201 protein-coding genes and 4 pseudogenes (1 of these 205 only partly in view) are annotated in these 226,100 nt (G+C 66.8%); 91 read left to right on the top strand and 114 right to left on the bottom strand.

Annotated features, from left to right (window positions below; genetic code table 11):
* The 19 genes from glmU to rpmH all read right to left on the bottom strand — a co-directional run.
* Positions 1 to 1,147, bottom strand: partial view of a bifunctional UDP-N-acetylglucosamine diphosphorylase/glucosamine-1-phosphate N-acetyltransferase GlmU gene (gene glmU / locus GV001_RS01535; protein WP_160077441.1) — the 5' portion only. The gene continues 212 nt to the left of window position 1, outside the view; 1,147 of the gene's 1,359 nt are visible here — the first part of the coding sequence; the start codon lies at positions 1,145 to 1,147; its stop codon lies off the left edge, out of view.
* Between the two features lie 131 nt (positions 1,148 to 1,278).
* Positions 1,279 to 1,704 (bottom strand): F0F1 ATP synthase subunit epsilon, encoded by a 426-nt coding sequence (locus tag GV001_RS01530; protein WP_160077439.1) that lies wholly within the window; start codon positions 1,702 to 1,704, stop codon positions 1,279 to 1,281.
* Positions 1,705 to 1,744: 40 nt separating this feature from the next.
* Positions 1,745 to 3,121 carry a F0F1 ATP synthase subunit beta gene (atpD, locus tag GV001_RS01525; RefSeq protein WP_160077437.1) on the bottom strand — a complete coding sequence of 459 codons (1,377 nt, stop codon included), beginning with the start codon at positions 3,119 to 3,121 and terminating at the stop codon, positions 1,745 to 1,747.
* A 31-nt stretch (positions 3,122 to 3,152) separates the two neighbouring features.
* Complete coding sequence (atpG, locus tag GV001_RS01520; protein WP_160077435.1) at positions 3,153 to 4,013, bottom strand: F0F1 ATP synthase subunit gamma; 861 nt, start codon at positions 4,011 to 4,013, stop codon at positions 3,153 to 3,155.
* 50 nt (positions 4,014 to 4,063) lie between these two features.
* Positions 4,064 to 5,608 (bottom strand): F0F1 ATP synthase subunit alpha, encoded by a 1,545-nt coding sequence (atpA, locus tag GV001_RS01515; protein WP_160077433.1) that lies wholly within the window; start codon positions 5,606 to 5,608, stop codon positions 4,064 to 4,066.
* 21 nt (positions 5,609 to 5,629) lie between these two features.
* Positions 5,630 to 6,166, bottom strand: coding sequence for a F0F1 ATP synthase subunit delta (locus GV001_RS01510; protein ID WP_160077431.1), 537 nt, complete (start codon positions 6,164 to 6,166; stop codon positions 5,630 to 5,632).
* Positions 6,167 to 6,178: 12 nt separating this feature from the next.
* Positions 6,179 to 6,649 (bottom strand): F0F1 ATP synthase subunit B, encoded by a 471-nt coding sequence (locus GV001_RS01505; RefSeq protein ID WP_160077429.1) that lies wholly within the window; start codon positions 6,647 to 6,649, stop codon positions 6,179 to 6,181.
* Between the two features lie 54 nt (positions 6,650 to 6,703).
* Entirely contained in the window at positions 6,704 to 6,961 is a 258-nt protein-coding gene (gene atpE / locus GV001_RS01500; protein ID WP_003097235.1) for a F0F1 ATP synthase subunit C, read from the bottom strand.
* Positions 6,962 to 7,052: 91 nt separating this feature from the next.
* Positions 7,053 to 7,922, bottom strand: coding sequence for a F0F1 ATP synthase subunit A (gene atpB, locus GV001_RS01495; RefSeq protein ID WP_160077427.1), 870 nt, complete (start codon positions 7,920 to 7,922; stop codon positions 7,053 to 7,055).
* A 16-nt stretch (positions 7,923 to 7,938) separates the two neighbouring features.
* On the bottom strand, positions 7,939 to 8,346 hold the full coding sequence (locus GV001_RS01490; RefSeq protein ID WP_160077425.1) for a F0F1 ATP synthase subunit I: 408 nt from the start codon (positions 8,344 to 8,346) through the stop codon (positions 7,939 to 7,941).
* A 158-nt stretch (positions 8,347 to 8,504) separates the two neighbouring features.
* Entirely contained in the window at positions 8,505 to 9,377 is an 873-nt protein-coding gene (locus tag GV001_RS01485; protein WP_160077423.1) for a ParB/RepB/Spo0J family partition protein, read from the bottom strand.
* Positions 9,378 to 9,385: 8 nt separating this feature from the next.
* Positions 9,386 to 10,174 (bottom strand): ParA family protein, encoded by a 789-nt coding sequence (locus tag GV001_RS01480; RefSeq protein ID WP_160077421.1) that lies wholly within the window; start codon positions 10,172 to 10,174, stop codon positions 9,386 to 9,388.
* Positions 10,175 to 10,187: 13 nt separating this feature from the next.
* Positions 10,188 to 10,835 (bottom strand): 16S rRNA (guanine(527)-N(7))-methyltransferase RsmG, encoded by a 648-nt coding sequence (gene rsmG / locus GV001_RS01475; RefSeq protein ID WP_160077419.1) that lies wholly within the window; start codon positions 10,833 to 10,835, stop codon positions 10,188 to 10,190.
* Positions 10,835 to 12,727, bottom strand: coding sequence for a tRNA uridine-5-carboxymethylaminomethyl(34) synthesis enzyme MnmG (gene mnmG / locus GV001_RS01470; protein ID WP_160077417.1), 1,893 nt, complete (start codon positions 12,725 to 12,727; stop codon positions 10,835 to 10,837). The genes rsmG and mnmG overlap by 1 nt, the downstream gene beginning before the upstream one ends.
* A gap of 467 nt (positions 12,728 to 13,194) precedes the next feature.
* The gene (gene mnmE, locus GV001_RS01465) at positions 13,195 to 14,562 is read right to left on the bottom strand and encodes a tRNA uridine-5-carboxymethylaminomethyl(34) synthesis GTPase MnmE (RefSeq protein WP_160077415.1); all 1,368 of its coding nucleotides are present in this window, start codon (positions 14,560 to 14,562) and stop codon (positions 13,195 to 13,197) included.
* 79 nt (positions 14,563 to 14,641) lie between these two features.
* A complete protein-coding gene (gene yidC / locus GV001_RS01460) occupies positions 14,642 to 16,315 on the bottom strand; it encodes a membrane protein insertase YidC (RefSeq protein WP_160077413.1) in 1,674 nt (557 codons plus the stop codon).
* 3 nt (positions 16,316 to 16,318) lie between these two features.
* On the bottom strand, positions 16,319 to 16,555 hold the full coding sequence (gene yidD, locus GV001_RS01455; protein ID WP_160077411.1) for a membrane protein insertion efficiency factor YidD: 237 nt from the start codon (positions 16,553 to 16,555) through the stop codon (positions 16,319 to 16,321).
* On the bottom strand, positions 16,548 to 16,952 hold the full coding sequence (gene rnpA, locus GV001_RS01450; protein ID WP_256664841.1) for a ribonuclease P protein component: 405 nt from the start codon (positions 16,950 to 16,952) through the stop codon (positions 16,548 to 16,550). The genes yidD and rnpA overlap by 8 nt, the downstream gene beginning before the upstream one ends.
* Positions 16,953 to 16,965: 13 nt before the next feature.
* Complete coding sequence (gene rpmH / locus GV001_RS01445) at positions 16,966 to 17,100, bottom strand: 50S ribosomal protein L34 (protein WP_003246698.1); 135 nt, start codon at positions 17,098 to 17,100, stop codon at positions 16,966 to 16,968.
* 525 nt (positions 17,101 to 17,625) lie between these two features.
* On the opposite strand from rpmH, the gene dnaA reads away from it, so the two are divergent.
* From dnaA to GV001_RS01415, 6 genes and pseudogenes are all read left to right on the top strand, one after another.
* Entirely contained in the window at positions 17,626 to 19,065 is a 1,440-nt protein-coding gene (dnaA, locus tag GV001_RS01440; protein WP_160077407.1) for a chromosomal replication initiator protein DnaA, read from the top strand.
* 30 nt (positions 19,066 to 19,095) lie between these two features.
* Positions 19,096 to 20,199, top strand: a complete 1,104-nt coding sequence (dnaN, locus tag GV001_RS01435; RefSeq protein WP_160077405.1) for a DNA polymerase III subunit beta — start codon at positions 19,096 to 19,098, stop codon at positions 20,197 to 20,199.
* 7 nt (positions 20,200 to 20,206) lie between these two features.
* Positions 20,207 to 21,308: pseudogene (gene recF, locus GV001_RS01430) on the top strand (DNA replication/repair protein RecF).
* Between the two features lie 4 nt (positions 21,309 to 21,312).
* Positions 21,313 to 23,733, top strand: coding sequence for a DNA topoisomerase (ATP-hydrolyzing) subunit B (gene gyrB / locus GV001_RS01425; protein WP_160077401.1), 2,421 nt, complete (start codon positions 21,313 to 21,315; stop codon positions 23,731 to 23,733).
* 219 nt (positions 23,734 to 23,952) lie between these two features.
* Complete coding sequence (locus GV001_RS01420; protein WP_160077399.1) at positions 23,953 to 24,192, top strand: type II toxin-antitoxin system RelB/DinJ family antitoxin; 240 nt, start codon at positions 23,953 to 23,955, stop codon at positions 24,190 to 24,192.
* Positions 24,182 to 24,469, top strand: a complete 288-nt coding sequence (locus tag GV001_RS01415; protein WP_160077397.1) for a type II toxin-antitoxin system RelE/ParE family toxin — start codon at positions 24,182 to 24,184, stop codon at positions 24,467 to 24,469. Before GV001_RS01420 ends, GV001_RS01415 begins: the two co-directional genes overlap by 11 nt.
* A 165-nt stretch (positions 24,470 to 24,634) precedes the next feature.
* Here GV001_RS01415 and GV001_RS01410 read toward each other — a convergent pair whose 3' ends face one another.
* The 11 genes from GV001_RS01410 to glyQ form a co-directional block, all read right to left on the bottom strand.
* Positions 24,635 to 25,807, bottom strand: coding sequence for a diguanylate cyclase (locus GV001_RS01410; protein ID WP_160083109.1), 1,173 nt, complete (start codon positions 25,805 to 25,807; stop codon positions 24,635 to 24,637).
* 175 nt (positions 25,808 to 25,982) lie between these two features.
* Positions 25,983 to 26,915: a phosphatidate cytidylyltransferase gene (locus GV001_RS01405; RefSeq protein WP_160077395.1), complete on the bottom strand. Its 933-nt coding sequence runs from the start codon at positions 26,913 to 26,915 to the stop codon at positions 25,983 to 25,985.
* Position 26,916: 1 nt separating this feature from the next.
* Positions 26,917 to 27,540, bottom strand: a complete 624-nt coding sequence (locus GV001_RS01400; RefSeq protein WP_160077393.1) for a 1-acyl-sn-glycerol-3-phosphate acyltransferase — start codon at positions 27,538 to 27,540, stop codon at positions 26,917 to 26,919.
* 9 nt (positions 27,541 to 27,549) lie between these two features.
* Positions 27,550 to 28,005, bottom strand: a complete 456-nt coding sequence (locus GV001_RS01395; RefSeq protein ID WP_160077391.1) for a hypothetical protein — start codon at positions 28,003 to 28,005, stop codon at positions 27,550 to 27,552.
* Entirely contained in the window at positions 27,995 to 29,353 is a 1,359-nt protein-coding gene (locus GV001_RS01390) for a phosphatase PAP2/dual specificity phosphatase family protein (RefSeq protein ID WP_178091792.1), read from the bottom strand. The genes GV001_RS01395 and GV001_RS01390 overlap by 11 nt, the downstream gene beginning before the upstream one ends.
* Positions 29,353 to 31,107 carry a bifunctional alpha/beta hydrolase/class I SAM-dependent methyltransferase gene (locus tag GV001_RS01385; RefSeq protein WP_160077389.1) on the bottom strand — a complete coding sequence of 585 codons (1,755 nt, stop codon included), beginning with the start codon at positions 31,105 to 31,107 and terminating at the stop codon, positions 29,353 to 29,355. The genes GV001_RS01390 and GV001_RS01385 overlap by 1 nt, the downstream gene beginning before the upstream one ends.
* 19 nt (positions 31,108 to 31,126) lie before the next feature.
* Complete coding sequence (locus tag GV001_RS01380; protein WP_160077387.1) at positions 31,127 to 31,741, bottom strand: CDP-alcohol phosphatidyltransferase family protein; 615 nt, start codon at positions 31,739 to 31,741, stop codon at positions 31,127 to 31,129.
* Between the two features lie 218 nt (positions 31,742 to 31,959).
* Positions 31,960 to 32,733 (bottom strand): 1-acyl-sn-glycerol-3-phosphate acyltransferase, encoded by a 774-nt coding sequence (locus GV001_RS01375; protein WP_160077385.1) that lies wholly within the window; start codon positions 32,731 to 32,733, stop codon positions 31,960 to 31,962.
* Between the two features lie 12 nt (positions 32,734 to 32,745).
* The gene (gene gmhB, locus GV001_RS01370; protein WP_160077383.1) at positions 32,746 to 33,276 is read right to left on the bottom strand and encodes a D-glycero-beta-D-manno-heptose 1,7-bisphosphate 7-phosphatase; all 531 of its coding nucleotides are present in this window, start codon (positions 33,274 to 33,276) and stop codon (positions 32,746 to 32,748) included.
* Between the two features lie 93 nt (positions 33,277 to 33,369).
* A complete protein-coding gene (gene glyS / locus GV001_RS01365; protein WP_160077381.1) occupies positions 33,370 to 35,424 on the bottom strand; it encodes a glycine--tRNA ligase subunit beta in 2,055 nt (684 codons plus the stop codon).
* The gene (gene glyQ, locus GV001_RS01360; protein WP_160077379.1) at positions 35,421 to 36,368 is read right to left on the bottom strand and encodes a glycine--tRNA ligase subunit alpha; all 948 of its coding nucleotides are present in this window, start codon (positions 36,366 to 36,368) and stop codon (positions 35,421 to 35,423) included. The genes glyS and glyQ overlap by 4 nt, the downstream gene beginning before the upstream one ends.
* A gap of 81 nt (positions 36,369 to 36,449) precedes the next feature.
* Between glyQ and GV001_RS01355 the strand changes: the two genes are divergently transcribed.
* The 3 genes from GV001_RS01355 (at position 36,450) to GV001_RS01345 (ending at position 38,271) form a co-directional block, all read left to right on the top strand.
* Positions 36,450 to 37,001: a DNA-3-methyladenine glycosylase I gene (locus tag GV001_RS01355; RefSeq protein ID WP_160077377.1), complete on the top strand. Its 552-nt coding sequence runs from the start codon at positions 36,450 to 36,452 to the stop codon at positions 36,999 to 37,001.
* Between the two features lie 54 nt (positions 37,002 to 37,055).
* Positions 37,056 to 37,943 (top strand): lysophospholipid acyltransferase, encoded by an 888-nt coding sequence (locus GV001_RS01350; RefSeq protein ID WP_160077375.1) that lies wholly within the window; start codon positions 37,056 to 37,058, stop codon positions 37,941 to 37,943.
* 61 nt (positions 37,944 to 38,004) lie between these two features.
* Positions 38,005 to 38,271: a PilZ domain-containing protein gene (locus GV001_RS01345; RefSeq protein WP_160077373.1), complete on the top strand. Its 267-nt coding sequence runs from the start codon at positions 38,005 to 38,007 to the stop codon at positions 38,269 to 38,271.
* Positions 38,272 to 38,411: 140 nt separating this feature from the next.
* Here GV001_RS01345 and GV001_RS01340 read toward each other — a convergent pair whose 3' ends face one another.
* From GV001_RS01340 to def, 5 genes are read right to left on the bottom strand one after another with little or no spacing between them, the layout of a single operon-like run.
* A complete protein-coding gene (locus GV001_RS01340; RefSeq protein ID WP_160077371.1) occupies positions 38,412 to 38,732 on the bottom strand; it encodes a tetratricopeptide repeat protein in 321 nt (106 codons plus the stop codon).
* Between the two features lie 9 nt (positions 38,733 to 38,741).
* Complete coding sequence (gene trkA, locus GV001_RS01335; protein WP_160077369.1) at positions 38,742 to 40,115, bottom strand: Trk system potassium transporter TrkA; 1,374 nt, start codon at positions 40,113 to 40,115, stop codon at positions 38,742 to 38,744.
* 12 nt (positions 40,116 to 40,127) lie between these two features.
* Positions 40,128 to 41,438 carry a 16S rRNA (cytosine(967)-C(5))-methyltransferase RsmB gene (gene rsmB, locus GV001_RS01330; protein WP_160077367.1) on the bottom strand — a complete coding sequence of 437 codons (1,311 nt, stop codon included), beginning with the start codon at positions 41,436 to 41,438 and terminating at the stop codon, positions 40,128 to 40,130.
* A 13-nt stretch (positions 41,439 to 41,451) separates the two neighbouring features.
* Positions 41,452 to 42,381, bottom strand: coding sequence for a methionyl-tRNA formyltransferase (fmt, locus tag GV001_RS01325; RefSeq protein WP_160077365.1), 930 nt, complete (start codon positions 42,379 to 42,381; stop codon positions 41,452 to 41,454).
* A 60-nt stretch (positions 42,382 to 42,441) separates the two neighbouring features.
* The gene (gene def / locus GV001_RS01320; RefSeq protein ID WP_160077363.1) at positions 42,442 to 42,948 is read right to left on the bottom strand and encodes a peptide deformylase; all 507 of its coding nucleotides are present in this window, start codon (positions 42,946 to 42,948) and stop codon (positions 42,442 to 42,444) included.
* 133 nt (positions 42,949 to 43,081) lie between these two features.
* Here def and GV001_RS01315 point away from each other — a divergent pair, with 133 nt between their 5' ends.
* The 3 genes from GV001_RS01315 to GV001_RS01305 all read left to right on the top strand — a co-directional run bounded on the left by GV001_RS01315 (position 43,082) and on the right by GV001_RS01305 (position 45,869).
* Positions 43,082 to 44,107, top strand: coding sequence for a LysM peptidoglycan-binding domain-containing protein (locus GV001_RS01315; protein WP_160077361.1), 1,026 nt, complete (start codon positions 43,082 to 43,084; stop codon positions 44,105 to 44,107).
* 73 nt (positions 44,108 to 44,180) lie between these two features.
* Positions 44,181 to 45,269, top strand: a complete 1,089-nt coding sequence (gene dprA, locus GV001_RS01310) for a DNA-processing protein DprA (RefSeq protein ID WP_160077359.1) — start codon at positions 44,181 to 44,183, stop codon at positions 45,267 to 45,269.
* 42 nt (positions 45,270 to 45,311) lie between these two features.
* Entirely contained in the window at positions 45,312 to 45,869 is a 558-nt protein-coding gene (locus GV001_RS01305; protein ID WP_160077357.1) for an L-threonylcarbamoyladenylate synthase, read from the top strand.
* A 104-nt stretch (positions 45,870 to 45,973) separates the two neighbouring features.
* Here the strand turns inward: GV001_RS01305 and GV001_RS01300 are convergent, their stop codons facing one another.
* Positions 45,974 to 46,951 carry an NADPH:quinone reductase gene (locus GV001_RS01300; RefSeq protein ID WP_160077356.1) on the bottom strand — a complete coding sequence of 326 codons (978 nt, stop codon included), beginning with the start codon at positions 46,949 to 46,951 and terminating at the stop codon, positions 45,974 to 45,976.
* 119 nt (positions 46,952 to 47,070) lie between these two features.
* Between GV001_RS01300 and hemF the strand changes: the two genes are divergently transcribed.
* Positions 47,071 to 47,991 carry an oxygen-dependent coproporphyrinogen oxidase gene (hemF, locus tag GV001_RS01295; RefSeq protein WP_160077355.1) on the top strand — a complete coding sequence of 307 codons (921 nt, stop codon included), beginning with the start codon at positions 47,071 to 47,073 and terminating at the stop codon, positions 47,989 to 47,991.
* Positions 47,988 to 48,809, top strand: coding sequence for a shikimate dehydrogenase (gene aroE, locus GV001_RS01290; protein WP_160077354.1), 822 nt, complete (start codon positions 47,988 to 47,990; stop codon positions 48,807 to 48,809). Before hemF ends, aroE begins: the two co-directional genes overlap by 4 nt.
* 53 nt (positions 48,810 to 48,862) lie before the next feature.
* Here the strand turns inward: aroE and GV001_RS01285 are convergent, their stop codons facing one another.
* The gene (locus tag GV001_RS01285; RefSeq protein ID WP_160077353.1) at positions 48,863 to 49,396 is read right to left on the bottom strand and encodes a flavin reductase family protein; all 534 of its coding nucleotides are present in this window, start codon (positions 49,394 to 49,396) and stop codon (positions 48,863 to 48,865) included.
* A 164-nt stretch (positions 49,397 to 49,560) separates the two neighbouring features.
* On the opposite strand from GV001_RS01285, the gene pbpG reads away from it, so the two are divergent.
* Positions 49,561 to 50,475, top strand: a complete 915-nt coding sequence (gene pbpG, locus GV001_RS01280) for a D-alanyl-D-alanine endopeptidase (protein ID WP_160077352.1) — start codon at positions 49,561 to 49,563, stop codon at positions 50,473 to 50,475.
* A 92-nt stretch (positions 50,476 to 50,567) separates the two neighbouring features.
* Positions 50,568 to 51,098 (top strand): transposase, encoded by a 531-nt coding sequence (locus GV001_RS01275; protein WP_160077351.1) that lies wholly within the window; start codon positions 50,568 to 50,570, stop codon positions 51,096 to 51,098.
* A gap of 97 nt (positions 51,099 to 51,195) precedes the next feature.
* Here GV001_RS01275 and GV001_RS01270 read toward each other — a convergent pair whose 3' ends face one another.
* The 3 genes from GV001_RS01270 to GV001_RS01260 form a co-directional block, all read right to left on the bottom strand.
* Positions 51,196 to 52,548 (bottom strand): glutamine synthetase family protein, encoded by a 1,353-nt coding sequence (locus GV001_RS01270; RefSeq protein ID WP_160077350.1) that lies wholly within the window; start codon positions 52,546 to 52,548, stop codon positions 51,196 to 51,198.
* A gap of 16 nt (positions 52,549 to 52,564) precedes the next feature.
* Positions 52,565 to 53,116: a helix-turn-helix domain-containing protein gene (locus GV001_RS01265; RefSeq protein ID WP_372238567.1), complete on the bottom strand. Its 552-nt coding sequence runs from the start codon at positions 53,114 to 53,116 to the stop codon at positions 52,565 to 52,567.
* A gap of 61 nt (positions 53,117 to 53,177) precedes the next feature.
* Positions 53,178 to 54,464, bottom strand: coding sequence for an FAD-binding oxidoreductase (locus tag GV001_RS01260; protein WP_160077348.1), 1,287 nt, complete (start codon positions 54,462 to 54,464; stop codon positions 53,178 to 53,180).
* 191 nt (positions 54,465 to 54,655) lie between these two features.
* Between GV001_RS01260 and GV001_RS01255 the strand changes: the two genes are divergently transcribed.
* Positions 54,656 to 55,780 carry a M14-type cytosolic carboxypeptidase gene (locus GV001_RS01255; RefSeq protein ID WP_160077346.1) on the top strand — a complete coding sequence of 375 codons (1,125 nt, stop codon included), beginning with the start codon at positions 54,656 to 54,658 and terminating at the stop codon, positions 55,778 to 55,780.
* Positions 55,781 to 55,787: 7 nt separating this feature from the next.
* Here the strand turns inward: GV001_RS01255 and GV001_RS01250 are convergent, their stop codons facing one another.
* The 4 genes from GV001_RS01250 to trpB all read right to left on the bottom strand — a co-directional run bounded on the left by GV001_RS01250 (position 55,788) and on the right by trpB (position 60,478).
* Positions 55,788 to 56,021: a hypothetical protein gene (locus GV001_RS01250; RefSeq protein ID WP_160077344.1), complete on the bottom strand. Its 234-nt coding sequence runs from the start codon at positions 56,019 to 56,021 to the stop codon at positions 55,788 to 55,790.
* A gap of 172 nt (positions 56,022 to 56,193) precedes the next feature.
* Complete coding sequence (locus GV001_RS01245) at positions 56,194 to 58,299, bottom strand: TonB-dependent siderophore receptor (RefSeq protein ID WP_218582976.1); 2,106 nt, start codon at positions 58,297 to 58,299, stop codon at positions 56,194 to 56,196.
* 164 nt (positions 58,300 to 58,463) lie between these two features.
* The gene (gene trpA / locus GV001_RS01240; protein ID WP_160077342.1) at positions 58,464 to 59,273 is read right to left on the bottom strand and encodes a tryptophan synthase subunit alpha; all 810 of its coding nucleotides are present in this window, start codon (positions 59,271 to 59,273) and stop codon (positions 58,464 to 58,466) included.
* The gene (gene trpB, locus GV001_RS01235) at positions 59,270 to 60,478 is read right to left on the bottom strand and encodes a tryptophan synthase subunit beta (RefSeq protein ID WP_160077340.1); all 1,209 of its coding nucleotides are present in this window, start codon (positions 60,476 to 60,478) and stop codon (positions 59,270 to 59,272) included. Before trpB ends, trpA begins: the two co-directional genes overlap by 4 nt.
* Before the next feature lie 104 nt (positions 60,479 to 60,582).
* Here trpB and GV001_RS01230 point away from each other — a divergent pair, with 104 nt between their 5' ends.
* The 4 genes from GV001_RS01230 (at position 60,583) to GV001_RS01215 (ending at position 63,273) form a co-directional block, all read left to right on the top strand.
* A complete protein-coding gene (locus GV001_RS01230; RefSeq protein ID WP_160077338.1) occupies positions 60,583 to 61,470 on the top strand; it encodes a LysR family transcriptional regulator in 888 nt (295 codons plus the stop codon).
* A 97-nt stretch (positions 61,471 to 61,567) separates the two neighbouring features.
* Complete coding sequence (locus tag GV001_RS01225) at positions 61,568 to 61,783, top strand: dodecin (protein ID WP_160077337.1); 216 nt, start codon at positions 61,568 to 61,570, stop codon at positions 61,781 to 61,783.
* Between the two features lie 156 nt (positions 61,784 to 61,939).
* Positions 61,940 to 62,164: a DUF1161 domain-containing protein gene (locus tag GV001_RS01220; RefSeq protein WP_160077335.1), complete on the top strand. Its 225-nt coding sequence runs from the start codon at positions 61,940 to 61,942 to the stop codon at positions 62,162 to 62,164.
* A gap of 110 nt (positions 62,165 to 62,274) precedes the next feature.
* The gene (locus tag GV001_RS01215; RefSeq protein ID WP_160077333.1) at positions 62,275 to 63,273 is read left to right on the top strand and encodes an LLM class flavin-dependent oxidoreductase; all 999 of its coding nucleotides are present in this window, start codon (positions 62,275 to 62,277) and stop codon (positions 63,271 to 63,273) included.
* Between the two features lie 183 nt (positions 63,274 to 63,456).
* Here the strand turns inward: GV001_RS01215 and GV001_RS01210 are convergent, their stop codons facing one another.
* On the bottom strand, positions 63,457 to 63,879 hold the full coding sequence (locus GV001_RS01210; protein ID WP_160077331.1) for a hypothetical protein: 423 nt from the start codon (positions 63,877 to 63,879) through the stop codon (positions 63,457 to 63,459).
* A 41-nt stretch (positions 63,880 to 63,920) separates the two neighbouring features.
* Complete coding sequence (locus GV001_RS01205; RefSeq protein ID WP_160077329.1) at positions 63,921 to 64,337, bottom strand: hypothetical protein; 417 nt, start codon at positions 64,335 to 64,337, stop codon at positions 63,921 to 63,923.
* Positions 64,338 to 64,392: 55 nt separating this feature from the next.
* Between GV001_RS01205 and GV001_RS01200 the strand changes: the two genes are divergently transcribed.
* Positions 64,393 to 65,469 (top strand): aminopeptidase, encoded by a 1,077-nt coding sequence (locus GV001_RS01200; RefSeq protein ID WP_256664840.1) that lies wholly within the window; start codon positions 64,393 to 64,395, stop codon positions 65,467 to 65,469.
* 16 nt (positions 65,470 to 65,485) lie between these two features.
* Here the strand turns inward: GV001_RS01200 and GV001_RS01195 are convergent, their stop codons facing one another.
* Both GV001_RS01195 and GV001_RS01190 read right to left on the bottom strand, forming a co-directional pair.
* On the bottom strand, positions 65,486 to 66,379 hold the full coding sequence (locus tag GV001_RS01195; RefSeq protein WP_160077327.1) for a hypothetical protein: 894 nt from the start codon (positions 66,377 to 66,379) through the stop codon (positions 65,486 to 65,488).
* Positions 66,380 to 66,546: 167 nt separating this feature from the next.
* Positions 66,547 to 67,095, bottom strand: coding sequence for a gamma carbonic anhydrase family protein (locus GV001_RS01190; RefSeq protein ID WP_160077325.1), 549 nt, complete (start codon positions 67,093 to 67,095; stop codon positions 66,547 to 66,549).
* A 123-nt stretch (positions 67,096 to 67,218) separates the two neighbouring features.
* Between GV001_RS01190 and prlC the strand changes: the two genes are divergently transcribed.
* The 4 genes from prlC to GV001_RS01170 all read left to right on the top strand — a co-directional run bounded on the left by prlC (position 67,219) and on the right by GV001_RS01170 (position 71,620).
* Positions 67,219 to 69,267 (top strand): oligopeptidase A, encoded by a 2,049-nt coding sequence (gene prlC, locus GV001_RS01185; RefSeq protein WP_160077323.1) that lies wholly within the window; start codon positions 67,219 to 67,221, stop codon positions 69,265 to 69,267.
* Positions 69,264 to 69,521: a YheV family putative zinc ribbon protein gene (locus GV001_RS01180; protein ID WP_160077321.1), complete on the top strand. Its 258-nt coding sequence runs from the start codon at positions 69,264 to 69,266 to the stop codon at positions 69,519 to 69,521. The genes prlC and GV001_RS01180 overlap by 4 nt, the downstream gene beginning before the upstream one ends.
* A gap of 231 nt (positions 69,522 to 69,752) precedes the next feature.
* Entirely contained in the window at positions 69,753 to 70,811 is a 1,059-nt protein-coding gene (locus GV001_RS01175; RefSeq protein WP_160077319.1) for a PA0069 family radical SAM protein, read from the top strand.
* 83 nt (positions 70,812 to 70,894) lie between these two features.
* Positions 70,895 to 71,620 (top strand): carbonic anhydrase, encoded by a 726-nt coding sequence (locus GV001_RS01170; protein ID WP_160077317.1) that lies wholly within the window; start codon positions 70,895 to 70,897, stop codon positions 71,618 to 71,620.
* 66 nt (positions 71,621 to 71,686) lie between these two features.
* On the opposite strand, the gene GV001_RS01165 is transcribed toward GV001_RS01170, so the two are convergent.
* Positions 71,687 to 72,328, bottom strand: coding sequence for a hypothetical protein (locus GV001_RS01165; protein ID WP_160077315.1), 642 nt, complete (start codon positions 72,326 to 72,328; stop codon positions 71,687 to 71,689).
* Between the two features lie 371 nt (positions 72,329 to 72,699).
* Here GV001_RS01165 and coxB point away from each other — a divergent pair, with 371 nt between their 5' ends.
* The 4 genes from coxB to GV001_RS01145 are packed head-to-tail and all read left to right on the top strand — an operon-like array spanning position 72,700 to position 76,882.
* Entirely contained in the window at positions 72,700 to 73,824 is a 1,125-nt protein-coding gene (gene coxB, locus GV001_RS01160; protein WP_178091791.1) for a cytochrome c oxidase subunit II, read from the top strand.
* Between the two features lie 4 nt (positions 73,825 to 73,828).
* A complete protein-coding gene (ctaD, locus tag GV001_RS01155) occupies positions 73,829 to 75,424 on the top strand; it encodes a cytochrome c oxidase subunit I (RefSeq protein ID WP_160077311.1) in 1,596 nt (531 codons plus the stop codon).
* Between the two features lie 10 nt (positions 75,425 to 75,434).
* The gene (locus GV001_RS01150; RefSeq protein ID WP_160077309.1) at positions 75,435 to 75,983 is read left to right on the top strand and encodes a cytochrome c oxidase assembly protein; all 549 of its coding nucleotides are present in this window, start codon (positions 75,435 to 75,437) and stop codon (positions 75,981 to 75,983) included.
* An 11-nt stretch (positions 75,984 to 75,994) separates the two neighbouring features.
* Positions 75,995 to 76,882 (top strand): cytochrome c oxidase subunit 3, encoded by an 888-nt coding sequence (locus GV001_RS01145; protein ID WP_160077307.1) that lies wholly within the window; start codon positions 75,995 to 75,997, stop codon positions 76,880 to 76,882.
* Between the two features lie 31 nt (positions 76,883 to 76,913).
* On the opposite strand, the gene GV001_RS01140 is transcribed toward GV001_RS01145, so the two are convergent.
* On the bottom strand, positions 76,914 to 77,117 hold the full coding sequence (locus GV001_RS01140; protein ID WP_160077305.1) for a twin transmembrane helix small protein: 204 nt from the start codon (positions 77,115 to 77,117) through the stop codon (positions 76,914 to 76,916).
* 74 nt (positions 77,118 to 77,191) lie between these two features.
* On the opposite strand from GV001_RS01140, the gene GV001_RS01135 reads away from it, so the two are divergent.
* From GV001_RS01135 to GV001_RS01115, 5 genes are read left to right on the top strand one after another with little or no spacing between them, the layout of a single operon-like run.
* Positions 77,192 to 77,935 carry an SURF1 family protein gene (locus GV001_RS01135; RefSeq protein ID WP_160077303.1) on the top strand — a complete coding sequence of 248 codons (744 nt, stop codon included), beginning with the start codon at positions 77,192 to 77,194 and terminating at the stop codon, positions 77,933 to 77,935.
* A complete protein-coding gene (locus tag GV001_RS01130) occupies positions 77,910 to 78,491 on the top strand; it encodes a hypothetical protein (RefSeq protein ID WP_160077301.1) in 582 nt (193 codons plus the stop codon). The genes GV001_RS01135 and GV001_RS01130 overlap by 26 nt, the downstream gene beginning before the upstream one ends.
* 49 nt (positions 78,492 to 78,540) lie before the next feature.
* Positions 78,541 to 79,596 (top strand): heme A synthase, encoded by a 1,056-nt coding sequence (locus GV001_RS01125; protein WP_160077299.1) that lies wholly within the window; start codon positions 78,541 to 78,543, stop codon positions 79,594 to 79,596.
* An 18-nt stretch (positions 79,597 to 79,614) separates the two neighbouring features.
* The gene (gene cyoE / locus GV001_RS01120) at positions 79,615 to 80,514 is read left to right on the top strand and encodes a heme o synthase (protein WP_160077297.1); all 900 of its coding nucleotides are present in this window, start codon (positions 79,615 to 79,617) and stop codon (positions 80,512 to 80,514) included.
* A complete protein-coding gene (locus GV001_RS01115; protein WP_160077295.1) occupies positions 80,511 to 81,149 on the top strand; it encodes an SCO family protein in 639 nt (212 codons plus the stop codon). The genes cyoE and GV001_RS01115 overlap by 4 nt, the downstream gene beginning before the upstream one ends.
* Positions 81,150 to 81,361: 212 nt before the next feature.
* Here the strand turns inward: GV001_RS01115 and GV001_RS01110 are convergent, their stop codons facing one another.
* The 7 genes from GV001_RS01110 to zur all read right to left on the bottom strand — a co-directional run bounded on the left by GV001_RS01110 (position 81,362) and on the right by zur (position 87,456).
* Entirely contained in the window at positions 81,362 to 82,144 is a 783-nt protein-coding gene (locus GV001_RS01110; protein ID WP_160077293.1) for a MetQ/NlpA family ABC transporter substrate-binding protein, read from the bottom strand.
* A 102-nt stretch (positions 82,145 to 82,246) separates the two neighbouring features.
* Complete coding sequence (locus tag GV001_RS01105; protein ID WP_160077291.1) at positions 82,247 to 82,927, bottom strand: methionine ABC transporter permease; 681 nt, start codon at positions 82,925 to 82,927, stop codon at positions 82,247 to 82,249.
* Positions 82,924 to 83,931, bottom strand: a complete 1,008-nt coding sequence (locus GV001_RS01100; protein ID WP_160077289.1) for a methionine ABC transporter ATP-binding protein — start codon at positions 83,929 to 83,931, stop codon at positions 82,924 to 82,926. The genes GV001_RS01105 and GV001_RS01100 overlap by 4 nt, the downstream gene beginning before the upstream one ends.
* A gap of 348 nt (positions 83,932 to 84,279) precedes the next feature.
* Complete coding sequence (locus tag GV001_RS01095; RefSeq protein ID WP_160077287.1) at positions 84,280 to 85,326, bottom strand: hypothetical protein; 1,047 nt, start codon at positions 85,324 to 85,326, stop codon at positions 84,280 to 84,282.
* A gap of 53 nt (positions 85,327 to 85,379) precedes the next feature.
* Positions 85,380 to 86,168 (bottom strand): zinc ABC transporter permease subunit ZnuB, encoded by a 789-nt coding sequence (gene znuB, locus GV001_RS01090; protein WP_160077285.1) that lies wholly within the window; start codon positions 86,166 to 86,168, stop codon positions 85,380 to 85,382.
* A complete protein-coding gene (gene znuC, locus GV001_RS01085) occupies positions 86,168 to 86,959 on the bottom strand; it encodes a zinc ABC transporter ATP-binding protein ZnuC (RefSeq protein ID WP_160077283.1) in 792 nt (263 codons plus the stop codon). Before znuC ends, znuB begins: the two co-directional genes overlap by 1 nt.
* Positions 86,956 to 87,456, bottom strand: a complete 501-nt coding sequence (gene zur / locus GV001_RS01080) for a zinc uptake transcriptional repressor Zur (RefSeq protein WP_160077281.1) — start codon at positions 87,454 to 87,456, stop codon at positions 86,956 to 86,958. The genes znuC and zur overlap by 4 nt, the downstream gene beginning before the upstream one ends.
* A 64-nt stretch (positions 87,457 to 87,520) precedes the next feature.
* Here zur and GV001_RS01075 point away from each other — a divergent pair, with 64 nt between their 5' ends.
* Entirely contained in the window at positions 87,521 to 88,474 is a 954-nt protein-coding gene (locus tag GV001_RS01075; RefSeq protein ID WP_372238502.1) for a zinc ABC transporter substrate-binding protein, read from the top strand.
* 9 nt (positions 88,475 to 88,483) lie between these two features.
* Here GV001_RS01075 and GV001_RS01070 read toward each other — a convergent pair whose 3' ends face one another.
* Positions 88,484 to 89,434: a homoserine kinase gene (locus GV001_RS01070; RefSeq protein ID WP_160077277.1), complete on the bottom strand. Its 951-nt coding sequence runs from the start codon at positions 89,432 to 89,434 to the stop codon at positions 88,484 to 88,486.
* A 51-nt stretch (positions 89,435 to 89,485) separates the two neighbouring features.
* A complete protein-coding gene (locus GV001_RS01065; protein WP_160077275.1) occupies positions 89,486 to 89,773 on the bottom strand; it encodes a DUF2782 domain-containing protein in 288 nt (95 codons plus the stop codon).
* A 73-nt stretch (positions 89,774 to 89,846) separates the two neighbouring features.
* Here GV001_RS01065 and polA point away from each other — a divergent pair, with 73 nt between their 5' ends.
* The gene (polA, locus tag GV001_RS01060) at positions 89,847 to 92,663 is read left to right on the top strand and encodes a DNA polymerase I (RefSeq protein ID WP_160077273.1); all 2,817 of its coding nucleotides are present in this window, start codon (positions 89,847 to 89,849) and stop codon (positions 92,661 to 92,663) included.
* A gap of 361 nt (positions 92,664 to 93,024) precedes the next feature.
* Here the strand turns inward: polA and yihA are convergent, their stop codons facing one another.
* Positions 93,025 to 93,675: a ribosome biogenesis GTP-binding protein YihA/YsxC gene (gene yihA, locus GV001_RS01055; protein ID WP_160077271.1), complete on the bottom strand. Its 651-nt coding sequence runs from the start codon at positions 93,673 to 93,675 to the stop codon at positions 93,025 to 93,027.
* A gap of 184 nt (positions 93,676 to 93,859) precedes the next feature.
* On the opposite strand from yihA, the gene GV001_RS01050 reads away from it, so the two are divergent.
* From GV001_RS01050 to GV001_RS01020, 7 genes are all read left to right on the top strand, one after another.
* Positions 93,860 to 94,153: a cytochrome c5 family protein gene (locus GV001_RS01050; RefSeq protein WP_160077269.1), complete on the top strand. Its 294-nt coding sequence runs from the start codon at positions 93,860 to 93,862 to the stop codon at positions 94,151 to 94,153.
* A 45-nt stretch (positions 94,154 to 94,198) separates the two neighbouring features.
* Positions 94,199 to 94,822, top strand: coding sequence for a cytochrome c (locus GV001_RS01045; RefSeq protein WP_160077267.1), 624 nt, complete (start codon positions 94,199 to 94,201; stop codon positions 94,820 to 94,822).
* A gap of 285 nt (positions 94,823 to 95,107) precedes the next feature.
* Positions 95,108 to 95,752 carry a thiol:disulfide interchange protein DsbA/DsbL gene (locus tag GV001_RS01040; protein ID WP_160077265.1) on the top strand — a complete coding sequence of 215 codons (645 nt, stop codon included), beginning with the start codon at positions 95,108 to 95,110 and terminating at the stop codon, positions 95,750 to 95,752.
* A gap of 10 nt (positions 95,753 to 95,762) precedes the next feature.
* Positions 95,763 to 96,644 (top strand): endonuclease/exonuclease/phosphatase family protein, encoded by an 882-nt coding sequence (locus GV001_RS01035; RefSeq protein WP_178091790.1) that lies wholly within the window; start codon positions 95,763 to 95,765, stop codon positions 96,642 to 96,644.
* Complete coding sequence (locus GV001_RS01030) at positions 96,641 to 98,485, top strand: GGDEF domain-containing protein (RefSeq protein WP_160077263.1); 1,845 nt, start codon at positions 96,641 to 96,643, stop codon at positions 98,483 to 98,485. Before GV001_RS01035 ends, GV001_RS01030 begins: the two co-directional genes overlap by 4 nt.
* Positions 98,486 to 98,581: 96 nt before the next feature.
* Positions 98,582 to 99,175 (top strand): MarC family protein, encoded by a 594-nt coding sequence (locus GV001_RS01025; RefSeq protein WP_160077261.1) that lies wholly within the window; start codon positions 98,582 to 98,584, stop codon positions 99,173 to 99,175.
* Between the two features lie 65 nt (positions 99,176 to 99,240).
* The gene (locus tag GV001_RS01020; RefSeq protein WP_160077259.1) at positions 99,241 to 100,020 is read left to right on the top strand and encodes an N-acetylmuramoyl-L-alanine amidase; all 780 of its coding nucleotides are present in this window, start codon (positions 99,241 to 99,243) and stop codon (positions 100,018 to 100,020) included.
* A gap of 106 nt (positions 100,021 to 100,126) precedes the next feature.
* On the opposite strand, the gene GV001_RS01015 is transcribed toward GV001_RS01020, so the two are convergent.
* A complete protein-coding gene (locus GV001_RS01015; RefSeq protein WP_160077257.1) occupies positions 100,127 to 100,780 on the bottom strand; it encodes a DUF3313 domain-containing protein in 654 nt (217 codons plus the stop codon).
* 184 nt (positions 100,781 to 100,964) lie between these two features.
* On the opposite strand from GV001_RS01015, the gene GV001_RS01010 reads away from it, so the two are divergent.
* Positions 100,965 to 102,191, top strand: a complete 1,227-nt coding sequence (locus GV001_RS01010) for a nucleoside recognition domain-containing protein (protein WP_160077255.1) — start codon at positions 100,965 to 100,967, stop codon at positions 102,189 to 102,191.
* A 60-nt stretch (positions 102,192 to 102,251) separates the two neighbouring features.
* On the opposite strand, the gene norR is transcribed toward GV001_RS01010, so the two are convergent.
* On the bottom strand, positions 102,252 to 103,799 hold the full coding sequence (norR, locus tag GV001_RS01005; protein WP_160083099.1) for a nitric oxide reductase transcriptional regulator NorR: 1,548 nt from the start codon (positions 103,797 to 103,799) through the stop codon (positions 102,252 to 102,254).
* Positions 103,800 to 103,951: 152 nt separating this feature from the next.
* Between norR and hmpA the strand changes: the two genes are divergently transcribed.
* Positions 103,952 to 105,133: an NO-inducible flavohemoprotein gene (hmpA, locus tag GV001_RS01000; protein WP_160077253.1), complete on the top strand. Its 1,182-nt coding sequence runs from the start codon at positions 103,952 to 103,954 to the stop codon at positions 105,131 to 105,133.
* Between the two features lie 41 nt (positions 105,134 to 105,174).
* Here the strand turns inward: hmpA and GV001_RS00995 are convergent, their stop codons facing one another.
* The 6 genes and pseudogenes from GV001_RS00995 to GV001_RS00975 form a co-directional block, all read right to left on the bottom strand.
* On the bottom strand, positions 105,175 to 106,182 hold the full coding sequence (locus tag GV001_RS00995) for a DUF5924 family protein (protein WP_160077251.1): 1,008 nt from the start codon (positions 106,180 to 106,182) through the stop codon (positions 105,175 to 105,177).
* Positions 106,183 to 106,282: 100 nt separating this feature from the next.
* Positions 106,283 to 106,813 (bottom strand): annotated as a pseudogene (locus tag GV001_RS20275) (methyl-accepting chemotaxis protein); the annotation flags it as partial.
* A 354-nt stretch (positions 106,814 to 107,167) separates the two neighbouring features.
* Positions 107,168 to 107,872: pseudogene (locus GV001_RS20270) on the bottom strand (PAS domain-containing protein); the annotation flags it as partial.
* Positions 107,869 to 110,130 (bottom strand): bifunctional diguanylate cyclase/phosphodiesterase, encoded by a 2,262-nt coding sequence (locus GV001_RS00985; RefSeq protein WP_160077247.1) that lies wholly within the window; start codon positions 110,128 to 110,130, stop codon positions 107,869 to 107,871. The pseudogene GV001_RS20270 and the gene GV001_RS00985, both read right to left, overlap by 4 nt.
* A 164-nt stretch (positions 110,131 to 110,294) precedes the next feature.
* On the bottom strand, positions 110,295 to 110,606 hold the full coding sequence (locus GV001_RS00980; protein ID WP_160077245.1) for a hypothetical protein: 312 nt from the start codon (positions 110,604 to 110,606) through the stop codon (positions 110,295 to 110,297).
* A 99-nt stretch (positions 110,607 to 110,705) separates the two neighbouring features.
* Positions 110,706 to 111,836 carry a PilT/PilU family type 4a pilus ATPase gene (locus GV001_RS00975; RefSeq protein WP_160077243.1) on the bottom strand — a complete coding sequence of 377 codons (1,131 nt, stop codon included), beginning with the start codon at positions 111,834 to 111,836 and terminating at the stop codon, positions 110,706 to 110,708.
* 146 nt (positions 111,837 to 111,982) lie between these two features.
* Between GV001_RS00975 and recC the strand changes: the two genes are divergently transcribed.
* From recC to GV001_RS00930, 9 genes are all read left to right on the top strand, one after another.
* Positions 111,983 to 115,327 (top strand): exodeoxyribonuclease V subunit gamma, encoded by a 3,345-nt coding sequence (gene recC / locus GV001_RS00970; protein ID WP_160077241.1) that lies wholly within the window; start codon positions 111,983 to 111,985, stop codon positions 115,325 to 115,327.
* 73 nt (positions 115,328 to 115,400) lie between these two features.
* Positions 115,401 to 115,997, top strand: coding sequence for a nucleotidyltransferase domain-containing protein (locus tag GV001_RS00965; RefSeq protein ID WP_178091789.1), 597 nt, complete (start codon positions 115,401 to 115,403; stop codon positions 115,995 to 115,997).
* Entirely contained in the window at positions 115,994 to 116,434 is a 441-nt protein-coding gene (locus GV001_RS00960) for a DNA-binding protein (RefSeq protein WP_160077239.1), read from the top strand. The genes GV001_RS00965 and GV001_RS00960 overlap by 4 nt, the downstream gene beginning before the upstream one ends.
* The gene (gene recB / locus GV001_RS00955) at positions 116,431 to 119,976 is read left to right on the top strand and encodes an exodeoxyribonuclease V subunit beta (protein WP_160077237.1); all 3,546 of its coding nucleotides are present in this window, start codon (positions 116,431 to 116,433) and stop codon (positions 119,974 to 119,976) included. Before GV001_RS00960 ends, recB begins: the two co-directional genes overlap by 4 nt.
* Before the next feature lie 79 nt (positions 119,977 to 120,055).
* On the top strand, positions 120,056 to 121,888 hold the full coding sequence (gene recD, locus GV001_RS00950) for an exodeoxyribonuclease V subunit alpha (protein WP_160077235.1): 1,833 nt from the start codon (positions 120,056 to 120,058) through the stop codon (positions 121,886 to 121,888).
* A 159-nt stretch (positions 121,889 to 122,047) separates the two neighbouring features.
* Positions 122,048 to 122,803 (top strand): PspA/IM30 family protein, encoded by a 756-nt coding sequence (locus GV001_RS00945; RefSeq protein WP_160077233.1) that lies wholly within the window; start codon positions 122,048 to 122,050, stop codon positions 122,801 to 122,803.
* Positions 122,804 to 122,806: 3 nt separating this feature from the next.
* Positions 122,807 to 124,456 (top strand): ATP-binding protein, encoded by a 1,650-nt coding sequence (locus GV001_RS00940; protein WP_160077231.1) that lies wholly within the window; start codon positions 122,807 to 122,809, stop codon positions 124,454 to 124,456.
* On the top strand, positions 124,453 to 125,307 hold the full coding sequence (locus tag GV001_RS00935; RefSeq protein WP_160077229.1) for a hypothetical protein: 855 nt from the start codon (positions 124,453 to 124,455) through the stop codon (positions 125,305 to 125,307). Before GV001_RS00940 ends, GV001_RS00935 begins: the two co-directional genes overlap by 4 nt.
* Before the next feature lie 40 nt (positions 125,308 to 125,347).
* The gene (locus tag GV001_RS00930) at positions 125,348 to 127,033 is read left to right on the top strand and encodes a phosphate ABC transporter substrate-binding/OmpA family protein (RefSeq protein WP_160077227.1); all 1,686 of its coding nucleotides are present in this window, start codon (positions 125,348 to 125,350) and stop codon (positions 127,031 to 127,033) included.
* A gap of 96 nt (positions 127,034 to 127,129) precedes the next feature.
* Here GV001_RS00930 and GV001_RS00925 read toward each other — a convergent pair whose 3' ends face one another.
* From GV001_RS00925 to GV001_RS00890, 8 genes are all read right to left on the bottom strand, one after another.
* Complete coding sequence (locus GV001_RS00925) at positions 127,130 to 127,570, bottom strand: TM2 domain-containing protein (protein ID WP_160077225.1); 441 nt, start codon at positions 127,568 to 127,570, stop codon at positions 127,130 to 127,132.
* A 104-nt stretch (positions 127,571 to 127,674) separates the two neighbouring features.
* The gene (gene bamE / locus GV001_RS00920) at positions 127,675 to 128,064 is read right to left on the bottom strand and encodes an outer membrane protein assembly factor BamE (protein WP_160077223.1); all 390 of its coding nucleotides are present in this window, start codon (positions 128,062 to 128,064) and stop codon (positions 127,675 to 127,677) included.
* Positions 128,065 to 128,165: 101 nt separating this feature from the next.
* Positions 128,166 to 128,999, bottom strand: coding sequence for a hypothetical protein (locus GV001_RS00915; RefSeq protein ID WP_256664839.1), 834 nt, complete (start codon positions 128,997 to 128,999; stop codon positions 128,166 to 128,168).
* Entirely contained in the window at positions 128,999 to 130,753 is a 1,755-nt protein-coding gene (locus GV001_RS00910; protein WP_160077221.1) for a hypothetical protein, read from the bottom strand. Before GV001_RS00910 ends, GV001_RS00915 begins: the two co-directional genes overlap by 1 nt.
* 15 nt (positions 130,754 to 130,768) lie before the next feature.
* Positions 130,769 to 132,292 carry an OmpA family protein gene (locus tag GV001_RS00905; protein ID WP_160077219.1) on the bottom strand — a complete coding sequence of 508 codons (1,524 nt, stop codon included), beginning with the start codon at positions 132,290 to 132,292 and terminating at the stop codon, positions 130,769 to 130,771.
* 406 nt (positions 132,293 to 132,698) lie between these two features.
* Positions 132,699 to 133,457 (bottom strand): TerC family protein, encoded by a 759-nt coding sequence (locus tag GV001_RS00900; protein WP_160077217.1) that lies wholly within the window; start codon positions 133,455 to 133,457, stop codon positions 132,699 to 132,701.
* A 99-nt stretch (positions 133,458 to 133,556) separates the two neighbouring features.
* Complete coding sequence (locus GV001_RS00895) at positions 133,557 to 134,861, bottom strand: CitMHS family transporter (protein ID WP_160077215.1); 1,305 nt, start codon at positions 134,859 to 134,861, stop codon at positions 133,557 to 133,559.
* A gap of 245 nt (positions 134,862 to 135,106) precedes the next feature.
* Positions 135,107 to 136,042, bottom strand: a complete 936-nt coding sequence (locus tag GV001_RS00890; RefSeq protein ID WP_160077213.1) for an AEC family transporter — start codon at positions 136,040 to 136,042, stop codon at positions 135,107 to 135,109.
* A gap of 57 nt (positions 136,043 to 136,099) precedes the next feature.
* Here GV001_RS00890 and GV001_RS00885 point away from each other — a divergent pair, with 57 nt between their 5' ends.
* Positions 136,100 to 136,504: a GFA family protein gene (locus GV001_RS00885; RefSeq protein WP_160077211.1), complete on the top strand. Its 405-nt coding sequence runs from the start codon at positions 136,100 to 136,102 to the stop codon at positions 136,502 to 136,504.
* 3 nt (positions 136,505 to 136,507) lie between these two features.
* Here the strand turns inward: GV001_RS00885 and GV001_RS00880 are convergent, their stop codons facing one another.
* From GV001_RS00880 to GV001_RS00850, 7 genes are all read right to left on the bottom strand, one after another.
* The gene (locus tag GV001_RS00880; RefSeq protein WP_372238501.1) at positions 136,508 to 138,466 is read right to left on the bottom strand and encodes a DUF4105 domain-containing protein; all 1,959 of its coding nucleotides are present in this window, start codon (positions 138,464 to 138,466) and stop codon (positions 136,508 to 136,510) included.
* A complete protein-coding gene (locus tag GV001_RS00875; RefSeq protein ID WP_160077209.1) occupies positions 138,463 to 138,786 on the bottom strand; it encodes a DUF2388 domain-containing protein in 324 nt (107 codons plus the stop codon). The genes GV001_RS00880 and GV001_RS00875 overlap by 4 nt, the downstream gene beginning before the upstream one ends.
* Positions 138,787 to 138,984: 198 nt before the next feature.
* Positions 138,985 to 139,200 (bottom strand): DUF1127 domain-containing protein, encoded by a 216-nt coding sequence (locus tag GV001_RS00870; protein WP_160077207.1) that lies wholly within the window; start codon positions 139,198 to 139,200, stop codon positions 138,985 to 138,987.
* Between the two features lie 211 nt (positions 139,201 to 139,411).
* Positions 139,412 to 140,860 carry an NAD(P)(+) transhydrogenase (Re/Si-specific) subunit beta gene (locus tag GV001_RS00865; protein WP_160077205.1) on the bottom strand — a complete coding sequence of 483 codons (1,449 nt, stop codon included), beginning with the start codon at positions 140,858 to 140,860 and terminating at the stop codon, positions 139,412 to 139,414.
* Positions 140,860 to 141,174: an NAD(P) transhydrogenase subunit alpha gene (locus GV001_RS00860; RefSeq protein ID WP_160077203.1), complete on the bottom strand. Its 315-nt coding sequence runs from the start codon at positions 141,172 to 141,174 to the stop codon at positions 140,860 to 140,862. The genes GV001_RS00865 and GV001_RS00860 overlap by 1 nt, the downstream gene beginning before the upstream one ends.
* Positions 141,175 to 141,185: 11 nt before the next feature.
* The gene (locus tag GV001_RS00855; protein WP_160077201.1) at positions 141,186 to 142,307 is read right to left on the bottom strand and encodes a Re/Si-specific NAD(P)(+) transhydrogenase subunit alpha; all 1,122 of its coding nucleotides are present in this window, start codon (positions 142,305 to 142,307) and stop codon (positions 141,186 to 141,188) included.
* Positions 142,308 to 142,732: 425 nt separating this feature from the next.
* On the bottom strand, positions 142,733 to 143,650 hold the full coding sequence (locus tag GV001_RS00850; protein WP_160077199.1) for a LysR family transcriptional regulator: 918 nt from the start codon (positions 143,648 to 143,650) through the stop codon (positions 142,733 to 142,735).
* Between the two features lie 180 nt (positions 143,651 to 143,830).
* On the opposite strand from GV001_RS00850, the gene GV001_RS00845 reads away from it, so the two are divergent.
* The 5 genes from GV001_RS00845 (at position 143,831) to GV001_RS00825 (ending at position 149,183) form a co-directional block, all read left to right on the top strand.
* Positions 143,831 to 145,012: an acyl-CoA dehydrogenase gene (locus tag GV001_RS00845; protein WP_160077197.1), complete on the top strand. Its 1,182-nt coding sequence runs from the start codon at positions 143,831 to 143,833 to the stop codon at positions 145,010 to 145,012.
* 84 nt (positions 145,013 to 145,096) lie between these two features.
* On the top strand, positions 145,097 to 145,450 hold the full coding sequence (locus GV001_RS00840; protein WP_160077195.1) for a CoA transferase: 354 nt from the start codon (positions 145,097 to 145,099) through the stop codon (positions 145,448 to 145,450).
* 68 nt (positions 145,451 to 145,518) lie between these two features.
* Positions 145,519 to 146,910 (top strand): glutamine synthetase family protein, encoded by a 1,392-nt coding sequence (locus tag GV001_RS00835; RefSeq protein WP_160077193.1) that lies wholly within the window; start codon positions 145,519 to 145,521, stop codon positions 146,908 to 146,910.
* Positions 146,911 to 146,961: 51 nt separating this feature from the next.
* A complete protein-coding gene (locus GV001_RS00830) occupies positions 146,962 to 148,323 on the top strand; it encodes an aspartate aminotransferase family protein (protein ID WP_160077191.1) in 1,362 nt (453 codons plus the stop codon).
* Between the two features lie 128 nt (positions 148,324 to 148,451).
* Positions 148,452 to 149,183 carry an amidotransferase gene (locus GV001_RS00825; protein ID WP_160077189.1) on the top strand — a complete coding sequence of 244 codons (732 nt, stop codon included), beginning with the start codon at positions 148,452 to 148,454 and terminating at the stop codon, positions 149,181 to 149,183.
* 745 nt (positions 149,184 to 149,928) lie between these two features.
* Here GV001_RS00825 and GV001_RS00820 read toward each other — a convergent pair.
* The 3 genes from GV001_RS00820 to glaH form a co-directional block, all read right to left on the bottom strand.
* Entirely contained in the window at positions 149,929 to 151,296 is a 1,368-nt protein-coding gene (locus GV001_RS00820; RefSeq protein WP_160077187.1) for an aspartate aminotransferase family protein, read from the bottom strand.
* 7 nt (positions 151,297 to 151,303) lie between these two features.
* A complete protein-coding gene (gene lhgO, locus GV001_RS00815; RefSeq protein WP_160077185.1) occupies positions 151,304 to 152,545 on the bottom strand; it encodes an L-2-hydroxyglutarate oxidase in 1,242 nt (413 codons plus the stop codon).
* Positions 152,546 to 152,618: 73 nt separating this feature from the next.
* Positions 152,619 to 153,596, bottom strand: a complete 978-nt coding sequence (gene glaH, locus GV001_RS00810) for a glutarate dioxygenase GlaH (protein WP_160077183.1) — start codon at positions 153,594 to 153,596, stop codon at positions 152,619 to 152,621.
* Positions 153,597 to 153,774: 178 nt separating this feature from the next.
* On the opposite strand from glaH, the gene csiR reads away from it, so the two are divergent.
* Positions 153,775 to 154,470: a DNA-binding transcriptional regulator CsiR gene (gene csiR, locus GV001_RS00805; RefSeq protein ID WP_160077181.1), complete on the top strand. Its 696-nt coding sequence runs from the start codon at positions 153,775 to 153,777 to the stop codon at positions 154,468 to 154,470.
* Between the two features lie 203 nt (positions 154,471 to 154,673).
* Entirely contained in the window at positions 154,674 to 155,897 is a 1,224-nt protein-coding gene (locus GV001_RS00800; protein WP_160077179.1) for a CaiB/BaiF CoA-transferase family protein, read from the top strand.
* Positions 155,898 to 155,945: 48 nt separating this feature from the next.
* Here GV001_RS00800 and GV001_RS00795 read toward each other — a convergent pair whose 3' ends face one another.
* Positions 155,946 to 157,487 carry a FadR/GntR family transcriptional regulator gene (locus GV001_RS00795; RefSeq protein WP_160077177.1) on the bottom strand — a complete coding sequence of 514 codons (1,542 nt, stop codon included), beginning with the start codon at positions 157,485 to 157,487 and terminating at the stop codon, positions 155,946 to 155,948.
* Between the two features lie 232 nt (positions 157,488 to 157,719).
* Here GV001_RS00795 and GV001_RS00790 point away from each other — a divergent pair, with 232 nt between their 5' ends.
* The 4 genes from GV001_RS00790 (at position 157,720) to GV001_RS00775 (ending at position 165,402) form a co-directional block, all read left to right on the top strand.
* Positions 157,720 to 159,084 carry an MFS transporter gene (locus tag GV001_RS00790; RefSeq protein ID WP_160077175.1) on the top strand — a complete coding sequence of 455 codons (1,365 nt, stop codon included), beginning with the start codon at positions 157,720 to 157,722 and terminating at the stop codon, positions 159,082 to 159,084.
* 398 nt (positions 159,085 to 159,482) lie between these two features.
* Positions 159,483 to 161,270, top strand: coding sequence for a DUF1302 domain-containing protein (locus GV001_RS00785; RefSeq protein WP_160077173.1), 1,788 nt, complete (start codon positions 159,483 to 159,485; stop codon positions 161,268 to 161,270).
* Positions 161,271 to 161,287: 17 nt separating this feature from the next.
* Positions 161,288 to 162,652, top strand: a complete 1,365-nt coding sequence (locus GV001_RS00780; protein WP_160077171.1) for a DUF1329 domain-containing protein — start codon at positions 161,288 to 161,290, stop codon at positions 162,650 to 162,652.
* Positions 162,653 to 162,804: 152 nt separating this feature from the next.
* Positions 162,805 to 165,402, top strand: a complete 2,598-nt coding sequence (locus GV001_RS00775) for a LuxR C-terminal-related transcriptional regulator (RefSeq protein WP_160077169.1) — start codon at positions 162,805 to 162,807, stop codon at positions 165,400 to 165,402.
* Positions 165,403 to 165,565: 163 nt separating this feature from the next.
* On the opposite strand, the gene dibA is transcribed toward GV001_RS00775, so the two are convergent.
* Complete coding sequence (dibA, locus tag GV001_RS00770) at positions 165,566 to 167,824, bottom strand: phosphodiesterase DibA (RefSeq protein WP_160077167.1); 2,259 nt, start codon at positions 167,822 to 167,824, stop codon at positions 165,566 to 165,568.
* Between the two features lie 178 nt (positions 167,825 to 168,002).
* On the opposite strand from dibA, the gene desA reads away from it, so the two are divergent.
* From desA to GV001_RS00755, 3 genes are all read left to right on the top strand, one after another.
* The gene (desA, locus tag GV001_RS00765; RefSeq protein ID WP_160077165.1) at positions 168,003 to 169,187 is read left to right on the top strand and encodes a delta-9 fatty acid desaturase DesA; all 1,185 of its coding nucleotides are present in this window, start codon (positions 168,003 to 168,005) and stop codon (positions 169,185 to 169,187) included.
* Positions 169,188 to 169,332: 145 nt separating this feature from the next.
* Positions 169,333 to 170,649: a PAS domain-containing methyl-accepting chemotaxis protein gene (locus GV001_RS00760; protein WP_160077163.1), complete on the top strand. Its 1,317-nt coding sequence runs from the start codon at positions 169,333 to 169,335 to the stop codon at positions 170,647 to 170,649.
* Between the two features lie 118 nt (positions 170,650 to 170,767).
* Positions 170,768 to 174,553 carry an EAL domain-containing protein gene (locus tag GV001_RS00755; RefSeq protein ID WP_160083091.1) on the top strand — a complete coding sequence of 1,262 codons (3,786 nt, stop codon included), beginning with the start codon at positions 170,768 to 170,770 and terminating at the stop codon, positions 174,551 to 174,553.
* Positions 174,554 to 174,575: 22 nt separating this feature from the next.
* Here the strand turns inward: GV001_RS00755 and rimK are convergent, their stop codons facing one another.
* Complete coding sequence (gene rimK / locus GV001_RS00750) at positions 174,576 to 175,481, bottom strand: 30S ribosomal protein S6--L-glutamate ligase (RefSeq protein ID WP_160077161.1); 906 nt, start codon at positions 175,479 to 175,481, stop codon at positions 174,576 to 174,578.
* Entirely contained in the window at positions 175,478 to 175,879 is a 402-nt protein-coding gene (locus GV001_RS00745; RefSeq protein ID WP_372238565.1) for an ATP-dependent zinc protease, read from the bottom strand. Before GV001_RS00745 ends, rimK begins: the two co-directional genes overlap by 4 nt.
* A gap of 166 nt (positions 175,880 to 176,045) precedes the next feature.
* On the opposite strand from GV001_RS00745, the gene GV001_RS00740 reads away from it, so the two are divergent.
* The 3 genes from GV001_RS00740 to GV001_RS00730 all read left to right on the top strand — a co-directional run bounded on the left by GV001_RS00740 (position 176,046) and on the right by GV001_RS00730 (position 179,257).
* Positions 176,046 to 176,441 (top strand): RNA-binding S4 domain-containing protein, encoded by a 396-nt coding sequence (locus GV001_RS00740; protein WP_160077157.1) that lies wholly within the window; start codon positions 176,046 to 176,048, stop codon positions 176,439 to 176,441.
* Between the two features lie 228 nt (positions 176,442 to 176,669).
* Positions 176,670 to 177,557 carry an Hsp33 family molecular chaperone HslO gene (gene hslO, locus GV001_RS00735; RefSeq protein WP_160077155.1) on the top strand — a complete coding sequence of 296 codons (888 nt, stop codon included), beginning with the start codon at positions 176,670 to 176,672 and terminating at the stop codon, positions 177,555 to 177,557.
* Between the two features lie 158 nt (positions 177,558 to 177,715).
* The gene (locus GV001_RS00730) at positions 177,716 to 179,257 is read left to right on the top strand and encodes a phosphoenolpyruvate carboxykinase (protein WP_160077153.1); all 1,542 of its coding nucleotides are present in this window, start codon (positions 177,716 to 177,718) and stop codon (positions 179,255 to 179,257) included.
* 64 nt (positions 179,258 to 179,321) lie between these two features.
* Here the strand turns inward: GV001_RS00730 and GV001_RS00725 are convergent, their stop codons facing one another.
* The 13 genes from GV001_RS00725 to GV001_RS00665 all read right to left on the bottom strand — a co-directional run bounded on the left by GV001_RS00725 (position 179,322) and on the right by GV001_RS00665 (position 189,853).
* Positions 179,322 to 179,747 carry a hypothetical protein gene (locus GV001_RS00725; RefSeq protein ID WP_160077151.1) on the bottom strand — a complete coding sequence of 142 codons (426 nt, stop codon included), beginning with the start codon at positions 179,745 to 179,747 and terminating at the stop codon, positions 179,322 to 179,324.
* 462 nt (positions 179,748 to 180,209) lie between these two features.
* The gene (locus tag GV001_RS00720) at positions 180,210 to 180,533 is read right to left on the bottom strand and encodes a DUF3392 domain-containing protein (protein WP_160077149.1); all 324 of its coding nucleotides are present in this window, start codon (positions 180,531 to 180,533) and stop codon (positions 180,210 to 180,212) included.
* 172 nt (positions 180,534 to 180,705) lie between these two features.
* Positions 180,706 to 181,002: a hypothetical protein gene (locus tag GV001_RS00715; protein ID WP_218582973.1), complete on the bottom strand. Its 297-nt coding sequence runs from the start codon at positions 181,000 to 181,002 to the stop codon at positions 180,706 to 180,708.
* A 169-nt stretch (positions 181,003 to 181,171) separates the two neighbouring features.
* Positions 181,172 to 182,332: a radical SAM family heme chaperone HemW gene (hemW, locus tag GV001_RS00710; protein ID WP_160077147.1), complete on the bottom strand. Its 1,161-nt coding sequence runs from the start codon at positions 182,330 to 182,332 to the stop codon at positions 181,172 to 181,174.
* On the bottom strand, positions 182,329 to 182,925 hold the full coding sequence (gene rdgB, locus GV001_RS00705) for an RdgB/HAM1 family non-canonical purine NTP pyrophosphatase (RefSeq protein ID WP_160077145.1): 597 nt from the start codon (positions 182,923 to 182,925) through the stop codon (positions 182,329 to 182,331). The genes hemW and rdgB overlap by 4 nt, the downstream gene beginning before the upstream one ends.
* Positions 182,922 to 183,341, bottom strand: coding sequence for a DUF4426 domain-containing protein (locus GV001_RS00700; protein ID WP_160077143.1), 420 nt, complete (start codon positions 183,339 to 183,341; stop codon positions 182,922 to 182,924). The genes rdgB and GV001_RS00700 overlap by 4 nt, the downstream gene beginning before the upstream one ends.
* Before the next feature lie 24 nt (positions 183,342 to 183,365).
* Positions 183,366 to 183,986 (bottom strand): methionine biosynthesis protein MetW, encoded by a 621-nt coding sequence (gene metW / locus GV001_RS00695; RefSeq protein ID WP_160077141.1) that lies wholly within the window; start codon positions 183,984 to 183,986, stop codon positions 183,366 to 183,368.
* A 3-nt stretch (positions 183,987 to 183,989) separates the two neighbouring features.
* Positions 183,990 to 185,129, bottom strand: coding sequence for a homoserine O-acetyltransferase (locus GV001_RS00690; protein ID WP_160077139.1), 1,140 nt, complete (start codon positions 185,127 to 185,129; stop codon positions 183,990 to 183,992).
* 98 nt (positions 185,130 to 185,227) lie between these two features.
* Positions 185,228 to 187,216, bottom strand: coding sequence for a dynamin-like GTPase family protein (locus GV001_RS00685; RefSeq protein ID WP_160077137.1), 1,989 nt, complete (start codon positions 187,214 to 187,216; stop codon positions 185,228 to 185,230).
* A 173-nt stretch (positions 187,217 to 187,389) separates the two neighbouring features.
* The gene (locus GV001_RS00680) at positions 187,390 to 187,686 is read right to left on the bottom strand and encodes a DUF167 domain-containing protein (RefSeq protein ID WP_160077135.1); all 297 of its coding nucleotides are present in this window, start codon (positions 187,684 to 187,686) and stop codon (positions 187,390 to 187,392) included.
* 1 nt (position 187,687) lies between these two features.
* The gene (locus GV001_RS00675; RefSeq protein ID WP_160077133.1) at positions 187,688 to 188,281 is read right to left on the bottom strand and encodes a YggT family protein; all 594 of its coding nucleotides are present in this window, start codon (positions 188,279 to 188,281) and stop codon (positions 187,688 to 187,690) included.
* 25 nt (positions 188,282 to 188,306) lie between these two features.
* The gene (gene proC / locus GV001_RS00670; RefSeq protein WP_160077131.1) at positions 188,307 to 189,125 is read right to left on the bottom strand and encodes a pyrroline-5-carboxylate reductase; all 819 of its coding nucleotides are present in this window, start codon (positions 189,123 to 189,125) and stop codon (positions 188,307 to 188,309) included.
* A gap of 41 nt (positions 189,126 to 189,166) precedes the next feature.
* Positions 189,167 to 189,853 (bottom strand): YggS family pyridoxal phosphate-dependent enzyme, encoded by a 687-nt coding sequence (locus GV001_RS00665; RefSeq protein ID WP_160077129.1) that lies wholly within the window; start codon positions 189,851 to 189,853, stop codon positions 189,167 to 189,169.
* Positions 189,854 to 189,925: 72 nt separating this feature from the next.
* Here GV001_RS00665 and pilT point away from each other — a divergent pair, with 72 nt between their 5' ends.
* From pilT to GV001_RS00630, 7 genes are all read left to right on the top strand, one after another.
* A complete protein-coding gene (pilT, locus tag GV001_RS00660) occupies positions 189,926 to 190,960 on the top strand; it encodes a type IV pilus twitching motility protein PilT (RefSeq protein ID WP_160077127.1) in 1,035 nt (344 codons plus the stop codon).
* A 54-nt stretch (positions 190,961 to 191,014) separates the two neighbouring features.
* On the top strand, positions 191,015 to 192,160 hold the full coding sequence (locus GV001_RS00655) for a PilT/PilU family type 4a pilus ATPase (protein WP_160077125.1): 1,146 nt from the start codon (positions 191,015 to 191,017) through the stop codon (positions 192,158 to 192,160).
* Positions 192,161 to 192,390: 230 nt separating this feature from the next.
* Positions 192,391 to 193,770 carry a nodulation protein NfeD gene (locus tag GV001_RS00650; protein WP_160077123.1) on the top strand — a complete coding sequence of 460 codons (1,380 nt, stop codon included), beginning with the start codon at positions 192,391 to 192,393 and terminating at the stop codon, positions 193,768 to 193,770.
* A 2-nt stretch (positions 193,771 to 193,772) separates the two neighbouring features.
* A complete protein-coding gene (locus GV001_RS00645; RefSeq protein WP_160077121.1) occupies positions 193,773 to 194,522 on the top strand; it encodes a slipin family protein in 750 nt (249 codons plus the stop codon).
* 132 nt (positions 194,523 to 194,654) lie between these two features.
* Entirely contained in the window at positions 194,655 to 195,053 is a 399-nt protein-coding gene (locus tag GV001_RS00640; protein WP_160077119.1) for a TM2 domain-containing protein, read from the top strand.
* Positions 195,054 to 195,181: 128 nt separating this feature from the next.
* The gene (locus GV001_RS00635; RefSeq protein ID WP_160077117.1) at positions 195,182 to 196,555 is read left to right on the top strand and encodes a cystathionine beta-synthase; all 1,374 of its coding nucleotides are present in this window, start codon (positions 195,182 to 195,184) and stop codon (positions 196,553 to 196,555) included.
* Positions 196,552 to 197,736, top strand: coding sequence for a PLP-dependent aspartate aminotransferase family protein (locus tag GV001_RS00630; protein WP_160077115.1), 1,185 nt, complete (start codon positions 196,552 to 196,554; stop codon positions 197,734 to 197,736). The genes GV001_RS00635 and GV001_RS00630 overlap by 4 nt, the downstream gene beginning before the upstream one ends.
* A 54-nt stretch (positions 197,737 to 197,790) precedes the next feature.
* Here GV001_RS00630 and GV001_RS00625 read toward each other — a convergent pair whose 3' ends face one another.
* The 7 genes from GV001_RS00625 to gshB form a co-directional block, all read right to left on the bottom strand.
* Positions 197,791 to 199,062, bottom strand: a complete 1,272-nt coding sequence (locus GV001_RS00625; protein WP_160077114.1) for a dihydroorotase — start codon at positions 199,060 to 199,062, stop codon at positions 197,791 to 197,793.
* On the bottom strand, positions 199,062 to 200,063 hold the full coding sequence (locus GV001_RS00620) for an aspartate carbamoyltransferase catalytic subunit (protein ID WP_160077113.1): 1,002 nt from the start codon (positions 200,061 to 200,063) through the stop codon (positions 199,062 to 199,064). Before GV001_RS00620 ends, GV001_RS00625 begins: the two co-directional genes overlap by 1 nt.
* A 10-nt stretch (positions 200,064 to 200,073) precedes the next feature.
* Entirely contained in the window at positions 200,074 to 200,583 is a 510-nt protein-coding gene (gene pyrR / locus GV001_RS00615; protein WP_160077112.1) for a bifunctional pyr operon transcriptional regulator/uracil phosphoribosyltransferase PyrR, read from the bottom strand.
* Between the two features lie 100 nt (positions 200,584 to 200,683).
* Complete coding sequence (gene ruvX / locus GV001_RS00610) at positions 200,684 to 201,118, bottom strand: Holliday junction resolvase RuvX (protein ID WP_160077111.1); 435 nt, start codon at positions 201,116 to 201,118, stop codon at positions 200,684 to 200,686.
* A complete protein-coding gene (locus tag GV001_RS00605; protein WP_160077110.1) occupies positions 201,115 to 201,684 on the bottom strand; it encodes a YqgE/AlgH family protein in 570 nt (189 codons plus the stop codon). The genes ruvX and GV001_RS00605 overlap by 4 nt, the downstream gene beginning before the upstream one ends.
* A gap of 52 nt (positions 201,685 to 201,736) precedes the next feature.
* On the bottom strand, positions 201,737 to 202,633 hold the full coding sequence (locus tag GV001_RS00600) for an energy transducer TonB (protein WP_160077109.1): 897 nt from the start codon (positions 202,631 to 202,633) through the stop codon (positions 201,737 to 201,739).
* Positions 202,634 to 202,689: 56 nt separating this feature from the next.
* A complete protein-coding gene (gene gshB / locus GV001_RS00595; RefSeq protein ID WP_160077108.1) occupies positions 202,690 to 203,652 on the bottom strand; it encodes a glutathione synthase in 963 nt (320 codons plus the stop codon).
* 242 nt (positions 203,653 to 203,894) lie between these two features.
* On the opposite strand from gshB, the gene pilG reads away from it, so the two are divergent.
* The 8 genes from pilG (at position 203,895) to GV001_RS00555 (ending at position 217,570) form a co-directional block, all read left to right on the top strand.
* A complete protein-coding gene (gene pilG / locus GV001_RS00590; RefSeq protein WP_160077107.1) occupies positions 203,895 to 204,302 on the top strand; it encodes a twitching motility response regulator PilG in 408 nt (135 codons plus the stop codon).
* Positions 204,303 to 204,347: 45 nt separating this feature from the next.
* Complete coding sequence (pilH, locus tag GV001_RS00585; RefSeq protein ID WP_068824882.1) at positions 204,348 to 204,713, top strand: twitching motility response regulator PilH; 366 nt, start codon at positions 204,348 to 204,350, stop codon at positions 204,711 to 204,713.
* A gap of 49 nt (positions 204,714 to 204,762) precedes the next feature.
* A complete protein-coding gene (locus GV001_RS00580) occupies positions 204,763 to 205,299 on the top strand; it encodes a chemotaxis protein CheW (protein WP_160077105.1) in 537 nt (178 codons plus the stop codon).
* 84 nt (positions 205,300 to 205,383) lie between these two features.
* Positions 205,384 to 207,426: a methyl-accepting chemotaxis protein gene (locus GV001_RS00575; RefSeq protein ID WP_160077103.1), complete on the top strand. Its 2,043-nt coding sequence runs from the start codon at positions 205,384 to 205,386 to the stop codon at positions 207,424 to 207,426.
* A 68-nt stretch (positions 207,427 to 207,494) separates the two neighbouring features.
* On the top strand, positions 207,495 to 208,358 hold the full coding sequence (locus GV001_RS00570) for a protein-glutamate O-methyltransferase (protein ID WP_160083087.1): 864 nt from the start codon (positions 207,495 to 207,497) through the stop codon (positions 208,356 to 208,358).
* Between the two features lie 24 nt (positions 208,359 to 208,382).
* On the top strand, positions 208,383 to 216,053 hold the full coding sequence (locus GV001_RS00565; protein WP_160077101.1) for an Hpt domain-containing protein: 7,671 nt from the start codon (positions 208,383 to 208,385) through the stop codon (positions 216,051 to 216,053).
* A complete protein-coding gene (locus GV001_RS00560; RefSeq protein ID WP_160077099.1) occupies positions 216,046 to 217,068 on the top strand; it encodes a chemotaxis protein CheB in 1,023 nt (340 codons plus the stop codon). The genes GV001_RS00565 and GV001_RS00560 overlap by 8 nt, the downstream gene beginning before the upstream one ends.
* Before the next feature lie 31 nt (positions 217,069 to 217,099).
* Complete coding sequence (locus GV001_RS00555; protein ID WP_160077097.1) at positions 217,100 to 217,570, top strand: chemotaxis protein CheW; 471 nt, start codon at positions 217,100 to 217,102, stop codon at positions 217,568 to 217,570.
* Positions 217,571 to 217,742: 172 nt separating this feature from the next.
* On the opposite strand, the gene GV001_RS00550 is transcribed toward GV001_RS00555, so the two are convergent.
* Positions 217,743 to 218,462 (bottom strand): 16S rRNA (uracil(1498)-N(3))-methyltransferase, encoded by a 720-nt coding sequence (locus GV001_RS00550; RefSeq protein ID WP_160077095.1) that lies wholly within the window; start codon positions 218,460 to 218,462, stop codon positions 217,743 to 217,745.
* A gap of 114 nt (positions 218,463 to 218,576) precedes the next feature.
* Positions 218,577 to 219,983: an adenosylmethionine--8-amino-7-oxononanoate transaminase gene (locus GV001_RS00545; protein WP_160077093.1), complete on the bottom strand. Its 1,407-nt coding sequence runs from the start codon at positions 219,981 to 219,983 to the stop codon at positions 218,577 to 218,579.
* Between the two features lie 139 nt (positions 219,984 to 220,122).
* On the opposite strand from GV001_RS00545, the pseudogene GV001_RS00540 reads away from it, so the two are divergent.
* The 3 genes and pseudogenes from GV001_RS00540 to GV001_RS00530 all read left to right on the top strand — a co-directional run.
* A pseudogene (locus tag GV001_RS00540) lies at positions 220,123 to 221,598 on the top strand (flavin monoamine oxidase family protein); the annotation flags it as partial.
* Between the two features lie 181 nt (positions 221,599 to 221,779).
* Positions 221,780 to 222,334: a cytochrome b gene (locus GV001_RS00535; RefSeq protein ID WP_160077089.1), complete on the top strand. Its 555-nt coding sequence runs from the start codon at positions 221,780 to 221,782 to the stop codon at positions 222,332 to 222,334.
* 21 nt (positions 222,335 to 222,355) lie between these two features.
* Positions 222,356 to 222,931, top strand: coding sequence for a YceI family protein (locus GV001_RS00530; protein ID WP_160077087.1), 576 nt, complete (start codon positions 222,356 to 222,358; stop codon positions 222,929 to 222,931).
* A gap of 271 nt (positions 222,932 to 223,202) precedes the next feature.
* Here GV001_RS00530 and GV001_RS00525 read toward each other — a convergent pair whose 3' ends face one another.
* The gene (locus GV001_RS00525) at positions 223,203 to 225,098 is read right to left on the bottom strand and encodes a DEAD/DEAH box helicase (RefSeq protein ID WP_160077086.1); all 1,896 of its coding nucleotides are present in this window, start codon (positions 225,096 to 225,098) and stop codon (positions 223,203 to 223,205) included.
* A 187-nt stretch (positions 225,099 to 225,285) separates the two neighbouring features.
* The gene (locus GV001_RS00520; RefSeq protein WP_160077084.1) at positions 225,286 to 226,065 is read right to left on the bottom strand and encodes an ABC transporter substrate-binding protein; all 780 of its coding nucleotides are present in this window, start codon (positions 226,063 to 226,065) and stop codon (positions 225,286 to 225,288) included.
* Positions 226,066 to 226,100 lie beyond the last annotated feature (35 nt).

Genomic DNA, 226,100 nt, shown 5'->3' with positions numbered 1-226,100 from the left:
TGCAGGTGATGGTACCGGCGCCGATGTTGGTCCGCGCACCGATCTCGGCATCGCCCAGGTAGCTCAGGTGGCCGGCCTTGGCGCCCTCGCCCAGCACCGCGTTCTTCAACTCGACGAAGTTGCCGACATGGGCCTTGGTGCCCAGCCTGGCGCCCGGGCGCAGGCGGGCGAACGGGCCGCAGTCGGCGCCCTCGCCCAGCTCTGCGCCTTCCAGGTGGCTGTTGGCCTTGACGATGGCGCCGCGGCGCAGCACCGAGTCCTTGATCACGCAGTTGGGGCCGATCTGCACACCGTCCTCGATCAGCACCTGACCTTCGAGGATCACGTTCACATCGATCAGCACATCGCGGCCGACTTTCACTTCGCCGCGCAGGTCGAAGCGGGCCGGGTCGAGCAGGGTCACGCCCTGGGCCATCAGGCTACGGGCGGCGCGCTGCTGGTAGTGGCGCTCCAGTTGGGCGAGTTGGATGCGGTCATTGGCGCCGAGCACTTCCATCTCGTCCTGGGCCGTCTCGGTGGCCACCACCAGGCCATCGGCCACGGCCATGGCGATCACGTCGGTGAGGTAGTACTCGCCCTGGGCGTTGCTGTTGGACAGGCGGCCCAGCCAGTCGCCCAGGCGCTTGCCGGGCACCGCGAGGATGCCGGTGTTGCCCTCGCGAATGGCGCGCTGCGCGTCGCTGGCGTCCTTGTGCTCGACGATGGCCTGCACCTGGCCGGCGGCGTCGCGAATGATGCGGCCGTAGCCGGTCGGGTCGGCCAGGTTGACCGTGAGCAGCCCCAGTTGAGCGTCGTTGGCCTGCTCCAGCAGACGGGCCAAGGTTTCCACCCGGGTCAGCGGCACATCGCCGTAGAGGATCAGTACCTTGTCCGCTTCCAGCGCCGGCAACGCCTGGGCCACCGCGTGGCCGGTGCCCAGCTGTTCGGCCTGCAGTACGAAGTGGATATCGTCAGCCGCCAGGCGCTCGCGAACCAGCTCGGCGCCATGACCGATCACCACATGGATCTTGCGCGGCGAGAGCTGGCGGGCGGTATCGATCACATGGCCGAGCATGGACTTGCCGGCAATCGGGTGCAGCACCTTGGGCAGCGCCGAACGCATGCGGGTGCCCTGGCCGGCGGCGAGGATGACGATTTCGAGCGACATGGAGTGCGATCCTGAACTGATGCGGTCAGTCGGCGGCGCTGCGTGAGCGGGACTGGCCGCGAATAAACGGCGGAAAAGAAAAAGGGTAGCCAAGGCTACCCTTTATCCCAACGCTGTTGAAGCCGGTGGCCTTAGCCGCCGAACTTCTTGCGCAGTTGTTGCACGGTACGCAGCTGGGCTGCGACCTCGGCCAGATGGGCCGATGCGGAACCGTAGTCGAACTCCGCGCCATGCTGGTGCAGGGCCTTTTCGGCGGCCTTGAGGGCCTCCTGGGCTGCTGCTTCGTCGATGTCGCTAGCGCGAGTGACGGTGTCGGCCAGGACCTTCACCATGTTCGGCTGCACTTCGAGGAAACCACCGGAGATGTAGTACACCTCCTGCTCACCGCCCTGTTTTACCAGACGGATCGGACCCGGCTTGAGGTCGGTGATCAGCGGGGCGTGGCCCGGAGCGATACCCAGATCGCCCAGGTTGCCGTGCGCGATAACCATCTCGACCAGACCGGAAAAGATTTCCGCTTCGGCACTGACGATATCGCAATGGACAGTAATGGCCATACGCTTGCCTCAGGTGAGCGCCCGTTGCCGGGCGCACGGATTACAGTTTCTTGGCTTTCTCGATGGCTTCTTCGATGCTGCCAACCATGTAGAACGCCTGTTCCGGCAGGTGATCGTAGTCACCTTTCAGAATACCGCTGAAACCAGCGATGGTGTCCTTCAGGGAAACGTACTTGCCTGGCGAACCGGTGAAGACTTCGGCCACGAAGAACGGCTGGGACAGGAAGCGCTGGATCTTACGAGCGCGGGATACCAGTTGCTTGTCGGCTTCGGACAGTTCGTCCATGCCGAGGATCGCGATGATGTCCTTCAGTTCCTTGTAACGCTGCAGCACGTACTGCACGCCACGTGCGGTCTCGTAGTGCTCCACACCTACAACCAGCGGATCGAGCTGGCGGGAGGTGGAGTCCAGCGGGTCCACGGCCGGGTAGATACCCAGGGAGGCGATGTCACGCGACAGTACGACGGTGGCGTCCAAGTGGGCGAAGGTGGTCGCCGGGCTCGGGTCGGTCAGGTCGTCCGCAGGTACGTATACGGCTTGTACCGAGGTGATCGAACCGTTCTTGGTGGAGGTGATGCGCTCTTGCAGAACGCCCATTTCCTCGGCCAGGGTCGGCTGGTAACCCACTGCGGAAGGCATACGGCCCAGCAGTGCGGATACTTCGGTACCGGCGAGGGTGTAACGGTAGATGTTGTCGACGAACAACAGTACGTCACGACCTTCGTCACGGAACTTCTCGGCCATGGTCAGGCCGGTCAGGGCTACGCGCAGACGGTTGCCTGGCGGCTCGTTCATCTGACCGTAAACCAGGGCTACCTTGTCGAGAACGTTGGAGTCCTTCATCTCGTGGTAGAAGTCGTTACCCTCACGAGTACGCTCACCCACACCGGCGAACACGGAATAACCGCTGTGTTCCATGGCGATGTTACGGATCAGTTCCATCATGTTTACGGTCTTGCCGACACCGGCACCGCCGAACAGACCGACCTTACCGCCCTTGGCGAACGGGCAGACCAGGTCGATTACCTTGATGCCGGTTTCCAGCAGCTCGTTGCCGCCCGCTTGTTCAGCGTAGGACGGCGCAGCGCGGTGGATTTCCCACTTTTCTTCTTCGCCGATCGGGCCGGCTTCGTCGATCGGGTTGCCCAGCACGTCCATGATCCGGCCCAGGGTCGCTTTACCGACCGGTACGGAGATGGCCTTGTTGGTACGGGTGACGTCCAGGCCGCGTTTCAGGCCTTCGGTCGAACCCATGGCGATGGAACGAACCACGCCGTCGCCCAGCTGCTGCTGAACTTCCAGGGTGGTTTCGGCGCCGGTTACTTTCAGCGCCTCGTAGACTGCCGGCACCTGATCACGCGGGAATTCCACGTCGATGACGGCGCCGATGATTTGAACGATACGTCCGCTACTCATCTTTGGTTCCTCTGAATATTTGAACCGTTCTTTAAACCGCGGCAGCGCCGCCGACGATTTCCGAAATTTCCTGGGTGATCGCTGCCTGACGCGCCTTGTTGTAGATCAGCTGCAGGTCTTTGATCAGTTCGCCAGCGTTGTCGGTGGCGTTCTTCATCGCGATCATCCGCGCAGCCTGTTCAGCCGCGTTGTTCTCGACCACCGCCTGGTATACCTGCGATTCCACGTAGCGCACCATCAGGCCGTCGAGCAGCTGTTTGGCGTCGGGTTCGTAGAGGTAGTCCCAGTGGTGCTTGAGCTCAGCATCCGGAGTCGCCACCAGCGGAACTAGCTGCTCCACTGTCGGCTTTTGCGTCATGGTATTGATGAACTTGTTCGAGACCACGGACAGACGATCGATGCGACCTTCGAGGTAGGCATCGAGCATGACCTTGACGCTGCCGATCAGGTCGTTGATCGACGGTTCCTCGCCCAGGTGGCTGATCGCAGCAACGACATTGCCACCAAAGTTGCGGAAGAACGCCGCACCCTTGCTGCCAATCACGCAGAGATCAACCTCTACGCCTTGCTCGCGATTGCTCGCCATGTCCTTGACCAGAGCCTTGAACAGGTTGGTATTCAGACCACCACACAGACCACGGTCCGAACTCACCACCACATAACCGACGCGCTTTACTTCGCGCTCGATCATGAACGGATGACGGTATTCCGGGTTGGCGTTGGCCAGATGACCAATCACCTGGCGGATACGCTCCGCATAGGGACGGCTCGACGCCATGCGCATTTGTGCTCTGCGCATTTTGCTGACCGCCACCTTTTCCATGGCGCTGGTGATCTTCTGCGTGCTTTTGATGCTCGCAATCTTGCTGCGAATCTCTTTTGCGCCTGCCATGTAACACCTATCAGGTTAGCAAGCGGGGATCTTGCGATCCCCACTGCGGCTTACCAGGTTTGAGTGGCCTTGAACTTCTCGATACCGGCTTTCAGCTGGCCATCGATGTCGTCATTGAAGTCGCCCTTCTCGTTGATCTTCGCCATCAGTGCGGCGTTCTCACGGTTGAAGAAGGCGATCAGGGCCTGCTCGAAGCTGATGATCTTGGCGACTTCGATGTCGGCCAGGAAGCCACGCTCGGCGGCGTACAGCGACAGAGCCATCTCGGCGATGGACATCGGCGCGTATTGCTTCTGCTTCATCAGCTCGGTTACACGCTGACCATGGTCAAGCTGCTTGCGAGTGGCTTCGTCCAGGTCAGAAGCGAACTGGGCGAAGGCCGCCAGTTCACGGTACTGAGCCAGAGCGGTACGGATACCACCGGAAAGCTTCTTGATGATCTTGGTCTGAGCCGCACCACCCACACGGGATACCGAGATACCGGCGTTGACGGCCGGACGCAGACCCGAGTTGAACATGGCCGATTCCAGGAAGATCTGACCATCGGTGATCGAGATCACGTTGGTCGGAACGAACGCGGAAACGTCGCCAGCCTGGGTTTCGATGATCGGCAGAGCGGTCAGGGAACCGGTCTTGCCAGTCACGGCGCCATTGGTGAACTTCTCGACGTACTCTTCGGAAACGCGGGAAGCGCGCTCCAGCAGACGGCTGTGGAGATAGAACACGTCGCCCGGGTAGGCTTCGCGGCCCGGCGGACGGCGCAGCAGCAGGGAGATCTGGCGGTAGGCAACGGCTTGCTTGGACAGGTCGTCGTACACGATCAGGGCGTCTTCACCGCGGTCGCGGAAGTATTCGCCCATGGTGCAACCGGCATACGGTGCGATGAACTGCAGGGCAGCCGATTCGGAAGCGGACGCGGCCACCACGATGGTGTTGGCCAGGGCGCCGTTTTCTTCCAGCTTGCGCACGATGTTGGCGATGGTCGATTGCTTCTGACCGATAGCCACATAGACGCAACGGATGCCGCTGTCTTTCTGGTTGATGATGGCGTCGATGGCCAGAGCGGTCTTACCGATCTGACGGTCACCGATGATCAGCTCGCGCTGGCCACGGCCAACCGGGATCATGGCATCGACCGACTTGTAACCGGTTTGCACCGGCTGGTCGACCGACTTACGCCAGATCACGCCCGGCGCAACCTTCTCAACCGCGTCGCTGACGACGTTGTTCAGCGGGCCTTTGCCGTCGATCGGGTTACCCAGTGCGTCGACCACGCGACCCAGCAGTTCCGGACCAACCGGAACTTCCAGGATGCGGCCGGTGCACTTGGCGCTCATGCCTTCGGCCAGCGACTGGTAGGCACCCAGAACCACGGCGCCGACGGAGTCGCGCTCAAGGTTCATGGCCATACCGTAGACGCCGCCCGGGAACTCGATCATTTCGCCGTACATGACGTCGGCGAGACCGTAGATCCGCACGATACCGTCAGACACGCTGACGATGGTGCCTTCGTTACGAGCCTGGGAAGAGACGTCGAGTTTCTCGATACGTCCCTTGATGATTTCACTAATTTCGGAAGGATTGAGTTGCTGCATTGCTCTGCTGCCCCTTCAAACTCAAGATTTCAACGCTTCGGCCAGTTTCGCGATTTTGCCGCGAACCGAGCCATCGATAACCAGGTCGCCTGCACGGATAACCACACCACCGATAAGGGCGGCATCTTCCGTTGCATGCAGACGCACTTCTCGACTGAGCCGTGCGCTGAGAACCTTGGCGAGTTTGTCTTGCTGTTCTGTGCTCAATGCAAAGGCACTGGTCACTTCCACGTCCACCGACTTTTCCTGCTCGGCCTTGTACAGCTCGAACAGTGCGGCGATTTCCGGCAACAGGTCGAGACGACCGTATTCGGCGACGATGGAAATGAAGTTACGTGCCTGGGCATCGAACTTGTCACCACACACTTCATTGAAAGTGGTGGCCTTTTCTGTACTCGTCAGACGCGGGGCCTTGAGCACGCGTTGCAGGGTGTCGTCTTGCGACACCACTGCAGCCAGGCCGAGCATGGCTGACCAGGAGGCCAGTTGCTGGTGGGCCTGGGCGTGCTCGAAAGCAGCCTTGGCGTAAGGTCGGGCCAGCGTGGTCAGTTCTGCCATGATCGCCCTCGCTTAGATTTCGGCGGCCAGTTTGTTAACCAGCTCCGCATGCGCGTTTTGATCGATGGTGGCTCCCAGGATCTTCTCGGCACCGCCGACGGCCAGGGCACCCAGTTGGGCACGCAGGGCGTCTTTGACGCTGTTCAGTTCCTGTTCGATCTCGGCCTGAGCCTGAGCCTTCACACGGTCAGCTTCGACACGGGCCTGATCACGGGCTTCGTCGACGATCTGAGTACCGCGTTTCTTGGCCTGCTCGATGATTTCAGCAGCCTGGGTTTTGGCTTCGCGCAGTTGCTGGGCCACTTTCTCGTGGGCCAGCTCCAGATCACGAGCCGCACGGTTGGCGGCGTCCAGACCATCGGCGATCTTCTTCTGGCGTTCGCGCAAAGCCGTGATGACCGGAGGCCATACGAACTTCATGCAGAACAGCACGAAAATGAAGAACGCAACGGCCTGTCCAATCAGGGTTGCATTAATGTTCACGCCAACACCTCGCTCGTTCGTTGTTCGTCAAACCAATCACTCGGGAACGAGTGATTAGCCGGCGATTTGACCAACGAAGGGGTTCGCGAAGGTGAAGAACAGAGCGATACCCACGCCGATCATGGTCACGGCGTCCAGCAGACCGGCGACGATGAACATTTTGACCTGCAGCATCGGAACCATTTCCGGCTGACGCGCAGCGCCTTCCAGGAATTTGCCGCCCAGCAGGCCGAAGCCAATGGCAGTACCCAGGGCGCCCAGGCCGATCAGCAGGGCAACAGCAATCGCGGTGAGACCAACTACAGTTTCCATCTTTCCTCCCGACTTTTTATGTCGTATTGGTTAGGGGTTTTCAAAGTGAAGCGGTAAAGCGTTTTTCGTTACCCAAAGAGGCGGGTGCCTCTTAGTGGTTGTCTTCGTGCGCCATCGACAGGTAGACGATGGTCAGCATCATGAAGATGAAGGCCTGCAGGGTGATGATCAGGATGTGGAACACCGCCCACGCCCAGTTCAGCGCAACACCCAGGGTGCTGAGCAGGAACATGCCACTGCCGAACATCACGGCAATCAGGATGAAGATCAGTTCGCCGGCATACATGTTGCCGAACAGACGCAGAGCCAGGGAAATCGGCTTGGCGATCAGGGTGACGAACTCGAGCAGGAAGTTCACCGGGATCAGCAGGATCTGTACGGCAATGTTCTTGCTGCCGAAAGGATGCAGGGTCAGTTCGCCGAGGAAGCCGCCGATGCCCTTGACCTTGATGCTGTAGAACACGATCAGGGCGAACACCGACAGGGCCATGCCCAGGGTGGCGTTCGGGTCGGTGGTCGGTACCACGCGGAAGAACAGGTGATCGTTACCGGTGATGGTCGCCGCCAGCATCGGCAGGAAGTCGACCGGTACCAGGTCCATCAGGTTCATCAGGAAGATCCAGACGAAGATGGTCAGGGCCAGCGGCGCGATCAGGGGGTTGCGGCCATGGAAGGTGTCCTTGACGCTGCCGTCGACGAACTCGATCAGCACTTCAACGAAGTTCTGCAGGCCGCCCGGTTGGCCGCTGGTGGCGCGCTTGGCGGCCATGCGGAACAGCAGGACGAAGATCAAGCCGAGGAATACCGACCAGCCCAGGGTATCCACGTGGAATGCCCAAAAGCCCATTTCCTTTGCTTCTTGTGCGGTGTGGGCCAAGCCCCAATCACCATTCGGCAGTTTCCCGAAAGTCAGGTTCTGCAGGTGGTGCTGGATGTAGCCCGAAGCGGTTTGCTCTGCCATGTTTGCCTCAAACGCTCTAAGGTCTCGAAAGTCTTGTTCTCATCAGCAAGGGTGCGAACCAGTTGACTACCTGAGTCAGCAGGAAGACACCGAACAGCGCCAGTGCTTCCAGAGGTTTCACTCCTGCAAACGCCAGCGTGAACAACGCTGCCGTCAGAATCAGCTTGCCCGCTTCGCCGGCATAGAAAGACCGGACGATGCTCTGGGCGGCCCGCGCTCCGCTGAAGCGGAACGCCTTGTGGGCGAAATACAGGTTGGGCAGCCAGGCAATCAGCCCCCCACAGAGTCCCGAATAACCGCTTACCGGGCCACGCCAGCCATACAGGGTAGCAGCAGCCAGCAGCAACACGGCCAATTGGGCCAGCAGTACCGGGAAAACCGGCAAACGATGGAAGGGCAGGCGGTTCGGCGTGCGGGCATCCATCACTACTGTTCCTCTGGCGTCGGCCGCCTTAAATCAAGCACTTGGCATATTTTGTGCCGACAAAATGCGCGCAGAGTATAGGGGCGCTTCCCACCCCGTTCAACTGGCCGGTAGTGAATTCCGACCATGCGCGACAGCGGCAACAATGAGCAATTGTGTCAGCGGATATGCGCCAGGACACCCTGCAACTCGTCCAGCGAGCTGTAGCGGATGACCAGCTGGCCCTTGCCCTTCTGACCATGCTTGATCTGCACCGGAGCCCCTAGCTTCTCGGCCAGGCGCTGTTCCAGGCGGTTGATGTCCGGGTCGGACTTGACCACCGCGGCGGGCTTTTCCTTGCTGTTCAGCCACTGGCGCACCAGGGCCTCGGTCTGGCGTACGGTGAGGCCGCGTGCGACAACGTGTCGCGCACCTTCGACCTGCTGTTCCAGGGGCAAACCGAGCAGGGCGCGGGCATGGCCCATTTCCAGGTCGCCATGGGACAACAGGGTCTTGATCTCTTCCGGCAGGGCGATCAGGCGCAGCAGGTTGGTGATGGTCGCACGCGACTTGCCCACCGCGTCGGCAACCTGCTGCTGGGTCAGCTCGAACTCCTGCTGCAGGCGCTGCAGGGCCACGGCTTCCTCAATCGGGTTGAGGTCTTCGCGCTGGATGTTCTCGATCAGCGCCATGGCGATGGCCGCTTCGTCCGGTACTTCACGGACCATGGCCGGGATCTTCTCCAGGCCGGCCTGCTGGCTGGCCCGCCAGCGGCGTTCGCCGGCAATGATTTCGAAACGACCGCCGCCAATGGGGCGCACCACGATCGGCTGCATTACGCCCTGGACCTTGATCGAGTTGGCCAGCTCCTCGAGCGCTCCCGGGTCCATGTCGCGGCGCGGCTGGTACTTGCCGCGCTGGATCAGGTCCAGCGGCAGGTGCTGCAGCTCGCGGCTGTCGGCTTGTACCGCCTGTTCTTCCAGGGCGGCGGCGGAGGTGCCGCCGAGCAGGGCGTCGAGCCCGCGGCCGAGTCCACGTTTCTTGATGGCCATGGGATTCCTTATGCAGTAGCGGTTTTGGCGTTGCTGCGCTGGCGGCGCACCAGTTCGCCAGCCAGCGCCAGATAGGCGATGGCGCCACGGGATTGCTTGTCGTAGACCAGCGCCGGCATGCCGAAGCTGGGCGCCTCGGCCAGGCGCACATTGCGCGGGATGACCACGTCGTAGAGTTTGTCGCCGAAGTGTTGCTTGAGCTGGGCGCTGACATCGTTGGTCAGGCTGATGCGCGGGTCATACATGGTGCGCAGCAGGCCTTCGATCTTCAGGCTGGGGTTGAGCAGTTCGGCGATGCGCTGGATGCTGTTGACCAGGTCGCTCAGGCCTTCCAGCGCGTAGTACTCGCACTGCATGGGGATGATCACCCCGTCGGCGGCGACCAGGGCGTTGACCGTGAGCATCGACAGCGCCGGCGGGCAGTCGATGAGGATGTAGTCGTAGTTCTCGCGGATCGGCGCCAGCGCATGGCGCAGGCGGCTTTCCTTCATCTTCATTTCCAGCAGGCCGACTTCCGCGGCGGTGAGGTCGCGGTTGGCCGGCAGCAGCTGGTAGCCGCCATGCTCGGAGAACTGCATGGCCTCGCCGACCGTGCTCTCGCCGATCAGCACGTCGTAGATCGAATGTTCGAGGGTCTGCTTGTCGACGCCACTGCCCATGGTGGCGTTGCCCTGCGGGTCGAGGTCGATCAGCAGCACGCGGCGCTTGGTAGCGACCAGGGATGCCGCCAGATTGATGCAGGTGGTGGTCTTGCCGACCCCGCCTTTCTGGTTGGCGATCGCGAATACTTTAGCCATGCTGCCGTTCCCCCTAGACCAAGCGACGCAGTATCAACAGATGGCGCTGGCCTTGGCAACCGGGAACCTTGAGCACGTGCGTGCTTTGCAGGCGGAAGTCCGCTGGCAGGGCCTGCAGCTCGTCGTCCGGGTGCACGCCTTTCATTGCCAGCCAGTGGGTTTGGCCGTCGCCCAGGTGGCGGGTCCAGTTGCTGAAGTCTTCCAGCGAGCTGAAGGCGCGCGAGCAGATGCCGCTGAACGGCACTTGCGGCTGGAACTCTTCGACCCGGCTGTGGATAACTTCCAGGTTGGCCAGTTTCAGTTCCAACTTCACCTGGGTGAGGAAGCGGGTCTTCTTGCCGTTGGAGTCGAGCAGGGTGAAATGGCGCTCGGGAAACAGGATGGCCAGGGGAATCCCCGGCATGCCGCCGCCGCTGCCGACGTCCAGCCAGTTATCGCCATGCTCGGCGACGAAAGGCACCACGCTCAGGCTGTCGAGCAGGTGACGGGAAACCATCTCGTCCGGGTTGCGCACGGCGGTCAGGTTGTAGGCCTTGTTCCACTTGATCAGCAGCGCCAGGTAGGCCAGCAGCTGCTCCTGCTGCTGGGCGGATACGGCGACGCCGAGCGTCTGCGCGCCTTGCGCGAGTTCGTCGGCATGGCGTTGGGTGACGGCGGACATCAGGCGCTTTGCTCCAGCTGACGGCCAGCGCCGCGTTTCTTCAAATGGATCAGCAGCAGGGAAATCGCCGCCGGGGTCACGCCGGGAATGCGCGAGGCCTGGCCGAGGGTCTGCGGGCGGGCGTTGCCCAGCTTGCCCTGGATTTCCTTGGACAGCCCGGAGATACCGGCGTAGTCGATGTCGGCCGGCAGCTGGGTGTCTTCGCTGGCGCGCAGGCGTTCGATCTCTTCCTGCTGGCGTTCGATGTAGCCGGCGTACTTGGTCTTGATCTCGATCTGCTCGGCCACCTGCGGGTCGCTGGCACCGGCGCCGGTCACCTCGACCAGGCTGGCGTAGTCGATCTCCGGACGGCTGAGCAGATTGAGCAGATTGTACTCATGCGCGAGAGGAGTCCCGAAGCGCTCGACAATGGCGTCGCCCTGGGGGGTACCCGGGCGCACCCAGGTGCTCTTCAGGCGCTGCTCTTCCTGAACGATGCCTTCGCGCTTGGCTTCGAAGGCGGCCCAGCGCGCGTCGTCGACCAGGCCCAGCTCGCGGCCTTTCTCGGTCAGGCGCAGATCGGCGTTGTCCTCGCGCAGGATCAACCGGTATTCGGCGCGCGAGGTGAACATGCGGTACGGCTCCTGGGTGCCCAGGGTGATCAGGTCGTCGACCAGCACGCCGATGTAGGCTTCGTCGCGACGCGGGCACCAGGCTTCCTTGCCCTGGGCGCGCAGCGCGGCGTTGGCCCCGGCCAGCAGGCCCTGGGCGCCGGCTTCTTCGTAGCCGGTGGTGCCGTTGATCTGCCCGGCGAAGAACAGGCCGCCGATGACCTTGGTCTCCAGGCTGTACTTCAGGTCGCGCGGGTCGAAGTAGTCGTACTCGATGGCGTAGCCGGGACGCACGATATGGGCGTTCTCCATGCCGCGGATGGAGCGCACGATCTGCAGCTGCACGTCGAACGGCAGCGAGGTGGAGATGCCGTTGGGGTACAGCTCATGGGTGGTCAGGCCTTCCGGCTCGATGAATACCTGATGGCTGTCCTTGTCGGCGAAGCGATGGATCTTGTCCTCGATCGACGGGCAGTAGCGCGGGCCGATGCCTTCGATCACGCCCGAGTACATCGGCGAACGATCCAGGTTGCTGGCGATGATCTCGTGGGTACGCGCGTTGGTATGGGTCATCCAGCAGCTGATTTGCTGCGGGTGCATGTCCTTGCTGCCCATGAAGGACATCACCGGGATCGGCGTGTCGCCCGGTTGCTCGGTCATCAGCGAGAAGTCCACCGAACGGCCGTCGATGCGCGGCGGAGTGCCGGTTTTCAGCCGGCCAACCCGCAGCGGCAGCTCGCGCAGGCGCTGGGCCAGGGCGATAGAGGGGGGATCGCCGGCACGGCCGCCGGAGTAGTTCTGCAGACCGATGTGGATAAGTCCGCCGAGGAAGGTGCCGGTGGTCAACACCACCGAATCGGCGAAGAAACGCAGCCCCATCTGGGTAACTACACCTTTGACCTGCTCCTGCTCGACGATCAGATCGTCGGCTGCCTGCTGGAATATCCACAGGTTCGGCTGGTTTTCCAGGATCTCGCGGATGGCCGCCTTGTACAGCACACGGTCGGCCTGGGCGCGGGTGGCGCGTACGGCCGGGCCCTTGCGGCTGTTGAGCACGCGGAACTGGATGCCGCCTTTGTCGGTGGCCAGCGCCATGGCGCCGCCGAGGGCATCGATTTCCTTGACCAGGTGGCTCTTGCCAATGCCGCCGATGGCCGGGTTGCAGCTCATCTGGCCGAGGGTTTCCACGTTGTGGGTCAGCAGCAGGGTCTTCACGCCCATGCGTGCGGCTGCCAGCGCAGCCTCGGTGCCGGCATGACCGCCGCCGATCACGATCACGTCAAAACGGGAAGGGAAATCCACCACGCACCTCGTGCCTGTTGAAAAGGAAGAAATAGAAAGGGGGCGCAAGTATAGGGACTTAGCCTGAGTGAATGAAGCCTTCTGCACAAAAAATAGCCAGTCGGTCAGCTCTCAGGCTTATAGAGAATAAAAAGAATGAATTTATATAAAGCCTTATTTTTATTCTTATGTATGGTGCGGCAGGTTTCTGTGGATAGATTGCTGCAGGCCTTTCCAACCATGGCCTGCAGCGAATGATAACCCTGTGCTGATCCTGGCACTTTCCACTGGGCAAGCTGAATAACCCCTGTGGATTATTCGGCATGTTATGCACAGATGGTTTTATCTTCAGCTTTCTGACCGGCTTATCGACCGGGCTTAGGCCTGGTTTTCCACAGGGCTCAGGTTCGCCTTTGCAGCCCATTGGATAACTGCCGGGCAGGGGCGATCCGCCTTGGCCAAGGCAGGCGGGTCGAACCAAAGCGGGATTATTTGCCGATGCAGAAGCTGGAGAAGATCCGCCCGAGCAGGTCATCGGAGCTGAACGCGCCGGTGATCTCGCCGAGGGCCTGCTGGGCCTGGCGCAGATCCTCGGCCAGCAGCTCGCCGGCCCCGGCCAGGGTCAGCTGCGCGCGGCCGTGCTCGAGGTGGCTGGAGGCCTGGCGCAGGGCTTCCAGGTGGCGGCGGCGGGCGCTGAAGCTGTTCTCGGTGGTCTGCTGGTAGCCCATGCAGGCCTTGAGGTGTTCGCGCAGCAGGTCCAGGCCGTCGTTGGATTTGGCCGACAGGCTGAGGGTGACATGGCCATCCGCGCAGGTATCCAGCGCCACGGCCTCGCCCGACAGATCGGCCTTGTTGCGGATCAGGGTGACACGTGCCGGATCGGGGCGCTGGTCGAGGAACTCCGGCCACAGGGCAAAGGGATCGGCGGCTTCCGGGGCGGTCGAGTCGACCACCAGCAACACCCGATCGGCTTCGCCGATGGCCTTCAGTGCGCGTTCCACGCCGATCTTCTCGACCTGGTCGTCGGTGTCGCGCAGGCCGGCGGTATCCACCACGTGCAGCGGCATGCCGTCGATGTGGATATGTTCGCGCAGCACGTCGCGGGTGGTCCCGGCGATCTCGGTGACGATCGCCGCCTCGCGCCCGGCCAGGGCGTTGAGCAAGCTGGATTTTCCGGCGTTGGGCCGGCCGGCGATGACCACGGTCATGCCGTCGCGCAGCAGGGCGCCTTGCCCGGCTTCGCGCAGCACTGTGGATAAGTTGTCGCGGACGCCATCCAGCAGGCCGAGCACATGGCCATCGGCGAGGAAGTCGATTTCTTCCTCCGGGAAATCGATAGCCGCTTCCACATAGATGCGCAGCTCGATCAGTTTCTCGGTCAGGCCATGCACGCGGCGCGAGAACTCGCCCTGCAGCGAGCGCAGGGCATTGCGTGCGGCCTGGGCCGAGCTGGCTTCGATCAAGTCGGCGATGGCCTCGGCCTGGGCCAGGTCGAGCTTGTCGTTGAGGAAGGCGCGCTCGCTGAACTCGCCGGGGCGCGCCTGGCGGGCGCCGAGCTGCAGGCAGCGCTGCAGGAGCATGTCGAGTACTACCGGGCCGCCGTGGCCCTGCAGTTCCAGCACGTCTTCGCCGGTGAAGGAATGCGGGCCGGGGAAGAACAGCAGCAGGCCCTGGTCGATCACTTCGCCTTCGGGGTCGTGCCAGGGCCCGTAGTGGGCATGCCGTGGCTTGGCTTCGAGGCCGCTCAAGCTGATGCCGATGGCTCGTGCCCGCGGCCCGGAGACCCGCACAATGCCGACCCCGCCACGACCCTGGGCAGTGGCGACGGCGGCGATGGTTTCACGGGCGCTGGTCATGCTTGTGTTCTCGGCTGTGGATATCTTGCGGATAGCAAAACGCCCCACGAGGGGGCGTTCAGTGCAGCGGCGAGGACGGTCAGGCTTTCGCCGTAGCCGCCTCGATCTTGCGGGTAATGTACCACTGCTGGGCGATGGACAGGACGTTGTTGACCACCCAGTACAGCACCAGACCAGCCGGGAACCAGAGGAAGAAGAAGGTGAAGATGATCGGCATCAGCTTCATCACCTTGGCCTGCATGGGGTCCGGCGGGGTCGGGTTGAGTTGCTGCTGGATGAACATGGTGGCGCCCATGATGATCGGCAGGAGGAAGAACGGATCCTTGATCGACAGGTCGGTGATCCACAGCAGCCACGGGGCCTGGCGCATTTCCACGCTTTCCAGGAGGGTCCAGTAGAGGGCCAGGAACACCGGCATCTGCACCAGGATCGGCAGGCAGCCACCGAGCGGGTTGATCTTCTCCTTCTTGTACAGCTCCATCATCGCCTGGGACATCTTCTGGCGATCGTCGCCAAACTGTTCCTTCAGCGCGGCCAGCTTCGGCGATACCGCACGCATGCGTGCCATCGACTTGTAGCTGGCGGCGGACAGCGGGAAGAACGCCAGTTTGATGATGATGGTCAGGACGATGATCGACCAGCCCCAGTTACCCAGGATGCTGTGGATATGTTCCAGCAGCCAGAAGATCGGCTGGGCGAGGAACCACAGGATGCCGTAGTCGACGGTCAGCTCCAGGCCCGGGGACAGTTCGCCCAGGTGCTTCTGGATCTTCGGCCCGGCGTAGAGGATGGCGCTGGTCTCGGCCTGGGCGCCGGCGGCGACGCTGAGGGTCGGGCCGGTGAAACCGATGATGTAGTTGCCCTGGCTGTCCTTGCGGGTCTGCACCACGTTGCTGGAGTCCTTGGCCGGAATCCAGGCGGTGACGAAGTAGTGCTGCAGCCAGGCGACCCAGCCACCCTGTACGGTTTCCTTGTCGGCCTGCTTGTCGATGTCGCTCATCGACACTTTCTTGTACGGCTCCTCGCTGGTCCACATGGCGGCGCCCAGGTAGGTCGCGGTGCCGGTGGCAGTGGTCGAGGACGGGTCACCGCTGCTGTCGCGCTTGAGCTGGGCAAACATGTTGCCGCTCCAGGCCTGGGCCGACTGGTTGTCGATCCGGTAGGCCACGGCCAGTTCGTACTGACCGCGCTTGAAGCTGAAGCGCTTGATGTAGTTGACCCCGGCTTCGCTGTATTTCAGCTCGACCACCAGCTCGTCCTGGCCGTCGGCCAGTTGGTACTGCTGCTGGGCGCTGCTCCACAGGGCGCGGCCGCTGCTCTTGTCTGGCGCATTGCTGCCGATCAGGCCGCTCTGCGCCAGGTACAGGCGCTCGCCGCCGTTGTCGAACAACTGGAACGGAATCTCCGGATGATCCTGGCGACGCGGGTAGGCCGGCAGGGTCAGCTGCACGATGTCACCACCGCGCGGGTCGATGGCCAGGTCGAGAACGTCGGTCTTTACCCGGATCAGCTGATCGCTGGTGGCCGCCACCGGGCTTTCCGGTTGCTGCAGCTCGGCATTGGCCGACGGGATGTCGTCGTGGTTGCTGGCTGCGGCGGGCGTATCCGGCAGAGCAGGCGTGCTGCCGTTGCTGGCGACGACGGCATTCTGGGTCGGCAGAGCCGCCTGGCCGTAGTCCTGGTTCCACTGCAGAACCATCAGATAGGACACGACTGCCAGGGCGACGAGCAGGATCGAGCGTTGGATATCCATGGATTACTCGGTCATCGAAGGGGAAGAAGGGGGCGGAACCGGGTCGTAACCACCGGGGTTCCAGGGATGACAGCGACTCAGGCGGCGAATGCCGAGCCAGCTACCCCGCAGGACGCCATGCAGTTCGATGGCCTCCTGGGTGTAGCAGGAACAGCTGGGATGGAAGCGGCAGTGACTGGCCATCAAAGGGCTGATGGCGTAACGGTAAAACTGGATCGGAAGGATAGCCAGTTTACGCATGGGGACTGTCGCTCACCCCTGGTCCGACTCCGGGTTCAGGGCTAGGTCGCTGGCGAGCCAGGCGTTTCCAGAGCTTGCTGAACTGCTGATGCAGCTCCACGTTGTCCAGATCGCCAAGGCCCTTGCGTGCCACCACGACAATGTCCAGACCGCCCAATAATTCCTGATGGTGCCGGAACGAATCCCGGATCAGGCGTTTCAGGCGGTTACGCTCGACGGAAAGCTTGACGCTTTTCTTGCCGATCACCAAACCCAGGCGGGGATGGTTTAGATCGTTGCTGCGAGCGAGGAGCAGGACGTTTTTGCCAGGAGCCTTGCCGCTGGGTGAGTCGAATACCGTCTTGAATTGCCGGGGTGTCAGCAGACGCTTTTCCCGACCGAAGTCTCGACTCACCACCCGTTCCGGTTTATCAGACGGTCAGGCGCTTGCGGCCCTTGGCGCGACGACGCGACAGGACGGCACGACCGTTCTTGGTGGCCATGCGTGCGCGGAAACCGTGGGTACGAGCGCGCTTGATAGTGCTGGGTTGGAAAGTGCGTTTCATGGTGCTTACCTGGGTGGTCCACTACGGGCCGGAATGGCCCCCGTTTAAAGAGACCGGCGATTCTAGTGAAAGCGCGGCCCCAGGTCAATTTCCAGACAGGCTTCTGAGCATAAAGAAGATAAAAGGAAAGAAATTCTTAAAAGACCTGTAGTGCTTATAAAGCTTTAAGCAGCCGCTTTTCTGTGGACAACTGGTTGCAGACCTTGGCTGACGAGGCTTGCAGTCGGGTAAAAGGCTGTCGGTAACCGGTGCTGTGCCTGTGTCGGGGATGGGGATTGCCTGTGCAGCGAATGGCAAGTTACCCACAGCGAGGTTATCCAGAGGTTTTAGCCCCGGCTTATCCACCTGGCTTATGGGTGCTTTATCCACAAGCTTTAGCCGCACATTGCGTTACCCCTGGAAACAGCAATAAATCCTTGATTTTGCTGGCTTGAAAGGCGTTTTACATGTGGATAACTCGGGTCTCGGCGGCTACAATGCGGACTGTTTTTTGCCTCGCCGATCGTAGCGACCTAGGGGATTTCCGTGTCCGTTGAACTTTGGCAGCAGTGTGTTGAGCTGCTTCGCGACGAATTGCCTGCCCAGCAATTCAACACCTGGATCCGCCCACTGCAGGTGGAAGCCGAAGGTGATGAACTGCGCGTCTACGCCCCCAACCGTTTCGTGCTCGACTGGGTCAACGAAAAATACCTGGTGCGCCTGCTGGAGCTGCTGGCTGAACGGGCCAATGGCCTGGCGCCTGCTCTGTCGATGCTGATCGGTAGCAAGCGCAGTGCGGCGGCGCGCGTTGCCCCCCAGGCAGCCCCGGCTCCCTCTATGAGTAACCAGGCGCCCGTTGCCGCTCCGGTGCAGGATGCCCCGGCCAGTGAGCCGGCCGCGCCGCAGCCGGTCGCCGCGACACGCCCAACCGAGCGCTCGGTTCAGGTCGAGGGTGCGCTTAAGCACACCAGCTACCTCAACCGCACGTTCACCTTCGAGAACTTCGTCGAGGGCAAGTCCAACCAGATGGCCCGTGCGGCGGCCTGGCAGGTGGCGGACAACCTCAAGCACGGTTACAACCCGCTGTTCCTCTATGGCGGCGTTGGTCTGGGCAAGACCCACCTGATGCATGCGGTGGGTAACCACCTGCTGAAGAAGAATCCGAATGCCAAGGTGGTCTACCTGCATTCCGAGCGCTTCGTCGCCGACATGGTCAAGGCGCTGCAGCTCAATGCGATCAACGAGTTCAAGCGCTTCTACCGTTCGGTCGACGCGCTGCTGATCGACGATATCCAGTTCTTCGCCAAGAAGGAGCGCTCCCAGGAGGAGTTCTTCCACACCTTCAACGCCCTGCTCGAAGGCGGCCAGCAGGTCATCCTCACCAGCGACCGTTACCCGAAGGAAATCGAAGGCCTGGAAGAGCGGCTGAAGTCGCGCTTCGGCTGGGGCCTGACCGTGGCGGTGGAGCCGCCGGAACTGGAAACCCGCGTGGCCATCCTGATGAAGAAGGCCGAGCAGACCAAGGTCGATCTGCCGCATGACGCCGCCTTCTTCATTGCCCAGCGCATCCGCTCCAACGTGCGTGAACTGGAAGGTGCATTGAAACGGGTGATCGCCCACTCGCACTTCACCAATCAGCCGATCACCATCGAGCTGATCCGCGAGTCGCTGAAGGATCTGCTGGCCCTGCAGGACAAGCTGGTCAGCGTCGACAACATCCAGCGCACCGTGGCCGAGTATTACAAGATCAAGATCGCCGATCTGCTGTCCAAGCGCCGCTCGCGTTCGGTCGCCCGACCGCGCCAGGTGGCCATGGCCTTGTCGAAAGAGTTGACCAACCACAGCCTGCCGGAAATCGGCGATGCATTTGGCGGAAGAGACCACACCACAGTTCTGCACGCCTGTCGTAAGATTGCCGAACTGCGGGAAGCCGACGCGGATATCCGCGAGGACTACAAGAACCTGCTGCGCACCCTGACCACCTGACACGCAGCCTCTAAGGCAAGGGACTAGACCATGCATTTCACCATTCAACGCGAAGCCCTGTTGAAACCCCTGCAACTGGTCGCCGGCGTCGTCGAACGCCGCCAGACCCTGCCGGTTCTGTCGAACGTGCTGCTGGTGGTCGAAGGCCAACAGCTGTCGTTGACCGGTACCGACCTGGAAGTCGAACTGGTTGGCCGCGTGGCCCTGGAAGACAGCGCCGAGCCGGGCGAGATCACCGTACCGGCACGCAAGCTGATGGACATCTGCAAGAGCCTGCCGAGCGACGCTCTGATCGATATCCGCGTCGACGAGCAGAAGCTGGTGGTCAAGGCCGGGCGCAGCCGCTTCACCCTGTCGACCCTGCCGGCCAACGACTTCCCGACTGTGGAAGAAGGCCCGGGTTCGCTGACCTTCTCGCTGATCCAGAGCAAGCTGCGCCGTCTGATCGAGCGCACCAGTTTCGCCATGGCTCAGCAGGACGTGCGCTACTACCTCAACGGCATGCTGATCGAAGTGCAGACCGGCGTACTGCGCGCCGTCGCCACCGATGGTCACCGCCTGGCCATGTGCGCCATGGAAGCGGCCATCGAGAACACCGAGAAGCACCAGGTGATCGTGCCGCGCAAAGGCATCCTCGAACTGGCCCGCCTGCTCACCGAGCAGGACGGCGAAGTCGCCATCGTTCTCGGCCAGCACCATATCCGCGCCACCACCGGCGAGTTCACCTTCACCTCCAAGCTGGTCGACGGCAAGTTCCCGGATTACGAGCGTGTGCTGCCGCGCGGTGGCGACAAGCTGGTGATCGGTGATCGTCAGGCACTGCGTGAAGCCTTCAGCCGCACCTCGATCCTGTCCAACGAGAAGTACCGCGGCATTCGCCTGCAACTGGCCAGTGGTCAGCTGAAGATCCAGGCGAACAACCCGGAGCAGGAAGAGGCGGAAGAAGAAGTGGCCGTCGACTACAACGGCGGCTCGCTGGAGATCGGCTTCAACGTCAGCTACCTGCTCGACGTGCTGGGCGTGATGACCACCGAGCAAGTGCGTCTGATCCTCTCCGATGCCAACAGCAGTGCCCTGGTGCAGGAAGCCGGTAACGACGACTCGTCCTACGTTGTCATGCCGATGCGCCTGTAACCGCTGAATGTCCCTTTCCCGCGTCACCGTCACCGCGGTGCGAAATCTGCACCCGGTGACGCTCTCCCCCTCCCCCCGCATCAACATCCTTCATGGCGCAAACGGCAGCGGCAAGACCAGCCTGCTGGAGGCCATCCACCTGCTCGGCCTCGCCCGCTCCTTTCGCAGCAACAAGCTGCTACCGATGATTCAGTACGAGCAACCGGCTTGCACCGTATTCGGCCAGGTCGAGCTGGCCGATGAGCGCTCCAGCAATCTGGGCATTTCCCGCGATCGCCAGGGCGAACTGCAGATTCGCATCGATGGGCAGAATGCACGGAGCACGGCGCAACTGGCCGAAGTGCTGCCGTTGCAGGTGATCAACCCGGACAGTTTCCGTTTGCTGGAAGGCGCGCCGAAGATTCGTCGGCAGTTTCTCGATTGGGGTGTGTTCCACGTGGAACCACGTTTTTTGCCGGCCTGGCAGCGCCTGCAGAAGGCCCTGCGTCAGCGAAACTCGTGGCTGCGGCATGGTACACTGGACGGCGCTGCGCAGGCGGCGTGGGACCGTGAACTGTGCCTGGCCAGCGATGAGTTGGACGGCTATCGACGGGCCTATATCCAGGCCCTGAAGCCGGTTTTCGAACAAGTGCTGAGTGAGCTGGTGGAGCTTCAAGGGCTGACCCTGAGCTACTACCGCGGCTGGGACAAGGACAAGGCGCTGACCGATGTACTGGCCGCCACCCTGCCCCGCGACCAGCAGCTCGGCCATACCCAGGCCGGACCGCAGCGCGCCGATTTACGCCTGCGCCTCGGCGCACACAATGCCGCGGAGATTCTGTCCCGCGGTCAGCAGAAGCTGGTGGTCTGCGCACTGCGCATCGCCCAGGGGCATCTGCTGAACCAGGCCAAACACGGCCAATGCATTTATCTGGTGGACGACTTGCCGTCGGAGCTGGATGAGCAACATCGACGGGCCTTGTGCCGGCTGCTGGATGATTTGCAGTGTCAGGTGTTCATCACCTGTGTCGATCACGAATTATTGAATGATGGCTGGCGCACGGATACGCCGGTCGCCATGTTCCACGTGGAACATGGCTGTATCACCCAGACACGACCACCGGGAGTGAAGGCATGAGCGAAAACCAAACGTACGACTCCAACAGTATCAAGGTCCTCAAGGGCCTGGATGCCGTACGCAAGCGACCAGGCATGTACATCGGCGACACCGATGACGGCAGCGGTCTGCACCACATGGTCTTCGAGGTGGTCGACAACTCGATCGACGAAGCGCTGGCCGGTCACTGCAGCGACATCAGCATCACCATCCACCCGGATGAGTCAATCACCGTGCGCGACAACGGTCGCGGCATCCCGGTGGACATGCACAAAGAAGAAGGCGTCTCCGCCGCCGAGGTCATCATGACCGTGCTGCACGCCGGCGGTAAGTTCGACGACAACAGCTACAAGGTATCCGGCGGCCTGCACGGCGTGGGCGTCTCTGTGGTCAACGCGCTGTCGAAGGAACTGGTCCTGACCATTCGCCGCAGCGGCAAGGTGTGGGAACAGACCTACGTGCATGGCGTGCCGCAGGCGCCGCTGGCCGCGGTCGGCGATGCCGATGGCACCGGCACGCAGATCCACTTCAAGCCATCGGAAGAGACCTTCCACAACATCCACTTCAGCTGGGACATCCTGGCCAAGCGTCTGCGCGAACTGTCCTTCCTCAACTCCGGTGTCGGCATCGTCCTCAAGGATGAACGCAGCGGCAAGGAAGAGCTGTTCAAGTACGAAGGTGGCCTCAAGGCGTTCGTCGAATACCTGAACACCAACAAGACAGTGGTCAACCAGGTGTTCCACTTCAATATCCAGCGCGAGGAAGACGGCGTCGGTGTGGAAGTCGCCCTGCAGTGGAACGACAGCTTCAACGAGAACCTGCTGTGCTTCACCAACAACATTCCGCAGCGCGACGGCGGCACCCACCTGGCCGGCTTCCGCTCCGCCCTCACCCGCCACCTGAACAACTACATCGAGTCCGAAGGCCTGGCCAAAAAACACAAGGTCGCCACCACCGGTGACGACGCCCGTGAAGGCCTGACCGCCATCATCTCGGTGAAAGTTCCGGATCCGAAGTTCAGCTCGCAGACCAAGGACAAGCTGGTCTCCTCCGAGGTGAAAACCGCGGTGGAACAGGAAATGGGCAAGTACTTCTCCGACTTCCTGCTGGAAAACCCCAACGAAGCCAAGGCCGTGGTCGGCAAGATGATCGACGCCGCCCGTGCCCGTGAAGCGGCGCGCAAGGCACGCGAGATGACCCGCCGCAAGGGTGCGCTGGATATCGCCGGCCTGCCCGGCAAGCTGGCTGACTGCCAGGAAAAAGACCCGGCGCTGTCCGAACTCTACATCGTGGAAGGGGACTCCGCGGGCGGTTCTGCGAAGCAGGGCCGTAACCGCAAGACCCAGGCCATCCTGCCGCTCAAGGGCAAGATCCTCAACGTCGAGCGTGCCCGTTTCGACCGCATGATTTCCTCCCAGGAAGTCGGCACGCTGATCACCGCGCTCGGCTGTGGTATCGGTCGCGACGAGTACAACATCGACAAGCTGCGCTATCACAACATCATCATCATGACCGACGCCGACGTCGACGGTTCGCACATTCGTACCCTGCTGCTGACCTTCTTCTTCCGTCAGCTGCCGGAGCTGGTCGAGCGTGGCTACATCTATATCGCCCAGCCTCCGCTGTACAAGGTGAAGAAGGGCAAGCAGGAGCAGTACATCAAGGACGACGAGGCCATGGACGAATACATGACCCAGTCGGCCCTCGACGACGCCAGCCTGCACGTCAACGAGAACGCCCCGGGTCTGTCCGGCGCGGCGCTGGAGAAGCTGGTCAACGAGTACCGCGGGGTGATGAAGACCCTCGGCCGCCTTTCCCGCGTCTACCCGCAGGACATCACCGAGCACTTCGTCTACCTGCCGCGCGTATCGGTCGAGCAGCTGGCCGACCAGGCCGCCATGCAGGCCTGGCTGGAGGCCTTCCAGGCGCGCCTGAAGGGCGTCGAGAAGTCCGGCCAGACCTACACCGCCAGCCTGCGTGAAGACCGCGAGCGTCACCTGTGGTTGCCGGAAGTGGAAGTCATGGCCCACGGCCTGTCGAGCTACATCACCTTCAACCGCGACTTCTTCGCCAGCAACGACTACCGCACCGTGACCACCCTCGGCGAGCAGCTCAACAGCCTGCTGGAAGACGGTGCCTACGTGCAGCGCGGCGAGCGCAAGAAGGCGGTGAGCAGCTTCAAGGACGCGCTGACCTGGCTGATGACCGAGAGCACCAAGCGCCACAGCATTCAGCGCTACAAGGGGCTGGGCGAGATGAACCCGGAACAGCTGTGGGAAACCACCATGGACCCGAGCGTGCGGCGCATGCTCAAGGTGACCATCGAGGATGCCATCGCCGCCGACCAGATCTTCAACACCCTGATGGGCGATGCCGTGGAGCCGCGCCGCGACTTCATCGAAAGCAATGCCCTGGCGGTATCCAACCTAGACTTCTGATCAGGTGTCGACGGGCACATTAAGCGTCCGAAGTGGGCGGGGTTAATGTCCGTCATCAAGAAAAACCCCAGCCATTGTGCTGGGGTTTTTCTTTGTAGAATATTTTTAGAAATACACTTCAGCAGGCAGTGTTAATTGCCGCATGGCTGATACGAGTTGCTTAAAAGCCATGGCACTGCCATCGTAATGACAAGTGTCATTACATATGAGGGCCATGCCATGGCTTCAATCAATATTCGTGTTGACGATGAGCTTAAAGAGCGGGCTTATCATGAGTTGGAAAAGCTCGGCGTCACCCCTTCTGAGCTGATACGCCAGGCCTTGCAGTATGTGGCCGAGCGCGGTCAGTTGCCCTTCCGTCCGGTGTTGATGACTGAGGAAGATGAGGCTCTGATCACCACAGTCCGTGAACGTCTTGCGACTCCCCAGCGAGTGAAGGTTTCGCTGGATGACCTATAGCCTCGAATTCGATGCACGGGCACTGAAGGAGTGGCACAAGCTGGGGGACACTGTCCGTCAGCAGTTGAAGAAAAAGCTTGTGGAGGTGTTGGTCAATCCGCGTATCGAGGCCAACCGACTTCATTCGCTACCGGACTGCTACAAGATCAAACTAAGCAGCAGCGGTTATCGCCTGGTGTACCAGGTGATCGACCATGAGGTGGTGGTGTTTGTCGTGGCGGTGGATCGGCGTGATCGCGAGCAGGCCTACCGCAAGGCAGCCGAGCGGCTCAAGTAGCCCCCGTCCGTACCAGATGAGCCAGGCTTTAATATGATGAGTTTGAGCAACTGCGGGCCGAGAATGCTCGCCTGATCGCATTGCTGGAGGCCCATGGCGTTGAGTGTCAACTCGCTCTTCCCCCAACGTCCGCGAAGAACCTTTTGAGCGCCCCATCCTGCCCGTTCAGGCCTGTGCTTGCAGGCGTTCTGTCGGTGCCGACAGGCTCAGGCAGTTGCGCCCGCCGGCCTTGGCTGCGTAGAGCGCCTTGTCCGCGCGGGCGATGAGCTGATCGGTGCTGTCGTCCGGGCCGGGTACACCGCACCAGAGCCCGGCGCTGAAGGTAAGGGGGATGGTGGCTCCAGCGTAGTGCGCAGGGGCCTGTGCCAGGGCTTCGCGCAGGGCATCGACGGCGACCATGGCGCCTTCGGCGCTGGTCGCCGGGAGTAGCAGGAGAAACTCCTCGCCCCCGTAGCGACCGATGCAATCGGACTGGCGCAGGCGCTGCTGCAGGTTGCGCACGCAGTGGCAGAGCACCTCGTCGCCGGCCAGATGGCCGTGCTGGTCGTTGATCTGCTTGAAGTGGTCGATGTCGATCATGGCGATGGCCAGCATGCTGCCGCAACGGCGGGCACGTTCCAGTTCCTCGGCGAGCTGCTCGAGGATGGCGCGGCGGTTGAGGATGGCGGTGAGCGCATCGTGGCGGGCCATCTGCCGCAGGCGCGATTCGCTGCGTTCATTCGACAGCAGCACCAGGCCCAGGGAGTACATCATCACGGTGACCGTGCCGATGCTGACGGAAATGGTTTGCTTCAGGTTGCTGACGTCGTACTGCATTTCCGTGGCGCCTCCGGCCAGGATGGCGATGACCCGCAGGGTCAGGCCGATCAGGCTGATGCCGCCACCGATGATCAGCAGCATGTAGGAGCGGCCGGTCGAGCGGGCATGCCGATGGGCCCAGTAGACGAGCAGCAGGCATTGCCCGGTGAGCACGCCTGAGGCCGCCAGCATGCGCGGTTCAAGGGTATTGATCAGCGAGGCCATCAGCAGCGCCATGAGTGCAGGCAGGCTGGCAATCAGCGGCCAGGGCACGCGCAGTTCACGAATGCGGAAGATGCCTGCGGTGTAGAGCGCCAGGGCCACGGACAGCAGCAGATTGGCCGCGCCGTAGGTGAGCCACAGGGGGGCCTGCCCGTAGAGGGTGTAGCAGATATAGGCCAGGGCATGGGCGAGCAGGCCGCAGCCGGTGGTGAACAGGCCATCGCGCTTGTTCAACTGGCCGACCAGGATCAGGCAGAACGCCATGATAGTGGCGACCAGGGCTACCGAGGCGAACAGGGTCGGGGTGTGGGCGATCATGGTGGTCAAGCGGCGGCACTGGCATTAACCGAGGATGATGCCAGTCTAGTGGCCACACTAAGACTGTGGGAATAATTTGCATGCCCCCGGGTTGCACCAAGGTCGTCTTGCCGCGCTGGCAGGTGACGCGGCCAGAAAAAAACCGGCAGGCGCCGGGTTTTTTCTCAGGCGTTGTTCACGCCCACCAGTAACGCACCACATGGAAGAAGATCGGCGCGGCGAAGCACACCGAGTCGAGGCGGTCGAGCATGCCGCCGTGGCCTTCGATCATATGGCCCCAGTCCTTGACCCCGCGATCGCGCTTGATCGCCGACATCACCAGGCCGCCGGCAAAGCCCAGCAGGTTGACCAGCAGGGCCAGGGCGGCGGCCTGCCAGAAGCCGAACGGGGTGATCCAGCACAGCAGCGCACCGACCAGGGTGGCCAGGGCGACGCCCCCGACGAAGCCTTCGACGGTCTTCGACGGCGACAGCAGCGGGGCGATCTTGTGCTGGCCGAACAGCTTGCCGCAGACGTACTGCAGCACATCGGAGAGCTGCACCACTATCACCAGCCAGGCGATCAGCAGCAGGTTGCGCCCCTCGTAGCCGGGGATCTCCAGGGTCAGCAGGGCCGGCACCGCGGAGATGCAGTACACCGCGATCATCAGGCCCCACTGCACCTTGGACGCACGTTCGAGGAAGCGCGTGGTATCGCCGCCAAGGGAGGCGAGGATCGGCAGCAGGAGGAACAGGTAGACCGGGATGAAGATGCTGAACATGCCGTACCAGTCGATGCCGATCAGCAGGTACTGCACCGGCAGGGCGAAGTAGAAGGCGGCGACCAGGGCCGGGTAGTCGCTGCGCCGGGTCGGGGTGAGGGTCATGAACTCGCGCAGGGCGTAGAACGACACGCCGTAGAACAGCACGATCACCCCGGTCTTGCCGAACAGGAAGGCGATGCCGATCACCAGCACCATCACCCACCAGGCATTGATGCGCGCATTGAGGTTGTCGATCACCGCATTGGGCGCATCACCGGAGCGGCGCTTGAGGATGAAACCGACCAGCGAGGCCAGCAGCAGTACGGCACCGATGCCGAGGAACAACAGCAGGGTATTGCGATCCATCTCAGGCCTCCTCGGGCGCGAGTGCCAGCAGGGCGTTACGCGAACGTTCGAGGAACGCCGCCTTGTCTTCGTCGGCCAGGCGCTCCAGAGGCGCGCCGAAGCTCAGGGTGCACAGCAGCGGCAGCGGCAGCGCGCGGCCCTTGGGCATGACCCGGTTGAGGTTGGCGATCCACACCGGGATCAGCTCGACCTGCGGGCGGGCCATGGCCAGGTGGAATAGGCCGCTCTTGAACGGCAGCAGGGGTTCGTCGCCGAGGTTGCGCGTGCCTTCGGGGAAGAGGATCAGCGAGTCGCCGTTGTCCAGGGCATCGAGCATGGGTTGCAGCGGGTTGCTCTCCGGGCTGCTGCGCTCGCGGTCGATCAGCACGCCGTTGAACACTTCGTTGATCACGTAGCGGCGCAGGTTGTCGCGCTGCCAGTAATCGGCGCCGGCCACCGGGCGGGTACTGCGGCGCAGCTCGTCGGGAAGCGAGGCCCAGAGCAGGACGAAGTCGCCGTGGCTGCTGTGGTTGGCGTAGTACAGGCGCTGTACCGGTTGCGCGGTGCAACCCAGCCACAGCGCGCGAGCCCCGGTGAGCAGGCGCGCCGCCGAGGTGATGGCGAAGGCAATCAGTGAAGCAAGCATGGACAACTCCTATCCAGCGAAGGAAAACCAGGGCATGGCCAGAATAGCGGCCAGGGCCAGTAGTACTTGGGCACCCAGCCACAGCGCCTGCCGGCGCAACAGCTGCAGGGCGCCACGGCTGCGCGCGTGCCAGTCGCGCCCGGCGGCGGTGGCCGGTTGCAGGCCGAGCCCGGCCAGGGCCTGGTCGAGCTGCTGGGTGCGCGCTGCCAGCTGTTCCGGCTGCCGGGCCAGCCGGGCGAACAGTTCGCCATCCAGGGCGACCCGCACGGCCCAGTACTTCTGCACCAGGCCGAGCATCACCAGCAGGCCGCAGAGCAGCGCGCTGGCAGGGTTGGGGGAGCCGCCGAGCAGGGGGGCGAGACCGATAGCCAGGGCCAGCAGGGTCAGGCCGTCGGACAGCCGGTCGAGCTGGCGACCGCGGCGCAGCAGGCTGGCCACCAGCTGCAGTTGCAGTTCAGAGGCCATGGGCGATCTCCAGCACGGGCTGTTGGGTCGTTCGTGGCAGGTGCTGCATCTCCTGCAGGGCCTGTTGCTGGACGGGGCCGAGGACGATTTGTGGCCTGGCCTGGCGGATAAGCCGCAGCGCCGCCGGGACATCCGCGCAGTGGCCCTGGTGCAGCAGCCAGGCCGCCACGGCGGTGGCGCTGCGCGAATAGCCGAGGGCGCAGCAGACCAGCAGCGGCCCGTGCTGACGCAACGCCTCGACGGCTTCGGCCGCCTGCAGGCAGGCCTCGGGCGTGAGGACGCAGAGGTCGAGGCTGGGCAGCGCGCGGTAGGCCTTGCCCCGGGGCTCGAGCGGCAGCTCGGCGCACAGGTCGAGCAGGGCGGCGAACGGCTGGGCCTGCCCTGCCCCGGGCAAGCGTCCGAGCCAGATGCCCTCGACTATCCGATCCGCCTGCGGCTGGCGCCGGGTCCACAGCCGCGAGTTGAGCCAGGCGGCGGCCAGATAGGGGGCGAACAGCCACCGCGCCGCCGTGCTCAGGCGACCATCGGCCTGCTTCTGGAAGCCCTCGGCGCCGAAGCAGGCGTAGTTCAGCGCCACCAGCAGCAGCGAGAGTGCCGGCCACAGCAGCCACAGCCAGGCGCCGCCCAGGTTGAGCGCCAGGGCCGTGCACAAGGCCGCAGCGAAGCCGTAGCCCAGCGCCAGGCGCCAGCGCCGGGCGTCGCGGGCCTGGCTGGCCTGCTGCAGCGGGCTGCGCCCGGCCAGCGGCCACAGCCACACGCACAGCCAGCCGGCCAGGGCGCCAGTGGGCACGTCGATGAAGTGGTGCTGCCAGGTGGTCAGCACCGACAGGCCGATCAGCGCCATCCAGCCGTGCAGCAGGCCGCGCAGCAGCACGCCGCGGGTATGCCGGGCGAACATCGTCCAGATGATCACCAGCAGGGCGATATGCAGCGAAGGCGCCTGGTTGAAGGGTTTGTCGAAGCCCATCAGCACGTCGAACATCCAGCCGAATACGCCACTCAGTTCCGGCCGTTCGACGGTGAAGCGCAGCGGCCAGAGCAGGAAGCAGGCGACGCAGAGGATCTGCGCGCTGAGCAGGCGCAGGGCATGCCGGTCCATTTCCCGGCGCGTGGCCGGGAGCAGGAAGGACAGGCCGTAGAGCAGGTCGATCGACCAGTAGGGCACGATGCTCCAGGGCCACAGCGGCATCGCGCGTTCCCAGGCGAACACCAGGCTGCCGACATCCTCGCGCTGCACGGTCAGCCAGTTGGCGAAGCCGTAGCTGGCGAAGAACAGCGGGCCGAGCAGCAGCAGCCAGAGTACCCCGCGTTTCCACAGCCCGGCTTCGCGTGGCAGGTGGGCGTCCATCAGGACACCCGCTGCGCCAGGGATACGCTGAAGATGCCCCACTGGTCGATGCGCTGGGTCAGCTTGCGGAAGCCGGCGGCTTCCACCAGCTGGTCCATTTCCGCCTGGCTGCGCCGGCGCATGACCCAGGGCTGGCCGTCGCGGTGGCTGGTCAGGGCGCGGGCGATCAGCTCCAGCTGCGGGTGCCAGGGCTGGCCGGTGTAGACCAGGTAGCCACCCTCCTCGACCGCTGCCGCCAGCCCGGCCAGCGAGTCGCCGACCATCTGGTTGCTGCCGAACAGCTCGTACAGGCCGGAGACCACCGCCAGCGTCGGCTTGGGATCGAGGGCGGCGAGATCGGCCTTGTCGAAGGCATCGCCCTTGACGAAACGGGCGATGGCGCCCAGGCCCTTGTGCTCGATCAGCGCGGCGCCGTCGCGCACGTTGATCTCGCTGTAGTCGCGCAGCAGGATCGAGTCTGGCTGGTGCTGCATGCCTTCGAGGGATTCGAGGATGTAGCGGCCGTGGCCGGCGGCGATATCGACGATGCGCACCGCCCTGCCCGCCTCGCGCAGCCGGGCCATGGCCAGGCGCAGCAGTTCCTCGGCGTGCACCTTGCGCTGGCGGATGCCGCGCCAGCCGATGGAGTCGAGGTAGTTTTGATCGATCAGCCGCCCCAGGGCGCCCTTGCCGCTCGGTGTATTGCGGTAGACGTAGTCCAGGGTGCTGCCGGAGTCGAAGCCGGTGGCGAAGCCCAGCTTGACCCCGTCGGACAGGCCACTGCCGAGCTTGAGACCGGCCCGGGTGGCGCGCCAGTACAGGTCGGCGAGGGAGTTGTGCGGCAGCGGCGCGGCCAGGCTCTCGGCCTCGGCGCAGGTGGCGCCGAGGCGGTCGGCATCCAGCAGCGCCGGGCGGTTCAGCGGCTCCTCGAAGCTGCGCAGGATAAAGCGCCGCGCGCGCACCAGGGCATGGGCGCGGTCGCGCTCGCCGAGGGTGTCGTGGAAGAAACCGGGGAGGATGTGCTTCTCCTTGCGCAGGCTGCCCAGGCGCTCGAAGAACTGTTCCTGCGGTTGGCGATGGACCACGAAGTCGGCCCCGGAAATCAGCAGCTGGGTGGGAATCTGGATCGCCTGGGCATCGGCCACCACGCGGTCGGCGGCTTCATACAGGCCCAGCAGCATGTTCACCGAGATCGGCCGGCTGATCAGCGGGTCGCTGTCGAACGAGCGGATGCGCTCCGGGTCATGACTGAGGAACCTGGCCTTGACGTAGCTGTTGACGAAGAAATTGCCACGCCAGGCGCGCAGCAGCTTCAGCCCCGGGCGGGCGAACGGCACATAGAGCTTGACCTTGAACGCCGGCGAAGCCAGCACCAGGCAGCGGATCCGTGGCGCGTAGTCGTGGGCCCAGGTCGACACGACCACGGCGCCGACGCTCTGCGCCAGCACGGCCAGGTCCGTTTCCGCGATGCCATGGCGGGTGCCGATATGCTCGATAAAGCTCTGCACGTCGCGCACGCTGGTGGCGAAGCTCGGGCTGTCGCCGCGCGCGCCGGGGGACAGGCCGTGGCCGCGGGCATCCCAGGCGAAGAAGTCGAAGCCGGGCAGATCCAGCTCGTCGACCAGGTGGGCCATGCGCCCGCCGTGTTCGTGGCCGCGGTGGAACATCACCACGGCCTGGCGTGGGCCTGTACTCGCTGCGGTGGCGGGCCAGTGGCGATAGAGCAGCTCGACGCCATCGTGGGTGGTGAAGATGTGGTTCTGAGCTTCACGCATCGAAATATCCTTATTCCGATCAGGAGGGTTGTGTCGCCTCGGCCAGACCTTGGCGCACGCGGTTGAACAGGGTGTACAGCAACAGGGCCAGAATCACCGCCAGCAGCCCGTTTATCCAAGACGCCGCCAGCAGGCCGCACGCCACACCGGCACCCAGCACGCCGAAGCAGAAGGCGCGGTCGCTCTTGCCCATGGGCCCGTCGTAGCGCCGCGAGGCACCGACCATCGGGCCGAGCACGCCGGCGTATTCGCTGATCAGCGCGCACAGCACCACCAGCACCACCAGCAGCGGCGAAACGCCCGGCAGCAGGGCGAACGGCAGGTACAGGGCGCTGTCGGCGATCACGTCGCACAGCTCGTTGAGGTAGGCGCCGAGTTTGGACTGCTGGCCGAACTCGCGGGCGAGCATGCCATCCACGGCATTCAGCGCCATGCGCAGCAGCATCCACAGCGGGATCAGGGCGAACAGCCAGGCGTGGTTGGGGAGCAGGGCGAGAAGGCCGCCGAGCAGCAGCGATACGATGCCGGCGGTCAGGGTCACCTGGTTGGCGGTGACGCCACGGTCGAACAGGCGTTGCACGCCGGGACGCAGCAGATTCTGGAAACGCGGTTTGAGCTGATAAATCGACAGCATGAACGAAATTCCTTTTTCAGCGGGGCCGACGGCCAGCTCCTAGCTTAGCCCGGTTGCCCTGGGTTCCAGCGTGCGCAATTCGTGGATTTGCCCGCCCGGTGCGGCGGGGATTGACTTATGCCCCGCCGCGGATTTTTCATGAACTGCAGTTAATCCTTGTATTTCAATAACTTGTAGATAGTGAGTGGATTTCGTGCACAGCTTATCCACAATCGCCTTCAAACGGTCTCGGAGGTCTCTGCCGGTTCGTCCTGCAGCGGTACGGCGGAGATTCGCTGCTGGGTTTGCCTGACCCAGGCGAAGGCCCGCTCGTTGAGTTCGGCGATGGCGCGCGGGCCGCTGCCTTCGGCGTGCATCACCGGGCCGATCACCACCTTGATGGTGCCCGGGTACTTGGCCCAGCCCTGCTTGGGCCAGAACTCGCCGGCGTTATGGGCGACCGGCAGTACCGGCAGGCCGGCATTCACCGCCAGCGCCGCGCCGCCGCGGGAGAACTTGCCGATATGCCCCGGCGGAATCCGCGTGCCTTCCGGGAAGATCAGCACCCAGGCGCCCTGTTCCAGGCGCTCGTGGCCCTGCTTGGCCAGTTGCTTGAGCGCCGCCTTGGGATTGCTGCGGTCGATGGCGATGGGCCTGAGCAGGGCCATGGCCCAGCCGAAGAACGGCACGTGCAGCAGCTCGCGCTTGACCACCTGCGACAGCGGCTCGAAGAAGGCGGACAGGAAGAAGGTTTCCCAGGTGCTCTGGTGCTTGGCAAGGATCACGCAGGGCCGCTGCGGGATGTTCTCCACGCCTTCGACTTCATAGCGCAGGCCGACCACGGTTTTCGCCAGCCAGGTGGCGCAGCGGCACCAAGTCTGGATCACCAGGCGATAGCGGGCGCGAAACGGCAGCAGCGGCGCGATGAATACGCACAGGGTGCACCAGATGAAGGCGCTGGCGGACAGCAGCAGGTAGAAGAGGACGGTTCTGAGGGCCTGCACTGTCGACATTGAACTTTGACCTTAGAGAAGAAGCTGATCGGCGATGGCCGCCAGATCATCGAATACCAGGGTCCCCGCAGGCAATGGCTTGCCGAGGGTCCGTTCGCCCTTGCCGGTTTTCACCAGTACGGGCTGGCAATGGACGGCCAGCGCGGCCTCAAGGTCACCGCGACTGTCGCCGATGAACCAGATGCCGTCCAGTGGCACGGCGTAGTGCGCGGCGATCTGCTGCAGCATGCCCGGTTTCGGCTTGCGGCAGGCGCAGCCATCGTCCGGGCCGTGCGGGCAGTGCACGATCAGGCCGACTTCGCCGCCCTGCTCCGCCACCAGCTCACGCAGGCGCGTGTGCATGGCCTCGAGGGTGCTCTGGTCGTAATAGCCGCGAGCCAGGCCGGACTGGTTGGTGGCCACTGCCACGGTCCAGCCGGCCTTGCTCAGGCGGGCGATGGCGTCGATGGCGCCGGGGATGGGGATCCACTCGGCCAGCGACTTGATATAGGCGTCGGAGTCTTCATTGATAACTCCGTCGCGGTCGAGGATCAGCAGTTTCATGCATCTTCCGTAGGATGGGTGGAGCGTAGCGATACCCATGGCTTGGCTGCGATGGGTATCTGGGCTGTGCCCCTCAACCCATCCTACGTTCCCTTAGCCCAGCAGCGAGATGTCGGCCACGCCGAGGAACAGGCCGCGCAGCTTGGCCAGCAGGGCGTAGCGGTTGGCCCGTACGGCGCCATCTTCGGCGTTGACCAGCACCGCCTCGAAGAACGCATCCACCGGCTCGCGCAGGCTGGCCAGCTGCTCCAGGGTCTCGCGGTAGCGGCGCGCGGCGGCCAGCGGTGCCACGGCCTGTTCGGCGGCGGCCACGGCGGCGGCCAGGGTCTGCTCGGCACCGGCCTCCAGCAGGGTGCTGTCGACGCTGGCCGGGATCTGCCCGTCGAACTTGCCCAGCAGGTTGGACACGCGCTTATTCGCTGCGGCCAGGGCCTCGGCTTCGCTGCGCGCGCGGAATGCCTGCACGGCCTGCACGCGCTGGTCGAAGTCCAGCGGTGCGGTCGGGTTGAGGGCGCGCACGGCCTGGTACACGGCGACGTCGACGCCTTCGTCCTCGTAGCGCGCACGCAGGCGGTCGAAGATGAAGTCCTGCACCTGGGCGGCCAGGCCGTCGGCCTTGACCTTGTCGCCATACTGCTCGATGGCGAAGGCGATGGCTGCGCCCAGGTCCAGGTCCAGCTGCTTCTCGATCAGGATGCGCAGTACGCCCAGGGCCGCACGGCGCAGGGCGTAGGGGTCCTTGGAGCCGGTCGGCAGCATGCCGATGCCGAAGATGCCGACCAGGGTGTCGAGCTTGTCGGCCACGGCCACCGCGGCGCCGGTCAGGGTGCTCGGCAATTCTGCCCCTGCCCCGCGCGGCATATATTGCTCGTTCAGCGCCAGGGCCACGTCGTCGGCTTCGCCGTCGTGCTTGGCGTAGTAGTAGCCGGCGATGCCCTGCATCTCCGGGAACTCGCCGACCATCTCGCTGGCCAGGTCGCACTTGGACAGGATGCCGGCGCGCGCCGCACGGGTGGCGTCGCCGCCGATGCGCGCGGCGATAAAGCCGGCCAACTTCGAGACTCTTTCGGCCTTATTGAACACGCTGCCGAGCTGGGCCTGGAACACCACGTTGGCCAGGCGCTCGTTGCGCTTCTCCAGCGGCTGGCGCTTGTCCTGCTTGAAGAAGAACTCGGCGTCGGTGAGGCGCGGACGTACCACTTTCTCGTTGCCGGAAACGATCTGCGCCGGGTCCTTGCTCTCAATGTTCGCGACGGTGATAAAGCGCGGCAGCAGCTTGCCGTTGGCGTCCAGCAGGCAGAAGTACTTCTGGTTGTCCTGCATGGTGGTGATCAGCGCTTCCTGCGGCACTTCGAGGAAGCGTTCCTCGAACGAGCAGACCAGCGGCACCGGCCATTCGACCAGGGCGGCCACTTCATCCAGCAGCGCCGGCGGCACGATGGCGGTGCCCTTCTCGGCCTTGGCCAGTTCTTCCACGCGGGCGGCGATCTGCTCGCGGCGCTTGGCGAAGTCGGCGACCACGAAGGCGCCGCGCAGGTCATGGGAGTAGCTGGCCGGGCTCTCGATCGCCACTTCGAAGTTGGCGTGGAAGCGGTGGCCGCGGGACATGCGCCCGGCCTTCTGGGCGAGGATCTCGCAGTCGACCACGTGTTGGCCGAACAGCATCACCAGCCACTGGCTGGGGCGGACGAATTCGGTCTTGCCGGCGCCCCAGCGCATGCGCTTGGGGATCGGCAGGTCGTTCAGCGCGGCGGCGACGATATCCGGCAGCAGGCTGACGGTCTTCTGCCCGGCGATGGACTGGCTGAACTTCAGCTTGGGCCCGCTCTGATCGATCTGGCTCAGCTCGACACCGCACTTCTTGGCGAAGCCCAGCGCGGCCTGGGTCGGGTTGCCGTCCTTGTCGAAGGCGGCCTGCACGGGCGGGCCATCGAGGTTGACGGTGCGGTCCGGCTGCTGGCTGGCCAGCGCCTCGACCTGCACGGCCAGGCGGCGCGGCGCGGCGTAGTAGCGGGCCTTGACGTAGCCCAGGCCGGCGGCCTTGAGGCCCTTCTCGACACCGGCGAGGAAGGCTTCGCCGAGGCTCTTCAGGGCTTTCGGCGGCAGCTCTTCGGTGCCCAGTTCAACCAGGAAATCATGTGCACTCATTCTGCAATCTCCAGCTTCGCCAGTACTTCGTCACGCAGTTCGGGGGTGGCCATCGGGAAGCCGAGCTTGGCGCGGGCCAGCAGGTAACTCTGGGCGATGCTGCGGGCCAGGGTGCGCACGCGCAGGATGTATTGCTGGCGCGCGGTCACCGAGATGGCGCGGCGGGCATCCAGCAGGTTGAAGCTGTGCGAGGCCTTGATCACCATTTCGTAGGCCGGCAGCGGCAGCTGCAGCTCCATCAGGCGGTTGGCCTCCGACTCGTAGAAGTCGAACAGGTCGAACAGCTTGTCGACGTTGGCGTGCTCGAAGTTGAAGGTGGACTGCTCCACCTCGTTCTGGTGGAACACGTCGCCGTAGGTGACCTTGCCGAAGGGGCCGTCGGAGTAGACCAGGTCGTACACCGAGTCGACGCCCTGCAGGTACATGGCCAGGCGTTCCAGGCCGTAGGTGATCTCGCCGGTGACCGGGTAGCACTCGACGCCGCCGACCTGCTGGAAGTAGGTGAACTGGGTGACTTCCATGCCGTTCAGCCAGACTTCCCAGCCCAGGCCCCAGGCGCCGAGGGTCGGCGACTCCCAGTTGTCCTCGACGAAGCGGATGTCGTGGACCAGGGTGTCGACGCCGATGCGGCGCAGCGATTCCAGGTACAGGTCCTGGATGTTCGCCGGGTTCGGCTTGAGCACCACCTGGAACTGGTAGTAGTGCTGCAGGCGGTTGGGGTTCTCGCCGTAGCGACCGTCGGCGGGACGCCGGGACGGCTGCACGTAGGCGGCGTTCCAGGTCTCCGGGCCGATGGCGCGCAGGAAGGTGGCGGTGTGGAAGGTGCCGGCACCCATTTCCATGTCGTAGGGCTGCAGGATCACACAACCCTGCTCGGCCCAGTAACTCTGCAGGGCAAGGATCAGACCTTGGAAGGTGCTCACGTCGGGCGTAGTCTGGCTCACGAATTTCACCGGTATCGAGGCTTGGGCATAAAGCCGGGCAGTATACCCGATCAATTCTGCGGAAAGCGCAAGGAAGGCCCCATGCCACGCTGCTTCTGGTGCAACGACGACCCGCTGTACATCGCCTATCACGACCAGGAATGGGGCGTGCCGCTGTATGACGCCGAGCGCCTGTTCGAGCTGCTGTTGCTGGAGGGTTTCCAGGCCGGCCTGGCGTGGATCACCGTGCTGAAGAAACGCGCGCGCTACCGCGAAGTGCTGTGGGGCTTCGATGTGCAGCGCCTGGCGCAGATGAGCGACGCGGAAATCGAGGTGTTGATGCAGGACCCCGGGATCATCCGCAATCGCCTCAAGCTCAAGGCCGCGCGGCAGAACGCGCGGGCCTGGCTGGAGCTGGACGACCCGGTGGCGCTGCTCTGGTCCTTTGTCGGTGGAGCCCCGCGGATCAACCATTTCCGTGAGCGCAGTGAAGTGCCGGCGGTGACCGCCGAGGCCGAGGCGATGAGCCGCGCGCTGAAGCAGCGCGGCTTCACTTTCGTCGGCCCGACCATCTGCTATGCCTACATGCAGGCGGCGGGGATGGTCATGGACCACACCATCGATTGCGACCGTTACCCCGCATTGCGTGGCTGAACCCGGCGGTCACACTGGTTACAATGCCCGCCCCTTTCCGTTCGGGAGTTGCTCGTGGAGAAGTTCAAAGGCGCCCTGGTCGTCGGTTTCCTGCGCTTGTTCGCCCTGCTGCCCTGGCGTGCCGTGCAGGTCGTGGGCGCCGCAATCGGTTGGCTGATGTGGAAGTTGCCCAATCGCTCCCGCGAGGTGGCGCGAATCAACCTGGCCAAGTGTTTTCCCGAGCTGCCACCGGCCGAGCTGGAACAGCTGCTCGGCCGGGCGCTGATGGATATCGGTCGCACCATCACCGAAAGCGCCTGCGCCTGGATCTGGCCGGCGCAGAGGTCCATCGATCTGGTTCGCGAAGTCGAAGGCTTGGAGGTGCTGCAAGCGGCGCTGGCCTCGGGCAAGGGCGTGGTCGGCATCACCAGTCATCTCGGCAACTGGGAGGTGCTCAACCACTTCTACTGCGCCCAGTGCAAGCCGATCATTTTCTACCGGCCACCCAAGCTCAAGGCGGTCGATGAACTGCTGCAAAAGCAGCGGGTGCAGATGGGCAACAAGGTCGCTGCCTCGACCAAGGAAGGCATTCTCAGCGTGATCAAGGAAGTGCGCCGTGGCGGCGCCGTAGGCATCCCGGCCGACCCGGAGCCGAGCCTGTCGAGTGGCGTGTTCGTGCCGTTCTGCGGCACTCAGGCGCTGACCAGCAAGTTCGTCCCGGGCATGCTGAGCGGCGGCAAGGCGGTCGGCGTATTCCTGCATGCCCTGCGCCTCGACGATGGATCCGGCTACAAGGTGATACTCGAAGCGGCTCCCGCCGGCATGTACAGCGAGAACGTGGAAGAAGGCGTGGCGGCCATGAGCGCAGTCATCGAGCGCTACGTGCGGAGCTACCCCAGCCAGTACATGTGGAGCATGAAACGCTTCAAGAAGCGTCCGCCTGGCGAGAAGAAATGGTATTGATGCGCTAGCCGTTAGCCAGTACCGTCAGCACTACTTTCCACGGCAAGGCGACAGGGTAGGCATGGACAACAAGCGCGAGCACAACCGCACCCCGCTCAAGGTCCAGCTGCGCATCGACCATCCGGTGCATGGCCAGATGATGGTGACCACCCGCGACATTTCCGAGAGCGGCGTGTTCGTGGTGATCGACGATGCCCAGCGCCTGCTGCAGATCGGCGAGAAGGTCAGTGGCCAGGTGCAAGGCCTGCCCATGGAGGCGCCGGTGGTGCAGATGGAAGTGGTGCGCTTCGAGCCCAGTGGGGTCGCACTGATCTTCCAGCGCGACTGAGAGCCTTTCCAGGAGCTGCTGCGCGTCGGCGTTACTGCGTTAAAAGCCGCCTCGGGATGCTCATTTACAGCTGTAAACTCCGCTCCCTCGGCGGCTTTTGCCTTGTATCGCTCTAGCTCGCGAGCCCCTGAAAAGACTCTCTATTTTTCTGCCTTCTCCAGGCGGCGCAAAAACACCAGCATTTCCTTTTCCGTCTGCTTGTCGCCGCGCTTGCGCGCCACTTCCAGGCCGTTGTGCCAGGCCAGGCGTGCCTCCTCGAGCATGCCCTGGCGCAGGCAGGCCTGACCCAGCAGTTTCCACGCCGCCGAATAGTTGGGGTCGAAGCCCAGGCACTTCTGCAGGTGCTCGGCGGCCAGCGCCGGCTCGCCGGCGTCGAGGTAACCCTTGCCCAGGCCGAAGCGCAGCAGGGCGTTGTCGACGCCCTTGGCCAGCAGCTTTTCCAGGGAACTTGGGGTGGTCATGGCATGGGCTCAGAAGAAGGTCAGGCCTACCTGGAACAGGCGTTCCACATCGCGAATGTACTTCTTGTCGACCAGGAACAGAATCACATGGTCGCCCGACTCGATCAGGGTGTCGTCGTGGGCGATCAGCACTTCCTCGTCGCGGATGATAGCGCCGATGGTGGTGCCCGGCGGCAGGGCGATTTCCTCGATCATCCGCCCGACCACCTTGCTCGACTTGGCGTCACCATGGGCGATGGCCTCGATGGCTTCCGCCGCACCGCGGCGCAGCGAGTGCACGCTCTCGATATCGCCGCGACGCACGTGGGTCAGCAGGGTGCCGATGGTGGCCAGCTGCGGGCTGATGGCGATGTCGATATCGCCGCCCTGGACCAGGTCGACATAGGCCGGGTTGTTGATGATGGTCATCACCTTGCGTGCGCCGAGGCGCTTGGCCAGCAGGGACGACATGATGTTGGCCTCGTCGTCGTTGGTCAGGGCCAGGAAGATGTCGGCGTCGTTGATGTTCTCTTCCACCAGCAGGTCGCGATCGGAGGCGCTGCCCTGCAGGACGATGGTGCTTTCCAGGTTCTCCGAGAGGTAGCGGCAGCGCGCCGGGTTCATCTCGATGATCTTCACCTGGTAGCGGCTCTCGATGGCCTCGGCCAGGCGCTCGCCGATATGCCCGCCGCCGGCGATCACCACCTTCTTGTAGCTGTCTTCGAGGCGGCGCATTTCGCTCATTACCGCACGGATATGGGCCTTGGCGGCGATGAAGAACACCTCGTCGTCGGCTTCGATCACCGTGTCGCCCTGCGGCATGATCGGCCGGTTGCGACGGAAGATCGCCGCCACCCGGGTATCGACGTTGGGCATGTGCTGGCGCAGCTGCTTGAGCTGCTGACCGACCAGCGGGCCGCCGTAGTAGGCCTTGACCGCCACCAGCTGGGCCTTGCCCTCGGCGAAGTCGATCACCTGCAGGGCGCCGGGGTATTCGATCAGGCGCTTGATGTAGTTGGTCACCACCTGCTCGGGGCTGATCAGCACGTCGACCGGGATCGCCTCGTTGTCGAACAGGCCGGCGCGGGTCAGGTAGGCCGCCTCGCGCACCCGGGCGATCTTGGTCGGGGTGTGGAACAGGGTGTAGGCGACCTGGCAGGCGACCATGTTGGTCTCGTCGCTGTTGGTCACCGCCACCAGCATGTCGGCGTCGTCGGCGCCGGCCTGGCGCAGCACGGTGGGGAAGGAACCGCGGCCGACCACGGTGCGGATGTCCAGGCGGTCGCCGAGGTCGCGCAGGCGATCGGCATCGGTGTCGACCACGGTGATGTCGTTGGCCTCGCCGGACAGGTGTTCGGCCAGTGTGCCGCCGACCTGGCCGGCGCCGAGAATGATGATTTTCACGCGATCACTCCGTTAGCCGCGTGACGCGGCAATCTTGATCAGCTTGGCATAGTAGAAGCCGTCGTGGCCGTCGACCTGCGGCAGCAGCTGGCGGCCGTGGGGCGACGGCACGCCGAAGGCGCCGGAAATGGCCAGCTCGCGCGCACCCGGGGTACGGGCGAGGAAGGCGGCGATGTTGTCGCTGTTTTCCTGCGGCAGCACCGAGCAGGTGGCGTACAGCAGCACGCCGCCAACCTCCAGGGTCGGCCACAGGGCATCCAGCAGTTCGCCCTGCAGCTGCGCCAGGGCGGCAATATCTTCAGGTTGGCGGGTCAGCTTGATGTCCGGATGGCGGCGGATCACCCCGGTGGCCGAGCAGGGTGCGTCCAGCAGGATGCGCTGGAACGGCTGGCAGTCCCACCAGGCGGCGGTGTCGCGGCCGTCGGCGGCGATCAGGGTGGCGTCGAGCTGCAGGCGCTCGAGGTTTTCCTGCACCCGGGCCAGGCGGCTCGGCTCCAGATCCAGGGCGACTACTTGTTTGAGGCCTGGCTCGGCTTCGAGCAGGTGGCAGGTCTTGCCGCCGGGTGCGGCGCAGGCGTCCAGCACGCGCTGGCCGGGGGCCAGGTCGAGCAGCTCGGCGGCCAGCTGGGCGGCCTCGTCCTGCACGCTGACGCGGCCGTCCAGGAAGCCCGGCAGGGTCTTCACATCGCAGGGCGCAAGCAGGCGGATGCCGTCGCGGCTGAAGCTGCAGGGCACGGCCTCGAAGCCGGCAGCGCGCAGTTCGGCCAGGTAGGCGTCGCGGCTGCCGTGACGGCGGTTGACCCGCAGCAGCAGCGGCGGATGCTCGTTGTTGGCGGCGCAGATGGCCTGCCAGTGCTCGGGCCAGTCGGCCTTGAGGCGCTTCTGCAGCCAGCGCGGGTGTGCGGTGTGCAGCACCGGGTCGCGATCCAGCTCGGCCAGCAGCGCGGCATGATCGCGCTGGGCGTTGCGCAGTACGGCGTTGAGCAGGCCCTTGAGCGAGGGCTTCTTCAGCTTGTCGACGCAGGCCACCGTCTCGCCGATCGCCGCATGGGCCGGGATGCGGGTGTAGAACAGCTGGTACAGGCCGATCAGCAGCAGGGCTTCGACATCGCGGTCGGCGGCCTTGAACGGCTTCTGCAGCAGTTTGTCGGCGAGCAGAGCCAGGCGCGGTTGCCAGCGCGCGGCGCCGAAGGCCAGGTCCTGGGCCAGGCCGCGGTCGCGCGGCTCGACCTTGTCCAGCAGCGGCGGCAGGCTGCTGCCCAGCGAGGCCTTGCCATTCAGCACGGCGGCCAGGGCGCGGGCGGCGGCCAGGCGCGGATTCATTGGCGCCCCCTCATTACAACAGCACCAGGCCGGGAGCGAACTGCTCGCGGCGGCTGTTGTACAGGTCGGCGAAATTCAGCGGCTTGCCACCGGGCAGCTGCAGGCGGGTCAGGCGCAGGGCGCCCGCGCCGCAGGCCACGGTCAGGCCGTCCTTGCTGGCGGCGAGGATCTGTCCGGGCTGGCCTGTGCCCTCGCCCAGGCTGGCGGCCAGCACTTTCAGCGGCTCGCCGTTCAGGCTGCTGTGGCAGATCGGCCAGGGGTTGAAGGCGCGCACCAGGCGCTCCAGCTCGTCGGCCGGCCGGCTCCAGTCCAGGCGCGCTTCGTCCTTGTTCAGTTTGTGCGCGTAGGTGGCCTGGCTGTCGTCCTGCACTTCGCCGTGCAGCGGGCCTGCGGCCAGTTTGCTCACCGCCTCGATCACTGCTGCCGAACCGAGCTGGGCCAGGCGGTCGTGCAGGCTGCCGCCGGTATCGTCGGCGGTGATGGGAGTGCTGACCTTGAGCAGCATCGGCCCGGTATCCAGGCCGGCCTCCATCTGCATCACAGTCACCCCCGAGCTGGCATCGCCGGCCTGCACCGCGCGCTGGATCGGCGCGGCGCCGCGCCAGCGTGGCAGCAGCGAGGCGTGGCTGTTGATGCAGCCCAGGCGCGGGGTGTCCAGCACCACCTGCGGCAGGATCAGGCCGTAGGCCACCACCACCATCAGGTCCGCACCCAGGCTCTTGAGCTCGGCCTGGGCGGCCGGGTCGCGCAGGGTCTGCGGCTGGTACACGGCAATCCCGTGCTGCAGGGCCAGCTGCTTGACCGGGCTGGGCGCGAGCTTTTGCCCGCGCCCGGCGGGACGGTCCGGCTGGGTGTAGACGGCGACGACCTGGCGGCCGGCGTCGAGCAGGGCCTGCAGGTGCTGGGCGGCGAATTCCGGGGTGCCGGCAAAAACGATACGCATGGATGACTCGCTACAGGAAAAGAAAAAGGCTTGCCGCAGCAAGCCTTTGGATATCGGGGGTCAAGCTTGCTGGCGGTGCTGTTTTTCCAGCTTCTTCTTGATCCGGTCGCGTTTGAGGCTGGACAGGTAGTCGACGAACAGCTTGCCGTTGAGGTGGTCGCACTCATGCTGGATGCACACCGCCAGCAGGCCTTCGGCGATCAGCTCGTAGGGCTGGCCGGTACGGTCCAGTGCCTTGATCCTGACCTTCTGCGGGCGGTCGACGTTCTCGTAGAAGCCCGGTACCGACAGGCAGCCTTCCTGGTACTGGTCCATCTGTTCGGTCAGCGCTTCGAACTCGGGGTTGATGAACACCCGCGGCTCGCTCTTGTCCTCGGACAGGTCCATCACCACCAGGCGCTTGTGCACGTTGACCTGGGTCGCGGCCAGGCCGATGCCGGGCGCGGCGTACATGGTCTCGAACATGTCGTCGATCAGCTGTTGCAGCGCGCCGTCGAACTGGGTGACCGGCTTGGCAATGGTGCGCAGGCGCGAGTCGGGAAATTCGAGGATGTTGAGAATCGCCATAGATGTTTGTGATGCACTTGTGGAATAAAGTCAAAAAGCGCTGCTAAGATGATGAACAGCTTTGAAAAACGGCTTTGAAGCCACGTATTCTGCGGCTTACAGGCGCCAGCCACATAATAAAGGGATTCACCGCATGAGGAAATCACTACTCGCCCTGCTGCTTCTCGCCGTTGGCGGTCTAGCCCAGGCAGAAGTGCAGCTCAAGGAAGGTCACCCAGACCGCTATACCGTCACCAAGGGTGACACGCTCTGGGATATTTCTGGCAAGTTCCTCAGCCAGCCGTGGAAGTGGCCCGAACTGTGGCATGCCAACCCGCAGATCGAGAACCCGCACCTGATCTACCCGGGTGATACCCTGAGCCTGATCTACATCGATGGCCAGCCGCGCCTGACCCTCAATCGCGGCGCGTCGCGCGGCACCATCAAGCTGTCGCCGCAGGTACGCAGCACGCCGATTGCCGAGGCGATTCCCGCCATTCCGCTGGAAGCGATCAACAGCTTCCTGCTGAGCAACCGCATCGTCGACACCCCGGAAGATTTCACCCAGCAGCCCTACATCGTGGCCGGCAACGCCGAACGCGTGGTCAGCGGCTCGGGTGATCGCATCTATGCCCGCGGCACTTTCAGTCAGTCCGACCCGGCGTATGGCATCTTCCGCCAGGGCAAGGTCTACACCGATCCGCAGACCAATGAGTTCCTCGGCATCAATGCCGACGATATCGGCAGCGGCGAAGTGGTGGCCCAGGAAGGTGATATCGCCACTGTCAGTCTGAGCCGCACCACCCAGGAAGTGCGTCTGGGTGATCGCCTGTTCCCTACCGAGGAGCGTGCGGTCAATTCGACCTTCATGCCCAGCGAGCCGGCCACCGAGGTTGATGGGGTGATTCTCGATGTACCGCGCGGCGTGGCCCGTATCGGCCAGTTCGACGTGGTCACCCTGAACAAGGGCAAGATCGACGGCCTCAGCGAAGGCAACGTTCTGGCAATCTACAAGACCGGCGAAACCGTTCGCGATCGCATCACCGGTGAGTCGGTGAAGATCCCGGACGAGCGTTCCGGCCTGCTGATGGTGTTCCGCACCTACGAGAAACTCAGCTACGGTCTGGTGCTGTACGCCACCCGTGACCTGGCGCTGATGGACAAGGTGAAGAACCCCTGATACCCGGAACCCCCGCCACTGCGGGGGTTCTGCTTTCTGGCTCATTCGCGTTAGCCGATCAAGGATGATCGCTATGACCACAATCTCTCCTGCCGAACTCGAGGCGCGCCTGCGCCTGCACTGTCTGCCCGAACTGGGGCCCCGGCGTTTCCGTCGTCTGCTCGATGCCTTCGGTTCGGCATCCGCCGCCCTCAGCGCGCCGGCTTCGGCCTGGCGTTCACTGGGCTTGCCGGCGGCCTGCGCGGAACTGCGCCGCGCGGCGAAAACCCGTGAGCGGGCGGCGCAGGCGCTGGCCTGGCTGGAGCAAGCCAACCAGCATCTGCTGATGTGGGACCAGCCGGCCTATCCGGCGCTGCTCGCCGAACTGGTCGATGCCCCGCCGCTGCTGTTCGTCGCCGGCGATCCGGGCATTCTCGAACTGCCGCAACTGGCGGTGGTCGGCAGCCGCCGCGCCTCGCGCCCGGGGCTGGATACCGCCCAGGCCTTTGCCCGCAGCCTGGCCGGCGGCGGTTTCGTCATCACCAGCGGCCTGGCCCTGGGCATCGATGGCGCGGCCCACCAGGGCGCGCTGGATGCCGCCGGCAAGACGGTGGCGGTGCTCGGCACTGGCCTGTTGCGGCCTTATCCGCAGCGCCATGTCGGCCTGGCCGCACGGATCGTCGAGGGTGGCGGCGCGCTGGTCTCCGAGCTGCCGCTGGACTGCCCGCCGCAGGCCAGCAACTTCCCCCGGCGCAATCGCATCATCAGCGGCCTGGCCCTGGGCGTGCTGGTGGTCGAGGCCAGCCCGTCCAGTGGTTCGCTGATCACCGCCAAGCTGGCAGCCGAACAGGGCCGCGAGGTCTACGCGATTCCCGGCTCGATCCATCATCCCTGTGCGCGTGGCTGTCACCAGCTGATCCGCGATGGTGCGACGCTGGTCGAGAGTGTCGAGCATATCCTCGAGGCCCTGCGCGGCTGGCAGAGTGTGCCGCCCGCCTCCGCCAGCCTGCCGGCCGACGAGCATCCGCTGCTGCTGCACCTGCGCGCGTCGCCGCAGAGCAGCGAAAGCCTGGCGCAGGCCTGCGGCTTGGCGCTGGGCGAAACCCTGGCGCTGTTGACCGAGCTGGAGCTGGAGGGTCGCGTGGTGTGCGAGGCGGGGCGCTGGCTACACCGCGCCGGCTGAGGCCGGTACACTCGCGCCAGTGATTCTGGCCGGGGGGTAGGCATGCATAGCAGTTGGCAGGTACAGCGCATCGCGCAGATCGTTGGTCAGGGCGGGGTGATCGCCTACCCGACCGAGGCCGTCTGGGGCCTGGGTTGCGATCCGTGGAACGGGGGCGCGGTGGAACGCCTGCTAGCGCTCAAGGATCGTCCGCTGCACAAGGGCCTGATCCTGGTGGCAGACAACATTCGCCAGTTCGACTTCCTCCTCGAAGACCTGCCCGAGCGCTGGGTCGACCGCCTGGCCAGCACCTGGCCGGGGCCGAACACCTGGCTGGTGCCGCACCAGGACCGCCTGCCCGCGTGGATCACCGGGCAGCACAACAGCGTGGCCCTGCGCGTCAGCGACCATCCGCTGGTGCGCGACCTCTGCGCCCTCACCGGCCCGCTGGTGTCGACCTCGGCCAATCCGGCCGGGCGTCCGTCCGCCCGTTCGCGCCTGCGCGTCGAGCAGTACTTCCATGGCCGGCTCGACGGCGTGCTCGGCGGTGCCCTCGGTGGACGGCGCAATCCCAGCCTGATCCGCGACCTGCAGACCGGCGATGTGGTGCGCCCGTCGTAGGTTGGGTTGAGCGCAGCGAAGCCCAACGGGCGGTCCTACCGGCGGCTCTGCGGCTGAGCCAGTTATCGCCCGTTGGGCTTCGTCGCGTTGCTCCTCAACCCAACCTATGGCAACAGGATGGTCGAGCCGGTGGTCTGCCGGCTGCTCAGCGCCTCGTGGGCCCTGGCCGCCTCGGCCAGGGCGAAGCGCTGGCCGATGTCCACCCGCAGCTGGCCGCCGGCGACCAGGGCGAACAGCTCGTTGGCCATCGCCTGCAGGCGCTCGGCCGTGTTGGCGTAGTGGCCCAGGGTCGGCCGGGTGACATACAGCGAGCCCTTCTGCGCCAGGAGGCCCAGGTTCACCCCGGTGACCGCTCCCGAGGCGTTGCCGAAGCTGACCAGCAGGCCGCGCGGCGCCACGCAGTCCAGCGACATTTCCCAGGTGTCCTTGCCCACCGAGTCGTAGACCACCGGGCACTTCGCCCCGCCGGTCAGCTCCAGTACCCGCGCCGGCACGTCCTCGCGGCTGTAGTCGATGGTCGCCCAGGCGCCGTGGGCCTTGGCCAGCGCGGCCTTTTCCGCTGACGACACGGTGCCGATCAGCTGCACGCCGAGCGCCCGCGCCCACTGGCAGGCAAGCAGGCCGACGCCGCCGGCCGCGGCGTGCCAGAGAATGGTCTGCCCGGCTTGCACCGCGTAGGTCTGGCGCAGCAGATACTGCACGGTGAGGCCCTTGAGCATCAGCGCCGCGGCCTGCTCGAAGCCGATCGAGTCCGGCAGCCTGACCAGGTGGCTGGCCGGCAGCACGTGCAGCTCGGCGTAGGCGCCCAGCGGCCCGGTGGCATAGGCGACGCGGTCGCCGACCTTGAGGTGGGTTACCGCGCTGCCCACCGCCTCCACCTCGCCGGCCGCCTCGCTGCCCAGCCCCGAGGGCAGCGCCGGCGGTTGGTACAGGCCGCTGCGGTAGTAGGTGTCGATGAAGTTCAGGCCGATTGCCCGGTTGCGTACCCGCACTTCCTGCGGGCCCGGCTCGGCGGGAGTGAAGTCGGTGTATTCGAGCACTTCGGGGCCGCCGTGGCGGGAGAACTGGATGCGCTTGGCCATGTCCGCGATTCCTTGACGAAAGAGCCTCCATGCAAGCGCTCCGGCTGACCGCCGTCAAGCCTGCGGGACGGACGACGATGGTATGCTTGCGCCCTTTCCAGCTCGTCCGGATGACTGCCGTGAGTGACCGTACCCAGGCCGTGAAGGCCTACCTGCTCGACCTGCAAGACCGTATCTGCGCCGCCCTCGAAGCCGAGGACGGCGGCACCCGCTTCTTCGAGGACAGCTGGCAGCGCCCGGCCGGTGGCGGCGGCCGCACCCGGGTGATCGAGAACGGCGCGCTGATCGAGAAGGGCGGGGTCAACTTCTCCCACGTGTTCGGCGACAGCCTGCCGCCGTCGGCCAGCGCCCATCGTCCGGAACTGGCCGGGCGCGGCTTCGAGGCCATGGGCGTGTCCCTGGTGATCCACCCGGAAAACCCGCACGTGCCCACCTCCCACGCCAACGTGCGCTTCTTCAGCGCCGAGAAGGAAGGCGAGGAGCCGGTCTGGTGGTTCGGCGGCGGCTTCGACCTGACCCCCTACTACGCCCATGAGGAAGACTGCGTGCACTGGCACCAGGTGGCCCGCGCCGCCTGCGCGCCGTTCGGCGCCGAGGTCTACCCGAAGTACAAGGAATGGTGCGACCGCTACTTCCACCTGAAGCACCGCGGCGAGCCGCGCGGCATCGGCGGGCTGTTCTTCGACGACCTCAACCAGTGGGACTTCGACACCAGCTTCGCCTTCCTGCGCGCCATCGGCGATGCCTACATCGACGCCTACCTGCCCATCGTCCAGCGCCGCAAGGCCACCCCCTTCACCGAGGCGCAGCGCGAGTTCCAGGCCTACCGCCGGGGCCGCTACGTCGAGTTCAACCTGGTGTTCGACCGCGGCACCCTGTTCGGCCTGCAGTCGGGCGGGCGCACCGAGTCGATCCTCATGTCCCTGCCGCCGCACGTGCGCTGGGGCTACGACTGGAAGCCGCAGCCCGGCACGGCGGAAGCGCGCCTGACCGAGCACTTCCTCAAGGATCGCGACTGGCTGGCGGAGGCCGGGCTGTGACCGATCGCTATGGCGTATTCGGCAACCCCATCGGCCACAGCAAGTCGCCGCTGATCCATCGTCTGTTCGCCGCCCAGACCGGCCAGGATCTCTCCTACGAGGCCCTGCTGGCGCCGCTGGACGACTTCGCCGGTTTCGCCCGCGCCTTCTTCGAGACCGGCCTGGGCGCCAACGTCACGGTGCCGTTCAAGGAGGAGGCCTATCGCCTGGCCGACGAGCTGAGCGAACGCGCCCGCCGCGCCGGCGCGGTGAACACCCTGAAGAAGCTGGCCGACGGCCGCCTGCTCGGCGACAACACCGATGGCGCCGGCCTGGTGCGTGACCTCACAGTGAATGCCGGGCTCGACCTGGCCGGCCAGCGCATCCTCCTGCTCGGTGCCGGCGGCGCCGTGCGCGGCGTGCTGGCGCCGCTGCTGGCGCACAATCCGCAGGCGCTGGTGATCGCCAACCGCACGGTGGCCAAGGCCGAGCAGCTGGCCCACGAATTCGCCGACCTCGGCCCGGTGGCCGCCAGCGGCTTCGACTGGCTCAGCGAGCCGGTCGACCTGATCATCAACGGCACCTCGGCCAGCCTGGCCGGCGAGCTGCCGCCGATCGAGCCGAGCCTGATTCGGCCCGGCCACACCGTCTGTTACGACATGATGTACGGCAAGCAGGCGACCGCGTTCAACCTCTGGGCCGCCGAGCATGGTGCCGCGCGCTGCATCGACGGCCTGGGCATGCTGGTGGAGCAGGCCGCCGAGGCCTTCCTGCTGTGGCGCGGCGTGCGGCCGGACAGCGCGCCGGTGCTGGCCGAGCTGCGCAGGCAACTCGCCTGAGCTGATGCCCTGCCTGCTGATCCGCAGCCGCGACTTCGACCTGCCGCGCCGGCCTAGGGCATGCGCGAGGCCAGCACGATCTCCTCGCCGGCCAGCATGAAGGTGCCGTAGCCGCGGTGGTGCAGGGTCTGCGGCTGGCTCACGCCGGGGTCGTGCCAGGCCTTGAGGACTTCCAGCACGAAGAAGTTGTAGGTGTTCACCAGGCGCGTATCGACCACCCGGCATTCCAGGTTGGCGAAGCATTCGGCGATCAGCGGCGCCTCGACCAGGCTGGCCGGCTCGGCGTGCAGGCCGAAGGCGGCGAACTTGTCCAGGTTGCGCCCTGAGCTGTTGCCGCAGGCCACCACCTGCTCGGCCAGGTCGCGCTGGGGGATGTTCAGCGTGCAAACCCGGCGGTTCTTCAGCGCTGCGAAGGAGAAGTCGTTGCCGCTGACCACGCAGCCGATCAGCGGCGGCTCGAACTCCATCATGCAGTGCCAGGACATCGGCATGACATTGGGCACACCACGGCGCTGGGTGCCGAGCAGCAGCACCGGGCCCGGCTCGATCAGGCGATAGACCTCGGATAACGGCAGCGGGCTTTTCATGGCGGGCCTCGGTGGTTAGGGATGGCGCTTGCCCCACTCTACTCCGCGCCACGGCCCCTGCCAGCCGGGAAAAAGCGCTCCGGCCTGTCATCGGCCTGACTTATACTGACAAGGCCTGCACGGACGCCCTGGCCTCTTCATTCCTACTCCAGGGGACCGTCTCCGTGAATATCCGTCATTCGCTCGTTGGCCTGTTGCTCGCCGGCCTGGCCATGGTTGCTTCGTCCGTCAGCGCGGCCGAACGCAGCGGCGCGACCCAGGAGCTCGCCTCCGGCAGCGCCCTGCTGGTCGACCTCAAGACCAATCAGGTTCTCTATTCGAGCAACCCCGACCTGCAGGTGCCGATCGCCTCGGTCACCAAGCTGATGACCGCCATGGTCACCCTGGATGCCGGGCTGCCCATGGAACAGAGCCTGCCCATCGTGATCAAGGACGTGCACGAGATGCGCGGGGTCTATTCGCGGGTGCGCATCGGCAGCGAGCTGAGCCGCCGCGACATGCTCCGGCTGACCCTGATGTCCTCGGAAAACCGCGCCGCCTCCAGCCTGGCCCACCACTACCCGGGCGGCGTGCCGGCCTTCGTCGCGGCGATGAACGCCAAGGCCCGCGCCCTGGGCATGACGCGCACCCGCTACAGCGAGCCGACCGGGCTGTCGCAAGGCAACGTCTCCACCGCCAGCGACCTGGTCAAGCTGGTCAAGGCCAGCGCCCAGTACCCGCTGATCGGCCAGTTCAGCAGCACCCGCGAGCACACCCAGGCCTTCCGCAAGCCGGCCTATACCCTGGGCTTTCGCAACACCAACGGCCTGGTGCACAAGCCCAACTGGAGCATCCAGCTGACCAAGACCGGCTTCACCAACGCCGCCGGTCACTGCCTGGTGATGCGCACGCAGATGGCCGGCAAGTCGGTGGCCTTCGTGGTGCTGGATGCCTTCGGCAAGTACACCCACATGGCCGATGCCAATCGCCTGAAGAAGTGGCTGGAAACCGGCCAGGTGACCAAGGTGGCGCCGGCGGCGCTGGCCTACAAGAAGCAGCGGCAGGTCGAGCGGGCGCGCACCATGCAGGCGGCGCAGTAACGGCGCCGTAGCTTCGTAGGATGGGTGGAGGAGCGCAGCGCCGATACCCATCGCGCTAGACTGCAACGCGGACATGCAAGGGAATGCAGCCGATGACCGCTTATCGACGGGACCGTACACCAGGTGCTACCTGGTTTTTCACTCTCAACCTGGCCGACCGCAGTCAACGTTTGTTAGTCGAGAGAGTTGATCTGCTACGGGCCAGTTTCCGTCATGTAATGCTCCGCCACCCTTGGCACATCGACGCGATAGTCATTCTGCCCGACCACCTGCATGCCTTGTGCACCTTGCCAGCCAACGATGCCAACTTCTCCTTGCGCTGGCGCCTGATCAAGACTGGCTTCTCCAGAGCCTTACCACGCGATGAGCGCATCTCTCCCAGCCGACAGAGCAAAGGTGAGCGCGGAGTCTGGCAGCGCCGCTATTGGGAGCACCGCATCCGTGACGAAGATGACTTCCGCCGCCACGTTGATTACATCCACCACAACCCACGCAAGCACGGCCATGTGCAATGCGTTGCCGACTGGCCGTGGTCATCGTTCCATCGTTATGTGCAGGCCGGACTGTTGCCCGCAGATTGGGCGGGTGGGGATATATCACTCTTGCAGGCAGGTGAATCGTAGGATGGGTTGAGCCGAAGGCGATACCCATCTATCGACGCCGCGATGGGTATCGGAGCTTTGCTCCTCAACCCATCCTACGGGGTGAATCTCCGGGGCCTTACAGGAACCAGCGATACTCCCGCGCGCTGACTTCGTTCATGAAGTCCAGGTGGTCCTGGCGCTTGTTCTCGCAGTAGACGAAGACGAACTCGCTGCCCAGCTTGTCCTTGACCACTGGGTGCGAGGCCATCGCTGCGACGGCGGTGAGCATGTCCTTGGGAAAGTCGATGCCGCTGCCACGGTCCTCGTTGAGCGAGGGTATCGGCTCGCGGGCCTGGTCCAGGCCGTATTCCATGCCGCTGAGAATGGCCGCCAGCACCAGGTAGGGGTTGGCGTCGGCGCCGGCCAGGCGGTGTTCGATGCGCAGGTTGCGGCCGTCCGACTCGGGGATGCGGATGCACGCATCGCGGTCCTCGAAGCCCCAGCTGGCCTTGCTCGCCGAGTTGACCATGGCGCCGTAGCGGCGGAAGGCGTTGTGGTTGGCGGCGAAGATCGGCATGCAGTTCGGCAGCAGTTCCAGGCAGCCGGCCACGGCGTGGCGCAGCGGGCGCTGCTGGTCGCCATCGAGCAGGTTGCGGCCGTCCTGGTCGTAGAGGCTGACGTGCACGTGCATGCCGCTGCCCGGTGCCTGCAGGTAGGGCTTGCTCATGAAGCTGGCGCGGTAGCCATGCTGCATGGCCACGCCGCGGGTGCTGCGGCAGAACAGCGCGGCCTGGTCGGCGGCGTGCAGGCCGTCGTCGCAGTGGGCGAAGTTGATCTCGAACTGGCCGGGGCCGAGTTCGGCGGTGATCACGTTGGCGTCCACGCCCTGTTCCCGCGCCGCTTCCACGGTTTCATGGAGCACGTCGGAGAAGCGCGTCAGGCGCTCGATGTGCATGTTCGGCTGGTCGTCGGCGTCGCCGGTCAGCGGGTCGCGGGGGAATTGCGGCAGGCCGTTCGAAAGCGCCCGGTCGAACAGGTAGAACTCCAGCTCGAAGGCCACCACCGGGCGAATGCCCCGTGCCTCCAGGCGCCTGAGTACGCGGGCCAGCACTTCGCGTGGCTCGAACTCGATGGGTGCCGCGGTGCCGTCGGAGCTGATCAGCATCTGCGCCATCGGCTGGTTTTCCCAGCGCACCGGCTTGAGGGTGCCGGGGATCAGGCGGCGCGGCGCATCCGGGTCGCCATCGTTGAAGCAGTAGTCGCCGATCGGGTGCAGGCCGCCCTGGGCGCCGAGCAGCACGCAGTTCTGCGGCACTTTCAGCGGGCCGCCGGCGGCGACCTTCTCCAGCATGTCCATGGGGTAGCGCTTGCCGTAGAAGTGCCCGGGAATGTCCAGGCAGATCAGTTCGACATAGCGCACGTCGGGGTGGGCGGCGCGGAAGGCGCGTACTTCGCTGAGCAGGTCGGGGAATTTCGTTGTTGTTGTCATGGGGGTATCTGCGCGGTCAGGTGAAGACCCAGAGCACTCGTGTGGGGAAATCGGTGAGGTTGGCGTAGCGGAACTGGGCGTGCGGCGGCAGCTGGAAGCTGTCGTTGGGGCCGAGGGTGACCGGTTCGGCGTCGTCGCCGTACCACAGGGTCAGCTCGCCTTCGAGGACGAAGCCGCCCTGCTCGGAGCTGTCGTCCAGGTGGCCTTCGCCGCTGCTGGCGCCGGGTTCGAGATGGCTTTCGAGCATGGAAAAGCCGCCGGACATGGTCGGCGAGGCCAGCACGTCGGTGATGCCGCCGGCGTAGTAGAGGGTGCGCCGCTCGTCCGGGCGGGTCACCCAGCGCACTTCGCGCGGCTTGTTCAGGCTGTAGAAGTAGGTGGTCGGCACGCCCAGCGCTTCGCTGATGGCGGTGAGGTCGGCCACGGTCGGGCGCGACAGGCCGCGCTCGACCTGGGACAGAAAGCCCACCGAGCGGCCGATGCGTTCGGCCAGTTCGTTGAGGGTGACGTTCTTGTGCTTGCGCAGGTCGCGCACCAGGATCGCCAGCCCTTCTATTTCATCCTGCATGTCCACGGGGTATTTCCTTCAATCGGGTTTCTGCTGGGCGCCAACCGTGCTGGCGGCCGGCTCAAATGGTGTCGCGCAGCCGGTACCAGGCCTTGCCCACCGCTTCGATCGGCGCGGCCAGCAGGTCGCCACCGGGGAAGCGCGGGTTGCTCAGGCCCTGATACAGGCCGAGCAGCTGTTCGTCGCCGAGGATCGCGTCGCTCACCGCGCGGGCGGCGGCCAGGGTCGGCAGGATGCCGTGGCCGGAGAAGCCCTGCAGCCAGTACTTCTGGCCCTGGCGGCCGACATCCGGGGTGCGGTGCATGGTGCAGTCGATATGGCCGCCCCAGCCGTAGTCGATCTGCACCCCGCGCAGCTGCGGGAAGACCCGCTCCAGGTACGGCCGGGTGGCCGCCGGCACGTCCTTGGGAATGCCGCCCAGGTAGGTGCAGCCGCCGCCGAACAGCAGGCGGTGGTCCGGGGTGACGCGGAAGTAGTCGGGGACGAACTGGTTGTCGATGGCGCAGGTGCCGCGCGGGAACAGCGAGCGCGCCAGTTCCGGGTCCAGCGGCGCGGTGGCCACCTGGTAGGAGCCGACCGGCAGCAGGCGCTTGGACAGCGTGCGGTCGAGGCCGTCGATATAGGCGTTGCAGGCCAGCACCAGCACGTCGCCGCGCACCTCGCCGTGCGCGGTGCGGGCCACGTAGCCCGAGCCGGTCTCGCGGTAGCCCAGCACCTGGCTCTGTTCGTAGATGCGCCCGCCGGCCGCCTCGATGGCGGCGGCCAGGCCCTGGGCCAGTTTCAGCGGGTTGAGGTGGGCACCACCGGCGTCATGCAGGGCGGCCAGGTAGCGCGGGCTGGCGATCCACTCGGGCAGGTCCTGCTTGGGGATGAAGCTCAGCTGCTGGTAGCCGTACTTCTGCTCGGCCTCTTCGAGACTCTCCTGCAGCTGGCGCACGCGGCGCGGCAGCACGGCGGTGTAGATCGCGCCGCTGCGGTAGTCGATGTCGAAGCCGTGGCGCAGGGGCAGCTCGCGCATCTCCTCGGCGGCCCAGGTCATGCTGTCCCACAGCAGGCGGGCGCGTTCCAGCCCCAGGGCCTTCTCGAACGGCGGCATGTCGCAGGACCAGCCCGGCAGGGCCTGGCCGCCATTGCGCCCGGAGGCGGCCCAGGCCAGGCGGCTGGCCTCCAGCAGCACCACCTGCTTGCCGGCCAGGGCCAGGCGCAGGGCGGTATGCAGGCCGCTGAAGCCGCCGCCGATGATCAGTATCTGGCACTCTTCGCTGCCGGCCTGGCTCGGACGCAGCGGGATGCTGCCGTAGGTAGCGGCGTAATAGGTGCCGATGTGCTGCGCGGATTGCTTGAACATACAGGCCTCGTGAAATTATCTGTTTTGTATTTCATGAAAAAATACATCAGATAATTCACGAAGCCAAGCCCGGCCGATGATCGGCGCTGCGCCGGGTCCCGTTTCGGCGCGCCGCGGGCACCGGGCGGATCGCGATGCACGGGCTGGCGGCGGCGGTTATCCTGCTGTCATTCCCAGCGAGAGGCCCGGCCATGCAGATTCGTAGCGACTTCGACAGCGGCAATATCCAGGTGCTGGACGCCGGCAACCCGCAGCAGGTGCGCCTGGCGATCCGCAAGGACTTCGCCAGCGAGCACTTCCAGTGGTTCCACTTCCTCGCCGAGGGCCTGACGCCCGGCCAGCGCCATGGCTTCAGCCTGGTCAATGCGCCGCAGTCCAGCTACAAGAATGCCTGGAGCGGCTACCAGGCGGTGGCCAGCTACGACGGCGAGGACTGGTTCCGCGTGCCGACCACCTACGACGAGGCGGGCCTGCACTTCGAACTGACCGCCGAGCAGACCCAGGCGCGTTTCGCCTACTTCGAGCCCTACAGTCGCGCCCGCCACGCCGCGCTGCTGGTGCGCGCGCTGGCCCTGCCGCAGGTCGCGCTGGCGGCCTGCGGCAGCAGCCTGCAGGGCCGCGAGCTGCCGCTGCTGCACGTGCGCGGCACGGCCAGCGCGCCGCGCAGGATCTGGCTGATTGCCCAGCAGCATCCGGGCGAGCACATGGCCGAGTGGTTTATGGAGGGGCTGATCGAGCGCCTGGAACGCGACGACGCGGAGCTGCGCACGCTGCTGGCCCAGGCCGATCTGTACCTGGTGCCGAACATGAACCCGGATGGCGCCTTCCTCGGCAACCTGCGCACCAACGCCGCCGGCCAGGACCTCAACCGTGCCTGGCAGGCGCCCTCGGCCGAGCGCAGCCCGGAAGTGCTGTTCGTCCAGCGGCAGATGGCCGCCATCGGCGTCGACGGCTTCCTGGATATCCACGGCGACGAGGAGATCCCCCACGTGTTCACCGCCGGCTGCGAGGGCAACCCCGGTTTCACGGCGCGCCTGGACACCCTGGAGCGGGAGTTCCGCCAGCGCCTGGTGGCCTGTGGCGAGTTCCAGGTGGAGCACGGCTACCCGCGCGACGAGCCGGGCCAGGCCAACCTGGCGCTGGCCTGCAACTGGGTCGGCGAAACCTACGACTGCCTGGCCTTCACCCTGGAGATGCCGTTCAAGGACCACGACGACAGCCCGCAGCCGCGCACCGGCTGGAACGGCGCGCGCTCCGGGCGCCTGGCCCACGCGGTGGTGACGGTGCTGGCGGCGCTGGCGGGCCGGTTGCGCTGAGTGGCGCCTAGATATCGACGCCCGGCTTCCAGCCCTTCTGGTTGCCGGCGCGGCGGTCCTGGCCGCTGCGCCGGTCGGCCTCGAAGCGCACGGTCTGGCGCCGTTCGCCGTTCTTGCGGCGGTCGCCCTGGTGATTGTCGCGGGTGTCGATCTGGAAGCTGGCCTTCTGCCTGGGCGCGTCCGGCGGCGGGAAGGACTCCTCCGGGGACTCCAGGCTGAGTTCGGAAAGATCGTCGTTCATGGCGGGGCTCCAACCTCCGCCGCTCGCCCGGAAACGGCGAACGGCTGGCGGAGGCTATCACCGCTCAGGCTAGCCAGGCGCCTGGGGCGCCGCCATGTCGTTCGTCCGGAAGGGCGGGCCGGCTGCATGTCCGCCCCGCTGCCGTTCGCGCCCGCTCCCCGGACGCCGATGCTCAGAAGCGGTAGTTGGCGCTCAGCTCCAGGGTGCGCGGCGCGCCGGGGGTGATCAGGTCCACCGAGCCGTGGGCGGAGGCGTAGTAGTCCTTGTTGGTCAGGTTGTTCAGGCGCAGCGCGGCGTCCCAGCTCGGTTCGTTGTACAGCAGGGCGGCGTCGAAGGTGGTGTAGCCGGGCATCACCGTCACGTTGTCCAGCGCGGTGTAGCGCTCGTCGACATAGTTGGCACCCATGCCCAGGCGCCAGCGCGGAGCCAGCTGGCGCACCAGCCAGAGGTTGGCGCTGTTGCGCGGGGTCAGGGTCGGCGTCTGGCCCTCGTTCGCCACGCCGTTGGTCTTGCTGTTGGACTTGGTGATCTCGGCGTCGAGGTAAGCATAGCCGCCGTAGACCTGCCACTTGTCGGTCAGCTCGCCGCTGAAGGTGGCCTCGAAGCCGTCGGTGCGCTGCTCGCCGGCGAGCACCAGCAGGGCCGGGTTGGCCGGGTCGGCAGTCTTCATGTTGGTGCGCTCGAGGCGAAACACCGCCGCGGTGAGCGACAGGCGGCCGTCGAACAGCTCCCACTTGCTGCCCAGCTCGTAGTTGGTGGTCTCCTCCGGTTCCAGGTCGGCATTGGCCGCGCTGACGGCGAACACTTCGCCCGAGGGCTGGTAGCCGCGGCTGACCGAGACGTAGTAGGACTGCACCTGGTCGGGCTGGTAGACCAGGCCGGCGCGCGGGCTCCAGGTCTTGTCGGTGCGGTCGAGATCGACGTTGGCCGCGCGCTCGTCGTCGTACTCCTGGCCGAAGATGTCGTAGCGCACGCCCAGCAGGGCCTTCCACTGCGCATTCAGCTCGATCAGGTCCTGCACGTAGAAGCCGGCGGTTTCCTGGAAGTTGGTGCCCTTGGCGGTCAGGGTGCTGGCATGCTCCGGCACGACGACCAGGGCGTCGCGATACACCGGCACCTGGGCCACGTTGCTCTGGCTGAACACGCGCTGGTGCTTGTCCTGATGGCCCAGTTCGACGCCGTAGAGCAGGCTGTGCTGCAGGCCGGCCAGCTGCACCTGCTGCTTCAGCTCGGTCTGGTTGAACACGCCGTATTCGTCGCGGGCGACGTTGCCGCGGTTCAGCTTGACCAGCAGCTCGCCGTTCGGCGCGGTGACGAAGCGTTTCGCGCCGGAGTCGGCCAGGGTGTTGTTGCGGTCCAGGTCGTAGTGGTAGTAGCGGGTGTTGTTGCTCAGGCTGAGGCCGTCGCCGATCTGGTAGTCGAAGCCGGCGGTCAAGGTGAACACCTCGCTGCGCGCGTAGTCCTGGTCCGGGTCGCCGGAGCCGAAGCGCTTGTCGCGGTCGACATCCACTGGGCGGCCGTCACGGGCGGGAATGCCGAAGTCGATCAGGCGCTGGTCGTACAGGTAGGTGGCGCCGAGGTTCAGCTCCAGGTCGTCGGACAGGCGGAAGTAGGCCGAGGGCGCAATGGCCTTGCGCTCGGTGTAGCCGTCGTCGCGGAAGGTGTCGCTGTCCTCCAGCGCGCCGGTGATGCGCAGGGCCTTGTCGCCCTGCTGCTGGTCGGCCCAGCCGGCATCGAACTGGCTGCGGCGCTGGCCTTCGCTGTCGAAGCTGACGCCGACTTCCTGTTGCGGGGCGAAGTTCGGCTTCTTGCTGACGTTGTTGATCAGCCCGCCGGAGGAGCCGCGACCGTAGAGCACGGCGGCCGGGCCCTTGATCACCTCGACCCGCTCGATATTGGACAGGTCGCGGAAGTACAGGGCGTCGTCGCGGAAGCCGTCGACGAAGATGTCGCCGATGGCGCTGAAGCCGCGGATGGTGACCTGGTCGCGCTGGCCGTCGCCGTTGGAGAGGCCGATGCCCGGCACGTTCTTCAGCACGTCCTCCATGGACTGGGCGCCCTGATCCTTGATCACGCTCTCGGGCACCACGTTCACCGTCTGCGGGATGTCGCGCAGCGGGGCATCGATCTTCAGCGCCCCCTTGCTCTCGGTGGCCTGGTAGCTCTGCTGGGCGTAGTCGCCCTGGATGGTGGTGGCCGGCAGGGTCGCGGCTGACAGGCTGGGGGCAATGAGTAGACCGACCAGTGGCAGGGTCGAGGGGATACGCGAGAAGATCACCGGACAGCTCCTTCGAAAATTGTTCACATATGATAACAATTCTTATAAGTATTTCGAGGGGCTATAACAACGGGGACGCAATCTTTCGCTCGAGCCTATGGCGCGGGCAGCAAAAAGCCGCTGCCTGCGCGAGCAGGACAGCGGCTTCGGTGGTGCGCGATGGCTTAGCGGCGCGCGCCGCGCACGCCCTCGGCCAGCTGGCGGCACAGGCCGAGCACGCCGTCCACGGCCTGCTGGTCGTTCTGCGCATTGGCGATCTGGTCGACCAGCGCCGAACCCACCACCACGCCGTCGGCCAGGCGGGCGATGGTCGCCGCATGTTCCGGGGTGCGGATGCCGAAGCCGATGCTGATCGGCAGGTCGGTGTGGCGGCGCAGGCGGGCCACGGCTTCCTGCACGTGCTCGATGCTGGCGCTGCCTGCGCCGGTGACGCCGGCCACCGAGACGTAGTAGACGAAGCCGGAGCTGCCGTTGAGCACGGTGGGCAGGCGCTTGTCGTCAGTCGTAGGCGTCGTCAGGCGGATAAAGTCGATGCCGGCGGCCTGGGCCGGTTCGCACAGGTCGACGTTATGTTCCGGCGGCAGGTCGACCACGATCAGGCCGTCCACCCCGGCGGCCTTGGCATCGGCGATGAAGCGCGGCACGCCGTAGTAGTGGATCGGGTTGAAGTAGCCCATCAGCACCAGCGGGGTGCTCTGGTCGCCTGCGCGGAATTCGCGGACCATCTGCAGGGTCTTGGCCAGGTTCTGCTTGCCGGCCAGGGCGCGGATGTTGGCCAGCTGGATGGCCGGGCCGTCGGCCATCGGGTCGGTGAAGGGCATGCCCAGTTCGATCACGTCGGCGCCGGCGGCCGGCAGGCCCTTGAGGATCGCCAGGGAGGCATCGTAGTGGGGGTCGCCGGCGGTGACGAAGGTCACCAGGGCGGCGCGGTTCTGCTGTTTCAGCTCGGCAAAGCGGCTTTGCAGGCGGCTCATGCTTTCTGCTCCTGTTCCATGTGGTGCATAACGGTCTGCATGTCCTTGTCGCCGCGGCCGGACAGGTTGACCACCATCAGGTGATCCTTGGGCAGCAGGGGCGCGCGCTTGAACACTTCGGCCAGGGCGTGGGAGCTCTCCAGCGCCGGGATGATGCCTTCCAGGCGGCAGCAGGTGTGGAAGGCCTGCAGCGCCTCGTGGTCGGTGATCGAGCAGTACTCGACGCGGCCGATGTCGTGCAGCCAGGCGTGCTCGGGGCCGATGCCGGGATAGTCGAGGCCGGCGGAAATCGAGTGGGCGTCGATGATCTGGCCGTCGTCGTCCTGCAGCAGAAAGGTGCGGTTGCCGTGCAGCACGCCCGGCACGCCGCCGTTCAGGCTGGCCGCGTGCTTGCCGGTGTCGATGCCGTGACCGGCCGCTTCGACGCCGATGATCTTCACGCTGGCGTCGTCGAGGAAGGGGTGGAACAGGCCCATGGCGTTGGAGCCGCCGCCGATGCAGGCGACCAGGCTGTCGGGCAGGCGCCCTTCCTTCTCCTGCATCTGCTCGCGGGTTTCCTTGCCGATCACCGCCTGGAAGTCGCGCACCATGGCCGGGTACGGGTGCGGGCCGGCGACGGTGCCGATCAGGTAGAAGGTGTTGTGCACGTTGGTCACCCAGTCGCGCAGCGCTTCGTTCATCGCGTCCTTCAGGGTGCCGGTGCCGGCGACGACCGGGATCACGGTGGCGCCCAGCAGCTTCATGCGGAACACGTTGGCCTGCTGCCGGTCGATGTCGGTGGTGCCCATGAAGATCACGCATTCCATGCCGAAGCGCGCGGCCACGGTGGCGGTGGCCACGCCGTGCATGCCGGCGCCGGTCTCGGCGATGATGCGTTTCTTGCCCATGCGCTTGGCCAGCAGGATCTGGCCGATGCAGTTGTTGATCTTGTGCGCGCCGGTGTGGTTCAGCTCTTCGCGCTTGAGGTAGATCTTGGCGCCGCCGCAGTGTTCGGTCAGGCGCTCGGCGAAGTACAGCGGGCTGGGACGGCCGACGTAGTCGCGCTGGAAGTAGGCCAGCTCCTCGAGGAAGGCCGGGTCCTGCTTGGCCTTCTCGTATTCGGCGGCCAGCTCGTGGATCAGCGGCATCAGGGTTTCGGCGACGTACTGACCGCCGAAGTGGCCGAACAGGCCGGTGGCGTCAGGGCCGGTGCGCAGTGAAGTCATGGGGCTCTCCCAGGGAGGATGTGCGATGGCGCCATTCTACCCCTGGCCGCTGCCCTGAAAAGCGATTAGATTGCCGTGACATGTCAGGAAAACTCACAAATACCATGAGCCGAGAACTGCCCCCGCTGAATGCCCTGCGCGCCTTCGAGGCCGCCGCCCGCCTGCAGAGCGTCAGCCAGGCCGCGGATGAACTGAGCGTTACCCATGGCGCGGTGAGCCGGCAGATCCGGTTGCTGGAGGAGCAGCTCGGGGTGGCCCTGTTCAGCAAGGACGGGCGCGGCGTAAAACTCACCGATTCCGGCATCCGCCTGCGCGATGCGGCGTTCGATGCCTTCGAGCGCCTGCGCAGTACCTGCGCCGAGCTCAAGCAGCAGCAGGTCGACGCCCCCTTCGTCCTCGCCTGCCCCGGCAGCCTGCTGGCGCGCTGGTTCATCCCGCGCCTGGATCGACTCAACCGCGAGCTGCCGGAGCTGCACCTGCAACTGTCGGCCAGCGAAGGCGAGCTGGACCCGCGCCGGCCCGGGGTGGACGCCACCCTGTGCTTCGCCGAGCCGCCCTGGCCGGCGGATATGCAGGTATTCGAGCTGGCCGCCGAGCGCATTGGCCCGGTGCTCAGCCCGCGCTACCAGGGCCACGACCGCCTGATCGCCGCGCCCGCCGCGGCGCTGCTCGGCGAGCCCTTGCTGCACACAGTGTCGCGTCCGCAGGCCTGGCCGCAGTGGGCCCGCGCGCAGCGCCTGGATGCCCGACGGCTGCAGCTGGGCCAGGGTTTCGAGCACCTCTACTACCTGCTGGAAGCGGCGGCGGCCGGCCTCGGCGTGGCCATCGCGCCGCAGCAGCTGGTCGCCGACGACCTGGCCGGCGGCCGCCTGCTGGCGCCCTGGGGCTTCGTCGAAACCCCGGCCCGGCTGGCCCTGTGGGTACCGGCGCGGGCTCGTGATGCGCGTGCCGAGCGTCTGGCGCAATGGCTGCGGCAGGAGCTGGCCGGCTGATTCTCGACCAGTGAAAAACCTAGGCGAGGCAACGCAGGTAGTTTTTCGCCGGCCTGCTAGCCTCAGACAGGAACAGTCCTGCCCGAGGAGAAGCAGCATGTCCGATCACCGCACCTACAAGAAGATCGAAGTTGTCGGTACCTCCAAGCTGAGCATCGAGGATGCCATCAGCAACGCCCTGGCCGAGTGTGCCAAGTCCGTGCGCAACATGGACTGGTTCGAGGTCATCGATACCCGTGGCCATATCGTCGACGGCAAGGTGGCGCATTACCAGGTCGAGCTGAAGGTCGGCTTCCGCATCGGCAATAGCTGAGGCGTTGGCAGAAATTCCCCGCTCCTTGCGCTAGGCTGCCCGAGGTCTGGCAGCGTGGCGCCGGGGTTCGCCCAATGGCGCCCGCCCCTGCCGCCTGGGGTGGAGTGCCCCGTCATGGCTCGTATGAGCCCTTTGCCTAACGAAGGAGCGTTAACCATGAAGCAACTGATCCTGGGCCTGGCCCTGTTTTCCCTGGCCGGCTCGGCCCTGGCGGCGGCCAAGCCGTGCGAGGAACTCAAGGCGGAGATCGACACCAAGCTCAAGGCCAAGGGCGTCGCCGCCTACAGCCTGGAAGCGGTGGACAAGGACGGTGCCGGCGACAAGACCGTGGTCGGCACCTGCGAGGCAGGCAGCAAGGTAATCGTCTACCAGCGCGGCTGACCTTAGCGCTCGTCGGCACAGGCCGGAGTTCCCGCAAGGGGCTCCGGCCTTTTCGTTGTTGCCTTTCGCCGCGCCGCCCCCATAAAGCAGGGATGACCTCAGGAGGCTGTATGAGCAGGCTGTCCACCACCCCGATTTCCATCCTCGACCTGGCGCCGATGCGCGACGACGAGACCGGCCCGGCGCCGGCCCTGCAACGTTCCCTGGCCCTGGCACAGCATGCCGAGCGCCTGGGCTTCTCGCGCTACTGGGTGGCCGAGCACCACAACATGGAAGGCATCGCCAGCTCGGCCACGGCCGTGCTGCTCGGCTACCTGGCGGCCGGCACCAGCACCCTGCGCCTGGGCTCCGGCGGGATCATGCTGCCCAACCATGCGCCGCTGGTGGTGGCCGAGCAGTTCGGCACTCTCGCCGCGCTCTATCCGGGGCGCATCGAACTGGGCCTGGGCCGCGCGCCGGGGGCCGACCAGCAGACCGCCCGCGCCCTGCGTCGCGACCGCCTGGGCAGTGCCGACGACTTCCCCCAGGATGTCGAGGAGCTGCATGCCCTGCTCGGCCCGCGCCAGCCGGGGCAGCAGGTGATCGCCATGCCCGGCCTGGACAGCAACGTGCCGCTGTGGCTGCTCGGCTCCAGCCTGTTCAGCGCCCAGCTGGCGGCGCAGAAGGGGCTGCCCTATGCCTTCGCCGCGCACTTCGCGCCGCGCTACCTGCACCAGGCGCTGCGCGTCTATCGCGACAACTTCCAGCCCTCGGCCGTGCTCGACAAACCCTATGCGATGGTCGGCGTACCGCTGATTGCCGCGCCGACTGACGAAGAGGCCGAGTTCCTCGCCACCACCGCCTTCCAGCGCGTGCTGGCGCTGCTGCGCGGGCAGAGCCTGGTGCTGCGCCCGCCGGTGCAGAGCATGGCCGGGCGCTGGCAGCCGCACGAGCAGCAGGCGGTGGGTGACTTCCTCGGCCTGGCGGTGATCGGCGGGCCGCAGAAGGTGCGCGCGCGCCTGGAGATCCTGCTGGAGCAGACCGGCGCCGACGAGCTGATCTTCACCGGCGACCTGTACCAGCACGAACACCGCCTGCGCAGCTTCGAGATTGTTGCCGGCCTGCGTTAGTTAACGCTCGGCAGGTGCCATGCGCGGCGGTTCTTGTGGGAGCGGCTTCAGCCGCGAAAAGCCGACAGCACAAGAGCATCGCGGCTCAAGCCGCTCCTACACAAACCTCGCGTGTCGGGGGATCGCTCCGGCACTGAAAGGCCCAGTCGAGTAGCCCGGATTGCATCCGGGCTACGGCGGCCATCAGCCAAAGGTGTTGCAGCGCAGTACCTTGGCCCGAGCCAGCACCCGGCGCTGGCTGTCGTACAGCCAGCCCTGGGCCTTCATCAGCAGCGGCCGGGCCTCGATGCGGTACTGCTGGCCGGCGGCGAAGCCGTCGTACTGCAGGCGCAGGTGGCAGGTCATCTGCAGCGGTTCGCTGTTGAAGTCGCTGCCACCGCCGCCGCCGGCCACTTCGAACTGGAAGCGCACGTCCAGCGTGTGGGCGCCGGGGCTGACCTGGAAGTAACGGCCGTCAGGGGTCTGCTGATCATCCAGCTTGTGCGCCATCAGGGTGTAGCCGGCGCTGGCGTACAGGGTGACCCACGCCTGCTGCGGGTCGGGTGGGGGCAGCGGGCTGGCGCAGGCGCTGAGGCTGAGCAGGGTGAGGAGAAAGAGCGGGCGCATGGTGGAGGGCTCCGGGCGACGGACTTTCAGCATAACGCCGATCAAACCTCGCCGCAGCGCCCTTCGCGGGCCCGCGCCAGGTGCCGGCCGCGGGCATCGTAGAGCTTGGCCCAGGGGCGGAAGCCATGGCTGCCGCTGCGCAGCAGGTAGCGCTGGCCGGCGGCGAATTCGGCGTAGTCCAGGGTCAGCAGGCAGGTGCGCGCGCGGCCCTGGCTGTCCGGGCCGATATTGCCCGGCGCGACCTGGAACTGCAGGCGCACCTGCAGGGCGTGGCGCCCGGGGCTGACCTGGAAGTAGCGGTCGTCTTCCAGAGCCTTGCCGTCCACCTGCAGGGCCTGCAACTGCTGGTCTTCGCCGCCGTGCAGCTCGATCCAGGCCTGGCCAGGGTCGTGGCGCGGCAGCCACAGGGCGCAGCCGGCAAGGACGATGGGCAGGCAGCAGAGCAACAGGCGGCGCATGGCGGTTTTCCTCATGGGTGGCGTATGGCAGGGGCAATGCAATAGGCTCATGGGCATGCTACCGATCCCATCGTTCGTCATACTCGACCGCGCCCGCCGCCGCGTGGTTCCCCTGCTGCTCGGCTTGCTGCTGAGCGGTTGTGCCAACCTGGATTATTTTAGCCACCTGGCCGTGGGGCAGGCGCGGTTGCTGCAGGCGCGTGAGCCGGTCAGCGCGATTCTCGCCGACCCGGGCGCCGACCCGCAGCTGCAGCGGCGTCTGGCCCTGGCCCAGCAGGCGCGCAGCTTCGCCAGCGCCGAACTGGGCCTGCCGGACAACCGCAGCTATCGCCTGTATGCCGACCTGCAGCGGCCCTATGTGGTGTGGAATGTGTTCGCCACCGCCGAGCTGTCCCTGGCGCCGCAGACCCACTGCTTCCCCATCGCCGGCTGCGTGGCCTACCGCGGCTACTACCAGCAGGGCCGGGCCCGTGGCGCCGCCGCGCTGCTGCGTCAGGAGGGGCTGGATACCCATGTCGCCGGGATCGAGGCCTATTCCACCCTGGGCTGGTTCGATGACCCGATCCTCAACAGCATGCTGCGCTGGGACGACGAGCGCCTGGCCGCGGTGATCTTCCACGAGCTGGCTCACCAGCAGCTGTATGTGCCGGACGACACCGCGTTCAACGAGTCCTTCGCCAGCTTCGTCGAGCAGCAGGGCCTGCGCCAGTGGCTCGTCAGCCGTGGCCTGCCGGCGCAGGACGGCGCCGGCGAACGGCACAAGCAGCAGTTCATCGCGCTGGTCCTGGCCAGCCGCGCGCGCCTCGAACAGCTGTACGCCAGCCCGCGCAGCGATGAGGAGAAACGCCAGGGCAAGGCCGCCGAGTTCGCCCGCCTGCGCAGCGAATACCGCCAGCTGCGCGACAGCCAGTGGCGCGGCGACCGGCGTTTCGACGCCTGGATCAACGCGCCGCTGAACAATGCCAAGCTGCTGCCCTTCGGCCTCTACGACCAGTGGGTGCCGGCCTTCGCCGCGCTGTTTGCCCAGGCCGGCAGCGACTGGTCGGCCTTCTACGCGCAAGCCGCCGAGCTGGGCGAGTTGCCGGCCGAGCAGCGCCATGCCCGCTTGAACAGGCTGGCGGCGGGCGACTAGCGGGTTGGATTGACCATCAGGCGGCTTGCGGCCGGTACACCCAGCGCAGGCTCAGGCGCGTCAGCGGCCAGAGCAGGGCCAGCAGCCCCAGGCCGGGCAGCGCCAGCAGCGCTTCGCTGAACAGCTCGTTGCCGCTCAGGGTGTACAGCGCGATGGCCACGGCAACCAGCACGAAGGCCAGCAACCACAGCAGCGCACACAGCAGGCTGGCGAGGATCAGTCGGCCCGGGTTGCACTGGCGCAGCTGCAGCGGCAGAGCGCTCCAGGCGGCGGCGAAGACCAGCGCGGTGTGCAGCAGGCCCGCCAGCAGGAACAGGCTGTAGACCCACGCACTGTCGTAGAAGAACAGCTGTTCCGGCAGCAGGCTCACCAGCTTCAGGTAGAACACGGCAAAGCACAGGGCGAAGACCAGGGCCGGCTCCCAGCGCCGGACCCTGTGCGCCGCGCCCGGCACGGCGTGGCGGCGCAGCAGATGCAGGCTCAGCCACAGCGGCAACAGGGTGTCGAGGACGAACAGCAGCAGGTTGATCGGCTCGCTGACCAACAGCTGCGCCAGGGTCGGCGACTCGAACCATTCGTAGGCCCGGGACAACAGCTGTGACAGCAGCTGCCCCGCAACAAAACCCAGCCCCAGCGACAGCACCAGCGCCATGCCGAAAAACAGCGCCAGCAGCTGCCGGGGGCGCGCGAAGCCGGCGATGGCGTGACGCTCCAGGTAGCTGCGGCTCAGCAGCAGGACGGCGACGGCGCTGAGCAGCGCCCCTTCGACAAACGAGGCGAGGATTTGCGGCAGGTACTCCAGGTAGCTGGTGAACATCTGCTCGTCCTGCAACAGCCACACGCTGAGCAGACTGATCACAAAGCCGATCAGGTTGATCAGCAGCGCCAGGCCCATGAAGGCAAAGGGCAAGGCGGATGCCCGGGCCGTCAACGCTGCTGCGGGAGTTTGGCTGACGGGTAGGTCGAACGGGTTGGCATGCACGGGAAGATCCTTTTCTGCTTGGAAGACGGCGCGCTGCCAGCATAGCCGGCAGGGTTGGCTGGCCAAAACCAGCCGGGTCGGCGGCGTGATGCGGGTCACTCGGCCTGGTCGTAACCCTCGGCCAGGTGCAGATCTTTCAGCTTCACGTAGTTGGCCGCGCTGTAGGCGAAGAAGGCGCGCTCCTTGTCGCTCAGTGGCCGCGCCTGCTTCACCGGGCTGCCGACGTAGAGGTAGCCACTTTCCAGCACCTTGCCCGGTGGCACCAGACTGCCTGCGCCGATCACCACCTCGTCCTCCACCACGGCGCCGTCCATGACGATGCTGCCCATGCCGACCAGGATGCGGTTGCCCAGGGTGCAACCGTGCAGGGTGACCTGGTGGCCGATGGTCACCTCGTCGCCGATCAGCAGCGGGTAGCCGTCCGGATTGAACGGCCCGGCGTGGGTGATGTGCAGCACGCTGCCGTCCTGCACGCTGGTGCGGTTGCCGATCCTGATCCGGTGCATATCGCCGCGCACTACGGCCATCGGCCAGACCGAGGCGTCTTCGCCCAGCTCGACATCGCCGAGCACCACGGCGCTGGCATCGACGAAGGCGCGCGGGCCCAGTTGCGGGGCCGTGCCCTGGTAAGTACGAATCGCCACGATAGTCTCCTTCCGGCTGCGGTTTGCCCCGATTGTAATTAACATGCGTGGCATTCCGGTTGTGAATTGCCGCCTGCGGCCCCATAACTGGTCCATGAATTTGCGCATCAAAGGTGCCTTGCCGTGTCTGCCAGCAACCCGCTTCTCCAGGATTTCGACCTGCCGCCCTACTCCGCGATCAAGCCCGAGCATGTCGAGCCGGCCATCGACAGCATCCTCGCCGACAGCCGCGCGGCGCTGGTGTCCATCCTCGAAAGCCAGCGCGCCGCGCCGGGCTGGGACGGCCTGGTGCTGGCCCTCGACGAACTGAACGCGCGCCTGGGCCGCGCCTGGAGCCCGGTCAGCCACCTCAATGCGGTGTGCAACAGTGCCGAGCTGCGTGCGGCCTACGAGGCCTGCCTGCCCAAGCTGTCCGAGTACTGGACCGAGATGGGCCAGAACAAGCCGCTGTTCCAGGCCTACGAGGCGCTGGCCGGCAGCCCGGCCGCTGGCGGTTTCGACGTGGCGCAGAAGACCATCCTCGACCACGCCCTGCGCGACTTCCGCCTGTCCGGCATCGACCTGCCGGCCGCCGAGCAGAAGCGCTATGGCGAGATCCAGATGAAGCTGTCCGAGCTGACCAGCAAATTCTCCAACCAGCTGCTCGATGCCACCCAGGCCTGGACCAAGCACGTCACCGATGAAGCGGCCCTGGCCGGCCTGACCGACTCGGCCAAGGCGCAGATGGCCCAGGCCGCCGAAGCCAAGGGCCTGGACGGCTGGCTGCTCAGCCTGGAATTCCCCAGCTACTTCGCGGTGATGACCTACGCCGACGACCGCGCCCTGCGCGAAGAGGTCTATGCCGCCTACTGCACCCGCGCCTCCGACCAGGGGCCGAATGCCGGTCAGTTCGACAACGGCCCGCTGATGGTCGAGATCCTCGACCTGCGCCAGGAGCTGGCCCGCCTGCTCGGCTTCGGCAACTACAGTGAGCTGTCTCTGGCCAGCAAGATGGCCGAAAATACCGACCAGGTCCTGCATTTTCTCCGTGACCTGGCCGTGCGCAGCAAGCCCTTCGCCGCCCAGGACCTGGAGGAACTGAAGGCCTTCGCCGCCGAGCAGGGCTGCGCCGATCTGCAGAGCTGGGACGTCGGCTACTACAGCGAGAAGCTGCGCGAGCAGCGCTACAGCATTTCCCAGGAACAGGTGCGCGCCTGGTTCCCCATAGACCGGGTGCTCAGCGGCCTGTTCGCCATAGTCGAGAAGCTCTACGGCATCCAGATCAAGGAGCTTAGTGATTTTGATAGCTGGCACCCGGACGTGCGCCTGTTCGAGATCGAGGAGAGCGGCCAGCACGTCGGCCGTTTCTTCTTCGACCTCTACGCCCGCGCCAACAAGCGTGGCGGCGCCTGGATGGACGGCGCCCGCGACAAGCGTCGCTCGGCCCAGGGTGAACTGGTCAGCCCGGTGGCCAACCTGGTGTGCAACTTCACCCCGGCCTCCCTCGGCAAGCCGGCGCTGCTGACCCACGATGAAGTCACCACCCTGTTCCACGAGTTCGGCCACGGCCTGCACCACCTGCTGACCCGCGTCGAGCATGCCGGCGCCTCGGGCATCAACGGCGTGGCCTGGGATGCGGTGGAGCTGCCGAGCCAGTTCATGGAGAACTGGTGCTGGGAGCCCGGGGGCCTGGCGCTGATCTCCGGCCACTACGAGAGCGGTGAGCCGCTGCCCCAGGACCTGCTGGACAAGATGCTGGCGGCGAAGAACTTCCAGTCCGGGCTGATGATGGTGCGCCAGCTGGAGTTCAGCCTGTTCGATTTCGAGCTGCACGCCACTCACGGCGACGGCCGCAGCGTGCTGGACGTGCTCGAAGGCATCCGCGCCGAAGTCTCGGTGCTGCGTCCGCCGGCCTACAACCGCTTCGCCAACAGCTTCGCACACATCTTCGCCGGCGGTTACGCGGCCGGTTACTACAGCTACAAGTGGGCCGAGGTGCTGAGCGCCGATGCCTTCTCCCGCTTCGAGGAAGAGGGCGTGCTCAACCCGGCCACCGGCCGCGCCTTCCGCGAGGCGATCCTGGCCCGCGGCGGCTCCCAGGAACCGATGCTGCTGTTCGTCGACTTCCGCGGCCGCGAGCCGAGTATCGACGCCCTGTTGCGCCACTCCGGCCTGAGCGGGGAGGCGGCATGAGCAGCGTGAAGAAGCGTTTTATCGCCGGCGCCGTGTGCCCGGCCTGTAGCGCCATGGACACCATCCAGATGTGGGACGTCGACGGCACGCCGCACCGCGAGTGCGTGGCCTGCGGCTATGCCGACACCCTCAACGCCCAGGGTCAGTCGGTGCCCAGGGAGCTTGGCACGCGGGTCAACCAGAGCGCGGCCAAGCCGGCCAACCCCAAGGTGCAGGCGGTGCAGTTCTTCCCCAATCCGAAGCTGAAAAAATAGCAGGGAGCTATTTTTAACGTCGCACAGCGACGACCCGGAGGGTGGCTGCCAAGGATGGCAGGCCATAAAAAATGACCTGGAGTCATTTTTAACGTCGCATAGCGACGGCCCCTCAGGGGTGGCCGCCACGGAGGGCAGGCCATATGAAACCCGCCGAGTAACTTCCCGGCGGTACTGCCGTTCTCGGCAGATAACTGTATATTTGTACAGTTATCTGCCGAGGGCCCTGCCATGTCCACTCTCCTGCCGCCGCGCGGTCGCGGCACCGCCAGCAACCCGCACAACCGCTTTGCGCCGCAGCGCATCATCGCCACGGATGACGGCTGGTTTCAGGAAGTGCCGCCTAGCCGCGCCACCGAGGTGCGGGTGGAAATGGCCAAGAGCATCATCAGCCGCAACCAGTCACCGGACCTGCCGTTCGACCGCTCGCTCAACCCCTATCGTGGCTGTGAACACGGCTGCATCTACTGCTATGCGCGGCCCAGCCATGCCTACTGGGACCTGTCGCCGGGCATCGACTTCGAGACCCGGCTGATCGCCAAGCGCAATGCGCCGGCCCTGCTCGAGCAGCAGCTGAGCAAGCCTGGCTATGTCTGCGCACCGATTGCCCTGGGCAGCAACACCGACCCTTACCAGCCGATCGAGCGCGAACACCAGCTGACCCGCCGTTGCCTGGAGGTGCTGCTGCGCTATGGCCACCCGCTGACCATCGTCACCAAGGGTTCGCTGATCCTGCGCGACCTCGACCTGCTGAGCCAGCTGGCCGAGCGCCGCCTGGTCTCGGTATACATCAGCCTGACCACCCTGGATGACCAGCTCAAGCGCATCCTCGAACCGCGCGCCGCCGCACCGTCCGCACGCTTGCGGGCGATTCGCGTACTGCGCGAGCAGCGCATTCCGGTGGGCGTGCTGTGCTCGCCGATGATCCCGATGATCAACGACATGGAACTGGAAAGCCTGCTGGAAGCGGCCAAACAGGCCGGCGCGCAGAGCGCCAACTATATGCTGCTGCGCCTGCCGCGCGAGGTGGCGCCGCTGTTCGAGGAGTGGTTGCAGGCGCACCACCCGCAGCGCGCCGAGCATGTGCTGAGCCTGATCCGCCAGAGCCGCGGCGGTGAGCTGTACGACAGCCGCTTCGGTCAGCGTTTCCGTGGCCAGGGCGTGTTCGCCGAGCTGCTGGCGCAGCGCTTCACCCTGGCGCTCAAGCGCCTGGGGCTGAGTCGGCGCGAGGGTTTCAACCTCGACTGCAGCCAGTTCGCGCCACCCGGCGGCCAGCTGTCCCTGCTGTAATTTGTGACTATTCGCGGCTGGCGGCTGTCCGCATGGCGGGTCGATAATTCGCCCTGCGCAACGTTCAGCATGAGGTAGACGCAATGCCCTACAAGCACAACGCCATTCCCCTGCAGGCGCGCACCGCGCCGGAAAGCGCCGACGAGGCGCTGAGCGCCATAGTCGGCGGCTTCAAGCGCTTCCGCAGCGAGGTCTTCCCGCAGCAGGAGGAGCTGTTCAAGGCCCTGGCCAACGCGCAGAACCCGCGGGCCATGTTCATCACCTGCGCCGACTCGCGCATCGTGCCCGAGCTGATTACCCAGAGCGCGCCGGGCGACCTGTTCGTCACCCGCAACGTCGGCAACGTGGTGCCGCCCTACGGGCAGATGATGGGCGGGGTGTCCACCGCCATCGAGTACGCGGTGCTGGCCCTGGGCGTGCAGCACATCATCGTCTGCGGCCACTCCGACTGCGGTGCGATGAAGGCGGTGCTGGCCCCCGAGACCCTGGAGAGCATGCCCACGGTCAAGGCCTGGCTGCGCCACAGCGAAGTGGCGCTCAGGGTGGTCGAGGAGAACTGCGGCTGCGGCGGCCACGACACCCTGGGCATTCTCACCGAGGAGAACGTGATCGCCCAGCTCAACCACCTGTGCACCCACCCCTCGGTGGCGGCGCGGCTGGCCAGCGGCCAGCTGTTCATCCACGGCTGGGTCTATGACATCGAGAGCAGCGCAATCCGTGCCTACCACGCCGAGAGCGGGGACTTCCTGCCGCTGGATGGCGAGGTGGTGCCGATGGCCACACCCAGGGCGCGCTACCCGGCGCAGTGAAACGACAAGGCCCGCGAAATGCGGGCCTTGTTGCATCTGGCGCGGTCAGGCGCTAGCGGGCGGTTGTTAGGCCGGCAGGCCCAGCTCCACGCCCAGCTGGCGCGACAGGCACGGCCAGCTCTGCCAGGCCGTCAGGGTCTGCGGGCTGCTCAGGCGGGCGCGGTAGTCCTGCACCGAGCTCTGCTGGAACACGCTGTCGTCCAGCAGACCGTCCATGGCGTGCTGCACCGCTTCGTCCAGCTGGTTGGCGAAGGGCTCGCCGATCAGCTGGTGGGCGATCAGGTTGGCCACCGTGGTATCCAGCGGGATCAGCGGCTGGCCGAGGTGGGTGATGTAGCGGTCGTTGACCTCCTCGACCAGGCGGTGGGCCAGGTAGGATTCGTCGAGCAGGGCATCCAGGCCCTGATGGCCCTCCATGACGCTCGGCGGGCTGAGGAAGAACTGCTCGGCCAGCTTCAGCACCGGCTTGATCTGCTCCTCGATACCGGCTTCGCGGGCCACGCTGTTGGCGGCGTCGAGCACGTCCGGTACCTGCTCGATATAGGCGGCGACGAAGCGTTCGAGCACGCCACGGGCGTCGCTGGCCGGCAGCTGGATGGTCGGGTGCAGCTTGGCCAGCTGGCCTTGCAGCTGTTGCGCCAGGGCGCCGCTGTCGGCTTCATGGGCCAGTGCCTGCTGGATCTGTTCGCGCAGTGCGAGGGTATTCATGACGGCTCCTGTGTTGAGGACATGATTCAAACGAGAGTTCACCTTAGCTCGCCACGGGTGCTGACTAAGATCGGATTGTCATAATTATTAAATATTTATTCTTGCTTGCTATATAGCGCGCCCCGCTCTAGGTCGCAGCCCCCGCCATTGCTGCCCCTGCGCCAAGGATAAATTCCCCGCGGCATTTTTCTGGCTGCGTTGTTATGTCGCAGTGGCTGTCTATACTCGAAATCGCAAGGCGTTACCTGATGGAACCGGACGGGCTGCGGCACGGAGAGGTTTCGACAGTTTCAGCCAGCTGTATCGGCAGTCGATCCCTTTGCCGCGGGCTTTGCCGGCGGGATAACAAGAAAAATTAAGGGGAACCCGCAATGATGCGACATCCACGAGTCTGGATGGGCCTCCTGCTGTGGTTGGCATTCGGCTCGGCGCAGGCCGAGTGGGCAGTCAACATGCTGCCCGGCGCCACCGAGGTCAGCCGTTCAGTCTTCGACCTGCACATGATCATCTTCTGGATCTGCGTCGTGATCGGCGTGGTGGTCTTCGGCGCCATGTTCTGGTCGATGATCATCCACCGTCGCTCCACCGGCCAGGTCGCCGCCCACTTCCACGAAAGCACCACGGTGGAGATTCTCTGGACCGTGGTGCCGTTCGCCATCCTGGTGGTGATGGCGGTGCCGGCGACCAAGACCCTGATCGACATCTACGACACCTCCGAGTCGGAGCTGGATATCCAGGTCACCGGCTACCAGTGGAAGTGGCACTACAAGTACCTGGGCCAGGACGTCGAGTTCTTCAGCAATCTGGCCACGCCGTCCGCGCAGATCCACAACCAGGCGGAAAAAGGCGAGCACTACCTGCTCGAGGTGGACCAGCCGCTGGTGGTGCCGGTCGGCACCAAGGTGCGCTTCCTGATCACCGCCGCCGACGTGATCCACTCCTGGTGGGTGCCGGCCCTGGCGGTGAAGAAGGACGCCATCCCCGGCTTCGTCAACGAGTCCTGGACGCGCATCGACAACCCCGGCATCTATCGCGGCCAGTGCACCGAGCTGTGCGGCAAGGACCACGGCTTCATGCCGGTGGTGGTCGAGGCCAAGAGCAAGGAAGACTTCGCCATCTGGCTGGCCGAGCGCAAGGCCGAGGCGGCCAAGGTCAAGGAGCTGACCAGCAAGGAATGGACCCGTGACGAGCTCTACGCCCGTGGCGAGAAGGCTTACCAGACCACCTGTGCCGCCTGTCACCAGCCGACCGGCGAAGGCCTGCCGCCGATGTTCCCGGCGCTCAAGGGCTCGAAGATCGCCACCGGTCCTGCCGCCGGCCATATCGGCATCGTGGTCAACGGCAAGCCGGGAACCTCCATGGCCGCCTTCGGCAAGCAGCTGTCGGAAGTCGACATCGCCGCGATCATCACCTACGAACGCAATGCCTGGGGCAATGCGGTGGGCGACATGGTCACACCGAAAGACGTCCTCGCGTTCAAACAGGCTCAGGAGTAAGGACATGAGTGCAGTGATCGACTCTCATAAAGAGCAGGGTCATGCTGACCACCACCATGGCCCGGCCAAGGGCCTGATGCGCTGGGTGCTGACCACCAACCACAAGGACATCGGCACCATGTACCTGTGGTTCAGCTTCGCCATGTTCCTGCTGGGTGGCAGCATGGCCATGGTGATCCGCGCCGAGCTGTTCCAGCCCGGCCTGCAGATCGTGCAGCCGGAATTCTTCAACCAGATGACCACCATGCACGGCCTGATCATGGTCTTCGGCGCGGTGATGCCGGCCTTCGTCGGCCTGGCCAACTGGATGATCCCGCTGATGGTCGGCGCGCCGGACATGGCCCTGCCGCGGATGAACAACTTCAGCTTCTGGCTGCTGCCGGCGGCCTTCGGCATGCTGGTCAGCACATTGTTCAGCGAGGGTGGCGGGCCGAACTTCGGCTGGACCTTCTACGCCCCGCTGTCGACCACCTATGCGCCGGAATCGGTGACCTTCTTCATCTTCGCCGTGCACCTGATGGGCATCAGCTCGATAATGGGCGCGATCAACGTGATCGCCACCATCCTCAACCTGCGCGCCCCCGGCATGACCCTGATGAAGATGCCGCTGTTCGTCTGGACCTGGCTGATCACAGCCTTCCTGCTGATCGCGGTGATGCCGGTGCTGGCCGGGGTGGTGACCATGATGCTGATGGACATCCACTTCGGCACCAGCTTCTTCAGCGCGGCCGGCGGTGGCGACCCGGTGCTGTTCCAGCACGTGTTCTGGTTCTTCGGCCACCCCGAGGTGTACATCATGATCCTGCCGGCCTTCGGCGCCGTCAGCTCGATCATCCCGGCCTTCGCGCGCAAGCCGCTGTTCGGCTACACCTCGATGGTCTACGCCACCGCCTCGATCGCCTTCCTGTCGTTCATCGTCTGGGCGCACCACATGTTCACCGTGGGCATCCCGCTCACCGGCGAACTGTTCTTCATGTACGCCACCATGCTGATCGCCGTGCCCACCGGGGTGAAGGTGTTCAACTGGGCCAGCACCATGTGGCAGGGCTCGATGACCTTCGAGACGCCGATGCTGTTCTCCGTGGCCTTCGTCATCCTGTTCACCATCGGCGGCTTCTCCGGGCTGATGCTGGCCATCGCCCCGGCGGACTTCCAGTACCACGACACCTACTTCGTGGTGGCGCACTTCCACTATGTCCTGGTGCCCGGGGCGATCTTCGGCATCTTCGCCTCGGCCTACTACTGGCTGCCCAAGTGGACCGGCCACATGTACGACGAGACCCTGGGCAAGCTGCATTTCTGGATGAGCTTCATCGGCATGAACATGGCGTTCTTCCCCATGCACTTCGTCGGCCTGGCCGGCATGCCGCGGCGCATTCCCGACTACAACCTGCAGTTCGCCGACTTCAACATGCTCTCGTCGATCGGCGCGTTCACCTTCGGCGCCACCCAGTTCCTCTTCCTGTTCATCGTCATCAAGTGCATCCGTGGCGGCAAGCCCGCCCCGGCCAAGCCCTGGGATGGCGCCGAAGGGCTGGAGTGGACGGTGCCGTCGCCGGCGCCCTACCACACCTTCACCACCCCGCCGGACGTGAAGTAGGAGCGCCGCCGTGAGCGAAGCCCTGGCCACCCGTCGCCTGATCGTCCGCCTGCTGGCGGTGGTGGTCGGCATGTTCGCCTTCGGCTTCGCCCTGGTGCCGATCTACGACGTGATGTGCCAGGCCTTCGGCATCAACGGCAAGACCGCCGGGGCCTACCAGGGCGGCCAGGTGGTGGACGAGCGGCGCCAGGTGCGCGTGCAGTTCCTCGCCACCAATGCCGCCGACATGGTCTGGGAGTTCCGCGCCAAGGCGGATGACCTGGTGGTGCATCCGGGGGCGAGCAACCAGATGCTGTTCGTTGCCTACAACCCGACCGACAAGCCGATGACCGCCCAGGCCGTGCCCAGCGTGGCGCCGTCAAAGGCTGCTGCCTTCTTCCACAAGACCGAGTGCTTCTGCTTCACCCAGCAGGTGCTGCAGCCGGGCGAGCGCATCGAGATGCCGGTGCGCTTCATCGTCGATAGGGATTTACCGGCGGATGTGAAGCACCTGACCCTGGCCTACACCCTGTTCGATATCACTGCGGCGCAGGTTTCTGTGGCGCAGACGACTCCATAAGGAGAACAACAATGTCGAGTCACCAGCACTACTACGTTCCCGCCCAGAGCAAGTGGCCGATCATCGCCACCCTCGGCATGCTGCTGACCGTCTACGGTCTCGGCACCTGGTTCAACGACCTCAAGGCCGAGCGTGCCGACTCCAACGGCCCGCTGATCTTCTTCGTCGGCGGCCTGTTCCTCGCCTACATGCTGTTCGGCTGGTTCGGCGCGGTGATCAAGGAGAGCCGCGACGGCCTGTACAGCCCGCAGATGGACCGCTCGTTCCGCTGGGGCATGAGCTGGTTCATCTTCTCCGAGGTGATGTTCTTCGCCGCCTTCTTCGGCGCGCTGTTCTATGTACGCAACTTCTCCGGGCCCTGGCTCGGCGGCGAGGGTGCCAAGGGCGTGGCCAACATGCTCTGGCCGGCCTTCGAGTTCGCCTGGCCGGCGCTGAACAACCCGGATGCCAAGCTGTTCCCGCCGCCCAAGGAAGTGATCGATCCCTGGCACCTGCCGCTGATCAACACCATCCTGCTGGTCAGCTCCAGCTTCACCGTGACCTTCGCCCACCACGCGCTGAAGAAGAACAAGCGCGGCCCGCTCAAGGCCTGGCTGGCGCTGACCATCCTGCTCGGCCTGAGCTTCCTGGCGCTGCAGATCGAGGAATACATCGAGGCCTATACCGAGCTGGGTCTGACCCTGGGCTCGGGCATCTATGGCGCGACCTTCTTCATGCTCACCGGCTTCCACGGCGCGCATGTGACCCTGGGGGCGATCATCCTCACGGTGATGCTGGTGCGCATCCTCAAGGGCCATTTCGACGGTGACAAACACTTCGGCTTCGAGGCGGCCAGCTGGTACTGGCACTTCGTCGATGTGGTCTGGCTGGGGTTGTTCGTCTTCGTCTACGTGCTTTGAGGCGAGTGCCGGGCGGCCGGCTTCGGCTGCCTTACCAGGGGGCGTGGCTGGCCAGCTGGCCACTGTAGAAACCCCAGGCGATCAGCGCCACGGTCACGGCGGTGAGTGCCACGCGCAGGCTCAGCGAATTGACCACTCGCATACCACGGCCCTCGTCCTTGACCAGGAAGAACAGGCCGCTGAACAGGCTGACCAGGGTGGCCAGCAGCAAGAGGACGATCGCGGCTTTGAGCATGCGGGACTCCGGGGGATGGCAATGGGGTGCACTTGCAGTATAGCCAGCCGCGTTGCGGGTTTCGGGAGGTGCCGATGAGCGCCTTTCGTCCCGGCATTCTGCCCAGTGTGGTGGTGGTCCTGTTGCTGCCGCTGCTGGTGGCCCTGGGCTTCTGGCAGCTGGAGCGGGCCGAGGAGAAGCGTGCCCTGCTGGCCAGCCATGAAGCCCGCCAGAACGCGGCGCCGATCAGCCTGGCCGAGCTTGAGCGGCGCCGTGACCCGGCGCACACCCGCATCCGCCTGCAAGGGCAGTTCGACGAGCGCCACAGCCTGCTGCTCGACAACCGCCAGCGCCACGGCCGGGTCGGCGTCGAGCTGCTGCAACCCTTCTATGACCAGGCCAGCGGCCTGTGGCTGCTGGTCAACCGTGGCTGGTTGCCCTGGCCGGATCGGCGCACCCCGCCGCAGTTCACCACCCCCGAGCAGCCGCTGGAGCTGGTGGCGCAGGTCTATCTGCCGCCGGGCGCCGGCTTCCAGTTGCAGGGCGATGTGCCAGACAAGAGCTGGCCGCGGCTGATCACCCTGGTCGAACCGCAGCGCCTGTGGCAGCAACTGGGCCGTGGCGGGCTGGCCTACGAAGTGCGTCTCGAACCCGGCCCGGCCGCCTACCTGGCCGAGTGGCCGGTGGTGGCCATGAGCCCGGACAAGCACACCGGCTATGCCGTGCAGTGGTTCGCCCTGGCGGTGGCACTGTGTGGCCTTTACCTCTATTTCGGATGGCGCAATGCGCGGGAGCAGCACGATGAGCACAACCATGAATCCCCCCAACAGCATTCCTGAGGTGGCCGTACCGCGCCTGCGCGGACGCCTGCAGCTGATCCTGCTGCTGCTGGTGGCGATCGGCCCGATGGTCCTCGCCACCGCCATGTACCAATGGCGCTTCTGGGTGCCGGATGCGCGCAACTACCACGGCGAGCTGATCGGCGACGGCCAGAGCCTGGCCGACCTCGGCGTCACCGGGGCCGCCCAGGAGCGCTGGCAGATCCTGGTCACCGCGCCGCAGGGCTGCGCCGAGGATTGCCGCCAGCTGGTCTACACCGCCCGGCAGATCCAGATCGGCCTCAATCGCGATGCCAGCCGCGCCAGCCATGGCCTAGCCATCGGCAGCCCGTTGCCGGCCGACTACGACGCCCAGCTGCAACGCGAATACCCGCAGCTGGGGCGCTACGGCCTCGACCTGTCGGCCTACGCGAAGACCAGCAAGGGCGCCAGCGGCGCCCAGCTGTGGCTGGTCGATCCGCACGGCAACCTGGTGCTGCGCTACGACGCCACGACCAAGGGCAAGGCCATCCTCAATGACCTGCGCCTGCTCCTTAAGCTGTCGCAGATCGGCTGACGTATTCGCCCAAGCCATGCCCGTATAACAACAAGAACGAGGCCCCTGGATGACTGAACGCACAACCCGCCCCGGCTACCGCCTGGCCCTGTTCGCCACCCTGCTGGCGGTGCTGGTGGTCCTGCTCGGCGCCTATACCCGGCTGACCCACGCCGGCCTCGGTTGCCCGGACTGGCCGGGCTGCTACGGCTTCATCGGTGTGCCGCAAAGCGAGGCGCAGCTGGCCCATGCCGAGGCACGCTTCCCCGAGGCCCCGGTGGAGGCGCAGAAAGGCTGGAACGAGATGGTCCATCGCTACTTTGCCGGCAGCCTCGGCCTGCTGATTCTCGGCCTGGCGCTGCAGGCCCTGCGCCGGCGCGGCGAGCCGGGCCAGCCGCTCAAGCTGCCCGTGCTGCTGCTCGGCGTGGTGATCGCCCAGGCCGCCTTCGGCATGTGGACCGTGACCCTCAAGCTGTGGCCGCAGGTGGTCACCGCGCACCTGCTGGGCGGCTTCACCACATTGGCCCTGCTGTTCCTGCTGACCCTGCGCCTGTCCGCCGCCCTGCCGGCACTGCCCAGGGTTGCCAAGTCCTTGCGCCTGCTGGCGGGTGTGGCCCTGGCTCTGGTCATCGGGCAGATCGCCCTGGGCGGCTGGGTCAGCTCCAACTACGCGGCGGTGGCCTGTATCGACCTGCCCACCTGCCATGGCCAGTGGCTGCCGGCGATGGACTTCGCCAACGGCTTCCACCTGACCCAGCACATCGGCCCCAACTACCTCGGCGGCCAGCTCGACAGCGAGGCGCGCACCGCCATCCATATGAGCCATCGGCTGGGGGCGGTGCTGGTCAGCCTGGTTCTGCTGCTGCTGGCCTGGCGCCTGCGCGCCGCCGGCCAGGGCAGGCTCAGCGGCCTGTTGCTGCTGGCGTTGGCGGTGCAGGTCAGCCTGGGCATCAGCAACGTGCTGCTGCATCTGCCCCTGGCTGTGGCGGTGGCGCACAACGCCGGTGGCGCGGGCCTGCTGCTGGTGCTGGTACTGATCAATTACCGCCTGCGTAGCGTTGCCCTAGCCGCTCGCCAATCCTCCGTCATCCCGGCTGCCGCCGGTCTGGCCCAGGTCAGTAAGTAATCATAAGGAGAGACCCCCATGGCTACTCTGCTGCAAACCCGCCGGGAGCACGCCAGCTGGCGCGACTACCTGGAGCTGACCAAGCCGCGCGTGGTGCTGCTGATGCTGATCACATCCTTGGTCGGCATGTTCCTCGCCACCCGCGCCGGGGTGGCCTGGCAGGTGCTGGTGTTCGGCAACCTGGGCATCGGCCTGTGCGCCGGTGCGGCGGCGGCGGTCAACCATGTGGTCGACCGGCGGATCGACTCGATCATGGCGCGCACGCACAAGCGTCCGGTCACCGCCGGGCGCCTGTCGCCGGCGGCGGCGCTGGGCTTTGCCCTGCTGCTGGCGGTGGCGGGGATGGCCCTGCTGCTGACCTTCACCAACGAGCTGGCGGCCTGGCTGACCCTGGCCTCCCTGCTCGGCTACGCGGTGCTCTACACCGGCTTTCTCAAACGCGCCACGCCGCAGAACATCGTCATCGGCGGCCTGGCCGGCGCCGCGCCGCCGCTGCTCGGCTGGGTCGCGGTGACCGGGCACATCAGCGCCGAGCCACTGCTGCTGGTGCTGATCATCTTCGCCTGGACGCCGCCGCACTTCTGGGCCCTGGCCATCCACCGCAAGGAGGAGTACGCCAAGGCCGACATCCCCATGCTGCCGGTGACCCACGGCGAGCACTACACCAAGGTGCACATCCTGCTGTACACCGCGGTGATGCTCGCCGTGACCCTGCTGCCCTATGCCATCCACATGAGCGGGCTGCTCTATCTCGCCTGCGCCGTGCTGCTCGGCGGGCGCTTCATGTACTGGGCCGTGGTGCTGTACCGTGACAGCAAACCGCACGCGGCGATCAACACCTTCAAGTACAGTATCTGGTACCTGTTCCTGCTGTTTATCGCCCTCCTCGCCGATCACTACCTGTTGCTGAACCTATGACCCGAACGCAGAAAACCGTCTTTGTCCTCTTCGCCGCCGTTGCCCTGGTGCTCGGCCTCACCGTCAACAAGGTGCTCAACAGCAAGGGCGACGGCACCGACAAGGTGGCCCTGCTCGATGCCGGCATCGTCCTGCTGCCGCAGAGCCGCAGCCTGCCGGGCCTGTCGCTGACCAACCAGGATGGCCAGGCGCAGGCCGTGGACCAGTTCAAGGGCCAGTGGAGCCTGCTGTTCTTCGGCTATACCTTCTGCCCGGATATCTGCCCGGCCACCCTGGCCCAGCTGCGCCAGCTCAAGGGCATGCTGCCGGCCGAGACCCAGGCCAGGCTGCGCGTGGTGCTGGTGACGGTCGACCCGCAACGCGACAACCCCGAGCAGCTGAAGAAATACCTGGGCTTCTTCGACCCGGCCTTCATGGGCCTGACCGGTGCGCAGGCGGATCTGCAGCAGCTCGCCAGCGCGGTGAGCATTCCCTATATCCCGGCCGATACCAGCCAGGAGAACTACACCGTCGACCATAGCGGCAACCTGGTGATCCTCGGCCCGGACGGCACCCAGCGCGGCTTTATCCGTGCGCCGCTGAACAACGACAAGCTGGCGGCACAGCTGCCGGGATTGTTGCAGAGCGAAGAGTGAGCGCCCGGCGTCCGGACAGAAAAAAGCCGCGCAGTGCGCGGCTTTTTCTTGGGCGGGTTAAGAGCCTGTTTACGCTCTTTTGAGCTAGAGCCAGGCAAGGCGAAAGTGGACGAGGGCGCGGAGTTTACAAGCCGTAAATGAGCAGCCCGAGTCCAGTTTCAACGCAGCATGGCCGACGATCAAGAGATCGTAAACAGGTTCTAAGCCGGCGATCAGAACGCCGGCACTACCGCGCCTTTGTATTTGTCGGCGATGAAGGCTTTGACTTCAGCGCTGTGCAGCGCCTTGGCCAGCTTCTGCAGGGCCGCGTCGTTCTTGCTGGCCTCGCGCACCACCAGGATATTGACGTAAGGCGAGTCGCTGCCTTCGATCACCAGGGCGTCCTTGGTCGGGTTGAGGCCGGCTTCCAGGGCGTAGTTGGTGTTGATCAGGGCCAGGTCGACCTGGGCCAGCACGCGTGGCAGGGTGGCCGCTTCCAGCTCACGCACCTTGATCGCCTTGGGGTTCTCGGCGATGTCCTTGACGGTGGCGGTGATGCCGGCGCCGTCTTTCAGCTTGATCACCCCGGCCTTCTGCAGCAGCAGCAGGGCACGGCCGCCGTTGGTGGCGTCGTTGGGGATCACCACCTGGGCGCCTTGCGGCAGCTCGGCGAGGGTCTTGATCTTGCTCGAGTAGGCGCCGAAGGGCTCGACGTGCACGCCGGCGATGCTCACCAGCTTGGTGCCGCGCGAGGCGTTGAATTCATCCAGGTACGGCTGGTGCTGGAAGAAGTTGGCGTCCAGGCGCTCTTCGGCCACCTGCACGTTGGGCTGCACGTAGTCGGTGAAGACTTTCACCTGCAGGTCGACGTCGTCCTTGGCCAGGGCCGGCTTGACGAATTCGAGGATCTCCGCGTGCGGCACGGCGGTGGCGGCGACGCGCAGGGTGTCGGCGGCCTGGGCGGCAGCGCTGGTCAGGGCGGCCGCGGCGGCCAGGGCAGTCAGCAGTTTCTTCATGGTGCAACTCCTTGTGGGATGGGGCGCGGGGTCCCGTGGGTAACGGGTCGCCCGCTGTTCTATGGGGTAGGGCGAATTCAGTCGGTTACTTGCGCGAGCTTTTTATTTCCTAGAAAAATGCACCACCAGCTTGTCGCCGGCGGTCTGCAGCACCTGCACCAGGATCAGCAGGAGGATCACGGTGACCGCCATCACGTCCGGCTGGTAGCGCTGGTAGCCGTAGCGCACGGCCAGGTCGCCGAGACCGCCGCCGCCGATCAGGCCGCTCATGGCGGTGTAGGAGACCAGGGTGATGGCAGTCACGGTGGCGGCGGCGATCAGACCCGGCAGCGCTTCCGGCAGCAGGGCGCGGAAGATGATCTGCAGGGTGGTCGCGCCCATGGCCTGGGTCGCCTCGATGATGCCGCGGTCGACTTCGCGCAGGGCGGTCTCCACCAGGCGGGCGAAGAACGGCGTGGCGCCGACCACCAGCGGCGGGATGGCGCCGGCCACGCCCAGCGAGGTGCCGGTGATCAGCACGGTCAGCGGGATCATCAGGATCAGCAGGATGACGAACGGCACCGAGCGCAGCACGTTGACCAGCAGCGACAGCACTGCGTACAGCGCGCGCTGCTCGAACATCTGCCGCGGCCCGGTGAGGAACAGCAGCACGCCTAATGGAAGCCCCAGGAGCACGGTAAATAGCGTGGCCCCCCCGAGCATATTGAGGGTATCGAGGCTGGCGTAGCCGATCTCCTGCCAGTCGACGTTGGGCAGCCAGCGGGCCAGCAGGGACTCGATCATCGCAGCACCTCCAGATGCACGTCGGCGGCCTGGAAGCGCGCCAGCGCGGCGTCGATGTCGCCGCCGGTGAGGGCCAGGGTCAGCTGGCCGTAGGGACTGTCCTTGATGCGGTCGATGCGCCCGGCGAGGATGCTGTAGTCGACTCCGGTCTCGCGGGCCACGGTGCCCAGCAGCGGCGCGTAGGTGGCCTCACCCTGGAAGGTCAGGCGCAGGATGCGGCCCTGCACATGGGCGAAGTCGTCGCGCTGTTCGTCCTCGTCGACGTGCTCGTCTTCCTGGACGAAGCGCTTGCTGGTGGCGTGCTGCGGATGGAGGAACACCCGGGCCACCGGGCCCTGTTCGACTATCTGCCCGCCGTCCATCACCGCCACCTGGTCGCAGACCCGGCGGATCACGTCCATCTCGTGGGTGATCAGCACGATGGTCAGGCCCAGTTCGCGGTTGATCTCGGCCAGCAGCTGCAGCACCTGCGCCGTGGTCTGCGGGTCGAGGGCGCTGGTGGCCTCGTCGCACAGCAGGATCTTCGGCCGAGTGGCAAGGGCACGGGCGATGCCGACGCGCTGCTTCTGCCCGCCGGACAATTGTGCCGGGTACTTGTTGGCGTGTTCGCTGAGGCCCACGCGGGCCAGCAGTTCGGCCACTCGTTGGGCGATCTCGTCGCGGCTCAGCTCGCCGGCCAGCTGCAGGGGCATGGCGACGTTGGCGGCGACGGTCTTCGACGACAGCAGGTTGAAGTGCTGGAAGATCATCCCGACCTGCTGGCGGAAGCGGCGCAGGCCGTTGGCATCCAGCGCGGTGATGTCCTCGCCGTCGACCGTGATGCGCCCGCCGGAAGGTTCCTCCAGGCGATTGATCAGGCGCAGCAATGTGCTCTTGCCGGCGCCGGAATGGCCGATCAGGCCGAATACCTGGCCGGCCTCGATGCGCAGGTCGGTGGGCTGCAGGGCGGGCACGTCGCGCCCGGCGACCCGGTAGGTCTTGTTGACGTGGTGGAACTCGATCACGGAGCGAACCTTGTGGGTACGGGGGAGCGACTGCCGCCATCCGATGGGCGCGGCGACTCCTTCTAGCCTAGGCGGTTAGCCGAAAGCCGCGCATTTTAGCCGGTTTGTTTATGCGTTCTTAGTCTTTATTGCTTTGGATTGCTGGCTCAAAGGCATAAGCGCGTAGGGCAGGTGAAACCCGCGTGTCTGGCTCGCGGGTTGCACCCGCCCTACGGGATGCTGCGGCGCTCGCGAGCTAGAGCCAGGCTAGGCGGGCAAGGGCCGAGGGCGTGGAGTTTACGAGCTGTAAATGAGCACCCGAGGTCCTTGCCCAACGACGCATGGCCGACGCGCAGCAGCTCCGATGGCTCAGCTGTTGCTCTGCGGGCTGAGCACCAGCCGCGGCTCCTGGTCCGGCTTGAGCACCGGCGAGAATTGCGGGGTGAAGCTGGGGTCGAGCTTCTTGATGCGGGCCGAGAGCAGGGCGGCGACGAAGGGATAGTCCTTGGCCTCGCGCACTTCCAGGCGCACCGCGCAGTCGAAGGCGACCACGTCGGCGGCGACCGCGTCGAGCAGGGTGCGCAGGCTGTCGCGGTCGTTGGCATCGAGCATCGGCATGGCCACGCTGCTGCTGCTGGCGCTGGGGTCGATCAGGCGGGCGCGACCGCTGTCCTGCGGCTTGCTGACGACCTGCGGCGCGGCGGCAACCACCGCCGGTGCGGCGCTGGCGGCCTCACGGGTGGCGCGCTGTTCGGCGGCGGCCGCTTCGCGTTCGGCCAGGGCGGTGGCCTGCTCCTCGGCCAGTTGCTGCTGACGGACGCGCTCGGCTTCCTTCTTGGCGATGATCGCCTCGGCCTCGCGCAGGCGCCGTTCCACTTCTTCGCGGCGCTCGTCCGGGGCGGCGATCGGGGCGCCGGCCGCTGCGGCTTGGCTGGCTGCCGGCGGCTGGGCGGCCGCCTGGCGCTCGGCGACCTGCGGCCGGGCCGCTGCGGCCTGCGCTGGCGCGGCCTTGCGTGGCTTCTCGGGCTGCGCAGCGCCGCCGGCCGCCACTGCGGCCAGGCTGGCCTGGTAGTCCTGCTTCAGGCCGGGGGCCTTGGCCATGTAGGGTTCGGCCCTGGCCAGGGCGGCCGCGGCGGCCTGCGGATTGTGCGCTGCCAGCTGCTGCTTGCCCTGGTTCAGGTAGGCGCCGGCCAGCTCGCGCTGGTACTGCTCGATGCGCACGTCGTTCCGGGCGGTGTGCTGCTGCAGGGCGGCCAGGCCCTGCTCGGCGGCCTGCAGTTCACCGCGGCCGATCTGCGCGGAGACGGCGTTGAAGTCCTTGACCTGTTCGTCGATGGTCCAGTACTCGGCACGGGCTTCGCTGAGCAGCAGGCCCAGGGCAAGGGCTACGAAATAACGTGGCGCAGTGGCGTTCATTTTGTGACCTGCAAGTTCCGTTGCGTATCTGTTTGGGCAAAAAACGCCCAATACTAACGGGCCCGACGGGGGAGCACAAAACTCAGCAGGAAAAGTGCGGCAGCGGCCACAACTATGGACGGCCCGGCGGGCGTGTCCTGGTACCAGGAAAGGCTCAAGCCCACAGCTACCGCGAGCATGCCCAGCACGCTGGCGCCCACGGCCATCTGTTCCGGGGTACGCGCGTGGCGCTGGGCGGCGGCGGCCGGAATGATCAGCAGCGAGGTGATCAGCAGCACCCCGACTATCTTCATCGCCACCGCGATAACCACCGCGATCAGCAGCATCAGCGCCAGGCGCAGGGCCGCCACCGGCAGGCCTTCGACCCGCGCCAGTTCCTCGTGCACGGTGATCGCCAGCAGCTGACGCCACAGCGGCAGCAGCAGAGCCAGGACCAGCACGGCGCCGCCGATGATCCAGGCCAGGTCGCCGGGGCCGACGGCCAGCAGGTCGCCGAACAGGTAAGCCATCAGGTCGATGCGCACCTCGTCCATAAAGCTCAGGACGACGAGTCCTAATGACAGGGTGGTCGGCGCGAGGATGCCCAGCAATGTGTCCGAGGCCAGCGGCTGGCGCTGTTGCAGGGTCACCAGCAGCACGGCCAGCAGCAGGCAGCCGGCGGTCACCGCCAGGGTCGGGCTGACGTCCAGCAGCAGACCGAGGGCCACGCCGAGCAGGGCGGCATGGGACAGGGTGTCGCCGAAATAGGCCATGCGCCGCCACACGACGAAGGAACCCAGTGGGCCGGCGACCAGGGCCAGGGCCAGGCCGGCGAGCAGGGCGTTGAGGAGGAAATCGGGCATCAGTGTTTGCAGCCTGGGCCGTGGACATGGGCCGGGCCGTGAATGGTCAGGCCGGGTTGATCGACCACCGCGCCATGCAGGTCGTGGCTGTGGTCGTGGTGGTGGTGGTAGATGGCCAGGCTCTTGGCATCCTGGCCGAACATCTCGACGAACACCGGGTCGTTGCTGACTTGTTCCGGGTGGCCGGAGCAGCACACGTGGCGATTCAGGCAGACCACCTGGTCGGTGGTGCTCATCACCAGGTGCAGGTCGTGGGAGACCATCAGCACGCCGCAGCCGTGGCGGTCGCGCAGGCGGGTGATCAGGCGATACAGCTCGGCCTGGCCGGCCACGTCGACGCCCTGTACCGGCTCGTCGAGCACCAGCAGCTCGGGCTCGCGCAGCAGGGCTCGGGCCAGCAGCACGCGTTGCAGCTCGCCGCCGGAAATGCCCTGCAACGGGCTGTCGATCACTTGCTCGGCGCCGACCTCGGCCAGCGCCGCCTGCGCCGCGGCGCGGTCGACGCCCGGCACCAGGCGCAGGAAGCGCAGCACCGACAGCGGCAGGGTCGGGTCGACGTGCAGCTTCTGCGGCATGTAGCCGATGCGCAGGCGCGCCTTGCGCTGCACCCGGCCGCTGTCCGGCTTGAGCAGGCCGAGCACGGCGCGCACCAGGGTGGTCTTGCCGGCGCCGTTGGGGCCGATCAGGGTGACGATCTCGCCGGCGCGTACGGTCAGCTGCACATCCTGCAGCACGCGCTGCCCGGCGAAGCCGACGCCGACGCCGTCGAGCTGGACCAGTACTTCGCTCATGCCGCCTCCCGGCAACTGGCGCACAGGCCGACGATTTCCACGGTCTGGCTTTCCACCACGAAGCCCACTGCTTTGGCGCCGGCGACAATCGCCTGACTGATGCTCGGCAGCTCCAGTTCGATGGCCGTATGACAGCTTTTGCAGATAAGGAACTGGCCCTGGTGCGCATGCTCCGGGCGCACGCAGCCGATAAAGGCGTTGAGCGAGGCGATGCGATGGACCAGGCCGTTCTCCTGGAGGAAATCCAGCGCCCGATAGACGGTCGGCGGTGCGGCGCGGCGGCCGTCTTCCTCGCTCAGCACGCCGAGGATGTCGTAGGCGCCCAGCGGCTTGTGGCTCTGCCAGACCAGCTCCAGCACGCGCTTGCGCAGGGCGGTCAGGCGCGTGCCCTGCCTGGCGCAGAGCGCATCGGCCTCGGCCAGGGCGCTGCTGACGCAGTGCGAGTGGTCGTGTGGCAGGCAGGCCAGCGGGGTGTTGGCGGTATGGGGTTTGAGCATGGGCGGCGACGTCCGGGGTAAGAGACGTTATTCTATAACTCTTTATCCGCCGAGTGTTGCCGTCGTGTCGCGTCTGTTCGCCCTTGTCCTGCTTTGCCTGTTTTCCCTGTCCGCCCGCGCCGAGGTGCAGCTGCTGACCAGCATCAAGCCGCTGCAGCTGATCGCTGCCGCCGTGCAGGAGGGTGTCGGCACGCCCGCCGTGTTGCTGCCGCCGGGCGCCTCGCCGCACCGTTTCGCCCTGCGTCCCTCGGATGTGCGGCGGGTCCACGGCGTCACCCTGCTGTACTGGATCGGCCCGGACATGGAGAGCTTCCTGCCGCGCGTGCTGCAGGGTCGCAGCCTGCCGAACGTGGCCGTGCAGAACTTGCCGGGTTTGCAGCTGCGCCATTTTTCCAAGGTGGAGAGCGGCGAGGGCGAGCATGCCGATGAGCACGCCGAGCCCGGGCATGACGAGCATGAGGCGGCGACCGATGAGCACGACCACGACCACCGCCCCGGCACGCTGGATGCCCACCTCTGGCTGCTGCCGCACAACGCCCGGGTGATAGCGACGAAGATGGCCGCCGACCTGGCCCAGGCCGACCCGGCCAATGCCGCGCGCTACCAGAGCAACCTGGCCGCCTTCGGCGCGCGCCTGGATGCCCTCGACCAGCGCCTGCACGCGCGCCTGGACAAGGTGGCCGGCAAGCCCTACTTCGTCTTCCACGAGGCCTACGACTACTTCGAGGCCGCCTATGGCCTCAAGCACGCCGGGGTATTCAGCGTGGCCGCCGAGGTGCAACCGGGCGCGCGGCACGTGGCGGCGATGCGTGAGCGCCTGCAGGCGGCCGGGCCGAGCTGCGTGTTCAGCGAGCCGCCGCTGCGCCCGCGCCTGGCGCAAACCCTGAGCGCCGGCCTGCCGGTCAGGCTGGCGGAAATGGACGCCATGGGTGGCAGCCTGGCGGTATCGGCGCAGGGCTACGAGCAGTTGCTGGAAAATCTCGGCCAGCAGCTGGCCGGTTGCCTGGAAAGCCTCTGAGGCAGGGCCTCACAGGGCGAAGGGCAGGGCCAGGCTGACCTGCTGGCGCTGCGCCAGGCGGCGCTGGAATTCGCCCGGGTCCTTGACCAGCACGTCGCGGCCCTGGAAGCGCCGCGCGGCGATCAGCCTCGACAGCCAGAAGCGCAGGCAGGCGATGCGCAGCATGGCCGGCCACAACTCGGCCTCGGCGCGGTTGAACGGACGCAGGCTGGCGTAGGCACCGAGCAGGGCGCGGGCGCGCGGCGCATCAAGGCTGTCGTCGGCCCGCGAGCACCAGTCGTTCACGGTGATCGCCAGGTCATAGAGCATCGGCCCCGAGCAGGCGTTGTAGAAGTCGATCACCCCGGCCAGCTGGTTGCCGTCGAAAAGCGCGTTGTCGCGGAACAGGTCGGCGTGCAGGTTGGCCCGCGGCAGGGCGAGGATGCGTTCCTTCAGTTCGGCGACCTCGTGCAGGCTGTCGCGCAGCAGCGGCAGCTGTTCGTCGTGCAGCTCCAGGGCCAGCATCGGGCCTTCCTCGAGCATCCAGTCGAGGCCGCGGTCGCTGCGCCGTTCGAGGATGTCGCCCTGGGTGGCCAGGTGCAGGCGCGCCAGCCAGCTGCCGATCTCGGCGCAGTGGTGGGCGTTGGGCTGGCCGACATGTTTGCCGGCCAGGCGTGGCTGCAGCAGGGCGGGTTTTTCCGCCAGCTCGCGCAGGGTTTCGCCACTCTGCGTGGGGATCGCGTAGGGCACCGGCAGGCCGGCCTGGTGCAGGCGCTCGAGCAGGGTGATGAAGAACGGCAGGTCGGCGCGCGGGCCGCGCTCGACCAGGGTCAGCACGTATTCGCCACCGTCCAGGCTAACGAAGAAGTTGCTGTTCTCGGTGCCGGCGCTGATGCCCTGGAAGTCCTTCAGCCGCCCCAGCCCGTAGGGCTCGAGGAAGGCTTCCAGTTCGTGGCGTTCCAGCGGGGTGAAGACCGACATGGCATTAGCCTCCGAGGTGCGGGGTGGCGGGCCGTGGCCCGCCGCCGGCAGTTACCACTTAAAGATTTCCCAGGCCGGGATCAGCATGTCCGGCTGGTCGGAGCGGATGAAGTTGCCCTCGCTGCCGTCGGCGCGCACCAGGAAGTAGGGCTTGCCGACTTTCGGGGTGACCTTGATGGCGTAGAGGAAGCCGTTCTGCCGGTATTCGGTGATGGTCTTGTCGCCGTCCTGGCGGATGGTCACGTCCGGGTCGGCGCCCGGTGCATCCTCGGCGGCGATGGCATACAGCGGGCTGATGGCCAGCAGGCCGGTGAGCAACAGGCGGTTGAGTACGCGCATGGTAACCTTGTCCCTTTCTCTGGTTGGTGGGTTCATTCTAGCGCCCGCCCCTGGCAAAAGGTTGATCCTGCGCATGTCTAACACCCCCCTGGTTCTGGTCGACGGTTCCTCCTACCTGTACCGCGCCTTCCATGCCCTGCCGCCGCTGGCCACCTCCAAGGGCCTGCAGACCGGCGCGGTGAAGGGCGTGCTGAACATGCTCAAGAGCCTGCGCAAGCAGTACCCGGACAGCCCCTTCGCCGTGGTCTTCGACGCCAAGGGCGGGACCTTCCGCGACGCCATGTTCGAGCACTACAAGGCCAACCGCCCGCCGATGCCGGAAGAGCTGCGTGGCCAGGTCGAGCCGCTGCATGCCAGCGTGCGCGCGCTCGGCTACCCGCTGCTGTGCGTCGAAGGCGTGGAGGCCGACGACGTGATCGGCACCCTGGCTCGCCAGTGCGCGGCCGAGGGCCGCGACGTGGTGATCTCCACCGGCGACAAGGACATGGCCCAGCTGGTCTGCCCGCACGTGACCCTGGTCAACACCATGACCGGCAGCGTCTACGACATCGAGGGGGTCAGGGCCAAGTTCGGCGTCGGCCCGGAACTGATCATCGACTACCTGGCACTGATGGGCGACAAGGTCGACAACATCCCCGGTGTGCCGGGGGTCGGCGAGAAGACCGCGCTGGGCCTGCTGGTCGGCGTCGGTGGCGGCCTCGACGTGCTCTACGCCAACCTCGACAAGGTCCCGGAGCTGCCGATCCGCGGCGCCAAGACCCTGCCGGCCAAGCTGATCGAGCACAAGGACATGGCCTACCTGTCCTACCAGCTGGCGACCATCAAGATCGACCTCGAACTGAATATCGCCATCGACGACCTGCATCCGGGCGAGCCGGACCGCGAGGCGCTGGTGGCGCTGTACAGCGAGCTGGAGTTCCGCGGCTGGCTGGACGAGCTGCAGCGCGGCCAGGCGCAGGGCAAGCCGCCGGCCAAGGCGGCCGCCAGGCCGGTCGTGGCCACTGGCGGGCTGTTCGACGAGCCGGCAGCGGCCGTCGCGGAGGGCGAGCCGACAGCAGCGCCGGCCGGCAGCGAGGCGCGCTATGAAACCGTGCTGGAGCAGGCCCGCTTCGATGCCTGGCTGGACAAGCTGCAGGCCGCCGAGCTGATCGCCTTCGATACCGAGACCACCAGCCTCGACCCGCAGCAGGCCCAGGTGGTCGGCGTGTCCTTCGCGGTCGAAGCCGGCGAGGCCGCCTATGTGCCGCTGGCGCACAGCTACATGGGCGTGCCGGCGCAGCTGGACCGCGACGCGGTGCTGCGCGCGCTCAAGCCGATCCTCGAGGACCCGGCCAAGGCCAAGGTCGGCCAGCACGCCAAGTACGACATCAACGTGCTGGCCAATGCCTCGACACCGATCAGTGTGCAGGGCGTGGCCTTCGACACCATGCTCGAATCCTATGTGCTGGATTCCACCGCGACGCGCCACGACATGGACAGCCTGGCCATGAAGTACCTCGACCACAGCACCATCCGCTTCGAGGACATCGCCGGCAAGGGCGCCAAGCAGTTGACCTTCGACCAGATCGCCCTGGAACAGGCCGGGCCCTACGCCGCCGAAGACGCCGACGTGACCCTGCGCCTGCACCAGTGCCTGTGGGCCAGGCTGCAGCAGACCCCGGCGCTGGCCAGGGTGCTGCAGGAGATCGAGATGCCGCTGGTGCCGGTGCTGGCGCGCATCGAACGCCAGGGCGCGCTGGTCGACGCCAGGCTGCTCGGCCAGCACAGCGTCGAATTGGGTGAGCGCCTGGTCGAGCTGGAGCGCCAGGCCTATGCGATCGCCGGCGAGGAGTTCAACCTGGGCTCGCCCAAGCAGCTCGGCGCGATCCTCTACGAAAAGCTCGGCCTGCCGATCCTCAGCAAGACCGCCACCGGCCAGGCCTCCACCGCCGAGGCGGTGCTGGCCGAGCTGGCCGAGCAGGACTACGAGCTGCCCAAGGTGCTGATGCAGTACCGCAGCCTGAGCAAGCTGAAAAGCACCTACACCGATCGCCTGCCGGAGCAGATCAATCCGCGCACCGGGCGCATCCACACCAGCTACCACCAGGCCGTAACCGCCACCGGGCGCCTGTCATCCAGCGACCCGAACCTGCAGAACATCCCGATCCGCACCGCCGAGGGCCGGCGCATCCGCCAGGCCTTCGTCGCGCCCAAGGGCTACAAGCTGGTGGCGGCCGACTACTCGCAGATCGAGCTGCGCATCATGGCTCACCTGGCCCAGGACGAGGGGCTGCTGGACGCCTTCCGCCACGGCCGCGACGTGCACAAGGCGACCGCCGCCGAGGTGTTCGGCGTGGCCCTGGACGAGGTGACCAGCGACCAGCGGCGCAGCGCCAAGGCGATCAATTTCGGCCTGATCTACGGCATGAGCGCCTTTGGCCTGGCCAAGCAGATCGGCTGTGATCGCAAGCAGGCGCAGGCCTATATCGACGTGTACTTCCACCGCTATCCCGGCGTACTGGCCTACATGGAGCGCACCCGCGAGCAGGCGGCGCAGCAGGGCTTTGTGGAAACCCTGTTCGGCCGCCGCCTGTACCTGCCGGACATCCAGGCGAAGAACCCGTCGCTGCGCAAGGGCGCCGAGCGCACCGCGATCAACGCGCCGATGCAGGGCACCGCGGCGGACATCATGAAGCGCGCGATGATTGCCGTGGACGCCTGGCTGCCGCAGTCCGGCCTGGATGCCAAGGTGATCCTGCAGGTCCACGACGAACTGGTGCTGGAGGTGCGCGAGGATCAGGTCGAGGCGCTCAAGGCCGGCCTGCTGCCGCTGATGAGCGGCGCCGCGACGCTGGACGTGCCGCTGCTGGTCGAGGCCGGGGTGGGTGACAACTGGGACGAGGCACACTGATCACCTGGCCAAGGGCTGCGGCATGGGGTCGCAGCCGTGCGGCTGTTTAGCTCTTTTCGGTCTTTCAAAGCACTGTTTATCGCAATGCGATTTAAAAAGTGGCTGAACTATCCGCTGCCGGCACCGGTCAGAGTTTACGAATGGCATGTAGCCCTTCGATGCTCCTAATGTGTGTTCTAGTGTTGGCAGATCTCTGAACCCCGCCCTAGCGGTTCAGAATTGAACCCCGGTCTTCTCCTCCCCATACGAAGCCCGGGGTTTTTTTTGTCTCCAGCATTCCTGGTGGAGACCCTTCGGGCCGTCGAAATTGCTCCCGGCAATTTTTGCCCTGCGATTTGCTGCGCGTAGACGCAGCCGGGCCTTACTCAGCGTCCTGCTGGTCTTCCTCTTCTTCCTCGAGCAGCCCCATCCATCCAGCCAGCACAGCCTGTGCCTCCTCGACGCCCTGGCGCTTGGGGGCCGAGAACAGCTGGATGCTGGCGTCCGTGCCCCAGCCCTTGTGGATGTCCTGACGAACCTTGAGCAGGGCGTTCTTGGCGGCGCCGAAGGTCAGCTTGTCGGCCTTGGTCAGCAGGATATGCAGGGGCATGTGGCTGGCCTGGGACCAGTCGAGCATCATGCGGTCGAACTCGGTGAGCGGATGGCGGATGTCCATCATCAGGATCAATCCGGCCAGGCTCTCGCGGCTGCTCAGGTAGGCTTCCAGATGGCGCTGCCAGTGCTGTTTGAGCGGAATTGGCACTTTGGCATAGCCGTAGCCGGGCAGGTCGACCAGGCGGCGCTCTTCGTCCAGGGTGAAGAAGTTGAGCAGCTGGGTGCGCCCCGGGGTCTTCGAGGTGCGTGCCAGGTTGGCATGGGTCAGGGTGTTCAGCGCACTCGACTTGCCAGCGTTGGAGCGCCCGGCGAAGGCCACTTCGAAGCCCTCGTCCGGCGGGCACTGGTCGACCTTGGCCGCACTGATCATGAAGGCAGCCTGTTGGCACAGGCCGATGATGGGATTCTTGGGTTGCATGGGGATTTTCCGGTTGAGCCGGGCGCCAGCGTGGGGCGCGGCATGGTGTCGCTTCCGTTTCAGCGACGCCAGTATATAATGCCGCAGATTTTGTGTGCGCTTTGTCCCGTCCGTTGTTCCGGGAACGACATAATTAGCTGCGCGATAGAACGCAGAGCGTTCCTAACCCTGATGAGGTTGGCCCATGAAAAAAGTATTGATCGTTGCCGCCGCGCTTTGCGCTCTGTCCGTTAACGTGCAGGCCGCGCAGGATCCCGAGGCGGTGTATGCCAAGGCCTGCATGGCTTGTCACAATGGCCAATTGCCGATGGCGCCCAAGCGTGGCGACAAGGCTGCCTGGGAGCCACGCGTGGCCAAGGGCATGGACGCGCTGGTACAGAGCGTGACCAACGGTTTCAATGCCATGCCGCCGCGTGGCTTGTGCATGGACTGCACTGCAGAGGATTACCAGGCCGTCATTAAGTTGATGAGCGAGTAGTCCCGCAGAAATTTCTTTTACCTCTAGCCGTTATTGGATTAGCTGATGAACAAAGTACTCGTGAGTCTGCTGTTGAGCCTGGGCATTTCCTCTGCTGCGTATGCTGCAGGCGATGCCGCGATCGTCGGCGACGCCGAAGCCGGTAAGGCGAAGACTGCTGTGTGTGGCGCCTGCCATGCTGCGGACGGCAACAGCGCCGCCCCGAACTTCCCGAAACTGGCCGGCCAGGGCGAGCGCTACCTGCTCAAGCAGCTGAATGACATCAAGGGCGGCAAGCGTCAGGTGCTGGAAATGACCGGCCTGCTGACCAACCTCAGCGACCAGGATCTGGCCGACATCGCCGCCTACTTCGCCAGCCAGAGCATGAGCGTCGGCGCCGCCGATCCGGCCCTGGTCGCGCGTGGTGAGGAACTGTTCCGCGGCGGCAAGCTGGATCAGGGCATGCCGGCCTGCACCGGTTGCCACTCGCCGAACGGCGCGGGCAACGACCTGGCGGGCTTCCCGCAACTGGGTGGCCAGCATGCCGCCTATGTGGCCAAGCAGCTCACCGACTTCCGCGAAGGCAACCGCACCAATGACGGCGACACGCTGATCATGCGCGCCATTGCCGCCAAGCTGAGCAACAAGGATATCGCCGCGGTATCCAGCTATATCCAGGGCCTGCACTAAGAACCTGCCTACGATCTGCTGCGCGTCGGCCATATGGCGTTAAAAACAGCCTCGGAATGCTCATTTACAGCTCGTAAACTCCGTTTCCTCGGCTGTTTTCTCCTTGTCTGGCTCTAGCTCGTGAGATCGTAAACAGGTTCTACGGCCTGTGCGAGCGTCTGAAAAAGGGTGGCCACGGCCACCCTTTTTTGTGGGCGGCGCCGCTACAATGCAGGAACCCGCACCCGGGCCGCCGGTCGAACCCGGGTCCGCCCCGAGCGGCATCCATTTGCCAAGGAGTCATGCATGCGTAACCTGATTTTCAGTGCCGCCCTCGCCAGCCTCAGCCTGTTCAGCCTCGCTGCCCAGGCCGAGTCGATCGAAGCCGGGCCGTTCACCGCCGGCAAGCAGTATGTCGAGCTGGCGACGCCGGTACCGGTCTCGCAGCCGGACAAGATCGAGGTGGTCGAGCTGTTCTGGTACGGCTGCCCGCATTGCTACCAGCTCGAGCCGACCCTCAATGCCTGGGCCGAGAAGCTGCCGGCCGACGTCAACTTCGTGCGCATCCCGGCCCTGTTCGGGCGTACCTGGGATATCCACGGCCAGCTGTTCATCACCCTCGACCTGATGAAGGTCGAGCAGAAGGTGCACAAGGCGGTGTTCGACGCCATCCACAAGGAAGGCAAGAAACTGGCCGATCCGGAAGAGATGGCCGAATTCCTCGCCGGCCAGGGCGTCGATGCCGAGGCCTTCCTCAGCACCTACAACTCCTTCGCCGTGAAAGGCCAGATGACCAAGGCCCGCCAGCTGGCCAAGGCCTACCAGATCAGCGGCGTACCGGTGCTGATCGTCGGCGGCAAGTATCGTTTCGACGTGCGCAGCGCCGGCGGCGAAGAGCAGCTGCTGCAGGTGGCCGACTTCCTCATCGACAAAGAGCGCGCCGCTCGCTGAGTATCCCGCCATGCTGCGCCGCTGGAGTTCCGGGCGTCCGATTGGCCTGCACCCGCCGCAGGTCAACGGCCGCTGTGCGGACTCCACCGGTCTGCCCTGTGACGGCCTGCTGCGCCTGCTCAGCTTCAATATCCAGGTCGGCATCAGCACCGAGCGCTATCGCCACTACCTGACCCGCGGCTGGCAGCACCTGCTGCCGCACCGCGGACGTGCCGGCAACCTGCAGAAGATCGGCGCGCTGCTCGGCGACTACGACCTGGTGGCCCTGCAGGAGGTCGATGGCGGCAGCCTGCGCTCCGGCTTCGTCAACCAGGTCCAGCACCTGGCCGAGCTCGGCGCCTTCCCCTACTGGTACCAGCAACTCAACCGCAACCTCGGGCGTTTCGCCCAGCACAGCAATGGCGTGCTCAGCCGCTTGCGCCCGTGCCGACTGGAAGACCATCCGCTGCCCGGCCCGCCGGGGCGCGGGGCGATCCTGCTGGCGTTTGGCGAAGGCGCGGACGCGCTGGCGGTGGTGGTCATGCACCTGGCGCTGGGCGCGGGCACCCGCACCCGCCAGCTGGCCTACATCCGCGAGCTGATCGGCGGCTATCGCCACCAGGTGCTGATGGGCGACATGAACACCCATGCCCTCGACCTGCTGCAGCACTCGCCACTGCGCGACCTCGGCCTGCTCGCGCCGCAGGTCGAGGCGACCTTTCCCAGCTGGCGGCCGCAACGCTGCCTCGACCATATCCTGCTCAGCCCGGGCCTGGCCCTGGAGCGGGTGGCGGTGCTCAGCCAGCCGATTTCCGACCATCTGCCGGTCGCCGTCGATATCCGTCTGCCGGCCGCGTTGTGCGGCGCGCTGGCTCCCCAGCCGAAACCGCTCGCCACTGGATCACTGCCATGACCGATGATGCCCAGCGCTGGAAAGCCAAATACCTCGAGAACCTGGAGCAGCAGGAAAGGCTGGAGCAGCGCTGGGAGGCCCGCCTCGATCTGCTGCGCCGCGGCCTGGTGCGCAGCTCCCTGGCCGCCGAGGGCGCGGACAAGGCAGTCGACCAGTGCATGCGCGAGCTGCGCGAGATCATCCGTGGCGAGCAGATGGATGCCGGCCTGGCTGCACTGATCCCGCGCCTGGAAAAGGCCGTGCTCGACTCCGAGCAGCGCCGCCAGCAACGCAGCGAGCAGAATGTCGCCGGCATCACCGGCCTGACCGCGCAGTTGCTGGCCCTGGAGCTGCCGCGCGAGGTGCGCAAGGCGCTCAAGCAGTTCGCCAAGCGCATCGACGAGCGGGCCCGCCAGTCCCGCGAGCTGCCGGCCCTGCTGGCCGAGCTGAGCAGCCTGCAGCACAAGGTGCTGGAAGTGCTGGGCAGCGACCAGGTCGCCCGCCCCGGCCTGCTGCAGCGCCTGTTCGGCGGTCGCGACGAGGCCGCCACCGCCGAGCCCCAGGCTTCGAGCACTGCACCGGCGCCGACAGAAGTTGCCGAGCCGGCGCAGGCCGCCGCGCCGAGTCCGCCGCCTATCCCGCCGGCCCCTGCGCCGGTGGCCGAGGCCGCGGCGCCAGCGCTGCCGCAGGTCGTTCCCGGGGCAATGCCGGCGCCGCTCAAGCCGGTCGCCATCCTCGACAGCCTGCCGCTGGATGCGCGCTTCTTCACCGGCAGCGACGACCCGGCCTATGCCCTGCCGGAGTCGGCCGAGCCCGGTTATAGCGCGGTGGCGGTGCATGTGGCGCAAAGCCTGCTGGGCCTGCTCGACGAACTGGAGCTGCCGGCGCGCCACCAGCCGCAGGGCGAGGCCCTGCGCGAGCGCCTGCAGGGTGGCCTGAACTGGTACGAGCTGGTGCCGCTGCTGGACGATCTGGCGGTGCTGGTGCTGGCGGTGACCGACAGCGGCCAGCGCGAGTTTGCTGGCTACCTGAAGCAGCTCAACGAGCGCCTGGCGGCCTTCCTCGGCACCCTCAGCGAGGCCCACGAGGGCTACAGCGAGTCGATCGAGAGCGCGCGCAGCTTCAACCTGGAGCTGCGCGAACAGGTCGGCGGCTTGCAGGCCAGCGTGCAGGGGGCGGCCGACCTGGACGAGCTCAAGCACGTCCTGGAGACGCGCCTCGACGGCCTGCTGACCACCGTCGCCGAGCACCAGCGCCAGCGCGAGGGGCGCGAGGCCGATGTCGCCGAGCGCCTGCAGGCCCTGGTACAGCGGGTCGCGGAGATGGAGCAGGAGGCCCAGGTGTTCCGCGATCACCTCGAGGAGCAGCGGCAGAAGGCCCTGATCGACCCGCTCACCGGCCTGCCCAACCGCGCCGGCTGGAGCGAACGCCTGGAGCTGGAGGTGGCGCGCTGGCAGCGCTACGGCGGCGAGCTGCTGCTGGCGGTGCTGGATGTCGACCACTTCAAGCGGATCAACGATGGCTACGGCCACCTGGCCGGCGACAAGGTGCTGAAGATCATCGCCAGCGAACTGGGCAAGCGCCTGCGCAAGACCGACTTCATCGCCCGCTTCGGCGGCGAGGAGTTTGTCCTGCTGGTCCCCACCACCCCGCTGGCGGGCGGCCAGCAGCTGATGGAAACCCTGCGCACGGCCATCGAGGCCTGTCCCTTTCACTTTCGCGGCGAGCGGGTGACCATCACCCTGTCGGGCGGCATCACCGCCTTTGCCACTGGCGAATCGGCCGAGCAGGTGTTCGAGCGTGCCGACCAGGCGCTGTACCGGGCCAAGGGCCAAGGGCGCAACCGCATCCTGGTGGCCTAGGGCGCTGGGCAATGCCTGTTGCGCGCCCGCCTGCCGCAGGCGTCGCCTGGCTGGCCGCGGCCGGCTAAACTGGGTATTTGCGCAAGAGAGTGGAACATGGATATTTTCGGCATCGCCGTTCTGGTGTTTCTAGTCACCGACCCGTTCGGCAACATCGCCATTTTCCTCGCCGCCCTGAAGAATGTCGCTCCCGAGCGGCGCATGCGCGTGGCACTGCGCGAGCTGTTGTTCGCCCTGGCCCTGCTGATGCTGTTCCTCACCTTCGGCGACAAGATCCTCAGCGGCCTCGGCCTGTCGCGCGAGGCCACGGCGATTGCCGGCGGCATCATCCTGTTCGTCATTGCCATGCGCCTGATCTTCCCGCGCCCCGAGGGCGTGCTCGGCGACCTGCCGGACGGCGAGCCGATGCTGGTGCCGCTGGCCACGCCGGCGGTGGCCGGGCCCTCGGCGCTGGCGGTGCTGATGACCCTGCGCAATACCCACGAAGGCGCCTTGTGGGAGCTGTATCTGGCCGTCGGCCTGGCCTGGCTGGGCACCGCGCTGATTCTCCTGCAGGCCTCCTGGCTGCAGCGCTTCCTCGGCGTGCGCGGCCTGACGGCGGTGGAGCGCCTGACCGGCATGCTGCTGATCATGCTCAGCGTCGACATGCTCCTGGACAACCTGCAAAGCGTGTTACATATCGCCCCCTGAGCCGTGCCGCAGCGGCCGGGCGGCGGGTTAAACTGCGTGCCCGACCGCCAGCCGTGCCGACCCCGATGCGCCTCGTCTTCCTCGCCCTCACCGCCCTGCTCCTGGCCGCCTGCAGCAGCGGCCCGTCGATCAACGACAGTTTCAGTGCACGCAGCCAGAGCAGCCGGGTGCAGTACATCGTGTTGCACTACACCTCGACCGACCTGGCCCATTCCCTGGCCCTGCTGACCGAGGGCGAGGTGAGCAGCCATTACCTGATCGACGCCAACCCGCCGACCATCTACCGCTTGGTCGACGAGGACCGCCGCGCCTGGCATGCCGGCGACAGTGCCTGGCAGGGGCGTACCTGGCTGAACGCCAGCACCCTGGGCATCGAGCTGGTCAACCAGGGCTATGCCGAGGGGCCCAACGGGCGGGCCTGGCAGCCCTACAGCGAGGCGCAGATCGACGCGCTTATCGCGCTGCTCAAGGATCTGGTGCAGCGTCACCAGTTGCCGCCCGACAGCATCATCGGCCACAGCGACATCGCCCCGCAGCGCAAGGTCGACCCGGGCCCGCTGTTTCCCTGGCGGCGCCTGGCCGAGGCCGGGCTGATCCGTTGGCCGGATGCCGCCGCCGTGGCCCGCGAGCAGGCGCGCTTCGCCACGGCCCTGCCGGATGCGGCCTGGTTCCAGGCGCAGTTGCAGCGGCTGGGCTTCGTCACGCCGCAGAGCGGCGTGCTGGACGAGGCCACGCGCAACGTGCTGGCGGCCTTGCAGATGAAGTACCGCCCGGCCCGCTACGACGGCGAGCCGGACGCGGAAACCGCCGCCATCCTACAGGTGCTCAACCAGCCTGGCGGTTGAGAGCCGCTCCATGATCGGCTGCGCGTCGGCCTCGCTGGGTTAACCACAGGCTCCAGCTCGCCAGATCGCAGAGCGGCTGCGAGCAGCCGGGTGTGCCGGGCCCGGCTCAGGGGCGGAAGTTGCGCGCGTCGCGCGCCCAGACATCCAGTGCCGGCTTGAGGTCGTCGAGGCGCAGCTGGGTGCTCTGGTTCTCCAGGTCCAGGCCGTGGCCCTTGCGCACCACCCGGGCCACCGGCTTGCTGGTGCGGGCGTCCAGCACTTCGATCTCGACATAGATCTCGGTGCTGCGGTCGCGGGTGCCGGCGGCGGTGCTGGCGGCGGCGGCGACCAGGGCGATGGGGATGACCTCGTAGACTTTAAGGCCTTCGGCGGAGACGTCCACCGCGGTGATCGCACTGCGCATCACCAGGCTGTCGTGGTTGGCCTGTTCGACCACCACCAGGCGTCCCTGCATTTCCCGCTTCAGGGCCTGCTGCAGGTAGCTGGCGATTTCGTTCAGGGCGCCCTGGCTGACCTGCTCGCTCGGCGTCGGCGCCGGGTAGAACTGCGGTTCTTCCACCAGGATCGAGCTGTAGTTTGCCAGCTTGAAGTCCGGCGAGACCCAGCGCATCACCGGCGCGCCGCTGGCCGAGGTGGTCGCCTGCAGCTGCGAGTAGTCGCCGAGGAAGCCCGAGTATTGCTCGGGCTGGGTGGTCTGGCTGGCGCAGCCGGCCAGCAGCAGGCTGCCGCCGAGGCCGAGAGCGAGCATCAAGTGTTTCATCCCTGTACTCCTGAGGTTGAGGGCGTCATCCGCCGCGAGTGGCTCTCGGTACAGTGGCACAGTCGGCGTGCGCTTTTCATGGCTTTTTCGCCGTGCCGGCCCGTGCCGGCCGGGTGTCGGGCCTGATGGATGGCCGCCGCTGGCCGGCCCCGCTATCATCCGCGCCATCGACTGGGGGTGACCGATGCTCAATGGCCTGTGGCTGGGATTCTTCGTGGTGGCGACGCTCGCCGCGCTGGTGCGCTGGATCGGCGGCGACGTGGCGGTGTGGGCGGCCATGGTCGAGAGCCTGTTCACCATGGCCAAGGTCTCGGTCGAGCTGATGGTGGTGCTGTTCGGCACCCTGACCCTGTGGCTGGGCTTTCTGCGCATCGCCGAGCAGGCCGGCCTGGTCGACCTGCTCGGCCGCGCCCTCGGCCCGCTGTTCGCCCGGCTGATGCCGGATGTGCCGCGCGGCCATCCGGCGCTCGGCCTGATCACCCTCAACTTCGCCGCCAACGGCCTGGGCCTGGACAACGCCGCCACGCCGATCGGCCTCAAGGCGATGAAGGCCCTGCAGGAGCTCAACCCCAGCGCCACAGTGGCGAGCAACGCGCAGATCCTGTTCCTGGTGCTCAACGCTTCGTCGCTGACCCTGCTGCCGGTGTCGATCTTCATGTACCGGGTGCAGCAGGGTGCCGACGACCCGACCCTGGTGTTCCTGCCGATCCTCCTGGCCACCTGTGCCTCGACCCTGGCCGGCCTGCTCTCGGTGGCGCTGATGCAGCGCCTGCGCCTGTGGGACCCGGTGGTGCTGGCCTACCTGATTCCAGGAGCCTTGTTGTTGGGTGGTTTCATGGCCCTGCTCGGCGGCCTGTCTGCCACGGCCCTGGCGGCGCTGTCGTCGCTGCTCGGTAACCTGGTGCTGTTCGGCCTGATCCTGCTGTTCCTGCTGGTCGGCTGGCTGCGCCGGGTGCCGGTCTACGAAACCTTCGTCGAGGGGGCCAAGGAAGGCTTCGACGTGGCCAAGAACCTGCTGCCCTACCTGGTCGCCATGCTCTGCGCGATCGGCGTGCTGCGCGCCTCCGGCGCCCTGGATTTCGGCCTGGACGGCATCCGCAGCCTGATCGAATGGGCCGGCTGGGACACCCGCTTCGTCGATGCCCTGCCCACCGCCCTGGTCAAGCCGTTCTCCGGCAGCGCGGCGCGCGCCATGCTGATTGAGACCATGCAGACCCATGGCGTCGACAGCTTCCCGGCGCTGGTGGCCGCCACCGTGCAGGGCAGCACCGAGACCACCTTCTACGTGCTGGCCGTGTACTTCGGCGCGGTCGGCATCCAGCGCGCCCGCCACGCGGTGGGCTGCGCCCTGGTTGCCGACCTGGCCGGGGTGCTGGCGGCCATCGGCGTGTGCTACTGGTTCTTCGGCTAAGCGTCTGCCTCCTCGGGACTGTTGCGCTTTTGTAGGGTGCGCCAGGCCGTCCGGACGAGGCTACTTCAGCCCCAGGCGGCTGGCCAGGCGATGCAGGTTGGCGCGGTCCAGGCCCAGCTCGCGCGCGCTGGCGGCCCAGTTGCCCTGCTGGCGCTGCAGGGCGGCCTGGATCAGCTGGCGCTGGTAGGCGTCGACGGCCTGGCGCAGGTCGACGGCGCTGCTGCCGGGCGGCGGGTTCGGGCTGCTGGTCGGCACCGCGGCGACCGGCAGCAGATCGAGGTCGGCCACTTCCAGGCTGAGGATGCGCGGGCGCTGTGGCTGGCGGGCCAGGGCCTTGAGCGCGGCGCGGCCGATCAGGTGTTCCAGCTCGCGCACGTTGCCCGGCCAGGCATGGGCCAGCAGCGCGGCCTGGGCCTCGGCGCTCAGGCGCAGGCCGCGCAGGTTGAGGCGTGCGCGGTTCTGTTCGAGGAAGCAGCCGGCCAGCAGCAACACGTCGCGGCCGCGCTCGCGCAGCGGCGGCACCAGCAGCGGGTAGACGCTCAGGCGGTGGTAGAGGTCGGCGCGAAAGCGCCCGGCGCGCACTTCCTCGGCCAGGTCGCGGTTGCTCGCGGCGAGGATGCGCACGTCCACCCGGTGCTCGCGGTCCGAGCCCAGGCGCTGCAGCTGGCCGCTCTGCAGCACCCGCAGCAGCTTGGCCTGCACCGCCAGCGGCAGCTCGCCGACTTCGTCGAGGAACAGGGTGCCGCCGTCGGCCAGCTCGAACTTGCCGCTGCGTTCGCTGAGCGCGCCGGAGAAGGCGCCGCGCACATGGCCGAACAGCTCGCTTTCCACCAGGGCTTCCGGCAGCGCCGCGCAGTTGAGGCTGATCAGCGGCTGGGCGGCGCGCAGCGAGCGGGCGTGCAGGGTCTGCGCCACCAGCTCCTTGCCGACCCCGGTGGCGCCGCCGATCAGCACGGTCAGGTCGCTGCCGGCCACCGTGTCGATGTCCCGCAGCAGGCGCTTGAACGCGGCGCTCTGGCCGATCAGCTCGGCATGCGCGACCTGCCCGGCCACCGCGCGGTAGCGTTCGGCCAGCTGGTGCTCGGCGGCGGCCTGGCGGCTCAGGTTGAGCAGCCGGCCGCTGGCGCGCACGCTGGCGGCGGCCAGGCGGGCGAAGGTTTCCAGGTTGTCCAGGTCGCTCTGGGCGAAGCGCGCCGGGTCGAGGCTGTCGAGGGTCAGCAGGCCCCAGGGCTGCTCGTCGATGAACAGCGGGCAGCCCAGGCAATCGTGCACTTCCAGTTGCCCGGCATGGCGCTCGACCAGGCCGTCGTAGGGGTCGGGCAAGCCGCTGTCGGCGGCGAAGCGGGTCGGCCCCGGCTGGGCCAGCAGCGCCTGGAAGCGCGGGTGTTCGCCGACCAGGAAGCGCCGGCCGAGGGTGTCGGTGCTGAGGCCGTCCACCGCCAGCGGGATCAGCTGCTCGCCCTCCAGGCGTAGCAGCGCACTGGCGTCGCAGGGGATCAGCGTACGCAGGGCGCTGAGCAGGCGGCGGTAGCGTTCGCCCTCGCTCAGCTCGCGGCTGAGGTCGTCCACCAGCGGCAGCAGGGCCTGCAGTAATGGCGTAGTCATAATGACTCCATGCGGTCTGAATGACAGCGTAGCGGCTGCTGTCTAAAGCACAACATAGCGCATAACTCACTGATTTATATAGGGCAAATAACTGGCATGCTTCGTGGTTTGTTCTCGGCAGAATTCAAACCTGCGTGCAATCAAGGAGTTACCCCATGCTGTCCGGCGAACAGATCGCGATCATCAAGGCCACCGTACCGCTGCTGGAAAGCGGCGGCGAAGCGCTGACCAGCCACTTCTACCGCCTGATGCTCGGCGAGTACCCCGAGGTGCGCCCGCTGTTCAACCAGGCCCACCAGGCCAGCGGCGACCAGCCGCGCGCCCTGGCCAACGGCGTGCTGATGTACGCCAGGCATATCGACCGCCTGCAGGAACTCGGCCCGCTGGTCGGGCAGATCGTCAACAAGCATGTCTCGCTGCAGATCCTGCCCGAGCACTACCCGATAGTCGGCAGCTGCCTGCTGCGGGCGATCCGCGAGGTGCTCGGCGCCGAAATCGCCAGCGACGCGGTGATCGACGCCTGGGCCGCCGCCTACGGCCAGCTGGCCGAGCTGCTGATCGGCGCCGAGGAGGAAGTCTATGCCGCCACCGAACGCGCCCCCGGCGGCTGGCGCGGCGGCCGGCTGTTCCGCGTGGTGGGCAAGGTGGCGGAGAGCGAGGAAATCACCTCTTTCCATCTGCAGCCCAGCGACGGCGGCGCCGTGGTCGATTTCGCCCCCGGCCAGTACATCGGCCTGCGCCTGCAGCTGGACGGCGAGGAAGTGCGCCGCAACTACTCGCTGTCGGCCGCGCCGAACGGCCGCGAGTACCGCATCAGCGTCAAGCGCGAGGCCGGCGGGCGGGTCTCCAGCTACCTGCATGACCGGGTGCAGGTGGGCGACCAGCTGGAGCTGTTCGCCCCGGCCGGCGACTTCAGCCTGACGCCGTCGCGCAAGCCGCTGCTGCTGATCAGTGCCGGGGTCGGCATCACCCCGCTGCTGGCCATGCTGGAAGACGCGGTGCACAGCGGCCGGCCGATCCGCTTCATCCACTGCGCGCGGCATGCCGGGGTGCAGGCGTTTGCCGCGCGGGTCGATGAGCTGGCCGCGCAGCACCCGCAGCTGCAGCGCTTCTACTGTTTCGAGGAGCGCCGTGCCGGCGATGGCGGCGATGCCAGCGGCCGTCTCGGCCGCGAGCAGCTGCAGGCCTGGCTGCCGGCCGAGCGCGATGTGGATGCCTACTTCCTCGGGCCCAAGCCGTTCATGGCCCAGATCAAGCGTGACCTGCGCGAGCTGGGCGTGCCGGAGCAGCAGACCCGCTACGAGTTCTTCGGCCCGGCGGCGGCGCTGGAGGCCTGAGGCGCGTGCCGGTCGCCGGGGCCCGGCGGCCGGCGTGTCTGCTACTCGACCACCTCGAAGCGCAGCACGCCGATCTGCTGGCCGGTCTCGGTGACCACCTGTACCTGCCAGTTGCCGAGCACCGCGCTGGGGAAGTTGCGCTTGTGCGTCCAGGCGCGGTAGCCGCCCTGGCGCCCGCCGTTGATGTCTAGGGCGATGCGGTCGACCTCCAGGCCTTCATGCCGCCAGACATGGTAGATGCGCTCGTTCAGCCCGCGCGGCGCGCTGATCGCGGTGTAGGCGTAGAGGCCTTCGCTGCGCAGCTGCTGCACGCCGACCTGGCGCAGGCTGCGTCCGGGGGTGCGTTGCTGCAGTTCGGCACTCACCGCCACGTCGGTCAGCCACAGGGTGGCCGGCGGAATCCACGGCCGCGCCAGCCAGGCGCCGACACCCAGCGCGGCGATCAGGCCGCTCATCGCCAGCCAGCGTCGCCAGCTGTGCAGGCGCAGCTCGCCGGCCAGGCTCGGTACGGCCAGCAGCAGGGCGGTGGCCAGGGCCAGGCGGTAGCTCTGCGCGGTGGTCTGCTGCAGCAGCAGCGGCAGCGCGGTGAGCAGCACGGCGAACAGGGTCAGGGTGTGGTAGCTCAGGTACAGCCAGCGCCGCGCCGCCAGCCACCTGTAGTACAGCGGGTCGGTGATCGCCAGCAGGGCGGCGGCGCCGAGCAGGCTGGTGAACACCAGCTGGCCGCTGTTCCAGGCGGTGGTGACGAAGAAGAACGGCAGGACGAAGAACAGGCTTTCCTGGTGGATCAGCTGGGTCAGGTAGCGCAGCAGCTTGGGCGGGATCTCCAGCCCCAGCCAGCGCGCCGCGCTGCGCGTCAGCAGGCCTTCGAGCAGCAGCCAGGCCCAGCTCAGCAGCATCAGCACGGCGATCACCCGGCCGACCCCTTCCTGGCGGTCGACCAGGATGAAGCTGGCCACCCCGGAGCAGAAGCCGAAGGCGGCAATCAGCCCGGGGTAGCGTTGCAGCAGGGACAGCAGGCGTAGAAAAAGGGGTTTCCAGTGCGGCATGGGAGTGCTGGGTGCGGTATGGCGGGGGCGCGCATCATCGCATGCCGGCGCGCTGGCAGTCAGGCCGTGGCGGGCCCGCTGCCCCCGCGAGCGGCGCGCCTCAGCCCGGCTGTTGCCGGCCCCAGAACTGCTCCACCAGCAGCTGCAGGCGTTCGGCCAGGCCGGCCACGTGCTCGGCGCTGCTGCGGCTCTGGTCGCTGGCCACCACGGTGCTTTCGTTGGCCTGGCGGATGCCGCACAGGTTGCGCTGGATATCGTCGCCGACCGCGCTCTGCTGCTCCACGGCGGCGGCGATCTGGATGCTCATGTCGCTGATCTGGCCGACCCGCTGGTTGATCCCGCCGAGGGCCTGGGCCGCCTGCAGGGCCTGTTCGACGCTGGCGCTGGCTTGCTGCTGGCTGCGCTGCATGGCCGCCACCGCCTGCCCGGTGCCCTGCTGCAGGGTGCCGATGATGGCGTTGATCTCGGCGGTGGACTGCTGGGTGCGCGAGGCCAGGCCGCGCACTTCATCGGCGACCACGGCGAAGCCGCGCCCGGCCTCGCCGGCTCGCGCCGCCTCGATGGCGGCATTCAGCGCCAGCAGGTTGGTCTGCTCGGCGATGCCCTGGATCACGTCCAGCACCTGGTTGATCTTCTGCCCGTGCAGTTCCAGCTGGTGGATCACCTGGCTGCTCTGCTGCACTTCGCTGGCCAGCGTGGCGATCAGCTGGCGGGTCTGCTCGACCAGTTGCAGGCCGTTGGCGGTCTCCAGGTCCGCCTCGCTGGCGGCGCTGGCGCTGAGCTGGGCGTGGCGCGCCACTTCCTGCACGCTGGCCGCCATCTGGCTGATGGCGCTGGCCACCTGGGCGGTCTCGCCCTGCTGCTGCAGGCTGGCCTGGCTGCTGCTGTCCACCGCGGCGGCCAGTTCGCTGGCTTCCTGGCTGAGCTGGCGCGCCGAGTCGGCGATGCGCCCGACCACCGCGCCGGATTCGGCCTGCAGGCTGCGCAGGGCGAAGGCCAGCTGGCCGAACTCGTCGTTGCGTGCGGTGTACACCCACTGGCTCAGCGGGTTGTCGGCGATGCGCCGGGCCTGGCGGGTCAGTTGCGCCAGCGGGCGCAGGCCCAGCTGCAGCAGGCCGCCGAGCAGCCCGGCCAGGGCCAGGCCGCCGCCCAGGGCCGGCAGCAGGGGCAGCGCGCCGCCCAGGCCGAGGGCCGTGGCCAGCGCCAGCACCGGCGCGGCAGCCAGCAGGCCGAGGCGTGCGGCCAGGCCCAGGCGCGGCGGGCGCAACTGGCGAGGCGTACGTCCCTTGATCAGTTCGGCGTAGAGCTGCTCGGCGCGGGCCACCAGGGCCGGGTCGGCGCAGGTGCGCACCGACTGGTATTCCACCACCTGGCCGTTGCGCACCACCGGCGTGGCATAGGCGCTGACCCAGTAGTGGTCGCCGTTCTTGCAGCGGTTCTTCACCAGGCCCATCCAGGCGCGGCCGTCCTTGAGGGTCTGCCAGAGGTGGGCGAAGGCCGCCGGCGGCATGTCCGGGTGGCGCACGATGTTGTGGTTGCGGCCGAGCAGCTCGGCCTCGCTGTAGCCGCTGATGGCGATGAAGTCCGGGTTGACGTAGCTGACCGCCCCCTTGAGATCGGTGGTGGACAGGATGTTGGCGTGGGCGGGCACGTCCACTGCACGCTGGCTGACCGGCAGGTTGATTTTCATTGTTGGAGTTCCGCGGGTACGAGGTTGGGGGTGTTCAGTGGCGGCTGGCCGCACAATCCTTCGAAACGGTCTGCGCCGCTGAGCAGGCGCTGCAGCTCGGCGGCCGGGCGCGGCCGGCTGAACCAGTAGCCCTGGGCCAGCCGGCAGCCCTGCTCGTGCAGGAACTCCAGGTGTTCGGCACGCTCCACGCCCTCGGCCACCACCTCCAGGCCGAGGCTGTGGCCCAGGCCGATGATCGCCCGGCTGATGGCGCCCAGCTCGGCATCCTGCGGCGCGCCGCCGATGAAGCTCTTGTCGACCTTGAGGATGTGCAGGGGGAAGCGCTTGAGGTAGCCGAGCGAGGAGTAGCCGGTGCCGAAGTCGTCCAGGGCCAGGCGCACACCGAGGCTGGCCAGCTCGCGCAGGGTGATCAGGGTGGCGGTGCTGTCCTGCATCAGCTGGCTCTCGGTGATCTCCAGCACCAGGCTGGCCGGCGGCAGGCCGCTGGCCAGGAGGATGTCGGTGAGCCGGGCGACGAAATCGTCCTGCTGCAGCTGGCGGTTGGACAGGTTCACCGCGCAGCGCAGCTGCGTTTGCCCGGCCAGCTGCCAGGCGCGCACCTGGCGGCAGGCCTGGGCCAGCACCCAGTCGCCGACGCGGAGGATTTCCCCGGACTCCTCCAGCGAGGGGATGAACTCCTGCGGCGGCACCAGGCTGTCGCCCTGGCGCCAGCGCAGCAGGGCCTCGACGCCGATCAGGCGGATCTCGCCCTGTTCGAGCTGGCAGATCGGCTGGTAGTGCAGGACGAATTCGTCGCGGTCGAGGGCCTGGCCCAGCGCGCTTTCCAGCTCCAGCTGGTGCCGCGCCTGGGTCTGCAGCTCGGCGCTGTAGCGGGCGAACTGCGCCTTGCCGGCCTGCTTGGCGCGGTACAGGGCGAGGTCGGCGGCCTGCAGGGCATCCTGCGAGGCGTCGCTGGCCTGCAGCGCGGCGATGCCGATGCTGGCGCTGACCACCAGGGTCTGCTCGGCCAGGTGCAGCGGCAGGTGCAGGCTGTCGAGCATGCGCTGGGCGACCTGCTCGGCATCGCCGGCGCAGGCCATGTCGGTGAGCAGCACGACGAACTCGTCGCCGCCGAAGCGGCACAGGTGGTCGCCGGGGCGCAGGCACTGGCCGAGGCGCCGGCCGACTTCGACCAGCACCTGGTCGCCGCACGAGTGGCCGAGGCTGTCGTTGATCAGCTTGAAGCGGTCGAGGTCGATGAACAGCAGGGCGGCCTGGCGCGCGCCGACCTTGCCCAGTTGCTGCAGGGCCTGCGCCAGCAGTTCGTCGAGGCGCAGGCGGTTGGCCAGGCCGGTCAGCGGGTCGTGGCGGGCGGCATGGCGCAGCTGCTGCTCGACCGCCTTGCGTGCGCTGACATCGCTCTGCGAACCGGCGATGCGGCGTTGCCCGCTGGCATCGGTCTCCGCCACGCCGCGCGCCAGCACCCACAGGTAGTCGCCGGCTCTGCGGCGCATGCGGTATTCGTGGTGGAGCAGCGCGCTGCTGCCGCGCAGGTGCGCGTCGATGGCCTGGCGCAGGCCGGGCAGGTCGTCCGGATGGACCCGTGAGAACCAGCTGGCGCTGCCTTCGCCGAGGCTGTCGCGGCTGAGCCCGAGCATGCCGGCCCAGCGCTCGGAGACGTACAGCCGGTCGTGTTCCAGGTGCCAGTCCCAGATGCCGTCGTTGGCCCCGCGCAGGGCCCGGGCGAAACGCGCCTCGCTGTCTTCCAGGGCCTTGCGCTGGGCGGCGCTGTAGGTGTCGATGGCCAGGGTCATGTCGAAGAACACCACCTTGAGCAGGCTGGCCAGCAGCGCCCGCTGGGTGGCGTCGGGACACAGTTCGGCGAGCATCGAGTCGAGGTACAGGCGGTAGCCACCCAGGTACCACTTCAGCTCGACCCCGGCGACCTGGTGGATCAGGCCGATGCGCAGGCGGCTGGCCACGTAGTCGCTGTCGTAGGGGCCGCGCCACAGGCGCTGGTAGTAGTCCAGCTGGCTGTGTTTGAGGCGGGCCAGGGTGGCCTCGTCGCTGATCAGGCTGGCCGGCCCGGGAAACCCGCCCAGGTGCTGGTACAGGCGCTCGACGAACGCCTGCTGGGCCTTGTCCATGGTCGCTGCGGCGCCGTTCAGCTGCTGCATATCCAGGCCCTGCCAGTCGAGCAGGCGGCAGCGCTCGTCGACTTCCGCCTGGTCGAGGCCGATGCGGCGCATCAGTTCCTCGAGTGTTGCCACTGCGCCCATATGTCCCTCCCTGTTGTTGTTTTTTCGCGGGCATAAAAAAAGCGCCGGACGGCGCGTTCATCGGGGAACGGGGCGTCGCGGCGCTTCGTCTTGCAGGCCCATGCGTCCTGCCCGGCAAAGCCGGTCTCCGCCTGTGGGCGGAACCTACTGCGGCCTTTTCTACCTTATTCCGGCGCGGCTGACAATTCGCCGAGCAATTGCTCCAGGCGCTGGCGCAGGTCGGCCAGGTCGCGGGACTTGAAGGCATGCCGGGAACGCTCGAGCACTTCGATGGCGTCGGCCAGGCTGGCATGCAGGCTGGCGTGGGCCGGCAGCGGCCGGTTCTGCAGCCAGCCGCACAGGGGCGCCTGGCTGCAGTCCTCGGGGCGCGCCAGCACGGCGCAGTTCAGGCCTTCGTCGTGCAGCAGGCGGCGCAGGCGGTAGGCCATCTGCTGGTCGCTGTCGGTGACCAGTATGGTGGGGGTCGTTCGCGGCATGACTACGGGGCAAGCGCTGGATTTCGGACAGGCACTCTAGGTGGCCCTTGGCCAGGTGGTTTTGACCTGGGTCAACGCCCGGCGCGCCGTGGTGCCGCTTCAGGCGTCGTGCAGCAGGTGCAGGTTGCCCTCGCCGGCCGTGCCGTGGCCGAGCCTGATGCGCAGGGTCAGGTCGGTGCGCGAGTCGGCGTGGCGGATGGCTTCCTCCATCGAGATGCGCCCGCTCTCGAACAGCTCGTAGAGGTGCTGGTCGAAGGTCTGCAGACCCTGCTCGCGGCCGCGGCCGATGGCCTCGCGCAGGTCGTCGAGCAGGCCGCGCTGGATCAGGTCGCGGATATGCGCGGTGCCGAGCATCAGTTCGACCGCCGCCACCCGGCGCTGGTCGAGGGCCGGGATCAGGCGCTGGCCGACTATGGCCAGCAGGTTCTGCGCCACGTCGGCGAGGATCTGCGCCCGCGCCTCCTCGGGGAAGAAGCGCACGATGCGCTCCAGCGCGTGGCTGGTGCTGGTGGCGTGCAGGGTGGCCAGGCACAGGTGGCCGGTTTCCGCGTAGTGCAGGGCGTGCTGCATGGTGTCGAGGTCGCGGATCTCGCCGAGCATGATCACGTCCGGCGCCTCGCGCAGCACGTTGCGCAGGGCATCGGCGAAGCTGTGGGTGTCCAGGCCGACTTCGCGCTGGTCGATCACCGAGCGCTGGTGCTGGTGGAGGAACTCGATCGGGTCCTCGATGCAGATGATGTGCCCGGACTTGTTGCGGTTGCGCAAGTCGAGCATGGCCGCCAGGGTGGTCGACTTGCCCGAGCCGGCCGCGCCGATCACCAGGATCAGGCCGCGGTCGAGCAGCGCCAGCTTGCCCAGCTGGGGCGGCAGGCCGAGGGCTTCCAGGCTGGGGATCTGGCTCTTGATCAGGCGCACCACCATCGCCACTTCGCCGCGCTGGTAGTAGATGTTGATGCGAAAGCGCCCGGAGCTGGCGACGCTGACCGCCAGGTTCATCTCCAGGTCACGCTCGAACTCGGCGACCTGGCGCTCGTTCATCAGCTGGTAGGCCATCTGCCGCACCTCGCCCGGCTGCAGCGGCGCGACCGGCAACGGCACGGTATGGCCTTCGAGCTTGATCTGCGGCGGCGTGCCGACGCTGAAGAACATGTCCGAGCCGCCCTTTGCATGGAGCGTCTGCAGCAGTGGGTAGACATCCGGCTGGGTGGCTGGCGAGAGTGGATCGGTCATGGTGCCCCCGGTTCGAACAGGAAAGTTGCCTTCAGTAGAGTGTACCCGCCGGCATTCGACCAGGCGGCCGGGTGTCGCGCTTTCGCCGTGCCGGCCCCGGCACCTTGCTGGTAACCTGACGCTCTTTTCAACCTGCCCGGCCGCCCATGCTCAACCTCTTCCACGCCCCCGACCTGGAAACCCTCGGCGCCCTGGCCACGCGCCTGCTCGCCACGCCTGCGCACGACCCCTTCGCCCCGGCGCGGGTGGTGGTGCCGAGCCAGGGCATCGGCCGCTGGCTGACCCTGCAGCTGGCCCGCGAACAGGGCATCGCCATGCAGCTGGAAGTGCAGCTGCCCGCGGCCTTCGTCTGGGAGCTGTCGCGCCTGGTGCTGGGCCAGCTGCCCGAGCAGTCCGCCTTCACCCCGCTGACCCTGAGCTGGCGCCTGTATGACTGGCTGTGCCAGCCGGCCAACTTGCAGCGCGCCGAGCGCCTGCAACGTTATCTGGAGGGTGGCGACGAGCGCCGCCGGTTGTCCCTGGCCAGCCGCATCGCCGACGTGTTCGACCAGTACCTGCTGTACCGCGACGACTGGCTGGCCGCCTGGGAGCGTGGCGAGCTGTGCGACCTGGGCGCCGACGAAGCCTGGCAGGCGCTGCTCTGGCGCGAGCTGACCAAGGACGGCCACCCGCACCGTGCGCGCCTGCTCGACGACCTGTTGCAGCGCCTGTATGACCCCGCACCGCTTGCCGGCCTGCCGGAGCGCCTGCTGGTGTTCGGCATCAGCTCGCTGCCGCCCCATCACCTGCGGGTGCTCGAAGGCTTGGCGCGGCACACGGACGTCATCATCTTCGCCCTCAACCCGTGCCGCGAGGCCTGGGGCGAGATTCGCGACATCCGTGAGCTGGCCAGGCAGCCCCAGAGCGCAGCGATTTTTCAAGCGATGAGCCCCGACGAGTGGTACCTCGACGTCGGCCACCCGCTGCTGGCCAGCCTCGGCAAGCAGGGCCGCGACTTCTTCGACAGCCTGTTCAGCCTGGCCTCGGCCGAAGGCGGGCAGGAAACCGGCTTGTACAGCGAAGACGCCGACCTGGTCGACGACAGCCTGCTGCACGCCCTGCAGCACGACATCCTGCGCCTGCGTACCCGCCAGCCGGCCGAGCGCATCGAGCTGCGCGAAGACGACCGCTCGCTGGAACTGCATATCGCCCATTCACCACTGCGTGAAGTGGAAATCCTGCATGACCAGCTGCTCGCCCGTTTTGCCGCCGAGCCCAGCCTGACGCCGGATCAGGTGGTGGTGCTGACCCCGGATATCGAGCGCTACGCCCCTTACATCGAGGCGGTCTTTGCTCCACGCGAAGGTGCGCCGCGCATCCCCTTCAGCCTGGCCGACCGCAGCCTGCGTGCCGAGCTGCCGCTGCTGGAAGCCTTTATCGACCTGCTCGCCCTGCCCGAGAGCCGCTTCGCCGCCGAGGAAATCCTCGCCTGGCTGGAGCAGCCGGCCATCGCCCGCCGCGCCGGCATCGAGGCCGAAGACCTGCCGCTGCTGCGCGACTGGCTGCGCGACGCCGGCGTGCGCTGGGGCCGCGATGCCGGCCACCACGCCGCCCTCGGCCTGCCGGAAGACAACGCCTTCACCTGGGCCCAGGGTCTCGACCGCCTGCTGCTGGGCTTCGCCGCGCCGCCGCAACTGGCCGGCGAGGGCATTCCCCTGCTCGGCGACAGCCTGCCGCTGGACGCTCTGGAAGGCGCGCGCGGCCAGCTGCTCGGGCGCCTGTGCGCCTTCGTCGGCAAACTCGCCGGCCTGGCTGAGAGCCTGCAGCGTCCACGCCCGCTGGGCGACTGGGCGCTGGACCTGCAAGGGCTGATCGACAGCCTGTTCGACGAGCGCGAAGCCGGCGATACCTTGTTGCTGCTCAGCCAGGCCTGCGCCGCCCTCGCCCGCCAGGCCAGCGACGCCGGCATCGAGCGCCCGCTGGAGCTGGCCCTGGTGCGCCAGCAGCTCGGCACGGCGCTGGAGGCCGGTGGCGGCGCCTCGGGTTTTCTCACCGGCGCGGTGACCTTCTGCACCATGGTGCCGATGCGCAGCCTGCCGTTCCGCCTGGTCTGCCTGCTCGGCCTGGACGACGGCGCCCTGCCGCGGCGCACGCCGGTGGCCGGCTTCGACCTGATCAGCCACAAGCCCCGGCGTGGCGATCGCGCGCGGCGCCTGGACGACCGCTACCTGCTGCTGGAAACCCTGCTCTCGGCGCGCGACGGCCTGTACCTCAGCTACGTCGGCCGCGACCCGCGCGACAACGCGGTGCTGCCACCCTCGGTGCTGGTCAGCGAACTGCTCGAAGCCGTCGATATCACCGCTGTCGTTCCTTGTAGGAGCGAGCTTGCTCGCGATCCCGCCAGCACTGACGCATCGCAGCCGAAAGAGCGCAAGGCCAGCGCCGCCATCACCGTCGCCCACCCGCTGCAGCCCTTCGCCCCCGGCAACTTCCAGCAATCGGGCCAGCAGCTGGGCTTTGCCAGTTCCTGGTTCCGCGCCGCTCAACGCCTGGCCGAGGCACCGCTGTTGACCCCGCCGCCCTTCATCACCCAGCTGCCGGAGCCGGGCGAGGACTGGTTGACCATCGAGCCGGCGCAGCTGCTGCTGTGCTTCCGCAATCCGGCGCGCTTCCTCCTCGAACAGCGCCTGGGCCTGCGCCTGGCCGATGCCGAGGAAGCCATCGCCGCGGACGAACCTTTCGTCCTCGAAGGCCCGGCCCGCCGTGGCCTGCGCCACCTGGCCCTGCAGGCGGTGGAGCGCGACTGGAGCGAGCAGCAGGAACGCCGCATCGCCCGCGCCGCCGGCTGGCTGCCCACCGGCGAGCTGGGCCATGCGCTGTGGGGCAAGCTGCGCGGCCCGGTGCGTGCCTTCGCCCCGCGGCTGTTCGAGGCGCGCCCGGCGGAAGCGCCGCAACCTTTGCTGGTGGATATCACCTTGGCCGGCGTGCGCCTGCATGGCTGGCTGGATGGGGTGACCTCCAGTGGTCTGTTCGACTGGCGCCTGAATGCACCGAGCGCCTGGGACCTGCCCGGCTTCTGGCTGCGCCACCTGCTGCTGAATGTCGCCGCTACCGGTGGCATCGCCCGCGACAGCCTGCTGGTCAGCCCTGACGGCGACTGGCAGCTTGGTGCCCTGGCCAGTCCACGTGAGCTGCTGGAGCCCTGGCTGGCCGCCTACCGCGAGGCGCTCAGCGCGCCGCTGCCGTTCCTGCCGCGCAGCAGCCATGACTTCGCCAAGGCGCTGGTCACCCCCAGCGCGCGCAGCAAGAAGGAACCCATCGATGCGGCTCGTGACAAGGCTCAGGCCGCCTGGCTCGGTGCCGACTTCAGCCCGATCCCCGGCGAAGCCCTCGACCCCTGGAACGCCCTGGCCTTCCGCGAGCGCGAACCGCTGGGCGAGCGCTTCGAACAGCTGGCCGAACAACTGCTCGGCCCAGCCCTTCGGGCCCTGGCCGCGGATGACGAAGAGTGATGGCGCGCCCGGCTTCTCAAGTGTTGCTTTTTAGGCTACAAATGTCGCCTTCAGAGCAACAGTTCATATCGCCATGACCCTCGCCTCCCTGCTGTTCACCGATTACCGCCGTCGGGTGCTCGGCCTGCTGCTTCTGCATCCGCAGCGTGCCTATCACCTGCGCGAGATTGCCCGGCTGACTGCGACCCAGCCCGGCACTCTGGCCCGCGAGCTGAACAAGCTGGCGGACGCCGGCCTGCTGGCGAAGCAGAAAGTCGGCAATCAGCTGCAGTACAGCGCCAATCGCCAGTGCCCGGTGTTCGAGGAACTGGCCAGCATCCTGCGCAAGACCATCGGTCTGGCCGAGGTACTTGCCGATGCCCTGCTGGCGATGGCGGAGCGGATCGAGGTGGCCTTCGTGTTCGGCTCCATGGCCAGCGGCAAGGCACGCGGCGACAGCGATATCGACCTGCTGCTGATCGGCGAGATCGGCTTCGCCGAGGCGGTGGCAGCGCTCTATCCGCTGCAGGAAAGCCTGGGCCGCGAGATCAATCCGAAAGTCTATCGGCCTGCAGAGTGGTGCCAGCTGGTGCAAGAGCAAGGCAGCTTCGTCCGCGATGTGCTGGGCAAGCCAAAGCTGTTTATCGTCGGTAGCGAAGCCGAGCTGCAACGGCTTGAGGAGCAGGCATGACCCTGGAGAATTTGCTCGGCCTGTCGCTGGAAGCCGTCGCCGTGGATGCGCCAACCATTCAGCGCCTGCTGGAGGCCGCAGCGCGCAGCCTGGCCGATGCGCGTCTGCCAGGCATCAGCCCGGAGGGGCGTTTCGACATGGCCTACAAGGCGATCATGCAAGCCGCCAACGCGGCACTGCAGGCCAACGGCTACCGCACGCTGACCAGCAAACCGGGGCATCACCAGACCATGATTCAGAGCCTGCCGCACAGCATCGGCATTGACCGGCAGACCATGGTGCTGCTCGATACCCTGCGCAAGCAGCGCAATGTCATCGACTATTCGGGCGATGTGGTCAGTGCCTCAATGGCCGAACAGGCCCAGGCCGAGGCTGAGCAGCTGTTGCAGCGGGTCAGCGACTGGCTGCGCGAACATCACCCGGAACTGCTGGCATGAGCCTCGACTTGCAGACCTCCTCCTTCGCTGGCCGCTCGCTGATCGAGGCCAGCGCCGGTACCGGCAAGACCTGGACCCTGACCGCGCTGTACGCGCGCCTGCTGCTGGAGCAGCAGCTCAGCGTCAGCCAGATTCTGGTGGTCACCTACACCACCGCCGCCACCGCCGAGCTGCGCGAGCGCATCCGCGCGCGCCTGGCCGAGCTGCTGGCGCTCTACGAAGGCACGCCGAGTAACGACCCCTTCCTCAGTGAGTTGCATCGCCGCCATCCCGGCGAGGACGCGCGCCGCCGTCTGTTGCTGGCCGTGCACGGCTTCGACGAGGCGGCGATCTTCACCATCCACGGCTTCTGCCAGCGCGCCCTGCAGGACGCCGCGTTCGAGGCCGGCGGCGACTTCGATGCCGAGCTGACCCAGGACGACCGCGAGGTGCTCGACGCCCTGCTCGCCGATGCCTGGCGTCATGTGCTGGCCGCCGCCGACCCGGCCTGGGCACGCTACCTGGCCAAGCAGAAGATCACCCCGGCTACTCTGCGCCAGGCCCTGCGCAGCCACCTGGGCAAGCCCTACCTGCGCATCGAGCCGCGCGAGACCTTGAGTGGCGACGAGCTGAATGCCGCCAGCAGTGCCTGGGAACATGCCGAACAGCTGTGGCGCGAACAGGGTGCGGCTTTCGTCGCGTTGCTGCGCGAGCATGGTGGCCTGAGCCAGAGCACCCACAAGCTGGGCAAGTTGCCGGTGTGGGCGGCCGAGCTGGACGCCTATTTCGCCGACCCGGCGGCGTTGTTCGAGCAGCCCGATGGTCTGGTCAAGTTCGGCGCCACCGCATTGCACAAGGCCACCAAGAAAGGCTTCGACGCACCCCAGGGCGCCCTGGCCGAAGCCTTCGACGTATTGAGCGAAGCGCTCGACTCCGCCGTGCCGGCCGGTCGCCAGCGCCTGATCGCCCTGCAGGTCGAACTGCTCGACCAGCTCAACGCCGAGCTGCCGGCGCGCAAGGCGGCGCAGCGCCTGCTGGCCTTCGACGACCTGCTCAATCGCCTCAACGAGGCGCTGCACGGCCCGGCCGGTGCCGACCTGGCCACGACCCTGCGCACGCAATACCCGCTGGCGCTGATCGACGAGTTCCAGGACACCGATCCGGTGCAGTACCAGATCTTCGATCGCATCTACCGCGAGGGCGGCGACCTGTGTTTCGTTGGCGACCCCAAGCAGGCGATCTATGCGTTTCGCGGCGCCGACCTGGCCACCTACCTCACCGCTCGCGATGCTGCCGCGCGGCGCTACGACCTGCCGTTCAACTACCGCTCCACGCCGCCGCTGATCGATGCGCTGAACCGCCTGTTCGAGCGCCCACAGCCGTTCGCCGAGCAGGGCCTGGACTACCCGCCGGTCAGTGCCGGGAAAAAGTCGCGGGCTGATCTGGTGCTGCCGGACGAAGCCAGCGCCGCGCCGCTGGCCCTGGTCTGGCTGGGTGATGACGGCCTGAACAAGGGCCGCGCTGGCGAGATCGCCGCCATCGACACCGCCCAGCGCATCGCCGGCTTGCTGGCCGCCAGTGCCGAGGGCACCGCCTATTTCGACGATAAAGGTGTGCGCAGCCCGCTCAGGGGCGGCGATATCGCCGTGCTGGTCGCCAGCCACCGCGAGGCGGCCAGCATCGCCGAGGAACTGGCGGCCCGTGGCGTGCCCAGCGTGCGCCGCGGCCGCGACAGCGTGTGGCACAGCGAGGAAGCCGCCGAGCTGGCCGCGGTGCTGGCCGCCTACGCCGAGCCGGGCCGCGAGGGCGTGCTGCGCTATGCCCTGGCCAGCCGCCTGCTCGGCCGCGACGCCGCGCAACTGGCGCGTTGCCAGGACGACGAACGCGCCTGGGACAAGGAACGCGCCGACGCCGAGCAGTATCACCAGCTGTGGCAGCAGCACGGTTTCATGCGCGTCTTTAGAACCTGGCTGGATCAGGAGCAGGTGGCCGAACGCCTGCTCGCCGGTATCGACGGCGAACGCCGGCTGACCAACCTGCTGCACCTGGCCGAGCTGTTGCAGACCGAAAGCCTGCAACGCCCCGGCCTGGAAGCCCTGCTCGCCTGGTTCAACGGCCAGCGCGGCAGCGAGGGTGCCGGCGAGGACGCCCTGTTGCGCCTGGAAAGCGATGCCGAGCGGGTGCAGATCGTCACCATCCACACCTCCAAGGGCCTGGAATACCCGCTGGTGTTCTGCCCCTTCCTGTGGGACGGCCGCCTGCTCGGCCAGCATACCGACAGCGCGCGGTGCCACGACGAACACGGCCAGCCGCTGCTCGACCTTGGCAGCGCGCGCCTCGACGAGCGCCTGCAGACGGCCCGGCGTGAAGTGTTCGCCGAGAAGCTGCGCCTGACCTACGTGGCCCTGACCCGCGCCGAGCATCGCCTGTGGCTGCACTGGGGCCCGGTGGCCGTGCCCAAACCGAAGAAGGACGGCGGCCTGCCCGACGAAGGCCTGCACAGCAGCGCCCTGGCCTGGCTGCTGCACGGCCGCGAGCTGGGCGGCGCCGACGCCCTCGCCGAGCTGGCCGGCCACCTCAACGACAAGTCCGCCAGCGCCCTGGCCGGCGAGCTGGATCAACTGGCCGAGGGCAGCGACGGGATGATCGCCCGCGTGCCGCTGTGGAACCGCGAAGCCAGCGCCGCCGGCGAACAGCGTGCCGTGCCACCAGCCCGGTTGCAGCAGTTCCAGCGCAGCCTGCACAGCGCCTGGCGTATTGGCAGCTTCTCCGGTTTGGCCGCCGGCATGCATATGGAAGCGCCGGATCGCGATGGCCTGGTGATGCCGGATGCCAGCGAGCCGGGCAGCGGCTTCTTCGCCTTCCCCCGCGGCGCTCGTGCCGGTACCTGCCTGCACGCCATCCTCGAAGACTGGGCGCGCGGCAAGGCGCCCCTGGCCGAGCTGGTCGAACCGGCGCTGACCGCCCATGGCATCAATGCCGAACTGTGGGCGGCCATCGCCAGCCAGCACCTGCAGCAGGTGCTGGACAGCGACCTGGACGGCCACGGCCTGACCCTGGCCAGCCTGCAGGCGGCGCGGCGTTTGCCCGAGCTGGGCTTCACCTTCCCGGTGGCGGATCTGGATGTGCAGCGCCTGCGCGCGATCCTCGGCGACCCGGCCATGGGCCTGGCCGAGCCGCTGCGCCTGGCGGCCGAGCGCCTGGAGTTCGACAGCCTCAAGGGCTTCCTCAAGGGTTTCATCGACCTGACTTTCGAGCACGCCGGGCGCTGGTACATCCTCGACTACAAGTCCAACTGGCTCGGCCCGGACGCCAGCCACTACGGCGGTGAGCGCCTGCTGCAGGCCCTGGCCGGCGAGCACTACTACCTGCAGTACCTGATCTACCTGGTGGCGCTGCGGCGTTTCCTGCGTCAGCGCCTGGCCGACTTCCAGAACGAACAGCTCGGCGGCGCCTACTACCTGTTCCTGCGCGGCATGCCCCAGGCCGGCGTGTACTTTGCCCGGCCCAGCGACGAACTGCTGGATGCGCTGGATCATCTGTTTGCCGGAGAAGGTCAATGAAACGCGTAGGGTGCGCCGTGCGCACCATGAACCTGCACGGGCGTGTCGGTGCGCACGGCGCACCCTACGGGAGTTGCCAATGAGCCTGGTCGATCTGCCCCTCGGCCCCCTGGAACGGGCGCTGGTCGACAGCCTGTGCCGTCTCGATGCCACGGCGCCGGACTCCGTGCTGGCCGCCGCCGCGCTGTGCTGCGAGGCGCTGGGCCGGGGCGACGTGTGCCTGCCGCTGGCGCGCCTGGCCGGGCAGCGGCCGTGGGCGGAATTCGCCTTCGTCCTGCCGGCGCTCGCCGAGTGGCGCCAGCAGCTCGCGGCCTCGCCGCTGGTCGCTGGGCCTGGCCAGTTCGCCCCGCTGATCCTCGATGGTTCGCACCTGTACCTGGCCCGCTACCAGGCCTACGAAAGCCAGCTGGCCAGCCAGCTGCTGGCGCGTGCCGGCGATCTGCCGCAGGTCGACGAAAGCGTGCTGACGGAGAGCCTGGCGCGCCTGTTTGCTTTCAACCAGCAGCAACCCGACTGGCAGCGCCTGGCCGCCGCCCAGGCCGTGCGCCGGCGCCTGGCAGTGATCTCCGGCGGCCCCGGCACCGGCAAGACCACCACCGTGGTGCGCCTGCTCGCCGCCCTGCTGGAACAACCGGGTGGCGCCCAGCTGGCCATCGGCCTGGCCGCGCCGACGGGTAAAGCTGCTGCACGCATGGCCGAGGCGATCCGCAACGCCAAGGCCGATCTGCCGGTCGGTGAGACGATCAAGGCCGCCCTGCCGGAAGAGGCGCGCACCCTGCACCGCCTGCTCGGCAGCCGTGGCGACACGCCCAGGGTGCGCCACGACGCGGCGCGGCCGCTGGCGCTGGACGTGCTGGTGGTCGACGAAGCCTCGATGGTCGACCTGGCGCTGATGGCCAAGCTGGTCGACGCCCTGCCGCCCCATGCGCGGCTGATCCTGCTCGGCGACAAGGATCAGCTCGCCGCCGTGGAGGCCGGCGCGGTGTTCGCCGAACTGTGCGAGGGCCGTGGCTTCGACGCCCAGGCGGTGGCCGAGCTGCAGCGCCTCACCGGGCAAACCGTGCCGGTCGAGCCGCCGCGCTCCAGGCTGGGCGATGCCGTGGTGCTGCTGACCCACAGCCACCGTTTCGCCGGCGACAGCGGCATTGGCGAACTGGCGCGGCGGATCAATGGCGGCGATGCGCCCGGCACGCTGAACCTGCTCAGGGAGCAGCGCGCCGACCTGCACTGGCAGGCGCAACCGACTCCGGCCGCGCTGCTCGATCGCCTCGACCAGGGCTACCGGCCCTACCTGCAGGCCGCCCGCGCGGGCGACCCGGCTGAGGCCTTCGCCGCCTTCAATGCCTTTCGCGCCCTTACTGCCCAGCGCGAAGGGCCGTGGGGCGTCAGCGGGTTGAACGAGGCACTGGAGGCACGGATCAAGCGCCGCTACAGCCTGGCCGAACGCGAACGCTGGTACCCCGGCCGCGCGGTGATGGTGCGGCAGAACGACTATGCGCTGGGCCTGTTCAACGGCGATATCGGCCTGTGCCTGCATGGCGAGCACGGCCTGCGCGTCTATTTCGAGGGCGAGGACGGCTACCGCGCCTTCGCCCCGGCGCGCCTGCCCAGCCACGACAGTGCCTTCGCCATGACCGTGCACAAGAGCCAGGGCTCGGAGTTCAGCGAAGTGCTGCTGGCTCTGCCCGAGCTGCCCAGCCCGCTGTTGACCCGCGCGCTGTTCTACACCGGCATCACCCGCGCCAAGCACAAGGTGGAAATCTGGGGCCTGCCGGCACGCCTGAGCGAGGCGGTGAACACCAGGGCCGAACGCGCGGCAGGGTTGGCCGAGCGGCTGGGCATAACGCCGTCAGTACTGGTCAGTGCACCGCCTGCAGTCGCCAGTGCCAGCAACCAGCTCGATCTATTCTGAACGATGGGACGTGACCTGCCGCCAAGCCTCGGCAGGTCACCCGGCTAAACTCACCTGCCCCGGTTGCATCTGCCCGCCCGCTCGCGAAGAATGCCCCAAGCCCTGCCGGCCGTGGCGCCGGTGCACGATGGATTGCACGTAGATCGCAAGGAGTTGTTCATGTTCAGCCGCCTCGCCAATGTCTTCAAAGGCATCCTCTCCCTGTTCATCAAGGACCTGGAGCGCCAGAACCCGGAAGCCCTGCTGGAGCTGGAGCAGGAGAACCTGCGCAAGCAGATCGCCAACTTCAACCAGGGCCTGGCCGCCCACGCCGGCCTGGCCGAGCGCCTGATGAGCCAGGTGCGCAAACAGGAAACCGAGGAGCGCGAGCTGCACGCGCGCACCACCGCGCATCTGCGCGCCGGCAACAAATCGGCCGCGGCGCAGAACGCCCTGCGCCTGCAGGGCCTGGCCCGCGAGCTGGAAGAGAACCGTCGCCAGCTGGCCCAGGCCGAAGAGACCTACCAGAACCTGACCAAGGCTCGCGAAGTGGCGGTGAACGCCGCGCGCAGCAAGATCGAGGCGCTCAAGGGCGCGATCAACGACATGCGCATGAAGACCGCCATGGCCGAGATGAACGAGATGGCCGCCGGGATGGTCAGCACCATCGGCGGCTCCGGCGACACTCTCAACCGCCTGCACGAGATGGTCGAGGAAGAACGCACCAAGGCCGCCGGCCGCGCGCGCATGGCCCGCGACTCGATGGACATGAGCGAAGTGAACCTCAAGGAAGCCGAGATGGACGCCCTCGCCGACCAGGCCTTGGCCGAGTTCGCGGCCAAGGAAGGCATTGCCCTGCCCGGCGCCGAAGCCAGCAGCGAGGCCCCGGCAGCCAGCCGCAGCATGGGTGGCAATCCGCAGTCGGAAAGCCAGTAAGCCATGAGTCGGGAACAGGAAGTACCCAACTGGCTCGACGAACTGCGCCTGGCCTATGAAAGCGGCGCCCATGGCCAGTTCGTGCTGTACGGCAACGTCGCCGACCGCTTTCCCCTGGACGGCCGCCTGGTCAGCCTGACCCGTTACCTGGACGCCAGGCTGCTGGCCACCTTCGACATCGTCTTCCTCTACGACCCGGGCAATGGCCTGAGTCTGCTGCGCGGTGGCGAGCGTTTCGCCGAATGGCCGGCCGCGGCGCAGATCCAGCCCTGGCCGCATGACCCGCGCGAGGCGGTGGAGCTGATCAGCCGCTACCTGCGCTACCGCGCCAACCTGCGTGCCCTCGGCCGTGGCGACAGCGAGCATGTGGCGGTGATCCTGCGCGGCGCCGAGCTGGTGCTGCCGGCCAGCCTGCAGGGCGACTTCGCCAGCGCCAGCCTGGCCAGTCTGGTACGCGACTGGGCCGCCGAGCCGCCGTTCTGCGACATGGCCTTCGCCAGCCTGCTGCTGGCCGACAACCTCAACGATCTGCACCCGCTGGTGGCCAACAACCCGCGTATCGACCGGGTGCAGGTGCCGCTGCCGGACGCCGCTAGCCTGCAGCAGTGCCTGGCGCAGCTGCAGGTCGACCATCCCAAGGCCTTTGCCGGCGAAGACCCCGGCGCGGTGCAGGCCCTGGCCGGGGTCAGCCTCAGCGCCCTGGCCAGCCTGGTCAAGCGCCGCGCCCACCAGGGCAAGGTGCTCGGCGCCCAGGACTGGGCCGAGGCGAAGAAGGAACTGGTCGAGGCCGACAGCGCCGGCCTGGTCGAATTCATCGAATCTGAGCGTACCCTCGACGACTACCACGCCCAGGATGCCCTGAAGACCTGGCTGCGCCAGGACATGGCGCTGTGGCAGGCCAGTGATCTGCGCGCGCTGCCCAAGGGCTACATCTTTTGCGGCCCGGTGGGCACCGGCAAGACCTACCTGGTCGAGTGCCTGGCCGGCGAGGCCGGGGTGCCGGTGGTCAAGCTGAAGAATTTCCGCGACCGCTGGGTCGGTTCCAGCGAAGGCAACCTGGAGAAGATCTTCCGCCTGATCCGCGGCCTCGGCCGCTGCATCGTGTTTATCGACGAAGCCGACCAGAGCCTCGGCAAGCGCGACGGCGGCAGCGGCGACAGCGGCCTGTCCGGGCGCATCTACTCGATGATCGCCCAGGAAATGGGCAGCGCCGACAACCGTGGCAAGGTGATCTGGATTCTCGCCTCCTCGCGCCCGGACCTGATCGAGGTCGACCTCAAGCGCCCTGGCCGCGTCGACGTGAAGATCCCGCTGCTGCCGAGTACCACGGTGGAAGAAAGCGCGGCATTGCTCAAGGCATTGCTGGGGCGCTTCGACCTCAAGCTGGAGCTGGCCGAGCTGGTCAAGCTGGACCTGCCGCTGCTGCTCACCCCCGGCGCCGCCGAGGCCCTGGCGGTGAAGGTCTACCGCCAGGTGCGCACCAGCCAGCTGTCGGCCCTGGCTGCGCTCAAGCAGTGCCTGCAGGGTTACCAGCCGCCGGTTGCCGAGCAGGTGCTGCGCCAGCAGATGATCCTCGCCATTCGCGAGGCCACCGACCTGGCCTTCGTTCCCGAGCCCTTGCGCCACCTTGCCCAGGAGACCGTCAGTCCATGAGTGTCGGGCGTTATCTGTGGTCCGCCTTCAATGCCCGCCCGCTGGGCATGCCGCTGTCGCCGAACTGGTTGGCGCTGGCCGCCGTCGGCCTGCTCGGCGCCTTCATCAGCCCCGGCTTCTGGGTGCTCGGTGCCGGCCTGGAGCTGGCCTACCTGGGCCTTTTGGCCAGCAACCAGCGCTTTCGCAACGCGGTGGATGCCGGCGAAGTACGGGTCGATCCGGCCGAGCAGCGCTACGAAAGCACCCTGGCCCAGCTCGGCGACAGCCAGCGCCAGCGCCAGCAGCGCATCGAGGGGCGTGCCCGCGAGGTGCTGCAGCTGCTCTCCCGCTCGCCGCTGATGGCCTCCCATGCCGACAGCCTGGAGCAACTGGTGTGGCTCAACCTGCGCCTGCTGGTGGCCGGGCAGGCGCTCAGCGTGGTGGTCGACACCGCGGCCCAGGACAGCGCCGAACTGCAGCGCCAGGAAGAGCAGATCGACCAGCGCCTGGCCGCCACGGATATCACCGATGACCTGCGCCGTAGCCTGGAGCAGCAGAAGCAGGTGATCGACGCGCGCCAGGCAGCCCATGCCGAAGGATTGCGGCGCAAGGAACATGTGGACGCGGAGCTGGCGCGCATCGATCAGCAGATCGCGCTGATCCGCGAACAGACCCTGCTGGCCACCGACGAGGAGCAGATCGGCACGGCGCTGAACGCCCTGACCTCCTCGTTCAACGAGGCCAGCCGCTGGCTCAACGACCAGCGCGACCTGCTCGGCGTGCTCGAACTCAACGAACAACAGGGCCTGCCGCGCTACGTGCTGCAGGGCCAGGGCGGCAAGCCGGCCGCTACGGCCACCGTCAAACACTGAATTGGCGGGCCATTGCCCGCCCCTGACAGGGAGATACGTCATGTACCCGAACCCCTTCCGCCAGCGCCAACGCGGCAATGCCGCCGGCAAGCTGCTGACCATAGTGCTGGTGCTCGGCCTGCTCGGCCTGGGCGGCTGGCTGGTCAGCAAGGACATGCTCAAGCAGGGCGGCGACAGCCCGCTGAGCAGTCTGCCGAGCAGCCTCGGCGGCGGCGCGGCAGTGCCCGAGCCGGCCGAACCGGTCAGCGGCACCCCGGTGCTGCAGTCGGCCGCACCCTACGAGATGAAGAACAACATCATCGACATCGACATCAGCGAATACGCCGGCTACGGCGGCCTGATCGTCGCCAACGGTGGCCTGGCGCCCAACCCGAACTCGATCTTCGCCAAGCAGTACGGCTTCCAGGTGCGCCTGAACAAGGGCGAGAGCGAGGAATGGTCGGCACTGAACAACGGCCAGCTGGCTGCGGTGGCGACCACCACCGACGTGCTCGCCGTGCTCGGCCGCCAGTTCGAGGTCACGGTGCCGGCGCAGATCGCCTTCTCCCGCGGCGCCGACCAGGTGGTGGTGGACAGCGGCATCGCCAGCATCAACCAGCTCAAGGGCAAGGTGCTCGGCGCCAGCCAGTTCAACGAGAGCGAGTTCTTCATCCGCTACCTGGCCTCCGAGGCCGGCGTGCCGGTCAAGGTGCTGCGCGACCTGGAAAGCCGCCCGGCGCCGGGCGAGCTGGGCCTGGTGTTCTACGAGGACGCCTTCGTCGCCTGCGATGCCTATGCCGCCGAGCTGGAGGGCGCGGGCCGCCTGAACGGCTGCGTCGGCTGGTCGCCGCGCACCGACGAAGTGGTCGCCGCGTCTGCGGGTGCCGCGAAGATGCTGGTGTCCAACCGCAACCTGCTGGTGGTCGCCGACATCCTGGTGGTCAACAAGGGCTTCGCCACGGCCCATCCGGACAAGGTCAAGGGCCTGGTCCACGGCCTGCTGGAAGGCAACCGCCTGCTGCGCGACGACCCGCAGGCCCACGCGGGCGTGGTCGCCCAGGCATTCGGCTGGACTCCGCAGGAAACCCTCGACGAGCTGGCCAAGGTGCACCTGAGCAACCTGCCGGAGAACCTGGCTTTCTTCGACGGCAGCATCGACTCGGCCGGCTCCTTCCAGGGCATCTTCCAGTCCTCGGTGCTGGCCTACGGCGCGCTGATCAAGAACCCGGCCGACCCGGCACGCTTCGCCAGCCTGCAACACCTCAAGGCGCTCGATGCCGGCGGCCAGTTCAAGGGCCAGGCCATCGCCATCGCGCCGATCCGCACCACCGGCAAGGTGGCCCTGGAAGGCGATGCGCTGCTGAGCAAGGACATCCGCTTCTTCTTCGAGGCCAACTCGGCCGCGCTGGACAAGCAGGCCAAGGCCAACCAAGACTACCTGGACACCATCAAGAAGTTCCTCCAGGTCAGCCCCGGTTCCATCGTCCTGCTGCGCGGCCACGTGGACAACGCGATGGTCGCCGACTTCGAGCGCCAGGGCGGCCCGGCCCTGGTCAAGAGCATGGCGCTGAAGGCCATGGAGCTGTCGCGCCAGCGCACCCTGGCGGTCAAGGAAGCCCTGCTGGCCCGCCACCCCGGCATCGCCGACGACCGCATCGAACTGGTCGGCCGCGGCTGGGAAGAGCCGATCGGCCAGGACAGCGAGCAGAACCGCCGCGTCGAGGTGCAGTGGTTCACCCTGGAGTGACCGGCTGCCGCTGGCACGCCTGCGCGCGGCGCAGGCCGAAACAAAAACACCGGCGCCAGGCCGGTGTTTTTCATTGCTCGGGTGCGGCGCCCGGTCTTAGAACCAGGGCTTGGCCGCGTTGACGTAGGTCTGCTCGAACTCTTCGTCGGACTTGGTCAGGTAGATGATGAATTCGACGAAGGCGATCACGCCAATCACCATCGACGGGATCCCCAGCAGGATGAAGCCGAAGATGAACACCAGCAGCATGATCACGCCTTGCTTGTTGTAGCCAAGGAAGAACTTGTGCGCGCCGAAGGCGCCGAGGAAGAAGGCGAGGATGGCGGCGGGGATCTTCTTGGACGAACCGGCGGCGGCCTGCTCCTGGTAGATGGCTTCGGCCACGCCGTTATTCACCGAGAAATCCACGGCCGCACCGCTTTTCGGCAGCACCGAGCCTTTCCACTGGGCCACGTCGAAGTTGTAGCGGTTGCCGTCGTCGGCGCTGATGATGCCGCTGCGGCTGTCGCTGTTGAAGTCGAGGATCTTGCCTTTCATGGTGCATTCCTTGTGCTGTGTATAGGTATTGAGAGGCAGGGGTATCTATTTTGATGTGTGGCGGTTGTAGGGTGCCCGTGCACTGGCACCCTGCAACATTGGAATTACATGCCGGCTGCATTCAGCAGCGGATTGCCACTCTGCCCAGGAGTACCGCTGGATTTGTAAGTTTTGAGCAAAGCGCCTTTGCTATTCCATTCGAATACGGTGTTTTCGAATTTGTTGGTACCTACAAAAGGAACTCCAGCAATTTTGGTATAGGTGTAAGTCCACACTTCCTTGCCCAACACTTCATTGCGCTGGCTCGGATGGCCAATGGCCACCACAACTTGGTCCTGAGTCGTTTTACCTGGGGTGAAAGTGCTTAGTTTTTCTTCTGGCACATAGGTGCCAGTTGTATAGTCCAGTGGGGTGGACGCGTTCTTCATACCGGCACAGCCGCTGAGAATGGCAGCCGAGAGAATGGCGGCGGTAGTGATGATCTTATTTTTCAAAACATATTTCCTTTTATGCAGTTTTGCTTATGAGGCCGCGATCAATTCAACTCGCAACCTGAGTGTGGGGGTGTCGCGGATTTGATTATGAGTGCTGCTTTTTACTCGACCACTGCCGTCAGCTCGGGATTGCCGAAACCAAGCAGTTGGGCATTCGAGTTCTCGAAGTAGGCACTCCAAAAGCTTTCCAGATCCTGAATCATCTTGCCGCTGCGGTAGCCGGTCTTCGTGTCAGTCGGGATAAACGCAGCACCGTGGACATAGACGCGCGCGCCGGCGAAGTCCGGAATCAGGTTCTGCTTCCGCACCTTGGCCAACTCCACGTTCGGGTCGATATCGCGAATCCGGTTCGACGCATAGAAACTGCCAAAGTCGCTGTATTCCAGCATGTCGGACATCAGCAGGATGACCTGCTCGTTGACGTCTCCGGCCCCTTTGATGTCTTCACTGATTGCCTTCAGGCTGAACAGGATCTCGCTGCGCGGGATCTCGGAGTTCGACTTACCCATCGCGTTGGCGAAGGCTTTGCCGAAGCGCTGGAATAGCACGCTGGGTTGCCCTTTCAGGCAGCCATCCAGCTTGCGCGCTGCCATCATCGGCACGTCGCCAATCACAGCTGGGTCTAGTGGGCTTTCCAGCTCGCCAGCGAATTGCAAGCGTGTGTAGTGGCCTTCCAGGTAGGCGCTGAAACTGTACAGGCGCAATTTGTCGCCGGGGTTCATGAAACGCTTTATGTGGCCCCAGGCGGTTTTCTGCAGCTCAGTGGTCAGCGGTGTGGTTTGGTCGACGACCACTGTCAGCATCCGCCCCGATGGTGCGCTGCGGAACTCAGCGGTCTTCGACGCGGCGTAGCAGCTTGGAACATCGTTGCGCTCCGCTGCCACCAAGGCAGCGGGCGCAAGAGCCAGAGCGATGAGCAGGCTCTGCAGTTTCATCAGGCCCCCTGTTTATCGAGCAGTTGCAGGCGGCGGGCACGCTGAATTTGCGCCAGCTCGACGCCTTGCTTACTGGCAACGTAGTCGAGGTCATCCTCGTGGTAGTCGGTCAGATCGCCCCAGGCATTGTGGTCGAACTTAGTGGTGGCCTGAGCCGGCGCTGGAGCTGCGACCAGTACGGGGATGGGTTCGGCACCAAGTGCCGGAGCCGGCGTTACTGGCTCTACCTGCGCGGCGGCGGTAACCGCGGGTGCGGTGGGTGCGGGGGCAAACATGCGTTGCATCCCCTCGAATTTCTGCTTTAGCGGCCCCAGAGTCGGATCGCTCGCATCGATCTGGGCGAATGTGGCGGCGGCCTCGGCGATGATCTTCGCCCCGCCTGCTGTATTGCCATCGGTGATGGCTGCCTGGGCCTTGTCGATAACCTTGTTGACGTAGCTCTCCATCAGCTTGGACGTCGCATCGCCGACCTTCTTCGTGCGCTCGTGGCGCAGGTAGTTCTCGAAGGTGCGCGCCAATCGATCCTGCTCGAGCGTTTCTTTACCTGTGCCGGATACGCGGAAGATCTTGTGCTGGGCGGCTTGCAGGGTACCCAGGGAATTTTGCGCATCCACCGCAATCGAGCGCGCCTTGGCGTCGTGGTGGCGTTTGAACTCGTCGGCGTTGGCGAATTTGTGGGTTTTCTCCCAAGCTTCGCGCGATTTGGTTCCGGCGAAACCGAAGATGAACGCTAGATAGGTCGAGCTTGCCTGAATGAAGATGAACAGGCCGCTAAGGACCGCGAAGGTCACCAGGGAGGCGCGGTGCAGGGCGTCGATCTGGTCTTGCGCGCTCTTGCCGGCGGCGGCCTGACCGATGGCAGCCATTTCCTCGGTGATCGGAAAGTCCTCTTCGGCAACCGGGAAGTCGTCGGCCGCCTGGCTGACCGCCGGCGGGTTGGCGATCAGGTCGGCTTCCTGCGCGTTCAGGGTCTCGGTACGCACCCAGAACGCGGCCACGGCTAGACCCAGGATGAAGATGCCATAGGCTACGATTACGCCAAAACGCTTGGCCGGCATGGCGCCATTCTTCGGCACTTTCACGCGGTTGAGCATCTGCTGATACTCGGGACGATGGTTGTCATCGTAGGTGTTGTCGATATGGATGATGTCTTTCTTCACCATGTCGCCATCGCTGCCGCTGGCACGAATCTCTTCGAACGACATGACGTGGCCGACCACGGCGTTTTTGTAGAACGAGCGACCGGCGAACTCGGACAGAATCAGGCCGATGATCGAGATCACCAGGCCGATGGCGAATGCGCCAGCCAGCGCGGTGTTTGGCGTAGCCAGCGTCAGGGCAAACGGCGCCAGGGCATAACCGAAGGCGGTGGCTTCGATCACCATCAGAATGATGATCAGTGCCCAGATGCCCAGGCCTTTCTCTTTGCGGCCGTCTTCGTTGATCTTGGCCAGATAGTCCTGGCACTTCTTGAAGAAATCGGTATCCACCTCGTGGTTCTTGTGGTGCGCGTCGTAGAAGGAGCACAGCTCGCTTTCGGAAGCGAGGAAGCCGGACAGCCGATCCTTGTCGCCCGGGTGTTTGACCCAGTAGCGGATGCGCCCCGCCAGCGGAAAGTGCAGGCGGACTTTCATCAGCCAATAACGCACCTCGCTCCAGTACACGATGACCGGAATGGCCAGGAACAGCAGGGTGATGATGGGAACGATGATGTACCAGTAGGCAATCAAGAACATCCGAATGGTGTCGAGCATGGCGGGTTCCTATGATTATCGGCGAACAGGCTGGAATTGAGCGACGTAAGCATCGCCCTTTTTCGGGTAGTAAATTTCACCGGCCACGGCCTGACCGGAGCGCTTGTCGAACACAATGTCCATGCAAGACACCGGTGATTTGCCTGGATCGTTGGCAAATACGCGGTATAGGACTTTGTCCTCACCCTCGTAGGTGTTGGCCGAGCCGCTGAACTGGGCCGTCTGCTTCTTTGCGCCGGTCTGGTAGTTGGTGATGAACTGCATGAAAGGAGCCTGGGCCACCTTTGCTTCTTCTTTGAGGATCGAGACCGGGCCGACCATGGCAACATGGCCATTGACCGGTTTCGCCCAGATGCGACCGTTCAACCCTGGCATGTAGTCGATCGTGGCGGCCTCGCTAAGTGCCTGGCCGGTTTCGAGGTTCTTCACCTGCCCCTCGACGCGCGGCATGTCGTCAACACATGAACTGAGCGGGGCCGAAGCGTAGGCCGGGGTAATGAAGCTGAAGCTCGATGTTTTCGGCGCGATGCCCTGTGCCAGCACAGAGGCGGTGCTAACGACCGGGTTGCCGCCGAAATCGATGCCGCCCTTACCATCGAGCGGGACAGTGGCAACCTGGCTCGATGGCGTATCAAACACCTTGGGCTCGTCCACCCCGGAATCGTTTGGTAGTTTGGCACTTGGCTGCTGGGTTGCCGGCTTGCTCGCCTTGGTGCTCTTTGCGCTGCCTTTCGGTTTGCTTGCGGTACCGTGGCTCAGGTACTTAGGGTTGCTGCGCTCGACGCGCACGCGCTCAACGAGCAGCTGCTGGCTGTCTACTTCGCTCATTTCGACGCGGCGGTTCTTGGCGCGGCCATCTTCAGTGCTGTTGTCAGCCACTGGGCGAGAGGCGCCGGCCCCTTGGTAGTAGATGCTGCTGGCCGGGATGCCTACATCAGCAAGGATCTGGCCGACGGCACGAGCACGTTGCTCGGACAGATTCTGGTTGAATGCGGCACTACCTGTAGCGTCAGTGTGACCGACTACCAGAATTTTCTTGCTAATGGCTTTTGCGTCTTTCTGGCCTTCAGCAAGTGCCATTGCGATCTTGCGCAATTGGCGCTGGCCATCGGGGGTGATCGAAGCTGAGCTGACGTTAAACATCGAGCTGTCTTGGATCTGCGCCTCAATACCTACAGTTTCTACTTTCCCGGCAGCTTGTCCGGTGCCGGCCGGTGCTGTGGCTGTCAGCTCGGTGACCTGCATCGCCAGGCCTTCTTCCTTGGCGATGGCCTGCAGACGCTTCACACGCTGCTGATACAGGTAGGTCAGGCCGCAGCCCGCCGCGGCACCTATCGCCGCGCCCTTGCTGAGATCTTTGCCGGCGGCAACCGCCAGGCCGCCGACGAGAATGGCCCCGGCCACCGCGCCCATGGCGCAGGCAGCGCCGCCGCTGGAGTTACCCAAGGTATTGTCGACGGTGGCGCAGCTGCTGGTACCCAGGCTAATGGCAAGGGCCAGGGCGCTGGTGCGGAATAGGCGAGAACTGCTGGGGGTCAAAAGACTTGCTCCTGATGCTGACGGCAGAGCTTCAGGGCAACCGCGAAGAGCGGGGTATCGATGAGGTTCATCCCTGAAGCCAGCACAGCCATACGTGGCTTATTGCGGTGTCGGGGGATTTCATCACAGCCATAGTGGCACTTCAATGGCGCCAATAAAAAAACGTCAAATTTGCGAGAAATCAGCCGCTTAACCAGGCGAGCTGCCGGGTCGTTCGGAAATGTCGGGAGCAGCCAGCATGACCATGCCCGTGTGGCGGGACTAGTGCTTGGGCCTTTGGCGGTGAGCAGTGGTCCGCAGCGCTCGCGGTTGAAGCCGCTTGTACGACAAGGCGGCACGTAGTTGGCCGGGCCATGGGCAAAAAAACGGGGCCTCGCGGCCCCGTTCTTGTTTACGAAATTGCGGCTTACTGCCCCGGAATATCCTTGCGCAGCCTGACCGGCTCTTCCTTGCGTCCGCGGGCGGTGCGCATGCGGATGTTGATCGCCTCGACCGCCAGGGAGAAGGCCATGGCGAAGTAGACGTAGCCCTTCGGCACATGGATCTCGAAGGCTTCGGCGATCAGCACGGTGCCGACCACGATGAGGAACGACAGCGCCAGCATCTTCAGCGACGGGTGCTTGTCGATGAAGTCGCTGATGGTGCCGGCGGCGACCATCATCACCAGCACGGCGACGACGATGGCGGCGACCATCACCGGCACGTTGGAGACCATGCCCACGGCGGTGATCACCGAGTCCAGGCTGAACACGATGTCGATGATGGCGATCTGGATGATGGTGCCGACGAAGCCGCCCATCATGCTCTTCGGCTCGCCGGCGGTTTCGTCCTCGCCTTCCAGGCCCTGGTAGATCTCGCTGCTGCTCTTCCACAGGAGGAACAGGCCGCCGAAGAACAGGATCAGGTCACGCCCGGAGATGCCCTGGCCCATGACGCTGAACAGGTCGGCGGTCAGGCGCATGACCCAGGTGATCGACAGCAGCAGCAGGATGCGCGTGACCATGGCCAGGGCCAGGCCGAAGAAGCGGGTCTTGGCCTGCATGTGCGGCGGCATGCGCCCGACCAGGATGGCGATCATGATGATGTTGTCGATGCCCAGGACGATCTCCAGGACCGTCAGGGTGAAGAAGGCAACCCAGATTTCCGGGTTGGTCAGCCATTCCATATCTATTCCTTGCTATTCAACGAGTCGGGCGGCGCCGTGCGCCGGCTTTGCGCGGCGATTCTAGCCGGCTTTGCGGGAATTTTCCGGAGCTTGCGGCCTTCACCCGCCGAACAGCGGGAACACGCCCAGCAGCAGGGCGGCCAGGAGGATGGCCAGGCAGATCAGCACCGCCCACTTGAGGGTGAAGCGCTGGTGGTCGCCGAACTCGACCTTGGCCAGGCCGACCAGCAGGTAGGTGGACGGCACCAGCGGGCTGAGCAGGTGCACCGGCTGGCCGACGATCGAGGCGCGGGCCATTTCCACCGGGCTGATGCCGTAGTGGCTGGCGGCCTCGGCCAGTACCGGCAGCACGCCGTAGTAGAAGGCATCGTTGGACATGAAGAAGGTGAAGGGCATGCTCACCAGGGCGGTGATCACCGCCAGGTACGGCCCCATCGATGGCGGGATGACGTCCAGCAGGCTCTTCGACATGGCTTCGACCATGCCGGTGCCGGACAGGATGCCGGTGAAGATGCCGGCGGCGAAGATCAGCCCGACCACCGCCAGGACGTTGCCGGCGTGGGCGGCGACGCGTTCCTTCTGCTGCTGCAGGCAGGGGTAGTTGATGATCATGGCCAGGCTGAAGGCGATCATGAACAGCACCGGCAGCGGCAGCAGGCCGGCGATCAGGGTGGCCATCAGGGTCGCGGTCAGCGCGCCGTTGATCCACAGCAGCCTGGGCCGGCGCGCCTCGGGGTACTGCGACACGCTGATCTCGGCGTGCTTTTCCTGGTCGTCCGGCAGGTGCAGCACGCCGAGGCGCGCGCGCTCGCGCTTGCCGTACAGCCAGGCGACGCCGAACAGGGCCAGGCAGCCGACCAGCATGGCCGGGATCATCGGCACGAAGATGTGCGACGGGTCGACCTGCAGGGCGCTGGCGGCGCGGGCGGTGGGCCCGCCCCAGGGGGTCATGTTCATGATCCCGCCGGCGAGGATGATCAGCCCGGCCATGATCAGCGGGCTCATGCCCAGGCGGCTGTACAGCGGCAGCATGGCGGCGACGCAGATCATGTAGGTGGTGGCGCCGTCGCCATCGAGGGAGACGATCAGGGCCAGGGCGGCGGTGCCCATGGACACCTTCAGCGGGTCGCCCTTGACCAGCTGGAGGATCTTGCGCACGGCCGGGTCGAACAGGCCGGAGTCGATCATCAGGGCGAAGTAGAGGATGGCGAACATCAGCATCACCCCGGTGGGGGCGAGCTTGCCGATGCCTTCCAGCATCATCGGGCCGATGCCGCTGGCGAAGCCGCCGAGCAGGGCGAAGGCGATGGGGATGATGATCAGGGCGATCAGGGCGGACAGGCGCTTGCTCATGATCAGGTACATGAAGGTCATGACCATGGCGAAGCCGAGAATAGTCAGCATGGGAGTATCTCCGGTCGGGGCTGGGCGAGGGGCGCTGGGATCAGCGCACGGGGTGCGGCGAGCGGAGGGCAGGCGTGGAGCGGCCGGAGTGGCGGCAGGAGCGAGGCATGGCAATCACCCATCTTGTTGTTGTCGGGGTTGGCCGGCTGCCGCGCGCAGGCGCGCAGCCGGACGAACCGGTCTGTGCCGGTAGTGGGGCGATGCTAAGGGGCGAAGCTTTCAGCGGGCTTTCGCCGACCGACCGTTCAGCGCGGCAGCAGGGCCAGCACGCCGAACAGGCTGAGGCCGGACAACAGGGTCTGCAGGGTGATCAGGCCCGCCATCAGTTGGCCGTCGCCACCCAGCTGGCGGGTCAGCACATAGGCGGTGGGCGCCGTGGGCAGGGCGAAGAACAGCACCAGCACCGCGCTTTCCAGCGCCGGCAGCTGCAACAGGTGCGCTACCGCCAGGGCCAGCAACGGCATGCCCAGCAGGCGCAGGCCACAGTTGCAGAGCAGGGATGCTCGTTCTCCGGCCAGTTCCTGCGGGCGCAGCGCAGCGCCGACGCAGAGCAGGCCCAGCGGCAGACTGGCGGCGGCCAGCAGGCCGAGCAGGCGATCACTACCGCCGGGCAGGCCGATGCCGGCCAGGTTGACCAGTATCCCGGCCAGGCAGGCGAGGATCAGCGGGTTTTTCAGCACCGGCAGGAGCAGGCTGCGCAGGCTGACGCCGCGTTCGGCGGTGAGCGACCAGACCGACAGCACGTTCACCGCCGGCACCATCAGCGCCAGCAGCAGCGCCGCCAGCACCAGGCCGGTCTGGCCGTGCAGGCTGCCGACCACGGCCAGGCCGAGGTAGGTATTGAAGCGCAGGATGCCCTGGCTGAAGGCACCGAAGCGTGCCGCCGGCCAGCCGCGCAGGCGGCGGATCAGCAGCAGGGCCAGCCAGGCGCTACCGAGGCCGAGTAGCACGGCCAGGGCCAGGCGCGGCAGCGCCGGGTTGTCCAGCGGCGCAGTGGCCAGGCTGCTGAACAGCAGGGCCGGGAACAGGATGAAGTAGTTGAGGCGCTCGGCGGCCGGCCAGAAGGCTTCGCCGGGGAAGTCCCAGCGGCGCAGGGCGAGGCCGCCGAGGATCAGGGCAAACAGGGGCCAGAGGCTGTAAAGGAGGGTGGTCACGGCGGCTTCCTTCGTTCGAGCCGTCATCTTGGGCAAAAGCCGGCGCTCAGGCTAGGGTGTGTGAACGACTCCGGGAGAGCGAACATGGCCGACACTCACACCGGCGGCTGCCACTGCGGCCGGCTGCGCTACACCTTCGCTGCGCCACTGCGGGATATCGCCCACTGCCACTGTTCGATCTGCCGGCGCACCAGTGGCGGCATCGTCACCACCTGGCTGACGGTGCCGGCACAGAGCTTTCGCTGGAGCAGCGGTGAGCCGGTGGCCTACGCCTCTTCGCCCAGTTGCACGCGCTATTTCTGTGGCCACTGTGGCTGTCACCTGACGTTGTTTACCACGCTCAGCCCGGACAGCCTGGATATCACCGTGGCCAGCCTGGATCACCCGGAGCGGGCGCCGGCGCAGCGGCATATCTGGGTGAAGAACCGGCTGCCCTGGTTGCAACTGGACCCGCAGTTGCCGCAGGAAGACGAGGAATCCATCCCCTGACGATCAGGGCAACACCAGCCCGCCGCCGGCCTTGTGCAGGTCGCGCAGGTGCGTGCCGAGCTGCTTGAGGTTGGCCTCGCCGGCTTCCAGTTCGGCCAGGCGCCGGGGTTCGAGCAGGCGCCGCACTTCGCGGTCGAGGTCGTCGCTGAGCTGGCGCAGGGTCTGCTGGCGCGTCGTGCTTTCCTGCTCCAGGCGCTGCCATTCGCCTTCTTGCGGCAGGCCGTAGCCGGCGTCGAGCAATTCCGCCGGGCGACTGAGGAAGCCGCTGTTGGCGAGGATCTGGCGCAGCGTGTTGTCGGCTTCGCCGAAACCGGGCTGGTGCTGCTCGCGGGCCTTGAGGTAGCGCTGCTTGAGGTCGTCCTGGGCCAGCAGCAGCTGGCGGCGCAGGGCGGCCTGTTCGAGCAGCAGCAGGGCCGCGCTGGTGCGCAGGTCGGCGCGGGCGAACCAGCGGCGGCGCTGCTCGGCCGGCAGCTGCAGCCAGTCCTCGACCTGCTCCTGCGGCACCGGCAGCTGTTCGCGCAGCACGGCGAACATGGCCTGGTAGCGCTCGCGGAAGGAGTCGAAACGGTAGCCCAGGCGCAGCGCCTCGCGCGGGTCGGCCAGCACGCTGCGGTCGGCCAGGCCGCGGCCGGCGAGGATGTCCAGCAGGCCGTTGGGCATGATGCTGTCGAGGGCCTGCAGCTCGTCGCGGCCGCTGCCGCTGCGCAGCAGCTTGAGGGTTTCCACCGCGCAGTTGTTGGACAGGAACCAGTAGTCGCCGTCGTAGCTCCAGTGCAGCTCGGCGGCGCGTTCGACCAGTTGCTCCAGCTCGCTGCGCGAAAGCTTGAGCGGTACCGAGGCCAGGCCGCGCAGCTCGACCTTGGTGTATTCCTCGATCACCTGGGCCAGCGGCAGGACGAACAGGCGCGAAGGATAGGCGCCGGTCAGGCCGTCCCAGCTGGACAGCTGCACGTCGCCGACGAAGGCGCGGTAGGACAGTACCAGGTGTTCCTGCAGGTCCAGCCGGCAGTCCGGGCCGCGCGGCCGCCCCGGTGCGCAGATCACCAGGCGCAGCATGCTGTGGCCCCAGCGACTGGCCCACTGCTGGTTGGGCTCGGCGAGCAGATAGTCCACTTCATAGACCCGCTCCGGGTCGAGCTGGCCGAGGGGCTGGCGGGCGAAGTCGCGGCCGGCGTTGAGGTAGGCATAGCCGGCGGCGCAGGGCTGCTGCTGGTTCGGCGCCCAGGCGAAATGCGCGGCGAAGTAGCGTTGCAGGGCCGGCCGGCGGCAGGCGTAGCTCGGGTCGAGGAGGAAGTACTCGAGATTCACCGCGACGAACTCGCGCGGGTTGCTCAGCTCGTACAGATCGGGACTGCGGCTGTTCTGCCCGTTGTCCTGCTCGCGCTCGCCGCGCTTGCCGACCGCCTGCTGCCAGCCGGCCAGGTCGAGCAGGCGCGGGTCGTCGCTGAGGGTGAAGCGTCGCGCATCCTGGCCGCGGCATTCATCTGCCAGGCCGACCGCGCCGCTGCTGGCGACACGGGCCTGGCAGCGTTGCAGCAGGTTCTTTTCGGCAGCCGGCCACAGGCGCGCGCGGTCATACAGATGGGTCAGCTCATGGACGATGGTGGCGAGCACTTCGCGGCGCAGGTCGCCGTGCGGCCGGCCGCTCGGCACGCCGGCCTGTTGCGGGTCGAGCAGGCGCGGCAGCAGGCTGGCATTGAGGGTCAGCGAGTCGAGGCGGGTGATGCGCCCGTAGGCGTTGGCCGGCAGATCGTCCTCCCAGCGCACCCGCACCCGACGATCGAGGCGCTGGATAAAGCTGGGCGGCAGGGCGCTCCGGGCCTCGTCGATCAGCTGCTGGCTGAGCTGGCGTTCGGCGCGGTTGAGCCCGTCGGTGTCCAGCTGCAGGCGCAGTTCGGCCTGCGCCGCCGTGGCGGTTGCCAGCAGCAGGGCCGGCAGCCAGCGCACGGCGGTTGCCCTCACAGGGCGAGGATGGCTTCGGCGAGTTCCTGGTCGGAGGCGCCGCGGGCTTCCGGCAGGCGTTCGCGCAGGGTGGCGAGCGCGGCTTCCAGCTCTACGCCGCGGATCTCGCCTGCGCTGGCGACGAAGCTGGCGGCGTCGTCCCGGGCCGCGCGCACGATCTTCATGTCGCGGATCGAGGTGGTGGTGTCGGAGGTGAAGTCGAAGCTGCGCTCCAGCGCGCGGATGACGATGTTGCTGGTGGCCACCAGGGTCTGGGCTTGGGTGCTGGCGGCGCCCAGGCAGAGGGTGGTGGCGAGGATGGCGGGCAGCAGGTTACGCATGGCAACTCCGGGTAAGCGTGGAATTGGCCTATTGGACGAAATTAGCCGGTAGCAGTTCAAGCCTGATGACCCGCTGCCGCGAAGATGATCACGCGCAGCTCGCGTTTAGCTGCCCTCACTGGCGAGGATGGTCGGGACCGGTTGCGGCTCATCGGCAGGTAGCTACGTTGTCCGCTGCCGGGCAGCTTGCGGGCGCGTTCAGCGCCAGAACGGCTTGCCCAGCTCGGCGTTGCGCTCGGCCGCGGAGATGCCGGCGTCGGCCAGCAGGCGTTCATCCAGCTGGACCAGCTGGCGGCGGGTGCGGGCCCGCTGTTGCCAGAGTAGCAGGGCGGTGAACAGGCGCAGCAGCCAGGCGGCCGGCGTGGGGCGGTTGGTAAATTCGGCGGGCTGGGTACGGGGCAGTGAGCGTTCCATGGCGATGCGTCCTTCCCACGGGTGTGGGGGTTATGGCAGTCCATGGTGGGGGTTGGCGGGTGGCCGTTGTAGTCACAGCCGGATGCAATTGTGCTGCAGCAGTTTGCCTTCCTGAGCAACTGTACCGCTCGCGCCAGGCGCCGGCTGTGCTGCCGGGGGAAACAAAAAACCCGGCTCGAGGCCGGGTTTTTCGTTGCTGGAACAAGGCGTCTTAGTCGACGGCCTTGACCATGTCTTCGATGACTTTCTTGGCGTCGCCGAAGACCATCATGGTCTTGTCCAGGTAGAACAGTTCGTTGTCCAGGCCGGCGTAGCCGCTGGCCATCGAGCGCTTGTTGACGATCACGGTCTTGGCTTTGTAGGCCTCGAGGATCGGCATGCCGGCGATCGGCGACTTCGGATCGTTCTTCGCGGCCGGGTTGACCACGTCGTTGGCGCCCAGCACCAGCACCACGTCGGCCTGGCCGAACTCGGAGTTGATGTCTTCCATCTCGAACACCTGCTCGTAAGGCACCTCGGCCTCGGCCAGCAGAACGTTCATGTGGCCAGGCATACGACCGGCAACCGGGTGGATCGCGTACTTCACGGTGACGCCGCGGTGAGTCAGCTTCTCGGCCAGCTCCATCAGCGCGTGCTGGGCACGGGCTACCGCCAGGCCGTAGCCCGGAACGATGATCACGGTGTCGGCGTTGGTCAGCAGGAAGGCGGCGTCGTCGCTTGATCCGGACTTCACCGGGCGAGCTTCCTGGGCACCGGCCGGGCCGGCGGCTTCAGCCGCGCCACCGAAACCGCCGAGGATCACGTTGAAGAACGAGCGGTTCATCGCCTTGCACATGATGTACGAGAGGATGGCACCGGACGAACCCACCAGCGAACCGGCCACGATCAGCATCGAGTTGTTCAGCGAGAAACCGATACCGGCAGCCGCCCAGCCCGAGTAGGAGTTGAGCATCGACACCACGACCGGCATGTCGGCACCGCCGATCGGGATGATGATCAGCACGCCGATGATGAAGGCCAGGGCCAGCATCACCGCGAACGCCTGCAGGTTGCCGGTGAACATGTACACCAGGCCCAGGCCGAGGATGGTCAGGCCGATCACCAGGTTGACCAGGTGCTGGCCCTTGAACTGCACCGGGGCGCCCTGGAACAGGCGGAACTTGTACTTGCCCGACAGCTTGCCGAAGGCGATCACCGAACCGGAGAAGGTGATGGCACCGATGGCCGCGCCGAGGAACAGTTCCAGGCGATTACCGGCCGGAATCGCATCGCCCAGGTGCGCGACGATACCCAGCGACTGCGGCTCCACCACGGCGGCGATGGCGATGAACACGGCGGCCAGACCGATCATGCTGTGCATGAAGGCGACCAGTTCCGGCATCTTGGTCATCTCGACGCGCTTGGCCATGATCGAGCCGGCGGTGCCGCCGACCAGCAGGCCGACCAGCACGAAGCCCAGGCCCTTGGCAGCGCCGCCTTCGGTCATTTCCGAGCCCAGCTTGAACACCAGGAACACGGTGGTGACCACGGCGATGGCCATGCCGATCATGCCGAACAGGTTGCCCTGACGCGACGAAGTCGGGTGCGACAGGCCCTTGAGCGCCTGGATGAAGCAGATCGAGGCGACCAGGTAGAGAAGGGTGATCAGGTTCATGCTCATCAGTGCTTCTCCACCGGCGCTTTCGGCGCCTTCTTCTTGAACATTTCCAGCATGCGGCGGGTGACCAGGAAGCCACCGAACACGTTGACCGCGGCCAGGGCCACGGCCAGGGTGCCCATGGACTTGCCCAGCACGGTTTCGGTCAGGGCGGCGGCCAGCATGGCGCCGACGATGACGATCGCGGAAATGGCGTTGGTTACCGCCATCAGCGGGGTGTGCAGGGCCGGGGTGACGTTCCACACCACGTGGTAGCCCACGTAGATGGCCAGCACGAAGATGATCAGGTTGTAGATGCTTGGGGAAATCAGTTCCATGTCTCTACTCCTTAGCCGTTGGTGCGCACGACGTTGCCATCGCGGCACATCAGGCACGCGCTAACGATGTCGTCTTCCAGGTTGAGGTGGAACTTGCCTTCGCCGTCGATGACCAGCTTGAGGAAGTCCAGCAGGTTGCGTGCATACAGGGCCGAAGCATCCGCCGGCACCAGGGCCGCCAGGTTGCTGTAGCCGACGATGGTCACGCCATGCTTGACGACGACCTGATCGGCGACCGTCAGCGGGCAGTTGCCACCCTGGGCAGCGGCCAGGTCGATGACCACCGAGCCCGGCTTCATCTCTTCCACGGTCGCTTCGTGCAGCAGGGTCGGCGCCTTGCGGCCCGGAATCAGCGCGGTGGTGATGACGATGTCGGCCTGCTTGGCGCGCTCGTGCACGGCCCCGGCCTGACGCTGCATCCACGACGCCGGCATCGGCCGGGCATAGCCGCCAACGCCCTGGGCGCATTCGCGCTCTTCGTCGGTCTCGAACGGCACATCGACGAACTTGGCGCCGAGCGATTCGATCTGTTCCTTCACCGCCGGACGCACGTCGGAGGCCTCGATCACCGCACCCAGACGCTTGGCGGTGGCGATGGCCTGCAGACCGGCGACGCCGGCACCGAGGATCAGCACGCGAGCGGCCTTCACGGTACCGGCAGCGGTCATCAGCATCGGCATGAAGCGCGGGTAGTGGTTGGCACCGAGCATCACGGCCTTGTAGCCGGCGATGTTGGCCTGCGAGCTGAGCACGTCCAGGCTCTGCGCACGGGAGGTACGCGGCGCGGCCTCCAGGGCGAAGGCGGTGATGCCACGGGCGGCCATGCGCGCGATGGTTTCGTTGCAGAACGGGTTGAGCATGCCAACCAGCACGGCACCGGACTTCATCAGCGCCAGCTCGGCATCGCTCGGGGCCAGGACCTTGAGGATCAGGTCGGCACCGAACACGGTGGCGGCATCGCCGATATTGGCACCGACCACTTCATAGACGTGGTCGGGCAGGCTGGCATTCACGCCAGCACCGCTCTGTACAGTCACCTGATGGCCTTGGCCGATCAGCTTCTTGATGGTTTCGGGAGTAGCGGCTACCCGCGTCTCGCCGGCATGGGTCTCGAGAGGAACACCGATGTGCACTTCAATTCTCCTGCGTGATCTTTTTGATGGACCGGCGCACTGCGGATGGCACGCGGGTGAGGGCGGATCAGCACAAACCCGCTCGAATGGGGCGGGGCGCGGCATTTTGCAGGTGAACGGCGAGGCCTTCAAGAATTTATGGAGTTTTGAAAATCTATAACTACAAGTTATGGGGGGTGTCGTTCACTTTTATACCAGCTGCAGGCCGCGCTATTCCTGGCCTGGCCCCCTGCCTGCGGCACTTGTGGGGCATCCTGGGCATTCGAAACGTGAATAACCGCTCGTCGCCTTGGCTGTTGCGTGTAATGTTTTGCACGGACTGTGCGAAATCCCGTTCGGGCCAGCAGCCACGGGCCTTTCGGCGCTTTCGGCAAATATGACCTGTAGTGCCGTGACAGTCTTGCTACACGGCTATATCCCTAGTGCTACAAGGCTTCCAGCGTGTTTATCGGCTGGTAGTCGCGGGCCGCCTGCAACAACCAGTCGCTGAAGGCGCGCAGGGCCGCCGATTCCACCTTGCGTTCGGGGATGATCAGGTAGTAGCCGCGGTCGCTGCTGTGCAGGGCCTGCGGATGGGCGGGCAGCAGGCGGCCTTCGGCCAGCTCGCGCTGGATCAGGAACGGCGGGATCAGCGCCACGCCCATGCCATGCATGGCCGCCTGGGCGAGCATGGAGAACAGCTCGTAGCGCGGCCCGCTCATGTCGCGCGGCACGTTCAGGCCCTGGGCGTTGAACCACTGGCGCCAGGCATAGGGGCGGGTGGTCTGCTGCAGCAGCGGTAGGCCGGCCAGTTCCTCGGCGCTGAACTGGGCGCGGCCGGCCAGCAGCTCCGCGCTGCACACCGGCAGCGGGTGCTCGGGCATCAGGTAGTGCGCCTCGGTGCCGGACCAGTCGGCGTCGCCGAAATAGATGGCGGCGTCGAAGCTGGTGTCGGCGAACAGGAACGGCCGGGTGCGGTTGGTCAGGTGTACTGTGACTTCCGGGTGCAGGTGCTGGAAGTCCTTCAGGCGCGGCACCAGCCACTGGGTGGCGAAGGTCGGCACCACCGCCAGCTCGATGCTCATGGCGCCCTGCTGGCCCATGACGGCCAGGGTGTCGCGCTCCACCGCATCCAGCTGCGCGGCGACCTTGCGGCTGTAGGCCAGGCCGGCCTCGGTCAGCTTCACGCCGCGGCGCGAGCGGCGGAACAGCTCGATGCCGAGGAACTCCTCGAGCCCGGCGATCTGCCGGCACACGGCGCCCTGGGTCAGCGCCAGCTCGTCGGCGGCCTTGGTGAAACTCTGGTGGCGGGCGGCCGACTCGAAGGCCACCAGGGCGGCGGTGCTGGGGATCTTGCGGCGCATTTATGTCATACCCTCACTATAGAGCGGTAGAAGTTCCACCTTGAGCCTATCTCGAAGTGAATATATTGCACAACAGCGTGCAAAATCCTCGGTTGCCGAGAGCCATTTGCCGGCCTAGTCTGTTTCCATCGCCCGGCCCCGCGCCGGTTGCACTCCAGCCAATGTTTCGAGGATTTCCCCATGGCCAGCAAGGCAACCTTCAACTGGATCGACCCGCTGCTGCTCGATCAGCAACTGACTGAAGAAGAGCGCATGGTGCGTGACAGCGCCCAGCAGTTCGCCGCCGACAAGCTGAAGCCGCGGGTGCAACTGGCCTTCCGCAACGAACAGACCGATCCGAAGATCTTCCGCGAGATGGGCGAGACCGGCCTGCTCGGCGCCACCATCCCGGAAATCTACGGTGGCAGCGGCCTCAACTACGTGTGCTACGGCCTGATCGCCCGCGAAGTGGAGCGCATCGACTCCGGCTACCGCTCGATGATGAGCGTGCAGTCCTCCCTGGTGATGGTGCCGATCAACGAGTTCGGCAACGAGGCGACCAAGCAGAAGTACCTGCCCAAGCTGGCCAGCGGCGAATACATCGGCTGCTTCGGCCTGACCGAGCCGGACCACGGTTCCGACCCGGGCTCGATGATCACCCGCGCCAGGAAGGTCGACGGCGGCTACCGCCTGACCGGCGCCAAGATGTGGATCACCAACAGCCCGATCGCCGACGTGTTCGTGGTCTGGGCCAAGGATGACGCCGGCGAGATCCGCGGCTTCGTCCTGGAGAAGGGCTGGGAAGGTCTGTCCGCCCCGGCGATCCACGGCAAGGTCGGCCTGCGCGCCTCGATCACCGGCGAAATCGTCATGGACAACGTGTTCTGCCCGGAAGAAAACGCCTTCCCCGATGTACGCGGCCTGAAAGGTCCGTTCACCTGCCTCAACTCGGCCCGCTACGGCATCAGCTGGGGTGCCCTGGGCGCCGCCGAAGACTGCTGGCACACCGCCCGCCAGTACACCCTGGACCGCAAGCAGTTCGGCCGCCCGCTGGCGCAGACCCAGCTGATCCAGAAGAAGCTGGCCGACATGCAGACCGAAATCACCCTGGCCCTGCAAGGCTGCCTGCGCCTGGGCCGCATGAAGGACGAAGGCACCGCCGCGGTGGAAATCACCTCGATCATGAAGCGCAACAGCTGCGGCAAGTCCCTGGAAATCGCCCGCATGGCCCGCGACATGCTCGGCGGCAACGGCATCAGCGACGAGTACGGGGTGGCTCGCCACCTGGTCAACCTGGAAGTGGTCAACACCTACGAAGGTACCCACGACGTCCATGCGCTGATCCTCGGCCGCGCGCAGACCGGCCTGCAAGCCTTCTACTGATCGCGGCACAACAACCAGGCGGGCGGGTGGCCAGGCTACCCGCCCGCTGTCGTATCAACCCCCGGGGTTGCCCGGACACTCTGCATGCAGACTTCGATTGGGGGGATGATGTCCGAGGTACTCGTTCGCGGGGCAATGGGCAGGGTGGCCAAGCCGGCACCTTGCCATATCTTCCCGAGCGCCGACGGGGCGTTCTTTCTCGCGGTGAGCAATGACCACCAGTTTGCCGAGCTGTGCGCGCTGGCCGGTCATCAGCAGTGGACGCAGGACCCGCGTTTCGCCAGCCAGCGCGCCCGTTATCGGCACAAGGACGAATTGTCCGCCCTGCTGCGCCGCCACACGGTGGAGCATCGCACCGACGAGTGGGTCGCCGCCCTGAGCTGGGTCGGCGTGCCCTGTGTCGCACTCGCTCCGCGCGAGGCGGACGGTTGCGGCTGAGCGCCGGGCGAGCGACTGAACACCCCATAGGGCAGCATTCGGGCTGCGAGCAGATTTCGAGGTTTTCCATGTATCCAGAGTTTTCCACCGCCGGCGAGGCCCTGGCCTGGCTGGAGGCCAACGATATCCAGCGGGTCGAGCTGGTCTTCGCCGACCTGACCAGCGTGGCGCGCGGCAAGATCCTCAGCCGCGCCAGCTTTGCCGAGACCCTGGGGGCGAAGATGCCCTCGCTGTTTCTCGGCCTGACCGTGACCGGTGGCGAGCCGCCGGAAGTGTTCAAGCGCATCTTCCCGCCGATGTTCCCGGACATGGCCATGCGCCCGGACTGGCGCACCCTGGTGCGTGACCCGCTGGCCGGCGTGCCGACCGCGACGCTGATCTGCGATATCGAGGCGAGCTTCACCGCGGCCGATGGCCACTGCCAGTACGAGGTCGCCGAGCTGTCCACCCGCCAGTTGCTCAAGCGCACCCTGGCCCGTCTCAAGGCTGCCGGCTACCGCGCCAAGGTGGCGCCGGAGCTGGAGTTCTTCCTGGTTCATCCGCAGCGCGCCGCCGATGGCGGCCTGCAGGTGGCCCACGGCATGTCGGCGCGGGTGCCGCATATCGAAAGCTCCCACGACCTGGCTTCGGCGGAAACCGCCGGCACTTTCGCGCCCTTCTTCGATGAACTGTGGGCGGCCTGCGAGGCCCAGAACATTCCGATCACCGGCTACGGCCACGAGTCGGCGCTGGGCCAGTACGAAGTCAACTTCGCCCCCGGCGAGCCGCTGGCCCAGGCCGATGCGGTGTTCCGATTCAAGCGCCTGGCCCGCGAGATCGCCCGCCGCCACGGCTGCCTGGCGACCTTCATGGCCAAGCCCTACCTGACCGAGCCGGGCACCGGTTTGCACTGGCACGTCAGCCTGGCCGACGCCGAAGGCAACAACCCCTTTACCGCCGCCGACGGCGCGCCGCATCCGCGCCTCAGGCACTTCATCGGTGGCTGGCAGGCGTCGGCGCGGGCGTCGATGGCGATTCTCGCGCCCTACGCCCACTCCTACGTGCGCCTGCACCGCCCGGATGCCTCGCCGGCCAGCGTCGAGTGGGGCTATGACAACCGCACCGCGGCCTTCCGCGTGCCGCATTCCGACCCAGCCAACCGCCGCGTCGAACACCGCCTGCCGGGTGGCGATGCCAACCCCTACCTGAGCCTGGCGCTGATGCTCGGCGCCGGCCTGGCCGGCATGCAGCAGCAGATCGAGCCCGGCCCGGAGGTCAGCGACCGCCCTGCGGTGTCCGAGCGCGGCGCGTTGCCGGCGGACCTCAGCGAGGCGCTGCTGGAGTTGCAGCGCTGCCCGATCATGGGCGAGGTGTTCGGGGCGCCCTTTATCGAGCTGTACAGCATGATCAAACAGCATGAATTGAACGAGCAGGCCGCCGACGCGGACTTCGCCATCAAACACCTGCTGGCCAGAAGCTAACCCTCAGGCAGCGCCCCAGCGGGCGCTGCCCCGCCATTCATTGGAGGCGCCATGACGACCAAGAACCCGCAAACCCTGAAATGGCAGGCCATGAGCCGTGACCATCACCTGGCCCCGTTCAGCGACTATCAGCAGCTGATCGACGTCGGCCCGCGCATCATCACCAAGGGTGAAGGCGTGTACGTGTGGGACAGCGAAGGCAACAAGATCCTCGACGGCATGGCCGGCCTGTGGTGCGCCGCGGTCGGCTACGGTCGCCATGAGCTGGCCGATGCCGCCGCGGCGCAGATGAAGGAACTGCCGTTCTACAACACCTTCTTCATGACCGCCCACCCGCCGGTGCTGGAGCTGGCCAAGGTGATCGCCGAGATCGCCCCGGAAGGCATGAACCATGTGTTCTTCACCGGCTCCGGCTCCGAAGGCAACGACACCATGCTGCGCATGGTTCGCCACTACTGGGCGTGCAAGGGTCAGCCGGACAAGAAAGTGATCATCGGCCGCATCAACGGCTACCACGGCTCCACCGTGGCCGGCGCCGCGCTGGGCGGCATGGCCGGCATGCATGCCCAGGGCGGTACCATCCCGGGCATCGTGCACATCCCGCAGCCGTACTGGTTCGGCGAGGGCGGCGACATGAGCCCGGACGAATTCGGCATCTGGGCCGCCGAGCAGCTGGAGAAGAAGATTCTCGAAGTGGGTGAAGAAAACGTCGCCGCCTTTATCGCCGAGCCGATCCAGGGCGCCGGCGGGGTGATCGTGCCGCCGGAGACCTACTGGCCGAAGATCCGCGAGATCCTCGCCAAGTACGACATCCTGTTCGTCGCCGACGAAGTGATCTGCGGTTTCGGCCGTACCGGCGAGTGGTTCGGCAGCGACTACTACGGCAACAAACCGGACCTGATGACCATCGCCAAGGGCCTGACCAGCGGCTACATCCCCATGGGTGGCCTGATCGTCAGTGACAAGGTGTTCGACGTGATCAAGAGCGCGGGTGACTTCAACCACGGCTTCACCTACTCCGGGCACCCGGTGGCCGCCGCCGTGGCCCTGGAAAACATCCGCATCCTGCGCGACGAGAAGATCCTCGAAACCGTGCGCGAAGAAACCGCGCCGTACCTGCAGAAGCGCCTGCGCGAGCTGCTCGACCACCCGCTGGTCGGTGAAGTGCGTGGTGTCGGCATGCTCGGCGCCATCGAGCTGGTCAAGGACAAGGCCACCCGCGCCCGTTACGAAGGCAAGGGCGTGGGCATGATCTGCCGCGGCCACTGCTTCAACAACGGCCTGATCATGCGCGCCGTGGGCGACACCATGATCATTTCGCCGCCGCTGGTGATCAGCAAGGCCGAGATCGACGAGCTGGTGGAAAAGGCACGTCTGTGCCTGGACCTGACCCTGCAGGATCTGCAGGGCTAAAAGCCGCTCCGCGATCGTTTCCAGCCGCCAGCCACGAGGGTGCGGAATCCCCCGCATCCTTGTCTGGCGGAACCTTGAAGGTGTACACACTCCCCCCTTTAACCGCCCCCGCAACACAGGAATCCCCGATGGCATTGCGCATCTGCATCCTCGAAACCGACCACATTCGTCCCGAGCTGGTCGAGCAGTACCACGGCTATGGCCGCATGTTTAAGCAGCTGTTCGCGCAGCAGCCGGTTGCCGCCGAGTTCGAGGTGTTCAATGTGATCCAGGGGCAGTACCCGGATGACACGCAGCGCTACGACGCCTACCTGATCACCGGCAGCAAGTACGACTCCTTCGGCAGCGAACCGTGGATCCAGACTCTGCGCGAGTACGTGCTGGCGCGCTATGCCGCCGGCGACAAGCTGCTCGGCATCTGCTTCGGCCATCAGCTGCTGGCCTTGCTGCTCGGCGGCAAGACCGAGCGGGCGAGCCAGGGCTGGGGCGTCGGCGTGCAGCACTATGCGGTGCACGCGCAGGAGCCCTGGATGCAGCCGCGCACCGAGCAGCTGTCGATGCTGATCATCCACCAGGACCAGGTCACCCAGGCCCCGGCCAATGCCACCATCCTGGCCAGCAACAGCTTCTGCCCGATCGCCGCCTACTGCATCGGCGACCAGGTGCTGTGTTGGCAGGGGCATCCGGAACTGGTGGCGGACTATTCCCGCTCGATCCTCGAAATCCGCCGTGAGCACTGGGGCGAGCAGGTCTACCGGCAGGCCCTCGACAGCCTGGAACAGGCGCACCAGGGGGCGATCGTGGCCGAGTGGATGATGCGCTTCGTGGCCCAGGGGCAGGCGCAGGCCGCTCAGGCGTGACCCACTGGGCCATGCCGGGGTAATGCCGTTCCTATGAAAAACGCCGCATTTCCTAGGGGAATTGCGGCGTTTTTATTGGTGATGTCCCAACAGCGTGTTGTATGCAGCTCGATGGCTTGCAGGGTGGAAAGCCAATCCGCGTAGCGGCAAGAAAGAGCCGTCAGGCAGCTCGGAGCCTGAGTCCCCGTCAGGAAGCCGAAACGTAGCGCAGCGGAGTAACAGCCGTAGGCTGGCCCGCAGGGCGAGCGCAGCGAGTAGTGGAGGTGTTGCGCAGGGGGACGAGCCGCAGGGATGCGGCGAGAGGCTTAAAGGGCCAGGGATGGCCCTTGTAAGCCGGCCCCCGGAGCGGCACCGGAACGAGGGAAGTTTCGCGTAGCGAAACCTGGATGTCGGGGCGCACTTCTCTTTGGTTACTTTCTCTTGTGCGAGCAACGAGAAACAGAGCGAAGCGCAGTAACAGCCACAGGCTGGCCTGAAAGGTGAGCGAAGCGAATCAAGTGACTCGCCCGGGTGGGCGAAACCCAAACCATTAGCCCGCTCGGCAATCAGCTCAGCAGGGTGCCCTCGGGCCATCAGGTGCACACGGCGCACCCTACGACGCAGAACTCGCTCCCACGGATGGCATGCGCCTATGCAGCACGCAGCGGGTACATGACCAACACAAAAACCCGCTTCGGCGGGCTTTTGTGTTGATCCCAGCAGGCCTCCCGCCGCGCCGCTGGCCGGCACGGCGGGTGGCTGGTGCTCAGCTACGCAGCCAGTGGCTAGTGTCGTCGAGGGCGTAGGCGAAGCGCTGGATCAGTTGGTCGATCTCCGCCTCGCTGCTGATCAGCGGCGGGCAGAAGGCGATGGCGTCGCCCATGGCGCGGGTGATCATGCCGTGCTCCTGGGCACGGCCGGCGAGGTAGCGGCCGAGCGTGCCGGGGCTGCCATGCGGCGCCTTGGTCTGCCGGTTGCCGACCAGCTCCACCGCGGCGATCAGCCCACAACCGCGCACCTCGCCCACCAGCGGGTGGTCGGCGAACTCGCGCAGGCCGGCATGCAGGCGCTGGCCCATGGCGGCCGCGTGCTGCACCAGCTGCTCTTCCTCGATGATCTTGAGGTTTTCCAGGGCCACGGCGGTGGCCACCGGATGGGCGCTGCCGGTAAAGCCGTGGCCGAGGGTGCCCAGGCTGTTGCTCTGCTCGGCGATGCCCTGGTACAGCTCGTCGTTGATCAGGATCGCGGCAATCGGCTGGTAGGACGAGGACAGCTGCTTGGACAGCACCATCACGTCCGGCTGGATGGCGAAGGTCTGACTGCCGAACATGTTGCCGGTGCGGCCGAAACCGCAGATCACTTCGTCGGCGATCACCAGGATGTCGTGGCGGCGGCACACGGCCTGGATCTTCTGCCAGTAGGTGCGCGGCGGCACGATCACGCCGCCGGCCCCCATCAGCGGCTCGCCGATGAAGGCGGCGATGGTCTCGGCCCCTTCACTGAGGATGCGCTGCTCCAGCTCGGCGGCCAGGCGATCGGCGAACTGCTCTTCGCTTTCGCCGGGCAGGGCGTGGCGGTAGTGGTGCGGGCAGCCGACGTGGAGGAAGCCCGGCAGCGGCACGTCGAAGCCGCGCTGGTTGGCCGCCAGGCCGGTGAGGCTGGCGCTGGCCACGGTGATGCCGTGGTAGGCATTCTGGCGGCTGATGAACTTCTTCTTCAGCGGCTTGCCGCGCGCGTTGTTGTAGTACCAGACCAGCTTGACCACGCTGTCGTTGGCTTCCGAGCCGGAGTTGGTGAAGAACACCTTGCTCATCGGCACCGGGGCCATTTCGATCAGCTTCTCGGCCAGCTCGATGCTCGGCCGGTGCGCCTTGTGGCCGAACACATGGTAGAAGGGCAGGGTGCGCAGCTGCTGCTCGGCGGCGGCGATCAGGCGCTGGTTGCTGAAGCCCAGCGCGGCGCTCCACAGGCCGGACATGGCCTCCAGGTACTGCTTGCCCTGTTCGTCGTAGACATACACGCCTTCACCGCGCTCGATCAGCAGCGGGCCGACCTGCTCGTGCAGGCGCGCGTTGGTGTAGGGGTGCAGATGGTACTGGCGGTCTTTGTCGGCCAGCGTGCGGGTAGGGGTCATGGTCACCTCAGGCGGCGTCACTGCGGACGACTTTGGTTTTGGTGAAGATCGGCAGGCCCTGCATCTGGGTGCCGACCTGCTCGACGATATGGGCGCCAATCGGCAGCGCCGAGGTGGCGGCCGGTGACGGCGCGTTGCACACGTGCAGGCTGCGGCGGCTGTGGCGGAACAGGAAGTCGTCGATCAGCCGGCCGTCGTCCGACACGGCCTGGGCGCGCACTCCGGCCGGGTAGGGCTGGAGGTCGCCGAGCTGGATGCTCGGGCAGTACTTGCGCACCTGCTGCAGGTAGCCGCGCTTGAACAGCGAGTTCTTCATCTCGCCCAGGCCCGGGCGCAGGTTGGCCTTGAGCACCTTGAGCAGGCCGGGGTTGGTCAGCATCTGCCAGCTGTCGGCCAGGGAGATGTCGCGCTTGCGGTAGCCCTCGCGCTTGAGCGCCAGCACCGCATTCGGCCCGACCGTGACGCTGCCGTCGATCATCCGTGTCAGGTGCACGCCGAGGAACGGCATGCTCGGGTCGGGGATCGGGTAGATCAGGTGGTTGACGATCCGGTTGTGCGCGGCCGGCAGCTGGAAGTATTCGCCGCGGAACGGGCAGATGCTGAACCCCGGTTCGATGCCCAGCATGCGCACCACGCGGTCGGCGTGCAGGCCGGCGCAGGTGACCAGGAAACGGCAGGCGAAATCGCCGGCGCTGGTCTGCACCCGCACTTCCTGCAGGAGCTCGCTCAGTCCGGTGACGCTGGCGCCGTAGCGGATCTCGCCGCCCGCCTTGACGAACTCGCGGGCCATCGCCGCGGTGACTTCGGCGTAATTGACGATGCCGCTGGAGGGCACAAAGATGCCGCCGAGGCCCTGGATATTCGGCTCGCGCTCGCGCAGCTGGCCGGCATTCAGCCATTCGCGCTCGATGCCGTTGGCCGCCGTGCGCTCCCACAGCGCCTGCATGCGCTGCATTTCCAGTTCGTTGGTGGCCACCAGCAGCTTGCCGGGGACTTCGTAGGCAATCCCCTGCTCGTCGCAGAAGGCCTTGGTCGCCTGGTTGCCGGCCAGGCAGAACCTGGCCTTGAGGCTGCCGGGGGTGTAGTACACGCCGGCGTGGATCACCCCGCTGTTGTGCCCGGTCTGGTGGCGGGCCGGCGCCGATTCCTTTTCCAGCAGCAGCATGCGGCTGCCGGGGTAGGTGCGCTGTAGCTGCATGGCGGTGGACATGCCGAGGATGCCGCCGCCGATAATGATGAAGTCGTGCATCAGGAGCACCTGCGGTGTCTGCGAGTCGTGGGCTTGAGGTGGCTTGGGCGGTGCGACAGGGTCGCTGCGGGCCTCACTGGCGCGGCTCGCGCAGCACCTTGGCATGGGTGAAGTAGCCGCGCTGGCGCATCAGTTCGCGGCGCAGGCCCGGGTGGGCGGTGAAGCGGTCGCGGCCGTGCAGCCAGAAGTGGTTGTTGATCAGCAGGAAGCTGCCCACCGGCACCGGGATCGACAGCTTGTGCGCGCTGCCTTCCAGCGACTGGCTGAGGTCGGTCAGCCAGTTGCCTTCCTCGAAGTTCTTCGGCTGCACGAACTGGTCGATGTAGCTGATGATCGGCCGGCCTGCGGCATCGTTGTCGAACACCGCATGAAACACGTCCTTGTCCACCCGCTTGCTCGGCGGCGCGGTCCAGCGCAGCACGCGGCGGGCCAGCGGGTGGTGGTTGAAGCGGTTCAGCTCTTCCCAGTCATCCAGGTGCAGCAGCAGCGAGTTGCCGCCCTCCATGTTCTGCTCGTCGATTTTCATCATCAGCACGTAGTCGGTGTCCTGCTCGACGAAGGTGCCATCGGTGTGCAGCTCCAGCACCCGGTGCGGCTGGCGCAGGTAGCTGTCGGAGGCATCGACGTTCTGCACCACGAAGCGGGCGTAGTACTGGCCGCTCATGGCGTCGAAGTTGGAACGGCCGAACAGGTGCGCCACGGCGGTGGCCAGCTTGACCATGTCATCGGCCTGCTCGACCCGATCGAGGCCGGCGGCGCTGATCAGCAGGCCGCCGCTGGCGCGATCCATCAGGGTATTGATCAGCAGTGGTTGCAGGCTGCCGGCGCACAGCTCGTCGAGGATCTTGGCCAGGCGAAAGCGCAGGAACGACTTGTATTCCAGGGCCTGCACCGGCCATTCGGCGACGGCGGCGAGGAAGGCCTGCACGGTTTCCTGGCTGAACTCCAGTTGCAGCAGGCGGGGCGATTGCGCGCTGGGTTGCAGGGTGAAACCGCTGATTTTCTGCGGGGCGGGAACGACCAGGCTCTTCAGGGCAACGACGGTACTCATGGCGATACTCCGGGGCGGGCAAGTGGGGCAATGGTTGTGTTTGTGTCGACGTAAATTGAAAATATCGACATTTTTGCAGTGTGTCAAAAATAAACCACGACCTGTGCAAGCTTTTGCCCAGGCAAATCCGCCGCGACGATTCGGTATGATGGGCGCCAACCCGTGCAAGGATGGTGTGATGCAAGCCCCCGGCTCCCGAGAGAATCTGGCGATTCGCGGTTACGAACTGCTCAAGCGCGACATCATTCGCGGTGTCTTCGCGCCCGGCGAAAAGCTGCTGATGAGTGCGCTGAAGGCGCGTTACCAGCTGGGGGTCGGCCCCTTGCGCGAGGCCTTGTCGCAACTGGTGGCGGAGCGCCTGGTGGTGGCCATCAGTCAGCGCGGCTTTCGCGTGGCGTCGATGTCGCTGGCCGAGCTGGCGGATATCTACGATGCCCGCGCGCATCTGGAGGGGCTGATCGTCGGCCTGGCGATTGCCCGCGGCGACGATGCCTGGGAGGCGCAGATCCTCGCCCAGGCCCACAGCCTGGCCAAGGTGGTGGCGGTCAAGGACGGCGAGGAGATGCTCAGCCTGTGGGACGCCCGCCACCAGGCGTTCCACGCCGCGATTGCCGCCGGCTGTGGCTCGCCGCATCTGCTGCAGGTACGCGCCGCCCTGTTCGACCAGGCCGAGCGCTACCGCCACCTGTGGCTGCAGCAGACGGTGTTTTCCGCCGCCGCCCTGCAGGCCAAGCGCGAGGAGCATGCGGCACTGGTCGAGGCGATCCTGCAGCGCGACAGCGAGCGTGCCTGCACGCTGATCCGCGAGCACCTGCTGGGGCCGGTGAGCATCATCGGCGAGCTGCTGCAGGCCCGTCAGGCATCCGCCGAATAGGCCTGTTGTGCAAAGCTAGGCAGAATCTAGCCGGTACTGTGGCTGTTCGGCCCGTTGTGGAGTGAGGATTTTGCACAATTGCGTGCGAAATCCTCGTTTGCCGGGCTACTCCCGCGCACCTAGGATGAACGCACGCGTGTTCCTGCGCGCAACCAGGTGCTGCAGCCCGTCTGCAAGCCCTGGCCTTCCTTGGAGCAGATGACATGTCCGGCGCCCTCTCGCATATCCGTGTACTCGACCTCTCCCGCGTGCTCGCCGGGCCCTGGGCCGGGCAGACGCTGGCCGACCTCGGCGCCGAAGTGATCAAGGTCGAGCGCCCGGGCACCGGCGACGACACCCGCCACTGGGGCCCGCCCTACATCAAGGACGCCGACGGCAACGACAGCCGCGAGGCGGCCTACTTCCAGTGCGCCAACCGCAACAAGCAGTCGCTGACCCTCGACTTCACCCAGCCCGAAGGCCAGCGCCTGGTGCGTGAGCTGGCGGCGCAGTGCGACGTGGTCCTGGAGAACTTCAAGGTCGGCGGCCTGGCGGCCTACGGCCTCGACTACGAATCGCTGAAGGCGGTCAACCCGCGGCTGATCTACTGCTCCATCACCGGCTTCGGCCAGGACGGCCCCTACGCCAAGCGCGCCGGTTACGACTTCATGATCCAGGGCCTCGGCGGGCTGATGAGCCTGACCGGCAAGCCCGATGGCGAGGACGGCGCCGGGCCGATGAAGGTCGGCGTGGCCCTCACCGACATCCTCACCGGGCTGTACGCCACGGTCGGCGTGCTGGCCGCGCTGAACGCCCGCGAGCAGACCGGCCTGGGCCAGTACATCGACGTGGCTCTGCTGGACGTGCAGGTGGCCTGCCTGGCCAACCAGGCGATGAACTACCTGGCCACCGGCCAGTCGCCCAAGCGCCTGGGCAACGCCCACCCGAACATCGTGCCCTATCAGGACTTCCCCACCGCCGACGGCGATTTCATCCTCGCCGTGGGCAACGACGGGCAGTTCCGCAAGTTTTGCGAGGTCGCCGGCCTTCCGGCTTTGGCCGACGACTCGCGCTTTTCCACCAACAAGGCGCGGGTGGCCAACCGCGCCGAGCTGATCCCCCTGCTGCGCCAGGCCACGGTGTTCAAGAGCACCGCCGAGTGGGTGGCACTGCTGGAAGCGGCCGGCGTGCCCTGCGGGCCGATCAACGACCTGGCCCAGGTGTTCGCCGACCCCCAGGTGCTGGCCCGCGGCCTGCGCGTGGAGTTGCCCAACAGCCTGGGCAGCCACACCCCTCAGGTGGCCAGCCCGCTGCGCCTGTCGCAGACCCCGGTGGACTATCGCCTGGCGCCGCCGCTGCTGGGTGAGCACAGCGAGGCCATCCTGCAGCGCCTGCTGGGGCTGGACGCCGGGCAGGTCGCCGAATTGCGCGCGGCCGGCGTGGTCTGAGCACAGCCAGCAGGCGTCCGCCTTGGCGTAGGCGCCGTGCGCAGCACGCTAGGAGAGCGCCAGCCAGCCACCCTGCGGCGTTTCGCCGAGCCAGGGCTCGATCAGCTGGAAGTAGTCGAGCATGCAGCGCCGCGCCTGCGCCGGGTCCCGAGCGAGGATGGCGTTGACCAGTTCCTGCTGGCTGCCGAGCAGTTGTGCCAGCAGCATGTTGGGCGGGGCGTCGCCCGGGTAGCTGGCGGCCATGGCCCCGAGCATGTGGCAGAACAGCGCCAGGGCGCGGTTGCCGCTCAGCTCGGCAATGCACAGTTCGAGGCGCTGGATGGCGCCGATGCAGTCGCTGGCGGCGCCGTGCTGCAGCTGTTGCAGGGCCAGCAGCAGGCGTTCGCGCCCGGCCGTGTCGAGGCGCTGCGCGGCCAGGCTGGCCGCCGCCAGTTGCAAGGTCTGCCACAACCCATGGAAGTAGTGCCGCGGCAGCTGGCTGTGGCGCAGGTAGTCGATCGCCAGCCCGATGGTGTAGCTCGGGTCCGGCGTCTCGACGATCAGGCCGCCGCCCTGGCCGCGGCGGCTGCGCAGGATGGCATGCAGCTCCAGGGTGCGCAGCGCCTCGCGCAGCACGGCGCGGCTGACCCCGTGGATGGCCTGCAGCTCAGGCTCGGCGCCCAGGTGGGCGCCGGCGCGCAGGCCGGAGTTGGCGATGGCGCGGGCGATGACCACGGCCAGGCGGTGCGCGGTTTTCTCGTAGACCTGGCGGATGGCGAAGTCCGGCACCGACTGCAGGCTGCTCATGCCGGACGTCGGCCCCTGCTGCAGGTTGCCGCGCAGGTCGATGATCAGCTGGCGGATCTGCCGCAGCGATTCGTGCACCGGCGCCTGGGCGGCCTGCGCATCGCCGGCGACTATGGCTTCCAGCGCCTGCCGCTTGAGTTCGCGGCCGTTGCGAAAAACCTGTTCCAGACGCGCCCGTGACGCCGGCTGGCGCGGCGTGTGGCCATGGATGGTGACGTAGCACAGGGCCACGTAGACCAGGTTGATGGCCGGGTTGCCGAGCACGGCGCAGATGAATTCGCGCACCTGGCCATGCAGCTGCAGCTCCTCGTTGAACGAGCCGGGCGGGGTGTGCCGCAGCAGCTCGATCAGCTCAAGGGCGCGGGGCAGATCCCGGGCGGCGAGCCGAGCGGCCGCATCGCTGACGATCTGGCATTCGACCAGCTCGCGCGCCTCGAACAGCTCGGCAAAGCTGACATCGGTCAGTTCCAGGTAGGTGGCCAGGGCCAGCGCCGCCGAGTCGTTGGCCGGCTGGCGCACCACCAGGCCGCCGCCGGCGCCGCGGCGCATGCTGGCCACGCCGTGGCGCTCCAGCTGGCGGATCGCCTCGCGCAGGGTGGCGCGGCTGATCCGGTAGCGTTCCATCAGCTGCGCCTCGGAGCCCAGCACCAGGCCGACCGGCCAGCCCTGGCTGGCGATGTCCTGCTGCATGGCGGCGGCCACCCGCTCGGCCAGCTTGGCCTGGCGCGCGCCGCCGCGAGCCTCGCGGCGGGTGTCTACGGGGGCGCCCGTCGTGGGCGCGAGCACAGAGGATAAGCTCGACATGTTGTGCACCTGGTCCTTCAGGAAGGCGACACAGTAGAGCCTTTTCAATGAATTTGTAAGGTGCCTGGCGCACCCGCCAGCGCTCGGGCGGGGCCATTCGCGCAAGGCCATCACGCCAATTCAGTCCGCTGATAACACCTTGGGGCGATATTCAGCGGCACCGCCGCCGACCTACTCTGGCCTTCCCCCCAACCCGTCGTGCGCCGTGCCTGCGGTGTCGAGGAAGCTGCCAATGCCCAACAACAATAATGGCTACCCCTCCAGCCTGTCCGCCTGGACCACCGTGATCATCCTGATGGTGGCCTACGTGCTGTCGTTCATCGACCGGCAGATCCTCAACCTGCTGGTCGAGCCGATCCGCCGCGACCTGGTGATCAGCGACACGCAGATGAGCCTGCTGATGGGCCTGTCCTTCGCCCTGTTCTACACCGTGTGCGGCATCCCGCTCGGGCGCCTGGCCGATACCCGCAACCGCCGCGGCCTGATCGCCCTCGGCGTGCTGTTCTGGAGCGCGGCCACCGCCGCCTGCGGCATGGCCAGGCTGTACTGGCAGTTCCTCGTCTGCCGGGTCGGCGTCGGCGTCGGCGAGGCGGCGCTGTCGCCGGCGGCCTATTCGCTGATCGCCGACAGCTTCCCGCCAGAGCGCCGCGCCACCGCCATCAGCGTGTATTCGATGGGCGTCTACCTCGGTTCGGGGATCGCCTTCCTGCTCGGCGGCCTGGTGATCCAGTTCGCCTCGGCCCAGGGCGACGTGCTGCTGCCGGTGCTGGGCGAAGTGCGCCCCTGGCAGCTGATCTTCCTCCTGCTCGGCGTCGCCGGCCTGCTGTTCACCCTGCTCATGCTCGCCGTGCGCGAGCCGGCGCGGCGCGGCGTCGGCGCCGGGGTGGCGGTGCCGCTGGCCGAGGTCGGCCGCTATATCCGCAGCAACCGGCGCACCGTGCTGTGCCACAACTTCGGCTTCGCCGGCCTGGCCTTCGCCGGCTACGGCAGCGCGGCGTGGATCCCGACCTTCTACATCCGCACCTACGGCTGGGACGCCGGCCAGGTGGGCGTGGTCTACGGCAGCATCGTCGCCCTGTGCGGCTGCCTGGGCATCGTCCTCGGCGGGCGCCTGGCCGACTGGCTGGCCAGGCGCGGACACAGCGACGCCAACATGCGCGTCGGCCTGATTGCCGCGCTGGGCGCGCTGCCGCTGGTGGCGCTGTTCCCGCTGATGGGCAATGCCCTGTGGGCCTCGATTCTGCTGGTGCCGACGGTATTCTGCCTGAGCATGCCGTTCGGCGTGGCGCCGGCGGCGATCCAGGAAATCATGCCCAACTCGATGCGCGGCCAGGCCTCGGCCATCTACCTGTTCGTCATCACCCTGATCGGCCTGGGCGTGGGGCCGACGGCGGTGGCGCTGGTCACCGACTATGTCTTCGCCGACGACCAGGCGCTGCGCTATTCGCTGCTGCTGGTCAGCAGCCTGGCGGTGCTCAGCTCGGTCGTGCTGCTGGGGATGAGCCTCAGGCCCTATCGCGCCAGCCTGCTGCGCCTGCAGCAGTGGGCGCCGACGGCGCTGCCCGAGGGCGCCCGGGCGCAGCTGGAGACCGCCTGAGCGGCACGCCGTGGTCTGGCCGAAGCCCCGCCCCGTGCGGGGCTTTTGCTTGGCTATGCCCCAATGGCCTGTTGCAACGGCGATGAGTCGTAGGTTGGGTTGAGGAGCAGCGCGACGAAGCCCAACGACCCTGCCTCGGTTGTTGGGCTTCGCTGCGCTCAACGCCAACCTACCCATGCACGCTGCGGCGCTGCCGCGAAGCCGGGAGGGCGGCGTTCATACCCGCCCCGCCCTTGCCTGATGGCGGCTCATTCAGCCGCGTGTTGATCCCCGGCGGGCCCGCCAGCCGGCGCCATTCATCCTTTCGGGCGATAGCGCGAATCGCACCTTGGAGCGCTTATCCGGCTGTCATCCCGTCAGTAGCGTGCAGGCAGTTGCAACCCACAACGGAGAGCCGCATGACAACAACAAAAAGGCCCGGAATCTTCCAGCCACGCACTCTGGCCGTCGCCATCGCCCTGGGCCTCGCTGCCCCGGCGCACGCCGTCACCTTCACCATCGGCGAGCTCGAGGGCCAGCTCGACTCGGCCCTGTCGGTCGGCGCCAGCTGGTCGATGCGCGGTGCCGACCCGGACCTGATCGGGCCGAACAACGGTGGCCAGGGCCAGTCGCAGACCGGCGACGATGGCCGCCTGAACTTCAAGAAGGGCGAGACCTTCTCGAAGATCTTCAAGGGCATCCACGACCTCGAACTGAAGTACGGCGACAGCGGCGTGTTCGTACGCGGCAAGTACTGGTACGACTTCGAACTGAAGGACGAGCAGCGCCTGTTCAAGGACATCGACGACCACAACCGCAAGGAGGGCGCACAGTCGTCCGGGGCGCAGATCCTCGATGCGTTCTTCTATCACAACTACAGCGTGGCCGAGCTGCCCGGCACCTTCCGCCTGGGCAAGCAGGTGGTCAGCTGGGGCGAGAGCACCTTCATCGGCAACAGCATCAACTCGATCAACCCGATCGACGCCGCCGCCTTCCGCCGCCCCGGCGCGGAGATCAAGGAAGGGCTGATCCCGGTGAACATGTTCTACCTGTCGCAGAGCCTCACCGACCAGCTCAGCGTCGAGGGTTTCTACCAGCTGGAGTGGGACCAGACGGTGGCCGACAACTGCGGCACCTTCTTCGCCAGCGCCGATGTGGCGGCCGATGGCTGCGACAGCGGCTACCACGTCGGCAGCGCCGCCATCGCGCCGCTTGAGCCGATCGCCGCGGCCTTCGGCCAGGGCTTCGCGGTCGATCCGGAAGGCGTGCTGCTGCCGCGCGCCGGCGACCGCGATGCGCGCGACGGCGGGCAGTGGGGCATGGCCCTGCGCTGGCTGGGCGACGAGACCGAGTACGGCGCCTACTTCATGAACTACCACAGCCGCGCGCCGCTGGTCGGCACCCAGACCGCCGGCCTGGACACCCTCGCCGCCCTGCCGGGCATCCTCGCCGCGACCCCGGCGGCTTACCGCTCCGGCCTGGCGCAGAGCGTCATGCTCGGCAACGGCAACTACTTCCTCGAGTACCCGGAAGACATCCGCCTGTACGGCCTGAGCTTCTCCACCACGCTGAGCAACGGCACCGCCTGGTCCGGCGAGCTGAGCTACCGGCCGAACATGCCGCTGCAGCTCAACACCACCGACCTGACCCGCGCCCTGCTCAACCCCATCGCCGGCGGCGCCGCCTCGCCGATCGCCAGCGCGCCGGGGGCAGAGAACACGGGCTACCTGCGCAAGGAAGTGACCCAGGCGCAGACCAGCTTCACCCACTTCTTCGACCAGGTGATGGGCGCCGACCGCCTGACCCTGGTGGGCGAGGCGGGGATGACCCATATCGGCGGGCTGCCCAGCCTGGAGGCCGACGGCCTGCACTTCGGCCGCGACTCGCTGTACGGCGTGTACGGCTTCGACGGCGACACCCACGGCTACTACACCCGCAACTCCTGGGGCTACCGCGCCCGGGCGATCTGGGACTACAGCAACGTGTTCGCCGGCATCAACCTCAAGCCCAACCTGTCCTGGGCGCATGACGTCGACGGCTACGGCCCGGTGTTTAACGAAGGCACCAAGGCGGTCAGCGTCGGCCTCGATGCCGAGTACCGCAACACCTACAGCGCCAGCCTGTCGTACACCGACTTCTTCGGCGGCGCTTACAACGTCGCCAGCGACCGCGACTTCCTCGCCCTCAGCTTCGGCGTGAACTTCTAAGACGGGATCCGCACACCATGAAAACAACAATGCACCTGATCTCCTCCCTGGCCCTGTCCCTGCTCGCCGGCAGCGTGCTGGCCGCCGTGTCGCCGCAGGAAGCGGCCCAGCTCGGCAGCAGCCTCACCCCGCTGGGCGGCGAACGCGCCGGCAACGCCGATGGCAGCATCCCGGAGTGGACCGGCGGCCTGGGCAAGGGCGCGGCGGCGGTCGACGCGCGCGGCTTCCTCGCCGACCCCTTCGCCGGCGAACAGCCGCTGTTCACCATCACCGCGCAGAACCTGGAGCAATACCGGGCCAGGCTTAGCGAAGGCCAGCTGGCGATGTTCCAGCGCTACCCGGGCTACAGCATGGCGGTCTACCCCAGCCACCGTACGGCTGCGGTCCCGGCGGCGATCAACGAGGCGGCCAAGCGCAGCGCCGTCAGCACCGAGCTGGTGGAGGGCGGCAACGGCCTGAAGAACTTTGCCGACAGCCGCTACTACGCCTTCCCCATCCCGCAGAACGGCTTGGAAGTGGTGTGGAACCACATCACCCGCTATCGCGGTGGCAACCTGCGCCGCAGCATCGTCCAGGCCACCCCGCAGACCAACGGCGACTTCACCCTGGTGCACTTCGAGGACGAAGTGGCGATGCCCACCAGCATGCCCGACCTCGACCCGGCCAAGGCGGCCAACGCCCTGCTGTTCTTCAAGCAGCGCGTCACCGCGCCGTCGCGCCTGGCCGGCAACGTGCTGCTGGTGCACGACTCGCTGGACCAGATCAAGGAACCGCGCATGGCCTGGGTCTACAACGCCGGCCAGCGCCGCGTGCGCCGCGCCCCGCAGGTGGCCTACGACGGCCCGGGTACCGCCGCCGATGGCCTGCGCACCTCGGACAACTTCGACATGTACAACGGCGCCCCCAACCGCTACGACTGGAAGCTGGTCGGCAAGCGCGAGCTGTACATCCCCTACAACAACTACCGGATCGCCACGCCCGCGGTGAAGTACGCCGACATCCTCCAGGCCGGGCACACCAACCAGGCCCTGGCGCGCTACGAGCTGCACCGGGTGTGGGAGGTGGAAGCCACGCTGAAGGCCGGCGAGCGCAACATCTACGGCAAGCGCCGCTTCTTCATCGACGAGGACACCTGGCAGATCGCCGTGTCCGAGCACTACGACGGCCGCGGCCAGCTGTGGCGCGTGGGCCAGGCCATGCTCATGCAGCACTACGAGGTGCAGGCGCCGGTGTATGCCTTCGAGGCCCTGTATGACGTGATAGTCGGGCGCTACCTGGCCATCGGCATGAGCAACGAGGAGAAGCGCGCCGTCGAGTACGGCACCTCGGCCTCCGCCATCGACTTCACCCCGGCTGCCCTGCGCAACGCCGGCGTGCGCTGAGGGCGGATGGTTGCTCCCTTGAGGCGACCCCAGTGGTCGCCTTTTTTATCGCCGGGCGCCGGCGCGCCGCCGATCTTGGTTAAGATCGAGCGTCCGGTACCCGACCGACAACAACAAGAAGAGCCGAGGTCGCCATGCCGCACAAGGTTCGTATGCTCCATCCCGCGCCGCGCCGCCTGTTGCCCGAGGCGGTGCTGCCGCGCCTGCCGGCCGCCCATGTGGCGCGCCCGCGCCTGGCCCAGGCGCTGCTCGCCAGCGATTGCCGGCTGACCCTGCTGTGCGCCCCGGCCGGTTTCGGCAAGAGCGTGCTGTTCAACGAATGCGTGCGCCAGCTGCCGCCCGGCACGCGCCTGGTCTGGCTCGACCTGCTCGGCCATGCGCTGAGCCCCGCCGAGCTGCTCGCGCGCCTGGCCGCGGCCCTGCAGCTGACGCCCGCCGCCGGCGAGCCGGGTGCGGAGCTGGGGCATCTGCTCGGCCGCGTCGAGCAGCCGCTGTGGATCGTCCTCGACGACTACCCGCGCCAGCCCTGCGCCGAGCTGGATGCCTGCCTCGACCGCCTGCTGGAACGCGCCCCGCACACCCTGCGCTGGTGGATCAACGGCCGCCGCCGGCCGGCCTGGAACCTGCCGCGCCTGCTGCTGCAGGGCGACCTGCTGGAACTCGATGGGCACGCCCTGGCGCTGCGCGAGGAGGAACTGCACGGCCTGCTGCAACAGCGCCAGCTGAGCCTGCCGGCCGAGCTCAGCCAGCAACTGCTGCACAGCAGCGAGGGCTGGCTGGCCGGGGTCTGCCTGCTGCTGATCCAGGGCACCGCGCAGAACCTGCCGGAGCGCCTGGCCGCCGGCACGGCGCTGCTGCAGGAATACATCGAGCGCGAGGTGCTCAACGGCCTGCCGGCGGCGCTCAAGCGCGCGCTGCTGGTGCTGGCGCATGTCCCGCGGTTTTCTGCCGAGCTGTGCGCGCACCTGCTGGAGGGCGAGGACGCGCCCGGCCTGCTCGCCGAGCTGCGCCGCCGCCAGCTGTTCCTGCATGGCCTGGACAGCTGCGGCGAATGGTTCCGTCTGTGGCGCCCGCTGGCGGCCATGCTCCGCCGGCACAGCCCGGTGCCGCTGCAGGCGCATGTGCGCGCCTGCCAGTGGTTCGCCGCACGCGGCGATGTGCGCGCGGCGGTGGAGCATGCGCTATGGGCCGAGCAGCCGGAGGTGGCGGCCAACTTCCTGCAGCGCTATGGCCAGGAGCAGCTGCTGATCGGCCACAGCGTGGCGCAGTACCTGCACTGGCGCGACGGGCTGCCGGCCAGCCTGTTCTCCAGCACGCCGCGGCTGGTCTGCCAGCAGGCCTGGGCGCTGATCATCTGTGCCCGGCTCGACGAGGCCGATGCCTGCCTGGAACACCTCGCGCGCTTCCTGCCGCAACCCGATGCGCGCCGCCAGCAGCAGTGGCTGGCCCAGTACCAGGCGATCCAGGGCGTGCTGCAGCGCCAGCGCGGCCTGCGCAGCGCCCGTCAGCACTGCCTGGAGGCGCTGGCGGTGCTGGCGCCGGCGGCCTGGTCGCAGCATGTGCTGTGCTACCAGGCGCTGTCCCAGCAGGCGATGGCCGAGAACGACCTGAGCGCGGCCCAGCACTACAGCGAGGCCGGCCTCAAGCTGGCGCGCGAGCAGGGCAGCGTGCTGTTCGAGGCGCTGCTCAGCGTCGACCGCATCCACCTGCTGGGCATGCTCGGCGAAAGCGGGCGCGCCGCCGAGCTGGTCGAGCAGTCCTTGCAGCACCTGCAGCAGGCCGGCCTGCAGGGGCCGGTGCTGGCCCGCCTGCTGCTGTTGCGCGGCAGCCTGCTGGCGAGCCAGGGGGCCGACCAGGCGGCGGAGGCGGCGTTTGTCGCCGGCCTGCGCGAGGCCGAGAGCTGCACCGATGCCTATGTGCTGTTCGGCTACCAGGGCCTGGCGCAGCTGGCCGCCGAGCGCGGCGACTTTGCCCAGGCCCAGCTGCTGCTGCGCAAGGCCGAGCGGCAGATGCAGTGGCAGCGCGTACCGGAAGTGCGCTACCGCGGCGTGCTGCAGATGGCCGCCGGGCTGCTCGGCCTGCGCCAGGGCGACGTGGAGCAGGCGTGCGGCAGTTTCCTCCAGGTGCAGCAGCGCCTGCAGAGCCACGACCTGCTGGCGCCTTCCGGCTTCTACGACCTGCAGCTGCGCAGCCGGTATGCCCTGGCCCTGGCCGAGCTGGCCCAGGGCCAGGCGCCGGCGGCCGCCGCGGCCTTGCGCCGCCTGCTGGCCGACAGCCTGCGCCTGGGCCATCGCGGCCTGGCCTGCGAGTGCCGCTTCAGCCTGGCCGAGGCCCTGCGCCAGGCCGACGAGCCGGCTGCCGCCGCTGCCGAGTTGCAGCTGGCCCTGGCCGAGGCCGAGCGCCAGCAGCAGCTGCGGCCCCTGCTGGCGCTGTACCGGCGCCAGCCGGCCTGGCTGCAGCAGACGCTGCCGGTGCTGGCCGAGGCCCACTGGCAGGCCCGCTTGCAGCCGGCGCCGGCGGGAGCGGCGGGGATGGCGGGGGCGGCGTCCAGCGAGTCGCTGCTGAGCAAGCGCGAGGAGGCGGTGCTGCAACTGATCGCCCTGGGCTGCTCCAACCAGCAGATCGCCGAGCAGCTGTACATCTCCCTGCACACGGTGAAGACCCACGCGCGGCGGATCAACGTCAAGCTCGGCGTCGAGCGGCGCACCCAGGCAGTGGCGCGGGCCAAGGCGCTGGGCTGGATGGGCTGAGCGGCGGCATTTTCGTCACGGCTCTGCTCGGCACCTGGTCCCAGGCGGTGTAGCAGTCGTTGCCGGAGGTCTTCGGGTTCGCTACCGGCAGCTGCTCGCCGTCCTTGAGCTGGGCCAGACCTTCGGCCCCTTGGGGTTGGCCTGGTGCGCGGCGCACCTGGCCCTAGGCCGTTGCCATCGGCAGCAGCTGGTCGGCCGGTTGCGGGTGGCCGAACCAGTAGCCCTGGCCGAAGTCGCAGCCGAGGTCGAGGAGGAAGCGCGCCTGCTGCTCCTGCTCGATGCCTTCGGCGAGCACGTGCAGGCCCAGGCTGCGGCCGAGGGTCACCACGGCACGGGCGATGGCGGCATCTTCCGGGTCGTCGGGCAGGCCGCGGACGAAACTCTGGTCGAGCTTGAGCTTGTCCACCGGCAGGCGCTTGAGGCGGGCCAGCGAGGAGTAGCCGGTGCCGAAGTCGTCGATCGCCAGGCGCACGCCCAGGTTGCGCAGGTGCTGCAGCAGTTCCAGGGCGCGGTCCGGGTCGTCCATCACCGCGCTTTCCGTGACTTCCAGCTCCAGGTGGGCGGGGTCGAGGCCGGTTTGCGCCAGGACCCGCGCCACCTGCAGGTCCAGTTCGCCGCGGCTGAACAGGCGGCTGGAGACATTCACCGCGACGAACTTCAGCTCGATGCCGCGGGTCTGCCAGTCGCACATCTGGGCGCAGGCCTGTTCCAGCACCCAGGTGTCGATCGCGCCGATCAGGCCGCTGTCCTCGGCCATCGGAATGAACTCGCCCGGCGGCACCAGGCCGCGTTCCGGATGCTGCCAGCGCACCAGGGCCTCGACGCCGAGCATGCGCCGGTCGCCGCTCAGGTGGTGGATCGGCTGGTAGTACACGCGCAGCTGGTCCTGTTCCAGGGCCTGGCGCAGCTCGGCCTCCAGCTTGACCCGCTGGCGCGCGAGGATGGTCATGTCCTGGCTGTAGAAGCTGAAGGTCTGCCGGCCGCTGCTCTTGGCGCGGAACAGCGCCGAGTCGGCGTTGCGCAGCAGCTGCTCGACCGAGTCGCCGTCGTCCGGGAACAGGCTGATGCCGATGCTGGCGCCGATGAACAGGGTCTCGCCCTGGATGCTGAACGGCTCGGCCAGGCATTCGAGCAGGCGCTGGGCCAGCGCCGAGGCCTGCGCGGCCTGGGCACAGTCGGTGCTGAGCAGGCCGAACTCGTCGCCGCCCAGGCGCGCCAGGGTCAGTTGCTTGCCGAGGCTGCCGGCCAGGCGCTCGCCGATCAGCTTGAGCAGCTGGTCGCCGGTGTTGTGGCCGAGGCTCTCGTTGATGATCTTGAAGTGGTCGAGGTCGATCAGCAGCAGGGCGCCGCGCTGGGCGCGCTGCACGGCCTGCTCGATGCGCTCGCCGAACAGCAGGCGGTTGGGCAGAGTGGTCAGCGGGTCGTGGTGGGCCAGGTAGTCCAGCTCGTGCTGCGAGCGCTTGAGCGCGCTGATGTCGGAAAACACCGCGACGTAGTGGCTGAGGTTGCCGCTCTCGTCGTGGATGCTGCGCAGGCACTGCCACATGGGGAAGACTTCGCCGCTCTTGCGCCGGTTCCAGATCTCGCCGCTCCATGAGCCGCGCTGCTCCAGGGCATGCCACAGGCTCTGGTAGAAGGCGCGGTCATGGCGCCCGGACTTGAACAGGACCGGGGTCTTGCCGAGCACTTCCTCGGCGCTGTAGCCGGTGATGCGGTTGAACGCCGGGTTGACGTGGACGATGTGCTGGTGGCGGTCGGTGACCAGCACGCCTTCCTGGGTGCTGTCGAATACCGCGGCGGCCTGGCGCAGGCTGTCCTCGTCGGCGCGGCGCTGGGTGATGTCGACCGTGGTGCCGATGAAGCGCAGCGGCTGCCCCGCCTCGTCGAGCAGCAGCTGGCCGCGGGCCAGCAGCCAGCGGTAGTCGCCGTTCTGGTGGCGCAGGCGATAGGTGCCTTCGTAGTAGGGCGTGCGCTGCTCGAACAGGTTTTGCACGCGCTGGATGGCCTGTTCACGGTCATCCGGGTGCAGGCGTTCTTCCCAGGCCGCGCGGCTGTTGCCGAACTGTTCGGGGGTATAGCCGAGCAGGCTGCAGTAACGCCCCGAATAGAACACCCGGTCGCTCGTCATGTCCCAGTCCCACAGGCCTTCCTGGGCGGAGTCCAGGGCCAGGGTCAGGCGCTCCTCGCTGTGCTTGATATGGCGGCGGATCAGCAACTGCTGGTGCTGGTACTGGCGCAGGACGCAGTACAGCAGCAGGCCGGTAAACAGGATGAAGGCCAAGCCCTTGAGCAGCTGGTAGCGCGCCAGATGGTCGCGGTCCAGCCCCAGGCCCAGCAGCAGGGCGTCGCTGCACAGCAGCCAGAGCAGGGCCGCCAGCAAATAGAGCAGGGTCAGTTGCAGCGGACTGCGCTGGAATTTCATCAAGGGGGATTTCGGCCAACAGGGAGGGGAAAGTGTGCACTGGCGCGCATTATAGATGAGTTGTCATCCAGAGTATTCCCGTCTAAGGGCGCTCTGGTTTTCTCCCGGCGCTAGGCGATAATGCGCCCAGGTCCGCGTTGCGGGCCGTCTCCCTCTTCCCCGCGAGGCAACACCTTTCATGTGGTACAACGGCTTTCTCGACCTGTCGGTATGGCAGCTGGTCGCGGTCACCCTGGTGATGACCCATATCACCATCGTCAGCGTCACCGTCTATCTGCACCGCTACTCGGCGCACCGCGCGCTGGAGCTGCATCCGGCGCTCAAGCACTTCTTCCGTTTCTGGCTGTGGATCAGCACCGGCCAGAACACCCGCGAGTGGACCGCCATCCACCGCAAGCACCACGCCAAATGCGAAACCGTGGATGACCCGCACAGCCCGGTGATCAAGGGCCTGGGCACCGTGCTGCGCACCGGCGCCGAGCTCTACCAGCAGGAAGCGAAGAACCCGGAGACCCTGCGCATCTACGGTAAGAACTGCCCGGAGGACTGGGTCGAGCGCAATGTCTATTCGCGTTTCCCGACCGGCGGTATCGTGCTGATGGCGATCATCGACCTGGCCCTGTTCGGCGTGCTCGGCATGACCGTGTGGGCGATCCAGATGATGTGGATTCCGGTGTGGGCCGCAGGGGTGATCAACGGCCTCGGCCATGCCGTCGGCTACCGCAACTTCGAGTGCCGCGACGCCGCCACCAACCTGCTGCCCTGGGGCATCCTGATCGGCGGCGAGGAGCTGCACAACAACCACCACACCTACCCCAACAGCGCCAAGCTGTCGGTGAAGAAGTGGGAGTTCGACATGGGCTGGGCCTGGATCCAGCTGTTCAGCTTCCTGCGCCTGGCCAAGGTGCAGCGTGTGGCGCCGATCGCCCACCGCGTGGAAGGCAAGCGCAGCCTGGACATGGACACCGCCATGGCCATCCTCAACAACCGTTTCCAGATCATGGCGCAGTACCGCAAGCTGGTCATCGCGCCGCTGGTCAAGCAGGAACTGGCCAAGGCCGACGAGTCGGTACGCCACCAGTTCCGCCGCGCCAAGCGCCTGCTGGCGCGCGAGACCAGCCTGCTCGACGAAGGCCACCAGGCACGCATCCAGCGCATGCTGGAGCAGAGCCAGGCGCTCAAGGTGATCTACGAGAAGCGTCTGGCCCTGCAGCAGATCTGGGTCAAGACCAGCAGCAACGGCCACGACATGCTCGAGGCGATCAAGCAGTGGGTGAACGAGGCCGAGGCCAGCGGCATCCAGTCCCTGCGCGAGTTCGCCGAACAGCTGAAGACCTACTCGCTGCGCCCGGCCACGGCCTGAGTCCGGCAGTAGCGAACAGCCCGCCTTCCGGCGGGCTTTTTCGTTCCGGGGGCATGCCGGGCTCTGGCCAACCAGGCTGGCGGCGGTGGCCGCTGCGTTTGCCATCTATGCTTCAGCGGCCCCCCCAATGGATGAGAGGTTCGCCATGTTCGGATCCGCTACGCGCAGTGAGTTGCAGAAGTGCCAAACCCTGTTGGCCGCCAGCCAGCAGGCGCTGGCGGCCATTCGGCAGAGTATGGCGATGATCGAGTTCACCCCGCAGGGGCAGATCATCGAGGCCAATGAGCCGTTCCTGAACACCATGGGCTATCGCCTGGACGAGCTGCATGGCCAGCACCACCGGCTGTTCTGCACCCAGGAACTGCTGGCTAGCCCGGCCTACGCGCAGTTCTGGCAGCGCCTGGCCAATGGCGAGAGTTTCAGCGACCGCTTCGTGCGCCTGGCCAAGGGCGGCCGGGAAGTCTGGCTGGAGGCCAGCTACCTGCCGGTGCGCGACGCCGCCGGGCGGGTCTGCAAGGTGCTCAAGGTGGCCACCGACATCACCGCCCAGGTCGCTGCCGAGCACCAGCTCCAGAGCCTGCTGAATGCCATCAACCGCTCCATGGCGGTGATCGAGTTCAACCTCAATGGCGAGGTGATCCAGGCCAACGACAACTTCCTGCAGACCATGGGCTATCGCCTGGAGGAGATCCGCGGCAAGCACCACAGCCTGTTCTGCGACCGCACCGAGAGCGGCAGCGATGCCTACCGGCGCTTCTGGCAGCGTCTGAACCAGGGCGAGTTCGTCTCCGACCGCTTCAAGCGCGTCACCAAGTCCGGCCGGGTGGTGTGGCTGCGCGCCACCTACAACCCGCTGTACGACGCCAGCGGCCAGCTGTACGGGGTGGTCAAGTTCGCCAGCGACATCACCGCCCAGGTCGAACACCGCGAGGCCGAGGCCGCCGCCGCCCAGCTGGCGTTTGCCAGTGCCCGGGAAACCGATGACAGCGCGATCAAGGGCGCCGGCACCGTCGAGGAGGCGGTGCTGGTGGTGCGCGGCATCGCCGAAGAGCTGGAGCAGGTGGGCGGCAACATCACCGCGCTGAGCGCGCAGTCGGAGCGTATCAGCAGCATCGTCCAGGTGATCCGCGGGATTGCCGAGCAGACCAACCTGCTGGCCCTCAATGCGGCCATCGAGGCGGCGCGTGCCGGCGAGCAGGGCCGCGGCTTCGCCGTGGTCGCCGACGAGGTGCGCAACCTGGCGGCGCGTACCAGCCAGGCCACGGTGGAAATCAACGAGGTGGTGCGCCTCAACCATGATCTGGCGCAGCAGGCGGTCAGCGGCATGGGCGGCAGCAAGAGCAAGGTCGAACAGGGTGTGCAGCTGGTCAACCGGGCCGGCGAGGTGATGCTGGAGATCCGCGACGAGGCGCAGCGCGTGGTGGATGCCATCGGCCAGTTCACCCAGGCCATGCAGGACTGACGCTGCCGCCAGGCCATTCCGATCGGCGGCTGCCGGGCTCGGCCAGGGTCCGGCAACTCCTGGGTCCGGGCGCGTAGCGCTGATCTATGCTGCTTGAGTGAATCAGCGCGAGGTCAGCATGGCCGTGGAGTCGGATCGACTGCCCGGGTGGAGGTGGTGGTTGCCGTTGCCACTGTTCCATCTGGGAACCTGGTTGTCCTTGTCGAGCCAGTTCGTCAGTGGCGCGGCGCTCTGGTACCTGCCGTTCGCCCTGGGCCTGACCTTCGTGCTGTGGTGGGGGCCACGGGTGTTGCCGGCGCTGTATCTCAACGCCGCGCTCAGCATTCCGCTGTGGGGCCTGGACTGGCACTGGGCGCCGCTCTACGCGCTGCCGGAAACCCTGGGCGTCGGCCTCGCCTGGCTGCTGCTGCGCCGAGCCGATTTCGATGCCGCGCTGGCCAGCGTGCCCAGCCTGATGCGCTTCATCCTGCTCGGCGTGCTGCTGCCGGTCGCCCTGGTGGCGCTTGGCGTGCAGGGCAATCTGCTGCTGACCGGGGTGCTGGCGGGCGGGCACTGGTGGCCGGCGACCCTGACTCTGTGGCTGGCCGACAGCCTGGCCAGCTTCGGCGTGGCCCTGCCCCTGCTGGCCCTGCTGACGCCCTGGCTGCGCCGGCATGGCTGGGCCCGTCCGGGGCCGCAGGCCGGCGTGAGCAACCCGCTGACGGCGCCACCCTGGTGGGCGCTGCTCGGCCTGCTGCTGAGCCTGCCGCTGCTGCTGGTCAGCCTGCCGCCGCTGCTGGTCCTGCCGCTGATCGGCGTGATGATGCTGCTGCTGGCGCTGCTCCTGGGCTTCAGCGGCGCGCTCTGGGGCGCGGTGCTGACGGCGCTGTCGGTGCTCGCCCTGCCGCTGGCCGGCGGCCTGGGGCTGGGCGTCGACTGGCAGAGCCCGCAGCGCCTGGAAATGCACTTCAGTGTGCTGCTGCTGGTGGTGGCCGCACTGCTGGTCGGGCGCGCCCTCAGCGACCTGCGACACACCCTGCAGGGCAGCGCGGCGATGCAGAAGGAGCTGGCCCTGGCCAACCTGGCCCTGCAGGCCTGCCCGCTCGGCGTATCGATTTCCGATGCGCGCCGGCCCGGCAACCCCTTCATTTATTGCAACCCGGCGCTGGAGCGGATCAGCGGCTACCGCCGCGAGGAGATCCTCGGCAGCGCCAGCCGCCTGCTGCTGGCCGGCAAGGAGGACCCGGGCGCCCTGTTGCGCACGCGCCAGGCGCTCAGCCGCGGCCTGCCGCACCAGGAGGTGCTGCGCAACTACCGCAAGAATGGCGAGGAATTCTGGAACGAGGTGATCATCGCGCCGCTGCTCGACGAGCACGGCAAGGTCAGCCATTTCGTCGCCCTCAACCATGACGTCAGCGAGCGCGAGCGCCTGGCGCAAGAGCTGGCCAGGGGCCGCGAGGAGCTGCTGCGCCAGACCCACCTGCTGTCGCAGACCGAGGCGATCGCCGATATCGGCGGCTGGGTGCTGGAGATGGCCGACCAGCGCATGTACTGGACCGACGGCTGCTTCCGCATGAACGAGATGGACCCGGCCGGCGGCGCGCCCTCCCTGCAGGTGGCCCTGAGCCGCTACGACCGCGAGAGCCGCCGGCTCATCGAGCAGACCCTGGCGCAGATCATGCGCAGCGGTCAGGCCTTCGACATGGAGGTACGCCTGTCCGGTGTCCGCGGCACCTCGCGCTGGGTGCGCCTGAAGGGCTTTCCGGAAATGGACGGCCAGCGCATGGTGCGCCTGTATGGGGCGATCCAGGACATCAGCGCGCGCAAGCGGGCTGAGCAGCAGCTGCGCGAGCGCGACGAATGGCTGCGCCTGTTCTTCGAGGCGCCGCTGATCGGCATGGCCATGATCAACCCGCAGGGGCAGTGGCTGGAGGTCAACTACAAGCTGTGCCAGATCCTCGGGCGCAGCCGCGAGGAGCTGCGCAACAGCAGCTGGCGGCGGATAACCCATGCCGAGGACGTGCCCCGCGAGGCGGCGCTGTTCGATGCGATCAACCGTGGCGAGCGTGACGATTACGAGCTGGAGAAACGCTTCCTGCGCCGCGACGGCTCGGTGCTCTACAGTCGCCTGAGCCTGCGCGCGGTGCGCGAACAGGACGGCAAGCTGGAAGCCTGCCTGGCCCTGATCGAGGACATCACCGAGCGGCATGAGGCGCAGGCGCGCTACCGCACCCTGGTGGAGCATGCCCCGGAGGCCATCGTGCTGTTCAGCCCCAAGGGCGGCATCATTGAGGCCAACGAGAATGCCCTGCGCCTGTTCAAGCTCAGCCACGCCGAGCTGCTGGGCAAGGGCCTGATCGAGCTGAGCCCGCCCCGCCAGGCCAATGGCGAGGAGTCCGCACCGCTGGCGCGCGAGTACCTGGATGCCGCGATCAATGGCGGCACCCCGGTGTTCGAGTGGCTGCACCGCGACAGCGTCGGCCACCTGCTGCCCTGCGAGGTGCGCCTGGTACGCATGCCCGGCCAGCCGCTGCTGATCCGCGGCAGCATCACCGATATCTCTGAGCGCCAGCGCTACCAGCGCGAGATCGAACGCCTGGCCTACAGCGACGAACTGACCGGCCTGCCCAACCGCCGCCTGCTGCAGGACCGCCTGCAGCAGGCCATGGCCCGCGAACAGCGCGAGGAGCGCTTCGGCGCCTTGCTGTTCATCGACCTCGACCACTTCAAGACGGTCAACGACAGCCTCGGCCACCCCAGCGGCGATGCCCTGCTCAAGGCGGTCAGCGACCGCCTGAGCGGCTGCCTGCGCGCCGAGGACACCCTGGCCCGCCTGGGTGGCGACGAGTTCGTGGTGCTTCTGGAAAACCTCGCCAGCAGCCCGACGCAGGCCGCCGAGTACGCCGCCGAGGTGGGCGAGAAGCTGCTGGCCAGCCTGCAGGGCAGCTACCTGATCCACGGCCACGAGCTGGCGGTCAGCGCCAGCATCGGCATCACCCTGCATCCGCTGCCGGGGCAGGACGCCGCCGATGCGCTGAAACAGTCGGACACCGCCATGTACCAGGCCAAGCAGGGCGGTCGCAATGCCCTGCACTTCTTCGCCCCGGAGATGCAGGCGGTGATCGACCAGCGCCTGCTGCTGCAGAGCGAGCTGCGCCAGGCGATGAGCCGCGACCAACTGTACCTGGTGTTCCAGCCGCAGCTGGAGCTGGATAGCGGCGCGGTCGCCGGTGCCGAGGTGCTGCTGCGCTGGCAGCATCCGGAGCGCGGCGATATCCCGCCGACCCAGTTCATCCCCCTGGCCGAGGAAACCGGGCTGATCCAGGAGCTCGGCAACTGGGTGCTGGAACAGGCCTGCGCCCGCCTGGCGAGCTGGCAGGCACGCTGGCCGCAGCTGGTGCTGGCGCTCAACCTCAGCCCGCGCGAGCTGCGCCAACCGGACTGCGCCGAGCGCATCAATGCTTGCCTGCTGCGTCACGGCCTGCCGGCCAGTGCACTGGAGCTGGAGATCACCGAGGGCGTGCTGCTGGAGGATGTCGAACGCTGCATCGCCGCCATGCAGGCGCTCAAGCAGCTGGGCATCCGCTTCGCCATCGACGACTTCGGTACCGGCTATTCGTCGCTGACCTACCTCAAGCGTTTGCCGCTGGACCGGCTGAAGATCGATCGCAGCTTCATCCATGACCTGCAAAGCGATGCCAGCGGGCAGATGCTGGTCGAGACCATCCTGCTGATCGCCCGCAACCTGGGGCTGGCATGCGTGGCCGAGGGCATCGAGGACGAGGCGCAGCTGGGCTGGCTACGCAGCCGCGGTTGCGCCCTGGGGCAGGGCTACCACTTTGCCCGGCCGATGGCCGAGGCAGAGTTTCTGCAGTGGATGGAGGCGTACCACGCCGGCCGCGGCTCGTCCGCGGCGGCGGTCTAGGCCGGGTGGGCGGGCCGCGCCTTCAGCCCTTGCCCTTGGTCCGGGTCAGGTGCGGGCCGCCGTTCTTCTCGATGTACTGGATGATCATGCCGGCCACGTCCTTGCCGGTGGTGGTCTCGATGCCTTCCAGGCCAGGGGATGAGTTCACCTCCATCACCAACGGGCCGTGGTGCGAGCGCAGGATGTCGACCCCGGCCACCGACAGGCCCATGACCTTGGCCGCGCGGATGGCGGTCATGCGCTCTTCGGGGGTGATCTTGATCAGGCTGGCCGAGCCACCGCGGTGCAGGTTGGAGCGGAATTCGCCGGGCTTGGCCTGACGCTTCATCGCCGCGATCACCTTGTCGCCGACCACGAAGCAGCGGATGTCGGCGCCGCCGGCTTCCTTGATGTACTCCTGGACCATGATGTTCTGCTTGAGGCCCATGAAGGCCTCGATCACCGACTCCGCCGCCTTTTCCGTCTCGCACAGCACCACGCCGATGCCCTGGGTGCCTTCCAGCACCTTGATCACCAGTGGCGCGCCGTTGACCATCTGGATCAGGTCGGGGATGTCGTCCGGCGAGTGGGCGAAGCCGGTCACCGGCAGGCCGACGCCGCGCCGCGAGAGCAGCTGCAGCGAGCGCAGCTTGTCGCGCGAGCGGCTGATCGCCACCGACTCGTTGAGCGGGAACACGCCCATCATCTCGAACTGGCGCAGCACCGCGCAGCCGTAGAAGGTCACCGAGGCGCCGATGCGCGGGATCACCGCGTCGAAGTTCTCCAGCGGGCGGCCGCGGTAGTGGATCTGCGGCTTGTGGCTGGCGATGTTCATGTAGGCGCGCAGGGTGTCGATCACCACCACTTCATGGCCGCGTTCGGTGCCGGCCTCCACCAGGCGACGGGTCGAATACAGGCGCGGGTTGCGCGACAGGATGGCAATCTTCATTGAGCACCGGAAGGCAGGGAAAGCTGGGGTTTGTCTTGCACGTAGGTCAGCGCCGGGTTGACCACCAGTTGGCCGTCGACCAGCGCCTTGGAGCCGAGCAGCACGCGGTAGCGCATGGTCTTGCGGCAGGCCAGGGTGAACTCCACCGGCCACAGGCGATCGCCCAGCGCCAGCTGGGTGCGGATCACGTAGCGGGTCTGGGCCTGGCCGTTGGAGCTCTTGATGGTCTTCACCGTCACCAGCGGCGCCTCGCAGCGATGGCGGCGCTGCACCTGGGTGCCGAGGTGGGCGGTGAAGCGCACCCAGGGTGCGCCGTTGCGCTCGAATGCCTGGATATCGCTGGCGTGCAGGGTCGAGGTGCTGGCACCGGTGTCGATTTTGCCGCGCAGGCCGACCATGCCCAGCTCGGGCAGGTTGATCCATTCGCGCAGGCCGATGACGGCGAGATGGTCGAAAGTCTTCAATGCAGGCTTTCTCCGGAAGTTGCGGGCATTCTAGTAGGCCCATGTGACAACTGCATCAGGCAAGATTCAGGGTCATGACCGATCTCTTCGCGAGGGCACGATGAGCGATAAAGACCCAGACAAGGTGCGCCTGGACAAATGGCTGTGGGCGGCGCGCTTCTACAAGACCCGCGCCCTGGCCAAGGAGGCCATCGAGGGCGGCAAGGTGCATTGCCGCGGCGAGCGCTGCAAGCCGGGCAAGGAGCCGAAGATCGGCGACGAGTACGTCATCCGCGCCGGCTTCGAGGAGCGCACGGTGCGCGTGCTGGCGCTGTCGATGGTGCGCCGCGGGGCGCCGCAGGCACAGCTGCTGTACGAGGAAACCGCCGCCAGCCGGGAGCACCGCGAGGCCGCCGCCGAGCTGCGCAAGGCCGGTGCCCTGGGCCTGCAGACCGACGGCCGGCCGAGCAAGAAGCAGCGCCGCCAGCTCCAGCAGTTTCGCGGCGGGCAGGACTGAGAGCCTGTTCACGATCTCCTGTCCGTCGGCCATACCGCGTTAAAAACAGGCTCGGAATGCTCATTTACAGCTCGTAAACTCCGCTTCCTCGCCTGTTTTTGCCTTGTCTGGCTCTAGTCCAAAAGATCGTGAACAGGCTCTGAGCGGCGGGCGCTGGACGGCCGGGCCTTGGTCGCGCCGGGCTTTGCGCCTAAAATCGCCAACCCTGAAACCAAGCAGAGTCCGGGCATGACCGATTTCACTCAACGTTTCCTGTTCGACGACTCCGATGTGCGCGGCGAACTGGCCAGCCTCGGCGAGAGCTACCAGCACGTGCTGGCCAAGCATCCCTACCCGCAGCCGGTGGCCCAGCTGCTCGGCGAAATGCTCGCCGCCGCCGCGCTGCTGGTCGGTACCCTGAAGTTCGATGGCCTGCTGATCCTGCAGGCGCGCTCCAACGGCCCGGTGCCGCTGCTGATGATCGAGATCTCCAGCAAGCGCGAAGTGCGTGGCATCGCCCGCTACGACGCCGAGCAGATCAAGGCCGATGCCGGCCTGCGCGAGCTGATGCCCGAAGGCAGCCTGACGCTGACCATCGACCACCAGCAGGGCCAGCGCTACCAGGGCATCGTTGGCCTGGAAGGCGACAGCCTGGCCGACTGCCTGTCCGAATACTTCGCCAGCTCCGAGCAGCTGCCCACCCGCTTCTGGCTGCATGCCGACGGCCGCCGCGCCCGCGGCCTGCTGCTGCAGCAACTGCCGGCCGACCGCCTGCCGGACCCCGAGGAACGGGCCGCCAGCTGGGAACACCTGCTGACCCTGGCCAACACCCTGAGCGCCGAAGAACTGCTCGGCCTGGACAACCACACCGTGCTGCACCGCCTGTATCACCAGGAAGCCTTGCGCCTGTTCGATCCGCTGCCCCTGCAGTTCCGCTGCAGCTGCTCGCGCGAGCGTTCGGCGCGGGCGCTGATCAGCCTGGGCCAGGAAGATGCCGAGCTGCTGCTCGGCGAGCATGCCGGACGGGTGGTGATCGACTGCCAGTTCTGCAACCAGCGCTATGCCTTCGACGCGGCCGATGTGGCGCAGCTATTCGCCAGCGGCGATACCCAGGCGCCTTCGGCGACCCGGCATTGATGCTATAGCGTGCGTCTATCGGTTAGATCGGTAGACAAGAGGCTGCCAAAAAGCCGGCTTTTCTGGCATACTCCCGCGACTTTTTTATCGCTGTAGCGAAGCCAGTGGCTTACTACACAACGTTTGGAAGACTCGGCCAGCCGCCGACGGGGACCCTCATGACGCAAGCCAACACCGCCGTTTACACCGATATCAGCGTTGCCCAACTGGTCGAAGAGGCCATTCGCCGTGGCGAAGGCGAGCTGGCCGCCAATGGCGCGCTGGTTGTGCGTACCGGTCATCGCACCGGTCGTTCCCCGGCTGACCGTTACATCGTGCAGGAGCCGAGCAGCGAGGCGAAAATCGCCTGGGGCAACATCAACCGTCCGTTCCCGGCCGACAAGTTCGATGCCCTGTGGGACCGCGTCGAGGAATTCAACCACGGCCAGGATCGCTTCGTTTCCCACGTGCATGTCGGCTCCGCCGCCGAGCACTACCTGCCGGTCAAGATGACCACCGCCACCGCCTGGCAGAACCTGTTCGGCCGCCAGCTGTTCATCGAACCGCAGGCCTACAACCCGGCCGGCAAGGACGAGTGGAAGGTGCTCAACGTGCCCAACTTCGAGTGCGTGCCGGAGCGTGACGGCACCAACTCCGACGGCTGCGTGATCATCAACTTCGCCGCCAAGAAGGTCCTGCTGGCCGGCATGCGCTACGCCGGTGAAATGAAGAAGGCCATGTTCTCCGTGCAGAACTTCCTGCTGCCGGAAAAAGACGTGCTGCCGATGCACTGCGCCGCCAACATCGGCGAAGAAGGCGACGTGACCCTGTTCTTCGGTCTGTCCGGCACCGGCAAGACCACCCTGTCCGCCGACGAAAGCCGCTACCTGATCGGTGACGACGAGCACGGCTGGGGCGAGGGCGTGGTGTTCAACATCGAAGGCGGTTGCTATGCCAAGTGCATCGACCTGTCCGAGAAGAACGAGCCGGTGATCTGGAAAGCCATCCAGTTCGGCGCCGTGCTGGAAAACGTGGTGCTCGACGAGAACCGCGTGCCGGATTACACCGACGACAGCCTGACCCAGAACAGCCGTGCCGCCTACCCGCTGGAGCACGTCGAGAAGCGCAGCGAGAAGAACCTGGGCGGCGAGCCGAACGCGGTGATCTTCCTGACCTGCGACCTGACCGGCGTACTGCCGCCGGTGTCGATCCTGAACAACGAGCAGGCGGCCTACCACTTCCTGTCCGGCTACACCGCGCTGGTCGGTTCCACCGAAATGGGCAGCGGTAGCGGCATCAAGTCGACCTTCTCCACCTGCTTCGGTGCGCCGTTCTTCCCGCGCCCGGCTGGCGAGTACGCCGAGCTGCTGATCAAGCGCATCAACGGCTTCGGCTCCAAGGTCTACCTGGTCAACACCGGCTGGACCGGCGGTGGCTACGGCGTCGGCAAGCGCTTCAACATCCCGACCACCCGTGGCGTGATCGCGGCCATCCAGAGCGGCGCGCTGATCGGTGCCGAAACCGAGCACCTGCCGCTGATCAACCTGGACGTGCCGAAGGCCGTGCCGGGCGTCGAGACAAACCTGCTCAACCCGCGCAACACCTGGGCCGACCAGAACGCCTACGACGAGGCCGCCAAAGGCCTGGCCAAGCTGTTCATCGAGAACTTCAAGAAGTTCGACGTGTCCGACGCCATCCGCAACGCCGGCCCGCAGCTCTAAGCTGACCGCGCCATAGAAAAAGCCGCCCTCGGGCGGCTTTTTTGTGCGCTGCTGGCGGTGCAGATCAGGCACGGGTGTCCATGTACGGTTCCGGCATTGCCGGTTTTGCCTCGGGCCGCTCGACGCGGCGGGTGTTGCTCGCGATGTCCTGTGCCAGCTGGTTGCGACGGACTTCGTCACGCAGTTGCAGCGCTGTTCCCACCGCGCCCGGCTGGCTGTCGATCTCGCCTTCGCTGGCGACCGCCAGATAGGTATCGATTTGCCGTTGCTGGCTGGTGGCGCTGTACAACTGGGTGGCGGCGCTACGCCGGTTGGACTGGCTCAGTGCTTGACTGTCCTGTTGCTCGGCGACTCGATCAGCAGCGCGGTCGACTGCGCGGTTCACCTGCTCCGGAGTGCCCGGAGTGTTGGGTGATGCGACGGCCTGGCCGGCTTTCTTGATGATCTGGGTCGAGAGCGGCAGGTTGCTGCTGTACCCGGATACCTGCATGCCCTACCTCCTGTGTGGCCCTACTGAATTCAATCTACCTCGCCCGCGACAGGTCCGTTAGATGGATTGGCGATAGTGCAGCGGATGGATTGTCTCGTTGGTTTTTCGCCGCCGCGCACGGGGCTGTAGCCGCGCCCTGCCGGCACGGCCTTGCGCCGCATCGCCGACTAGGCGGGGTGCGGCAGCAGGCTCTTGTGCCCGTCGCGGACGATGTTGTCCGCCAGGGCGCCTGGGCTGAGCAGGCTGGCGAGGATCAGCAGCAGCGGGGCGATGCGCTTCATGGTGCCTCCGGGGTGGGTCGGTGGGGAGGACTGCCGGGCGACCGTCCGGGCGCAGCCGGTGGCGGCGCGGACAGGGCCATGGGCGGATGGCCAGCGGCATCCACCTGGTTACACAGAAAAGGCGATCAGCGGCTGTTGTGCAAGGCCGCGGGCGAACAAGGCGGCCGCGCGGTGGGCGGGGTCAGCTGCGGTCGGCCAGCACGCCGATCAGGAAGAACACCAGCAACAGCACCGGCGCCAGGGTGAAGTTGTTGAAGTAGCCCAGGCCCTGGGCCAGCCAGGGGGTGAGGAAGACGATGGCCAGGCCGTAGCCGACCGCGCAGACCAGGACGAAGATCAGCGTGCGCAGGAAGAAGTTGAAGCTGCTGATCGAGCGTTGCACCCAGGCATTGATACCCGGCCCGAACAGCACGAACAGGGTGGCCATGATGGCCAGGGAAATGTCGTGCAGGTTGCCGCGGCACCAGCGCGACAGGGTGGTGATCAGGTCGAGCAGCAGATCCATCGGTGGCCCTTATTCTGGACGGGGTGTGGGAGCGCCATTGCACCCTAGTCCGGGCGCGAATGCAAAGCGTGGCCGTGCTGCGTGCCGATGTGTCGGGCGGGGCCGCCGGGTCATGTGCTGGCACACACCGTTGCTGCGGCCAGTCAGGGCATGTGGCCGCCAGCAGCCGCCATCAGTCGTCCCGGCGGATCTGTCGCGATTCCTGCCGGGTATCCTGCTTGGTGCCGCGCTTGAGTTGCCGGCAATCCATGCGGTTGTCATCCGAGTTCAGACATTCCTGCTTGAGATCCCGCGCTTCCTCGCGCCCGCTCTGGCGGTTGTCGCGCGCATCGTAGCGGTCGCTGCGCCTATCTTGCCGGCGTTCCGAGCCATAGGTATCGGCATGGGCCGGGGCGGGAATGAGCAGGGGGGAGGCCACGGCCAGCAGCAGGGCCGTCATGGCGAGGCGTGAGCCGGTGGAGCTATTCATGTTGTCTCCTGGGCGATGGGGCCAGGTAGAAAAGTATAGGTGACGCCGGCTCCGGCGCAGGACGGCAGCGGCCTGCGGCGCCGCGGCCGAGAGCGGTAGCTCGGCGGCACGTCAGCGCATCACGGGTGTCGCCGCGCTTTGCGGCGCAATCGACCTGGGCGGCCTGGGTTCAGGGCAGAAAGTGCTGCAACAGATCGTTGAGGAACAGCTGGCCTTCGCGGGTGGCGACCAGGCGTGTCGGGTCGGCCAGCAGCAGCTTGCGTGCCTCGGCCTCGCGCCGGGCGCCATCCAGTTGTGCCAGGGGCAGGCCGGTGCGCGCGGTGAACAGGCTGGCAGGTACGCCTTCGGTGAGGCGCAGCGCGTTCATCAGGAACTCGAACGGCAGCTCGTCGGCCGTCAGCAGGCGTTCGCCGGCCTGGAAGGTCTTGGCCGGGTCGAGGTAGTCCTTGGGCAGGCGGGTCTTCCAGCTGCGCGCGATCTGCCCGGCCGGGCTGCTCAGCTTGGCGTGGGCACCGGCGCCGATGCCGAGGAAGTCGCCGAAGGTCCAGTAGTTGAGGTTGTGCCGCGCCGCCTGGCCGGCCTGGGCGTAGGCGGAGACCTCGTACTGGGCGTAGCCCTGCTCGGCCAGCAGGGCCTGGCCGGCTTCCTGGATGTCCCACAGCAGGTCGTCTTCCGGCAGCGCCGGCGGCTGGCTCCAGAACACCGTGTTGGGCTCCATGGTCAGCTGGTACCAGGACAGGTGCGTCGGCCCCTGGGCGATGGCGGTGCGCAGGTCGAACAGGGCGTCCTCGATGCTCTGCTCGGGCAGGCCGTGCATCAGGTCGAGGTTGAAGTTGTCGAAGCCGGCGGCGCGCGCCATATCGGCGGCTCGCACGGCCTCATTACCGTCGTGGATGCGGCCGAGGGCCTTGAGCTTGGCTTCTTGGAAGCTCTGCACGCCGATCGACAGGCGATTGATGCCGAGCCGGCGGTAGTCGCGGAACTTGGCCTGCTCGAAGGTCCCGGGGTTGGCTTCCAGGGTGATCTCGATGTCACCGGCGAACCCGACACGCCGCTCCACGCCTTCCAGCAGGCGGCCCAGGGCGCGGGCCGAGAACAGGCTGGGGGTGCCGCCGCCGAAGAAGATCGAAGACAGCGTGCGGCCGTGGACATGGCGCAGGTCGGCGTCCAGGTCGGCCAGCAGGGCGTCGACGTACTCTTCCTCGGGCAGGCTCGGCCCGGCGGCGTGGGAGTTGAAGTCGCAGTACGGGCATTTGCGCACGCACCACGGGATGTGGATATACAGCGCCAGTGGCGGCAGCTGGAAGCCGCCGCTGCGCTGCAGGCTCATGCCAGCCCCAGGCGCTGCTTGAGCAGGGCCATGGCGCGGGCGCGGTGGCTGAGCTGGTTCTTCTCGATCGAGGTCAGCTCGGCGCTGGAGCAGCCGCGTTCGGCGACCCAGAACAGCGGGTCGTAGCCGAAGCCATGGTCGCCGCAGGGAGCGTGCAGGATGCTGCCGTGCCAGAGGCCCTCGCAGAGGATCGGCAGCGGGTCGTCGGCGTGCCGCACCAGGGCCAGGGCGCAGACGAACTGGGCGCCGCGCTCGGCATCCGGCACGTCCTTGAGCGCGTCCAGCAGCTTGGCGTTGTTGGCCGCGTCACCCTGGCCATCGGCATAGCGCGCCGAGTAGATGCCGGGTGCGCCGCCGAGGCAGTCCACCGCCAGCCCGGAGTCGTCGGCCAGCGCCGGCAGGCCGGACACCCGGGCAGCATGGCGGGCCTTGAGGATGGCGTTCTCGACGAAGGACAGGCCGGTCTCCTCCGGCTCCACGCTGGAGAACTCGCCCACCGAGCGCACGCGCACGTGCTCGCCGAGCATGGCCTGGAGTTCCTTGAGTTTGCCGGCGTTGTGGCTGGCCAGCACGAGTTCGGTGAGCTGCATCATTCGTCCGGAAACACTTCCTGGTCAAAGCTGAAACTCTGCGGTGCGGCATCGCCGACCTGCAGGTTGAGGGTGAACTTGAGCATCTCGCGCTCGCGCAGCGGGAACTCGGCCAGGTAGTACACCGCGCCGCTCTCCAGCACCTGCTTGAAGCTCAGCGCGCTGGTCTGGCCGAGCAGGTTCTTCACCTGGCCGCTGACCTGGGCCGGCACGCCTTTGCCGGCCTTGAGCGCGGCGACGTTGACCACGCCGGTGGTCTTGCTGCGGTTCAGGCCCGCGGCGGCGGCGATATCCGGCTGCAGGAAGCTGGAGTTGAACACGCTGTAATGCACGTCGAGGTCGCCGAAGCTCTGTTTGCGTTCGGCGAAGGCGGGCAGGGCGACGAGCAGGCACAGCAGCAGGGAAGCGAGGCGAGGCATGGGTTTTCTCCTGGGCGTCAGGGGTTAGAGGGCTACGCGGTGATCGGCCAGGCCGGGCCCGCTGACGCGATAGATGCCGATCTCTCCCATCAGATTAGGCCAAAGCTTGCTGCCCAGGCTGTGCCGATGCTCGTGATCCACCGCCAGGCGTTCCTCGACCCGGGCGCTCAGCTGCAGGCACAGGCGCTCGAAGTCGGCGAAGGTGCAGAAGTGGATGTTCGGCGTGTTGTACCAGGTGTAGGGCAGGAAGTCGGAGACCGGCATGCGGCCGTTGCGCGCCAGGTACCAGCGGCAGCGCCAGTGGCCGAAGTTGGGGAAGGTGATGATGCAGGTCTTGCCGACCCGCAGCATTTCTGCCAAGACCTTGTCCGGGTACTTCAGGGCCTGCAGCGACTGGGTCATGACCACCACGTCGAAGCTGTGGTCGGCGAAGTTGCCCAGGCCCTGGTCGAGGTTCTGCTCGATCACGTTGACCCCGCGCTCGATGCAGGTGGCGATCTTTTCCGCGTCGATCTCCAGGCCGTAGCCGCCGACGTTCTTGTTGGCGTGCAGCCAGGCCAGCAGCTCGCCGTCGCCGCAGCCGAGGTCGAGCACGCGGCTGCCGGCGGGGATCCATTCCTGGATGATGTCCAGATCTGCGCGCATGGCTTATACCTCGATCCGTTTCATGTAACCGCCGAAGGCCTGCAGGTAGCGCGGGATCGGGATGAGGAAGGCGTCGTGGCCCTGCGGCGCGTCGATTTCCAGGTAGCTGACGTTCTTCTTCGCCGCCAGCAGGGCATCGACGATCTCCCGCGAGCGCGCCGGCGAGAAGCGCCAGTCGGTGGTGAAGGACATCACGCAGAAGTCGGCCTGGGCCACCGCCAGGGTCTTGGCCAGGTTGCCGCCGTGGCTGGCGGCCGGGTCGAAGTAGTCCAGCGCCTTGGTCATCAGCAGGTAGGTGTTGGCGTCGAAGCGCCCGGAGAACTCCTCGCCCTGGTAGCGCAGGTAGCTCTCGACCTGGAACTCGACGCTGTGGAAGTCGTAGTTGAGCTTGTCGGTCTTCAGCTCGCGGCCGAATTTCTCGCCCATGGCGTCGTCCGACAGGTAGGTGATGTGGCCGACCATGCGCGCCAGCATCAGGCCGCGCTTGGGGATCACGCCCTGTTCCTGGAAGTGCCCGCCGTGGAAGTCCGGGTCGGTGAGGATGGCCTGGCGCGCCACTTCGTTGAAGGCGATGTTCTGCGCCGACAGCTTGGGCGCCGAGGCGATGGCCAGGCAGTGGCGCACGCGCTCGGGGTAGCTGATGCTCCACTGCAGCGCCTGCATGCCGCCCAGGCTGCCGCCGATCACCGCCGCCCAGCGGTCGATGCCGAGCCGGTCGGCCAGGCGTGCCTGGCTGTGCACCCAGTCTTCCACGGTCATCACCGGGAAGTCGGCACCGTAGACCTTGCCGGTGGCCGGGTTGAGGCTGCCGGGGCCGGTGGAACCGTTGCAACCACCGAGGTTGTTCAGGCTGACGACGAAGAACTTGTTGGTGTCGATCGGTTTACCGGGGCCGATGCAGCTATCCCACCAGCCCGGCTTGCGCTCGTTCGCGTTGTGGTAGCCGGCGGCGTGGTGATGCCCGGACAGGGCGTGGCAGATCAGCACGGCGTTGCTCGCCGCGGCGTTCAGGGTGCCGTAGGTCTCGTAGATCAGCTGGTAGTCGGCCAGCGTGCGCCCGCAAACCAGGGGCAGCGGCTCGGCAAAATGCGCAGTCTGCGGTGTGACCAGACCGACGGAATCTTCGGGAAAGGCTGTCGGCATCGACCCTGCTCTCGATCAAGGAAGTGCAGCAGTCTAAAGACCGGGGCCCCCAGCGGCAAGCGCCGTGGGGGCTGGCTAAGGCCTTGAATGCAAAGGGCCTAGGCCGGGTCGCCGGCCCCTTGCTGGCGGGCTGCGCCGGGCAGGGTGACGACCTTGCCCTGGCGCTGGATCGGTGCCGGGCGGCGCAGCGCGCGGAGCATGTCGCTGGCCTGGCCCAGCTGGGTTTCCAGCTCGCCGATATAACGCGCCAGTTGCTGGCCGCGCTGGCGCGCCTGCTGGGTGTCCTGGGCCAGGGCCTTGAGCCGCAGCATGTGGGTTTCCAGCAGCTGCTTGTGCTCCAGGGTGTGCTGCATCAGCGGCATCAGCGCATCGCTGGCCCACTGCTCGGCCTCGTGGCGCAGGCGCTGGTGCAGGCCGATGACTTCCTGCACCAGGGTGGCGAAGAAACGCCGGGTCAGAATCTTCTGCTCGGTGAGCAGGGTCTTCAGGTGCAGGCGGAACTGGTCGGCCTTGGCCTGCAGCTGCTGCAGCTCGCGCAGGTAGCGACGGCTGTTGAACTGCGGTGCGTCGACGCCGTGCAGCGGATTTTCCTCGTTGTGCCGGCGGTAGATGGCGGCGACCATCTTGTTGGCCATCTCGGCTTCCTGGGCCAGGTTGCCGAGGTCGTGTTCGATGTTGTGGAAGAACTGCAGGATCGCCTGGTTGATGCCGAAGGTGGTCCAGCTGCCGTTCAGGCCCTCGCGGACCCGCGCCAGGTGGGCTTCCAGGCGGTCCGGGAGAACGGCGGCGCGCAGCAGGTCGCCCTGGCGCTTGAGCAGGCGCTGGTTGGTCTTCAGGCCGAGCAGGCGCTTGTGGTGCTGGCTGTGGTCTTCCTTGGTCTTGGCGGTCAGCTCGAAGAGCATCTGGCCGTTGTCCTGCTGGTGGCTGGAGAGCAGCTCCTGCTGCTCGCGCACCTTGGCCAGGCGCAGGTTGAGCACGTGCTGGCTGTTGTTGAGCAGGGCCAGCACCTGGTTGACCACGCGGTCTTCGAGCAGACGTTCCTTCTGCGCGACGATGCGTTCGCACAGCAGGCTTTCCAGGTCGCCGAGCTGGCTGCGTGCGAGCAGCGCCTCGTCCTTGCGCACCTTGGCCAGCATGGCCTGCTTGGCCGACAGCGGCAGCACGCTGTCGGCATTGATGCCCAGCTGGCGCGCGGTGGCGTGGCGGATCTGGCTGATGGCGTTGTGCACGAACTGCTCGCCGGCGAGGTCGTCCCACAGCACGTCGATCTTGTTCAGCACGGCGAACAGGCTGGACTGGGTGTCTTCGTCGAGCTGGCGAATATGCTGCTGCCAGATCGCCATGTCGCTGGCGGTGACGCCGGTGTCGGCGGCCAGCAGGAAGATGATCGCCTGGGCGCTGGGCAGCATCGACAGGGTCAGTTCCGGTTCGCTGCCGAGGGCGTTCAGGCCGGGCGTGTCGAGGATGCGCAGGCCCTGGCGCAGCAGCGGATGGTCGAAGTTGACGATGGCGTGGCGCCAGGCCGGTACCAGCACCTGGCCGGGCTTGCCGGCGCTTTCCAGCATGTCCGGGTGAAAGCCGAGCTGGATCGCCTGTTCCACCGGCATCGGCTTGGTCTTGGCCACCTGGCTGAAGGCCTGCACCATGTTGTCCGGGTCGCTGGTGTCCAGCGGGATGTTCACCCAGTGCCGCGGAATGCGCTTGAACTGCGCCACGCTGGCCGAGGCGGTGCGCGTTTCGATCGGCAGCAGGCGGATGTAGGAGCGCTCGGAGCGCGGGTCGAAGAGCAGCTCGGTCGGGCACATGGTGGTGCGCCCGGCCCGGGACGGCAGCATGCGCTGGCCGTATTCGGAGAAGAACAGGGCGTTGATCAGCTCGGTCTTGCCGCGGGAGAACTCGCCGACGAAAGCCAGGGTGATGTGGTCGGTGCGCAGCAGGCGCAGGGCCCGTTCCAGGCGGGTGTCGAGCGCTTCCGAGCCGAGCCGGTTGTGCGCCAGCCAGCTGCGGTAACGGGTGATCTCGCGCATCAGCTCGCGCTTCCAGGCGACGTAGGCGTCTACCTGCTGACTGAGACGTTCCATGCTCATCCGGGCTTCTCCTCTCGGGTAACGCATCCTGCGTGGGTCGTAGGTGGCGAGGGCGGCAGGCTGTCGTGCGGCACTGCCACGATAGCCGAGGTTTTGCTGCAGATGCCCGCATTATGCGGGGGATGGCGCCGGCGTCAATCGCCCCGCAGCCCGCGCCGCTCCCCTGTGGTCGCTCAAGGCGACCGAGCGGTCAGTCCGGGCAGTTCCGGCAGGCGCTGCGGGGCATGGATGCGCACGCGTTTCTGCCGGTTCAGCTCGCCGCTTTCCAGGCTGACCTGGCTCTTGGCCACGCCGAAGGCCTTGCCGAGGAAGGCCAGCAGGTGGGCATTGGCCTTGCCTTCCACCGGTGGCGCGGTGAGGCGGATCTTCAGCCGCTCACCGTGCAGGCCGGCGAATTCGTCCTTGCTGGCCTTGGGCTGCAGGTGGCAGTCGAGGATCAGGTCGTCGCCATCCCAGCGGAACCAGGCCATCTCAGATGAACGGGCTGAGGATGGCGGGCATGCCACTCATGGCCGCGAGATTGCCGATGACGAAGCGATCCAGCAGGTTCAGCGCGATGAAGGCGAAGATCGGCGAGATATCCAGGCCGCCGAGGTTCGGGATCAGACGCCGGAACGGCGCCAGCAGCGGCTCGCAGATCTGGTTGACCAGCTGTGCCCCGGGGTTGTAGCTGCCGGGGGCGACCCAGGAGAGGATCACGCTGATGATCATGGCGAAGAAGAAGATCTTGAGGAACAGCGAGGTCACCGAGATCACCGCCCATACCAGCAGCTGCAGGCCGACCGCGAGCGGGTTGGCGCCGGCGACGAGGATGATCACCACCATCAGCAGCAGTTGCACCAGGATCGCCAGCACCAGCGAGGCCAGATCCAGCCCGCCCAGCCCGGGTATGACCCGCCGCAGCGGCTTGAGCAGCGGCTGGGTGGCCTTCAGGGTGAACTGGCTGAGCGGGTTGTAGAAGTCGGCGCGCACCAGTTGCAGGATGAAGCGCAGCAGCACGATCAGCAGGTACAGGCTGCCGAGGGTCTGGATGATATAGATGAGGGCTTCCGTGAATCCGGACATGCGGGCTCCTTGTTGATCCAGCTGTTTATTGACCCAGTTGGGCGGCGAGTTCGGCCGAGCGCTTGGCGGCGGCGTCCAGAGCCTTCTGCACCAGTGCCTCGAAGCCGCCGGCCTGGAAGGCCTTGATCGCTGCCTCGGTGGTGCCATTGGGTGAAGTTACCCGGCGGCGCAGTTCGGCGGCCTCCACATCGCTCTCGCTGGCCATGCGCGCGGCGCCGAGGGCGGTGTGCAGGGTCAGCTGGGCGGCGACTTCACGCGGCAGGCCGAGCTGCTCGCCGGCGGCGGTCATCGCCTCGATCAGCAGGAAGAAGTAGGCCGGGCCGCTGCCGGACACGGCGGTGACCGCGTCGATCTGCTGCTCCTGGTCCAGCCACAGGGCCAGGCCGACGGCGGACAGCAGCTGTTCGGCCTGCTGGCGCTGGGCGGCCGATACCGCGGCGTTGGCGAACAGGCCGCTGACGCCCTGGCGCAGCAGGGCCGGGGTGTTCGGCATGCAGCGCACGATCGGGCGCGGGCCCAGCCAGTTGGCCAGGCTGGCGCAACCGATGCCGGCGGCGATGGAGACGATCAGCTGGCCGTCGGCCAGGCTCGGGGCCAGGGCCTGGCAGACGGCCTTGAGCACCTGCGGCTTGGTCGCCAGGACCACCACGTCGGCGCCGGCGATGGCCTCGGCGTTGCTGGCGAACAGCTCGATGCCGTATTCGCCGGCGACCTTGGCCCGCTGCTCGGCGCCCGGGTCGCTGGCGCGGATATGACTGGCCGGGATGCCTTGGGCGAGCAGGCCGCCGATCAGGCTGGTGGCCATGTTGCCGGCACCGATGAAGGCGATACGTGGGTGGCTCATGTCGGGTTTCCTTCGTTCTTCAATTCGGGGTGGTTGGCCGCTCAGGGCTGGCCGTAGTCGCGGGCGCCAAACAGGGCGGTGCCGATGCGTACCCAGGTCGCGCCTTCGGCGATCGCCGCCTCCAGGTCGTGGCTCATGCCCATGGACAGGCTGTCGAGGCCCGGGTCCAGGCGGTCGCGCAGCTCGCGCAGGCGGGCGAAGGCGGCGTGCTGCTCGGCCGGGTCGTCGGTCGGTTCGGGGATCGTCATCAAGCCGCGCAGGCGCAGCTGCGGCAGTTGTGTAACCGCCTGGGCCAGGGCCGGCAGTTCGTCCGGGGTACAGCCGGATTTGCTGGCCTCGCCGCTGACATTCACCTGCAGGCAGATATTCAGCGGCGGCAAGCCGGCCGGGCGCTGGGCGGCCAGGCGCTCGGCGATCTTCAGGCGGTCCACCGAGTGCACCCAGGCGAAATGCTCGGCGATGGCCTTGGTCTTGTTCGATTGAATGGGGCCGATGAAGTGCCAGGTCAAGTCCAGGTCGGCCAGTTCCAGCTGCTTGCCCAGGGCTTCCTGCAGGTAGTTTTCGCCGAAGTCGCGCACCCCGGCCGCATGGGCCTCGCGGATCGCGGCGGCGGGTTTGGTCTTGCTCACAGCGAGCAGGCCGATAGTCGCCAAATCTCGCTGCGAGGCTTGCGCCGCCTCACGGATACGCTCGCGAACCTTTGCAATATTCTCTGCTATCGTGGACATTACTCGCGCTCTATAGCCCGCCCGTCAGGGGTTTGCGGCATTCTACCTGCTTGCATGTGATTGGGGAGTCCCATGGATATTACCGAGCTGTTGGCCTTCAGCGCCAAGCAAGGCGCGTCGGACCTGCACCTCTCGGCGGGCCTGCCGCCGATGATTCGGGTGGACGGCGACGTACGGCGGATCAACCTGCCGGCAATGGACCACAAACAGGTTCACGCGCTGATCTACGACATCATGAACGACAAGCAGCGCAAGGATTACGAGGAGTTCCTCGAGACCGACTTCTCCTTCGAAGTACCGGGCGTGGCGCGCTTCCGGGTCAACGCGTTCAACCAGAACCGCGGCGCCGGTGCGGTATTCCGGACCATTCCGTCGAAAGTGCTGACCATGGAAGACCTCGGCATGGGCGAGGTGTTCAAGAAGATCACCGACGTGCCGCGCGGCCTGGTACTGGTCACCGGGCCGACCGGCTCGGGCAAGTCGACCACCCTGGCGGCGATGCTCGACTACCTGAACAGCACCAAGTACCACCATATCCTGACCATCGAAGACCCGATCGAATTCGTCCACGAGTCGAAGAAGTGCCTGGTCAACCAGCGCGAAGTGCACCGCGACACCCACGGCTTCTCCGAGGCCCTGCGCTCGGCCCTGCGTGAAGACCCGGACATCATCCTGGTCGGCGAAATGCGCGACCTGGAGACCATCCGCCTGGCGCTGACCGCGGCGGAAACCGGTCACCTGGTGTTCGGCACCCTGCACACCACCTCGGCGGCCAAGACCATCGACCGGGTGGTCGACGTGTTCCCCGCCGAGGAGAAGTCCATGGTCCGCTCCATGCTCTCCGAATCGCTGCAGTCGGTGATCTCGCAGACCCTGCTGAAGAAGATCGGCGGCGGCCGGGTAGCGGCCCACGAGATCATGATCGGTACCCCGGCGATCCGTAACCTGATCCGCGAGGACAAGGTGGCGCAGATGTACTCGGCGATCCAGACCGGCGGCTCGCTGGGCATGCAGACCCTCGACTCCTGCCTGAAAGGCCTGGTGGCCAAGGGCCTGGTCAGTCGCGAGGCGGCCCGCGAGAAGGCCAAGACCCCGGAAAACTTCTAATAATAAGCGGGCCGCCCTGGTTGCGGCCCAGCACTGGCAACATGGGCGGGAACGATGGAATTCGAAAAGCTGCTGCGCTTGATGGTGGAAAAGGGTGGTTCTGACCTGTTCATTACCGCCGGGGTGCCGCCGTCGATGAAGGTCAACGGCAAGATCATGCCAGTGACCAAGAACCCCATGTCGCCGGAGCAGACCCGGGAAACCGTGCATTCGGTGATGAACGAGCAGCAGCGCCGCGACTTTGCCGAGAACCACGAGTGCAACTTCGCCATCAGCGCCCGCGGCATCGGTCGTTTCCGCGTCAGCGCCTTCTACCAGCGCAACCTGGCGGGCATGGTGCTGCGTCGCATCGAGACCAACATCCCGACCATCGACGACCTCAAGCTGCCCGAGATCCTCAAGAAGCTGGCCCTGACCAAGCGCGGCCTGGTGCTGTTCGTCGGCGCCACCGGCACCGGCAAGTCCACCTCGCTGGCGGCGATGATCGGCTACCGCAACAAGAACAGCAGCGGCCACATCATCTCCATCGAAGACCCGATCGAATACATCCACCAGCACCAGAACTGCATCGTCACCCAGCGCGAAGTGGGCATCGACACCGAGTCCTTCGAGGTGGCGCTGAAGAACACCCTGCGCCAGGCGCCGGACGTGATCCTGATCGGCGAGATCCGTACCCGCGAGACCATGGACCATGCCGTGGCCTTCGCCGAGACCGGCCACCTGTGCCTGGCCACCCTGCACGCCAACAACGCCAACCAGGCGCTGGACCGGATCATCAACTTCTTCCCGCCGGACCGGCAGAACCAGGTGTGGATGGACCTGTCGCTCAACCTCAAGGCCATCGTCGCCCAGCAGCTGGTTCCGACCCCGGACGGCAAGGGCCGCCGCGCGGTGATCGAGGTGCTGATCAACACCCCGCTGGCCGCCGACCTGATCCGCAAGGGCGAGGTGCACGAACTCAAGAACCTGATGAAGCGCTCCACCGAACTGGGCATGCAGACCTTCGACCAGGCCCTGTACAACCTCTACACCCAGGGCGAGATCACCTACGAAGACGCGCTGCTCTACGCCGACTCGGCCAACGACCTGCGCCTGATGATCAAGCTCGGTTCGGAAACCGACGGCGAACACCTGACCAGCTCCAATCAGGGGCTCAGCCTGGAGGTCAGCGAGGAAGACCCGGGCCGGCGTTTCCGCTGACCCGCCTGCTCGCCGTGCCGCGACCACCCGGCCGTGGTGCGGCACTCCAACTGTTGTGAAGGCGCCCCCCTGTTCCTCGTGCGCGGGTGAGCGCTCCATCATCACGCCGGCCCGTTCCGTCCGGCCATCCGCTGCCCCGTAGCGGGCTCGACTACGCTCTTATATATGCACGCCGTCGCAGGGCTGTCGGTGCGGCGACGGTGGTGCGTGCGCAGAGGGTGGAGGCGGCCATGTTGCGCCTGCTCATGCAGAGCGTGGTCCTGATCCTGGCATTGCTGGTGGTGCCGGGCGGGGTGGGGGCGGCCACGGCGCCGGTGGTTCTGCTGACGATCGAGGGCGCGATCGGTCCGGCCAGCGCCGACTACCTGGTGCGCGGCCTGGCGCGGGCGCAGGCGGATGGCGCCCAGCTGGTGGTGCTGAGCCTCGACACGCCCGGCGGCCTGGACACCTCGATGCGCGAGATCATCAAGGCGATCCTCGCCAGCCCGCTGCCGGTGGCCACCTATGTCGCCCCCGGTGGGGCACGGGCCGCCAGCGCCGGCACCTATATCCTCTACGCCAGCCATATCGCCGCCATGGCGCCGGGCACCAACCTCGGCGCCGCCACTCCGGTGCAGATCGGCGGCCTGCCCGGCGCGCCGAAGCCCGCGGAGCAGCCCGCCGGCGAACAAGACAAGGACAAGGCCGGTGACGCCGAGCAAACCCTGGCCCGCAAGCAGGTCAACGACGCCGCCGCCTATATCCGCGGCCTGGCCCAGCTGCGCGGGCGCAATGCCCGGTGGGCCGAGCAGGCGGTGCGCGAAGCGGTCAGCCTGTCCGCCGAGGAAGCGCTGCGCCAGCGGGTGATCGACTACCTGGCCCGCGACCTCGACGATCTGCTCCGCCAGCTGGACGGCAAGCGCCTGAGCGTCGCCGGCCGGGAACTGCAGCTGCACACGGCCCAGGCCGAACGGCTGGCCCATGCACCGGACTGGCGCACCCGCCTGCTGGCGGTGATCACCAACCCCAGCGTGGCCCTGATCCTGATGATGCTCGGCGTCTATGGCCTGTTCTTCGAGTTCTCCAACCCCGGCAGCGGTGTCGGCGGGGTGCTCGGCGGCATCTGCCTGATCCTCGGCCTGTACGCCCTGCAGCTGCTGCCGGTGAACTATGCCGGGGTGGCGCTGATCCTGCTCGGCCTCGGCTTCATGGCGGCCGAGGCGTTCCTGCCCAGCTTCGGCGTGATCGGCCTGGGCGGCGTGGCCGCGTTCGTCATCGGCGCGGTGATCCTGATCGACACCGAGGTGCCGGGCTTCGGCATTCCGCTGGGGCTGATCGTGGCCCTGGCCTTGGGCAGCGCCGTGCTGATCGTCGCCATCCTCGGCATGGCCCTGAAGGCGCGCCGGCGCGTGCTGGTCAGCGGCGACGCCGGCCTGGTCGGCTGCCTGCTGGAGGTGGCCGAGCTGCGCGCGGACGATCCGCAAGGCGGCTGGGTGAAATGGCAGGGGGAAAACTGGCAGGTGCAGAGCCAGGCACCGCTACGCACCGGGCAACGGGTGCGGGTGCTGGCACGCCGCGGCCTGCTGCTGGATGTCGCCGCGGCTGACGAACAGCCGCCGGAAGGAGGCTGATTATGGGTTTTCCACTGACATTGGGCACCCTGCTGGTGCTACTGGTGGCGCTGATCGTCTCGGCGTTTCGCATCTTCCGCGAATACGAGCGCGGCGTGGTGTTCCAGCTCGGGCGCTTCTGGAAGGTCAAGGGCCCGGGGCTGGTGATCATCATTCCGGTGATCCAGCAGGTGGTGCGGGTCGACTTGCGCACCGTGGTGCTGGACGTGCCGCCGCAGGACGTGATCACCCGCGACAACGTTTCGGTCAAGGTCAACGCGGTGATCTACTTCCGCGTGCTGGATGCGCAGAAGGCGATCATCCAGGTCGAGGACTTCCATATGGCCACCAGCCAGCTGGCGCAGACCACCCTGCGCGCGGTGCTCGGCAAGCACGAGCTGGATCAGTTGCTGGCCGAGCGCGAGCGGCTGAATGCCGACATCCAGCAGGTGCTGGATGCGCAGACCGACGCCTGGGGCATCAAGGTGGCGAACGTGGAGATCAAGCATGTCGACCTCAACGAGTCGATGATCCGCGCCATCGCCAAGCAGGCCGAGGCCGAGCGCGAGCGGCGGGCCAAGGTGATCCACGCCGAGGGCGAGCTGCAGGCCTCGGAGAAGCTGGCCCAGGCCGCCGAGGTGCTCGGTCGCCAGCCTGGCGCCATGCAGCTGCGCTACATGCAGACGCTCGGCGTGATCGCCGGCGACAAGAGCTCGACCATCGTCTTCCCGCTGCCGCTGGAGCTGCTCAAGGGCGTAGTCGAGCCGAAGTGAGTTCCGGGCGCGCCGAGACAGGCACGGCTTGGGGCGGGCAGGACATGCCTTGTCGCACGCGGCATTTTCCTGCGCGGCCCGGCTCGCGTAGATTGTGGCTTCACTAGGACTCGATGCCGGCAGGAGGCAGACATGCAACGACAGGACACCCACAGCAAGGTCATTGGCTATCTACTGTGGATCTTCGGCTTTCTCGGCGCGCACCGTTTCTATTACGGCAGGCCGGTGACCGGGACCATCTGGTTCTTCACCCTCGGCCTGTTCTTCATCGGCTGGATCATCGACCTGTTCCTGATCCCCGGCATGGACCGCGAGGCGGACCTGCGTTTTCACGCCGGCGACATCGACTACAACCTGGCCTGGATCCTGCTGACCTTCCTCGGCGCCTTCGGCGTGCACCGCATGTACCAGGGCAAGTGGATCAGCGGCATCCTCTACCTGCTGACCCTGGGCCTGTTCGGCCTCGGCGTGCTCTACGACTTCTGGACCCTGAACGACCAGGTGTCGCTGCGCAACGCCCAGCGCGGCTGATCTTGGACAGGTTCCGGGCCCCGGCGGTGACCGGCCGGCGGGGCGCGGTTGCGGCCCGGCACGGGGCGACCTAAGGTCAAGCGAGGCATGTGTTCCACCAGTGCGGTGCGCCGCAGCGAGGTGACGACATGGCACGCGACGTCCGCCCCGCCGTGCTTGAACTGATCGGCAACACCCCGCTGGTGCGGGTCAGCCGCTTCGACACCGGCCCCTGCACCCTGTTTCTCAAGCTCGAGTCGCAGAACCCCGGCGGCTCGATCAAGGACCGCATCGGCCTGGCCATGATCGACGCCGCCGAGCGCGACGGCCGCCTGCGTCCCGGTGGCTGCATAGTCGAGGCCACCGCCGGCAACACCGGCCTCGGCCTGGCCCTGGTCGGCCGGGCCAAGGGCTACCGGGTGGTGCTGGTGGTGCCGGACAAGATGTCCACCGAGAAGGTCCTGCACCTCAAGGCCATGGGCGCCGAGGTGCACATCACCCGCTCCGACGTCGGCAAGGGCCACCCCGAGTACTACCAGGACTACGCCGCGCGCCTGGCCGCGGAAATCCCCGACGCCTTCTTCGCCGACCAGTTCAACAACCCGGCCAACCCGCTGGCCCACGAGACCAGCACCGCGCCGGAAATCTGGGCGCAGACCGGCCATGACCTCGACGCCATCGTGGTCGGCGTCGGCTCGGCCGGCACCCTGACTGGCCTGACCCGCTTCTTCCGCCGGGTGCAGCCGGAGCTTGCGATGGTCCTGGCCGACCCGGTCGGTTCGGTGGTCGCCGAATACAGCCGCAGCGGCACCCTCGGCACGCCCGGCTCCTGGGCGGTGGAGGGCATCGGCGAGGACTTCATCCCGTCCATCGCCGACCTTTCCAGCGTGCGCGCGGCCTATTCGATCAGCGACACCGAGAGTTTCGAGCATGCCCGCCAGCTGCTGCGCGCCGAAGGCATAGTCGGCGGCTCCTCGACCGGCACCCTGCTGGCCGCGGCGCTGCGCTACTGCCGCGAGCAGAGCCAGGCGAAGCGGGTGGTCAGCTTCGTCTGCGACACCGGCACGCGTTACCTGTCCAAGGTCTACAACGACCAGTGGATGGCCGACCAGGGCCTGCTCACCCGGCCGCGCCACGGCGATCTGCGCGACCTGATCGCGCGCCATTTCGAGGAAGGCGGGGTGGTCAGCGTCGGGCCGCAGGACACCCTGCTCACCGCCTTCCAGCGCATGCGCCTGGCCGATGTCTCGCAGCTGCCGGTACTCGACGGCGGGCACCTGGTCGGGGTGATCGACGAGTCGGACCTGCTGCTCAGCGTGCATGCCGATGCCGGGCTGTTCCACGCGGCGGTGGCCGGGGCCATGTGCGCCAAGCCCGAGACCCTGGCGTCCGGCGCCAGCCTGATCGAGCTGGAAGCGGTGCTGGATCGCGGCCTGGTGGCGATCATCGCCGATGGCGAGGATTTCCATGGGCTGATCACCCGCTTCGACCTGCTCAACCACCTGCGCAAGACCCTGCCATGAGCCAGCCCCCTGAGCCGCCAGCGCGCGCCTTCGCTACCCGGGTGATCCACGCCGGGCAGGCGCCGGACCCTTCGACCGGGGCCATCATGCCGCCGATCTATGCCACCTCGACCTATGTCCAGCAGAGCCCCGGGGTGCATCAGGGCCTCGACTACGGCCGTTCGCATAATCCCACGCGTTGGGCCCTGGAGCGCTGTGTGGCGGATCTGGAAGGCGGTGCCCAGGCCTTCGCCTTCGCCTCCGGGCTGGCCGCCATCGCCAGCGTGCTGGAGCTGCTCGACGCCGGCGCCCACATCGTCTCCGGCGACGACCTGTACGGCGGCACTTTCCGCCTGTTCGAGCGGGTGCGCCGGCGCAGCGCCGGGCTGCGCTTCAGCTTCGTCGACCTGGCCGACCTGGCGCGCGTCGAGGCGGCATTGAGCGAGGATACGCGGATGCTCTGGGTGGAGACGCCGAGCAATCCGCTGCTGCACCTGGCCGATCTCGCCGCCATCGCCCGGCTCTGCCGCCGACGTGGCATCCTCGCGGTGGCCGACAACACCTTCGCCAGCCCCTGGTGCCAGCGCCCGCTGGAGCTGGGCTTCGACCTGGTAGTGCATTCGACCACCAAGTACCTCAATGGCCACTCCGACGTGATCGGCGGCATCGCCGTGGTCGGCCGGGAGGCGCGCCATGCCGAGCTGGCCGAGCGCCTGGGCTTCCTGCAGAACGCGGTAGGCGCCATCGCCGGGCCGTTCGACAGCTTCCTGGTCCTGCGCGGGGTGAAGACCCTGGCCCTGCGCATGCAGCGCCACTGCGCCAACGCCCTGGAGCTGGCGCAGTGGCTGGAGCGCCAGCCGCAGGTGGCGCGGGTGCATTACCCGGGGCTGCCGTCGCACCCGCAGCACGAGCTGGCGAGGCGGCAGATGCAGGGCTTCGGCGGCATGATCGCGCTGGAACTGGCCAGCGACCTGGCCGGCACCAAGCGCTTCCTCGAGGGCGTGCAGCTGTTCGCCCTGGCCGAGAGCCTGGGCGGGGTGGAGAGCCTGATCGAGCATCCGGCGATCATGACCCACGCCAGCATCCCGGCGCCGACCCGCGCCCAGCTCGGCATCGGCGATGCGCTGGTGCGCCTGTCGGTGGGCGTGGAGGAGGTCGCGGACCTGCGTGCCGACCTGGCCCAGGCGCTGGCGCGGATCTGAGCATGCGGACGAAAAAATCCCGCCATTTGGCGGGCTTTTTCATGCGGGGGCGGTTCAGCCCTGGAAGCTGATGCGTCCGTCGACCAGGGTATAGCGTACCTTGCCCGGCAGGCAGTGGCCGATGAACGGGCTGTTGCCGCCCTTCGAGTGCCAGGTCTCGCCGGCCAGGGTCTGCGCCTGGGCATCGAACAGCAGCAGGTCGGCCGGCGCGCCCACGGCCAGGCGCCCGGCAGGCAGGCGCAGGGCCTTGGCCGGGCCGGCGGTGAGACGGGCGAGCAGGGTCGGCAGGTCGAGCAGGCCGTCCTCGACCAGGGTCAGGGCCAGCGGCAGCAACAGCTCGACGCTGCTGATGCCCGGCTCGGTGGCGCCGAACGGGGCCAGCTTGGCATCCGCCTCGTGCGGCTGGTGGTGGCTGGCGATGGCGCCGATCACCCCGGCCTTCAGCGCCTGGCGCAGGCCGTCGCGGTCGAAGGCGGTGCGCAGCGGCGGCTGCACGTGGTACAGGCTGGAGAAGCCCTGCAGCGCCTCGTCGGTGAGGATCAGCTGGTACATCGCCACGTCGGCGGTCACCGGCAGGCCGCGGGCCTGGGCGGCGGCGATCATTTCGGCGCCACGCGCGCTGGTGATCTGGCTGAAGTGGGCGCGCACGCCGCTCTGCTCGACCAGCAGCAGGTCGCGGGCCAGGGCCACGGTCTCGGCGCTTTCCGGGATGCCGGCCAGGCCGAGGAAGCTGGCGGTCGGCCCTTCGTGGGCCAGGCCACCTTCGGCCAGCTCAAAGTCCTGGGCGTGGAACACCACGCTCAGGTCGAAGGTCGCCGCGTATTCCAGGGCACGGCGCAGGGTACGGTTGTTGGCCATCGGCGCCAGGCCGTTGGCGAAGGCCACGCAGCCGGCATCGCGCAGGGCCACCAGTTCCGCCAGCTGCTCGCCGGCGAGATTCTTGCTCAGTGCGCCGATGGGGAACACCTTGGTATGCCCGGCTTCCTGGGCGCGGTCGAGGATCAGCTCGGCCACCGCCGAGGTGTCCAGCACCGGCTTGGTCAGCGGCGGGCAGCACAGGCTGGTGACGCCACCGGCGGCGGCGGCCAGGGTTTCGCTGGCGATGTTGCCCTTGCGGCTGTAGCCGGGCTCGCGCAGGGCCACGGACAGGTCGACCAGACCGGGGCTGGCGATCAGGCCGGTGGCGTCGATGGTCTTGTCGGCGACGAAGCCGGCCGGGGCCTGGTCGAGGGCGACGATCTTGCCGCCGTCGAGATAGAGGTCGCTGGCCTGGTCCAGGCCGCTGGCCGGGTCGATGACCCGGGCGCCGAAGATACGGGTGCGCATCAGTTCTGCTCCTCGGCATTCAGTTGACGCTGGGCGGCCTGGCCGCTCATGGCCATGGACAGTACGGCCATGCGGATGGCAATGCCGTAGGTGACCTGGTTGAGAATCACCGACTGCGGGCCGTCGGCCACCGCCGACTCGATTTCCACGCCGCGGTTGATCGGTCCCGGGTGCATCACCAGGGCATCCGGCTTGGCCAGCTTGAGGCGCTGCTCGGTGAGGCCGTAGAGGCGGTAGAACTCGCCTTCGCTGGGCAGCAGGCCACCCTGCATGCGCTCGCGCTGCAGGCGCAGCATGATCACCACGTCGACATCCTTGAGGCCGCTGGCCAGGTCGCTGTAGACCTTCACCCCGTACTGTTCGATGCCGATCGGCAGCAGGGTCTTCGGCCCGATCACGCGGATATCCGGGCAGCCCAGGGTCTTCAGCGCGAGCATGTTGGAGCGCGCCACCCGCGAGTGCAGGATGTCGCCGACGATGGCGACGGACAGGTTCTCGAAGCCGCCCTTGTGCCGGCGGATGGTGAGCATATCGAGCATGCCCTGGGTCGGGTGCGCGTGGCGGCCGTCACCGCCGTTGATGATCGCCAGGTTCGGGCACACGTGCTCGGCGATGAAGTGCGCGGCGCCGGAATCCGCATGGCGCACGACGAAGATGTCGGCGGCCATGGCTTCCAGGTTGCGCAGGGTGTCGAACAGGGTCTCGCCCTTGCTGGTCGAGCTGGTCGACACGTTGAGGCTGATCACGTCGGCGGACAGGCGCTGGGCGGCCAGCTCGAAGGTGGTGCGGGTGCGCGTGGAGTTCTCGAAGAACACGTTGCACACGGTCTTGCCGCGCAGCAGCGGGACCTTCTTCACCGCGCGGGCGCCGACTTCGAGGAAGGAGTCGGCGGTGTCGAGGATTTCCGTCAGCAGCTCGCGGGGCAGGCCGTCGAGCGAGAGGAAGTGGCGCAGCTGGCCCTGGTCGTTGAGCTGCAGCGAGCGCTTGGCGTCGATAGGCATGGGGCAGGCCTTAGGAATCAGAGAGGGTTTGCAGCTCGAGGGCGAGCGGCGCGGGGCCGAGCAATTTTACCCGTTCGTTGGTCGCCAGGGCGAGCGTCGCGCCGAGCACGTCGGCGTGGATCGGCAATTCGCGGGCGTCGAGGTCGAGCAGACAGACCAGGGTCACGCTGGCTGGGCGGCCGTAGTCGAACAACTCGTTGAGCGCGGCGCGCACGGTGCGCCCGCTCATCAGCACGTCGTCGATCAGTACCAGATGCTGGTCTTCGATATCGAACGGCAGCTCGGACGGGCGCACCTGCGGGTGCAGGCCGCTGCGGGTGAAGTCGTCGCGGTAGAAGGACACGTCGAGGGTGCCGAGCGGCTGGTCCAGGCCCAGCTCCGCCAGCAGCGCCTCGGCCACCCAGACGCCGCCGGTGCGGATGCCGATGAAGTGCGGCTGGGTGATGCCGCGGCTGGCCAGCAGCTGCTGCAGTTCGGCGGCCATGCGCGGCAGCAGTTCGGCGGGGTTGGGCAGGGCCATGGGCAATCCTCGTGCATTTAACAGGCGGTGGGCGACCCGCTCCAGCGTAGCCGGGGCGGATGCCATGCGGTATCGGTCGACGGCGCCAGGCGCCGGCGTTTCACGGCTGCTCGGCCAGCCAGCCTTCCAGCAGCAGGGCCGCGGCCAGGGCGTCGACCGGGTTGTCCCGGTAGCTGCCGCCGCGCTGGCCCTGGGCCATGCGTTCGCCCTTGGCTTCGTAGGTGGTCAGGCGCTCGTCGTGAGTGTGTACCGGCAGGTTGAAGCGGCCATTGAGGCGGCGGGCGAATTTCTCGGCACGCTCGCTCATCTCGCTGGGGCTGCCGTCCATGTTCAGCGGCAGGCCGACGACTATCGCATCCGGCTGCCATTCCTTGATCAGGGCCTCGACCTTCTGCCAGTCGGGGACGCCATTCTGCGCCTTCAGCACGCACAGCTCGCGGGCCTGGCCGGTGATCACCTGGCCGACGGCGACGCCGATCTGCTTGCTGCCGTAGTCGAAGCCGAGCAGCAGGCGCAGCGGTTTGGCGGTGCTCATGCGTGGCCGGCCTGGGCGCTGAGCAGGCTGAGGTTGACCCCCAGGCGGGCGGCGGCCGCTTCCAGGCGCTGCTCGGAGGGCAGGTCGAAGAGGATGTCGGGCGCGGCCGGGCAGGTCAGCCAGGCGTTGTCGGCCAACTCGGTCTCCAGCTGGCCGGCTTCCCAGCCGGCATAGCCGAGGGTGATCAGGTGCTGGCGCGGGCCGTTGCCTTCGGCGATGGCGAACAGCACGTCCTGGGAGGTCGACAGGGCCAGTTCGCCCAGCTCCAGGGTGGCCTGGAAGCTGGTGCCGCTCGGGTGCAGGACGAAGCCGCGATCGGTCTGCACCGGGCCGCCAGCGAAGATCGGCAGGCTCTGGCAGAGGATCGGCGGCTCTTCGTCCGGGCGCAATTGTTCGAGCACGTCGGCCAGGCTGAGGCCGTTGGGGCGGTTGATCACCAGGCCCATGGCGCCTTGCTCGTTGTGTTCGACCAGGTAGGTGACGGTCTGCGCGAAGTTCGGATCGGCCATGTGCGGCATGGCGATCAGGAAGTGGTGCTTGAGGTAGCTGGGCGCGGAATTCTTCATCGGCCTAGTTTCAAGCTTCGCGGCGCCGGCTTCAAGTGTGGCGCGCCGCGGCTCAGTTGCTGGACAGGCGGTCGCCGCGCTCGAAGCGCCAGGTGCGGATGATTTCCAGGCGGTCAAACTCGGCCATGTCGCCGGTGAAGGGGGCGAAGGGCGCGGCCAGGCGCACGATGCGCAGGGCGGCCTGGTCCAGCAGGGGCTGGTCGGAGGATTCGAGGACCTGCACTTCATACAGGGTGCCGTCGCGGTTGATCGACACCAGCAGGCGCAGGCTGCCATAGATGCGCTGGCGGCGGGCCTCGTCCGGGTAGTTGAGGTTGCCGACCCGTTCGACCTTCTTGCGCCATTCGTCCTTGTACCAGGCGCCCTTGTCGCGCGCAGTGGAGGCGGCATTCAGGCGGTGAATCTTCGGCCGCTTGGCGTACTGCTGGACTTCCTGGGCCAGCTCGGCTTCCAGGCTGGCGATCTCGGCGGACAGCTGCGAGCTGTCGAACACCGGTGCGGCGCGGGCGTCCGGCTCGGGCTGGGTGCGCTCGGTCTTGCTCGGGGTCTTCTGCTGCTGCGGGCTGCGGGTGGCGATGGCGGCCTTGGGCGCGGCTTCCTGGCGCTGTGCCTGCGGCGGCGCGCTGGGCGGGGTGACGCGCTTGACCTGGGTGTCCTGGAAGATCGCCTGTTCGGTGGTCTTCGGCGCCGCCTTGTGTTCCAGGGTGCCGCTGCCCTGCTGGTTGTCCTGGGCCAGGTAGTCCGCGTCCTTGGGTTTGTCTTCGCTCTTGAAGGTGGACAGGGTGATTTCCAGGCTCTTGCTCAGGGTGCCGGGCTTGGCCAGGGTGAAGCTGACGCCGAGGATCAGCGCCAGGTGCACGATGGTCGCAATCAGCAGGGTGAAGCCCAGCCGGTCCGCCGGGCGGACGCCAGTGCTGGGCAGTTCGGGCGCAAGAGTGGCTGCGTTCATCGGGTTTCGACAGGTATCAGGATGCCGCGCAGTCTGCCCAGTGAGGGGGCAAAAGTCTATGAAGCACTGCGCGCTGCGAGCTTGTCGGCAATCGCATCCATCAGGCGTTCGCCGATGCGGGTGTCGAAGGCCTTGTCGATCTCGCGGATGCAGGTCGGGCTGGTCACGTTGATCTCGGTGAGGTGTTCGCCGATCACGTCCAGGCCGACGAACAGCAGGCCCTTCTCGCGCAGCACCGGGCCGACTTCGGCGGCGATCCAGCGGTCGCGCTCGGTCAACGGGCGGGCTTCGCCGGTGCCGCCGGCGGCCAGGTTGCCGCGGGTCTCGCCCTGGGCCGGGATGCGTGCCAGGCAATAGGGCACCGGCTCGCCATCGATCATCAGGATGCGCTTGTCGCCATCCTTGATCCCCGGCAGGTAGCCCTGGGCCATGCACTGCTGGCTGCCGTGGGCGGTGAGGGTTTCCAGGATCACCGAGAGGTTGGGGTCGCCGGCGCGGTGGCGGAAGATCGAGGAGCCGCCCATGCCATCCAGGGGTTTGAGAATGATGTCACGCTGCTGTTCGGCAAACTCGCGCAGAATGTCTGGCCTGCGGCTGACCAGGGTCGGCGGCATGCAGTGGGGGAACAGGGTGGCGAAGAGTTTTTCGTTGCAGTCGCGCAGGCTCTGCGGGCGGTTGACCACCAGCACGCCGGCGCGCTCGGCCTGTTCCAGCAGGTAGGTGGAGTAGACGAACTCGTTGTCGAACGGCGGATCCTTGCGCATCAGGATCACGTCCAGTTCGCTCAGCGGGCTGTCCTGCTCGGCGTCCAGCTCGAACCACTGCAGCGGGTTGTCGAACACGCGCAGGGGGCGCATGCGGGCGCGAGCCTGGCCGGCGTTCTGGTACAGGTCCTGCTGTTCCATATAGAACAGCGACCAGCCACGGGCCTGGGCGGCCAGGAGCATGGCCAGCGAGCTGTCCTTCTTGAAACTGATCTGGGCAATGGGATCCATGACGATCCCCAGGCGAATGCTCATCGGGGTAAACCTCGGCAGCGTAGTCCGGCTAAAACGGCCTGGGTGGCCATACGGTGATGCGCAAGGGTGGCGCCGGTGGCCTTGCCGGTCAAGGAAAACCCGGCAAATCCGGGGCTTATAGATTGCATCTGGAGAGTGTGCTAAAAAGGCCCGACGATTGGGACGCAGCCCGTCGGTGGCAGGGCCTCAGGCACACTGATAACGCAAGAATAATGACTCACCGAGGCGATGGTAGGGCAAACATGGAACAGCATTCCGAGGGTTTGAAGGTCATGGTGATCGACGATTCGAAAACGATTCGTCGCACCGCTGAAACTCTGCTGAAAAAAGTCGGATGCGAAGTCATCACGGCTGTTGATGGTTTCGATGCACTGGCTAAGATCGCCGATACTCACCCGAGCATCATCTTTGTCGACATCATGATGCCGCGGCTCGATGGCTATCAGACCTGCGCCCTGATCAAGAACAACAGTGCTTTCAAATCCACCCCGGTGATCATGCTGTCCTCCAAGGACGGCCTGTTCGACAAGGCCAAGGGGCGTATCGTTGGTTCCGACCAGTACCTGACCAAGCCCTTCAGCAAGGAAGAGTTGCTCGGTGCCATCAAGACGCATGTCCCCGACTTCGTTCCGGTGGAACAAGCCTCCTGATTTCCGGCCGCAGGCCGGTGAAGCCTATTCCGTATGGGGAACTCCATGGCTCGTATTTTGATTGTTGATGATTCGCCAACCGAGATGTACAAACTGACCGCCATGCTGGAAAAGCACGGCCATCAGGTGCTCAAGGCGGAGAATGGCGCCGATGGCGTCGCCCTGGCGCGCCAGGAAAAGCCCGATGCGGTGCTGATGGACATCGTCATGCCGGGGCTCAATGGCTTCCAGGCCACCCGCCAGCTGACCAAGGATGCCGACACCAGTCACATCCCGGTGATCATCGTCACCACCAAGGATCAGGAGACCGACAAGGTTTGGGGCAAACGCCAGGGCGCGCGTGACTACCTGACCAAGCCGGTCGACGAAGACACCCTGATGAAAACCCTGAATGCGGTGCTGGCCGGCTGAGGCCGGGCACGAGCGTAGAGCCCAATAACAAGAAAAGGCCAAGGCTGGCATGTCGGACGCGCAATCCCCCTTTCAGCTCCTCGTACAGATCGACCAGCGTTGTCGGCTGCTGGCCGCCGGCCTGCCGTCCCAGCAGCAGGCCGTGCAGACCTGGAGCGGCATTGGTTTTCGCATGGGCGAGCGCTATTTCGTGGCGCCCATGGGGGAAGTTGGCGAAGTCCTGCATGAGCCGCGGCACACCTTGCTGCCGGGCGTGAAAAGCTGGGTCAAGGGGGTCGCCAACGTACGTGGCCGGCTGCTGCCGGTCATGGACCTGTGCGGCTTCTTTGGTTCCGATCTGTCGCCATTGCGCAAGCAGCGGCGCGTGCTGGTGGTGGATCACCAGGAAGTGTTCGCCGGGCTGACGGTCGACGAAGTGTTCGGCATGCAGCACTTCCCGGTGGATACCTTCTCCGAGCAGTTGCCACCGCTCGAAGCTTCCATAGAACCTTTCATCCACGGCGTCTTCCAGCGCGAGCAGCCCTGGCTGGTGTTCAGCCCGCATGCGCTGGCTCAGCACCAGGGCTTTCTCGACGTGGCGATCTAAAGTTTTTCGGTTGGGTCGGCATTTGCCGGCCTTTTGGCGTTACATGGGAACCGTAGTGCGGTCGGTCCAGGCGGGGGCCAGATAATGAAAAAATTCAACGCAGGCAATCTTTTGGCAGGTGTGCGCAGTAACACGCTGATCGCCGGACTGTTCATCGTCCTGATCATCTCCATCGTGTTGTTGTTCGCCAACTTCGCCTACCTCAACACCCAGTCGAACTACGACAAGGAATACATCAGCCACGCCGGTGAGCTGCGTGTTCTGTCCCAGCGGATTGCGAAGAACGCCACCGAAGCGGCGACCGGCAAGGCGCAAGCCTTCCCGCTGCTGAAGGAAGCGCGCAACGGCTTCGAAGAGCGCTGGGGCTTCCTCACCGCAGGCAGCGAAGCCACCGGCCTGCCGCCGGCTCCGGCCTCGATGCAGGCGGAAATGGAAGCGGTACAGAAGGACTGGGACAGCCTGCGCAAAAACGCCGACGCCATTCTGGCCAGCGAACAGACCGTACTCTCGCTGCACCAGGTGGCCGCGACCCTGGCGGAAACCATTCCGCAGCTGCAGGTCGAGTACGAAGAGGTGGTCGACATCCTGCTGCAGAGCGGTGCGCCGGCGGCCCAGGTGTCCGTGGCCCAGCGCCAGTCGCTGCTGGCCGAACGTATCCTCGGTTCGGTGAACAAGGTACTGGCCGGTGACGATGACTCGGTCCAGGCCGCCGACATGTTCGGTCGCGACGCCAGCCTGTTCGGTCGCGTGCTCAAGGCGATGACCGAAGGCAACGCCGCCATGGAAATCTCCCAGGTCACCGATCCGGACGCCCTTGAGCGTCTGGCCGAGATCTCCGAGCTGTTCCAGTTCGTTTCCGGTTCGGTGGACGAGATCCTGGAAACCTCGCCGGAACTGTTCCAGGTACGTGAATCCGCCAGCACCATCTTCAACGAATCGCAGACCCTGCTGGACAAGGCCTCGGTACTGACCGGCGGCTTCGAGAGCCTGGCCGGCGGCCGCTACTTCAACACCCTGGCCGGTTATGTGCTGGGCCTGATCGCCCTGGCCTCGATCATCCTGATCGGCCTGGTGATGGTGCGCGAAACTAACCGCCGCCTGGCTTCCACCGCCGAGAAGAACGAACGCAACCAGTCGGCGATTCTGCGACTGCTCGACGAAATCGCCGACCTCGCCGACGGTGACCTGACCGTGGCCGCGACGGTAACCGAAGACTTCACCGGTGCCATCGCCGACTCCATCAACTACTCCATCGACCAGCTGCGCGACCTGGTCGCGACGATCAACCTGACCGCCGTGCAGGTGGCCGCCGCCGCCCAGGAAACCCAGGCTACCGCGATGCACCTGGCCGAGGCTTCCGAGCACCAGGCCCAGGAAATCGCCGGTGCTTCCGCGGCGATCAACGAAATGGCCGTGTCGATTGACCAGGTATCGGCGAACGCCTCGGAATCCTCCGCGGTAGCGGAACGTTCCGTAGCCATCGCCAACAAGGGCAACGAAGTGGTGCACAACACCATCACCGGCATGGATAACATCCGTGAGCAGATCCAGGACACCTCCAAGCGGATCAAGCGCCTCGGTGAATCGTCCCAGGAGATCGGTGACATCGTTAGCCTGATCAACGACATTGCCGACCAGACCAACATCCTCGCCCTGAACGCCGCGATCCAGGCGTCCATGGCCGGTGACGCGGGCCGCGGCTTCGCCGTGGTAGCGGACGAAGTACAGCGCCTCGCGGAACGTTCCTCGGCGGCAACCAAGCAGATCGAGGCGCTGGTTAAGACCATTCAGACCGACACCAACGAAGCGGTTATCTCCATGGAGCAGACCACTTCCGAAGTGGTGCGCGGTGCCCGCCTGGCGCAGGACGCCGGTGTGGCCCTGGAAGAGATCGAGAAGGTATCCAAGACCCTCGCGGCCCTGATCCAGAACATCTCCAACGCTGCCCGTCAGCAGGCCTCTTCGGCCGGTCACATTTCCAACACCATGAACGTGATCCAGGAGATCACCTCGCAGACCTCCGCCGGTACCACCGCCACCGCCAAGAGCATTGGTAACCTGGCCAAGATGGCCAGCGAGATGCGCAAGTCGGTATCCGGCTTCACCCTGCCGGACGGCCAGGTCTGATCATGGGAGGTGCAGCGGCCTGAACGGGTCGCTGCCCGGGGAACGCGGCCATGAGCGAGGGGCACGGCATGCAGCCAAGCGGCGTCTGGGCCTTGAAACCCCTGGCCGATATGTCACAGACGGAGTTCCGCGACTGGCAGGCGCTGCTGGAAGAGCGCACCGGCGTGGTGATCAGCGAGCAGCGCCGGGCCTTTTTGCAGACCAACCTGACCGCGCGCATGCGCGAACTGGATGTCGCCGACTACACCACTTACTACCGTCAGGTCACCGATGGCCCGCGGGGCGCGGTGGAGTGGTCGACCCTGCTGGATCGCCTGACCGTACAGGAGACCCGCTTCTTTCGTCATCGGCCGTCCTTCGATGTGCTCGACAGCTATTTGCGCGGGCGCCTGGCGACCGATCAACAGCAACAACCCTGGGCGCTGTGGAGTGTCGGCTGCGCGAGCGGCGAAGAGCCCTACTCGATGGCCATCTGTGCCGCCGAGGTGCTGCGTGAGAGCGGCAGTGCCCAGCAGTTTGGCGTCACGGGTACGGATATCAGCCTGAATGCGTTGAGCAAGGCCCGCGAGGCCGTGTACGGCGCGCGCCGGCTGGAGCAGTTGGACGCGGACCTGGGCGAGCGCTATTTCGCCACCCAGGCCGATGGTCGTTTCAAGGTAGTGCCGGATCTGGCGGCACGTATCTGTTTCGCCAGATTGAATGTGCTGGAACTGGGCAAGGCGCCCCTGACCGGCATGGACGTTATCTTCTGTCAGAACATGCTGATCTATTTCCGCCGCTGGCGGCGCCGCGAGATCCTCAACCGCCTGGCCGAACGCCTGGCGCCGGGGGGCTTGCTGGTCGTCGGAGTGGGGGAAGTGATCGGTTGGCAGCACCCGGACCTGGTCCCGGTCGCCGACGAGCGCGTGCTGGCGTTTACCCGCAAGGGCTAAGACAAGAATATGAGTGGAGTCGGTATGGGTGATCGGCACGACTATGTCGCCCTGGAGTGGGTCAAAGGCGAGATCGCGGAAACCCTGAAACAGGCCCGCCAGGCCCTGGAGGCGTTCGTCGAGAACCCGCAGGACCCGACGCGCATGCGTTTCTGCCTGACCTATGTGCACCAGGTGCATGGCACCCTGCAGATGGTCGAGTTCTACGGCGCGGCCCTGCTCGCCGAGGAGATGGAGCAACTCGCCCAGGCCCTGATGGAAGGCCGCGTGAGCAACCAGGGTGAGGCCCTGGAAGTGCTGATGCAGGCCATCCTGCAGCTGCCGGTGTACCTGGAACGGATCCAGAGCGCGCGGCGCGACCTGCCGATGGTGGTGTTGCCGCTGCTCAACGACCTGCGTGCCGCCCGTGGCGAGAAGCTGCTGTCGGAAACCAGCCTGTTCTCCCCGGACCTCTCCGCCAGCCAGCCGGCGCTGTCCCACGAATCGCTCGACAGGCTGCGCACCGCCGAACTGCCGGTGCTGCTGCGCAAGCTGCGGCAGATGCTGCAGATGGCCCTGGTCGGGGTGATCCGCAATCAGGACCTGCCGACCAATCTGGGCTACATGGCGCGCGTCTTCGCCCGCCTGGAAAGCCTGTGCAAGGACGCGCCGCTCGGCCCCATCTGGGCGATTGCCTCGGGCATGGTCGAAGGCCTGGCCAATGGCAGCGTGGCCAATGGCGCCTCGGTGCGCACCCTGCTGCGCCAGGTCGACAAGGAGCTCAAGCGCCTGGTCGAACAGGGCGCCGACGGGATCAACCAGGCCGCCCCGGATGACCTGGCGAAGAACCTGCTGTTCTACGTGGCCAAGGCCCCCGCGCAATCGCCACGCATCCGCGCCCTGAAAGACCAGTACCGCCTCGACGACGCGCTGCCGGACAGCGAAGTGGTCGACGAGGAGCGCGCGCGCCTGGCCGGCCCGGACCGCGACGCCATGCGTTCGGTGGTTGCCGCCCTGTGCGAGGAACTGGTACGGGTCAAGGACAGCCTCGACCTGTTCGTGCGCAGCGACCGCAAGCAGGTCGCCGAACTGGATGGCCTGCTGGCGCCGCTCAAGCAGATCGCCGACACCCTGGCGGTGCTCGGCTTCGGCCAGCCGCGCAAGGTGATAGTCGATCAGATCGACGTGGTGCACAGCCTGTCCCTCGGCCAGCGCGAACCCAGCGATGCGGTGCTGATGGATGTCGCCGGCGCCCTGCTGTACGTCGAGGCGACGCTGGCCGGCATGGTCGGCCCGGCCGATGACCGGCAGAACGAACAGAGCCACCTGCCCACCACCGACGTGGCGCAGATTCACCAGTTGGTGATCAAGGAAGCGCGCAATGGCCTGGAACAGGCCAAGGACGCGATCATCGAGTTCATCGCCTCGCAGTGGAACCACGAGCACCTGGCCCGTGTGCCGGAGCTGCTGACCCAGGTCCGTGGCGGCCTGGCAATGATTCCGCTGGCGCGTGCCGCCGCCCTGCTGCAGGCCTGCAACCGCTATATCCAGGAACAGCTGCTGGCGCGCAAGGCCGTGCCCAACTGGCAGAACCTCGACACCCTGGCCGATGCCATCACCAGCGTCGAGTACTACCTCGAGCGCCTGGCCGAAGACCACGCGACCCAGGGCGACCTGATTCTCGATGTCGCCGAGGAAAGCCTGGAAAGCCTGGGCTATCCGCTCAAGGAAAAGCCGTCGATCCTCGATCGCATCGAGCCGGCCACCGAGACCTTCGCGCCGCACGCCGACCCGCTGCACGACATCGACGTGCTGTCCGCCGCCGAACCGGATCAGCCGCTGCCGGCCGAGCCCGAGGCGGAAATCGAACTGCAGCTGCCGCAGGACGAGGCGCCGGCGCTCGACCTCGAGGCACTGGGCGAGGCCGAGTCCTTCAGTCTGGATGAGCTGAGCAGCGAGTTCGCCTCGCTCGAACAGCCGGCCAGCGAGAGCGAGCTGCTGGTCAGCGACGATAACTGGAGCCTCGGCGAGATCGACGGCGCCGCCGCGCCGGAAAGTATCGACCTGAGCCTGGATGCGCCGCTGGAACTCGCCGACTTCGACGCCGAACTGCCGAGCTTCGATCTTGAGGAGCTGGCGCCGCAGGCCGTTGATGTGGCAGCGGTCACCGCCGAGCTGCCGCTGGCGGAGCTGGATCTCGATGCCCCGGACGCCGAGCTGCTGAACTGGGATACGGCCGAGATCGCCGCACTGGACCTGCCGGAAGTCGAGCTGTCGAACGAACCGTTCGCCGTCGAAGTCCCCGCCCCGCTGATCGACAAGCCGCTGTCGATGGCCGACGTGATGGCCGCCCCGGTGCAGGCGATCAACCCGCCGGCCCAGGATGTGCCGCCCAGCCTGCTGCCGCCGCCGGCCGACGAAGAGCCGGTGGACGAGGAACTGCTGGAAGTCTTCGTCGAGGAAGTCGGCGAAGTGCTGGAAACCATTGCCCAATACCTGCCGCAGTGGTGTGCCGACACCGCCGACAAGGACGCCCTGACGGAAATCCGCCGGGCCTTCCATACCCTCAAGGGCAGCGGCCGCATGGTTCGCGCCCTGGTCATCGGCGAGCTGGGCTGGTCGATCGAGAACCTGCTCAACCGCGTGCTCGACCGCAGCATCGAGGCCTCTGCGCCGGTGCAGCAGGTGGTCAAGGATGTGGTCGCGCTGATGCCGGCCCTTGTCGAAGAGTTCGCCGCCAAGGCCCAGCGCCAGCGTGACGATGTCGACCTGCTGGCCGCCACCGCCCATGCCCTGGCCCGAGGCCAGCAGCCGCCGCCGAGCGGTCCTGGTTCGGCACCGGGTACCGAGCCCGAGCTGCCGGCCGGCAAGCTTGCCGAGGCGCCTGAGCCCGCGGCCGGGCCGCAGGCCGCCGCTGCGGCGGGTGAGACGCCGGCCGCCGAGCTGGACGAAGCCCTCGATCCGCAGCTGCTGGAAATCTTCCGCAACGAGGCGGAGACCCATCTGGACGCCCTGGTCGGCTTTCTCGCCGACTGCGCCCAGGAATTGCCGCAGCCGGTGACCGATGCCCTGCAGCGCGCCCTGCATACCCTCAAGGGCAGCGCGTACATGGCCGGCATCCTGCCGATCGCCGAAATCGCCACGCCGCTGGAGAAACTGGCCAAGGAGTTCAAGGCCAACCTGATCCCCATGGATCTGGCCGAGGCCGAGCTGCTGCACCGCGCCGAACAGCTGTTCCGCGCCGGCCTGGAGCAACTGGAAAGCCATCCGCTGGCGCCGATCCCGGGGGCCACCGAGCTGCTCGCCGATGTGCACAAGCTGCACCACGAACGCCTCGACAGCGCCGATCAGGAGCGCCAGGACGAGCCGGGCGAAACCCGCGACCCGCAACTGATTTCGATCTTCCTCGCCGAAGGCATGGACATCCTGCTGGATGCCGAGGACCTGCTGCGCAAATGGCGCGAGCACCCCAGCGAACAGCAGGAGCTGAGCGCCCTGCTGGAAGAGCTGGCGACCCTCGGCCGCGGTGCCGAGATGGCCGAACTGCCGCAGATCGACGAGCTGTGCCAGGCCCTGCTGGCCCTGTACCAGGCTGCCCTGGACGGCCGCCTGCCGATCAGCGAGCGCTTCTTCAGCGAGGCCGAAGCGGCCCACGAAGCCCTGATCGGCATGATGGACCAGGTCGCCGCGGGCCTGCAGGTCAGCGCCCAGCCGGAGCGGGTTGCCGCGCTCCACGCCCTGCTGGCCGAGGCCTTCGCCCCAGCCACCCTGGCCCTGCTCGAACCGCAGATGGCCGGGCTGGAAGTCATCGAGCTGGATGAAGTCGATTTCCCCGCCGCCAGCGAGCCGCGCCCGCCAGTTGCGGCTGAGCCCGAGGCGCAGGCCGAACAGCCTGCACCGGTGATCAGCGGCATGCCGGAAAACCTCGACGAGGAAATGGTCGAGATCTTCCTCGAGGAAGCCGTGGATATCCTCGACAGCGCCGGTCAGGCGCTGGACCGCTGGCTCGCCGAGCCCGACAACAGCCTGGCGCTGTCGTCCCTGCAACGTGACCTGCACACCCTCAAGGGCGGTGCGCGGATGGCCGAGATTCGCGCCATCGGCGATCTGGCCCACGAGCTGGAATCCTTGTACGAAGGGCTGGTCGATCGCCGCTTCAGCCATTCGCCGTACCTGGCCGGCCTGCTGCAGCAGAGCCACGACAGCCTGGCCGTTCTGCTGGAGCAGCTGCAGGGCCGCAGGCCACTGAACGACCCGGCGGCGCTGATCGAGGCGATCCGCGGCTTCCGCCAGAACGGTGGTGCGCCGGGCCTGGCGGCCGCCGCGGTGGCCGTGCACGCTGATTTGAAAGCCGAAGCCGAAGCCGAAGCCGAAGCCGAAGCCGAAGCCGAAGCCCTGCCCGAACTGCAGGTCGAGGAAGAGCTGCCCGAGCTGAGCCTGGTCGACAGTCCGCTTGAGGCCGAACTCGCCGAATCGGCGGAAATGGACCTGGGCGAACTGGCCGATGTCGAGTTCAGCACCCCCAATCTGGGCGATGCGGCGGACTTTGCCGCCGCTGCGGAACCGGTGCCCTTCGTCATCGAAGAGCCGCAGCTGGAAGACCTGCCCGACCTCAGTGGCGCCGACTGGTCGCTGGACGGTGCCTTGCCCGAGCTGGGCAGTGAGCCGCTGGTGGCGGCTGCCGCCGAGCCGGCCGAGATGCCTGCCGAGGAGCAGGAGCCGGCCGCCGCGGCCGACCCGATCTGCTCCGCAGAACCCTTCGCCGGCGTCGACGAAGCGTTGCTCGCTGCCGAGCCGGCAGTGCAGGCCGCGCCGCAGTTCGTCGAGTGGGCGGCAAGTGACGCCGCCGAATCTGCAGCGCAGCCGCTCGAACAGCCGGCTGCCGTGATTCCTGCGCCGCCGGTTGAAGACGACCGCGACCCGGAGCTGGTGGAAATCTTTCTCGAAGAAGGTTTCGACATCATCGAAAGCGCCGGCGCCGCCCTGCAGCGCTGGATGGGCGACATCAACAACAGCCTCGAGGTCGAGGCCCTGCAGCGCGATCTGCACACCCTCAAGGGCGGCGCGCGGATGGCCGAGATCCGCGAGATCGGCGACCTGGCCCACGAGCTGGAGTTCCTCTACGAAGGCGTCGGCGACGGCCGCCTGCGTGCCGGCCAGGACCTGATCGGCCTGCTGCAGGCCTGCCACGACCGCCTGGCGGAAATGCTCGAGGCGGTGCGCGACCATCGCGCCGTGCCCGATGGCGAGGCGCTGATCGCCACCATCAAGCAGTTTCGCGCCAACCCCGCGGAACAGCTGAGCATCCCCTCCAGCGTGCACCTGCAGCCGGTGGTGGAGGACGACTCCGCCGCCGAAGACGAGATCCTCGACATCTTCCTCGAGGAAGGTGACGACCTGCTGGAGGCCATGGAGGCCAGCATCGGCCGCTGGGAGGCCAGTCGCGAAGACGGCAGCGCCATCGACGAGATGCTGCGCATCCTGCACACCCTCAAGGGCGGTGCGCGGCTGGCCGGGCAGAAGCGCCTGGGCGACCTCAGCCACGACCTCGAACAGCACCTGACCGAGGCCCAGCAGCAGGGCGCTCCCTGGCCGGAAAGCCTGTTCCTCGATGTACAGTCCGGTTATGAAGGCCTGCAACAGGAGCTCGACCAGCTGCGCCAGCGCCTCGACGCGCAGACGCAAGCCGAAGCCGCGCAGCCGCAAACCGCGCCCGCCGAAGCGCCCGCGCCTGCGCTGGTGACCCTGAATACGCCGCTGGTCGCCGCCAGCAGCCAGCCGCAGGCCAGGCAGGAACAGCGCGTCCTGCCGTTCGTCCAGCGCGCCGCCGAGGCCGCTGCCCGCGCCGCCGCCCAGCGCGCGCCGCAGGAACTGGTGAAGGTGCCCGCCGAGCTGCTCGAAGGCCTGGTCAACCTGGCCGGTGAGACCTCGATCTTCCGCGGTCGGGTCGAGCAGCAGGTCAGCGACGTCGGCTTCACCCTCGGCGAGATGGAAGCCACCATCGAGCGGGTTCGCGACCAGCTGCGCCGCCTCGACATCGAAACCCAGGCGCAGATCCTCAGCCGCTACCAGGCCGAGGCCGAGCGTGCCGGCTACGAAGACTTCGACCCGCTGGAAATGGACCGCCACTCGCAGCTGCAGCAGCTCTCGCGGGCGCTGTTCGAGTCCGCGTCCGACTTGCTCGACCTGAAGGAAACCCTGGCCGCGCGTAACCGCGATGCCGAGACCCTGCTGCTGCAACAGGCGCGGGTCAACACCGAGCTGCAGGAAGGCCTGATGCGCACCCGCATGGTGCCGTTCGACCGCCTGGTGCCACGCCTGCGCCGCATCGTGCGCCAGGTGGCGAGCGAGCTGGGCAAGCAGGTCGAATTCCATGTCGGCAACGCCGAAGGCGAGATGGACCGTACCGTGCTGGAACGCATCGTCGCGCCGCTGGAACACATGCTGCGCAACGCCGTCGACCACGGCATCGAGCCGGCCGACAAGCGTCGCGCCAGCGGCAAGCCCGAGGCCGGTAATATCCGCCTGAGCCTGGGCCGCGAGGGTGGCGACATCCTCCTGACCCTGGCCGACGACGGCGGCGGCATCCGTCTCGATGCGGTACGCCGCAAGGCCATCGAACGCGGCCTGATGGACGCCGACTCCGATCTGTCCGATCACGAGATCCTGCAGTTCATCCTCGAGGCCGGTTTCTCCACCGCCGAGAAGGTCACCCAGATCTCCGGGCGCGGCGTCGGCATGGACGTGGTGCATTCCGAGGTCAAGCAGCTCGGCGGCTCGATGAGCATCGAATCGACCGTGGGCGAGGGCACCCGTTTCCTCATCCGCCTGCCGTTCACCGTGTCGGTCAACCGCGCGCTGATGGTGCTGTCCGGCGAAGACCTGTATGCCATCCCGCTGAACACCATCGAAGGCATCGTGCGGGTCTCGCCGTACGAGCTGGAGGCCTACTACGCGCCGGATGCGCCGCGCTTCGAGTACGCCGGCCAGGCCTACGAACTGAAATACCTCGGCGACCTGCTCAACAACGGCCAGCAGCCCAAGCTGATCGGCCAGAGCCTGCCGCTGCCGGTAATCCTGGTGCGTTCCAACGAGCACGCCGTGGCCGTGCAGGTGGACAGCCTGGCCGGCTCGCGCGAAATCGTGGTGAAGAGCCTCGGCCCGCAGTTCGCCGGGGTGCACGGCATCTCCGGTGCGACCATCCTCGGTGACGGTCGCGTGGTGGTGATTCTCGACCTGCTGGCGACCATCCGTGTGCGTCACGCGCACCTGCTCAGCCAGCTGCAGCAGCCGCGCCTGGCCAGCCATGTGCCGCAGAGCGTGGCGGAAGTCGAAGCGGACCGGCCGACCCTGGTCATGGTGGTCGACGACTCGGTCACCGTACGCAAGGTCACCAGCCGCCTGCTGGAACGCAACGGCATGAACGTGCTGACCGCCAAGGACGGGGTCGACGCCATCGCCCAGCTGCAGGAACACAAGCCGGACATCATGCTGCTGGACATCGAAATGCCGCGCATGGACGGTTTCGAAGTGGCCACCCTGGTGCGCCACGACGAGCGCCTGAAAGACCTGCCGATCATCATGATCACCTCGCGTACCGGCGAGAAGCACCGCGAGCGGGCCATGGCGATCGGCGTCAACGAGTACCTGGGCAAGCCGTACCAGGAATCCGATCTGCTCGAAAACATCCAGAAGTTGGTCAAGCACCATGAGTGATAGCCGTACAGCCGCAAGGATTGCCGTGATTGCCGATACCTCGCTGCAGCGCCATGTGCTGCAGCAGGCCTTGTCCGGCAATGGATACCAGGTCGTGCTCAACAGCGACCCGGCGCGCCTCGACGAGGAAGCCCTGGCCGCCTGCGAGCCGGACCTGTGGCTGGTCGATCTGGCCCAGTCGGAAGATTCGCCGCTGGTCGACAACCTGCTCGAGCGCTCCAACGCGCCGGTGCTGTTCGGCGAGGGCCATGCCCCGGAGCGCCACTCGGAAAACTACCCGCGCTGGGAGCGCAGCCTGTTCGGCAAGCTCAAGCGCCTGGTCGGCGACCCGGCCCAGGCCATCGGCCCGAGCCTCGAAGCCCTGCTCGCCGAGGCGCAGCGCCCCGGTCGCCTGGAGCTGCCGGCGGCCCTGGCCGATACCCCGCTGGTGGCCGGCGAGCCGGCGCGTCAGGTGTGGCTGCTGGCGGCTTCGCTGGGCGGTCCGGAGGCGGTCAAGGCCTTCCTCGATGCCTTGCCGGGCGGTCTGCCGATCGGCTTCGTCTATGCCCAGCATATCGGCGCCAGCTTCGAGACCGCGCTGCCGCAGGCCGTCGGCCGGCATAGCCAGTGGCACGTCAACCCGGCGCGGCATGGCGACCCGATTCGCTGCGGCGAAGTGGTGGTGGCCCCGGTGTCCCACGAGCTGGGCTTCGCCGATAACGGCGCCATGCAGGTCTGCGACCGCGCCTGGCCGGAACCCTACAGCCCGTCCATCGACCAGATGATGCTCAACCTGGCCCAGCACTTCGCCGGCAACTGCGGCGTGATCGCCTTCAGCGGCATGGGTAGCGACGGCAGTGCGGCCGCCGCCTACGTGCGGCGCCAGGGCGGGCAGATCTGGACCCAGCGCGGCGACAGCTGTGCCTGCCCGAGCATGCCGGACAGCCTGCGCGAGGGCGGCTACAGCGCCCTCAGCGGCGACCCGCGCGAGCTGGCCGCGGCGCTGGTGAACCACCTGGCCGAGCAGTGCGTCTGACGCCCGCTTCGCCTTCGTACAGGATTGATCCATGAGCCAAGCCGTAAGCACCGCCAACAGCGTCAGCAACCTCACCGCCCTGCTGGTGCCCCTGGCCGACCGCACCCTGCTGTTGCCCAACGTGGCGCTGGCGGAACTGATCCCCTACCGTGCGCCGCACGTCACTCCCGGTCTGCCGGGCTGGTTCCTCGGTCAGGTGGCCTGGCGCGACCTGCAGCTGCCGTTGCTGTCGTTCGAGGCGGCTTCCGACGGCCAGCCGCAGATCGGCCCGGGTGTGCGCGTGGCGGTGCTCAACGCCCTCGGCGGGCGTGACCAGGTCAAGTTCATCGCCCTGCTGGTACAGGGCATTCCACGCTCGCTGAAGGTCGACGGCCACCTGGCGCGGGCCAACGAACGCCTGGCGCCGCTGGAGCTGGACGCCGTGCAGCTCGGCGAAGCCGTGGTGAAGATCCCCGACCTGATCGGCCTGGAGCAGAAGCTGGCGGACGCCGGGCTGATCTGAGCCACGCTGCGCCAGTATGGAAAAAGCCCGCTTCGGCGGGCTTTCTTGTGGGCGCGGTATTTGAGGTTGCGTGCTCGGCCGTAGGATGGGTTGAGCCGCGCAGCGGTGATACCCAGCGTCATGCCCGCTATCGATGGGTATCGCTGCGCTCAACCCATCCTACGTCTTGAGCCTAGAAATCGCCCCAGAGCTGCTGCGCCACGCTCAGTGCCACCACCGGTGCGGTCTCGGTGCGCAGCACCCGCGGACCGAGGCGGGCGGCGTGGAAGCCGCAGGCCTTGGCCTGCTCCACTTCGGCGTCGCTGAGGCCGCCCTCCGGGCCGATCAGAAAGGCCAGGGTGGTGGGTTTGGCGTGGCTGGCCAGCGGCTCGGCGACCGGGTGCAGCACCAGCTTGAGGTCGGCTTCGCTCTGTTGCAGCCAGTCGGCCAGCAACACGGGCGGGTTGATCTGCGGCAGTACCGAACGGCCGCACTGCTCGCAGGCGCTGATCGCCACCTGGCGCCAGTGGGCCAGGCGCTTGTCGGCGCGTTCGTCCTTCAGGCGCACTTCGCAGCGTTCGGAAACGATCGGGGTGATTTCGCTGGCGCCCAGCTCGGTGGCCTTCTGGATCGCCCAGTCCATGCGCTCGCCGCGCGACAGGCCCTGGCCCAGGTGCACACGCAACGCGGACTCCGGTTGCCCGCTGAGCTGCTCGCGCAGCTCGACCCGCACGCTCTTCTTGCCCACTTCGATCAGCTCGCCGAGGTACTCCTGGCCGCTGCCGTCGAACAGCTGCACGGCGTCGCCCACGGCATGGCGCAGCACGCGGCCGATGTAGTGCGCCTGGGTTTCCGGCAGCTCGTGCTGGCCGAGGGACAGGGGCGCGTCGATAAAGAAGCGGGATAGGCGCATGGGGCGAGAACCTGGGACAGAAGCGCGCATTCTAGCCGCAGGGTGCGCCGCGCGCACCGCCGGGCTTGTCGGTGCGCATGGCGCACCCTGCGACAGCGGGAACGATCAGCGCACTCAGCCCGGGTCGCGGTGGTTGGGGTAGAGGTCGCTGGCCACGCTGACGCGGGTCGACTGGCGGGTGGCGATATCGATGCCTTCCGTGGCCACCTCGGCGAGGAAGTCGATCTGTTCGGGGGTGATCACGTACGGCGGCAGGAAGTACACCACGCTGCCCAGCGGGCGCAGCAGGGCGCCGCGCTCCAGCGCGTGCTGGTAGACCTGCAGGCCGCGGCGCTCCTGCCAGGGATAGGCGGTCTTGCTGGCCTTGTCCTGGACCATCTCGATGGCCAGGGCCATGCCGGTCTGGCGTACCTCGGCCACATGCGGATGCTCGGCCAGGTGCGCAGTGGCGCTGGCCATGCGCGCGGCCAGCGCCTTGTTGGCCTCGATGACATTGTCGTCACGGAAGATATCCAGGGTCGCCAGGGCGGCGGCGCAGGCCAGCGGGTTGCCGGTGTAGGTGTGCGAGTGGAGGAAGGCGCGCAGGGTGGCGTAGTCGTCGTAGAAGGCGGCGTAGACGTCATCGGTGGTGAGCACCGCGGCCATCGGCAGGTAGCCGCCGGTCAACGCCTTGGACAGCACCAGGAAGTCCGGGGTGATGCCGGCCTGCTCGCAGGCGAACAGGGTCCCGGTGCGGCCGAAGCCGACGGCGATCTCGTCGTGGATCAGGTGCACGCCATAACGGTCGCAGGCCTCGCGCAGCAGGGTGAGGTAGATCGGGTGGTACATGCGCATGCCGCCGGCGCCCTGGATCAGCGGCTCGACGATGACCGCCGCGACTTCGTGGGCGTGTTCGGCCAGGGTCTGCTCCATGGCGGCGAACATGTTGCGTGAATGCTCCTCCCAGCCCATGCCTGCGGGGCGCAGGTAGCAGTCCGGGCTGGGCACCTTGATGGTGTCGAGCAGCAGTGCCTTGTAGGTGTCGGTGAACAGCGCCACGTCGCCCACCGACATGGCCGCCACCGTTTCGCCGTGGTAGCTGTTGGTCAGGGTGACGAAGCGCTTCTTGCCGGGCTGGCCGTGGTTGATCCAGTAGTGGTGGCTCATCTTCAGCGCCACCTCGATGCCGGAGGAGCCGTTGTCGGCGTAGAACACCTTGTTCAGCCCGGCCGGGGTGATCTGCACCAGGCGCTCGGACAGCTCCACCACCGGGGCGTGGGTGAAGCCGGCCAGCATCACGTGCTCCAGGCTGTCCAGCTGCTCGCGGATGCGCTGGTTGATCCGTGGATTGCCGTGGCCGAACACGTTGACCCACCAGGAGCTGACCGCATCCAGGTAGCGCTTGCCGTCGAAGTCCTCCAGCCACACGCCGTCGCCGCGCTTGATCGGGATCAGCGGCAGGCGCTCGTGGTCCTTCATCTGGGTACAGGGGTGCCAGAGCACGGCCAGGTCGCGCTGCATCCACTCGGCGTTCAGGCTCATCGCGGGGTCTCCTCATTCGGGGGCGCCAGCCTAGCAGATTGCCGATGGGTTCTGCCCGCCCGCCGACGGATACGTCTGGCCCGCTGCCAGGCCCTGGCGTATCCTGCGCGCCGTCGTTTTTTGCCCAGGGATTTACCGTATGTCCGCAGTCTGGTTGCGCGCTTGTGCGCTCATGGTTTTGGCCCTCTGCAGCAGCCTGGTGCTGGGCAAGGACAAGCAGCCCACGGTCATCGTGGTCGGTGGCGGCCTGGCCGGCCTGACCGCTGCCCTTGAGCTGCAGGACAAGGGCTGGCAGGTCACCCTGCTGGAGGCCAAGCCGAGTGTCGGCGGGCGCTCCGGGCTGGCCAACAGCGAGTGGCTCGGCTCGGCCAAGGTGCAGCCGGCGGTGCATGCCTACCTGCAACGCTTCAAGTTGAAGGCGCAGGCGGCGCCGGACTACGTGCGCAGCCCGGGCTACCTGATCGACGGCCACTACCAGTCCGCCGCCGAGCTGGCCAAGAGCTCGCCGAGCACCAGCGAGGCCCTGGCGCGTTTCGACAAGAGCCTGGATGACCTGGCCGCCTCCATCGAAGACCCGCTCAATCCGCTGGCCAACCACACCCTGAAGAGCCTGGACGCGATGACCACCGCGCGCTGGCTGGACAAGCTGGCCCTGCCGCCCACCGCGCGCGCCCTGGTCGACCAGCGCATCCGCTCGCGCTACGACGAACCGTCGCGCCTGTCGCTGCTCTACCTGGCCCAGCAGGCGCGGGTCTACCGTGGCCTGCCGGACAGCGAGCTGCGCGCCGCCCGTCTGCCCGGTGGCAGCCAGGTGCTGGCCCTGGCCCTGGCCAAGCAGCTCAAGCTGGTGAAGACCAATGCGCGGGTCTCGGCCATCGTCCAGGAGCAGGACAAGGTCACCGTCAAGGTCGGCGCCACCGGCTACAGCGCCGACTACGTGGTGCTCGCCGTGCCGCTGCCGGCGCTGAACAAAATCAGCCTGACGCCGTCGCTCGATGCCCTGCAACGCAAGGCGCTGCAGGACATCAACTACGGCTGGCGCGACCAGATGCTGCTCAAGTTCAAGAAGCCGGTATGGGGCAAGGCGCGCCTGTCCGGCGAGATCTTCAGCGACAAGGGCCTGGGCATGCTGTGGGTCGAGCCGGCGCTGAAGGGTGGGGCCAACCTGCTGATCAACCTGTCCGGCGACAACGCCCGCCTGCTCAATGCCTTCGGCGACCGGCAGATGGTCGACCAGGTGCTGATCCGCTTCGACCAGCGCTACCCCGGCGCCCGCGAGCAGTTCACCGGCTACGAGGTGCGCCGCTATGGCAAGGACCTGCTGGCCGGCGGCGCCTACCTGGCCTACGGGCCGGGCGAGATCAGCCAGTACTGGCGCCTGTGGGAGAAACCGCTGGGCCGTGTGCTGTTCGCCGGCGAGCACAGCGACGCGCTGTATCCGGGCACCCTCGAAGGCGCCCTGCGCAGCGGCCAGCGTGCCGCCAGCCAGGCCCAGGACCTGCAGGCGGGCAAGGCCGTGGTGATCGCCCAGCCCGCGGCCAAGAGCAGCCCGGCGGCCAAGGCCGCCGGCCCGGGCGAGAAGGCCGCCAAGCCCGGCTTCTTCGCTCGCCTGTTCAGCTGGTAAGCCCCGGCGGCGAGCCCGCCCGGGTTCACCGCGCCCCTGCGCACGGATGCGGCGCGGCTCGCGCTATCCGGCGAACTATCTGTTTACTCGATATTTCGAAGCGAAATTTTCCGCTTTAAATCGATGGATTTGCCGCTAGGCTAGCCCCACCGATTTTCATGGAAGTCTCGCAATGCAGTGGCGCAACTCGAGTTCCCGTTACGGCCTGGTCAGCATGCTGCTGCACTGGGTCGTCGCCCTGGCGGTGTTCGGCCTGTTCGGCCTGGGCCTGTGGATGGTCGACCTGGACTACTACAGCGGCTGGTACCGTACCGCACCGGACCTGCACAAGAGCATCGGCCTTGTGCTCTTCGCCCTGATGCTGCTGCGCGTGCTGTGGCGCTTTATCAGCCCGCCACCGCCGGCCCCGGCCAGTCACGGCGCGCTGACCCGCGTCGGCTCCAGGCTCGGTCATCTGTTGCTGTACCTCGGCCTGTTCGCCCTGATGCTCTCCGGCTACCTGATCTCCACCGCCGACGGGCGCGGCATCGGCGTGTTCGGCCTGTTCGAGGTGCCCGCCAGCCTGACCAGCATTCCCGACCAGGCCGACGTGGCCGGCCTGGTCCACCAATACCTCGCCTGGGCCCTGGTGATCTTCGCCGGCCTGCACGCCCTGGCGGCCCTCAAGCACCACTTCATCGACCGTGATGCGACGCTGACGCGCATGCTCGGTCGTGCCAGCAAGTAACCCCCACAAGGAGACTGAACAATGCTCAAGCAATCCCTCGCCGCCCTGACCCTGGGCGCCGCCCTGTTCGCCGGCCAGGCCATGGCCGCCGACTACGCCATCGACAAGCAGGGCCAGCACGCCTTCATCAACTTCAAGATCAGCCACCTGGGCTACAGCTGGCTGTACGGCACCTTCAAGGACTTCGACGGCAGCTTCAGCTTCGACGCCAAGGCGCCGGAAGCCAGCAAGGTCAACGTCAGCATCAACACCGCCAGCGTCGACTCCAACCACGCCGAGCGCGACAAGCACCTGCGCAGTGGCGATTTCCTCAACGTCGAGAAGAACCCCACCGCGACCTTCGCCTCCACCGCGGTCAAATCGACCGGCGAAGGCACGGCCGACATCACCGGCAACCTGACCCTCAACGGCGTGACCAAGCCGGTGGTGATCAAGGCCAAGTTCCTCGGCGAAGGCAGCGACCCCTGGGGCGGCTACCGTGCCGGCTTCGAAGGCAGCACCAGGCTCAAGCTGAAGGATTTCGACATCCAGAAGGACCTCGGCCCGGCCTCCCAGGAAGTCGAGCTGATCATCTCGGTGGAAGGCGTGCGCGAGTAATTCGACGCGACATTCTGCAGAAACGAAAAAGCCGGCGCTAAGCCGGCTTTTTCATGGGCGGGTGAAACGCATCAGAGCCTGTTTGGGATCTTTTGAGCTAGAGCCAGGCAAGGCGCAACGACCAACGGGAGTAACAGCCGCAGGCTGGCCCGAAGGGTAAGCGCCAGCGTATCAATTGGGCGAGGGCGCGGAGTTTACGAGCTGTAAATGAGCAGCCCGAGCCCAATTTCAACGCAGCATGGTCGACGATCAAGAGATCCGAGACAGGTTCTTATTCCTGCTCGGACTTGCGCGTCAGCAATGCCGGCTTCTCGCCGCGCGGACGGCTGGCAGACAGGCTGTCCAGCTGTTCCGGCGTCGGCAGGCGCTCACCCTTGCGGATGATCAGCGGCTGCTTGGGCGCGCGGCTGTCCTGCACGGCCGGTTCCTGGCGTTCGCGCATGACATCGTCACGGCGACCGCCGCCATTGTCGCGACCTTGGCCGCCACGACCCTGGCCCTGACCTTGCGGCCGCTGGCCGGACTTCGGCTTGCCGCTGCCCTGGCCGCCACCCTGGCGTTGGCCCTGACCTTGCGGTTTGCCCTGGCCGCGACCCTGCGCGGGTTGGCCCGGCTGGCCACCGCGACGCGGGTTGCCGCGCCCTTGCGGTTTGGCCGGCACGGGTACGTAGTCCGCGCGGTTGCCAAAGTTGTCGAACTCGTCGTCGAGGAACTCTTCCGGGTCACGCTCCGGCGGCGGGGTCAGCGGCTGCGGGCGGGCCGCACGCGGTTCGCGTGGCTCACGGGGGGCGCGCGGCTCACGCGGTTCGCGGGCCTGGCGTGGCGGCTGTTCGCTGCCGGCAGCCTGGCCTTGCGGCTTGTCCTTGGCCTTGCCGCCGCGGCGGTTGCGCGAGCGCTTTTCCTTGTCGGCGGCTGAGCCTTCGCCTTCCGGCTTCTTCGCCTCGTGGCGCGGGCGGTCGGCGCGTGGCTGGCGCTCGGGGCGCGGGCCGCGGACTTCCGGCTTCTCCACTTCGACGCTGGCCGGATCGAAGCCCAGGGTGTTGCCGTCGGGGATGCGCTGCTTGGTCATGCGCTCGATGCCCTTGAGCAGCTTCTCCTCGTCCGGCGCCACCAGCGAGATCGCCTCGCCGCTACGCCCGGCACGGCCGGTACGGCCGATGCGGTGTACGTAGTCTTCCTCGACGTTGGGCAGCTCGAAGTTGACCACGTGCGGCAGCTGGTCGATATCCAGGCCGCGGGCGGCGATGTCGGTGGCCACCAGGATGCGTACCTGATTGGCCTTGAAGTCGGCCAGGGCCTTGGTGCGGGCATTCTGGCTCTTGTTACCGTGGATCGCCACGGCCGGCAGGCCATGCTTGTCGAGGTACTCGGCCAGGCGGTTGGCGCCGTGCTTGGTGCGGGTGAACACCAGCACCTGTTCCCAGGCGCCCTGGGTGATCAGGTGGGCGAGCAGGGCGCGCTTGTGGCTGGCCGGCAGGCGGAACACGCGCTGCTCGATGCGCTCCACCGTGGTGTTCGGCGGGGTGACTTCGATGCGCTCGGGGTTGTGCAGCAGCTTGCCGGCCAGGTCGGTGATGTCCTTGGAGAAGGTCGCCGAGAACAGCAGGTTCTGCCGCTGCGCCGGCAGCTTGGCCAGCACCTTCTTCACGTCATGGATGAAGCCCATGTCGAGCATGCGGTCGGCTTCGTCGAGCACGAGGATTTCCACGTGGGACAGGTCGATGGCCTTCTGGTTGGCCAGGTCGAGCAGGCGACCGGGGCAGGCGACCAGGACGTCGACGCCCTTGGCCAGGGCCTGCACCTGCGGGTTCATGCCAACGCCGCCGAAGATGCAGGCGCTGACGAAATGCAAATCGCGGGCATACAGCTTGAAGCTGTCGTGCACCTGGGCGGCCAGTTCGCGGGTGGGGGTCAGGACCAGCACGCGCGGTTGTTTCGGGCCGTGGCGTTGTTCGCGGTCCGGGTGACCGTTGGGGAACAGGCGCTCGAGGATCGGCAGGGCGAAGCCGCCGGTTTTACCCGTACCCGTCTGAGCCGCCACCATCAGGTCGCGACCTTGCAACGCGGCGGGAATGGCCCGCTGTTGCACCGGAGTGGGTTGGGTGTAGCCGGCGGCTTCGACCGCACGGACTAAAGCCTCGGAGAGACCGAGGGAGGCAAAGGACATGTGAAATCCTGTCTAGTGAGGGCGAAGCCCTATGGGGGTGTATTGCCTGGCTTGAATCACGGCACTGGGGCGCGCAATCCCGTCCGGTACTGCTGGCCTCGGGGGCAAGCATCCGGGCGCAAGCCTGGCGGGAGCCCGGAGTATAACAGAGCGGCAGGCTTGCGCAGCTAGCTGCCCGTCGCTTGCTTCAGGGGCGTTGCCAGGCCCCGGCAAGCGCCGCGTCGGCCGGTTCGGCATAACGTGCCTGCAGCTCGGCATAGGCGGCTTCCAGCTTGAAGCGGCGCAGTTCCCTGGCGAAGGCGCTGGCCAGTGGCTGCAGCTCGGGGTCGCGGCGCAGGGCCAGGTACAGGCGGTCGTGGCCCAGGGCGCGAGTGTTGTAGCCGATCCGCTGGTCGAGGCCGAGTCGGGCGGCGAGGAACAGGCCGGCACGGCGGTCGTTGACCACCAAGTCGACCCGGTTGCGCACCAGCTTGCCCAAGTTGGCCTCGTGACTGGGTGCCTCCTCGCGGGTGAACAGCCGGGAGCGGCGGAACTCGGCATCGTTGTACCAGTAGCCGGGCGAGGTGCCGACCAGCAGGTCGCGCAGGTCTTCCAGTCGACGGTAGGGGTAGGGCCGGTTGTGGGCGAAGAACAGCACGAACTCGACTTGCGACAGCGGCTCCTCGACGAACAGCATCTGCTGTTCGCGCTCGGCCAGGCGGAAGATGTCGAGGATGGCGTCGGCCTGGCCCTGCTCCAGGGCCAGCAGGCAGCGCTTCCAGGGCAGGAACTGCCACTGCACTTCGACGTCCAGGCGGCGCAGTACTTCGGCGGCGATCTCGTAGTCGAGCCCGGCCGGCTGGCCGTTGTCTTCGTAGACGTAAGGCGCCCAGCTCTCGGTGACCACGCGCAGCGGCTCGGCCCGGGCCGCGAGGGCGAGGCAGCCGAGCAGAAATATGGCGATTATCTGGCGCTGGAATAATGACATTAAGCCAGAGTAATCAGATTTGCCCTGCTTGAAAA

Source organism: Pseudomonas sp. 8AS (assembly GCF_902506505.1).
Classification (GTDB): Bacteria; Pseudomonadota; Gammaproteobacteria; order Pseudomonadales; family Pseudomonadaceae; genus Aquipseudomonas.
This window is presented reverse-complemented; position numbering and strand designations above follow the sequence as displayed.

Bases quoted from the DNA above. Each gene is read 5' to 3' on its own strand.
- GV001_RS01020 (WP_160077259.1), top strand. From the start codon at position 99,241: ATGCGCCTCGTCTTCCTCGCCCTCACCGCCCTGCTCCTGGCCGCCTGC.
- recC (WP_160077241.1), top strand. From the start codon at position 111,983: ATGCTCAACCTCTTCCACGCCCCCGACCTGGAAACCCTCGGCGCCCTG.
- GV001_RS01230 (WP_160077338.1), top strand. From the start codon at position 60,583: ATGAGCCGAGAACTGCCCCCGCTGAATGCCCTGCGCGCCTTCGAGGCC.
- GV001_RS00995 (WP_160077251.1), bottom strand. From the start codon at position 106,182: ATGCCGCACTGGAAACCCCTTTTTCTACGCCTGCTGTCCCTGCTGCAA.
- GV001_RS00790 (WP_160077175.1), top strand. From the start codon at position 157,720: ATGCCCAACAACAATAATGGCTACCCCTCCAGCCTGTCCGCCTGGACC.
- GV001_RS00820 (WP_160077187.1), bottom strand. From the start codon at position 151,296: ATGACCCCTACCCGCACGCTGGCCGACAAAGACCGCCAGTACCATCTG.
- GV001_RS00865 (WP_160077205.1), bottom strand. From the start codon at position 140,860: ATGAGCATGAACCTGATCACCCTTCTCTACCTGGTCGCCTCGATCTGC.
- GV001_RS00525 (WP_160077086.1), bottom strand. From the start codon at position 225,098: ATGTCCTTTGCCTCCCTCGGTCTCTCCGAGGCTTTAGTCCGTGCGGTC.
- GV001_RS01315 (WP_160077361.1), top strand. From the start codon at position 43,082: ATGAGGAAATCACTACTCGCCCTGCTGCTTCTCGCCGTTGGCGGTCTA.
- GV001_RS01400 (WP_160077393.1), bottom strand. From the start codon at position 27,540: ATGCTTGCTTCACTGATTGCCTTCGCCATCACCTCGGCGGCGCGCCTG.
- GV001_RS00760 (WP_160077163.1), top strand. From the start codon at position 169,333: ATGTTCGGATCCGCTACGCGCAGTGAGTTGCAGAAGTGCCAAACCCTG.
- ruvX (WP_160077111.1), bottom strand. From the start codon at position 201,118: ATGAGCACCGCCAAACCGCTGCGCCTGCTGCTCGGCTTCGACTACGGC.
- dprA (WP_160077359.1), top strand. From the start codon at position 44,181: ATGACCACAATCTCTCCTGCCGAACTCGAGGCGCGCCTGCGCCTGCAC.
- polA (WP_160077273.1), top strand. From the start codon at position 89,847: ATGTCTAACACCCCCCTGGTTCTGGTCGACGGTTCCTCCTACCTGTAC.
- GV001_RS00775 (WP_160077169.1), top strand. From the start codon at position 162,805: ATGCTCCATCCCGCGCCGCGCCGCCTGTTGCCCGAGGCGGTGCTGCCG.
- GV001_RS01130 (WP_160077301.1), top strand. From the start codon at position 77,910: ATGAATCCCCCCAACAGCATTCCTGAGGTGGCCGTACCGCGCCTGCGC.
- coxB (WP_178091791.1), top strand. From the start codon at position 72,700: ATGATGCGACATCCACGAGTCTGGATGGGCCTCCTGCTGTGGTTGGCA.
- GV001_RS01375 (WP_160077385.1), bottom strand. From the start codon at position 32,733: ATGTCGACAGTGCAGGCCCTCAGAACCGTCCTCTTCTACCTGCTGCTG.
- GV001_RS00685 (WP_160077137.1), bottom strand. From the start codon at position 187,216: ATGAGCATGGAACGTCTCAGTCAGCAGGTAGACGCCTACGTCGCCTGG.
- GV001_RS00890 (WP_160077213.1), bottom strand. From the start codon at position 136,042: ATGACGGCTCGAACGAAGGAAGCCGCCGTGACCACCCTCCTTTACAGC.
- GV001_RS01010 (WP_160077255.1), top strand. From the start codon at position 100,965: ATGCTCAATGGCCTGTGGCTGGGATTCTTCGTGGTGGCGACGCTCGCC.
- gshB (WP_160077108.1), bottom strand. From the start codon at position 203,652: ATGAGCATTCGCCTGGGGATCGTCATGGATCCCATTGCCCAGATCAGT.
- GV001_RS00570 (WP_160083087.1), top strand. From the start codon at position 207,495: ATGCAGCCAAGCGGCGTCTGGGCCTTGAAACCCCTGGCCGATATGTCA.
- GV001_RS01410 (WP_160083109.1), bottom strand. From the start codon at position 25,807: ATGATCGCCCACACCCCGACCCTGTTCGCCTCGGTAGCCCTGGTCGCC.
- GV001_RS01205 (WP_160077329.1), bottom strand. From the start codon at position 64,337: ATGCGCCGCCTGTTGCTCTGCTGCCTGCCCATCGTCCTTGCCGGCTGC.
- pilT (WP_160077127.1), top strand. From the start codon at position 189,926: ATGGATATTACCGAGCTGTTGGCCTTCAGCGCCAAGCAAGGCGCGTCG.
- GV001_RS00625 (WP_160077114.1), bottom strand. From the start codon at position 199,062: ATGCGCACCCGTATCTTCGGCGCCCGGGTCATCGACCCGGCCAGCGGC.
- GV001_RS01210 (WP_160077331.1), bottom strand. From the start codon at position 63,879: ATGCGCCCGCTCTTTCTCCTCACCCTGCTCAGCCTCAGCGCCTGCGCC.
- GV001_RS01140 (WP_160077305.1), bottom strand. From the start codon at position 77,117: ATGCTCAAAGCCGCGATCGTCCTCTTGCTGCTGGCCACCCTGGTCAGC.
- GV001_RS01270 (WP_160077350.1), bottom strand. From the start codon at position 52,548: ATGACAACAACAACGAAATTCCCCGACCTGCTCAGCGAAGTACGCGCC.
- GV001_RS00565 (WP_160077101.1), top strand. From the start codon at position 208,383: ATGGGTGATCGGCACGACTATGTCGCCCTGGAGTGGGTCAAAGGCGAG.
- GV001_RS01170 (WP_160077317.1), top strand. From the start codon at position 70,895: ATGCCCTACAAGCACAACGCCATTCCCCTGCAGGCGCGCACCGCGCCG.
- GV001_RS00580 (WP_160077105.1), top strand. From the start codon at position 204,763: ATGTCGGACGCGCAATCCCCCTTTCAGCTCCTCGTACAGATCGACCAG.
- GV001_RS00690 (WP_160077139.1), bottom strand. From the start codon at position 185,129: ATGCCGACAGCCTTTCCCGAAGATTCCGTCGGTCTGGTCACACCGCAG.
- GV001_RS00825 (WP_160077189.1), top strand. From the start codon at position 148,452: ATGGCATTGCGCATCTGCATCCTCGAAACCGACCACATTCGTCCCGAG.
- zur (WP_160077281.1), bottom strand. From the start codon at position 87,456: ATGCTCAAACCCCATACCGCCAACACCCCGCTGGCCTGCCTGCCACAC.
- GV001_RS00875 (WP_160077209.1), bottom strand. From the start codon at position 138,786: ATGCGTAACCTGCTGCCCGCCATCCTCGCCACCACCCTCTGCCTGGGC.
- GV001_RS01345 (WP_160077373.1), top strand. From the start codon at position 38,005: ATGGACAACAAGCGCGAGCACAACCGCACCCCGCTCAAGGTCCAGCTG.
- GV001_RS01260 (WP_160077348.1), bottom strand. From the start codon at position 54,464: ATGTTCAAGCAATCCGCGCAGCACATCGGCACCTATTACGCCGCTACC.
- GV001_RS00925 (WP_160077225.1), bottom strand. From the start codon at position 127,570: ATGAAAGGCAAGATCCTCGACTTCAACAGCGACAGCCGCAGCGGCATC.
- atpA (WP_160077433.1), bottom strand. From the start codon at position 5,608: ATGCAGCAACTCAATCCTTCCGAAATTAGTGAAATCATCAAGGGACGT.
- GV001_RS01355 (WP_160077377.1), top strand. From the start codon at position 36,450: ATGCCACGCTGCTTCTGGTGCAACGACGACCCGCTGTACATCGCCTAT.
- GV001_RS01380 (WP_160077387.1), bottom strand. From the start codon at position 31,741: ATGCTGTCGATTTATCAGCTCAAACCGCGTTTCCAGAATCTGCTGCGT.
- GV001_RS00620 (WP_160077113.1), bottom strand. From the start codon at position 200,063: ATGCCTATCGACGCCAAGCGCTCGCTGCAGCTCAACGACCAGGGCCAG.
- GV001_RS00835 (WP_160077193.1), top strand. From the start codon at position 145,519: ATGTATCCAGAGTTTTCCACCGCCGGCGAGGCCCTGGCCTGGCTGGAG.
- GV001_RS01135 (WP_160077303.1), top strand. From the start codon at position 77,192: ATGAGCGCCTTTCGTCCCGGCATTCTGCCCAGTGTGGTGGTGGTCCTG.
- GV001_RS00795 (WP_160077177.1), bottom strand. From the start codon at position 157,487: ATGTCGAGCTTATCCTCTGTGCTCGCGCCCACGACGGGCGCCCCCGTA.
- znuB (WP_160077285.1), bottom strand. From the start codon at position 86,168: ATGCCCGATTTCCTCCTCAACGCCCTGCTCGCCGGCCTGGCCCTGGCC.
- GV001_RS00645 (WP_160077121.1), top strand. From the start codon at position 193,773: ATGGGTTTTCCACTGACATTGGGCACCCTGCTGGTGCTACTGGTGGCG.
- atpG (WP_160077435.1), bottom strand. From the start codon at position 4,013: ATGGCAGGCGCAAAAGAGATTCGCAGCAAGATTGCGAGCATCAAAAGC.
- GV001_RS00715 (WP_218582973.1), bottom strand. From the start codon at position 181,002: ATGAATAGCTCCACCGGCTCACGCCTCGCCATGACGGCCCTGCTGCTG.
- GV001_RS01110 (WP_160077293.1), bottom strand. From the start codon at position 82,144: ATGAAGAAACTGCTGACTGCCCTGGCCGCCGCGGCCGCCCTGACCAGC.
- GV001_RS00945 (WP_160077233.1), top strand. From the start codon at position 122,048: ATGTTCAGCCGCCTCGCCAATGTCTTCAAAGGCATCCTCTCCCTGTTC.
- znuC (WP_160077283.1), bottom strand. From the start codon at position 86,959: ATGAGCGAAGTACTGGTCCAGCTCGACGGCGTCGGCGTCGGCTTCGCC.
- GV001_RS00900 (WP_160077217.1), bottom strand. From the start codon at position 133,457: ATGGAATGGCTGACCAACCCGGAAATCTGGGTTGCCTTCTTCACCCTG.
- GV001_RS00840 (WP_160077195.1), top strand. From the start codon at position 145,097: ATGCAGACTTCGATTGGGGGGATGATGTCCGAGGTACTCGTTCGCGGG.
- def (WP_160077363.1), bottom strand. From the start codon at position 42,948: ATGGCGATTCTCAACATCCTCGAATTTCCCGACTCGCGCCTGCGCACC.
- GV001_RS01225 (WP_160077337.1), top strand. From the start codon at position 61,568: ATGTCCGATCACCGCACCTACAAGAAGATCGAAGTTGTCGGTACCTCC.
- GV001_RS00600 (WP_160077109.1), bottom strand. From the start codon at position 202,633: ATGAACGCAGCCACTCTTGCGCCCGAACTGCCCAGCACTGGCGTCCGC.
- GV001_RS00915 (WP_256664839.1), bottom strand. From the start codon at position 128,999: ATGAAACTGCAGAGCCTGCTCATCGCTCTGGCTCTTGCGCCCGCTGCC.
- GV001_RS01530 (WP_160077439.1), bottom strand. From the start codon at position 1,704: ATGGCCATTACTGTCCATTGCGATATCGTCAGTGCCGAAGCGGAAATC.
- GV001_RS01285 (WP_160077353.1), bottom strand. From the start codon at position 49,396: ATGAAAAGCCCGCTGCCGTTATCCGAGGTCTATCGCCTGATCGAGCCG.
- GV001_RS00930 (WP_160077227.1), top strand. From the start codon at position 125,348: ATGTACCCGAACCCCTTCCGCCAGCGCCAACGCGGCAATGCCGCCGGC.
- GV001_RS01095 (WP_160077287.1), bottom strand. From the start codon at position 85,326: ATGAACGCCACTGCGCCACGTTATTTCGTAGCCCTTGCCCTGGGCCTG.
- fmt (WP_160077365.1), bottom strand. From the start codon at position 42,381: ATGCGTATCGTTTTTGCCGGCACCCCGGAATTCGCCGCCCAGCACCTG.
- GV001_RS00895 (WP_160077215.1), bottom strand. From the start codon at position 134,861: ATGCTGACTATTCTCGGCTTCGCCATGGTCATGACCTTCATGTACCTG.
- trpA (WP_160077342.1), bottom strand. From the start codon at position 59,273: ATGAGCCGCCTGCAAAGCCGCTTTGCCGAGCTGAAACAGCAGAACCGC.
- atpE (WP_003097235.1), bottom strand. From the start codon at position 6,961: ATGGAAACTGTAGTTGGTCTCACCGCGATTGCTGTTGCCCTGCTGATC.
- GV001_RS01305 (WP_160077357.1), top strand. From the start codon at position 45,312: ATGCATAGCAGTTGGCAGGTACAGCGCATCGCGCAGATCGTTGGTCAG.
- GV001_RS00675 (WP_160077133.1), bottom strand. From the start codon at position 188,281: ATGTCCGGATTCACGGAAGCCCTCATCTATATCATCCAGACCCTCGGC.
- yihA (WP_160077271.1), bottom strand. From the start codon at position 93,675: ATGCAACCCAAGAATCCCATCATCGGCCTGTGCCAACAGGCTGCCTTC.
- GV001_RS01070 (WP_160077277.1), bottom strand. From the start codon at position 89,434: ATGTCGGTCTTCACCCCGCTGGAACGCCACGAACTGGAAGCCTTCCTC.
- GV001_RS01040 (WP_160077265.1), top strand. From the start codon at position 95,108: ATGCGTAACCTGATTTTCAGTGCCGCCCTCGCCAGCCTCAGCCTGTTC.
- metW (WP_160077141.1), bottom strand. From the start codon at position 183,986: ATGCGCGCAGATCTGGACATCATCCAGGAATGGATCCCCGCCGGCAGC.
- rdgB (WP_160077145.1), bottom strand. From the start codon at position 182,925: ATGATGCAGCTCACCGAACTCGTGCTGGCCAGCCACAACGCCGGCAAA.
- GV001_RS00800 (WP_160077179.1), top strand. From the start codon at position 154,674: ATGTCCGGCGCCCTCTCGCATATCCGTGTACTCGACCTCTCCCGCGTG.
- GV001_RS01300 (WP_160077356.1), bottom strand. From the start codon at position 46,951: ATGGCCAAGCGCATCCAGTTCTCCCGCCACGGCGGCCCCGAAGTGCTC.
- cyoE (WP_160077297.1), top strand. From the start codon at position 79,615: ATGGCTACTCTGCTGCAAACCCGCCGGGAGCACGCCAGCTGGCGCGAC.
- GV001_RS00650 (WP_160077123.1), top strand. From the start codon at position 192,391: ATGTTGCGCCTGCTCATGCAGAGCGTGGTCCTGATCCTGGCATTGCTG.
- ctaD (WP_160077311.1), top strand. From the start codon at position 73,829: ATGAGTGCAGTGATCGACTCTCATAAAGAGCAGGGTCATGCTGACCAC.
- GV001_RS00910 (WP_160077221.1), bottom strand. From the start codon at position 130,753: ATGCTCGACACCATTCGGATGTTCTTGATTGCCTACTGGTACATCATC.
- GV001_RS00700 (WP_160077143.1), bottom strand. From the start codon at position 183,341: ATGCCTCGCCTCGCTTCCCTGCTGCTGTGCCTGCTCGTCGCCCTGCCC.
- GV001_RS00535 (WP_160077089.1), top strand. From the start codon at position 221,780: ATGCAGTGGCGCAACTCGAGTTCCCGTTACGGCCTGGTCAGCATGCTG.
- rpmH (WP_003246698.1), bottom strand. From the start codon at position 17,100: ATGAAACGCACTTTCCAACCCAGCACTATCAAGCGCGCTCGTACCCAC.
- GV001_RS00940 (WP_160077231.1), top strand. From the start codon at position 122,807: ATGAGTCGGGAACAGGAAGTACCCAACTGGCTCGACGAACTGCGCCTG.
- GV001_RS01065 (WP_160077275.1), bottom strand. From the start codon at position 89,773: ATGCGCGTACTCAACCGCCTGTTGCTCACCGGCCTGCTGGCCATCAGC.
- rsmG (WP_160077419.1), bottom strand. From the start codon at position 10,835: ATGTCCGCCGTCACCCAACGCCATGCCGACGAACTCGCGCAAGGCGCG.
- GV001_RS01415 (WP_160077397.1), top strand. From the start codon at position 24,182: ATGACCTATAGCCTCGAATTCGATGCACGGGCACTGAAGGAGTGGCAC.
- GV001_RS01275 (WP_160077351.1), top strand. From the start codon at position 50,568: ATGACCGCTTATCGACGGGACCGTACACCAGGTGCTACCTGGTTTTTC.
- GV001_RS00985 (WP_160077247.1), bottom strand. From the start codon at position 110,130: ATGGGCGCAGTGGCAACACTCGAGGAACTGATGCGCCGCATCGGCCTC.
- dnaN (WP_160077405.1), top strand. From the start codon at position 19,096: ATGCATTTCACCATTCAACGCGAAGCCCTGTTGAAACCCCTGCAACTG.
- pilH (WP_068824882.1), top strand. From the start codon at position 204,348: ATGGCTCGTATTTTGATTGTTGATGATTCGCCAACCGAGATGTACAAA.
- GV001_RS01485 (WP_160077423.1), bottom strand. From the start codon at position 9,377: ATGGCCATCAAGAAACGTGGACTCGGCCGCGGGCTCGACGCCCTGCTC.
- glyS (WP_160077381.1), bottom strand. From the start codon at position 35,424: ATGAGTGCACATGATTTCCTGGTTGAACTGGGCACCGAAGAGCTGCCG.
- GV001_RS00755 (WP_160083091.1), top strand. From the start codon at position 170,768: ATGGCCGTGGAGTCGGATCGACTGCCCGGGTGGAGGTGGTGGTTGCCG.
- GV001_RS01175 (WP_160077319.1), top strand. From the start codon at position 69,753: ATGTCCACTCTCCTGCCGCCGCGCGGTCGCGGCACCGCCAGCAACCCG.
- GV001_RS01255 (WP_160077346.1), top strand. From the start codon at position 54,656: ATGCAGATTCGTAGCGACTTCGACAGCGGCAATATCCAGGTGCTGGAC.
- recD (WP_160077235.1), top strand. From the start codon at position 120,056: ATGAGCCTGGTCGATCTGCCCCTCGGCCCCCTGGAACGGGCGCTGGTC.
- GV001_RS01265 (WP_372238567.1), bottom strand. From the start codon at position 53,116: ATGCAGGATGAAATAGAAGGGCTGGCGATCCTGGTGCGCGACCTGCGC.
- GV001_RS00885 (WP_160077211.1), top strand. From the start codon at position 136,100: ATGGCCGACACTCACACCGGCGGCTGCCACTGCGGCCGGCTGCGCTAC.
- GV001_RS00850 (WP_160077199.1), bottom strand. From the start codon at position 143,650: ATGCGCCGCAAGATCCCCAGCACCGCCGCCCTGGTGGCCTTCGAGTCG.
- GV001_RS00785 (WP_160077173.1), top strand. From the start codon at position 159,483: ATGACAACAACAAAAAGGCCCGGAATCTTCCAGCCACGCACTCTGGCC.
- rsmB (WP_160077367.1), bottom strand. From the start codon at position 41,438: ATGAATCCGCGCCTGGCCGCCGCCCGCGCCCTGGCCGCCGTGCTGAAT.
- GV001_RS00845 (WP_160077197.1), top strand. From the start codon at position 143,831: ATGGCCAGCAAGGCAACCTTCAACTGGATCGACCCGCTGCTGCTCGAT.
- GV001_RS00965 (WP_178091789.1), top strand. From the start codon at position 115,401: ATGACCCTCGCCTCCCTGCTGTTCACCGATTACCGCCGTCGGGTGCTC.
- GV001_RS00575 (WP_160077103.1), top strand. From the start codon at position 205,384: ATGAAAAAATTCAACGCAGGCAATCTTTTGGCAGGTGTGCGCAGTAAC.
- GV001_RS01050 (WP_160077269.1), top strand. From the start codon at position 93,860: ATGAAAAAAGTATTGATCGTTGCCGCCGCGCTTTGCGCTCTGTCCGTT.
- yidD (WP_160077411.1), bottom strand. From the start codon at position 16,555: ATGCGTAAACTGGCTATCCTTCCGATCCAGTTTTACCGTTACGCCATC.
- GV001_RS00680 (WP_160077135.1), bottom strand. From the start codon at position 187,686: ATGGCCTGGTTCCGCTGGGATGGCGACGACCTGATCCTCGACTGCCAC.
- atpD (WP_160077437.1), bottom strand. From the start codon at position 3,121: ATGAGTAGCGGACGTATCGTTCAAATCATCGGCGCCGTCATCGACGTG.
- pyrR (WP_160077112.1), bottom strand. From the start codon at position 200,583: ATGGCCCTGCCCAACCCCGCCGAACTGCTGCCGCGCATGGCCGCCGAA.
- GV001_RS00555 (WP_160077097.1), top strand. From the start codon at position 217,100: ATGAGCCAAGCCGTAAGCACCGCCAACAGCGTCAGCAACCTCACCGCC.
- csiR (WP_160077181.1), top strand. From the start codon at position 153,775: ATGCAAGCCCCCGGCTCCCGAGAGAATCTGGCGATTCGCGGTTACGAA.
- GV001_RS01510 (WP_160077431.1), bottom strand. From the start codon at position 6,166: ATGGCAGAACTGACCACGCTGGCCCGACCTTACGCCAAGGCTGCTTTC.
- lhgO (WP_160077185.1), bottom strand. From the start codon at position 152,545: ATGCACGACTTCATCATTATCGGCGGCGGCATCCTCGGCATGTCCACC.
- GV001_RS01250 (WP_160077344.1), bottom strand. From the start codon at position 56,021: ATGAACGACGATCTTTCCGAACTCAGCCTGGAGTCCCCGGAGGAGTCC.
- atpB (WP_160077427.1), bottom strand. From the start codon at position 7,922: ATGGCAGAGCAAACCGCTTCGGGCTACATCCAGCACCACCTGCAGAAC.
- hslO (WP_160077155.1), top strand. From the start codon at position 176,670: ATGACCGATTTCACTCAACGTTTCCTGTTCGACGACTCCGATGTGCGC.
- GV001_RS00640 (WP_160077119.1), top strand. From the start codon at position 194,655: ATGCAACGACAGGACACCCACAGCAAGGTCATTGGCTATCTACTGTGG.
- hmpA (WP_160077253.1), top strand. From the start codon at position 103,952: ATGCTGTCCGGCGAACAGATCGCGATCATCAAGGCCACCGTACCGCTG.
- gyrB (WP_160077401.1), top strand. From the start codon at position 21,313: ATGAGCGAAAACCAAACGTACGACTCCAACAGTATCAAGGTCCTCAAG.
- GV001_RS00635 (WP_160077117.1), top strand. From the start codon at position 195,182: ATGGCACGCGACGTCCGCCCCGCCGTGCTTGAACTGATCGGCAACACC.
- hemW (WP_160077147.1), bottom strand. From the start codon at position 182,332: ATGAGCCTGCAGCGCAGCGGCGGCTTCCAGCTGCCGCCACTGGCGCTG.
- proC (WP_160077131.1), bottom strand. From the start codon at position 189,125: ATGAGCCACCCACGTATCGCCTTCATCGGTGCCGGCAACATGGCCACC.
- GV001_RS01220 (WP_160077335.1), top strand. From the start codon at position 61,940: ATGAAGCAACTGATCCTGGGCCTGGCCCTGTTTTCCCTGGCCGGCTCG.
- pilG (WP_160077107.1), top strand. From the start codon at position 203,895: ATGGAACAGCATTCCGAGGGTTTGAAGGTCATGGTGATCGACGATTCG.
- dibA (WP_160077167.1), bottom strand. From the start codon at position 167,824: ATGAAATTCCAGCGCAGTCCGCTGCAACTGACCCTGCTCTATTTGCTG.
- GV001_RS01125 (WP_160077299.1), top strand. From the start codon at position 78,541: ATGACTGAACGCACAACCCGCCCCGGCTACCGCCTGGCCCTGTTCGCC.
- GV001_RS01420 (WP_160077399.1), top strand. From the start codon at position 23,953: ATGGCTTCAATCAATATTCGTGTTGACGATGAGCTTAAAGAGCGGGCT.
- mnmE (WP_160077415.1), bottom strand. From the start codon at position 14,562: ATGACCAGCGCCCGTGAAACCATCGCCGCCGTCGCCACTGCCCAGGGT.
- GV001_RS00975 (WP_160077243.1), bottom strand. From the start codon at position 111,836: ATGACCGATCCACTCTCGCCAGCCACCCAGCCGGATGTCTACCCACTG.
- GV001_RS01200 (WP_256664840.1), top strand. From the start codon at position 64,393: ATGCTACCGATCCCATCGTTCGTCATACTCGACCGCGCCCGCCGCCGC.
- GV001_RS01115 (WP_160077295.1), top strand. From the start codon at position 80,511: ATGACCCGAACGCAGAAAACCGTCTTTGTCCTCTTCGCCGCCGTTGCC.
- GV001_RS01145 (WP_160077307.1), top strand. From the start codon at position 75,995: ATGTCGAGTCACCAGCACTACTACGTTCCCGCCCAGAGCAAGTGGCCG.
- GV001_RS00545 (WP_160077093.1), bottom strand. From the start codon at position 219,983: ATGAGCCTGAACGCCGAGTGGATGCAGCGCGACCTGGCCGTGCTCTGG.
- yidC (WP_160077413.1), bottom strand. From the start codon at position 16,315: ATGGATATCCAACGCTCGATCCTGCTCGTCGCCCTGGCAGTCGTGTCC.
- GV001_RS00725 (WP_160077151.1), bottom strand. From the start codon at position 179,747: ATGCAGGTATCCGGGTACAGCAGCAACCTGCCGCTCTCGACCCAGATC.
- GV001_RS01045 (WP_160077267.1), top strand. From the start codon at position 94,199: ATGAACAAAGTACTCGTGAGTCTGCTGTTGAGCCTGGGCATTTCCTCT.
- GV001_RS01395 (WP_160077391.1), bottom strand. From the start codon at position 28,005: ATGGCCTCTGAACTGCAACTGCAGCTGGTGGCCAGCCTGCTGCGCCGC.
- rimK (WP_160077161.1), bottom strand. From the start codon at position 175,481: ATGAAGATTGCCATCCTGTCGCGCAACCCGCGCCTGTATTCGACCCGT.
- GV001_RS01215 (WP_160077333.1), top strand. From the start codon at position 62,275: ATGAGCAGGCTGTCCACCACCCCGATTTCCATCCTCGACCTGGCGCCG.
- GV001_RS01340 (WP_160077371.1), bottom strand. From the start codon at position 38,732: ATGACCACCCCAAGTTCCCTGGAAAAGCTGCTGGCCAAGGGCGTCGAC.
- desA (WP_160077165.1), top strand. From the start codon at position 168,003: ATGTGGTACAACGGCTTTCTCGACCTGTCGGTATGGCAGCTGGTCGCG.
- GV001_RS00520 (WP_160077084.1), bottom strand. From the start codon at position 226,065: ATGTCATTATTCCAGCGCCAGATAATCGCCATATTTCTGCTCGGCTGC.
- GV001_RS01035 (WP_178091790.1), top strand. From the start codon at position 95,763: ATGCTGCGCCGCTGGAGTTCCGGGCGTCCGATTGGCCTGCACCCGCCG.
- GV001_RS00630 (WP_160077115.1), top strand. From the start codon at position 196,552: ATGAGCCAGCCCCCTGAGCCGCCAGCGCGCGCCTTCGCTACCCGGGTG.
- GV001_RS00935 (WP_160077229.1), top strand. From the start codon at position 124,453: ATGAGTGTCGGGCGTTATCTGTGGTCCGCCTTCAATGCCCGCCCGCTG.
- GV001_RS00960 (WP_160077239.1), top strand. From the start codon at position 115,994: ATGACCCTGGAGAATTTGCTCGGCCTGTCGCTGGAAGCCGTCGCCGTG.
- GV001_RS01015 (WP_160077257.1), bottom strand. From the start codon at position 100,780: ATGAAACACTTGATGCTCGCTCTCGGCCTCGGCGGCAGCCTGCTGCTG.
- GV001_RS00980 (WP_160077245.1), bottom strand. From the start codon at position 110,606: ATGCCGCGAACGACCCCCACCATACTGGTCACCGACAGCGACCAGCAG.
- GV001_RS00560 (WP_160077099.1), top strand. From the start codon at position 216,046: ATGAGTGATAGCCGTACAGCCGCAAGGATTGCCGTGATTGCCGATACC.
- glaH (WP_160077183.1), bottom strand. From the start codon at position 153,596: ATGAGTACCGTCGTTGCCCTGAAGAGCCTGGTCGTTCCCGCCCCGCAG.
- GV001_RS01480 (WP_160077421.1), bottom strand. From the start codon at position 10,174: ATGGCTAAAGTATTCGCGATCGCCAACCAGAAAGGCGGGGTCGGCAAG.
- GV001_RS00730 (WP_160077153.1), top strand. From the start codon at position 177,716: ATGACGCAAGCCAACACCGCCGTTTACACCGATATCAGCGTTGCCCAA.
- GV001_RS00860 (WP_160077203.1), bottom strand. From the start codon at position 141,174: ATGGAACTGATTTCCCCAAGCATCTACAACCTGATCATCTTCGTGCTG.
- GV001_RS00740 (WP_160077157.1), top strand. From the start codon at position 176,046: ATGAGCGATAAAGACCCAGACAAGGTGCGCCTGGACAAATGGCTGTGG.
- gmhB (WP_160077383.1), bottom strand. From the start codon at position 33,276: ATGAAACTGCTGATCCTCGACCGCGACGGAGTTATCAATGAAGACTCC.
- GV001_RS00830 (WP_160077191.1), top strand. From the start codon at position 146,962: ATGACGACCAAGAACCCGCAAACCCTGAAATGGCAGGCCATGAGCCGT.
- GV001_RS00655 (WP_160077125.1), top strand. From the start codon at position 191,015: ATGGAATTCGAAAAGCTGCTGCGCTTGATGGTGGAAAAGGGTGGTTCT.
- GV001_RS00605 (WP_160077110.1), bottom strand. From the start codon at position 201,684: ATGAAGAATTCCGCGCCCAGCTACCTCAAGCACCACTTCCTGATCGCC.
- GV001_RS00720 (WP_160077149.1), bottom strand. From the start codon at position 180,533: ATGGATCTGCTGCTCGACCTGATCACCACCCTGTCGCGCTGGTGCCGC.
- GV001_RS00665 (WP_160077129.1), bottom strand. From the start codon at position 189,853: ATGTCCACGATAGCAGAGAATATTGCAAAGGTTCGCGAGCGTATCCGT.
- GV001_RS00780 (WP_160077171.1), top strand. From the start codon at position 161,288: ATGAAAACAACAATGCACCTGATCTCCTCCCTGGCCCTGTCCCTGCTC.
- GV001_RS00745 (WP_372238565.1), bottom strand. From the start codon at position 175,879: ATGGTCGGCCTGCGCGGCAAAATCGACACCGGTGCCAGCACCTCGACC.
- GV001_RS00530 (WP_160077087.1), top strand. From the start codon at position 222,356: ATGCTCAAGCAATCCCTCGCCGCCCTGACCCTGGGCGCCGCCCTGTTC.
- GV001_RS00870 (WP_160077207.1), bottom strand. From the start codon at position 139,200: ATGGAACGCTCACTGCCCCGTACCCAGCCCGCCGAATTTACCAACCGC.
- GV001_RS00550 (WP_160077095.1), bottom strand. From the start codon at position 218,462: ATGCGCCTATCCCGCTTCTTTATCGACGCGCCCCTGTCCCTCGGCCAG.
- GV001_RS01390 (WP_178091792.1), bottom strand. From the start codon at position 29,353: ATGGACGCCCACCTGCCACGCGAAGCCGGGCTGTGGAAACGCGGGGTA.
- GV001_RS01025 (WP_160077261.1), top strand. From the start codon at position 98,582: ATGGATATTTTCGGCATCGCCGTTCTGGTGTTTCTAGTCACCGACCCG.
- GV001_RS01405 (WP_160077395.1), bottom strand. From the start codon at position 26,915: ATGGATCGCAATACCCTGCTGTTGTTCCTCGGCATCGGTGCCGTACTG.
- trpB (WP_160077340.1), bottom strand. From the start codon at position 60,478: ATGACTTCACTGCGCACCGGCCCTGACGCCACCGGCCTGTTCGGCCAC.
- recB (WP_160077237.1), top strand. From the start codon at position 116,431: ATGAGCCTCGACTTGCAGACCTCCTCCTTCGCTGGCCGCTCGCTGATC.
- GV001_RS01180 (WP_160077321.1), top strand. From the start codon at position 69,264: ATGAGCAGCGTGAAGAAGCGTTTTATCGCCGGCGCCGTGTGCCCGGCC.
- GV001_RS01030 (WP_160077263.1), top strand. From the start codon at position 96,641: ATGACCGATGATGCCCAGCGCTGGAAAGCCAAATACCTCGAGAACCTG.
- GV001_RS01490 (WP_160077425.1), bottom strand. From the start codon at position 8,346: ATGGATGCCCGCACGCCGAACCGCCTGCCCTTCCATCGTTTGCCGGTT.
- GV001_RS01105 (WP_160077291.1), bottom strand. From the start codon at position 82,927: ATGATCGAGTCCCTGCTGGCCCGCTGGCTGCCCAACGTCGACTGGCAG.
- GV001_RS01385 (WP_160077389.1), bottom strand. From the start codon at position 31,107: ATGCGTGAAGCTCAGAACCACATCTTCACCACCCACGATGGCGTCGAG.
- GV001_RS01165 (WP_160077315.1), bottom strand. From the start codon at position 72,328: ATGAATACCCTCGCACTGCGCGAACAGATCCAGCAGGCACTGGCCCAT.